This window comes from Caldimonas sp. KR1-144, assembly GCF_049446155.1.
In the GTDB taxonomy this organism is placed as follows: Bacteria; Pseudomonadota; Gammaproteobacteria; order Burkholderiales; family Burkholderiaceae_C; genus Rivibacter.
The window spans coordinates 1-226,676 of record NZ_JBMSEE010000009.1 but is presented as its reverse complement, the minus strand read 5'-3'; the positions used below and the strand labels follow the sequence as shown (position 1 = coordinate 226,676).

Annotated in this window: 197 protein-coding genes and 5 tRNA genes (1 of these 202 running past the window's edge); 130 read left to right on the top strand and 72 right to left on the bottom strand. The window is 69.9% G+C overall.

From position 1 onward, the window contains the following. A protein-coding gene (locus ACO2TI_RS19960) for an indolepyruvate ferredoxin oxidoreductase family protein (RefSeq protein WP_423286930.1) crosses the window boundary here: on the bottom strand, positions 1-1,355 show its 5' end (the start). Its footprint begins 2,215 nt before the window's first position; only the first 1,355 of its 3,570 coding nucleotides appear in the window; its start codon is at positions 1,353-1,355; the stop codon falls past the left edge of the window. Positions 1,356-1,584: 229 nt separating this feature from the next. Here ACO2TI_RS19960 and ACO2TI_RS19955 point away from each other — a divergent pair, with 229 nt between their 5' ends. The 3 genes from ACO2TI_RS19955 to ACO2TI_RS19945 all read left to right on the top strand — a co-directional run bounded on the left by ACO2TI_RS19955 (position 1,585) and on the right by ACO2TI_RS19945 (position 3,739). Continuing rightward, a complete protein-coding gene (locus ACO2TI_RS19955) occupies positions 1,585-2,136 on the top strand; it encodes an Lrp/AsnC family transcriptional regulator (protein ID WP_423286929.1) in 552 nt (183 codons plus the stop codon). A 104-nt stretch (positions 2,137-2,240) separates the two neighbouring features. Next, the gene (locus ACO2TI_RS19950; RefSeq protein WP_423286928.1) at positions 2,241-3,038 is read left to right on the top strand and encodes a hypothetical protein; all 798 of its coding nucleotides are present in this window, start codon (positions 2,241-2,243) and stop codon (positions 3,036-3,038) included. Between the two features lie 122 nt (positions 3,039-3,160). Then, positions 3,161-3,739 (top strand): hypothetical protein, encoded by a 579-nt coding sequence (locus ACO2TI_RS19945; protein ID WP_423286927.1) that lies wholly within the window; start codon positions 3,161-3,163, stop codon positions 3,737-3,739. Between the two features lie 235 nt (positions 3,740-3,974). Here ACO2TI_RS19945 and ACO2TI_RS19940 read toward each other — a convergent pair whose 3' ends face one another. Beyond that, a complete protein-coding gene (locus ACO2TI_RS19940) occupies positions 3,975-4,442 on the bottom strand; it encodes a DUF1854 domain-containing protein (RefSeq protein ID WP_423286926.1) in 468 nt (155 codons plus the stop codon). A gap of 8 nt (positions 4,443-4,450) precedes the next feature. Further along, complete coding sequence (locus ACO2TI_RS19935) at positions 4,451-6,748, bottom strand: ABC transporter ATP-binding protein (RefSeq protein ID WP_423286925.1); 2,298 nt, start codon at positions 6,746-6,748, stop codon at positions 4,451-4,453. Positions 6,749-6,878: 130 nt separating this feature from the next. On the opposite strand from ACO2TI_RS19935, the gene cphA (ACO2TI_RS19930) reads away from it, so the two are divergent. Beyond that, complete coding sequence (cphA, locus tag ACO2TI_RS19930) at positions 6,879-9,080, top strand: cyanophycin synthetase (protein WP_423286924.1); 2,202 nt, start codon at positions 6,879-6,881, stop codon at positions 9,078-9,080. A gap of 163 nt (positions 9,081-9,243) precedes the next feature. Continuing rightward, entirely contained in the window at positions 9,244-11,826 is a 2,583-nt protein-coding gene (cphA, locus tag ACO2TI_RS19925) for a cyanophycin synthetase (protein WP_423286923.1), read from the top strand. 116 nt (positions 11,827-11,942) lie between these two features. Here the strand turns inward: cphA (ACO2TI_RS19925) and ACO2TI_RS19920 are convergent, their stop codons facing one another. The 3 genes from ACO2TI_RS19920 to ACO2TI_RS19910 form a co-directional block, all read right to left on the bottom strand. Further along, positions 11,943-12,446 carry a YcnI family protein gene (locus tag ACO2TI_RS19920; protein ID WP_423286922.1) on the bottom strand — a complete coding sequence of 168 codons (504 nt, stop codon included), beginning with the start codon at positions 12,444-12,446 and terminating at the stop codon, positions 11,943-11,945. A gap of 14 nt (positions 12,447-12,460) precedes the next feature. Continuing rightward, positions 12,461-14,533: a TonB-dependent receptor family protein gene (locus ACO2TI_RS19915; protein ID WP_423286921.1), complete on the bottom strand. Its 2,073-nt coding sequence runs from the start codon at positions 14,531-14,533 to the stop codon at positions 12,461-12,463. An 80-nt stretch (positions 14,534-14,613) separates the two neighbouring features. After that, positions 14,614-14,988, bottom strand: coding sequence for a DUF2946 family protein (locus ACO2TI_RS19910; protein ID WP_423286920.1), 375 nt, complete (start codon positions 14,986-14,988; stop codon positions 14,614-14,616). Between the two features lie 44 nt (positions 14,989-15,032). On the opposite strand from ACO2TI_RS19910, the gene ACO2TI_RS19905 reads away from it, so the two are divergent. The 3 genes from ACO2TI_RS19905 (at position 15,033) to ACO2TI_RS19895 (ending at position 17,679) form a co-directional block, all read left to right on the top strand. Then, positions 15,033-15,725: a hypothetical protein gene (locus tag ACO2TI_RS19905; RefSeq protein ID WP_423286919.1), complete on the top strand. Its 693-nt coding sequence runs from the start codon at positions 15,033-15,035 to the stop codon at positions 15,723-15,725. A 104-nt stretch (positions 15,726-15,829) separates the two neighbouring features. After that, the gene (locus ACO2TI_RS19900; protein ID WP_423286918.1) at positions 15,830-17,038 is read left to right on the top strand and encodes a PAS domain S-box protein; all 1,209 of its coding nucleotides are present in this window, start codon (positions 15,830-15,832) and stop codon (positions 17,036-17,038) included. Then, a complete protein-coding gene (locus ACO2TI_RS19895) occupies positions 17,035-17,679 on the top strand; it encodes a response regulator (protein WP_423286917.1) in 645 nt (214 codons plus the stop codon). Before ACO2TI_RS19900 ends, ACO2TI_RS19895 begins: the two co-directional genes overlap by 4 nt. Before the next feature lie 7 nt (positions 17,680-17,686). Here ACO2TI_RS19895 and ACO2TI_RS19890 read toward each other — a convergent pair whose 3' ends face one another. Beyond that, positions 17,687-18,001, bottom strand: coding sequence for a c-type cytochrome (locus tag ACO2TI_RS19890; RefSeq protein ID WP_423286916.1), 315 nt, complete (start codon positions 17,999-18,001; stop codon positions 17,687-17,689). A gap of 127 nt (positions 18,002-18,128) precedes the next feature. On the opposite strand from ACO2TI_RS19890, the gene ACO2TI_RS19885 reads away from it, so the two are divergent. The 5 genes from ACO2TI_RS19885 to ACO2TI_RS19865 are packed head-to-tail and all read left to right on the top strand — an operon-like array spanning position 18,129 to position 22,216. Next, entirely contained in the window at positions 18,129-19,514 is a 1,386-nt protein-coding gene (locus tag ACO2TI_RS19885) for a CmpA/NrtA family ABC transporter substrate-binding protein (protein ID WP_423286915.1), read from the top strand. 8 nt (positions 19,515-19,522) lie between these two features. Further along, entirely contained in the window at positions 19,523-20,383 is an 861-nt protein-coding gene (gene ntrB, locus ACO2TI_RS19880) for a nitrate ABC transporter permease (RefSeq protein ID WP_423286914.1), read from the top strand. Next, positions 20,373-21,260, top strand: coding sequence for an ABC transporter ATP-binding protein (locus ACO2TI_RS19875; RefSeq protein ID WP_423286913.1), 888 nt, complete (start codon positions 20,373-20,375; stop codon positions 21,258-21,260). Before ntrB (ACO2TI_RS19880) ends, ACO2TI_RS19875 begins: the two co-directional genes overlap by 11 nt. A 33-nt stretch (positions 21,261-21,293) precedes the next feature. Further along, complete coding sequence (cynS, locus tag ACO2TI_RS19870) at positions 21,294-21,737, top strand: cyanase (protein WP_423286912.1); 444 nt, start codon at positions 21,294-21,296, stop codon at positions 21,735-21,737. 5 nt (positions 21,738-21,742) lie between these two features. Next, a complete protein-coding gene (locus ACO2TI_RS19865) occupies positions 21,743-22,216 on the top strand; it encodes a DUF1348 family protein (RefSeq protein ID WP_423286911.1) in 474 nt (157 codons plus the stop codon). 32 nt (positions 22,217-22,248) lie between these two features. Here the strand turns inward: ACO2TI_RS19865 and ACO2TI_RS19860 are convergent, their stop codons facing one another. Next, positions 22,249-24,510, bottom strand: a complete 2,262-nt coding sequence (locus ACO2TI_RS19860) for a hybrid sensor histidine kinase/response regulator (protein ID WP_423286910.1) — start codon at positions 24,508-24,510, stop codon at positions 22,249-22,251. Between the two features lie 122 nt (positions 24,511-24,632). On the opposite strand from ACO2TI_RS19860, the gene ACO2TI_RS19855 reads away from it, so the two are divergent. Then, positions 24,633-25,268, top strand: coding sequence for a LuxR C-terminal-related transcriptional regulator (locus tag ACO2TI_RS19855; RefSeq protein ID WP_423286909.1), 636 nt, complete (start codon positions 24,633-24,635; stop codon positions 25,266-25,268). Between the two features lie 41 nt (positions 25,269-25,309). Here the strand turns inward: ACO2TI_RS19855 and ACO2TI_RS19850 are convergent, their stop codons facing one another. From ACO2TI_RS19850 to apaG, 5 genes are all read right to left on the bottom strand, one after another. Then, on the bottom strand, positions 25,310-26,425 hold the full coding sequence (locus ACO2TI_RS19850; RefSeq protein WP_423286908.1) for a hypothetical protein: 1,116 nt from the start codon (positions 26,423-26,425) through the stop codon (positions 25,310-25,312). 71 nt (positions 26,426-26,496) lie between these two features. Continuing rightward, on the bottom strand, positions 26,497-28,890 hold the full coding sequence (locus tag ACO2TI_RS19845) for a hypothetical protein (RefSeq protein ID WP_423286907.1): 2,394 nt from the start codon (positions 28,888-28,890) through the stop codon (positions 26,497-26,499). 242 nt (positions 28,891-29,132) lie between these two features. Beyond that, complete coding sequence (locus tag ACO2TI_RS19840) at positions 29,133-30,323, bottom strand: murein transglycosylase A (RefSeq protein ID WP_423286956.1); 1,191 nt, start codon at positions 30,321-30,323, stop codon at positions 29,133-29,135. 118 nt (positions 30,324-30,441) lie between these two features. Continuing rightward, positions 30,442-32,538, bottom strand: a complete 2,097-nt coding sequence (locus tag ACO2TI_RS19835; protein ID WP_423286906.1) for a site-specific recombinase — start codon at positions 32,536-32,538, stop codon at positions 30,442-30,444. A 5-nt stretch (positions 32,539-32,543) separates the two neighbouring features. Then, positions 32,544-32,918, bottom strand: a complete 375-nt coding sequence (gene apaG, locus ACO2TI_RS19830) for a Co2+/Mg2+ efflux protein ApaG (protein WP_423286905.1) — start codon at positions 32,916-32,918, stop codon at positions 32,544-32,546. A 117-nt stretch (positions 32,919-33,035) separates the two neighbouring features. Here apaG and rpe point away from each other — a divergent pair, with 117 nt between their 5' ends. Next, positions 33,036-33,725: a ribulose-phosphate 3-epimerase gene (gene rpe, locus ACO2TI_RS19825; RefSeq protein ID WP_423286904.1), complete on the top strand. Its 690-nt coding sequence runs from the start codon at positions 33,036-33,038 to the stop codon at positions 33,723-33,725. A 233-nt stretch (positions 33,726-33,958) separates the two neighbouring features. After that, positions 33,959-34,729, top strand: coding sequence for an energy transducer TonB (locus tag ACO2TI_RS19820; RefSeq protein WP_423286903.1), 771 nt, complete (start codon positions 33,959-33,961; stop codon positions 34,727-34,729). A gap of 7 nt (positions 34,730-34,736) precedes the next feature. Here the strand turns inward: ACO2TI_RS19820 and ACO2TI_RS19815 are convergent, their stop codons facing one another. Continuing rightward, the gene (locus ACO2TI_RS19815; RefSeq protein WP_423286902.1) at positions 34,737-35,858 is read right to left on the bottom strand and encodes a polyamine ABC transporter substrate-binding protein; all 1,122 of its coding nucleotides are present in this window, start codon (positions 35,856-35,858) and stop codon (positions 34,737-34,739) included. 101 nt (positions 35,859-35,959) lie between these two features. On the opposite strand from ACO2TI_RS19815, the gene gph reads away from it, so the two are divergent. Next, the gene (gene gph, locus ACO2TI_RS19810) at positions 35,960-36,634 is read left to right on the top strand and encodes a phosphoglycolate phosphatase (RefSeq protein WP_423286901.1); all 675 of its coding nucleotides are present in this window, start codon (positions 35,960-35,962) and stop codon (positions 36,632-36,634) included. 43 nt (positions 36,635-36,677) lie between these two features. Here the strand turns inward: gph and ACO2TI_RS19805 are convergent, their stop codons facing one another. Continuing rightward, positions 36,678-37,304 carry a chalcone isomerase family protein gene (locus ACO2TI_RS19805; protein WP_423286900.1) on the bottom strand — a complete coding sequence of 209 codons (627 nt, stop codon included), beginning with the start codon at positions 37,302-37,304 and terminating at the stop codon, positions 36,678-36,680. Positions 37,305-37,684: 380 nt separating this feature from the next. Between ACO2TI_RS19805 and trpE the strand changes: the two genes are divergently transcribed. From trpE to ACO2TI_RS19755, 10 genes are all read left to right on the top strand, one after another. Next, on the top strand, positions 37,685-39,160 hold the full coding sequence (trpE, locus tag ACO2TI_RS19800; protein ID WP_423286899.1) for an anthranilate synthase component I: 1,476 nt from the start codon (positions 37,685-37,687) through the stop codon (positions 39,158-39,160). Positions 39,161-39,174: 14 nt separating this feature from the next. Continuing rightward, entirely contained in the window at positions 39,175-39,744 is a 570-nt protein-coding gene (locus ACO2TI_RS19795) for an aminodeoxychorismate/anthranilate synthase component II (protein ID WP_423286898.1), read from the top strand. Between the two features lie 21 nt (positions 39,745-39,765). Further along, a complete protein-coding gene (trpD, locus tag ACO2TI_RS19790) occupies positions 39,766-40,797 on the top strand; it encodes an anthranilate phosphoribosyltransferase (protein WP_423286897.1) in 1,032 nt (343 codons plus the stop codon). Between the two features lie 11 nt (positions 40,798-40,808). Beyond that, on the top strand, positions 40,809-41,606 hold the full coding sequence (gene trpC / locus ACO2TI_RS19785; RefSeq protein ID WP_423286896.1) for an indole-3-glycerol phosphate synthase TrpC: 798 nt from the start codon (positions 40,809-40,811) through the stop codon (positions 41,604-41,606). Then, on the top strand, positions 41,607-42,344 hold the full coding sequence (locus ACO2TI_RS19780; RefSeq protein ID WP_423286895.1) for a uracil-DNA glycosylase: 738 nt from the start codon (positions 41,607-41,609) through the stop codon (positions 42,342-42,344). A 293-nt stretch (positions 42,345-42,637) separates the two neighbouring features. Further along, a complete protein-coding gene (locus ACO2TI_RS19775) occupies positions 42,638-43,483 on the top strand; it encodes a MotA/TolQ/ExbB proton channel family protein (RefSeq protein WP_423286894.1) in 846 nt (281 codons plus the stop codon). Positions 43,484-43,520: 37 nt separating this feature from the next. Continuing rightward, positions 43,521-43,949, top strand: coding sequence for an ExbD/TolR family protein (locus ACO2TI_RS19770; protein WP_423286893.1), 429 nt, complete (start codon positions 43,521-43,523; stop codon positions 43,947-43,949). Between the two features lie 6 nt (positions 43,950-43,955). Continuing rightward, positions 43,956-44,393 carry an ExbD/TolR family protein gene (locus ACO2TI_RS19765; protein ID WP_423286892.1) on the top strand — a complete coding sequence of 146 codons (438 nt, stop codon included), beginning with the start codon at positions 43,956-43,958 and terminating at the stop codon, positions 44,391-44,393. Between the two features lie 10 nt (positions 44,394-44,403). After that, a complete protein-coding gene (locus ACO2TI_RS19760; protein ID WP_423286891.1) occupies positions 44,404-45,060 on the top strand; it encodes an energy transducer TonB in 657 nt (218 codons plus the stop codon). 136 nt (positions 45,061-45,196) lie between these two features. After that, on the top strand, positions 45,197-46,342 hold the full coding sequence (locus ACO2TI_RS19755) for an acyltransferase family protein (RefSeq protein WP_423286890.1): 1,146 nt from the start codon (positions 45,197-45,199) through the stop codon (positions 46,340-46,342). Between the two features lie 18 nt (positions 46,343-46,360). On the opposite strand, the gene ACO2TI_RS19750 is transcribed toward ACO2TI_RS19755, so the two are convergent. Next, positions 46,361-47,359, bottom strand: coding sequence for a glycosyl hydrolase (locus ACO2TI_RS19750; protein WP_423286889.1), 999 nt, complete (start codon positions 47,357-47,359; stop codon positions 46,361-46,363). Positions 47,360-47,437: 78 nt separating this feature from the next. Then, positions 47,438-50,116, bottom strand: a complete 2,679-nt coding sequence (locus tag ACO2TI_RS19745) for a TonB-dependent receptor (protein ID WP_423286888.1) — start codon at positions 50,114-50,116, stop codon at positions 47,438-47,440. 465 nt (positions 50,117-50,581) lie between these two features. On the opposite strand from ACO2TI_RS19745, the gene ACO2TI_RS19740 reads away from it, so the two are divergent. Next, on the top strand, positions 50,582-51,322 hold the full coding sequence (locus tag ACO2TI_RS19740) for a GntR family transcriptional regulator (protein WP_423286887.1): 741 nt from the start codon (positions 50,582-50,584) through the stop codon (positions 51,320-51,322). A 15-nt stretch (positions 51,323-51,337) separates the two neighbouring features. Here the strand turns inward: ACO2TI_RS19740 and ACO2TI_RS19735 are convergent, their stop codons facing one another. Genes ACO2TI_RS19735 through ACO2TI_RS19705 form a run of 7 tightly spaced genes read right to left on the bottom strand, consistent with a single transcriptional unit; the run spans position 51,338 to position 58,852 of the window. Further along, positions 51,338-52,237, bottom strand: a complete 900-nt coding sequence (locus ACO2TI_RS19735) for a glycoside hydrolase family 16 protein (RefSeq protein WP_423286886.1) — start codon at positions 52,235-52,237, stop codon at positions 51,338-51,340. Next, positions 52,237-53,538, bottom strand: a complete 1,302-nt coding sequence (locus ACO2TI_RS19730) for an MFS transporter (RefSeq protein ID WP_423286885.1) — start codon at positions 53,536-53,538, stop codon at positions 52,237-52,239. Before ACO2TI_RS19730 ends, ACO2TI_RS19735 begins: the two co-directional genes overlap by 1 nt. 19 nt (positions 53,539-53,557) lie before the next feature. Then, a complete protein-coding gene (gene nagZ / locus ACO2TI_RS19725; protein WP_423286884.1) occupies positions 53,558-55,051 on the bottom strand; it encodes a beta-N-acetylhexosaminidase in 1,494 nt (497 codons plus the stop codon). A 1-nt stretch (position 55,052) separates the two neighbouring features. Then, positions 55,053-56,063, bottom strand: a complete 1,011-nt coding sequence (locus ACO2TI_RS19720; RefSeq protein WP_423286955.1) for an SIS domain-containing protein — start codon at positions 56,061-56,063, stop codon at positions 55,053-55,055. Beyond that, positions 56,056-57,183, bottom strand: a complete 1,128-nt coding sequence (gene nagA, locus ACO2TI_RS19715) for an N-acetylglucosamine-6-phosphate deacetylase (protein WP_423286883.1) — start codon at positions 57,181-57,183, stop codon at positions 56,056-56,058. Before nagA ends, ACO2TI_RS19720 begins: the two co-directional genes overlap by 8 nt. Beyond that, entirely contained in the window at positions 57,180-57,935 is a 756-nt protein-coding gene (locus ACO2TI_RS19710; RefSeq protein ID WP_423286882.1) for a GntR family transcriptional regulator, read from the bottom strand. The genes nagA and ACO2TI_RS19710 overlap by 4 nt, the downstream gene beginning before the upstream one ends. After that, positions 57,932-58,852, bottom strand: a complete 921-nt coding sequence (locus tag ACO2TI_RS19705) for a BadF/BadG/BcrA/BcrD ATPase family protein (RefSeq protein WP_423286881.1) — start codon at positions 58,850-58,852, stop codon at positions 57,932-57,934. The genes ACO2TI_RS19710 and ACO2TI_RS19705 overlap by 4 nt, the downstream gene beginning before the upstream one ends. A 235-nt stretch (positions 58,853-59,087) precedes the next feature. On the opposite strand from ACO2TI_RS19705, the gene ACO2TI_RS19700 reads away from it, so the two are divergent. The 13 genes from ACO2TI_RS19700 to rpoC all read left to right on the top strand — a co-directional run bounded on the left by ACO2TI_RS19700 (position 59,088) and on the right by rpoC (position 73,122). Beyond that, positions 59,088-59,173, top strand: a tRNA-Tyr gene (locus tag ACO2TI_RS19700). 50 nt (positions 59,174-59,223) lie between these two features. Further along, positions 59,224-59,297 (top strand) — tRNA-Gly (locus ACO2TI_RS19695). 71 nt (positions 59,298-59,368) lie between these two features. Then, a tRNA-Thr gene (locus ACO2TI_RS19690) sits at positions 59,369-59,443 on the top strand. A gap of 46 nt (positions 59,444-59,489) precedes the next feature. Next, entirely contained in the window at positions 59,490-60,680 is a 1,191-nt protein-coding gene (gene tuf / locus ACO2TI_RS19685) for an elongation factor Tu (RefSeq protein ID WP_423286868.1), read from the top strand. Positions 60,681-60,700: 20 nt separating this feature from the next. Further along, positions 60,701-60,776 (top strand) — tRNA-Trp (locus ACO2TI_RS19680). A gap of 161 nt (positions 60,777-60,937) precedes the next feature. Next, positions 60,938-61,324 (top strand): preprotein translocase subunit SecE, encoded by a 387-nt coding sequence (gene secE / locus ACO2TI_RS19675; RefSeq protein WP_423286880.1) that lies wholly within the window; start codon positions 60,938-60,940, stop codon positions 61,322-61,324. 26 nt (positions 61,325-61,350) lie between these two features. Next, positions 61,351-61,929 (top strand): transcription termination/antitermination protein NusG, encoded by a 579-nt coding sequence (gene nusG / locus ACO2TI_RS19670; protein ID WP_423286879.1) that lies wholly within the window; start codon positions 61,351-61,353, stop codon positions 61,927-61,929. Positions 61,930-62,090: 161 nt separating this feature from the next. Next, complete coding sequence (rplK, locus tag ACO2TI_RS19665; RefSeq protein ID WP_423286878.1) at positions 62,091-62,522, top strand: 50S ribosomal protein L11; 432 nt, start codon at positions 62,091-62,093, stop codon at positions 62,520-62,522. 2 nt (positions 62,523-62,524) lie between these two features. Further along, a complete protein-coding gene (gene rplA, locus ACO2TI_RS19660) occupies positions 62,525-63,235 on the top strand; it encodes a 50S ribosomal protein L1 (protein ID WP_423286877.1) in 711 nt (236 codons plus the stop codon). Between the two features lie 283 nt (positions 63,236-63,518). Next, a complete protein-coding gene (rplJ, locus tag ACO2TI_RS19655) occupies positions 63,519-64,025 on the top strand; it encodes a 50S ribosomal protein L10 (RefSeq protein ID WP_423286876.1) in 507 nt (168 codons plus the stop codon). A gap of 45 nt (positions 64,026-64,070) precedes the next feature. Continuing rightward, positions 64,071-64,451, top strand: a complete 381-nt coding sequence (rplL, locus tag ACO2TI_RS19650; protein ID WP_423286875.1) for a 50S ribosomal protein L7/L12 — start codon at positions 64,071-64,073, stop codon at positions 64,449-64,451. Positions 64,452-64,753: 302 nt separating this feature from the next. Beyond that, complete coding sequence (rpoB, locus tag ACO2TI_RS19645; protein ID WP_423286874.1) at positions 64,754-68,881, top strand: DNA-directed RNA polymerase subunit beta; 4,128 nt, start codon at positions 64,754-64,756, stop codon at positions 68,879-68,881. A gap of 17 nt (positions 68,882-68,898) precedes the next feature. Next, positions 68,899-73,122 carry a DNA-directed RNA polymerase subunit beta' gene (gene rpoC / locus ACO2TI_RS19640; protein WP_423286873.1) on the top strand — a complete coding sequence of 1,408 codons (4,224 nt, stop codon included), beginning with the start codon at positions 68,899-68,901 and terminating at the stop codon, positions 73,120-73,122. Positions 73,123-73,196: 74 nt separating this feature from the next. Here the strand turns inward: rpoC and ACO2TI_RS19635 are convergent, their stop codons facing one another. Then, on the bottom strand, positions 73,197-73,625 hold the full coding sequence (locus tag ACO2TI_RS19635) for a putative toxin-antitoxin system toxin component, PIN family (protein WP_423286872.1): 429 nt from the start codon (positions 73,623-73,625) through the stop codon (positions 73,197-73,199). Between the two features lie 255 nt (positions 73,626-73,880). Between ACO2TI_RS19635 and rpsL the strand changes: the two genes are divergently transcribed. From rpsL to ACO2TI_RS19455, 36 genes are all read left to right on the top strand, one after another. Continuing rightward, complete coding sequence (gene rpsL, locus ACO2TI_RS19630) at positions 73,881-74,258, top strand: 30S ribosomal protein S12 (protein ID WP_423286871.1); 378 nt, start codon at positions 73,881-73,883, stop codon at positions 74,256-74,258. A gap of 157 nt (positions 74,259-74,415) precedes the next feature. Beyond that, the gene (gene rpsG, locus ACO2TI_RS19625; protein ID WP_423286870.1) at positions 74,416-74,886 is read left to right on the top strand and encodes a 30S ribosomal protein S7; all 471 of its coding nucleotides are present in this window, start codon (positions 74,416-74,418) and stop codon (positions 74,884-74,886) included. 72 nt (positions 74,887-74,958) lie between these two features. Beyond that, positions 74,959-77,061, top strand: a complete 2,103-nt coding sequence (gene fusA, locus ACO2TI_RS19620; RefSeq protein WP_423286869.1) for an elongation factor G — start codon at positions 74,959-74,961, stop codon at positions 77,059-77,061. Positions 77,062-77,180: 119 nt separating this feature from the next. Continuing rightward, entirely contained in the window at positions 77,181-78,371 is a 1,191-nt protein-coding gene (gene tuf / locus ACO2TI_RS19615) for an elongation factor Tu (protein ID WP_423286868.1), read from the top strand. A gap of 93 nt (positions 78,372-78,464) precedes the next feature. Then, a complete protein-coding gene (gene rpsJ, locus ACO2TI_RS19610; protein WP_104357074.1) occupies positions 78,465-78,776 on the top strand; it encodes a 30S ribosomal protein S10 in 312 nt (103 codons plus the stop codon). A gap of 205 nt (positions 78,777-78,981) precedes the next feature. Next, positions 78,982-79,653, top strand: coding sequence for a 50S ribosomal protein L3 (gene rplC, locus ACO2TI_RS19605; protein WP_423286867.1), 672 nt, complete (start codon positions 78,982-78,984; stop codon positions 79,651-79,653). Next, positions 79,653-80,273, top strand: a complete 621-nt coding sequence (gene rplD, locus ACO2TI_RS19600) for a 50S ribosomal protein L4 (protein WP_423286866.1) — start codon at positions 79,653-79,655, stop codon at positions 80,271-80,273. The genes rplC and rplD overlap by 1 nt, the downstream gene beginning before the upstream one ends. Next, the gene (rplW, locus tag ACO2TI_RS19595; RefSeq protein ID WP_423286865.1) at positions 80,270-80,584 is read left to right on the top strand and encodes a 50S ribosomal protein L23; all 315 of its coding nucleotides are present in this window, start codon (positions 80,270-80,272) and stop codon (positions 80,582-80,584) included. The genes rplD and rplW overlap by 4 nt, the downstream gene beginning before the upstream one ends. After that, entirely contained in the window at positions 80,584-81,408 is an 825-nt protein-coding gene (gene rplB, locus ACO2TI_RS19590; RefSeq protein WP_423286864.1) for a 50S ribosomal protein L2, read from the top strand. The genes rplW and rplB overlap by 1 nt, the downstream gene beginning before the upstream one ends. Positions 81,409-81,420: 12 nt before the next feature. Beyond that, the gene (rpsS, locus tag ACO2TI_RS19585) at positions 81,421-81,696 is read left to right on the top strand and encodes a 30S ribosomal protein S19 (RefSeq protein ID WP_423286863.1); all 276 of its coding nucleotides are present in this window, start codon (positions 81,421-81,423) and stop codon (positions 81,694-81,696) included. Positions 81,697-81,706: 10 nt separating this feature from the next. After that, the gene (rplV, locus tag ACO2TI_RS19580) at positions 81,707-82,036 is read left to right on the top strand and encodes a 50S ribosomal protein L22 (RefSeq protein ID WP_423286862.1); all 330 of its coding nucleotides are present in this window, start codon (positions 81,707-81,709) and stop codon (positions 82,034-82,036) included. A 13-nt stretch (positions 82,037-82,049) separates the two neighbouring features. Continuing rightward, positions 82,050-82,940: a 30S ribosomal protein S3 gene (rpsC, locus tag ACO2TI_RS19575; protein ID WP_423286861.1), complete on the top strand. Its 891-nt coding sequence runs from the start codon at positions 82,050-82,052 to the stop codon at positions 82,938-82,940. Positions 82,941-82,942: 2 nt separating this feature from the next. Beyond that, positions 82,943-83,359 carry a 50S ribosomal protein L16 gene (gene rplP / locus ACO2TI_RS19570; RefSeq protein ID WP_423286860.1) on the top strand — a complete coding sequence of 139 codons (417 nt, stop codon included), beginning with the start codon at positions 82,943-82,945 and terminating at the stop codon, positions 83,357-83,359. A gap of 20 nt (positions 83,360-83,379) precedes the next feature. Continuing rightward, positions 83,380-83,580 carry a 50S ribosomal protein L29 gene (rpmC, locus tag ACO2TI_RS19565; RefSeq protein ID WP_423286859.1) on the top strand — a complete coding sequence of 67 codons (201 nt, stop codon included), beginning with the start codon at positions 83,380-83,382 and terminating at the stop codon, positions 83,578-83,580. Continuing rightward, positions 83,577-83,852 (top strand): 30S ribosomal protein S17, encoded by a 276-nt coding sequence (rpsQ, locus tag ACO2TI_RS19560; protein WP_423286858.1) that lies wholly within the window; start codon positions 83,577-83,579, stop codon positions 83,850-83,852. Before rpmC ends, rpsQ begins: the two co-directional genes overlap by 4 nt. A 135-nt stretch (positions 83,853-83,987) precedes the next feature. After that, the gene (locus ACO2TI_RS19555; protein ID WP_423286857.1) at positions 83,988-84,497 is read left to right on the top strand and encodes a peroxiredoxin; all 510 of its coding nucleotides are present in this window, start codon (positions 83,988-83,990) and stop codon (positions 84,495-84,497) included. A gap of 230 nt (positions 84,498-84,727) precedes the next feature. Beyond that, positions 84,728-85,096 (top strand): 50S ribosomal protein L14, encoded by a 369-nt coding sequence (gene rplN, locus ACO2TI_RS19550; RefSeq protein WP_119156770.1) that lies wholly within the window; start codon positions 84,728-84,730, stop codon positions 85,094-85,096. 26 nt (positions 85,097-85,122) lie between these two features. After that, positions 85,123-85,449, top strand: a complete 327-nt coding sequence (gene rplX / locus ACO2TI_RS19545) for a 50S ribosomal protein L24 (protein ID WP_423286856.1) — start codon at positions 85,123-85,125, stop codon at positions 85,447-85,449. A 14-nt stretch (positions 85,450-85,463) separates the two neighbouring features. Beyond that, positions 85,464-86,003: a 50S ribosomal protein L5 gene (gene rplE, locus ACO2TI_RS19540; RefSeq protein WP_423286855.1), complete on the top strand. Its 540-nt coding sequence runs from the start codon at positions 85,464-85,466 to the stop codon at positions 86,001-86,003. A gap of 8 nt (positions 86,004-86,011) precedes the next feature. After that, positions 86,012-86,317 carry a 30S ribosomal protein S14 gene (rpsN, locus tag ACO2TI_RS19535; RefSeq protein ID WP_423286854.1) on the top strand — a complete coding sequence of 102 codons (306 nt, stop codon included), beginning with the start codon at positions 86,012-86,014 and terminating at the stop codon, positions 86,315-86,317. A gap of 26 nt (positions 86,318-86,343) precedes the next feature. Continuing rightward, positions 86,344-86,739, top strand: a complete 396-nt coding sequence (gene rpsH, locus ACO2TI_RS19530; protein ID WP_423286853.1) for a 30S ribosomal protein S8 — start codon at positions 86,344-86,346, stop codon at positions 86,737-86,739. Positions 86,740-86,757: 18 nt separating this feature from the next. Next, positions 86,758-87,291, top strand: a complete 534-nt coding sequence (gene rplF, locus ACO2TI_RS19525) for a 50S ribosomal protein L6 (RefSeq protein WP_423286852.1) — start codon at positions 86,758-86,760, stop codon at positions 87,289-87,291. Between the two features lie 10 nt (positions 87,292-87,301). Next, a complete protein-coding gene (rplR, locus tag ACO2TI_RS19520; RefSeq protein ID WP_423286851.1) occupies positions 87,302-87,667 on the top strand; it encodes a 50S ribosomal protein L18 in 366 nt (121 codons plus the stop codon). Positions 87,668-87,700: 33 nt separating this feature from the next. Further along, complete coding sequence (gene rpsE, locus ACO2TI_RS19515) at positions 87,701-88,219, top strand: 30S ribosomal protein S5 (protein WP_423286850.1); 519 nt, start codon at positions 87,701-87,703, stop codon at positions 88,217-88,219. Between the two features lie 23 nt (positions 88,220-88,242). Next, positions 88,243-88,428, top strand: a complete 186-nt coding sequence (rpmD, locus tag ACO2TI_RS19510) for a 50S ribosomal protein L30 (protein ID WP_423286849.1) — start codon at positions 88,243-88,245, stop codon at positions 88,426-88,428. A 22-nt stretch (positions 88,429-88,450) separates the two neighbouring features. After that, the gene (gene rplO / locus ACO2TI_RS19505; protein ID WP_423286848.1) at positions 88,451-88,882 is read left to right on the top strand and encodes a 50S ribosomal protein L15; all 432 of its coding nucleotides are present in this window, start codon (positions 88,451-88,453) and stop codon (positions 88,880-88,882) included. Between the two features lie 34 nt (positions 88,883-88,916). Continuing rightward, a complete protein-coding gene (gene secY, locus ACO2TI_RS19500; RefSeq protein ID WP_423286847.1) occupies positions 88,917-90,227 on the top strand; it encodes a preprotein translocase subunit SecY in 1,311 nt (436 codons plus the stop codon). 22 nt (positions 90,228-90,249) lie between these two features. After that, the gene (gene infA, locus ACO2TI_RS19495; protein WP_009855680.1) at positions 90,250-90,468 is read left to right on the top strand and encodes a translation initiation factor IF-1; all 219 of its coding nucleotides are present in this window, start codon (positions 90,250-90,252) and stop codon (positions 90,466-90,468) included. 51 nt (positions 90,469-90,519) lie between these two features. Continuing rightward, positions 90,520-90,633: a 50S ribosomal protein L36 gene (gene rpmJ / locus ACO2TI_RS19490; RefSeq protein WP_009548427.1), complete on the top strand. Its 114-nt coding sequence runs from the start codon at positions 90,520-90,522 to the stop codon at positions 90,631-90,633. 30 nt (positions 90,634-90,663) lie between these two features. Next, positions 90,664-91,029, top strand: coding sequence for a 30S ribosomal protein S13 (gene rpsM / locus ACO2TI_RS19485; RefSeq protein ID WP_423286846.1), 366 nt, complete (start codon positions 90,664-90,666; stop codon positions 91,027-91,029). Between the two features lie 50 nt (positions 91,030-91,079). Then, complete coding sequence (gene rpsK, locus ACO2TI_RS19480; RefSeq protein WP_423286845.1) at positions 91,080-91,484, top strand: 30S ribosomal protein S11; 405 nt, start codon at positions 91,080-91,082, stop codon at positions 91,482-91,484. 209 nt (positions 91,485-91,693) lie between these two features. Beyond that, positions 91,694-92,317: a 30S ribosomal protein S4 gene (gene rpsD, locus ACO2TI_RS19475; protein WP_423286844.1), complete on the top strand. Its 624-nt coding sequence runs from the start codon at positions 91,694-91,696 to the stop codon at positions 92,315-92,317. Positions 92,318-92,462: 145 nt separating this feature from the next. Next, on the top strand, positions 92,463-93,467 hold the full coding sequence (locus ACO2TI_RS19470) for a DNA-directed RNA polymerase subunit alpha (RefSeq protein WP_423286843.1): 1,005 nt from the start codon (positions 92,463-92,465) through the stop codon (positions 93,465-93,467). 95 nt (positions 93,468-93,562) lie between these two features. Further along, positions 93,563-93,958: a 50S ribosomal protein L17 gene (rplQ, locus tag ACO2TI_RS19465; protein ID WP_423286842.1), complete on the top strand. Its 396-nt coding sequence runs from the start codon at positions 93,563-93,565 to the stop codon at positions 93,956-93,958. Between the two features lie 131 nt (positions 93,959-94,089). Beyond that, entirely contained in the window at positions 94,090-95,952 is a 1,863-nt protein-coding gene (dsbD, locus tag ACO2TI_RS19460; protein WP_423286841.1) for a protein-disulfide reductase DsbD, read from the top strand. A gap of 40 nt (positions 95,953-95,992) precedes the next feature. After that, positions 95,993-96,069 (top strand) — tRNA-Met (locus tag ACO2TI_RS19455). A 70-nt stretch (positions 96,070-96,139) separates the two neighbouring features. On the opposite strand, the gene ACO2TI_RS19450 is transcribed toward ACO2TI_RS19455, so the two are convergent. Together ACO2TI_RS19450 and ACO2TI_RS19445 are read right to left on the bottom strand one after the other, a co-directional pair. Next, entirely contained in the window at positions 96,140-96,811 is a 672-nt protein-coding gene (locus ACO2TI_RS19450) for a TetR/AcrR family transcriptional regulator (protein WP_423286840.1), read from the bottom strand. A gap of 35 nt (positions 96,812-96,846) precedes the next feature. After that, positions 96,847-98,664, bottom strand: a complete 1,818-nt coding sequence (locus ACO2TI_RS19445; RefSeq protein WP_423286839.1) for an amidohydrolase — start codon at positions 98,662-98,664, stop codon at positions 96,847-96,849. A 313-nt stretch (positions 98,665-98,977) separates the two neighbouring features. On the opposite strand from ACO2TI_RS19445, the gene ACO2TI_RS19440 reads away from it, so the two are divergent. Then, on the top strand, positions 98,978-99,142 hold the full coding sequence (locus ACO2TI_RS19440; RefSeq protein ID WP_423286838.1) for a hypothetical protein: 165 nt from the start codon (positions 98,978-98,980) through the stop codon (positions 99,140-99,142). A 13-nt stretch (positions 99,143-99,155) separates the two neighbouring features. On the opposite strand, the gene ACO2TI_RS19435 is transcribed toward ACO2TI_RS19440, so the two are convergent. After that, positions 99,156-99,746 carry a helix-turn-helix domain-containing protein gene (locus ACO2TI_RS19435; RefSeq protein WP_423286837.1) on the bottom strand — a complete coding sequence of 197 codons (591 nt, stop codon included), beginning with the start codon at positions 99,744-99,746 and terminating at the stop codon, positions 99,156-99,158. Positions 99,747-99,831: 85 nt separating this feature from the next. On the opposite strand from ACO2TI_RS19435, the gene kbl reads away from it, so the two are divergent. The 7 genes from kbl (at position 99,832) to ACO2TI_RS19400 (ending at position 118,938) form a co-directional block, all read left to right on the top strand. Then, entirely contained in the window at positions 99,832-101,028 is a 1,197-nt protein-coding gene (gene kbl, locus ACO2TI_RS19430) for a glycine C-acetyltransferase (RefSeq protein WP_423286836.1), read from the top strand. A 10-nt stretch (positions 101,029-101,038) separates the two neighbouring features. Further along, the gene (locus tag ACO2TI_RS19425) at positions 101,039-102,001 is read left to right on the top strand and encodes an NAD-dependent epimerase/dehydratase family protein (RefSeq protein WP_423286835.1); all 963 of its coding nucleotides are present in this window, start codon (positions 101,039-101,041) and stop codon (positions 101,999-102,001) included. 208 nt (positions 102,002-102,209) lie between these two features. Then, positions 102,210-102,914 carry a response regulator transcription factor gene (locus ACO2TI_RS19420; RefSeq protein WP_423286834.1) on the top strand — a complete coding sequence of 235 codons (705 nt, stop codon included), beginning with the start codon at positions 102,210-102,212 and terminating at the stop codon, positions 102,912-102,914. Then, positions 102,911-104,548: a FecR domain-containing protein gene (locus tag ACO2TI_RS19415; protein WP_423286833.1), complete on the top strand. Its 1,638-nt coding sequence runs from the start codon at positions 102,911-102,913 to the stop codon at positions 104,546-104,548. The genes ACO2TI_RS19420 and ACO2TI_RS19415 overlap by 4 nt, the downstream gene beginning before the upstream one ends. Then, entirely contained in the window at positions 104,548-106,485 is a 1,938-nt protein-coding gene (locus ACO2TI_RS19410) for a CHASE2 domain-containing protein (protein WP_423286832.1), read from the top strand. Before ACO2TI_RS19415 ends, ACO2TI_RS19410 begins: the two co-directional genes overlap by 1 nt. Positions 106,486-106,732: 247 nt before the next feature. Beyond that, complete coding sequence (locus ACO2TI_RS19405; protein ID WP_423286831.1) at positions 106,733-114,658, top strand: SdrD B-like domain-containing protein; 7,926 nt, start codon at positions 106,733-106,735, stop codon at positions 114,656-114,658. 62 nt (positions 114,659-114,720) lie between these two features. Beyond that, positions 114,721-118,938, top strand: a complete 4,218-nt coding sequence (locus tag ACO2TI_RS19400) for an OmpA family protein (RefSeq protein WP_423286830.1) — start codon at positions 114,721-114,723, stop codon at positions 118,936-118,938. A gap of 68 nt (positions 118,939-119,006) precedes the next feature. On the opposite strand, the gene ACO2TI_RS19395 is transcribed toward ACO2TI_RS19400, so the two are convergent. Both ACO2TI_RS19395 and ACO2TI_RS19390 read right to left on the bottom strand, forming a co-directional pair. Continuing rightward, entirely contained in the window at positions 119,007-119,897 is an 891-nt protein-coding gene (locus ACO2TI_RS19395; protein WP_423286829.1) for a pirin family protein, read from the bottom strand. 28 nt (positions 119,898-119,925) lie between these two features. Next, on the bottom strand, positions 119,926-120,522 hold the full coding sequence (locus ACO2TI_RS19390) for an FMN-dependent NADH-azoreductase (RefSeq protein ID WP_423286828.1): 597 nt from the start codon (positions 120,520-120,522) through the stop codon (positions 119,926-119,928). Between the two features lie 119 nt (positions 120,523-120,641). On the opposite strand from ACO2TI_RS19390, the gene ACO2TI_RS19385 reads away from it, so the two are divergent. After that, entirely contained in the window at positions 120,642-121,586 is a 945-nt protein-coding gene (locus ACO2TI_RS19385; protein WP_423286827.1) for a LysR substrate-binding domain-containing protein, read from the top strand. Positions 121,587-121,595: 9 nt separating this feature from the next. On the opposite strand, the gene ACO2TI_RS19380 is transcribed toward ACO2TI_RS19385, so the two are convergent. Beyond that, the gene (locus ACO2TI_RS19380) at positions 121,596-122,048 is read right to left on the bottom strand and encodes an Lrp/AsnC family transcriptional regulator (protein WP_423286826.1); all 453 of its coding nucleotides are present in this window, start codon (positions 122,046-122,048) and stop codon (positions 121,596-121,598) included. Between the two features lie 138 nt (positions 122,049-122,186). Between ACO2TI_RS19380 and ACO2TI_RS19375 the strand changes: the two genes are divergently transcribed. From ACO2TI_RS19375 to ACO2TI_RS19365, 3 genes are all read left to right on the top strand, one after another. After that, positions 122,187-123,281, top strand: coding sequence for a saccharopine dehydrogenase C-terminal domain-containing protein (locus tag ACO2TI_RS19375; RefSeq protein ID WP_423286825.1), 1,095 nt, complete (start codon positions 122,187-122,189; stop codon positions 123,279-123,281). A 40-nt stretch (positions 123,282-123,321) separates the two neighbouring features. After that, positions 123,322-124,830 carry an aldehyde dehydrogenase family protein gene (locus ACO2TI_RS19370; RefSeq protein ID WP_423286824.1) on the top strand — a complete coding sequence of 503 codons (1,509 nt, stop codon included), beginning with the start codon at positions 123,322-123,324 and terminating at the stop codon, positions 124,828-124,830. A gap of 72 nt (positions 124,831-124,902) precedes the next feature. Beyond that, positions 124,903-125,394, top strand: a complete 492-nt coding sequence (locus tag ACO2TI_RS19365; protein WP_423286823.1) for a hypothetical protein — start codon at positions 124,903-124,905, stop codon at positions 125,392-125,394. Here ACO2TI_RS19365 and ACO2TI_RS19360 read toward each other — a convergent pair whose 3' ends face one another. The 3 genes from ACO2TI_RS19360 to ACO2TI_RS19350 all read right to left on the bottom strand — a co-directional run bounded on the left by ACO2TI_RS19360 (position 125,395) and on the right by ACO2TI_RS19350 (position 129,930). Then, the gene (locus ACO2TI_RS19360; protein ID WP_423286822.1) at positions 125,395-127,668 is read right to left on the bottom strand and encodes a TonB-dependent receptor; all 2,274 of its coding nucleotides are present in this window, start codon (positions 127,666-127,668) and stop codon (positions 125,395-125,397) included. Between the two features lie 163 nt (positions 127,669-127,831). Then, entirely contained in the window at positions 127,832-128,863 is a 1,032-nt protein-coding gene (locus ACO2TI_RS19355) for a purine-nucleoside phosphorylase (RefSeq protein WP_423286821.1), read from the bottom strand. After that, positions 128,860-129,930 carry a 5'-methylthioadenosine/S-adenosylhomocysteine nucleosidase gene (locus tag ACO2TI_RS19350; RefSeq protein ID WP_423286820.1) on the bottom strand — a complete coding sequence of 357 codons (1,071 nt, stop codon included), beginning with the start codon at positions 129,928-129,930 and terminating at the stop codon, positions 128,860-128,862. Before ACO2TI_RS19350 ends, ACO2TI_RS19355 begins: the two co-directional genes overlap by 4 nt. Positions 129,931-130,111: 181 nt before the next feature. Here ACO2TI_RS19350 and ACO2TI_RS19345 point away from each other — a divergent pair, with 181 nt between their 5' ends. Further along, positions 130,112-132,859: a bifunctional diguanylate cyclase/phosphodiesterase gene (locus tag ACO2TI_RS19345; RefSeq protein ID WP_423286819.1), complete on the top strand. Its 2,748-nt coding sequence runs from the start codon at positions 130,112-130,114 to the stop codon at positions 132,857-132,859. Between the two features lie 25 nt (positions 132,860-132,884). On the opposite strand, the gene pgl is transcribed toward ACO2TI_RS19345, so the two are convergent. The 3 genes from pgl to zwf are packed head-to-tail and all read right to left on the bottom strand — an operon-like array spanning position 132,885 to position 135,962. Further along, positions 132,885-133,619 (bottom strand): 6-phosphogluconolactonase, encoded by a 735-nt coding sequence (gene pgl, locus ACO2TI_RS19340; RefSeq protein ID WP_423286818.1) that lies wholly within the window; start codon positions 133,617-133,619, stop codon positions 132,885-132,887. A gap of 13 nt (positions 133,620-133,632) precedes the next feature. After that, a complete protein-coding gene (locus tag ACO2TI_RS19335; protein ID WP_423286817.1) occupies positions 133,633-134,502 on the bottom strand; it encodes a MurR/RpiR family transcriptional regulator in 870 nt (289 codons plus the stop codon). 14 nt (positions 134,503-134,516) lie between these two features. Beyond that, on the bottom strand, positions 134,517-135,962 hold the full coding sequence (gene zwf / locus ACO2TI_RS19330; protein WP_423286816.1) for a glucose-6-phosphate dehydrogenase: 1,446 nt from the start codon (positions 135,960-135,962) through the stop codon (positions 134,517-134,519). 106 nt (positions 135,963-136,068) lie between these two features. On the opposite strand from zwf, the gene edd reads away from it, so the two are divergent. The 3 genes from edd to ACO2TI_RS19315 are packed head-to-tail and all read left to right on the top strand — an operon-like array spanning position 136,069 to position 139,365. After that, positions 136,069-137,886, top strand: coding sequence for a phosphogluconate dehydratase (edd, locus tag ACO2TI_RS19325; RefSeq protein ID WP_423286815.1), 1,818 nt, complete (start codon positions 136,069-136,071; stop codon positions 137,884-137,886). A 13-nt stretch (positions 137,887-137,899) separates the two neighbouring features. Beyond that, positions 137,900-138,544, top strand: a complete 645-nt coding sequence (gene eda / locus ACO2TI_RS19320) for a bifunctional 4-hydroxy-2-oxoglutarate aldolase/2-dehydro-3-deoxy-phosphogluconate aldolase (RefSeq protein WP_423286814.1) — start codon at positions 137,900-137,902, stop codon at positions 138,542-138,544. Beyond that, positions 138,541-139,365: a hypothetical protein gene (locus tag ACO2TI_RS19315; RefSeq protein WP_423286813.1), complete on the top strand. Its 825-nt coding sequence runs from the start codon at positions 138,541-138,543 to the stop codon at positions 139,363-139,365. The genes eda and ACO2TI_RS19315 overlap by 4 nt, the downstream gene beginning before the upstream one ends. Here the strand turns inward: ACO2TI_RS19315 and ACO2TI_RS19310 are convergent. From ACO2TI_RS19310 to ACO2TI_RS19290, 5 genes are all read right to left on the bottom strand, one after another. Beyond that, positions 139,313-140,227: an SHOCT domain-containing protein gene (locus ACO2TI_RS19310; protein WP_423286812.1), complete on the bottom strand. Its 915-nt coding sequence runs from the start codon at positions 140,225-140,227 to the stop codon at positions 139,313-139,315. The two genes, ACO2TI_RS19315 and ACO2TI_RS19310, sit on opposite strands and share 53 nt — an antisense overlap. 44 nt (positions 140,228-140,271) lie before the next feature. Beyond that, complete coding sequence (gene malQ, locus ACO2TI_RS19305) at positions 140,272-141,834, bottom strand: 4-alpha-glucanotransferase (RefSeq protein ID WP_423286811.1); 1,563 nt, start codon at positions 141,832-141,834, stop codon at positions 140,272-140,274. Positions 141,835-141,842: 8 nt separating this feature from the next. Then, entirely contained in the window at positions 141,843-143,921 is a 2,079-nt protein-coding gene (glgX, locus tag ACO2TI_RS19300) for a glycogen debranching protein GlgX (RefSeq protein WP_423286810.1), read from the bottom strand. Then, positions 143,918-146,107 carry a 1,4-alpha-glucan branching protein GlgB gene (glgB, locus tag ACO2TI_RS19295; RefSeq protein ID WP_423286809.1) on the bottom strand — a complete coding sequence of 730 codons (2,190 nt, stop codon included), beginning with the start codon at positions 146,105-146,107 and terminating at the stop codon, positions 143,918-143,920. The genes glgX and glgB overlap by 4 nt, the downstream gene beginning before the upstream one ends. Positions 146,108-146,186: 79 nt before the next feature. Beyond that, positions 146,187-148,637, bottom strand: coding sequence for a glycogen/starch/alpha-glucan phosphorylase (locus ACO2TI_RS19290; protein ID WP_423286808.1), 2,451 nt, complete (start codon positions 148,635-148,637; stop codon positions 146,187-146,189). Positions 148,638-148,840: 203 nt separating this feature from the next. On the opposite strand from ACO2TI_RS19290, the gene ACO2TI_RS19285 reads away from it, so the two are divergent. The 8 genes from ACO2TI_RS19285 (at position 148,841) to ACO2TI_RS19250 (ending at position 158,265) form a co-directional block, all read left to right on the top strand. Beyond that, on the top strand, positions 148,841-149,968 hold the full coding sequence (locus tag ACO2TI_RS19285) for an ABC transporter ATP-binding protein (protein WP_423286807.1): 1,128 nt from the start codon (positions 148,841-148,843) through the stop codon (positions 149,966-149,968). A gap of 59 nt (positions 149,969-150,027) precedes the next feature. Next, positions 150,028-151,224 (top strand): maltose/maltodextrin ABC transporter substrate-binding protein MalE, encoded by a 1,197-nt coding sequence (gene malE, locus ACO2TI_RS19280; RefSeq protein ID WP_423286806.1) that lies wholly within the window; start codon positions 150,028-150,030, stop codon positions 151,222-151,224. Positions 151,225-151,231: 7 nt separating this feature from the next. Then, positions 151,232-152,842, top strand: coding sequence for a maltose ABC transporter permease MalF (gene malF, locus ACO2TI_RS19275; RefSeq protein WP_423286805.1), 1,611 nt, complete (start codon positions 151,232-151,234; stop codon positions 152,840-152,842). 13 nt (positions 152,843-152,855) lie between these two features. After that, the gene (gene malG, locus ACO2TI_RS19270) at positions 152,856-153,737 is read left to right on the top strand and encodes a maltose ABC transporter permease MalG (protein WP_423286954.1); all 882 of its coding nucleotides are present in this window, start codon (positions 152,856-152,858) and stop codon (positions 153,735-153,737) included. Between the two features lie 4 nt (positions 153,738-153,741). Further along, on the top strand, positions 153,742-155,448 hold the full coding sequence (locus ACO2TI_RS19265) for an alpha-amylase family glycosyl hydrolase (RefSeq protein WP_423286804.1): 1,707 nt from the start codon (positions 153,742-153,744) through the stop codon (positions 155,446-155,448). Positions 155,449-155,477: 29 nt separating this feature from the next. Next, a complete protein-coding gene (locus ACO2TI_RS19260) occupies positions 155,478-157,079 on the top strand; it encodes an alpha-amylase (protein WP_423286803.1) in 1,602 nt (533 codons plus the stop codon). Positions 157,080-157,107: 28 nt separating this feature from the next. Further along, on the top strand, positions 157,108-157,596 hold the full coding sequence (locus tag ACO2TI_RS19255) for a pullulanase-associated domain-containing protein (protein WP_423286802.1): 489 nt from the start codon (positions 157,108-157,110) through the stop codon (positions 157,594-157,596). Positions 157,597-157,668: 72 nt separating this feature from the next. After that, a complete protein-coding gene (locus ACO2TI_RS19250) occupies positions 157,669-158,265 on the top strand; it encodes a ProQ/FINO family protein (RefSeq protein ID WP_423286801.1) in 597 nt (198 codons plus the stop codon). A gap of 237 nt (positions 158,266-158,502) precedes the next feature. Here the strand turns inward: ACO2TI_RS19250 and ACO2TI_RS19245 are convergent, their stop codons facing one another. Then, entirely contained in the window at positions 158,503-159,741 is a 1,239-nt protein-coding gene (locus tag ACO2TI_RS19245; protein WP_423286800.1) for a maltoporin, read from the bottom strand. 78 nt (positions 159,742-159,819) lie between these two features. Next, positions 159,820-160,842, bottom strand: coding sequence for a glucokinase (gene glk, locus ACO2TI_RS19240; protein WP_423286799.1), 1,023 nt, complete (start codon positions 160,840-160,842; stop codon positions 159,820-159,822). Between the two features lie 196 nt (positions 160,843-161,038). On the opposite strand from glk, the gene ACO2TI_RS19235 reads away from it, so the two are divergent. Continuing rightward, positions 161,039-161,746 carry an SDR family oxidoreductase gene (locus tag ACO2TI_RS19235; RefSeq protein WP_423286798.1) on the top strand — a complete coding sequence of 236 codons (708 nt, stop codon included), beginning with the start codon at positions 161,039-161,041 and terminating at the stop codon, positions 161,744-161,746. A 35-nt stretch (positions 161,747-161,781) separates the two neighbouring features. After that, positions 161,782-163,647 (top strand): glucokinase, encoded by a 1,866-nt coding sequence (locus ACO2TI_RS19230; RefSeq protein WP_423286797.1) that lies wholly within the window; start codon positions 161,782-161,784, stop codon positions 163,645-163,647. Between the two features lie 60 nt (positions 163,648-163,707). On the opposite strand, the gene ACO2TI_RS19225 is transcribed toward ACO2TI_RS19230, so the two are convergent. The 5 genes from ACO2TI_RS19225 to ACO2TI_RS19205 all read right to left on the bottom strand — a co-directional run bounded on the left by ACO2TI_RS19225 (position 163,708) and on the right by ACO2TI_RS19205 (position 166,882). After that, entirely contained in the window at positions 163,708-164,325 is a 618-nt protein-coding gene (locus ACO2TI_RS19225; protein ID WP_423286796.1) for a methyltransferase domain-containing protein, read from the bottom strand. A gap of 26 nt (positions 164,326-164,351) precedes the next feature. Further along, positions 164,352-165,203: an HDOD domain-containing protein gene (locus ACO2TI_RS19220; RefSeq protein WP_423286795.1), complete on the bottom strand. Its 852-nt coding sequence runs from the start codon at positions 165,201-165,203 to the stop codon at positions 164,352-164,354. 190 nt (positions 165,204-165,393) lie between these two features. After that, complete coding sequence (locus tag ACO2TI_RS19215) at positions 165,394-165,639, bottom strand: hypothetical protein (protein ID WP_423286794.1); 246 nt, start codon at positions 165,637-165,639, stop codon at positions 165,394-165,396. A gap of 60 nt (positions 165,640-165,699) precedes the next feature. Beyond that, the gene (locus ACO2TI_RS19210; RefSeq protein WP_423286793.1) at positions 165,700-165,897 is read right to left on the bottom strand and encodes a hypothetical protein; all 198 of its coding nucleotides are present in this window, start codon (positions 165,895-165,897) and stop codon (positions 165,700-165,702) included. Between the two features lie 430 nt (positions 165,898-166,327). After that, complete coding sequence (locus ACO2TI_RS19205) at positions 166,328-166,882, bottom strand: hypothetical protein (RefSeq protein ID WP_423286792.1); 555 nt, start codon at positions 166,880-166,882, stop codon at positions 166,328-166,330. An 87-nt stretch (positions 166,883-166,969) separates the two neighbouring features. Between ACO2TI_RS19205 and purT the strand changes: the two genes are divergently transcribed. The 8 genes from purT (at position 166,970) to ACO2TI_RS19165 (ending at position 176,002) form a co-directional block, all read left to right on the top strand. After that, positions 166,970-168,190: a formate-dependent phosphoribosylglycinamide formyltransferase gene (purT, locus tag ACO2TI_RS19200; RefSeq protein ID WP_423286791.1), complete on the top strand. Its 1,221-nt coding sequence runs from the start codon at positions 166,970-166,972 to the stop codon at positions 168,188-168,190. Between the two features lie 202 nt (positions 168,191-168,392). Next, positions 168,393-168,866, top strand: a complete 474-nt coding sequence (locus ACO2TI_RS19195; protein ID WP_423286790.1) for a type IV pilin protein — start codon at positions 168,393-168,395, stop codon at positions 168,864-168,866. A 1-nt stretch (position 168,867) separates the two neighbouring features. After that, positions 168,868-169,644: a GspH/FimT family pseudopilin gene (locus tag ACO2TI_RS19190; protein ID WP_423286789.1), complete on the top strand. Its 777-nt coding sequence runs from the start codon at positions 168,868-168,870 to the stop codon at positions 169,642-169,644. An 11-nt stretch (positions 169,645-169,655) separates the two neighbouring features. Next, positions 169,656-170,072: a type IV pilus modification PilV family protein gene (locus ACO2TI_RS19185; protein WP_423286788.1), complete on the top strand. Its 417-nt coding sequence runs from the start codon at positions 169,656-169,658 to the stop codon at positions 170,070-170,072. An 8-nt stretch (positions 170,073-170,080) separates the two neighbouring features. Continuing rightward, positions 170,081-171,202, top strand: coding sequence for a PilW family protein (locus ACO2TI_RS19180; RefSeq protein ID WP_423286787.1), 1,122 nt, complete (start codon positions 170,081-170,083; stop codon positions 171,200-171,202). Positions 171,203-171,216: 14 nt separating this feature from the next. After that, positions 171,217-171,864: a pilus assembly protein PilX gene (locus tag ACO2TI_RS19175; protein WP_423286786.1), complete on the top strand. Its 648-nt coding sequence runs from the start codon at positions 171,217-171,219 to the stop codon at positions 171,862-171,864. Between the two features lie 36 nt (positions 171,865-171,900). Next, a complete protein-coding gene (locus ACO2TI_RS19170) occupies positions 171,901-175,386 on the top strand; it encodes a pilus assembly protein (RefSeq protein ID WP_423286785.1) in 3,486 nt (1,161 codons plus the stop codon). Further along, positions 175,370-176,002, top strand: coding sequence for an energy transducer TonB (locus tag ACO2TI_RS19165; protein WP_423286784.1), 633 nt, complete (start codon positions 175,370-175,372; stop codon positions 176,000-176,002). Before ACO2TI_RS19170 ends, ACO2TI_RS19165 begins: the two co-directional genes overlap by 17 nt. Before the next feature lie 11 nt (positions 176,003-176,013). Here ACO2TI_RS19165 and fusA (ACO2TI_RS19160) read toward each other — a convergent pair whose 3' ends face one another. Next, positions 176,014-178,083, bottom strand: a complete 2,070-nt coding sequence (fusA, locus tag ACO2TI_RS19160) for an elongation factor G (protein WP_423286783.1) — start codon at positions 178,081-178,083, stop codon at positions 176,014-176,016. A 258-nt stretch (positions 178,084-178,341) separates the two neighbouring features. Here fusA (ACO2TI_RS19160) and ACO2TI_RS19155 point away from each other — a divergent pair, with 258 nt between their 5' ends. Then, on the top strand, positions 178,342-179,187 hold the full coding sequence (locus tag ACO2TI_RS19155; RefSeq protein WP_423286782.1) for a hypothetical protein: 846 nt from the start codon (positions 178,342-178,344) through the stop codon (positions 179,185-179,187). A 57-nt stretch (positions 179,188-179,244) separates the two neighbouring features. Here ACO2TI_RS19155 and ACO2TI_RS19150 read toward each other — a convergent pair whose 3' ends face one another. The 3 genes from ACO2TI_RS19150 to ACO2TI_RS19140 form a co-directional block, all read right to left on the bottom strand. Then, complete coding sequence (locus tag ACO2TI_RS19150; RefSeq protein ID WP_423286781.1) at positions 179,245-180,396, bottom strand: alpha-hydroxy acid oxidase; 1,152 nt, start codon at positions 180,394-180,396, stop codon at positions 179,245-179,247. A 130-nt stretch (positions 180,397-180,526) separates the two neighbouring features. Then, on the bottom strand, positions 180,527-181,411 hold the full coding sequence (locus ACO2TI_RS19145; RefSeq protein WP_423286780.1) for a LysR substrate-binding domain-containing protein: 885 nt from the start codon (positions 181,409-181,411) through the stop codon (positions 180,527-180,529). Positions 181,412-181,535: 124 nt separating this feature from the next. Continuing rightward, positions 181,536-183,062 carry an AMP nucleosidase gene (locus ACO2TI_RS19140; RefSeq protein WP_423286779.1) on the bottom strand — a complete coding sequence of 509 codons (1,527 nt, stop codon included), beginning with the start codon at positions 183,060-183,062 and terminating at the stop codon, positions 181,536-181,538. Between the two features lie 87 nt (positions 183,063-183,149). On the opposite strand from ACO2TI_RS19140, the gene ACO2TI_RS19135 reads away from it, so the two are divergent. Then, positions 183,150-184,346 (top strand): MFS transporter, encoded by a 1,197-nt coding sequence (locus ACO2TI_RS19135; RefSeq protein ID WP_423286778.1) that lies wholly within the window; start codon positions 183,150-183,152, stop codon positions 184,344-184,346. Between the two features lies 1 nt (position 184,347). Here ACO2TI_RS19135 and ACO2TI_RS19130 read toward each other — a convergent pair whose 3' ends face one another. The 7 genes from ACO2TI_RS19130 to xoxF all read right to left on the bottom strand — a co-directional run bounded on the left by ACO2TI_RS19130 (position 184,348) and on the right by xoxF (position 190,465). Next, the gene (locus ACO2TI_RS19130; protein ID WP_423286777.1) at positions 184,348-185,199 is read right to left on the bottom strand and encodes a quinoprotein dehydrogenase-associated SoxYZ-like carrier; all 852 of its coding nucleotides are present in this window, start codon (positions 185,197-185,199) and stop codon (positions 184,348-184,350) included. Positions 185,200-185,221: 22 nt separating this feature from the next. Further along, positions 185,222-186,151 (bottom strand): quinoprotein relay system zinc metallohydrolase 2, encoded by a 930-nt coding sequence (locus tag ACO2TI_RS19125; protein WP_423286776.1) that lies wholly within the window; start codon positions 186,149-186,151, stop codon positions 185,222-185,224. Positions 186,152-186,166: 15 nt separating this feature from the next. After that, positions 186,167-186,523 carry a hypothetical protein gene (locus tag ACO2TI_RS19120; RefSeq protein WP_423286775.1) on the bottom strand — a complete coding sequence of 119 codons (357 nt, stop codon included), beginning with the start codon at positions 186,521-186,523 and terminating at the stop codon, positions 186,167-186,169. A gap of 23 nt (positions 186,524-186,546) precedes the next feature. Next, on the bottom strand, positions 186,547-187,239 hold the full coding sequence (locus ACO2TI_RS19115; RefSeq protein ID WP_423286774.1) for a hypothetical protein: 693 nt from the start codon (positions 187,237-187,239) through the stop codon (positions 186,547-186,549). A gap of 32 nt (positions 187,240-187,271) precedes the next feature. Further along, complete coding sequence (locus ACO2TI_RS19110; protein ID WP_423286773.1) at positions 187,272-188,132, bottom strand: substrate-binding domain-containing protein; 861 nt, start codon at positions 188,130-188,132, stop codon at positions 187,272-187,274. Then, positions 188,129-188,533: a c-type cytochrome gene (locus tag ACO2TI_RS19105; RefSeq protein WP_423286772.1), complete on the bottom strand. Its 405-nt coding sequence runs from the start codon at positions 188,531-188,533 to the stop codon at positions 188,129-188,131. The genes ACO2TI_RS19110 and ACO2TI_RS19105 overlap by 4 nt, the downstream gene beginning before the upstream one ends. 111 nt (positions 188,534-188,644) lie before the next feature. Further along, the gene (xoxF, locus tag ACO2TI_RS19100; protein WP_423286771.1) at positions 188,645-190,465 is read right to left on the bottom strand and encodes a PQQ-dependent ethylene glycol dehydrogenase XoxF; all 1,821 of its coding nucleotides are present in this window, start codon (positions 190,463-190,465) and stop codon (positions 188,645-188,647) included. Between the two features lie 561 nt (positions 190,466-191,026). On the opposite strand from xoxF, the gene ACO2TI_RS19095 reads away from it, so the two are divergent. Further along, positions 191,027-191,332: an antibiotic biosynthesis monooxygenase family protein gene (locus tag ACO2TI_RS19095; RefSeq protein WP_423286770.1), complete on the top strand. Its 306-nt coding sequence runs from the start codon at positions 191,027-191,029 to the stop codon at positions 191,330-191,332. Here ACO2TI_RS19095 and ACO2TI_RS19090 read toward each other — a convergent pair whose 3' ends face one another. Next, positions 191,333-191,962, bottom strand: coding sequence for a cysteine hydrolase family protein (locus ACO2TI_RS19090; protein ID WP_423286769.1), 630 nt, complete (start codon positions 191,960-191,962; stop codon positions 191,333-191,335). It lies immediately after the preceding gene. 96 nt (positions 191,963-192,058) lie between these two features. On the opposite strand from ACO2TI_RS19090, the gene ACO2TI_RS19085 reads away from it, so the two are divergent. Then, positions 192,059-193,048: a GlxA family transcriptional regulator gene (locus tag ACO2TI_RS19085; RefSeq protein ID WP_423286768.1), complete on the top strand. Its 990-nt coding sequence runs from the start codon at positions 192,059-192,061 to the stop codon at positions 193,046-193,048. A gap of 28 nt (positions 193,049-193,076) precedes the next feature. Next, complete coding sequence (locus ACO2TI_RS19080) at positions 193,077-193,829, top strand: DUF72 domain-containing protein (RefSeq protein ID WP_423286767.1); 753 nt, start codon at positions 193,077-193,079, stop codon at positions 193,827-193,829. 9 nt (positions 193,830-193,838) lie between these two features. On the opposite strand, the gene ACO2TI_RS19075 is transcribed toward ACO2TI_RS19080, so the two are convergent. The 6 genes from ACO2TI_RS19075 to ACO2TI_RS19050 form a co-directional block, all read right to left on the bottom strand. Next, the gene (locus ACO2TI_RS19075; protein WP_423286766.1) at positions 193,839-195,722 is read right to left on the bottom strand and encodes a M48 family metalloprotease; all 1,884 of its coding nucleotides are present in this window, start codon (positions 195,720-195,722) and stop codon (positions 193,839-193,841) included. A 114-nt stretch (positions 195,723-195,836) separates the two neighbouring features. After that, positions 195,837-197,750 carry a M61 family metallopeptidase gene (locus ACO2TI_RS19070; protein WP_423286765.1) on the bottom strand — a complete coding sequence of 638 codons (1,914 nt, stop codon included), beginning with the start codon at positions 197,748-197,750 and terminating at the stop codon, positions 195,837-195,839. 133 nt (positions 197,751-197,883) lie between these two features. Further along, positions 197,884-198,654, bottom strand: coding sequence for an SDR family oxidoreductase (locus ACO2TI_RS19065; RefSeq protein ID WP_423286764.1), 771 nt, complete (start codon positions 198,652-198,654; stop codon positions 197,884-197,886). A 78-nt stretch (positions 198,655-198,732) separates the two neighbouring features. Beyond that, positions 198,733-199,476: a sterol desaturase family protein gene (locus ACO2TI_RS19060; protein WP_423286763.1), complete on the bottom strand. Its 744-nt coding sequence runs from the start codon at positions 199,474-199,476 to the stop codon at positions 198,733-198,735. Then, complete coding sequence (locus tag ACO2TI_RS19055; protein WP_423286762.1) at positions 199,463-200,380, bottom strand: alpha/beta fold hydrolase; 918 nt, start codon at positions 200,378-200,380, stop codon at positions 199,463-199,465. Before ACO2TI_RS19055 ends, ACO2TI_RS19060 begins: the two co-directional genes overlap by 14 nt. Positions 200,381-200,391: 11 nt before the next feature. Beyond that, complete coding sequence (locus ACO2TI_RS19050; protein ID WP_423286761.1) at positions 200,392-201,159, bottom strand: hypothetical protein; 768 nt, start codon at positions 201,157-201,159, stop codon at positions 200,392-200,394. Positions 201,160-201,192: 33 nt separating this feature from the next. On the opposite strand from ACO2TI_RS19050, the gene ACO2TI_RS19045 reads away from it, so the two are divergent. Next, positions 201,193-202,812, top strand: a complete 1,620-nt coding sequence (locus tag ACO2TI_RS19045; RefSeq protein ID WP_423286760.1) for an alpha/beta fold hydrolase — start codon at positions 201,193-201,195, stop codon at positions 202,810-202,812. On the opposite strand, the gene ACO2TI_RS19040 is transcribed toward ACO2TI_RS19045, so the two are convergent. After that, on the bottom strand, positions 202,796-203,710 hold the full coding sequence (locus ACO2TI_RS19040) for a transglutaminase family protein (RefSeq protein WP_423286759.1): 915 nt from the start codon (positions 203,708-203,710) through the stop codon (positions 202,796-202,798). The two genes, ACO2TI_RS19045 and ACO2TI_RS19040, sit on opposite strands and share 17 nt — an antisense overlap. 22 nt (positions 203,711-203,732) lie before the next feature. Further along, positions 203,733-207,023 carry a fused isobutyryl-CoA mutase/GTPase IcmF gene (gene icmF, locus ACO2TI_RS19035; protein ID WP_423286758.1) on the bottom strand — a complete coding sequence of 1,097 codons (3,291 nt, stop codon included), beginning with the start codon at positions 207,021-207,023 and terminating at the stop codon, positions 203,733-203,735. Between the two features lie 198 nt (positions 207,024-207,221). On the opposite strand from icmF, the gene ACO2TI_RS19030 reads away from it, so the two are divergent. The 4 genes from ACO2TI_RS19030 (at position 207,222) to ACO2TI_RS19015 (ending at position 211,387) form a co-directional block, all read left to right on the top strand. Continuing rightward, complete coding sequence (locus tag ACO2TI_RS19030; protein WP_423286757.1) at positions 207,222-207,833, top strand: ANTAR domain-containing response regulator; 612 nt, start codon at positions 207,222-207,224, stop codon at positions 207,831-207,833. 557 nt (positions 207,834-208,390) lie between these two features. Continuing rightward, positions 208,391-209,623, top strand: a complete 1,233-nt coding sequence (locus ACO2TI_RS19025) for an ABC transporter substrate-binding protein (protein ID WP_423286756.1) — start codon at positions 208,391-208,393, stop codon at positions 209,621-209,623. 24 nt (positions 209,624-209,647) lie between these two features. Beyond that, on the top strand, positions 209,648-210,562 hold the full coding sequence (gene ntrB, locus ACO2TI_RS19020) for a nitrate ABC transporter permease (protein WP_423286755.1): 915 nt from the start codon (positions 209,648-209,650) through the stop codon (positions 210,560-210,562). 12 nt (positions 210,563-210,574) lie between these two features. Further along, a complete protein-coding gene (locus tag ACO2TI_RS19015) occupies positions 210,575-211,387 on the top strand; it encodes an ABC transporter ATP-binding protein (protein ID WP_423286754.1) in 813 nt (270 codons plus the stop codon). 29 nt (positions 211,388-211,416) lie between these two features. Here the strand turns inward: ACO2TI_RS19015 and ACO2TI_RS19010 are convergent, their stop codons facing one another. Continuing rightward, positions 211,417-212,667, bottom strand: coding sequence for an ANTAR domain-containing response regulator (locus tag ACO2TI_RS19010; RefSeq protein WP_423286753.1), 1,251 nt, complete (start codon positions 212,665-212,667; stop codon positions 211,417-211,419). Between the two features lie 220 nt (positions 212,668-212,887). Here ACO2TI_RS19010 and ACO2TI_RS19005 point away from each other — a divergent pair, with 220 nt between their 5' ends. Further along, the gene (locus ACO2TI_RS19005) at positions 212,888-214,171 is read left to right on the top strand and encodes an MFS transporter (protein ID WP_423286752.1); all 1,284 of its coding nucleotides are present in this window, start codon (positions 212,888-212,890) and stop codon (positions 214,169-214,171) included. Positions 214,172-214,191: 20 nt separating this feature from the next. Here ACO2TI_RS19005 and ACO2TI_RS19000 read toward each other — a convergent pair whose 3' ends face one another. Then, on the bottom strand, positions 214,192-215,922 hold the full coding sequence (locus tag ACO2TI_RS19000) for a protein kinase domain-containing protein (RefSeq protein ID WP_423286751.1): 1,731 nt from the start codon (positions 215,920-215,922) through the stop codon (positions 214,192-214,194). A gap of 62 nt (positions 215,923-215,984) precedes the next feature. On the opposite strand from ACO2TI_RS19000, the gene nirB reads away from it, so the two are divergent. From nirB to ACO2TI_RS18970, 6 genes are all read left to right on the top strand, one after another. After that, the gene (gene nirB, locus ACO2TI_RS18995; RefSeq protein WP_423286750.1) at positions 215,985-218,432 is read left to right on the top strand and encodes a nitrite reductase large subunit NirB; all 2,448 of its coding nucleotides are present in this window, start codon (positions 215,985-215,987) and stop codon (positions 218,430-218,432) included. A gap of 11 nt (positions 218,433-218,443) precedes the next feature. Next, entirely contained in the window at positions 218,444-219,247 is an 804-nt protein-coding gene (locus ACO2TI_RS18990) for a type IV pili methyl-accepting chemotaxis transducer N-terminal domain-containing protein (protein WP_423286749.1), read from the top strand. Positions 219,248-219,269: 22 nt separating this feature from the next. After that, complete coding sequence (nirD, locus tag ACO2TI_RS18985) at positions 219,270-219,644, top strand: nitrite reductase small subunit NirD (RefSeq protein ID WP_423286748.1); 375 nt, start codon at positions 219,270-219,272, stop codon at positions 219,642-219,644. Positions 219,645-219,812: 168 nt separating this feature from the next. Next, the gene (locus ACO2TI_RS18980) at positions 219,813-222,665 is read left to right on the top strand and encodes a molybdopterin-dependent oxidoreductase (protein ID WP_423286747.1); all 2,853 of its coding nucleotides are present in this window, start codon (positions 219,813-219,815) and stop codon (positions 222,663-222,665) included. Further along, positions 222,662-223,429, top strand: a complete 768-nt coding sequence (cobA, locus tag ACO2TI_RS18975; RefSeq protein ID WP_423286746.1) for a uroporphyrinogen-III C-methyltransferase — start codon at positions 222,662-222,664, stop codon at positions 223,427-223,429. Before ACO2TI_RS18980 ends, cobA begins: the two co-directional genes overlap by 4 nt. A gap of 25 nt (positions 223,430-223,454) precedes the next feature. Next, positions 223,455-224,240, top strand: a complete 786-nt coding sequence (locus tag ACO2TI_RS18970; protein ID WP_423286745.1) for a type III pantothenate kinase — start codon at positions 223,455-223,457, stop codon at positions 224,238-224,240. Positions 224,241-224,365: 125 nt separating this feature from the next. On the opposite strand, the gene ACO2TI_RS18965 is transcribed toward ACO2TI_RS18970, so the two are convergent. After that, positions 224,366-225,385, bottom strand: coding sequence for an integron integrase (locus ACO2TI_RS18965; protein WP_423286744.1), 1,020 nt, complete (start codon positions 225,383-225,385; stop codon positions 224,366-224,368). 173 nt (positions 225,386-225,558) lie between these two features. Between ACO2TI_RS18965 and ACO2TI_RS18960 the strand changes: the two genes are divergently transcribed. Then, positions 225,559-225,861, top strand: a complete 303-nt coding sequence (locus ACO2TI_RS18960) for a hypothetical protein (RefSeq protein WP_423286743.1) — start codon at positions 225,559-225,561, stop codon at positions 225,859-225,861. A gap of 75 nt (positions 225,862-225,936) precedes the next feature. Next, complete coding sequence (locus ACO2TI_RS18955; protein WP_423286742.1) at positions 225,937-226,410, top strand: hypothetical protein; 474 nt, start codon at positions 225,937-225,939, stop codon at positions 226,408-226,410. Positions 226,411-226,676: the final 266 nt, after the last annotated feature.

Sequence of the window (226,676 nt, the reverse complement as noted above, 5' to 3'; positions counted from 1 at the left end):
AGCAGCGCGCGCTCGCGCGCCTCGATGATGGCGATGCGCGCGTCCATCTTCGCGGCGATCTCGCTGCCGGCGGGCGCCAGCCCCATCTTCTTCAGCCGCTTGGCGATGGCCTTGGCGATGATGGCAGGCGTCAGGTCGGCCTTGGCGCGCAGCAGCCAGTTCTCGCTCGGGTTGCTGCGGCTCCATTCGCCGCCGCTCTGGTCGCCCTCGGGCTCGTCGAACTTGCCGAGCACGTTGGGGCGCACGTCGGGGCGCCAGTTGTAGAGCTCTTCCTTGAGCTGGTACTCGATGACCTGGCGCTTCTCCTCGACGACCAGGATCTCCTGCAGCCCTTGCGCGAACTCGCGCGTGATCGTGGCCTCCAGCGGCCACACGACGTTGACCTTGTGCAGGCGGATGCCGAGCGCGCGGCAGGTGTCGTCGTCCAGGCCCAGGTCGGCCAGCGCCTGGCGCGTGTCGTTGAAGGCCTTGCCGCTGGCGATGATGCCGAAGCGGTCGTTCGCGGTCGCGATGACGTTGTGGTTGAGCTTGTTCGCGCGCACGTAGGCGAGCGCGGCGTACCACTTGTAGTCCATCAGCCGCGCTTCCTGCTCCAGCGGCGGATCGGGCCAGCGGATGTGCAGGCCGCCCGGCGGCATTTCAAAGTCCTCCGGCAGCACGATCTTCACGCGGTCGGGGTCGACCGAGATCGACGACGAGGACTCCACCACCTCCTGGATCGTCTTCATGCCGGTCCACACGCCGGAGAAGCGGCTCATCGCGAAGGCGTGCAGGCCCATGTCGAGGATGTCCTGCACGTTCGACGGGAAGAACACCGGCAGGCCGCAGGCCTTGAAGATGTGGTCGCTCTGGTGCGCCGCGGTCGAGCTCTTGGAGACGTGGTCGTCGCCGGCGATCGCGATCACGCCGCCGTGCTTGGCGGTGCCGGCCATGTTGGCGTGCTTGAAGACATCCGAGCAGCGGTCCACGCCCGGGCCCTTGCCGTACCAGATGCCGAACACGCCGTCGAACTTCTTGCTCTGCGGGAACAGGTCGAGCTGCTGCGTGCCCCATACCGCGGTCGCGCCCAGCTCCTCGTTGACACCCGGCTGGAACACCACGTTGTTGGCCGCCAGGTGCTTCTTCGCCGCCCACAGCGCCTGGTCATAGCCGCCCAGCGGCGAGCCGCGGTAGCCGCTGATGAAGCCGGCGGTGTTGAGGCCGGCCATCGCGTCGCGCTTGCGCTGCAGCATCGGCAGGCGCACCAGGGCCTGCACGCCGCTCATGAAGGCGCGGCCGGACTCGAGCGCGTACTTGTCGTCGAGCGAAACGGTTTCGAGTGCGCGGCGGATGTGCTCGGGCAGCGGGGCGTTCATTGCGGGGGTCTCCAGCGAGGAAATGGGGTCGCCCGCAGCTCGCGCGCTTGTGGCGCGCTCGATGCGAGCGGTGCTCCGATGGGATTGCGAGGCAGTGTAGGCAAACGGGCTGCGGAAGTCCTTTCTTTGTGTGCCCGGAATTGGCACTCCTTGGCAATAATCTTTCGTCGGATCGCCATTGGAGATGCAAGTGCCATCGCGAAATGCAAGATCAGGGAAAACGCGTAGCTTGCCGCGAGCCACCGCGGGCACCGCGCCGGCCCAGGGCGCCGAGGGCGACGAGGCCTTCGCGCACGGCGCCGAGCTCGACCGCTACGACATCGCCATCCTGTCGGCGCTGCAGCAGGACGCGCGCTTGTCCAACGCCGAGCTGGCCAGCCGCATCGGCCTGTCGCCGGCACCCACCTGGCGGCGCGTCAAGTGGCTCGAGCAACAGGGCTTCATCGTCGGCTACCGCGCCGAACTCGACCGCCGCCGCATCGGCCTGGGCGTGCTGGCCTTCGTGCGCGTGGATGCCGAGCGCAACACCGCGCACGCCACGCGCCAGCTCGAGGACGCCATCCGCGGCCTGCCGGAAGTGATCGCCTGCCACTACATCAGCGGCTCGGGCACCTTCGAGCTGCAGGTGATGGCGACCGACCTCGACGCCTTCTCCAAGTTCTCGCTCGAGACGCTGCTGGCGCTGCCCAACGTGAAGGACATCCATACCAGCTTCTCGCTCGGCGAGGTGAAGGCGGGCGGGGCGTTGCCGCTGGGGCATCTTTCGACGCGCATGCGGTGACGGGCTCGCCGCCGCGCGGTCCTTCCGCGGCAGGGTGGCAGCCGGACAGCGGCCGCCTAACATCGCCGCGCCGGCATCGGCCGGGTCACTCAGGGAGAGAGGACATGACGAGTTTCAGCGCGCGCCGGCAGGCGCGCCGTGCAGTGTTCAAGGCCATCGCCTGCGCGGCGATCGCGATCGGCCTCGCGCCTGCCGCGCAGGCGCAGGAGCGGCTGGACTATGCGGTCCTGTCGCTGGTCGGCGACCAGATCGGCGTGGTCGGCTACAACCCGGCGATCGGCAGCAACTTGAACCGCCACAGCCGCCGCCAGGTCGACCTGCAGGACGACTCGCTCGACCGCGCGGCGCTGATCGCCGTGCACGAGGCCGTCAAACGCAGCGAGCCGGATGCCGAGCTGGCACTGCTCAAGTCGCGCAATCCCGCGCACTTCAAGTTCGAAGATCACGATTTCGACTCGCTTCGACAGCCCGGCGGATTGATCGAGGCCCTGAAGCCGCTGGTACAGCAGACGAACGCGAAGCGCCTGGTGCTGGTGACCAAGTACCGCGCCGAGATCACGCTGGCAGTCATGGACGGCGGCCTGCACCGGCCTGGCAAGCTCTATGGTCCCGGCTTCTATCTCGATCGCGCGACACCCATGCTGGCGCGCAATTCCGGCGAGTCGAGCATCGGCTTCGTCGCGCCCTTTGCCTACCTGCGTGTCAGCGTGATCGACGTGCCGACCATGGCGATGATCTCGACCGCAACGGCCACCGAGTCGATGCTGGTCACGGTCGCGAACAAGCGCGACGCCGTCGACCCCTGGGACGCGCTGGACTCCGCGGAAAAGGTCCGGTACCTGCAGGAAGCGATCCGCGTCGGCGTCGACTCGGCCCTCGAACGGCAGAAGCCGGTGCGCTGAGCACTTTCCTGCGACCGGCCTCGGCAAATGCGACGGCGGCTGCCGGCCGTGCGCCGATGCCGCGCAGGGCGGCGGCTTTCCAGAATCGATGGACCGACAACCATCGACTACGGAGCCTCGCCATGTCCCTGCTGCGCCGCCTGTTCGTGCCCCTGCACGAGATCAAGGCCGAACTGACCGCCCGCTTCGACGAGGAACTGCGGCCGGAGATCGACGCGGTCGTGCATGGCATCGACGCCGTGCTCGAGCATCCGCATCGGCTCGAAGAGCTGCGCGAACGCGCGAACCTGTTGCGGCATGCGGCCACGCGCGTGCAGCGTCACCGCGCCGAGTCCCTGGTGCACTGGCTCGAACGGCGTGCGCACCATCAGGTGCACAAGGCCCTGAGCCTGTCGATCTACGGCGCACTGGCCGGTGCGGTGGCGCTGCTGGCCCTGCACGGCCTGGTGGGCGACGTGGCGCGCACGGGCTTTGCCGCGGCCGCATGGCTGGGCGGCCTGAGTGCGCTCGTCAGCCTGTCGGTGCAGTGGTACGGCTGGCCCGAGGCGCCGGGGACCTTGTCCGATCCCGGCAAGGAGGCCGACTGGCTGCTCGGCGTGCTGGCGCGCCGCGCCTGGCAGGTCAATGCGGCGATCGCGGCCGCGCTGGCCTCGACCGTGGCGCTGGCGGTCGGCGCCTGCGCCTGGGTCAACGGGGCCTGATCCGCAAGGGCGAGAACCGTCGCTGCCGGCCCGGGCCGGTACAGCTCAACGATTGTGCGCGACGCACGAGATGCACGAGCAACCGGGAGCTTGCGCGGATCCGGCTTTGCCGGTCCGCAGCAAGGGCCAGGCGCGAGACGCGGCTGGCGTTCGTGCCGTCCAAGTCGACGCAGGTCGACTTGGAGCCGCGGCACTCACCCCCCATGGGGGCAGCGAACGCAGTGAGCGTGGGGGCTCAAAGAAAGCGCTCGAGCAGCTTCTTCGAATGGCGGTCCAGCGTGAGCAGGTCGGGCACCTCGAACTGCAGGCCTTGCGCGTCGGCGATCAGCAGCCGCCCGCCGCCGAGCCGGCGGATGTCTTCCTCGCCCTTGAGCACCAGGCTCGCGGCGCCGCGGTCGGTGTCGACCTGCCAGGTGCTGGGCGTCGAGAAGGTCGAGACGCTGCGCAGCCGCGTGATGCGCGGCGTGAACTCGCGCACCGCGAGCTCCTCGCCGATCAGCGCGCGCATCGGCTCGGGCAGCGCGTCGAGCCGCGCGATCCACGCCAGCTCGCGGCCTTCGGCGCTCACCAGCGACAGGCCATCGTCCGGCGCCAGCAGCGGGAAGGCACGCACCGGCACCACGCCTTCGTGGGCGCTGCCGTCGGCCGCGGTCAGCACGAGGCGGCCGAAGGCGTTGCGTTCGAGCTTGAAGTCGGGGGCCATCGAGGAACTCATTGCGCAGCGTGCACCGCGTCGTGGGCGGCGAGCGCGTTCGCGACGTTGGCCGCGACGACGGCCGGACGCCGGTCTTCGTCGTCGTCGGCCTCGACGCGCCGCGCCTGCGCGTCGTAGAGGCGGAAGTAGGCGCCCTGGCGCGCCATCAGCTCGTCGTGCGGGCCGACCTCGACGACGCGACCGCGGTCCATCACGACCAGCCGGTCGGCGCGGCGCAATGTCGAGAGGCGGTGCGCGATCGCGATCGTCGTGCGGCCCTGCACCAGGTTGTCGAGCGCCTTCTGGATTTCCTTCTCGGTCTCGGTGTCGACGCTCGAGGTGGCCTCGTCGAGGATCAGGATGCGCGGGTCGATCAGCAGCGCGCGCGCGATCGAGATGCGCTGGCGCTCGCCGCCGGAGAGGCCCTGGCCGCGCTCGCCGACCAGCGAGTCGTAGCCGTGCGGCAGGCGCAGGATGAACTCGTGCGCATGCGCGGCGCGCGCGGCGGCGACGATCTCCTCGCGCGTCGCGTGCGGCTTGCCGTAGGCGATGTTCTCGGCCACCGTGCCGAAGAACAGGAAGGGCTCCTGCAGCACCAGGCCGATGTGTCGCCGGTAGTCGGCCACGCGCACCGAGCGCAGGTCGAGGCCGTCGACGAAGATCGCGCCGTCGGTCACGTCGTAGAAGCGGCAGATCAGGTTGACCAGCGTGCTCTTGCCCGATCCGCTGTGGCCGACCAGGCCGATCATCTCGCCCGGCCTGATCTCGAGATCGAGCCCGCGGATCACGCTGCGGTTGCCGTAGCGAAAGCCGATGCCACGCATCTCGATGCGGCCGGTGGGCCGCTCGAAGGGCACCGGCTGCGCGGGATCGGGCACGTTGGAGACGTGGTCGAGGATGTCGAAGATGCGCTTGGCGCCGGCCGCGGCCTTCTGCGTGACCGAGACGATGCGGCTCATCGAATCCAGCCGCGTGTAGAAGCGGCCGATGTAGGCGATGAAGGCGGTCAGCACGCCGACCGTGATCTTGCCGCGGCTCACGAGCCAGATGCCGAAGGCCCACACGACCAGCAGGCCGACGTCGGTCAGCAGCGAGACGGTCGGCGTGAAGAGACTCCAGGTCTTGTTGAGCTTGTCGTTGACCGCGAGGTTGAGCTTGTTGGCCTCGCGGAAACGCCGCGCCTCGCGGCCTTCCTGCGCGAACGCCTTGACGACGCGGATGCCGGGAATCGTGTCGGCCAGCACGTTGGTCACGTCGCCCCAGACGCGGTCGATCTTCTCGAAGCCGGTGCGCAGCTTGTCGCGCACGACGTGGATCATCCAGGCGATGAAGGGCAGCGGCAGCAGCGTCACCAGCGCCAGCCACGGGTTGATCGAGAACAGGATGACCGAGGTCATCGCGATCATCAGCACGTCGGTCGCGAAATCGAGCGCGTGCAGCGACAGGAACACCGAGATGCGGTCGGTCTCGCTGCCGATGCGCGCCATCAGGTCGCCGGTGCGCTTGCTACCGAAGTAGTCGAGCGAGAGCTGCAGCAGGTGCTCGAAGGCGGCGGTGCGCAAGTCGGCGGCGATGCGCTCGGACACCAGCGCGAGCAGCCAGGTGCGCGCCCAGCCCAGCCCCCACGCGAACAGCGCCGCGCCGAGCAGGCCGCCGAGCAGCATGAGCACGTAGCGCGGGTCGATCTGCTGGCCGTTCTGGAACGGGATCAGCACCTCGTCCATCAGCGGGATCGTGAGGTAGGGCGGCACCAGCGTCGCGCCGGTGGACGCGAGCGTGAGCAGGAAGCCGCCCAGCAGCTGCTTTTGGTAAGGGCGTGCAAAACGCCACAACCGAAGCAACACCCAGGTCGACGGCGGCGCGGTCGATTCGGCCGCGAAGTCGGTCGGCTCCTCGTCGGGTTCGGCCTCGGCGGCCGCGCCGCCGGCGCCCAGCGCGGCGATGCGCCGCTCGAAGGCCGCGACCAGCTTGATCGCCTGCGGATCGACGCCCAGCGTGAAATGCCAATCGGCCAGCCTGCCGTTCGCGTCGTGCAGTTCCAGCGTCGCGACGCCGGCATGGTCGCCGTGGCGCAGCGCCAGGCCCTCGCGCAGCGGCCAGGCGCGCCAGGCGCCGCCTTCGCCGTCGCGCGCCAGCAGGCGCCGATCGGTCAGGACCACCAGGCCGGGCGCGAAGCGCAGGGCGCGGTCCAGGTCAACCGTCAGGCTCGCGACAACGTTCTCGTCGCCAGCGAGTTGTGCGTGCAGCTCGTCGCCTGGAGCACCGGCAAGGCTGTCGGGGGTCGAGGCGGGAGCGGGCTGCAAGGCGGGTGACATCCAGGTTCGTCGGGGCGCGAGATTCTCGCCGAAGCGGGCCATCGCCACGGCCCGCCGCCCGCGTCGGCCGCTGCGGGCGGCGCACAATCACGCATCGGCCATGGCGCCCGGGGGGCGCAACCAGCAGAACATGACCCAAGCCACGCCGGTCCGGAAGAAGGACGACATTCAGCTCCTGCGCATCAACTACCTGCGCGGCCCCAACCTCTGGACCTACCGACCCGTGCTCGAGGTCTGGCTCGACCTGGGCGAGCTCGAGGACTTTCCCTCCAACCAGCTGCCGGGCTTCAACGAGCGGCTGTGCGCGTGGCTGCCGGCACTGGTCGAGCACCACTGCGGCGTCGGCGAGCGCGGCGGCTTCCTGCAGCGTCTGCAGGAGGGCACCTGGTGCGGCCACGTGCTCGAGCACGTGGTGATCGAGCTGCTCAACCTGTCGGGCATGCCCACCGGCTTCGGACAGACGCGCAGCACCTCGCAGCGCGGCGTCTACCGCATGGTGTTCCGCGCCCGCGACGAGCAGGTCGCGCGTGTCGCGCTGGCCCAGGGTCATCGGCTGCTGATGGCGGCGATCAACGACGAGGCCTTCGACGTCGCCGCAGCGGTGGCCGCGATCCGCGACACGCTCGACGACTGCTACCTCGGCCCCAGCACCGCGGCCATCGTCGCGGCGGCGACCGACCGCCGCATCCCGCACATCCGCCTCAATGACGGCAACCTGTGCCAGCTCGGCTACGGCGCGCGCCAGCGCCGCATCTGGACCGCTGAGACCGACCTCACCAGCGCGATCGCCGAAGGCATCGCCGGCGAGAAGGACCTGACCAAGAGCCTGCTGTCGGCCTGCGGCGTGCCGGTGCCCGAGGGCGAGGTCGTTGCCTCGGCCGAGGAGGCCTGGGAGGCCGCCGAGCGCATCGGCCTGCCGGTGGTGGTCAAACCCACCGACGGCAACCACGGCCGCGGCGTCACGCTCGATCTCAGCGTCCGCGAGGAGATCGAGGCCGCGTTCCGGCTGGCCGAGAACCACGGCAGCGAGGTCATCGTCGAGCGCTACATCCGCGGCCACGAGCACCGCGTGCTGGTGGTCGGCGGCAAGGTCGTGGCCGCCGCGCGCGGCGAGACCGCCTGGGTCACCGGCGATGGCACGTCGACGGTGCGCCAGCTGATCGATTCGCAGCTCAACACCGACCCGCGCCGCGGCCTGAGCGAGGACCATCCGCTCAACCGCATCGTCATCGAGGAGGACGAGGTCGTCGGCCTCGACCTGCAGCGCCAGGGCCTTCACGCCGACGCGGTGCCCGCGGCGGGGCGGCGCGTGCTGATCCAGCGCAACGGCAACGTCGCGATCGACTGCACCGACGAGGTCCACCCCGAGGTGGCGCATGCGGTCGCGCTGGCCGCGCGCATCGTCGGCCTCGACGTGGCCGGCATCGACGTCGTGTCCGAGGACATCGGCCGCCCGCTGCACGAGACCGGCGGCGCGGTGGTCGAGGTCAACGCCGGCCCCGGCCTGCTGTCGCACCTCAAGCCCGCGGTCGGCTCGCCGCGCCCGGTGGGCCGCGCGATCGTCGACCACCTGTTCCCCGAGACCGATGACGCGCACGGCGGCCATGCCGCGCAGGGGCGCATTCCCATCGTCGGCGTCAGCGGCACGCGCGGCACCGCGACGATCGCGCGCCTGGTCGCGTGGCTTTTGCACCTGGGCGGCCGCCATGTCGGCCTGGCCTGCCGCGATGGCCTGTTCCTCGACCGCCGCCGCGTCGAGCGCGGCGATTGCGCGCGCTGGGCGCCAGGGCGGCGCTTGCTGATCAATCGCAACGTCGAGGCCGCGGTGTTCGAGCACGACGCCGCCGGCATCCTCGGCGAAGGCCTGGTCTACGACCGCTGCGACGTCGGCGTCGTGACCGATCTCGACGGCGCCGAGTCGCTCGCGCGCTTCGACATCCAGGCTTCCGACCAGCTGGTCAAGGTGCTGCGCACCCAGGTCGACGTGGTGCTGTCCGACGGCGCCGCGGTGCTCAACGCGGCCGACGAACGCATCGCCGGCATGGCCTCGCTGTGCGACGGCGAGGCCATCCTCTATGCGGTCGACGCCGCGCTGCCGGCGATCGCCTCGCATCGCGCCGACGGCGGGCGCGCGGTCTGCCTGCGCGACGGCCGGGTCATGCTCGCGCACGGCGCGCACGAAACGATGCTCAGCGAGCATGCGCGTGCCGAGGCGGTGCCGCTCGACCCAGAGGTCCTGCTCGCCGCGGTGGCCGCGGCCTGGGCCATGGGCACCTCGCCGGACCTGATTGCCGCCGGCATCGAAACCTTCGAGCCCGCACTGACCGCGTGATGACCCACCCCCGAAGCGCCTTCGGCGCCTCCCCCTCGAGGGCGCGCCGCGAGTGGACCGGCAAAGGCGGATCCACCGCGTCCGCTGGAATTGGCCGATTGCTGCGACCGAGCGCCCGTTGAGCGCCTGTTAGAACCGAGAGAACACGAGAGAAAGACCGTCGATGGACGTTTCGCGCATCCGGGCCCTGCGCGGCCCGAACCTCTGGAGCCGCCACACCGCGATCGAGGCGATCGTTTCCTGCACACCCGAGGAGCGCTCGATCAGCGGCTTGGCCGGCTTCGAGGCGCGGCTGCGCTCGCTGTTTCCCGGCATCGGCGAGGCCTGGCCGGGTGCCGACGGCGCGGCGCCGGTGTCGCTGGCGCACGTGCTCGAGCTTGCGACGCTGTCGCTGCAGACCCAGGCCGGCTGCCCGGTCACGTTCAGCCGCACCTCCGAGACGGTGGAGACCGGCACCTACCAGGTGGTGGTCGAGTACAGCGAGGAGCCGGTCGGCCGCCTCGCCTTCGACCTCGCCTGCGCGCTGATCGACGCGGCGCGCGGCGATGTGCGCAACGGCAGCGAGTTCGCCGTCGATGCCGCAATCGCCAAGCTGCGCGAGCTCGACGAAGACGTGCGCCTGGGCCCCAGCACCGGCTCGATCGTCAACGCCGCGGTGCTGCGCGGCATTCCCTACCGGCGCCTGACCGAGGGCAGCCTGGTGCAGTTCGGCTGGGGCGCGAAGCAGCGCCGCATCCAGGCCGCCGAGGTCGATTCCACCAGCGCCGTGGCCGAGTCGATTGCGCAGGACAAGGACCTCACCAAGACCCTGCTGCAGGCCGCGGGCGTGCCGGTGCCGATCGGCCGGCCGGTCGAGACCGCGGACGAAGCCTGGCAGGTGGCCCAGGAGATCGGCCTGCCGGTGGTCGTGAAGCCGCAGGACGGCAACCAGGGCAAGGGCGTCACGGTCAACATCGTCGACCGTGCGCACCTCGAGATCGCGTTCAAGGCTGCGGCCGAGATCGGCACCGTGATGGTCGAGAAGTACCTGCCGGGCAGCGACTTCCGCCTGCTCGTCGTCGGCCAGCGCCTGGTGGCGGCGGCGCGGCGCGACCCGCCGCACGTGATCGGCGACGGCGAGCACACGGTGCGCGAGCTGGTGGACCGCGTCAACGCCGACCCGCGCCGCGGCGACGGCCATGCGACCTCGCTGACCAAGATCCGCTTCGACGAGATCGCGATCGCGCGCCTGGCGGCGCAGGGCATGAAGCCCGAGTCGGTGCCCGAGAAGGGCCAGCGCGTGATCCTGCGCAACAACGCCAACCTCAGCACCGGCGGCACCGCGACCGATGTGACGGACGACGTGCATCCCGAGGTCGCCGCGCGTGCCGCCGCGGCCGCGCAAATGGTCGGCCTGCACATCTGCGGCGTCGACGTGGTGTGCGAGAGCGTGCTGCGCCCGCTCGAAGAACAGCACGGCGGCATCGTCGAGGTCAACGCCGCGCCGGGCCTGCGCATGCACCTGTCGCCGTCGTACGGCAAGGGCCGCAATGTCGGCGAGGCGATCATCAACCACCTCTACGCGCCCGGCGACGACGGCCGCATCCCGGTGGTGGCCGTCACCGGCACCAACGGCAAGACCACGGTCACGCGCCTGATCGCTCACCTGCTGGCCACCAGCGGCCTGCGCGTGGGCATGACCAACACCGACGGCGTCTACGTCAACGGCCGCCAGACCGACAGCGGTGACTGCTCCGGCCCGCGCAGCGCGCGCAACGTGCTGATGCACCCGGAGGTCGACGCGGCGGTGTTCGAGACCGCGCGCGGCGGCGTGCTGCGCGAGGGCCTGGGCTTCGACCGCTGCTCGGTCGCGGTGGTCACCAACATCGGCGCCGGCGACCACCTGGGCCTGAACTACATCACCACCGTCGAAGACCTCGCGGTGCTCAAGCGCGTGATCGTGCAGAACGTTGCCGAGAGCGGCTACGCGGTGCTCAACGCGACCGACGCCAACGTCTCCGCGATGGCCTCGGTGTGCCCGGGCCAGGTGATCTTCTTCGCCGCCGACCGCACGCACCCGGTGATGGCCACGCACCGCGCCCAGGGACGGCGCGTGGTTTACGTGGAAGACGGCGCGATCGTCGCCGCCGAGGGCTCGTGGCGCGAGCGTCTGCCGCTGGCCGAGGTGCCGCTCACGCGCGGCGGCGCGATCGGCTTCCAGGTCGAGAACGCGATGGCTTCCGTCGCGGCAGCCTGGGGCGTGGGCCTGAGCTGGGACGCGGTGAGCCGCGGGCTGGCGAGCTTCGTCAACGACAGCGCCAATGCGCCCGGGCGCTTCAACGTGATGGACTATCGCGGCGCGACGCTGATCGCCGACTACGGCCACAACCCCGATGCGATGCGCGCCTTGGTGCAGGCCGTCGAGGCACTGCCGGCCAAGCGCCGCTCCGTCGTGATCAGCGGCGCCGGCGACCGCCGCGACGACGACATCCGCGAGCAAACGCGCATCCTCGGCGCCGCGTTCGACGACGTGATCCTCTACCAGGACGCCGCGCAACGCGGCCGCGCCGACGGCGAGGTGATGGCGCTGTTGCGCGAGGGCCTGGCAGGCGCGGCCCGCACGACGCACGTCGAGGAAATCCGCGGCGAGTTCAAGGCCATCGACACGGCGCTCGCGCGCCTGCAGCCGGGCGACCTGAGCCTGGTGCTGGTCGACCAGGTCGAGGAGGCGCTCGCCTACTTGCGCGAGAAGTGCGAGGGGCGCTGAGGCTGCGCTCTGCTCCCTCTCCCTCGGGGAGAGGGCCGGGGTGAGGGGCTCGTGCGGGCCGACTGCCTCACCCTCACCCCCGCCCTCTGCCGCAAGCGGGCGAGGGAGTTCCTTCCCTAGTGATGCGCGTGGCCTGACGTCGCGGCCGGCATCACCTTCAACACCGGCGCCGGCGTCGCCGAATCGGCCGTGCCGTTCCACGTCGCCTCGCCCTTCTCGCAGGTCTGCTGCACGACGAAGCGCAGCTCGCCCGGAGCATCGGGCAGCTTCGCGCGGATCGCGAACTCGTCGAACAAGTCGCTCGCGAGAGAACCGCCGTCCCAGCCGATGCGCGCCGCGGTGCTGTCGACCGCGCGCCCGTGCAGCTGCACGGGCGGATCGAGCCGGGCGCTCTCGATGGTCAGCCGCCAGTCGGGCTTGGGCATCGGCCGTGCCGCGATCACGCCTGGCGGCAGCGTGACGCTGACGCCGGTGGTGGGGCTGCCGGCGCAGCCGTGCGGCACCGTGAACACCAGCTTCACGTAGGAGCCGGCCTCGGCTTCGGCGGGCGCGAGCGTCACGTGGGCGAAGGCGGGTGCCGCGAACATCAGCGCGGCGAAGGCGGCGAAGGGCTTGGTCATGGTCAAGGTCGGTTTCATCGGTTGAAGCGCCAGTCGATGCCGGCGTAGATCGCACGGCCGTCGCCTGGGAGGAACTGCGCGGCATCGCGGCCGCCGGCGTCGCGCACGAGGCCTGTGGTCGCGGCGTAGTGCTTTTCGGCGAGGTTGCGGGCGTCGACGAACCAGCTCAGATGCCGGCCCAGGTCGCCGGCCAGGCGCAGGCCCCAGATCGCGTAGCCGGGCGCGAAGAAGCTGCGGGCGAAATCGATCGCGTAGCCGCTCGCGCCTTCGGCCTGCAGCGCGACGAGCATGCCCGAGGCGAAACGCCAGCCAAGCTGCGCGCGCGCCGCGTCGCGCGGCAGCCCGGGCAGGCGTGCGTCGCCATAGGTCGGATCGCCGTCGAAGCGGAAGTCGTTGAGCAGCATGGACGTGCGCCACTCGATGCGGCCCGGCGTGTCGAACGGCGCGGCCTGGCCGGCGAGGCCAAGCTCGATGCCGCGGTGGCGCGTGCGCGGCGCATTGACCGTGATGGTCGCGCCGAGGTCGTTGGTCGCGATCGACAGCAGCTCGTCGTGCAAGCGCGCGTCGTAGAGCGCGAGGTCCCATTCGAGTGCGGCGCCGAGCCGCCCGCGCGTGCCGAGTTCGAGCGTGGTTGCGCGCTGCGCGTCGTTGTCGAGCGGGCGCACGCCGCCGGCGAGCTCGCTGAAGCTCGGCGGCTCGAAGCTGTTCGAGACATTGGCGAACCACTGCACGCGCGGGCTCGCGGTCCACACTGCGCCCAGCTTCGGGCTGGCGCGCCGATAGCGGTGCTCGAAGCTTTCGCTCAGCGGATCGGCCGCGGTGCCGGCGACGAAGCGGTCGTCGAGCTCGCGCGTCGCGCGCACCCACTGCACGCCGGCCACCAGCGCGAGATCCGGCCGCGCCCACCACTGGTTCTCGGCGTAGAGCTCGAGGTTGCTCGCGCGCTGCTCGCTCTCGTTGGTGCGCGCGCCGGGCGCACCGGCGACGTTGACGAAGCGGTCCTCGTGCGTGCGACCGCGGCTCGGCGCGATGCCGGCAACGAAGCGGTTGCGCGCGCCCGCGAGATCACCTTCGCTGACCACGCGCAGCTCCAGCCCGAGGTCCTGGTTGCGCTGGCGGATCACCTGGAAGATCGGGTGATCGAGTTCCTTGTAGGAGGCGTAGGCGAACAGCTCCAGCTGGCTGGCGGCGCCGAGCTGCCACACGGTCTTGTTCGACAGCCGCGTCCACTCGATGTCGCGGTGCTGGTCGAGCGCGACATTGCCCGGGTTCGCGGCGCGCGGGTCGTCTTCCAGCTGCGCGCGCGTGATCGATCCCGGCAGCTCGGAGACGCTGTTCACATAGCCCACGTAGAAGCGCGTGGCGATGTCCGCGGCGAGTTGCCAGCCGAGGTTGGCGAAGATGCGGCCGGTGTCCTGCTTCGCGTGTTCGCGATAGCCGTCCTGGCGAAAGCCGCCGGCGCCGACGTAGTAGTCGCCGCCGCCTGCGAACACGTCGCCGGTCGCGGCGAGCACGCGCCGGTAGCCGTTGCTGCCGGCCTCGGCACGCGCGCGCACGAGGTTGCTGTTGATGCCGTTGGGCGAGACGAAGTTGACCGCGCCGCCGAGCGCGGCGGCGCCGTACTGCAGCGCGTTGGCGCCGCGCCAGACCTCGACGTAGCGCGCCGTCAGCGGCTCGATGGCCTGGAAGTCGAAGCTGCCGTCGGCCAGGTTCAGCGGCACGCCGTCTTGCATCAGCTTGAGGCCGCGGCCGTGGAAGGTGCGCTGCAGCCCGGAGCCGCGCACCGAGACGCGCGCCTCCTCGGCGCCGAAGCGCGGCTGCACCGACACGCCCGGCGCGTAGCCGAGCGCGTCGCTCAAGGTCGAGACGCGGCCTTCGCGGTAGCTCTCGGCATCGGCGACGCCGGCGCCGCCGGGCGTGAGCTCGATGCGCGCCCGCGCGGTCGGCAGGTCGGGTTGGGTGGGCGTCGAGGCGTCGGGATGCTTCTGGGCGGTGACGACGACGGGTGGCAGCACGGGGGCCGGCGCGGTCTGCGCGGCGGCAGCACCGGCCAGCGCCGCGAATGCGGCGAACGAAGGGCGAAGCATGGATCGCGGTCCTGATGAGCAAGGCGGCCCGCGGCCTCGCAAGGCCGCGGGTGCGAAGGCGCAGCAGCGCTGCGCGTCTCTCAGCAGGTGAAGGCGGGCGGGCCGCGCGAAGGCGGCGAGGGCAGGGCCGCGGCGCGCGGCAGCGACTCGGGTGCGGCGGCCACGCTGCCGGGCGCGGGCGGCCACGGCGGCAACGCCGCCACGGCCTGCGGCAGCAGCGGCGTCGGCAGCTGGCAGCAGTCGTGATGGTGCGAGGCGGCGCCGGCATCGACCGGCTCACCGTTGGCGTCGACCTGGCGCGGGCCGTCGACGCTGCAGACCTCGAACAGCCCGCCGGCGACCGGCATCGCCTGTGCGGCGCCGACGGCGATCTGCCACAGCAGCGCGAATGCGAGCCACAGCGCGACGCCGAAGCGGCGCGGCGACGAGGCGCGAAGGGTCGTGAACCGTGGCATGCGGGGCGCGAGTGTACGGGCGCGCCGGCGGCTATAACGGCGGCATGCGCTCGATCCTCGTTTTCTTCCTGGCCGCCGCGGCCGTCCTCGGACCCGCCCAGGCGCAGACCGACAACCGCTTGCCGCTGCGCAACCTGCTGGTCGAGGTGCGCCACGGCGAGGCGCGGCAGTTCGAACAGCGCGCCGCGGGCGTCGACGGCGCCGGTGTCGCGATCGCAAGCGATGGCTCGGTGCGCGGCAGCGCCCAGGTCACGCTCGGCGAGTCGCGCAGCAGCGGCCGCGGCGACGCGACGCAGCAGCTCACCGTGCTCAACGGCCGCGAGGCGATGCTGCGCGTCGGCGCGACGGTGCCGCTGCAGTGGCTGGAGTGGGCCTGGACGCCGCAGGGCCCGGCGCTGATCGGCAGTAGCCAGCAGGTCGACGTCGGCCGCCAGGTCGCCGTGCGGCCGAGCTGGCCGGGCGGCCACGCGCCGGTAACTGTGGAGGTGCGCACCGAGGCCGCGGCCCTGGCGGCCGGCGGCATGCGCCCGCGCTACGCGCCCGACGGCCAGCCGCTGCCCGAGGGCAGCGTCGAGCGCGCCGGCGTGCTGACGACGATGCAGCTGCCGCTGGGCGAATGGGTCACGGTGGCGCGCTCGGGCGACGAGGCGGCGCAGGCGCAGCGCGGCGCGCTGTCGACGCGCGACGTTGCCGGCTCGCGCGCTTATGTGGTGCAGATGCGCATGAGCGCGCCTTGACCGCGCCCTGACGGCGCGCTGCGCGCGCCGGTCGCACCGATCACGCACCGCTGCGGGGCGCTGCGTTCGCCGCGCGCGGGCACATCGCTTGCGATGTCGCGACCATGAGCGCCGTCCTCGCCCATCGGAATCCCGCGCCGTTCGCGGCCGCCTCGCCGGCCTGGCGCGACAGGCTCTCGCTGCTGCTCGAATCGACCGGCGACGGCGTGTTCGGCATCGACCTCGCGGGCTGCGCGACCTTCGTCAACCGCGCCGCGGCGCAGATGCTGGGCCACGAGGTCGATGCGGTGATCGGGCGCAACATGCACGCGCTGATCCACCATACGCACGCCGGCGGCGCCCACTACCCCGAGGCCGACTGCCCGATCTTCAACGCCTTTCGCCGCGGCCTGCCCTGCCGCATCGACGACGAGGTGCTGTGGCGCGCCGACGGCAGCGCGTTCGCGGCCGAGTATTCGAGCTATCCGGTGATCGAGGCCGGCGTCGTCGTCGGCGCGGTGGTCACGATCAAGGACATCACCGACCGCAAGCGCGCCGAGGAGGCCCTGCTGGGCGCCAAGCGCGAACTCGAGCGCAGCAACGACGCGCTCGAGCAGCGCGTCGCCGCGCGCACCGTGCAGCTCAGCCGCGCGCTCGACCAACTGCGCGAGCTCGCCGCGCACCTCGAGACGGTGCGCGAGAGCGAGCGCACGCGCATCGCGCGCGAGATCCATGACGAACTCGGCTCGCTGCTGGTGGCGCTGAAGATGGACGTCGGCTGGCTCGGCAAGCGCCTCGACGACCGCCCCGAGCTGCACTGCAAGTGCCAGGGCATGGGCCGCATGATCGACGCGGCGGTCGACAACGTCGGGCGCATCATCACCGACCTGCGCCCCAGCATCCTCGACCACCAGGGTCTGTGGGCCGCGCTCGAATGGCAGGCGCAGGAGTTCGTCGAGGCGACCGAACTCGAGGCCGATCTCCATGTGCACGTGGCGGCCGGCGTCGCGGCGCCCGATGGCGGGCTGTCGATCGCGGTGTTCCGCATCTTCCAGGAGATGCTGTCCAACGTGGCGCGCCACGCGCGCGCCAGGCACGTGGCCATCCGCATCGTGGTGGACGATCCTCCCGAGCCGATGCTCTACATCGATGTGCGCGACGACGGCATCGGCGCCGCGGCCGACGCGCTGGCCGCGCCGCGCAGCTACGGCGTGCTCGGCATGCGCGAGCGCGCGGCGCACTTCGGTGGCCGGCTCTCGATCGACAGCGCGCCCGGCGCCGGCACGCGCGTGCGCCTGGCGATGCCGCTGCCGCACGGGGAGGGCGCGCGATGACGATCCGCGTGCTGATCTGCGACGACCACCAGATCGTGCGCCAGGGCATCCGCCAGATGTTGGCCGACGCGAGCGATCTCGCGGTGGCGGGCGAGGCCGTCGACGGACCGCAGGCCGTGGCGGCGGTGCGCGCCGGCGGCATCGACGTGGTGCTGCTGGACATCGCGATGCCGCAGCGCGACGGGCTCGACGTGCTCAAGCAGCTGCGCGCCGAGTTTCCCAAGCTGCCGGTGCTGATGCTCAGCACCTACCCCGACAAGCAGTACGCGGTGCGCTCGCTCAAGCTGGGCGCGGCCGGCTACCTGAACAAGAGCGCCGACTCCGAGCAGATGGCCGGTGCGATCCGCAAGGTCGCCGGCGGCGGGCTGTTCATCACGCCGGCGGTGGCCGAGCAGCTGGCCGCCAGCCTCGGCGCGGGGCATGCGGACGAGAAGCCGCTGCACGAGCGCTTGTCGCACCGCGAGTACCAGGTGTTCCGCCTGCTGGCGGCGGGCCGCAGCGTCGGCGAGATCGCCGGGCAGCTGGTGCTGTCGTCCAACACGGTGAGCACCTACCGGGCGCGCATCCTCGAGAAGACCGGCGCGCGCAACGACGTCGAGCTGGCGTTGTACGCGGTGCGGCAGGAACTGGTGCCGGTGTAGCGCAGCCTCAGCGCAGCTCGGCCTGGGCGCGCAGGTAGGCCCAGATCGCGTCGAGCTCGCGCACGACCAGCGGCTGGCTGCGGTAGCCGGGCATGCCGCGCTCGCTGCCGTCGAGCACGTAGCGGTCGAAGCGCTCGCGCGAGCCGTCGCGCACCGCGGCCAGCAGCGATGGCCCGGACCAGCCGTCGTAGTGCTTGCCGTGGCAGCGCGCGCAATCCATGGCGCGCAGCGCGTCGCGACCGCGCGCCTGCAGCACCTGGGCGTCGGCCTGTGCGAGCGCGACGCACGGCGCGGCGAGCAGGGCGATCCAGGCGGGCTTCATGCGCGGCAGTCTGCACCGACCTCGGCGCGAGGTCATGTAGTGCCAGCCCTACAAGGAAATGGCATGCCGCGCGATGGCGCCGGCGGCCGGGCGTCCCGACACTGGATGCGCAGCAAGGAGTGAATCGATGAGCCGCTACTTCCGCCCCTTCGACCCCGATCAGCCGCTCATGGCGAAGTGCGGCTGCGGCCGCGACCACACGGTGGGCGAGCATGCGCGCGAGGCCGAGGCAGCGGCCTCGCCGGAACGCGACACCGAGCGCTTCTCGCGCGAGTTCATCGAGGCCACGCTGGTCAAGGCGCTGTTCCCGCACGAGCCGCTGCGCCGCCGCTTCCTGCAGGCCGTGGGCGCGAATACGGCGCGCGCGGCGATCGCCTCGCTGCTGCCGCTGGGGGCGCTGGAGGCGATGGCCCAGGACCGAAAGCCGCTCGAGAAGAAGGATCTCAAGATCGGCTTCATCGCGATCACCTGCGCGACGCCGCTGATCATGGCCGACCCGCTGGGCTTCTATAAGCAGCAGGGCCTGAACGTGCAGCTCAACAAGACCGCGGGCTGGGCGCTGATCCGCGACAAGATGATCAACAAGGAGCACGACGCCTCGCACTTCCTGTCGCCGATGCCGCTGGCGATCTCGATGGGCCTGGGCTCGACGCAGACGCCGATGAACGTCGCGACGATCCAGAACATCAACGGCCAGGCGATCACGCTGCACCTCAAGCACAAGGACAAGCGCGACCCGAAGCAGTGGAAGGGCTTCAAGTTCGCGGTGCCGTTCGAGTACAGCATGCACAACTTCCTGTTGCGCTACTACCTGGCCGAGAACGGCGTGAACCCGGACACCGACGTGCAGATCCGCGTCACGCCGCCGCCGGAGATGGTGGCCAACCTGCGCGCCGGCAACATCGACGGCTTCCTCGGACCCGACCCGTTCAACCAGCGCGCGGTCTACGACGAGGTGGGCTTCATCCACCTGCTGTCCAAGGAGATCTGGGACGGCCATCCGTGCTGCGCGTTCGGCGTGAGCGGCGAGTTCATCAAGCAGAACCCGAACACCTTCGCGGCCCTGTACCGCGCGGTGCTGACCGCGGCGGCCATGGCGCGCGAAGCGAAGAACCGCGAGCTGATCGCCAAGGTCATCAGCCCCGCGGCCTACCTGAACCAGCCCGAGACGGTGGTCGCGCAGGTGCTGACCGGCCGCTTCGCCGACGGCCTGGGCGGCGTGAAGAACGTGCCCGAGCGCGCCGACTTCGACCCGGTGCCGTGGCAGAGCATGGCGGTGTGGATGCTCACGCAGATGAAGCGCTGGGGCTACGTGAAGGGCGACGTGGACTACCGCCAGATCGCCGAGAAGGTGTTCCTGCTGACCGACGCGCGCAAGACCATGACCGAGCTCGGCCAGAAGGCGCCGGCGGCGGGCGCGGCGTACCCGAAGTTCAAGGTCATGGGCCGCGAGTTCGATCCGGCGAAGGCCGACGAATACGCGAAGAGCTTTCCGATCAGCAAGCTGGCCTGAGCCCGTCGATGAAAACCTCGTTGAGAGCGCGCGCCGCGCTGCTGTCGGTGCTGCTGCTGTTCGTGCTGCTGGCCATCTGGCACGTCGCCACCTTGCCGAAGAGCGTGTCGCCGGCCGCTGCCCTGACGCCCGAACAGATCGAGTACGCCAAGCTGCTCGGCAAGGACCCGCAGGCCGAGGCCAAGAGCGAAGGCTTTCCGACGCTGTCGCAGCTGGGCGCCGCGATCGCCGCCAACCTGAGGCAGCCCTTCTACGACAACGGCCCCAACGACAAGGGCATCGGCATCCAGCTCGCGCATTCGCTGGCGCGCGTCGGCCTGGGCTTCGGCATCGCCGCGCTGGTGGCCGTGCCGCTCGGTTTCCTGGTCGGCATGAGCCCGCTGCTCTATCGCGCGCTCGACCCGTTCATCCAGGTGCTCAAGCCGATCTCGCCGCTGGCCTGGATGCCGCTGGCGCTCTACACGATCAAGGATTCGTCGATCTCGGGCGTGTTCGTGATCTTCATCTGCTCGATCTGGCCGATGCTGATCAACACCGCCTTCGGCGTCGCGAACGTGCGGCGCGAGTGGCTGGCGGTGGCGCGCACGCTGGAGGTCTCGCACCTGCGGCGCGCCTTCGAGGTGATCTTGCCGGCGGCGGCGCCGACCATCGTGACCGGCATGCGCATCAGCATGGGCATCGCATGGCTGGTGATCGTGGCGGCCGAGATGCTGGTGGGCGGCACCGGCATCGGCTATTTCGTCTGGAACGAGTGGAACAACCTGTCGCTCACCAACGTGATCTTCGCGATCCTGGTGATCGGCGTGGTCGGCATGGCGCTGGACGCGCTGTTCGCGCGGCTGCAGAAGGCGGTGACCTATGTTGAATGAGGAGCCCCCACGCTCGCTGCGTTCGCTGCCCCCCGAGGGGGCGCAGTCGCCTTGGGGCGGCCCGGCGGCGACTGGAGCCCGCTACCTGCGCGTGGAGGGCCTGGCCAAGACCTACGCCGGCGCCGAAGAGCCGGTGTTCGATGGCGTGCACTTCGACATCGCGCGCGGCGAGTTCGTCTGCATCATCGGCCACAGCGGCTGCGGCAAGACGACCATCCTCAACGTGCTCGCCGGCCTGGAGCAGGCCAGCGCCGGCCACGTGATCATGGACGAGCGCGAGGTCGCCGGTCCCAGCCTCGAGCGCGGCGTGGTGTTCCAGGGGCACGCGCTGATGCCCTGGCTCACGGTGCGGCGCAACGTGGCCTTCGCGGTGCGCAGCAAGTGGCCGCACTGGAGCGCGAAGCAGGTCGACGAGCAGGTCGAGCGCTACGTGCGCATGGTCGGCCTCGGTCCGGCGATCGACAAGAAGCCGGCGCAGCTCTCGGGCGGCATGAAGCAGCGCGTGGGCATTGCGCGCGCGTTCGCGATCGAACCCAAGATGCTGCTGCTCGACGAGCCCTTCGGCGCGCTCGACGCGCTCACGCGCGGCACGATCCAGGACGAGCTGCTCAGGATCTGCGCGCAGACGCAGCAGACCGTGTTCATGATCACGCACGACGTCGACGAGGCGATCCTGCTGGCCGACACCATCTTGCTGATGAGCAACGGCCCACGCGCCCGCGTGGCCGAGGCGGTGCGCAACACGCTGCCGCGCGATCGCCAGCGCGCCACGCTGCACCACACGCCGGGCTTCTATGCGCTGCGCAACCATCTGGTCGACTTTCTCGTCAGCCGCGCGGCCGCGCCGGCGGCGCCCCATCTTCAGCGCGTCGCCTGAGGCGGCGCTTCACCCCAGCACAGGAGCCTCGCCATGAGCCGTCTCGACGTCACCGAAAAAATCATCGCCGCCAAGGTGGCCAAGGGCCTGAAGTGGTCCGACGTGGCCGCCAAGGTCGGCCTCAGCAAGGAATGGGTCACCGCGGCCTGCCTCGGCCAGATGACGCTCAATGCCGAGCAGGCCGGCGTGGTGGCCGAGCTGTTCGGCCTGTCCGATGCCGACAAGCAATGGCTGATGGTCGTGCCCTACAAGGGCTCGCTGCCCACCAGCGTGCCGACCGACCCGCTGATCTACCGCTTCTACGAGCTGATCAGCATCTACGGCACGACCTTCAAGGAACTGATCCACGAGGAGTTCGGCGACGGGATCATGAGCGCGATCGACTTCAAGATGGACCTGCAGCGCGAGCCGAATCCGGCAGGCGATCGGGTCAGCATCACGATGTCGGGCAAGTTCCTGCCGTACAAGACCTACTGACGAGCATGAATGCCGGTCTGCGTCCGCCGCTGCCGCCCTTCGATGAAGCCGCCGCGCGCCTGAAGGTCCGCCTCGCCGAAGACGCCTGGAACACGCGCGACCCCGAGCGCGTGGCGCGGGCCTACACCAAGGACACGCGCTGGCGAAACCGCAGCGAGTTCCCGCTCGGCCGCGAGCAGGTGCGCGCCTTCCTTGCGCGCAAGTGGGCGCGCGAGCTCGACTATCGGCTCATCAAGGAGCTGTGGGCCTACGGCGAGCGCCGCATCGCGGTGCGCTTTGCCTACGAGTGGCACGACGACGCCGGCCAATGGTTTCGCAGCCACGGCAACGAGAACTGGGAGTTCGACGACCTGGGCCTGATGGCGGTGCGCCACGCCAGCATCAACGACGTGCCGATCGCCGAGCACGAGCGGCTGTACCGCTGGCCGCTCGGCCGGCGGCCGGACGATCATCCCGGGCTGTCGCAGTTGGGCTTGTGAGATCGCCGACGGCGAACCGTCGATCGGCGCCGTCAGGTCGCGAGCACGTCGAGCAGCGCCTCGGTCCGAAACGGCTTGTGCAGCACGCGCACGCCGGCCTCGTGCAGGCGCGCGAGGTCGCGCGGCGCGCTGTCGCCGGTGATGAGCACCGAGGGCACCGCGCCGAAGCGTTGCCGGATCATCTCGATTGCCAGCAGCCCGTCGCCCTGGCGCAGCCGGTAGTCCGACAGCACCAGTTCGGGGGCCGTGTCAAGGGCGCCGGCGAGCCAGTGCTGCAGCGACTCGATGTCGGCGAAGGCCTGCACCTGCGCCCCCCAGGCCTGGAGCCGGTCGCGGATCGCGTCGCGCACCGTGTCCTCGTCGTCGATCAGCAGGACGCGGCGCCCGCTCAGCCGCGACGGCTGCGCGGCCGCCGGCTCGGCGTCGCGCGGTGCCCCCGAGCTCGTGGTCGCGAGCGGCAGCTCGATCCAGAAGCACGAGCCGCGGCCCGGCGTCGAAGACAGCCCGATGCGGTGGCCGAGCATGGTCGCCGAGCGGCGCACGATCGCCAGGCCCAGGCCCATGCCGAGCGTGCTGCCCTGCGCCGAGGCCTGCACCTGCACGAACTCCTCGAAGATCGTCTGCTGGTGTTCCGGCGCGATGCCCACGCCCGTGTCGCGCACCTCGATGCGCACGTGCTCGCCGCGCCGGCGCGCGGCCACCAGCACGCCGCCGCGCGTGGTGTAGCGCAGCGCGTTGCCCACCAGGTTGCGCAGGATGCGCTCGAGCAGCACGCGGTCGCTGTGCACTTGCAGCTGGGTCGGCCGCAGCCGCAGGCGCAGGCGCTTGTGGGCGGCGTGCACCTGCTCGTTGGCGCCGATCGCGGCGAAGATCTCGTCCAGGTGCAGCGTCGTCGGGTGAGGCTGCACGGCGCCGGCCTCGAAGCGCGACAGGTCGAGCAGCCCGCTGAGCAGGCGCTCCATCGATCCGACCGCCCCGTCGACGCGGCCCAGCAGCGACTCCACCGGCCCCGCGCTCGCCTGCTCGCGCGCCAGGCCGACCAGCAGCCCGATCGTCACCAGCGGCTGACGCAGGTCATGGCTGGCGGCCGCGAGAAAGTGCGTCTTGGCCGCGTTGGCTCGCTCGAGCTGGTGCGTGCGCGCGGCCACGCGCGCCTCGAGCTCGGCGTTCAGCGTTTCCACCTCGCCGAGCGCGCGCACCATGCGGCGCACCAGCAGCAGCGCCACCGTGCCCAGCGTGATCGGCATCAGGTAGGGCATCCAGAAGGTGTCGGTCACCGGCAGCCAGCCGGCGGCCTGGTAGGCGTAGTCGTGCAGCGCGCCCAGCACCATCGCGCCCACGCCCAGCGCCGCCAGCGCGCGCCCTTCGCGCGGGCGTGCCACGCACAGCCACACGCCCGGCGCCACCGTCGCCAGCAGCACCGGGTAGACGAAGGCGCGCAGCTCCTGCAGCCGGTCGAGGCCGGCCGCCACCGCGGCGAGCGCGGGCACGACGATGGCCACGCCGAGCAGCCAGCGCCGATAGCGCGGCCAGTGCTCGCCCACCAGCGCCACCGCGAACACGCCGAACAGGGCCGCGACCCAGGTGTTGACGGCCACCAGCATCCAGTCGGCCCAGAAGGCGTTGCCGGTGACCGACACGCCCATCGAGTAGCCGTAGTTGCGCAGCGAGCCGATCAACGCGAGCAGGCCGAAGCTGCCCAGCGCGGTCTCGACGCGGCGGCGCCACCAGATGGCGATCAGCAGCAGGGCCAGCCCGAGGCAGGCCATGTTCATCGCGCGCTGCAGCTCGATGCCGAGCAGCAGCAGGCGCTGGTGCGGCGTGCGCAGCGCCGACAGCGGCCCCACGTCGATCGCGGACAGCCCGCCGTTGCGCATGTGGCTGACCTCGATCTCCACCTCGTTGCGCCCGGCGCGCAGCAGCACCGGTGCCAGCTCGATCAGCGCCGGCTGCGGCAGGCCCAGGTTGGTCGCCGCCATGCCCTCGTCGGCCGCGACCTGGCCGTTGATCGTGATGCGGTGGCGCGTGCTCAGGCGCGTGAAGGCGAGCGCCATCGACTCGCTGGGCACCGCGTCGAGCGTGACGACGAAGCGGTAGCGCGCCTGCAGGCGCCGGTCCACGCCGCGCTGGTCCCAGGTGTCGGGCAGCGTCACGAACTGTGCGGGCGCGCTGCGGTCCGCCGGCTCGAACTCGGCCGACGCGATGCGCTGCGTCGGCGGCGTTGCATGCGCCGGTGCGCAGGCCAGCGCCAGCACCGCCAGCAACGCGGCGATCCCTCCCCAGGCTTTTCTCATGGGTCCGCAGAATATCCGGCGTGCGCGCGGGCCGCGGCCGCTGTCGGCTGCATGGCCCGGCGCCCGCGAGTGCGCGTGGAATAATTCTCGAGACCTTCAACGGCGCATTCGCGCCACGCGGAATGAACGTCCTGCTGATCGACGACCACGCCTTGTTCCGCGAAGCGCTCGTGCTGCTGTTCGCGCACCACCTGCCGGAGTTCAGGCTGCTCGAGGCCGACAACATCGGGCAGGCCGTCGAGGTGGCGCGCGAGCATGGCGACATCGCGCTGGTGCTGCTCGATCTCGGTCTGGCCGACAGCCATGGCATGGCCAGCCTTGCGGCGCTGCGCGATGCCCTGCCGGAGTTGACGGTGGTGGTCCTGTCGGCCGATGCGCGGCGCGACACCATCGTCGCGGCGATCGACGCCGGTGCCGCGGGCTTCGTTCCGAAGGTCGCGCGTGGGACGGAACTGGCCGACGCGCTGCGCACGGTGCTCGATGGCGGCGTGTACCTGCCCGCCCAGGCGTTGGCGACCGACGCACCGGGCACCGACGATGCGACCGTGATCGATGCGCTCTCGCCGCGCCAGGTGCAGGTGCTGCAGTTGCTGCTTCAAGGCAAGAGCAACAAGCTGATCGGCCGGGCGCTCGACCTGTCAGAGTCCACCGTCAAGACCCACCTGCTCGCGATCTTTCGACGCCTCGAGGTCAACAGCCGCACCCAGGCCGTGCTGGCCGCCGCGCGCCTGGGCTTGCGCCTGCCGCAAGGGGCTTAGGCCTGCCCCCGGCGCGAGCCCTCCCATAGCGTTGACAGGCCCTAGAAGGTCCAACTTCCCCCCACCGCCAGTTCGCGCGACCGCTGCTGCGAACCGAACCGGTCGACGCCGGCGCGCAGCTGCCAGCCGCGCCAGCCGAGCGCCACGCCGGCGCGCCGCTCGTGGAAACGCCAATGCAGCCCCAGGTCGACGTCGGCGAACCGCTGGCGCCAGGCCACGGCCGGCAGCGCGCCGAAGTCCTGCACCCAGTCGCTGCTCAGCTCGAACTCGCCGGCGTTCGCCGCGCGCCAGCTGGCGCGTGCGGTCCACCAGCCGGGCAGCCGGTGCGTGTAGCCCTGCTGGCGGTTGCGGCCCTCGACCAGCGGCTTGTAGATGACGAAGCCGTCGGCGTCGTAGCTCTGGGTCTGCGTCGATAGCGTGGCGAGCTGCTGCGGCAGCCGGCTCCAGCGCAGCCAGCCCAGGTCGCGCACGCCGAGCGAGGCGGCCCAGCGCTCGTTGCGCCAGGCCGCATCCGCGGCCAGCAGGAGCCCGGCGCCGCTGTCGCCCGTCGACCCCTGGAACGGAAAGCGCAAGCGGTCGTCGGCCTGCGTGGACTTCAGGTCGAAGGCATAGGTGCTGCTGGCGCTCTCGAACTGCACCTGGCCGTCGAGCGTGCGCCGGCGCCAGTGGCGCAGTTGCAGCAGCTGCGCCGCCACGCCGGCTTGCCATTGCGCGGCGGGCGCAAAGCGGTAGCCGGCTTCGAGCCCGCCGCCCTGGAAGGACTCGTAGCGCACCCGCGCCGACCATCGACGGTCGGACGCCGACATGACGTCGCTGGTGACCTGCCGGACCAGCTCGAGCGTGGACTCGTCGGTCACCAGCAGCGCGCTGCTGCGCGCCAGCAGGCTCCAGGTCCACGCGCCGGCGGCCAGGCTCAGGCGCGCCTCGTCGTCGACGTAGGCGATGTTGCGGCCCGAACGTGGGTCCAGCCGCGCGAGGGCCTGGTCTTCGTCGTCGATGGCCGCGAGCGGCACCGCTTCGCCGTGATGCACCGAACGGGCCGAGAAGGCCCATGCACGCGCGGGCTCAGCCGGCTCGGCCTGTGCCGCGACCCCACCCGCCCACAGCGATGCGAGGGCCGCCAGCGCGACGGCGCTTCTGTGTTTCTTGGAATGCACGGGAACCACCCATGAAAAAGGGGCCCGGCGTGACCGGGCCCCGCATCGGCTTGCGCGTGGAAGCGGGCTGCCTACAGGCCGATGTCCAGCGAGATGAACTCGTTGTTGGTGAAGGTCAGCATCTTCGTGTTCTCGTCGATCGTGCCGACGAGCGTGCTGCCTTGCATCAGGTTGCCGGTGCTGGCGCCGTCGGACCAGGTCAACGACAGGTTCGATGCCGCCTCGTTGAGCGCGAAGCTCATCACGCCGTCGCTGCCGCGAAGGCCGGTCAGCGAGATGACAGTGCGCGGCGCGCCCGCGACGATGCTGCGGTATTGCAGGCTCACCGCCGAGACATCCTGCTCGTGGCTCTTCAGCGAGGTGCTGGCGGTGAGCTCCAGCACCGGGCGCGTCGGCGCGGTGACCTTGCCGGTGAACGTGGCGGCGACCGTGTAGTGGTTGGCCGCCGAGTCGTCCGCCTGCGCGTCGTAGCTCGCCCATCCGTCCAGCGTGGCGTCGATGCGGCCGCTCAGGAACTCCGTCACCTGCCCTGCCTCGATGTTGCGGAAGGCGCCGGCCAGCGTGACCTTGGTGGGCGCCAGGCGGGTGCCACTGGTGTCCCACACCGAGTCGCCGGCCGAGAACGTGCCTTCGAACTCGGCTGCCGGCGTCGTCCAGGTGATCGTCATCGCTGCGCCCGACAGCGTGCCGCCGAACGGCGCCACCGCGGTGGCGGAACCCGGCTCGACCTCGTTGTCGAACTGGTCGCGCCACACCGGCGTTTCGTTGCTCGAGCCGTTGCTGACCTTCAGCGTGCCGGCCGTGCTGCCGTCGGCATTGAACGCCACCAGTTCGCCCTGGAAGGTGGTCGACGACATGTTGTCGGCGCCGATCGCGCGCGTGCCGCTGAGCGACCAGCTGTGGTGGTCGTTGGCCAGCTCGGTGGTGCCGGACTTGAACGCGCCGCCCAGCTCGCCTTCGATCGTGAAGGCCGTGATGCGACCGAACGTGCCGGTCAGCGTCGGCGCCACGGTGCCGGCGTAGAAGGCGGACTGCAGGTTGACGTTCTGGAACGTGCACGGGCTGCCGACCGTGCAGCTCCTGATGCGCTGGCGCGCCCGCGTCGTGTAGCCGAAGCTGCCGTCGGCGTTGGGCGTCAGCGTGAAGCCGTGACGCCACTCGGTGGTCGTCGTGGTGCTGCCCGAGACGCTCTGCGTCACGTAGTAACGCGCGCCGCAGCCGATGAAGTTGGCGTTCTCGGGCGCCGTCGCAAGCACCGTGGCATTGCCGTCCTGGTACAGCGAGCAGCCCACGCCCCAGAAGCTCGAGTAGTCGAACATCCCGTCGTTGGCGGTCACGTCCGGAGCCCGCACGCGGTCGGGCACGCTTTCACGGCCGGACTTGTAGTCGTTGTACAGGTCCACCGCCATCAGCAGCACGCCGGCGTCCTTCAGCACCATCTCGGCGGGCACCTGCACGCCCTTCATCGCCTGGCTGAACTTCCACGCTTCGGCATTGGCCGCGCCGGTCGCGATCGAGCTCACGCCGCCGCGGCTGAACAGCTCGGTCCAGTCGGACTTGATGTTGGTGAACAGCGTCGTGGCCGCCTCGATCGGCGTGACGGTGCTGGCCGCCACGGCCGTGCAGGCGCTGCCGGTGCAGGTGATGTTGGTCTTGATCGCGCTCACGATGCTCGGGTTCGCCGCGCCGACCAGGGCGGGGTCGGCCACCACGGCGTCGAGCGCGCCGGCGAGCGCGGCCGACACGTCGGTGCTGCCGGTCTGGAGCTTGATGGTCGACAGCGACGCGGCGTCGGCCAGCGCGTTCACGACGCACTGGGTCTTGTCGCCGGCGCTGCCGCTGTTGCAGCCGAGCGCGTCGCTGGCGGCCAGCTGCGACACGGCGGTCAGCATCAGCGCCAGCTTCTGCTGGTCGGCGCTGGCGTCGGTGTCGTTGACGCTGGTGGGCACGACGCTGCTGGGATTGAAGCCCAGCAACTGGCTCACGGTGGTGACGGCCTGCGCGGCGTTGGCGGCCGTGACGCCGCCATCGGCTTCTTCGGCGGCGGCCACGGCCATCTCGCTGAACGGCGTGATGCTCGCGCTGGTGGTCACCGTGTCGGTGGTGGCCGGCGCCAGCAGCGTGCGCATCGAGAAGCCGACCGGCAGCGCCTGCGACTGGCCGCTCACCTCGTCGAGATGCGTGGTGTTGGCGTTGGCGGTGACCTTGACCACATGCGGCTGGCCCTTGACCGCCGTGAAGCTCAGCGCGTAGTGGCCCTGGGCGTCAGTGGTGGTGGAGGCCAGTGCCGCGGCGGCGATGCTGCCGTCGGCATTGACGGCATGCGCCGTCACGTCGGCGTTGGCCATCAGGCCCTTGGCGGCGGTGCCGCTGAGCGCCACGCTGGCGCTGTTGGTGGTGGGGTCGGTGGGGGTGGACGAACTGTCACCGCCACCACACGCGGCCAGCAGGCCGGCGCTCAACATGGCGGCCCATAGTGAACGTTGCTGCAACGTCATGCTCCTTGAGTTGTTGGGGCGATGGCCCACGCACTGCGTGGCTCGCGTCAGGAATTGTTCGAGACGCGGCTGGAGCACACCATCGACCGAACGGCTGAACGGGCCGTGGGCGCGCGTGCGGAAGTTCACGCGGCCTTTGTGGGCTCGCGGCCGGCAGCGGCCCGTCGCCGCAGAGGCGCGAGCCCCAACAAGGCGTCAACAGGCCGTCGTCAATTCGCCGTCGGCGGCACCGCCTGGCCCTTGGGCCACAGCACCCACATGCGCAGCGGCTGCTTCATGCGGCCGGCGCGATCCTCGGCGCCGTCGCCCCAGCCCCAGAAGTAGTCGGCGCGCACCGCTCCGGTGATCGCGCTGCCGGTGTCTTGCGCGATCACGAGCCGCTGCAGCGGGCGTGCCGGCGGCGGGTTGGGCGACCAGGGCTGCGGCTCGGTGGTGTCGAGCCACACCGGCGTGCCGTAGGGCACCGAGCGCTTGTCGACCGCGATCGAGCGGCCCGGCGTCAGCGGCACGCCCTGCGCGCCGAGCGGGCCGACGCTCGCATCGGCCAGCGCCTCCTCGCGGAAGAACACCATGCGCGGGTTGGCGGCCAGCATCTGCGGCACCTGCTGCGGGTTCTGCCGCGCCCAGGCCTTGATCGCCGGCCACGAGGCCTGCTCGAGCGTGAACGCCCCGCGCTCGACCAGCCAGCGCCCGACCGATTGATACGGCCGGTCGTTGTGGCCTGCAAACGCCGCGCGGATCACTTTCGGCTGGCCCGACGCGTCGCGCTCGTCGACCAGGCGCAGCCGGCCCGAGCCTTGCACCTGCAGCATCAGCGCGTCGAGCGGGTCGGCCACGTACGCGATCTCGCGACCGCGCAGCGCGGCGCGCGCGGCCGGCAGCGTCTCGATCTCGCTGCGCGTGTACCAGGGCTTGCGCGTCGCCAGGTCGGCCGGCGGCGCGTACAGCGGCACCGTGAACGCGCCGCGGCGCGCGCGCGAGGCCTCGACCAAGGGCTCGAAGTAGCCGGTGGCGAGCCCCACATCGCCGCCGTCGCTGCCTTCGACGCGCCACGGCGCGAGCGTCGCCTGCAGCCAGGCGCGAAGCGCGGCCTCGTCGGCCTGCGCGAGGCGGCGCGCGCCGGCGCAGGCCTCGGCCCAGCCGGGTGCCGGCCTGGCGCAGCTGGCCACCAACGCCGGCCAGGCGTGAACGACCGCATCGGCCTGCCAACCGGGCAGCTCGGACCAGTTCGCGGCCTGCCAGCGCGCAATGCCGCGCTCGATCGTCGCGCCCTTGCTGCCCGCGGCTGCCGGCGCAGGCGCAGTCGCAGGCGCGGTGGTGGGCTCGGGCGCCTGCTCGACGGTCGACGACAGCAGCCCGCAGCCGGCCAACAGCAGCGCGCCAGCCAGCGCCGCTAGCATCGGCCCCATGGGACTGCTCTTGCTCGAAGCCCTGCTTGCGCTGGGCGTGTTGATCTTCATCGTTTGGTGGACCATGTTCTCGGGGCGTCGCCGCGACGATGGCGACGACGACGGCGCGTCATGACGCCGGGCTGCGCCGGGGCGGCCAGACGAAGGACATGAAGCGCGTGCGCAGCCGCCGGCGGATCGCCGCGTAGATGCGCGAGCGGTCCTTGAGCCGGATGCCGCGCGAGCGCAGCGCCACCTTGAACGCGCACAGGAAACTCACCGCGAGGTTGAGCGCACCGGTCAGCGGCACCGCCGCGATGCACCACCAGAACGCCGGCTCGTGGAACAGCGGCGCGCCCAGCGTGCCGAGCGCCGCGGCGATCTGGCCGGTCGACAGCGTCACGTGGCGCACCTCGATCGGCAGGCTGAAGAAGGCGCACACGACCGGCACGATCCCAAGCAGCAGGCCCAGCGAGATGTTGGCCGCCAGGCCCGAGACGTTGGCGCGCCACCAGTCGGCCCAGCGGGCCGCGCGCTGCGCACCGAGCAGCGCGAGCAGGCGCGGGTTCCAGCGGATCGCGCTGTCGATGCGATGCAGGACGAACCAGTTCTCGGCCCAGCCGGCGATCAGGCTGGACGCGAACAGCAGCACGCCGGTGAATGCGGCATACAGCGGCGTGGGCCCGAGCAGCGAGAGCGTCTCCAGCACGTGCTCGGCATCGTGGCGGCTCACGAGCGTGCGGCCGATCAGCGCCTCGGCAGTGACCTGCACCGCCAGCACGACCGGCACCACCGTCGCGAGGTTGCCGACGATGCCGGCGACCTGCGAGCGGATCAGGTGCGCGACCTCGTCGACGAAGCCCTCGATGGCCTCGTCGCTGCTGACGTCCTCGAGCTTGGCGGCCATCGCCGGGGCCGTCATCGCCGGTTGCTTGGTTGCCACCGTCCAGTGCAGCAGGTGGATCAGCACGAAGCAGGCCGCGTAGTTCACGCCGGCCCAGAAGCCGCCCCAGAAGGTGCCCAGGCCGAGCGCCAGGATCGCGAACTTGAGGAAGGTGGTGCCGGCGATCACCGCGCCGCCGCCGCAGGCCTTGCGCAGCATCTCGTACCACTCGTCGCGGCTGCGGGTGATGTAGTGCTCGCCGGTCTCGGCGCTGCGCTCGGCAACCTTGCGCGCGAGCATCGAGTACTGGCGCGCGAACAAGGCCCTCACGCTGCGGCGCTCGTCGGCCGCCTCGACCAGCGCGGCCACCAGGCGCAGCGACTCGCGGTGCCGCTCGGCCGACCCGGCCGGCGCCAGCAAGCCGGCCAGCAGCGACTCGATGCGCTCGACGCGCCCGCGCAGCTGGTCCATCTGGAACAGCAGGCCGATCGAGACGCCGTGCTCCTCGAGGTGCTCGCGCACGCTGTGGGCGGCGCGCCGGCAGGCGTCGAGCACGCCGCGCAGCAGCTGCGCTTCCTGCAGCGCGCGCGTCTCGTCGCCGGCCAGCGCGGCGGCGCGCAAGCGCTCGGCCACGCCGACGAGCTGGTCGAACGGCCGCTCGCGCAGGGCCTGCGCGCTCATGCGCTGGCGCACCGGGCCCAGCAGGCCGGCGGCCGCGACCTGCAGCGAGAGGAAGACCACCGCGTCGGCGACGACGGTGCGCCAGTCGCGGCCGGCAGGCGGGCCGGCCTCGGCCTGCGCGTCGCCGTCGCTCAGGCCGGAGAACGCGGCCATCAGGCGCGACAGCGTGGCGTCGTCGATCGCGCGCAGCCAGTCGGCATCGCGCGGATCGGCGAACAGCAGGCCGAACAGCTCGGCGAGATCGGTGGTGGCCACCGTCAGCGGCACGAAGCGCTGGCGCAGCCGCTCGCCCAGCTCGGTCAGCAGGCCCTGGCGCGGCGCGAAGCCGAAGTCGGCCAGCAGCGCGACCGCGTCGATCTCGCGCCAGAACGCCGCGACGACGCCGCGCACGCGCGCGCGATGCTCGGGGTGCTTGTCGAGCACGTTGAGCAGGTGCTTGAGCCGCAGCACGGGCCGCGGCGTCGCGGCCGAGTCGGCCTCGGCATCGCCGCGCGGCGCCGGCGCATGGCGCAGCCACTCGAACAGCCGCGCCAGCCACAGGTGCCGCTCGGCCAGCGGCGCGCGCGGATCGGCCGCGTTGAGCAGCGCGGTGAGGTCCCAGGACTCGAGCTCGAAGCCGAGCCGGCCGGCGATGCGCGCACGCAAGGCGCCGAACGCCCGCATCGGCCTCAGTGCAGCATCGGCGGCTCGCCGAGCTGGAACATCGGGATCGGCGCCTCGAACGGCTCGGCCTCCGCGCTCATGCACAGGTAGGTGCCTTGCATCGTGCCGCGCGGCGTGCGCAGCTGCACCCAGCTCGTGTACTCGTGCGATTCGCCCGGCTGCAGCAGCGGCTGGCGCCCGACGATGCCCAGGCCGCGTACCTCTTCGCGGCGGCCGTTCTCGTCTTCGATCAGCCAGCGGCGCGCGACGACCTGCGCGGCGATGTCGCCGCGGTTCTCGATGCGGATCGTGTAGGCCCAGGCGTGCACGCCTTCGTCGGGGTCTGACTGTTCGGGCAGCGGCGCGACGCGCACGCTGCACTGGAGTTCGCAACGGGACATGCGGCCGATTCTAGGGAGGCTGGCCTCGCGGGTCTGCAAATGTGCTGCGCCGTGCGAGGCGCCGCGCCGCGGCTCTCTAGAATTCCGGCCTTCGCAGTCGCTTTACCGGAGTCCGCCGTGCCCGCCCAACGCCTCCATCGCATCGCTCCGAGCCTGCTGTCGGCCGACTTCGCGCGCCTGGGCGAGGAGGTGCGCAACGTCATCGATGCCGGCGCCGACTGGATCCACTTCGACGTGATGGACAACCACTACGTGCCGAACCTGACCTTCGGCCCGATGGTGTGCGAGGCGCTGCGCAGGCATGCGGTCACGAAGGACGGCCAGCGCGTGCCGATCGACGTGCACCTGATGGTCGAGCCGGTCGACGCGCTCGCGCAGGCCTTCGCGAAGGCGGGCGCCGACGTGGTCAGCTTCCACCCCGACGCCAGCACGCATGTCGACCGCACGCTGCAGCTGATCCGCGGCGCCGGTTGCAAGGCCGGCCTGGTGTTCAACCCGGCCGCTTCGCTCGACGTGCTCGAGTGGACGATCGACCAGCTCGACCTGGTGCTGATCATGAGCGTGAACCCGGGCTTCGGCGGCCAGAGCTTCATTCCCGGCGCGCTGAAGAAGGTCGAGCGCGTGCGACGTCTGATCGAGCAAAGCGGGCGCGACATCCGCCTCGAGGTCGACGGCGGCATCAAGGTCGACAACATCCGCTCGGTGGCCGACGCCGGCGCCGACACCTATGTCGCCGGCAGCGCGATCTTCGGCCAGCCCGACTACAAGGCCGTCATCGACGCGATGCGCGCTCGACTCGCGGCCTGAGCCGCGGCGACGGGGTTCTCGGCAGCCCGCCGCGCCTGAGGGTCAGCCCTGATCCCGTCGCGCCGCGGGCGTGAAGTCCTGCCGCATCTGTTAGCAAACGCTACGACACAATGCGCCTCGCTCGAGGCGCGGGTATGGCCCTTGCAAGCCGCCGCCCCACGTCTCGCAGGCCGACAGGGGTACGACCTCTGGTCCGACCGCGAGGCGCGAAGACTGACCATGTCGGAGCCCAGATGAACGACCGCTTCCTTGTCGCCTGCCTTTCTCGCGCCGCGCTCGGGCTGACCGCCGCCGTCGCCTGCCTGGCGGTCGCCGCGCAGACGACCGAGCCTGCCGGCAAGCCGGCCGACGCCAAGGCGGCCGAAGAGTCGGCGATGCAACGCGCGCAGCGCGACGCCGACAAGGTCTTCAAGATCATCCTGCTGAACGCCGACTCGCCGCGCGCCAAGCGCGAGGCCGCGAAGGCCGCCGCAGCGGCTGCCGCGCCTGCGACACCGGTGGCGCCCGCCCCCTCACCGAAGCCGGCGGTCGCCAAGGCGGAAGCCCCGGCGGCCAGGAGCGAGACGCCCACCGCCAAGGCGGAGGCTTCGCCGGCTCGTGGCAGCACGACGGCGACCGCCGCTGCGGCGGCCGTGGCGCCGCCCGCGTCGCCGGCATCCGACACCGTGCTGGCCATCGCCGCGCCGCACGCTTCTGCGCCGCCCCCGCCGGCGGGCGCCTCGGCGCCCGAGGCCGACGACGATGACGAGGTCGTCACGCTCGAGATGACGCGCCAGGTCATGCCGCGCTTTCGCCGCGAGCTGATGGACGAGCTGCGCAAGGGCAGCGTCAAGGTCAAGTTCGAGATCCGCCCCGACGGCAGCGTCGGCCAGGCCGAGGTGCTCAAGAGCTCGCACCGCGGCCTCAACAACGCCGCCACCTTCGCGGTCTCGCAATGGCGGTTCAAGCCGATCAGCGAAGCGCGCCAGGCGGTGGTCGACCTCGACTTCGACCTCGACCAGTGATCAGGGACTAGCGACCCGACTTGAAGCTGGTGAACACGCGCGTCTGCACGCGCCGGATGTCCTGCGGCACGCTGTCGGGCGCGGTGAGCTTGGCGTGGTCGGCGGCCGAGAGGAAGACGGTCGGGTTCTCGGCGACCTCCTTCTTCACGAACTTCAGCGACGCCTTGTTGGGGTTCGCGTAGAAGACCTTGTTGGTCAGGCCGGCGGCCACCTCGGGACGCAGGATGTAGTCGATGAACTTGTGCGCGTTGAGCGGGTGCGGCGCGTCGGCCGGGATCGCCATCGAGTCGAAGAACAGCGTCGCGCCGCTGGGCGGGATCAGCGCCTCGATCGCGGCGCCGCGGCCGGCCTCGGCGGCGCGCTGGCGCGCGATGTTGATGTCGCCCGAATAGCCCATCACCGCGCACAGCTGGCCGCTGGCCAACTCGTTGATGTAGCCCGAGGAGGAAAAGCGCGTCACGTAGGGCCGCACCTTCTTGAGCACGTCGGCGGCCACCGCGTAGTCGGCCGCGTTGCGGCTGTAGCCCGGCTTGCCCGCGTAGATCATGGCCACCGGCAAGACCTCGGAGGCCGAATCGAGGAAGCTCACGCCGCAGGACTTGAGTCGGCTCGCGTACTGGGGGTCGAACAGCAGCGACCAGGCGTTGGCCGGCATCGGCAGCTCGCCCAGCGCCTGTTTCACCTTGGCCGTGTCGATGCCGACGGTGACGTAGCCCCACAGCCAGTCGACCAGGTACTGGTTGCCCGGATCGACGCGCGCCATCTGCTCGAGCAGTGCTGGGTCGAGGTTGCGCCAGTTCGGCAGCAAGGAGCGGTCGAGCTTGCGGAACAGGCCGGCCTGGATCTGCTGCTTCGCGAAGTGCGCGCTCGGCACCACGATGTCGTAGCCGGTGCGCCCCGCCACGAGCTTGGCGTGCAGGATCTCGTTGCTGTCGTAGTTGTCGTAGCGGACCTTGATGCCGGTTTCCTTCTCGAAGTTGGCGATCGTGTCGTCGGCGATGTAGTCCGACCAGTTGTAGACGTTGAGCACCGGCGGTTCGGGCTGGGCGGGCGGCGCGGCGAGAGCGGCGGCGCAGGCGAGGCCGGCGAGCCAGGCCGCGAGGCGAGCAAAGGCGGTGGCGTTCGTCATCGCATGCTCCTTTCCGGGGAGAGCGTGTCGTGGCCGGTTGGAGCCGGTCCGGCAACCGGTGTTCCGCGCGGCGCGAGCGCCTGCATGCTCCAATCGCGGCCGTGAACGCACGATCCGAAACGCCGCCGCGCTGGCGCGCGGCCATCCTCGACCTCGACGGCACCCTGGTCGATACGCAGGGCGACTTCGTCGTCGCGCTCAACCACACGCTGGCCGACCTGGGTTTGCGCGGCATCGACGCCGGCTTCGTCGAGCGCACCGTCGGCAAGGGCTCGGAGCACCTGATCCGCAGCACGCTGGCCGAAGTCGGCGCCGACGATGGGCACTACGGCGCGGCCTGGGAGCGCTACCAGCACCACTACCGTCGCATCAACGGCGAGCACTCGCGTCTCTACGACGGCGTCGCCGAAGGGCTGGACCGGCTGGTCTCAGCCGGCCTCGCGCTGGCCTGCGTGACCAACAAGCCGGGCGCCTTCGCGCTCGAACTGCTCGAGCGCAAGGGCCTGCGCGGCCGGTTCGCCGCGGTGTACGGCGGCGACGCCTTTGCGCGCCGCAAGCCCGATCCGATGCCGCTGGTCGAGACTTGCCGCGCGCTGGGAGTCGCACCGCGCGAGACGCTGATGGTCGGCGACTCCAGCAACGACGTGCAGGCCGCGCGCGCGGCCGGCTGCCCGGTGGTGCTGGTGAGCTACGGCTACAACCACGGCGAACCGGCCGAAAGTGCCGGCGCGGACGCGGTGATCGACCGGCTCGACGAGCTTGCGGTCTTTGCCTGAGCTGACGGCGCCCTCTCTCGCAAGCGGCAGAGGGAGCCTTGCTTCAGTAAGCGCCTTTCCCGCCCAGCAGCACTTCCTTGAGGTTGGCGTCGGCCGGCGACTTGCCCATCCAGATCTTCATCAGCGCGGAGAAGAACTCGGGCTCCTTGATCGGCTCGCCGATCACCTTGCCGTTGACCGCGATCACCGAGCCGGTGCCGGGCACCCAGTCGATCGTGAAGTTGTCGCCGGACGCGAGCTTCTTCTTCTCGGCAAAGATCTCGCCCATGCGGATCGTGCCGGGAATGGCCTTGGTGAACTCCTCGCGCGAGGCGTTCTTCTGCATGCCGTCGGTGAACAGCCGGCCGAGCTCGTTGCCGTCGATGTCGCGCAGCATCACGACCTTGAACAGGCGCGGCTTGCTGGTGTCGATCACCGCGTCGAGCGTGTTGACCTTGGCCGGCACGTACAGGCCGGCGGCATAGACCTTGACGACGAACTTGTAGCGCGTGCCGGCGCCGTTGAGCACCAGCTTGTTGCCGCGCGAGGTGGTCAGCTCGTTGTCGAACTTGACGCCGCTGGTCTCGGTGACGCCGGCGTTCGCGCCGGGGGTTTGCGCCACGGCACCGAGCGGGGCGAGGAGCAGGGGCGCCGCAGCAATCGCCGCGGCGAGGAATGGACGTCGAAGCACTTTCGCGATCTCCTGGGATGCAGCCGCCTTGCCGGCGGCTTTTGTAACGCCGAGTGTCAAGGCCGTCGCCGGCCTTGTCCATGCGCGCCGACCCCAGCCGCCGCTGTCGCCCGTGTGACGGATTGGCGCGCCGCGTCGGTTTGCTAGACTGGCCCGATGTTCATGCCGCGCAAGCACACGAAAGGGTCGAACGACCGGGGAGCCTGGCCCTGGCGTCGCCAGGCCGACTGATGCCCGGCCGTTGAGCGCGCTCGCTGCGCGGCTCGCGGCCCTTTCGAGGATGCGGCGGCGCCGCGTCCAACGCTTGCAGACCCCGTAGAAGACCGCGCGAAGCCTGCCCCGGGCTCGCGACGCGTCGGGCCATGGAGGGCCCTCACGGCATGATCACCGAACTCGAGTTCAAGAGCCTGGCCGCGGCCGGGCACAACCGCATCCCGCTGATCGGCGAGGCCTTCGCCGACCTCGAGACCCCGCTGTCGCTGTACCTCAAGCTGGCCGGCGGCCAGAAGCACAGCTTCCTGCTGGAGTCCGTCGTCGGCGGCGAGCGCTTCGGGCGCTATTCCTTCATCGGCCTGCCGGCGCGCACGCTGCTGCGCGCGAGCGACGGCGTGACGCAGGTCGTCACCGACGGCCTCGTGGTCGAGACCCGCGAAGGCAATCCGCTGGACTTCATCGCCGAATACCAGCGCCGCTTCAAGGTGGCGCTGTCGCCCGGGCTGCCGCGCTTTTGCGGCGGACTGGCCGGCTACTTCGGCTACGACGCGGTGCGCTACATGGAAGGCCGGCTCGCGAAGACGCACAAGCCAGGCGGCATCGGCACGCCGGACCTGATGTTGTTGCAGTGCGAAGAGGTCGCGGTCATCGACAACCTGTCGGGGCGGCTGTACCTGATCGTCTACGCCGATCCCTCGCAGCCCGAGGCCTACTTCAAGGCCAAGCGGCGCCTGGCCGAGCTCAACGACAAGCTGAAGTACAGCGTCACGGCGCCGGCGGTGCGCCGCGGCCCCTCGCATGCCGTCGAGCGCGAGTTTTCCAAGGCCGACTTCGAGGCCGCGGTCGTGAAGTGCAAGGACTACATCGCCGCCGGCGACTGCATGCAGGTCGTGCTGGGCCAACGCCTGAAGAAGCGCTACACGGAAAGCCCGCTGTCGCTGTACCGCGCGCTGCGCTCGCTGAACCCGTCGCCGTACATGTACTTCTACGACATGGGCGAGTTCCAGATCGTCGGCGCCTCCCCGGAGATCCTGGTGCGCCACGAGCGCACGCCGCTAGGCGAGAAGGTCACGATCCGGCCGCTGGCCGGCACCCGGCCGCGCGGCGCGACGCCCGAGCAGGACAAGCTCACCGAGGCCGAGCTGCTGGCCGACCCGAAGGAGCGCGCCGAGCACCTGATGCTGATCGACCTGGCGCGCAACGACATCGGCCGCATCGCGCAGACCGGCTCGGTCAAGGTGACCGAGGCCTTCGAGGTCGAACGCTATTCGCATGTGATGCACATCGTGAGCAACGTCGAAGGCCTGCTCAACGAAGGCGTCGACAGCCTGGGCGTGCTCAAGGCCACGTTCCCGGCCGGCACCCTGAGCGGTGCGCCCAAGATCCGCGCGATGGAGATCATCGACGAGCTCGAGCCGGTGCAGCGCGGCATCTACGGCGGCGCCTGCGGCTACCTGAGCTTTGCCGGCGACATGGACGTCGCGATCGCGATCCGCACCGGCATCGTCAAGGACAACGTGCTCTACGTGCAGGCCGCGGCCGGCATCGTGGCCGACTCGGTGCCCGAGCTGGAATGGAAGGAAACCGAGGCGAAGGCGAGGGCCGTGCTGCGCGCGGCCGAGCTGGTCGAAGAAGGCTTCTGAACGGGGAGACGACCATGCTGCTGATGATCGACAACTACGACTCGTTCACCTACAACCTCGTGCAGTACTTCGCCGAACTCGGCGAAGAGGTGCGCGTGTTCCGCAACGACGAGATCACGCTCGACGAGATCGACGCGCTCAAGCCCGAGCGCCTCGTGCTCTCGCCCGGACCCTGCTCGCCGGCCGAGGCCGGCATCTGCGTGCCCGCGATCCAGCGCTTTGCCGGCCGCCTGCCGATCCTCGGCGTGTGCCTCGGGCACCAGAGCATCGGCGCGGCGCTCGGCGGCAAGATCGTGCGCGCGCAACAGCAGATGCACGGCAAGACCAGCGTCATCACCACCGACACGCGCGGAGTTTTCAGCGGCCTGCCCGAGCAGTTCACCGTGATCCGCTACCACTCGCTCGCGATCGAACGAGCGAGCCTGCCTGCCGAGCTGGAGGTCACCGCCACCAGCGAGGACGGCGAGATCATGGGCGTGCGCCACCGCACGCTCGCGATCGAAGGGGTGCAATTCCACCCCGAGTCCATCCTCACCGAGCATGGCCACGCGATGCTCAAGAACTTCCTCGACGACCGGCGCTGAACGGCGCGGCAGGAGCCAGAGATGACGATCACCGATACCGCCGCGCTGCAGCGCACGATCGAGCACCGCGAGATCTTCCACGACGAGATGCTGCACCTGATGCGCCGCATCATGAGCGGCGAGATGTCGCCGGTGATGATCGCGGCGCTGGTCACCGGCCTGCGCGTCAAGAAGGAGACCATCGGCGAGATCGCCGCCGCCGCGCAGGTGATGCGCGAGTTCGCGACGCCGGTCGCGGTGGCCGACCGCACGCACCTGATCGACCTGTGCGGCACCGGCGGCGATGCGGCCCACACCTTCAACATCTCGACCGCCGCGATGTTCGTCGCCGCCGCGGCCGGCGCGCGCGTGGCCAAGCACGGCGGGCGCAGCGTCTCGTCGACCACCGGCAGCGCCGACGTGCTCGAGGCCCTGGGTGCGCACATCATGCTCACGCCCGAGCAGGTCGCGACCTGCCTCGCCGAGAGCGGCATCGGCTTCATGTTCGCGCCCAACCACCACCCGGCGATGAAGCACGCGGGCCCGATCCGAAAGGAGCTGGGCGTGCGCACGATCTTCAACATCCTCGGGCCGCTGACCAACCCGGCCAACGCGCCCAACCAGCTGATGGGCGTGTTCCATCCCGATCTGGTGGGCATCCAGGTGCGCGTGCTGCAGCGCCTGGGCGCCGAGCACGTGCTGATCGTCTACGGCATGAACGGCATGGACGAGATCTCGCTGTCGGGCGAGACCCTGGTCGGCGAGCTGAAGCACGGCTCGGTCAACGAGTACGTCGTGCATCCCAGCGACTTCGGCATGCCGGTCTACGACACGCGCGTGCTCAAGGTCGCCAACCGCGAGGAATCGGTCGCCTGCATCCAGCGCGCGCTGGCGAATGAAGACGGCCCGGTGCGCGACATCGTGCTGCTCAACGCGGCCGGCGCCCTCTACGCGGCCGATGTCTGCGGCTCGATCGCCGAGGGCGTCAAGCTCGCGCGCGAGGCGGTGGCATCGGGCAAGGCACTGGCGAAACTCAGCCAGTTCGTCGCGGTCACACAGAAGCTCAAGACCTGAGGCCGCCGAACATGTCCGACATCCTGCAGAAGATCGTCGCCGTCAAGCGCGACGAGATCGCCGCCGCCAAGGCGCGGCGCAGCTTCGAGAGCCTGCGCGCCGAGGCCGAGTCGGCCGAGCTGCGCGCGAACCTGCGCGGCTTCGAGGCCGCGCTGCGCGCCAGGATCGCCGCGGGTCGCGCCGCAGTGATCGCCGAGGTCAAGAAGGCCAGCCCGAGCAAGGGCGTGCTGCGAGAGCATTTCGTGCCGGCCGACATTGCCGCGAGCTACGCGAAGCACGGCGCGGCCTGCCTCTCGGTGCTGACCGACGAGCGCTTCTTCCAGGGCTCGGCGCATTACCTCGAGCAGGCGCGCGCGGCCTGCGCGCTGCCGGTGCTGCGCAAGGACTTCATGGTCGATCCCTACCAGGTCGCCGAGGCGCGCGCGATGGGCGCCGACTGCATCTTGCTGATCGCCGCCTGCCTCGACGACGCGCTGATGGCCGAACTCGAGGCGCAGGCCCTGTCGTACGGCATGTCGGTGCTGGTCGAGGTGCACGACGGCGCCGAGCTCGATCGCGCGCTCAAGCTCCGGACGTCGCTGGTGGGCATCAACAACCGCAACCTGCGCAGCTTCGAGGTCACGCTCGACACCACGCTCGGCCTGCTGAACCACGTGCCCGCCGATCGCCTGCTGGTCACCGAGAGCGGCATCCTGTCGCGCGCCCATGTGCAGCGCATGCGCGATGCCAACGTGCATGCCTTCCTGGTCGGCGAGGCCTTCATGCGCGCCGACGATCCGGGTGCCGCACTGGCGGCGCTGTTCGGCTGAATGACGGCCGCGCTGTTCGAGGATGCCGAGGGCGTGGCCGACAACCGGCTGCGCGAGCCGCTCGATGCCAGCTTCGAGCGCGTGCCGGCAGAGTGGCGCGCGGTCACCGAGCCGTTTCACCGGTCGCCTGCGGGGCGCGCGCTGTGCGCCTTCGTCGATGAGCGCGTGGGCGCCGGCGCGACGGTGTACCCGCGAACCGTGTTCCGCGCCCTCGAGCTCACGCCGCTGTCGCGCGTGCGCGTGGTGATCCTCGGCCAGGATCCCTATCACGGGGCCGGCCAGGCGCAAGGGCTCGCGTTCTCGGTGCCGGCCGGCTTCAAGCTGCCGCCGAGCCTGCGCAACATCCTCACCGAGGTGGCGGCGGACGTCGGTGCGCCGTCGATGTTCGGCGGCGACCTGAGCGGCTGGGCTCGCCAGGGCGTGCTGCTGCTCAACGCCGCGCTCACGGTCGAGGACGGTGCGCCGCAAAGCCACGCCGGTCGCGGCTGGGAGGTGCTGACCGATGCGCTGGTCGCTGCGGTCGCGGCGCGTGCCGAGCCGGCAGCCTTCCTGCTGTGGGGCGCGCCGGCGCAGAAGAAGGGCGTGCTGATCGACGCGGCGCGGCACGCCGTCTTCGCCGCCAACCATCCCTCGCCCTTGTCGGCGCGGCGGCCGCCCCAGCCCTTCATCGGCTGCCGCCATTTCAGCCAGGTCAACCGCTGGCTGGTCGACCAGGGGCACGCGCCGATCGACTGGTGAACGGCCCGGTGCGGGCCTGGCGTTAAACTGGTATGTGACTTGCTCATCTGAGCAAGGGCCAGTCAGCCGCCGCATCGGACTGGTGCGTTTCCTCGCACCAATGATGCATAGCGCCCCGCAGCATGCGCGACGAGGTGCTTCCTACCGGTTCTCCGGGCAGTCCCGGTTGACCGGCTGGTATGGCTGGAATTAAATTGGTATCACTTTGGCGGTCCGGCCGAGCCGGCGCCATGCCGGCGTCCTCGGGACGTGTCGGGCAGCCCCGTTTTTTGACTTTCGTTCAGGAGTTCCCGATGAAGCTTCGGCAGTTGATTTCCGCCTTCGCGTTGGCCTTGTGTGCCGGTACTGCCGTTGTGCCGGCCGCCCAGGCCCAGACCCCCGCCGCCCCCGAAGCCTCGGCCCCGGCGGCCGCGCCGGTCGCAGCCGCGCCCAACCTCGCCAGCGCGCCCGCTCCCGCGGCCGCCAAGGTCGACAACCCCTACGGCCTCGAAGCGCTGTGGAAGGGCTCCGACGCGGTTGCCAAGGCGGTGCTCATCATCATGGTGATCATGTCGATGGGCAGCTGGTACATCATCATCGTCAAGGTCATCGAGCAGGCCAAGATCGGCGCGCAGGCCAAGGCCGCGGCGGCCAAGTTCTGGAACGCCGGCTCCATCCGCCAAGGCGCCGACGCGCTCGACAAGACCAGCCCGTTTCGCTTCATCGCCGAGAACGGCATTGATGCGACCAAGAAGCACGACGGCCTGCTCGCGCACGTGGATCTGAACACCTGGGTCACGATGGGCATCCAGCGCGCGATGGACCGCGTGCAGTCGCGCCTGCAAGACGGCCTGGCGTTCCTGGCCACGGTGGGCTCCACGGCTCCGTTCGTCGGCCTGTTCGGCACCGTCTGGGGCATCTACCACGCGCTCACCGCCATCGGCGTGGCGGGCCAGGCCTCGATCGACAAGGTCGCCGGTCCGGTGGGCGAAGCGCTCATCATGACCGCCATCGGCCTGGCCGTCGCGGTGCCCGCGGTGCTTGGCTACAACTGGCTGGTGCGTCGCAACAAGGCCTGCATGGACGACGTGCGCGCCTTCGGCAACGACCTGCACAGCGTGCTGCTGGCCGGCGCCGGCACCGTGGCCAAGAAGGCCTGAGGCCCTTCCTCGTAACGCATAGAGGAAGGAGGCCGTCATGGCCATGAACGTCGGAAGCGCCGACGGGGACGAAGACCAGGTGGTCTCGGCCATCAACACCACGCCGCTGGTCGACGTGATGCTGGTGCTGTTGATCATCTTCCTGATCACCATCCCCGTGGTGAACACGTCGATCCAGGTGCAGCTGCCCAAAGAGACGATCGAGGTGCGCGAGAGCAAGCCCGAGAACATCGTCATCTCGGTGGACACCAAGGGCGGCATCTACTGGAACGACCTGAAGATGCCCAACACGCAAGCGCTGGTGGACCGGCTCAAGGTGGTGGCCACCAAGAACCCGCAGCCCGAGGTGCACATCCGCGGCGACCTGGCCGCGCAATACGACTCGGTGGGTCGGGTGATCTATGCCTGCCAGCGCGCGGGCATCGTCAAGGTCGCCTTCATCACCGAGCCGCCGCCCAGGGGGTAAGCAGCCATGGGAATGAACGTAGGAAGCGGGTCCTCGAGCGGCGATCCGGAAGTGATGATCGACATCAACACCACGCCGCTGATCGACGTGATGCTGGTGCTGTTGATCATGCTGATCATCACCATCCCGATCCAGCTGCACGCGGTGAACCTGAACATGCCGGTGGGCACGCCTCCGCCGCAGGTGGTCAAGCCCGAGGTGGTGAAGATCGACATCGACGAGCGCAGCGTGGTGTTCTGGAACGGCGAGGAAGTGCCCGACCGCGCGACGCTGGAAGCCAAGATGAAAGCCGCTGCCGAGCAGGCGGTGCAGCCGGAGGTGCACCTGCGGCCCAACAAGCAGGCCAAGTACGAGGTGGTGGCAGCCGTGATGGCCGCCACGCAGCGCATCGGGCTGACCAAGATGGGCATCGTGGGCTCCGAGCAGTTCATCGACGGGAAGTGAGGCCACCGGGATGGACCTGAGCTACGAACAGCAAACCTACGGACGGCGCGGCTCGAGCCCGCGGCGCCTGATCGGCATCGGCGCGGTCGTCGTGCTGCACATCTTCATCTTCTATGCGCTGGTCTCGGGCCTGGCCCGCAATGCGCTGCAGATCGTGAAGAAGCCGCTGGAGGCGAAGATCGTGCAGGAGATCCTGCCGCCGCCGCCCCCACCGCCGCCGCCTCCGCCGCCCAAGCAGATCAAGCAGCCCGATGCGCCGAAGGTCGAGGCGCCGCCGCCGCCTTACGTGCCGCCGCCGGAGATCGCGCCGCCGGTGGACATCGCGCCGGCGATCACGGCGGTTTCGCCCGCGCCGCCGCCGGTCGAGTACAAGATCGCGCCGCCGCCGCCGGTGACCGCGCCGCCCGCCGGCCCGGCGAAGGCCGACATCGGTGTCGCCTGCCCGACGCAGGTCAAGCCGGAGATCCCGCGCAAGGCGCTGCAGGAAGGCATCTCGGGCGTCGTGCGCGCCGAGGTGCTGATCAGCAACGGCGTCGTCAAGGAGGTCAACATCCTGGGCGGCCCGCGCGTGTACCACCAGGCGGTGCGCTCGGCGATGCTGCAGTACAAGTGCGTCGCCTCGGGCGAGGTGCGCGCGCAGCAGGAGTTCGAGTTCAAGATTGATTAGAGCGGGCCCCCACGCTCGCTCTCGCTCGCTGCCCCCCGAGGGGGCGCTTGCTGCGGACCGGCGAAGCCGGATCCGCGCAAGGCCTGGGACCCCCGGGGCGGTGGTGAGCGGATGGCAACTCCTGCTCTTCAGCCGCATGCGCCCTCGGCTTCGTTCGCTCGACGTGTTTCGCGGCGCCACCGTGGCGCTGATGATCCTGGTCAACAACCCGGGTAGCTGGGGCCATCTGTTCCCGCCGGTCGCGCATGCGCCTTGGCATGGCTGCACGCCGACCGATCTGGTCTTTCCGTTCTTCTTGTTCGCGGTGGGCAATGCGCTGGGGCTGGTGATGCCGGCGCTGGCCGCGCTCGCGGCCGCGGCGTTCTGGCGCAAGGTCGCCACGCGCACCTTGCTGATCTTCGCGATCGGCGTGCTGCTCAACGTGAGTCCGTTCGCGCATTGGAACGGCGCCGGTGAGCTCGCCTGGAACCATCCGGCGCAATGGCGCCTGATGGGCGTGCTGCAGCGCATCGCCCTGGCCTGGGGCGCAGCCGCCGTGATCGTGCGCCATGGCGGCGGCTTGCGGGCGGTGCCGGCGTGGTGTGCCGCGCTGTTGCTGGGCTACTGGGGCGCCTGCGTCGCATTCGGCGCGCCGGGGGATGCCTACAGCCTCGAGGGCTTCTTCGGCACCGCGCTGGACCGCGCGCTGCTCGGTCCCTCACACCTCTACGGCGGCGAGGGCGTGCCCTTCGACCCTGAAGGACTCGCCAGCACGGTGCCGGCGGTCGCGCAGGTGTTGATCGGCCTGGCGGTCGGCGAGCATGTGCGGCGCGCGCCGCCCGATCACGCGCTGGTCTCGCGGCTGTTCATGCTGGCGCTCGGCCTGTGCGCCGCGGCCTACGCGTGGAGCCTCGCGATGCCGATCAACAAGAAGCTGTGGACCAGCTCCTACGTGCTGCTGAGCTCGGGCATCGCGATCGCGGTGCTGGCGAGCCTGCTGGCGACGATCGAGATCGGAGGTCGCGACGCGGCGTGGATGCGCGCGGCCGAGGTGTTCGGCCGCAATGCCTTGCTGATCTACATGATCAGCCAGCTCGTGCCTGGCATCGTGGCCTTGCTGAGCTGGCCCGACGGCGCCGCGCCTTCGCGCACCGACGCGTTCCGCTGGCTGTTCGCGCATGCGTTCGCGCCGCTCGCGAGCGACCTGCGCGTGGGCTCGCTGCTGTTCGCGGTGACCAGCGTCAGCGCCTACTGGGCGATGGGCCGCTGGCTCGCACGGCGCGGCCTGGTGCTGAAGATCTGAACGCCGGGTCCCCGCGGCTCAACGCGGCGCCGCCAGCGCGCGCGTGAACGCGAGCGGCTCGGGCGCCGGCATCGAATGGCAGGTCGGCGACAGGGCGGTCTCGCCGTTCGGGCAGGGCCGGTCGCGGTCGAGCGACCAGGCGTGCACGCCGGCAAGGCCGAGCGCACGCGCGTCGCGCACGATGGCCTGCAGATCGGCCAGCGAGGTCACGTTCTCGGCCACGTTGTTGACGCCCATCATCGCGGTCAGCGCAATGCGGTGCAGTGGCACGCCATGGCGTTCGTGCAGGTTGTGCGCGGCCTGCAGCGCCGAGGCGTGCATGTCGCAGCGGCCCTCGCGCACGACGCAGGTGTCGGGCGCGGCGGGCCCGTAGTTCATCACCATCAGGTTGATCACCGCGTCGTCCAGCCGGTGGCGGCGGATCGCGGCGAGCACCGTCTCGCCGAGCGCGTTGATGCTGCGCTTGCTGCCGTCGCTCGCGGCCCAGGTCGCGACGGTGAACGAGTAGCGCAGATGGGGCCGCGCACGCTGCGCGATCTTGACCTGGCGCACCAGCGCGTCGACCTGCGCCGGGGTCTGCGCGCCTTCGATGTCGAAGTCGAAGCCGCGCAGCATCGGCGAGTCGTAGCGCGCCATGAAGCGCGCCATGCCGCGCGCGCTGTCGCAGGTGAACACGCCGGTCTCGCCGCCGGTCGAGACGACGTAGGGCTGCTTCGCGCGAACGAAGGCCGGCACGTTGGCGCGCGCGAACGACGCGGCATCGCGGCCGAGCCAGGTCTCGCGTCCGCACTCGCCGACGGCGAAACCCCAGCTCAGGGTCGTGCCGGGCGGCAGCAGGGTGCCGGGCAGCGGCGCGGTGCGGCCGTCGAGCTCGGCGGCGATGCGCGCGCCTTTGCCGGCGTGCAGCGAGACGTCCTTGTAGGGGCCGGCGAGGAAGTCGTGTGCCGTCGCAGAGGCACTGGCCGCGCCCAGGGCGAGCGACGCGCAGAGCGTGCGAAGAAGCGAAGGCGAGGTCATCGGCATCTTGAAGTGGAATGGACAACGGGGTGAAGTGCGGGCACTTCACCCCGTTTGGGGTCGCTCAGGTCCGGTCGATCACATCTGCGCGCGCAGGCCGAAGTAGATCTGGCGGCCGTTCTTGTAGAACGCGCGCGGCTGGTCCGGCGTGCTGGCGTAGGATTTCAGCAGCGGGTCGTTGAGGTTGGTGCCCTCGAGCGACAGGCTGATGTTTTTGGTCAGGTTGTACTGGACCGACGCGGCCAGCGTGCCGACGCTGTCCTGGTAAATCGCGCTCTTGCGGTTCACGCCGTTGAGGAAGGACGAGCGGTAGTTGTAGGTGACGCGCGCGCTGAACGTGTCGTTCTCGTAGTAGGCGCCCAGGTTGTAGGAGTTCTTCGACAGGCCCACCAGGTCGCAGTTGCCGGTGTCGGCGCAAGCCGAGTTCGGCACCCTGCCGGTCTCCTCGCCATCGGCGTAGGTGTAGTTGGCCATCACGCCGAAGCCACCGCCGATCGCCTGCTGGTACGCCAGCTCCAGGCCCTTGACCTTGCCGGTGGTGTTGACCGGCGCGCTCATCGCATAGGTCGTGTACTGCTGCTCGGACTGGTTGTAGAACACCGCCTCGAACGAGCCGAAGGTCACGTACGAACGCAGGTCCTGGTAGTACGCACCGGCCGACAGCATCGACTTCGGCGCGAAGTACCACTCGGTGCTGAACTCGACGTTGTTCGAGCGGATGGGCTTGAGGTTCGGGTTGCCGCCCGATCCGGTGTGCTGGATGTCGAGCAGGCTCAGACCGCCGAGCTGGCCGAACTCGGGGCGCGCCATCGTGCGGCTGAGCGCGAAGCGGCCGACGACGTCTTGAGCGAGGTCGGCGCGAAGGTTCAGGCTCGGCAAGTAGTCGTCGTAGTTATTCTTCGTCGTGACCGGCGTATAGACGCCCGCCGTGACCAGCTGGTTGTTGGTGACCTCTTCCTTCGTGTGCACCACGCGCAGGCCCACGTTGCCCTGGATGCGGCCGAAGTCGAGGTTGGCCATCGCGTAAGCCGCTGCGACGGGCTCCTTGATCTTGAACTCGCTCTGGTAGCTGTGGCCGCCGAAGGTGACGTACCGATTCGCCCAGCTGGTGATCGCCTCGCCCGGGATGGTCCACATGCCCTTGAGCAGGCCGCCGGACAGCGAATCGCCGAAGTCGCCGGGGAAGTGCGTGAGCTGGTCGAGGGGCGCATTGGCGGGATCGGTGCCGGCGGCCGCCAGCGTGCCGTCCACTTTGGTCAGGTCGCGCTCGTGGCGCGCCACGCGGGCGCCGAACTTGATCGACGGCACGATCTCCAGATCGGTCTGGTAGCTCGCGTCGACCTGACCGTAGTGCTCCTTGTCCTTGGCGGTGACGATCGACGCCCAGCCACCGACGGCGTCCGACAGGCCGCCGATCGAGAAGGTGTCCGAGCCAGGCACCGAGACGTCGGCCGTCTTCGACAGGCCGTGCGTGGCGTAGCTACCGCCCACATACGGACTCCAGACTTCGAAGCCGATGTCCTTGGTCTTGCCGGTGCCCTGCGTCGTGCCGAGCTTGCTGCTGATGCTGAGCTTGTCGCTGGCGCGGTACTTCAGGTCGAGGTTGAAGAACTTGGAGTCGCTGTACGAGCCCGGCCGCACGGCGATGTCCTGCACACCCGACGAGACGTTGCAGGGCGCGATCGGGCAGGTGCCGGGGAAGGCGATCGAGGTGACCGTGTTGCCCTCGATCGTGTAGGCCGAAGGGCTGATGCCATTGGTGATGGCATTGACCGGCGCGTACATGTAGTTCGCGTTGAAGTTGTCGGCGTCCAGGCGCGAGTAGAAGCCACTCACGCCGACCGTCAGGTCGTTGGTCGCCTTCAGCTCGGCGGCGATGAGGCCGCCCTTGCGTACGCGCTCCTGCTGGAACAGTGCCGAGCCCGTCAGCAGCGAGATGTACTTGCCGTCCAACTCAGGGTTCGCGGCCAGCACGGCCGTATTGCCGCCCCACAGGTTGTTGATCGTGTCCCACCACAGGAACTCCTGGCCGTCGCGGCGGATCTGGCGCTTCTGGTAGAAGGCCTGCGCCATGATGCCGAGGTTGCCTTCCTCGTTCTTCCAGTTGATCAGGGCGCTGAGCTGCGGGTCGGTCTTGCCCGAAAGATCGGAGTAGACGCCGCCGACCGATGCCATCGTCGACACGCGCTCCTTGAAGCTCAGCGGCGTGCGTGTTTCGATGTCGACGGTGCCGGTCGCCCCGCCTTCGACCAGGTCGGCCTGCGAGCTCTTGTAGACCGTCACGCGGCCAATCAGCTCCGAGGGCAGCAACGAATAGCTGACGCTGCGACCGCCGCCGGTGATGTTCTCGGCATACCAGTCGCCACTCGAGACCGTGTGACCGTTGAGCGTGGTCAGCGTCATCGCCGCCGGCGTGCCGCGCAGGCTCACACGGTCGTTCTCGCCGAAGCCGCCTTCGGTGCCTCCGGCCGTCGCGGTGTAGACGCCGGGCAGGCGCTGGAGCGAGTCGGCGACGTTCTTGTCGGGCATCTTGCCGACGTCTTCGGCCGTGATCACTTCCACCACGCCGTCGGCATTGCGCTTTTGCGTGATCGACTGCTGCACCGATGCGCGGATGCCGGTGACGGTCACGGTTTGCAGCTTCGCATCGGCCTCCTTCTTCTCAGGCTCAGGCGCCTGCTGCGCATGGGCCACCCAGGCCACGCTCATCAGCATCAGCGCCACTGCCGACGCCACGGGTGTGTGCTTGCACTTCATTGCTCACCTCTTTCGTTAAGGGCCATGGCGTTGCTCGCTGGCCGCGATGACATCGGCTCCCCCGACGCGCCGGCGTTGCCGGGCGCGTTTGCGAGGGCACTCCTCCTGCTGAACCTCTGGAAACTTCTGCTCACCGACGGTAGAACCAGTCGGGTGAACTGGTACTACCAAGATGCGTGCCAATGTGGTCCTATGGCGTGCCAACAGAGTACCAGCCAATGCCAATTAGCTACCAGTTAGTGAAAACGCGGGTCTTCAGGCCCTTGAAAGGCGGCGAGCCACTCGTTTCAGGGGTGTGTAGGGGCGGATGCGGCCCAACTCTGGGGACGCCTGGCACGATCTGTGACGGCCATCCATGCACGTTGCAGGTGCTCTGGTCCGCACGCTGGCGCTGCATTGGTATTATTTGGGTGCGCTCTTCGGCGCGTTCCCTTGGCGCCGGTGCCGGCGGCTCACTCCCCACGCATGAAATCCCTCGCCCAGACCCTGCGGCCGCTGGATCCCGCCGACGCGCTCCCCCTGTACCAGCAGCTGCAGCGGGCTCTGCGCGAGGCGATCGACCAGCGCATCCTCGGCCCCGAGGACGCATTGCCGTCCGAGCGCCATCTGGCCGCCGACCTCGGGGTCTCGCGCATCACGGTGCGCAAGGCCATCGATGGCCTCACGCAGGAGGGCCTGCTGGTCAGCCGCCAAGGTTCGGGCAACTTCGTGTGCGCTCGCATCGACAAGAACTTCGCGAAGCTGACCTCGTTTTCCGAAGACATGCGTTCGCGCGGCCGTTCGCCGCACAGCGAATGGCTCCGCAAGTCCGAGGGCACGGTGTCGCCGGAAGAGGCGATGAAGCTGGCGCTGAGCCCGGGCTCGCTGGTCTATCGCTTCCATCGGCTTCGCTACGCCGACAACGCGCCGATGGCGCTGGAGTACGCGACCGTGGCGGCGTCCGCACTGCCGGGCCTGGACGCCGTCGACACCTCGCTGTACGACGCGCTCGAGCGCGCCGGCAACCGGCCGGTGCGCGCGCTGCAGCGCCTGCGCGCGCTGCTGCTCGACGAGGAGCAGGCGCGCCTGCTGCACGCCAAGCCGGGCGATGCCGGCCTGCTGGTCGAGCGCCTGGGCTACTTGCGCGACGGCCGCGCGGTCGAGCTGTGCCAGTCGTTCTACCGCGGCGACACCTACGACTTCGTCGCCGAGCTGTCGACGGGCTGAGCGAGCGCGACGCGCTCAGAAGCTGCAGTCGCTGGCCAGCGGCGGATCGGTGGCCGGCACGGTGTCCTGCCGCGCGACGCCCTGGCGGCGCAGGCGGGTCACCGTTGCGTTCATCTCGGCCGGCGACAGCAAGCGGTCGCGCACATGCAGCACCCAGTCCACGTCTTGCTGCCACACGCGCGGCTCGGGCGTCGGCGCGAGCAGGCCGGCGGGCGAGAACCACAGGTTGAAGTTGATCGACATCGGCACCACCGGCACGTTGCGCCCCGCGTGGCGCGCGACCTGCCGGCCGTCGAGGAACATGCGCACCGCATGTTCGCCGACCTGGACCACCAGCGTGTGCCAGCCGTCGAGCGATCCGGCGATCTGCTGCTCGGAGTTGACCGCGAGCCAGGGCTCGATGCGCACCGTCTGCCACGAGATCGCGTATAGCCGCGTCGGCTCGGCGCCCCAGCCGCCGTTGGCCAGGTACTCCCAGTCGACCTCGCTGAAGTGCGGATCGAAGTCATGCGCCAGCGGCGCGACCGCATAGAAGGTCTGGACCACCGGGTCGCCGTCGATGCCCGACACCGGCGTGTCGCGAAAGCGCACGCGCGCGGCGTAGGTGCCGCGCAGGTACTTGCGCGCGTGGCAGATCTGCGCCTGCGCGGTGCCGTCAGGCCGGCCATCGGTCTGCGCGCGCAGGCGCAGCAAGCGGTTGGCGGCGCGATCGGGGTCGTCGACGACGGCGATCCCGGCCGGATCCCAGCGCGCGCCCGGCACGCCGGGGTGGCCGGCATGCGCGCGCAGGCTCCAGCCGCCTTGCGCGAGCGCCTCGGCGCTGGGGTAGCTGAAGTCGTCGAACAGCAGCGCGTCGCCGGCCCGTGCGAAGCCGCAGGCCGCCGCCAGCGCGGCGGCGATCAGCGCGCGACGCATCAGGCCTGCGCCGGCTCGCCGGCCGGCGCGTCGGCGACCGGCGCTTCGCGGCCCGGCATGCGCACGAACCACATCAGCAGCAGCACCGGCACGCCGCAGGCGACGGTCCAGACGAAGAACTCGCGATAGCCCATGGCGACCTGGATGTCGCCGCTGACGGTCTTGGAGAGGATGAAGCCGAGCTGCATCACGCCCGAGCCCAGCGCGTAGTGCGCGGTCTGGAAGCGGCCCGGCGCGACCGCCTGCATGATGAACAGGATCATGCCGACGAAGCCGAAGCCGTAGCCGAACATCTCGACGCTGACGGCCGCGCCGATGACGCCGATCTCGCTGGGCATCACCCACGCCAGCCAGCTGAACACCAGGTTGGGCACCCACATGCCGACGATCAGGAAGGGCATTGCGCGCTTGAGCCCCAGCCACGAGGTGAAGTAGCCGCCGAGGATGCTGCCGACCAAAAAGGCCAGCGTGCCGGCGGTGCCGTAGACCACGCCGATCTGGTCGGTCGTGAGGCCCAGCCCGCCCTTGTCGCGCGCCTCGAGCATGAACAGCGGCCCGATCGTCTGCACCTGGCCCTCGGCAGCGCGAAACAGCACGATGAACAGGATCGCGAGCCAGATGCCGGGCTTGCGGAAGAAGTCGGCCACCACCTCGCGCAGCGTACGTGCGACGCTCGCGAAGCTGAGCTCGGCGTGATCGGTGTTGAGCGTGCCGGGCAGCCGCCAGGCGTTGTAGGCCGCCAGGCCGGCGAGCAGTGCCGCGAGCAGGCCGAAGATGATCGACCAGGCGTGATGCGCGCCGACGCTCTTCTCGAAGTGGCCGGCCAGCACCAGCAGGCCGCCGAGCGTGAGGAACTTGCTGGCGTTGAAGAACGCGCCTTGCCAGCCGGCGTAGGCGGCCTGCTGGCGCGCGTCGAGCGCGGCCATGTAAAGGCCGTCGCAGGCGATGTCGTGCGTGGCCGAGGCGTAGGCCAGCACGAACAGCACCGCAATGCTCGCCGCGAACCACATCGGCAGCTGCAGCGCGATCGCCATCAGCGCCAGCCCGGCCGCGCCGGTGAACTGCATCGCGACGACGATCAGCTTCTTGCTGCGCGCCATCTCGAGGAAGGGGCTCCACAGCGGCTTGAAGGCCCAGGCCAGGCCGAGCACGCCGGTCCAGCGCGCGATCTGGTCGTTGCCCACGCCCAGGCTCTTGAACATCAGCCCGGCGATCAGCATCACGACGAAGAACTGCAGCCCTTGCGCGAAGTAGAGGCTGGGCACCCAGCGGATCGGCGAATGCGAACGATCGTTGGCCACGGACGGCTTTCGTTGGGGTTCAGGCGGCGCGCGGAGCGAGCGCGACCGGGGCTTGGGTCGCGGCGGGCACGCGGCCTTCGAGCCAGTCGCGCAGCGCGGCCAGCGCGCCCTCGCCGTAGCCCCAGGTCACGACCGCGGGCGCGGCGATGTCGAACACCTGGAACGGGTTCCACAGCACGAGATGCAGGTCGGGGCGCCAGGCCGCGGCGTTGGCGCCGTAGCGCGCGCGGTGGTTCGAGGCCAGCACGAGCAGGCGGCCGTCGCGCGGCAGCTGCGAGGCGTCGAGCCGGTCGAGCGAGTCGACCTGCACGACCTCGACATCGTCGAAACCGCGAAACAGCGCGCGCACCAGCTCGCCGCCCGGGCCGGCTTCGGACACGCCGTCGCCCGGCACCGCGCGCTGCGTCACGACGCGCAGGCGCTGCGCGCGCCCAGGCGGCTGCGCGCCGCCGACGGCGAGCAGGCCGCGCGCCGAGGCGCCGCGCATCAGTTGGTCGTCGGCCAGGCGCTGCGCGTCGTCGCAAGGCCGCGGATCGATCGGAAAGCTCGCCGCGAGCGCATCGATGCGCGCGCGTGCCTCGCGCACGCGCGCCAGCGGCAGCGTGCCGTGCTCGATTGCCTGCGCCACGGCCTGCACCGCCTGCGCCTGCTCGGCGCGGCTGCCCTGCGCGAGCACGAGGTCGGCGCCCGCTTGCAGCGTGAGCACGGCCGCGCGCGCATGGCCGTAGCGCTCGTGAACGGCCTTCATCATCAGCGCGTCGGTGATCACGACGCCCTCGTAGCCGAGGCGCTCGCGCAGCACGCCGGTCAGCACAGCGCGCGACAGCGTGGCCGGATGCTCGGCATCAAGCTGCGGATAGACGATGTGGGCCGTCATCACCGCCGGCGCGACCCCAGCCAGCGCGCGAAAGGGAACCAGCTCGAGCGACTCGAGTTCGGCCAGCGACTTGTCGACCGTCGGCAAGGCATGGTGCGAGTCGACATGCGTGTCGCCGTGGCCGGGGAAGTGCTTGACGCAGCAGGCCACGCCCTCGCGCAGCGAGCCGCGCATCCACGCCCCGGCCAGCCGCGCGACGCGCTGCGGATCCTCGCCGAAGCTGCGCTCGGCGATCACGGGGTTGGCCGGGTTGTTGTTCACGTCGAGCACCGGCGCGAAGTTCCAGTTGATGCCCAGGCTGCGCAGGCCGCGCGCAACCGCAGCGCCGACCGACTCGGCCAGCGCCTCGTCGTTCGCGCAGCCCAGCGCCATCGCCGCCGGCGCATGGGGCAAGAAGGTGATGCGCGCGACCGAGCCGCCTTCCTGGTCGATCGCCACCAGCGCAGCCGGGCCCATCACCTCGCGCAGGTCGGCGACGAGGCGGCGCACCTCGTCCTCGCTGCCGATGTTCTTGCGGAACAGGCAGACCGCGCGGATGTGGTGCTCGCGCAGGAAGGCCGCGGTGCTGTCATCGAGCGAGGTGCCCTCGATGTCGACCATCACGAGGTGGCCGGCGTGCAAGGTGTCGGTGTTCATCTCACTGGGTCCGCGTGACCTTGGCCAGGTGGCGCGGGCGATCCGGGTCGAGCCCGCGCGCACGGGCGAGTGCCTCCACCATCGGGTAGAAGCTCTGGATCGCGGTGATCGGATCGAGGTCCTCGCTGCCGGCCGGCACGAGCGGCAGCTCGCAGCCAGGCGTGCCGGCCGGCGCGGCCAGCAGCACGCGCGCGCCGCGCTGGCGCATCTCGTCGGCCAGCGCCAGCAGTCCGTGGTGGGCCGGGCCGCGCGGCGCGAACACAAGCAGCGGATAGCCCTGCTCGACCAGCGCCATCGGGCCGTGCTTGACCTCGGCCCCCGAGAAGGCCTCGGCCTGGATGCCGCACACCTCCTTGAACTTGAGCGCGGCTTCCATCGCGATCGCGAGGCCAGTGCCGCGGCCGATCACGAACAGCTTGTCGGCGTCGGCCAGCGCTTCGATCGCCGGTTGCCAGCGCTGCTGCGCCGCTTGTTCCAGCACGCCGGGCAGGCCGAGCAGCGCGTGCTGCAGGTCGGCATCGTCTTGCCATGCCGCCGTGACGCGCGCGCCGGCCACGAGCTGAGCGATGTAGCTCTTGGTGGCCGCGACGCTTTGTTCGGCGCCGGCGTGCAGCGGGAACACCCACTGCGACGCCTGTGCGAGCGGCGAGGCCGGGTCGTTGACGAAGGCCACGGTGCGGGCGCCGCCGGCACGAAAGAAGCGCGTCGGGGCGACGAGATCCGGGCTCTGGCCGGACTGCGAGAACGCCATAGACACCAGGCCGTCGCAGGCGATGCGCGACTGGTACAGCGTGATCAGCGACATCGGCAGCGACGTCACCAGCCGGCCCAGTCGGGCCATGATCAGGTAGGCCATGTAGTGCGCGGCGTGATCCGAGCTGCCGCGCGCCACCGTGAGCAGCGAGATCGGCGGCGACGCGCGCAGCGCGGCGCCGAGCGACGCGTAAGCGTCGGCGTCCGCCGCGAGCAGGCGAGCGATCGCTTCGGGGGCGTGCTGCGCCTCCTCAAGCATGCGCGAGGTCAATCTCTTCTCCTTCGACGATCACACGTTGCAGCTGCAGGTCGCGGTCGAACACCACGAGGTCGGCATGCGCGCCCTGGCCGAGGCGGCCGCGGTCGGCGATGCCGAGGTAGTCGGCCGCGTGGGTGGAGGTGCGCCTGGACGCTTCTTCCAGCGACAGGCCCAGGCTCACCAGGTTGCGCAGCGCCTGGTCCATCGTCAGCGTGCTGCCGGCCAGCGTGCCGTCGGGCAGGCGCACGCCGCCCAGGCACTTGGTGACGAGGTGGCGGCCGAGCTTGTAGTCGCCGTCGGGCATGCCGGCGGCGGCGGTGGAGTCGGTGACGCAGAACAGGCAGGGCACGGCGCGCAGCGCGGCGCGGATCGCGCCCGGGTGCACATGCAGCAGGTCGGGAATGATCTCGGCGTAGCGCGCGTGCGCGAGCGCCGCGCCCACCATGCCGGGCGCGCGGTGGTGCATGCCGCTCATCGCGTTGAACAGGTGCGTGAAGCCGCCCGCGCCGCGCTCGAGCGCCGCGACGCCGTCTTCGTAGCTGCCGGTGGTGTGGCCGATCTGGACGCGAAAGCCCTGGGCGCGCAGCGGCTCGATCAGATCGAGGTTGCCCGGCAGCTCGGGTGCCAGCGTGATCAGGCGGATCGGCGCGAGCGCGTGCAGCGCGAGCACCTCGTCGATCGACGCGGGCCTTGCGAAGTCGGGCTGCGCGCCGAGCTTGTCGGGGCTGATGTAGGGGCCCTCGAGGTGCACGCCCATCACGCGCGCGCTGCCGGCAGGGCGCTCGCGGCAGGCCGGGCCGAGCGCCGCCATCGCGGCGGCGATCTCGTTCAGCGGCGCGGTCATCGTGGTGGCCAGGAGCGCCGTCGTGCCGTGCCGCACGTGCAGGCGCGCGATGCGCAAGATCGCGTCGCCGGCTTCCATCGTGTCGGCTCCGCCGCCGCCATGCACGTGGTTGTCGATGAAGCCCGGCAGCACCAGCGCCGCGCGCTCGCTGCGCGCCTGCGCTTCGCCGATCGGTGTGCCCTCGATCGACGCCACGCGGCCGTCGCGGTGGACGAGCGCGCCACGGACAAAGCCCGCGGGCGTGAGGATGTTGCCCTCGATGCGTTGCAGGCTCACGGTTCGCGCCTCATCTCCGCGACGAACCCGTAGTAGTCGCTGCGGCAATAGGAGTGGGTCAGCTCGACCGCCTGGCCCGAGGCCAGGTAGCCGGCGCGCGTGATGAACAGCAGCGCCTGACCGGCGGGCACTTGCAGCAAGTCGGCGAGCTTGGCATCGGCGTTCATGGCACGGATGTGCTGCAGCGCGCGCACGGGCTCCTTGCCGCGGCCGCGCAGGTACTCATAGAGCGAGCTGTCGACCTGCGTCGGCTCGGGCAGCACGTCGCCGGGCAGCACGCTCACTTCATAGGCCATCACGACGTCGTCGGCCAGCCGCAGGCGCTCGAGCCGCGCGACGCGCGTGCCGGGAGACAGGCCCAGGCTGAGCTGCTCGTCCGGCGTGGCGGCGGTCAAGGCGCGCGACAGCCAGCGCGACGACGGCCGAAAGCCGCGTTGCTGCAGTTCCTCGGAAAAGCTGGTCAGGCGCGACAGCGGCTGCTCGAGCTTGGGCGCGATGTAGTTGCCCGAACCCTGGCGGCGCACCACCAGGCCCAGCTCGACGAGCTGGTCGATCGCCTTGCGCGCGGTCACGCGCGACAGGCCGAGCGCCTCGGACAGCACGCGCTCGGACGGCAGCGCCTCGTTGGTCTGGTAGCGGCCTTCGCGGATCGCGCTCGACAGCGTCTGCGCGAGCTGCACATACAGCGGCGACGAGGCGCTGACGTCGGGCTGGAAATCGAAACGCAGCAGCTTGTTGGGCGCGTCGTTCAAGATGAGGACTCCGCGAGGAATTGGCGGATCAACGTCAGCGCGCCGTCGGCCGCATCGCCGGCCGGGGCGACGCAGCGGGCGCGCGTGCGCGGCGACAGCCGCGGCTCGAGGCGGCGGCCGATGCTGCCGGCGATGGCGAGCGGCAAGGCACCGGCCGGGTCGAGCGCGGCGGCGAGTTCCTCGATCGCGTCGACCGCGTCGGCAATCAGCGCGGCAGCCGCCGGGTCGAGCTCCTCGTGGTCGAACACGAGTGGCGCCAGCGCGGCGTGTGCGTGCTGGCCGGCGTGGGCGGCCCAGGCCAGTACGGCTTCGCGATGGTCGCCGCAGCGCGCCATCAGCGCCCGCGCGAGCGGTCCGGCCTCGGCGCGGCCGTCGAGCGCGCGGTGCACCAGTCGCATCGCGCGCAGTCCGAGCCAGGCGCCGCTGCCCTCGTCGCCGACGGCGAAACCCCAGCCGCCGGCGGTGATCCGGCGACCGTCGGCATGCAACACCTCGCCGACGCTGCCGGTGCCGGCCGCCACGAGCACGCCGGGGCGACCCGCATGCGCGCCGAGCAGCGCGGTGTGGGCGTCCGAATCGAGCGCCAGCGCGGCATAGGCCGGCGCAGCGCGCAGGAATCGCTGGCGCAAAGGCGCCATCTCGGCGCCCGCCAGGCCCAGGCCGACGGCGCATTCCTGCGGCAACGCCGGCGCCATGCCGGCCGCGCCGAAGGCCGCGTCGATCGCCAGTCGAACATTGGTCCAGGCCTGGTCGACGCCTTGCCCGAGGCCCGACGGCCCGGCCTCGCCGTTGCCCAGCCGGCTGCCGTCGGCGAGCGTCAGCCGCGCGCGTGTTCGCGTGCCGCCCCCGTCGACGCCCAGCACGTAGGCGACCGGCGGCGTACGGCTGGCCAGGGAGTGGCTCGGTGGTTGGCTCATGGTCTGATACCAGTGTAGTACCAGAAAGACCAACTGGTCAATTGGTCTGCGCGCGTCGACGAGTCCACGGAAGCCCGACGCCTTTCGGTTCAGAGCGATGGCGGCGGTCAGCCGCGCGCCGTGCCGGTACTCATACCAGTTGGCCGCGTCGGACATGCTTGCGCGGCATGCCGGCGAGCCGGTGGGGCTTGGCATCAAGCCGGCGACGCTGCTACACTTTCGAGTTCTTCGCCACGGAGGGGTGCCCGAGTGGCTAAAGGGGGCAGACTGTAAATCTGTTGGCTTACGCCTACGCTGGTTCGAATCCAGCCTCCTCCACCAAGCGAAGAAGCAGCAAGTCGGCGAACGGGCGATCGTTCGCGGGGTGCGATGCGGGAGTAGTTCAATGGCAGAACCCCAGCCTTCCAAGCTGATGACGCGGGTTCGATTCCCGTCTCCCGCTCCAGGCTTGTTGTGAAGACCGGTTCGTGATCGGCAGCGGCTTGTGCATGAGGTGGTGTGCAGGCCCGTGTCGATGCCCATGTGGCTCAGTGGTAGAGCACTCCCTTGGTAAGGGAGAGGTCGCGCGTTCGATCCGCGCCATGGGCACCACAACCCCGACTGAATCAGCGACCGTTCCGACCGTCAGGAGATCGAGATGGCAAAAGGCAAGTTTGAGCGGACCAAGCCGCACGTGAACGTGGGCACGATTGGTCACGTGGACCATGGCAAGACGACGCTGACGGCGGCGATCACGACGGTGCTGTCGACGAAGTTCGGCGGCGAGGCGAAGGCGTACGACCAGATCGACGCGGCGCCGGAAGAAAAGGCGCGCGGCATCACGATCAACACCGCGCACGTCGAGTACGAGACGCAAGCGCGCCACTACGCGCACGTGGACTGCCCGGGGCACGCCGACTACGTGAAGAACATGATCACCGGTGCGGCGCAGATGGACGGCGCGATCCTGGTGTGCTCGGCCGCCGACGGCCCGATGCCCCAGACGCGCGAGCACATCCTGCTGGCGCGCCAGGTGGGCGTGCCGTACATCATCGTGTTCCTGAACAAGTGCGACATGGTCGACGACGCCGAGCTGCTCGAGCTCGTCGAGATGGAAGTGCGCGAGCTGCTGAGCAAGTACGACTTCCCCGGTGACGACACGCCGATCATCAAGGGCTCGGCCAAGCTGGCGCTCGAAGGCGACAAGGGCGAGCTGGGCGAGCAGGCCATCATGCGCCTGGCCGACGCGCTGGACAGCTACATCCCCACGCCCGAGCGCGCGGTCGATGGCGCGTTCCTGATGCCGGTCGAAGACGTGTTCTCGATCTCGGGCCGCGGCACCGTGGTGACGGGGCGCATCGAGCGTGGCGTGATCAAGGTCGGCGAAGAAATCGAGATCGTGGGCATCAAGGCCACGCAGAAGACCACCTGCACCGGCGTGGAGATGTTCCGCAAGCTGCTCGACCAGGGCCAGGCGGGCGACAACGTGGGCATCCTGCTGCGCGGCACCAAGCGCGAGGACGTCGAGCGCGGCCAGGTGCTGTGCAAGCCGGGCAGCATCAAGCCGCACACGCACTTCACCGCCGAGGTGTACGTGCTGAGCAAGGAAGAGGGCGGCCGCCACACGCCGTTCTTCAACAACTACCGTCCGCAGTTCTACTTCCGCACCACCGACGTCACGGGCGCCATCGAGCTGCCCAAGGACAAGGAGATGGTGATGCCGGGTGACAACGTGACGATCACCGTCAAGCTGATCGCCCCGATCGCCATGGAAGAAGGCCTGCGCTTCGCCATCCGCGAGGGCGGGCGCACCGTCGGCGCCGGCGTCGTCGCCAAGATCATCGAGTAACGAAACCGTAGGGATTGCGTAGGGGCATAGCTCAATTGGCAGAGCGTCGGTCTCCAAAACCGAAGGTTGGGGGTTCGAGACCCTCTGCCCCTGCCACGCAAGACCGAAGGAGCCCGATCCGGCGCTGAATCCGCATCGATCGCCTGCCTTGCCGCAGAACGAGCAGCCCGCAAGGGGTCTAACGACCCGGCGGGCTTTGCTGCTGAAAGGGATGGCTCTCGTCGAATGCTCCGCCACCGGGCCGCAGTCATCACAGCATGAACACTTCCGCTCCCGTCGAAACCGTCACTTCCGGCGCCGACAAGGCCAAGCTGGCCGTTGCCGGCTTGCTGGTCGTCGCGGCGGTGGCCGCCTACTACGTGCTGGGCCAGAAGGACCTGTGGCTGCGCGTGCTGGCGTTGCTCGGCCTGTTGATCGCCGCCGTGGCGGTGTTCTTCACCGCCGAGCCGGGCCGGGCGCTGGTGGCCTATGGGCGCGACTCGGTGCGCGAGCTGAAGAAGGTCGTGTGGCCGACCCGCAAGGAAGCCACGCAGATGACGCTCTACGTGTTCGCCTTCGTGTTCGTGATGGCCTTGTTCCTTTGGGTCACCGACAAGACGCTCGAATGGGCGCTGTACGACCTGATCCTGGGCTGGAAGCGCTGAAGCGGCCGCCCGAATAGAGGTAAGACATGACCGACGTCACGCAACCGACCTCCGGCACCGAGCCCGCGGCCAACCCGCTGCGCTGGTATGTGGTGCATGCCTACTCCGGCATGGAGAAGGCGGTCGAGCGCAACCTGCGCGAGCGCATCGACCGCGCCGGCATGCAGTCGAAGTTCGGCCGCATCCTGGTGCCGACCGAAGAAGTGGTCGAGATGCGCAACGGCAAGAAGGCCGTGACCGAGCGTCGCTTCTTCCCCGGCTACGTGCTGGTCGAGATGCTGCTCGACGACGACTCCTGGCACCTGGTCAAGCACACCAGCAAGGTCACCGGCTTCGTCGGCGGTGCCAAGAACCGTCCGGTGCCCATCTCGGAAGACGAGGTCATGAAGATCGTCAACCAGATGCAAGAGGGCATCGAGAAGCCGCGGCCCAAGGTCGAGTGGCAGGTCGGCGAGGTGGTGCGCGTCAAGGAAGGCCCGTTCACCGACTTCAACGGCTCGATCGAGGAAGTCAACTACGACAAGTCGAAGGTGCGGGTGTCCGTCACCATCTTCGGCCGCGCGACGCCGGTGGAGCTCGACTTCCACCAGGTCGAGAAGATCTGATTCAGGCCCCGGCCGCGGGGCGCCGTGCCGCAAGGCGCAGCGAACGCGGCCCGTTGCTGCCGGTGACGTGACACCGGTGTGAGGAGCCCGGGTAGCCAGTCCCTGGCGTTTGCACTCGACCGGTACCGCTCGGCTGTGCGGTGCCGGTTTCAGGAGAAATCATGGCCAAGAAGATTGTCGGCTTCATCAAGCTGCAAATTCCGGCGGGCAAGGCGAACCCCTCGCCCCCGATCGGTCCGGCGCTGGGTCAGCGCGGTCTCAACATCATGGAGTTCTGCAAGGCGTTCAACGCGCAGACCCAGGGTATGGAGCCGGGCCTCGTGCTGCCGGTGGTGATCACCGCGTTCGCGGACAAGTCGTTCACCTTCGTCCTCAAGACGCCGCCCGCGACGGTGCTGATCAAGAAGGCCGCCAAGGTCGACAAGGGTTCGGCCAAGCCGCACACCGACAAGGTCGCCAAGCTCACGCGCGCCCAGGTCGAGGAAATCGCCAAGACCAAGATGAAGGATCTGACCGCCGCCGACCTCGACGCCGCGGTGCGCACGATCGCTGGTTCGGCCCGCTCGATGGGCATCACGGTGGAGGGCCTCTGATCATGGCAACGTTGACCAAGCGTCAGAAGGCGCTGCAGGGCAAGGTCGACTCGACCAAGCTGTACCCGATCGACCAGGCGCTGGCGATCGTCAAGGAATGCGCGACCGCCAAGTTCGACGAGTCGATCGACGTCTCCGTCCAGCTCGGCATCGATGCCAAGAAGTCCGATCAAGTCGTGCGCGGCGCGGTCGTGATGCCCAACGGCACCGGCAAGACCAAGCGGGTGGCGGTGTTCGCCCAGGGCGCCAAGGCCGAGGAAGCCAAGGCCGCCGGCGCGGACGTGGTCGGCATGGACGACCTGGCCGAGCAGGTCAAGGCCGGCAACCTGAACTTCGACGTCGTGATCGCCTCGCCGGACACGATGCGCGTGGTCGGCACGCTGGGCCAGATCCTCGGCCCGCGCGGCCTGATGCCGAACCCGAAGGTCGGCACCGTGACGCCCGACGTCGCGACGGCGGTGAAGAACGCCAAGGCCGGCCAGGTGCAGTTCCGTGTCGACAAGGCCGGCATCATCCACGCCACCGTGGGTCGCCGTTCGTTCGAGTCCGACAAGCTGGTGGGCAACCTGCAGGCGCTGCTGGACGCGCTGAACAAGGCCAAGCCGGCGTCGAGCAAGGGCGTCTACCTGCGCAAGGTCGCGGTCTCGTCGACGATGGGTGTCGGTGTGCGCGTGGACGTGGCGAGCATCGCCGCGCCGGCCTCGCAGGCCTGAGTGACATAGGAGCCGCGCGAGGGGTCTGGCGCGCGGCTCGACAAGGATTGGTGGGCTGCCCGGCGCACATGTGCCGGGCAGGTCATCAAAGACCGCTGGTGCGGCGCAAGCCGCCTAAATGCAGCCTTCCGGCTGCGGCCAGCGCAGATGGCGGTCCCGCTGGAAGGGTTTGCCGTTCGAAAGCAGCGAAGGCTGCGGCCGGGCGGGGTTCCTGGACAGAAGGTCGCTGCAACCGGGTGTGCCGCGGTCCGAAGGACTTCGGCACGTTTCATAGGAGTAGACCTTGAGTCTGAATCGCAACGAAAAGGCAGAAGTCGTCGCGGAAGTGTCGGCCCAGGCGGCCAAGGCACAGACGCTGGCGCTGGCCGAGTACCGCGGACTCACGGTGGAGCACCTGAACGCGCTGCGCAAGACGGCGCGCGAGCGGGGCGTGTACCTTCACGTGCTGAAGAACACGCTCGCGCGTCGCGCCGTTGCCGGCACGCCGTTCGAGGTGGCCGCCGAGAGCATGTCCGGTCCGCTGATCTACGGCTTCTCCGAAGACGCCGTGGCGGCGGCGAAGGTCATCGCGGACTTCGCCAAGACCAACGACAAGCTGATCGTGAAGGCCGGCGCCTATGCCGGCAAGGCGCTCGACGCGAACGGGGTGAAGGCCCTGGCCTCGATCCCGAGCAAGGAAGTCCTGCTGGCTCAGCTGGCCGGTCTTCTCAAGTCGCCGATCTCGCGCACCGCGCGCGTGCTGGCGGCTGTCGCCGAAAAGAAGGGCGAAGCGGCTCCTGCCGCTGCCTGACCACGATCCGTTTTCTGAACATTCAACCGTATTGAGGAATCCCAAATGGCTTTCGACAAAGACGCATTCCTGACCGCGCTCGACAGCATGTCCGTCATGGAGCTCAACGAGCTCGTGAAGGCGATCGAAGAGAAGTTCGGCGTGTCCGCCGCCGCCATGGCCGCCCCGGCCGCCGGCGGCGCGGCTGGTGGCGCTGCCGCCGCTGCTGAAGAGAAGACCGAGTTCAACGTCGTGCTGCTCGAAGCCGGCGCCAACAAGGTCGGCGTGATCAAGGCCGTGCGCGAGATCACCGGCCTGGGCCTGAAGGAGGCCAAGGACCTGGTCGACGGCGCGCCGAAGCCCGTCAAGGAAGGCATCGCCAAGGCCGACGCCGAGGCCGCCAAGAAGAAGCTGGAAGAAGCCGGCGCCAAGGTCGAGCTCAAGTAATTCCGCTCGATCGAAGCAGGCTGGGCGCCTTGAAAAGGGCGTCCGGCCTTTCGCACTTCAGGGGCTTGGCCCCTGGAGAGCACCTGGAAGCACCCGAGCGCGCATCATGCCGGGTTCTTCCAAGTGTTCTCTGATCCGACTGCAGAGAACCGGTTTGGTCGGGCCGCGGTGCAATGCCGCGGTTGTCCGCCAGCGGCTGGTAGTGGCCAGCCACCAAGCAGAACAGGCGCAAGGCCTGTATCGCCAGTCGCCGAACGAGCGCAGCCAAGGCCGGGCCGCGTTCATTCGACACGGAGTGATTGATGGCGCAAACCACCCCCTACAGCTACACCGAGCGCAAGCGCATCCGCAAGAGCTTCGGCAAGCGCGAGAGCGTGCTCGACGTGCCCTATCTGCTGACGATGCAGAAGGATTCGTACGTAGCCTTCCTGCAGAAGGACGTTCCTCCTGCCAAGCGCAAGCCGGAAGGCCTGCAGGCGGCGTTCCTCTCCGCGTTCCCGATCGTTTCGCACAACGGGTTCGTGGAGATGAAGTTCACCGAATACAACATCGCCAAGCCTCCGTTCGACACGCGCGAGTGCCAGCAGCGCGGCCTGACGTACGCCGCCGCGGTGCGCGCGAAGCTGCAGATGATCATCTATGACCGCGAGACCTCGACCTCGCAGTCCAAGGTGGTCAAGGAGGTGAAGGAGCAGGAGGTCTACATGGGCGAGGTGCCCCTGATGACCGACTACGGCTCGTTCATCGTCAACGGCACCGAGCGCGTGATCGTCTCGCAGCTGCACCGCTCGCCGGGCGTGTTCTTCGAGCACGACAAGGGCAAGACGCACAGCTCCGGCAAGCTGCTGTTCAGCGCGCGCATCATCCCCTACCGCGGTTCGTGGCTGGACTTCGAGTTCGACCCGAAGGACATCCTCTACTTCCGCGTCGACCGTCGCCGCAAGATGCCGGTGACGATCCTGCTCAAGGCGATCGGCCTGAACCCCGAGCAGATCCTCGCGAACTTCTTCGTCTTCGACAACTTCCGCCTGATGGATTCAGGCGCTCAGATGGAGTTCGTGCCCGAGCGCCTGAAGGGCGAGGTCGCGCGCTTCGACATCACCGACAAGTCGGGCAATGTCGTCGTCGAGAAGGACAAGCGCATCACCGCGCGCCACGTGCGCCAGCTCGAGCAAAGCGCGACGAGCTTCATCACGGTGCCGGAGGACTTCCTGGTTGGCCGCGTGCTGGCCAAGAACATGGTCGACGCCGACACCGGCGAGATCATCGGCAATGCCAACGACGAGCTGACCGAGTCGCTGCTCAAGAAGCTGCGCGCCGCGGGCATCAAGGAGATCCAGTGCCTGTTCACGAACGAACTGGACCAGGGCGCCTACATCTCGCAGACGCTGGCCTCTGACGAGACCGCCGACCAGCTCGCCGCCCGCGTGGCGATCTACCGCATGATGCGCCCCGGCGAACCGCCGACGGAAGACGCGGTGCAGGCCCTGTTCAACCGCCTGTTCTACGACGACGCCACCTACGACCTCTCGCGCGTGGGTCGCATGAAGTTCAACGCCCGCGTGGGCCGCGACGCCTCCGAAGGCCCGATGGTCCTGACCAACGAGGACATCCTCGACGTGGTCAAGATCCTGGTCGAGCTGCGCAATGGCCGCGGCGAGGTGGACGACATCGACCACCTCGGCAACCGCCGCGTGCGCTGCGTCGGCGAACTGGCCGAGAACCAGTACCGCTCGGGCCTCGCGCGCATCGAGAAGGCCGTGAAGGAACGCCTCGGCCAGGCCGAGACCGAGGCGCTGATGCCGCACGACTTGATCAACTCCAAGCCGATCTCCGCGGCGCTCAAGGAGTTCTTCGGCGCGAGCCAGCTCTCGCAGTTCATGGACCAGACCAACCCGCTGTCCGAGATCACGCACAAGCGTCGCGTCTCGGCCCTGGGCCCGGGCGGTCTGACCCGCGAGCGCGCCGGCTTCGAAGTGCGCGACGTGCACCCGACCCACTACGGCCGCGTGTGCCCGATCGAAACGCCGGAAGGCCCGAACATCGGCCTGATCAACTCGCTGGCCCTGTACGCGCGCCTGAACGAGTACGGCTTCCTGGAGACGCCGTACCGCCGAGTGAACGACGGCAAGGTCACCGACCAGATCGACTACCTGTCGGCCATCGAGGAAGGCAAGTACGTGATCGCGCAGGCCAACGCCTCGCTCGACAAGGACGGCCGCCTGACCGACGAGCTGGTCTCCGCGCGCGAGCGCGGCGAGTCGGTGCTGACCTCGCCGGAACGCATCCAGTACATGGACGTCGCGCCGACGCAGATCGTCTCGGTGGCGGCCTCGCTGGTGCCGTTCCTGGAGCACGATGACGCGAACCGCGCCCTGATGGGCGCCAACATGCAGCGCCAGGCCGTGCCGACGCTGCGTCCCGAGAAGGCCTTCGTTGGCACCGGCGTCGAGCGCGTCTCGGCCGTCGACTCGGGCACCGTGGTCACCGCCAAGCGCGGCGGCGTGGTGGACTTCATCGACACCAACCGCATCGTGATCCGCGTCAACGACAAGGAAGCGGTGGCGGGCGAGGTCGGTGTCGACATCTACAACCTGATCAAGTACCAGCGTTCGAACCAGAACACGAACATCCACCAGCGTCCGATCGTCAAGCGCGGCGACAAGGTCGCCGCCGGCGACGTGATCGCCGACGGCGCCTCGACCGACCTCGGCGAGCTCGCGCTCGGCCAGAACATGCTGGTCGCGTTCATGCCCTGGAACGGCTACAACTTCGAGGACTCGATCCTCATCAGCGAACGCGTCGTCGCCGAAGACCGCTACACCTCGATCCACATCGAGGAACTCGTGGTCATGGCGCGCGACACCAAGCTGGGCGCCGAGGAAATCACGCGCGACATCCCCAACCTGTCGGAGCAGCAGCTTGCGCGCCTCGACGAGTCGGGCATCGTCTACATCGGCGCCGAGGTGAACCCGGGCGACGTGCTGGTCGGCAAGGTCACGCCCAAGGGCGAGACCACGCTGACACCTGAAGAGAAGCTGCTGCGCGCGATCTTCGGCGAGAAGGCGTCCGACGTGAAGGACACCTCGCTGCGCGTTGACCAGGGTACCAACGGTACCGTCATCGACGTGCAGGTCTTCACCCGCGAAGGCATCCAGCGCGACAAGCGCGCCCAGCAGATCATCGACGACGAGCTCAAGCGCTACCGCCTGGACCTCAACGACCAGCTGCGCATCGTCGAGGCCGACGCCTTCGACCGTATCGAGAAGCTGCTCGTCGGCAAGACCGCCAACGGCGGTCCGCAGAAGCTGGCCAAGGGTTCCGCGATCGACAAGGCGTATCTCGCCGGCGTCGAGAAGTACCACTGGTTCGACATCCGCCCGGCGGACGACGACGTCGCCAACCAGCTCGAGTCGATCAAGAACTCGCTCGAGCAGACGCGCCACAGCTTCGACCTCGCCTTCGAAGAAAAGCGCAAGAAGCTCACGCAAGGCGACGAGCTGCCCGCGGGCGTGCTCAAGATGGTGAAGGTCTACCTCGCCGTCAAGCGCCGCCTGCAGCCCGGCGACAAGATGGCCGGCCGCCACGGCAACAAGGGCGTGGTGTCGAAGATCGTTCCGATCGAAGACATGCCCTACATGGCCGACGGCACGCCGGCGGACATCGTGCTCAACCCGCTGGGCGTGCCTTCGCGCATGAACGTGGGCCAGGTGCTGGAAGTGCACCTGGGCTGGGCCGCCAAGGGCATCGGCCAGCGCATCGGCGACATGCTGCAGCGCGAGGCCAAGGCCGCCGAGCTGCGCAAGTTCCTCGACGAGCTCTACAACAAGTCGGGCGGCAAGACCGAGCAGCTCGATGCGCTGAGCGACGCCGAGGTGATCGAGATGGCCGGCAACCTGGCCACCGGCGTGACCTTCGCGACGCCGGTGTTCGACGGTGCGCACGAGTCCGAGATCCGCGGCATGCTGAAGCTGGCCTATCCGCCGGAGATCGCCGAACGCAAGGGCCTCAACAGCACCTGCACGCAGGCCACGCTGTACGACGGCCGCACCGGCGAAGCCTTCGAGCGCCCGGTCACGGTGGGCTACATGCACGTGCTGAAGCTGCACCACCTGGTCGACGACAAGATGCACGCGCGCTCCACCGGCCCGTACTCGCTCGTCACCCAGCAGCCGCTCGGCGGCAAGGCGCAGTTCGGCGGCCAGCGCTTCGGCGAGATGGAAGTGTGGGCGCTCGAGGCCTACGGCGCCTCGTACATCCTGCAGGAAATGCTGACCGTGAAGTCCGACGACGTGAACGGCCGCACCAAGGTGTACGAGAACATCGTCAAGGGCGAGCACTCGATCGACGCCGGCATGCCCGAGTCGTTCAACGTGCTGGTCAAGGAAATCCGTTCGCTCGGCATCGACATCGAGCTCGAGCGCAACTAAAGGGATAGGAGAGCCACATGAAAGGTTTGCTGGATCTCTTCAAGCAATTCACGCCGGACGAGCACTTCGACGCGATCAAGATCGGGCTCGCTTCGCCCGAGAAGATCCGTTCGTGGTCCTTCGGCGAGGTGAAGAAGCCCGAGACGATCAACTACCGCACGTTCAAGCCCGAGCGTGACGGCCTGTTCTGCGCCAAGATCTTCGGTCCGATCAAGGACTACGAGTGCCTGTGCGGCAAATACAAGCGCCTCAAGCATCGCGGCGTGATCTGCGAGAAGTGCGGCGTCGAAGTCACGCAGACCAAGGTGCGCCGCGAGCGCATGGGTCACATCGACCTCGCCGCGCCGTGCGCGCACATCTGGTTCCTGAAGTCGCTGCCGTCGCGTCTGGGCCTGGTGCTCGACATGACGCTGCGCGACATCGAGCGCGTGCTGTACTTCGAAGCCTACGTGGTCGTCGACCCGGGCATGACGCCGCTCAAGAAGTTCTCGATCATGACCGAGGACGACTACGACGCGAAGCGTCGTGAATACGGCGACGAGTTCATCGCGCTGATGGGCGCCGAGGGCATCAAGAAGTTGCTGGAGGAGATGGATCTCGACATCGAGATCGACAAACTCCGCAACGACATGACCGGCTCGGAGCTCAAGATCAAGAAGAACTCCAAGCGCCTCAAGGTGATGGAGGCCTTCAAGAAGTCGGGCATCAAGCCGAACTGGATGGTCCTGGACGTGCTGCCGGTGCTGCCGCCGGACCTGCGTCCGCTGGTGCCGCTGGACGGCGGCCGCTTCGCGACCTCCGACCTGAACGACCTCTATCGTCGCGTCATCAACCGCAACAACCGCCTTGCGCGCCTGCTCGAACTGAAGGCGCCCGAGATCATCGTGCGCAACGAAAAGCGCATGCTGCAGGAGGCGGTGGACTCGCTGCTCGACAACGGCCGTCGCGGCAAGGCGATGACCGGTGCGAACAAGCGCGCGCTGAAGTCGCTGGCCGACATGATCAAGGGCAAGAGCGGCCGCTTCCGCCAGAACCTGCTGGGCAAGCGTGTCGACTACTCGGGCCGTTCGGTCATCGTGGTCGGCCCGACGCTCAAGCTGCACCAGTGCGGCCTGCCCAAGCTGATGGCGCTCGAGCTGTTCAAGCCCTTCATCTTCTCGCGCCTCGAGGCGATGGGCATCGCCACCACCATCAAGGCGGCGAAGAAGGAAGTCGAGGCCGGCACGCCGGTGGTGTGGGACATCCTCGAAGAGGTCATCAAGGAGCACCCGGTCCTCTTGAACCGTGCGCCGACGCTGCACCGCCTGGGCATCCAGGCGTTCGAGCCGGTGCTGATCGAAGGCAAGGCGATCCAGCTGCACCCGCTGGTCTGCGCGGCGTTCAACGCCGACTTCGACGGTGACCAGATGGCGGTCCACGTGCCGCTGTCGATCGAAGCGCAGATGGAAGCGCGCGCGCTGATGCTCGCCTCCAACAACGTGCTGTTCCCGGCCAACGGCGAACCGTCGATCGTGCCGTCGCAGGACGTCGTGCTCGGCCTCTACTACGCGACCCGCGAGCGCATCAACGGCCGCGGCGAAGGCATGGTCTTCGCCGACATCGCCGAGCTGCAGCGCGCGCTGGACAACGGCGTGGTCGAGATCACCGCCAAGGTGAGCGTGCGCCTGGTCGAGTGGACCAAGGACGCGCAAGGCGAGTTCGTGCCGCAGACCAAGCTCGTCGAGACGACGGTCGGCCGCGCGCTGCTGTCGGAGATCCTGCCCAAGGGCCTGCCGTTCTCCAACATCAACAAGGCGCTCAAGAAGAAGGAAATCTCGCGCCTGATCAACACCTCGTTCCGCAAGTGCGGCCTGAAGGAGACCGTGGTGCTGGCCGACAAGCTGCTGCAAAGCGGCTTCCGCCTGGCCACGCGCGCGGGCATCTCGATCGGCATCGACGACATGCTCGTGCCGAAGGAGAAGCACGGCCTGATCGAGCGCGCCGAGAAGGAGGTCAAGGAGATCGAGCAGCAGTACGTCTCGGGTCTCGTGACCGCCGGCGAGCGCTACAACAAGGTCGTCGACATCTGGGGCAAGACGGGTGACGAGGTCGGCAAGGTCATGATGAGCCAGCTGGCCAAGCAGAAGGTGGTCGACCGCCACGGCAAGGAAGTGGACCAGGAGTCGTTCAACTCCATCTACATGATGGCCGACTCCGGCGCGCGCGGCAGCGCCGCCCAGATCCGCCAGCTCGCCGGCATGCGCGGCCTGATGGCCAAGCCGGACGGCTCGATCATCGAGACGCCGATCACGGCGAACTTCCGAGAAGGCCTGAACGTTCTGCAGTACTTCATCTCGACCCACGGCGCCCGAAAGGGCCTCGCGGACACCGCGCTGAAGACCGCGAACTCCGGCTACCTGACGCGCCGACTGGTCGACGTGACGCAGGACCTGGTCGTCACCGAGGACGACTGCCACACCGACAACGGCATCGCGATGCGCGCGCTGGTCGAGGGCGGTGAAGTCATCGAGTCGCTGCGCGACCGCATCCTAGGCCGCGTGACGGCGGTCGACGTGCTGCATCCGGAAACGCAGGCCACGCTCGTGCCGGCCGGCAAGATGCTGGACGAAGACACGCTCGACGAGGTGGAAGCCGCCGGCGTCGACGAGGTCAAGGTCCGCACGCCGCTGACCTGCGGCACGCGCTTCGGCCTGTGCGCCAAGTGCTACGGCCGCGACCTCGGCCGCGGCGGCCTGGTGAACACCGGCGAAGCGGTGGGCGTGATCGCCGCGCAGTCCATCGGCGAGCCGGGCACGCAGCTGACGATGCGTACCTTCCACATCGGTGGTGCGGCATCGCGCGCCGCGGTGGCGTCGAGCGTCGAGGCGAAGAGCGATGGTCACATCGGCTTCAACGCCACGATGCGCTACGTGACCAACGGCAAGGGCGAGCTGGTGGTGATCTCGCGTTCGGGCGAGATCATCATCGCCGACCAGCACGGCCGCGAGCGCGAGCGCCACAAGGTGCCGTACGGCGCGACGCTGAACGTCAAGGCCGACCAGTCCATCAAGGCTGGCACGGTGCTGGCGAACTGGGATCCGCTGACCCGCCCGATCATCACGGAGTTCGCCGGCAAAGCGAAGTTCGAGAACGTCGAGGAAGGCGTGACCGTCGCCAAGCAGGTCGACGAAGTGACCGGCCTGTCGACGCTGGTGGTCATCGACCCGAAGCGCCGCGGCGTCGCCAAGGTGGTGCGTCCGCAGGTCAAGCTGCTGGATGCCGGCGGCCACGAGGTCAAGATCCCCGGCACCGACCACTCGGTGACGATCGGCTTCCAGGTCGGCGCGCTGATCCAGATCCGCGACGGCCAGGACCTCGCCCCGGGCGAAGTGCTCGCGCGCATTCCGGTCGAAGGCCAGAAGACCCGCGACATCACCGGCGGTCTGCCGCGCGTGGCCGAGCTGTTCGAGGCCCGCACGCCCAAGGACAAGGGCACGCTGGCCGAGATCACCGGCACCGTGTCGTTCGGCAAGGAGACCAAGGGCAAGGTTCGCCTGCAGATCACCGATCCGGACGGCAAGGTCTGGGAAGAGCTGGTGCCGAAGGAAAAGAACATCCTCGTGCACGAAGGCCAGGTGGTGAACAAGGGCGAGTCCATCGTCGACGGTCCGGCCGATCCGCAGGACATCCTGCGCCTGCTGGGCATCGAGGCGCTGGCGACCTACATCGTCGACGAGGTGCAGGACGTCTATCGTCTGCAGGGCGTGAAGATCAACGACAAGCACATCGAAGTGATCGTTCGCCAGATGCTGCGCCGCGTTCAGATCGTCAACCCGGGCGACAGCACGTACATCGCCGGCGAGCAGGTCGAGCGCGCCGCGCTGCTGGAGACCAACGATCGCCTGCGCGCCGAGGGCAAGCTGACTGCCACGCACGCCGACGTGCTGCTGGGCATCACCAAGGCCTCGCTGTCGACCGACTCGTTCATCTCGGCGGCGTCGTTCCAGGAAACGACCCGCGTGCTGACCGAAGCGGCGATCATGGGCAAGCGCGACGAGCTGCGCGGTCTCAAGGAGAACGTCATCGTCGGCCGCCTGATCCCCGCCGGCACCGGTCTCGCCTTCCACCAGGCGCGCCGCGTCAAGGAGGAGATGGACGACGCCGAGCGCCGCGCGATCGCGATGCAGGAAGCCGAGGAACTGGCGGCGCTGGCCTCGGCCGGTGCCGACGTTCCGGCGGGCGACGAGCCGGCCGGCGAGTAAGCCAGGCGAATCCGGCAGCCTCGGCTGCCGGTCATCTTCCCCAAGGGCGGCTTCGGCCGCCCTTTTTCATGCCTTCAGTCCGGCTGCCACTGCGGTGGCGCGAGCACCTGCACGCCGTGGGCCGCGAGGGCGCGCTTGAGGCGCAGCACGGCGCGGTCGCGGCTGACGAGCCAGCGCGCGCGATGGGCCAAGGCCAGGTCGATGAAGATCTGGTCGTCTGGATCGGTGCAGCGGGGCGCGCGCGGCGGGCTCGGCGGCGCCTCCAGCATCTGGGCGTGTGCAGCCCACTGCGCCTCGATCGAGTACAGATCGGGATGCCAGTTCTGTATTTCCGTGCGAGCGAGCACTAGCATCAGTTCCTCTCGCATGGCCGCCGTTGCGAACCAATCCATCTGCCGCTCCACGATGGCGCGACCGATCGACTGCATCGTCGGTTCGCGAAAGACGAGCCAGTCGAGCACCGCGTTGGTGTCGAGCACGACGATGGAGCGCAGCTTGGTCATGGGAAGGGCAGGCGAGTCAGATCACCCCACCGTCGTCTTACCTTGCGAGCTGAGGCGTGCCCAAATATAATCGCGGGCTTTTCGACAGTTTGTGTCGCGCTCTTTGTCGAGCAGGGCCCGGGTTCACCGCCAAGCGGTGCGCCTCGCGGCCCCTTCGCGCTTGCCGTTCGCGGCGGCGCCTTGCTTGGTGAAGCTCTTGCGGCCAGCCCGTCGGAAGGACAGTTAGTCGTAACTTCAAACGGGAACAAGTTACTCATGCCCACCATCAACCAGCTCGTGCGCCAAGGCCGTGAGGTCGAGGCCACGAAGTCCAAGTCGCCTGCGATGCAGAACTGCCCGCAGCGACGCGGCGTGTGCACTCGCGTGTACACCACCACTCCGAAGAAGCCGAACTCCGCGCTGCGTAAGGTCGCCAAGGTGCGCCTGACCAACGGCTTCGAGGTCATCTCCTACATCGGCGGCGAAGGCCACAACCTGCAAGAGCACAGCGTGGTGCTCGTGCGCGGCGGCCGCGTCAAGGATCTGCCGGGCGTGCGCTACCACATCGTGCGCGGCTCGCTGGACCTGCAAGGCGTCAAGGACCGCAAGCAATCGCGCTCCAAGTACGGCGCGAAGCGTCCGAAGAAGGCCTAAGCCCAGGCTGTCATCAAGGGCGCACGCGAGCGTGCGTCAATCGCGGTGCGCGATCACCAGAGTGCGCGTGCTGAGTAAGTGGATGCCTCCTGAAGTCGGTATGGCATCCGTGGCGAGGGCCGAGGCCCGAGCCGACTGAAGACTGGAAGGAAGAGAAATGCCCCGTCGTCGCGAAGTCCCCAAGCGCGAGATCCTGCCCGACCCGAAGTTCGGCTCGGTCGATCTCTCGAAGTTCATGAACGTGATCATGGAGTCCGGCAAGAAGGCTGTGGCCGAGCGCATCATCTATGGTGCCCTGGACACCGTCGAGAAGAAGGCCCAGCGTGATCCGCTCGAGGTGTTCCTCACCGCGCTGAACAACGTGAAGCCGATGGTCGAAGTGAAGTCCCGCCGCGTGGGCGGTGCGAACTACCAAGTTCCCGTGGAAGTTCGTCCTGTCCGCCGGATGGCCCTCGCGATGCGCTGGCTCAAGGAATCGGCGCGCAAGCGCAGCGAGAAGTCGATGGCCCAGCGTCTGGCCAACGAACTGCTCGAAGCGGCCGAAGGCCGCGGCGGCGCGATGAAGAAGCGCGACGAAGTGCACCGCATGGCCGAAGCCAACAAGGCCTTCTCGCACTTCCGCTTCTGACCTAAGCCCGACCCGGCCGCTTCCCAGGGTTGACCCCAACCCGGAAGCGGCCCCTGTATTTGGAGTTCTGCCATGTCCCGCAAGACCCCCATCGAGCGCTACCGCAACATCGGTATCTCGGCGCACATCGATGCCGGCAAGACCACGACGACCGAGCGCATCCTGTTCTACACGGGTGTGAACCACAAGATCGGCGAAGTGCACGACGGCGCCGCCACCATGGACTGGATGGAGCAGGAGCAGGAGCGTGGCATCACGATCACGTCGGCTGCGACCACCTGCTTCTGGAAGGGCATGGACCTGTCCTTCCCCGAGCACCGCATCAACATCATCGACACCCCGGGGCACGTCGACTTCACCATCGAGGTGGAGCGCTCGATGCGCGTGCTCGACGGCGCGTGCATGGTGTACTGCGCCGTGGGCGGCGTGCAGCCGCAGTCGGAGACCGTCTGGCGCCAGGCCAACAAGTACAAGGTGCCCCGCCTCGCGTTCGTCAACAAGATGGACCGCACCGGCGCGAACTTCTTCAAGGTCTATGACCAGATGAAGACGCGCCTGAAGGCCAACCCCGTGCCCATCGTCGTGCCCATCGGCGCCGAAGAGAACTTCAAGGGCGTGGTGGACCTGTTCAAGATGAAGGCGATCATCTGGGACGAGGCCTCGCAGGGCATGAAGTTCGAGTACGGCCCGATCCCGGCCGAGCTCGAGGCTGACTGCCAGAAGTGGCGCGAAGGCATGGTCGAGGCGGCCGCCGAGTCCAGCGAAGAGCTGATGAACAAGTATCTCGAGACCGGTGAGCTCACCGAAGCCGAGATCAAGCAGGGCCTGCGCACGCGCACCATCGCCGGCGAGATCCAGCCGATGTTGTGCGGCACGGCCTTCAAGAACAAGGGCGTCCAGCGCATGCTCGACGCCGTGATCGAGTTCATGCCTTCGCCGATCGACATTCCGCCGGTGCCGGGGCATGACGAGGACGACAAGGAAGTCACCCGCAAGGCCGACGACAACGAGAAGTTCGCCGCGCTGGCGTTCAAGCTGATGACCGACCCCTACGTCGGCCAGCTGACCTTCGTGCGCGTCTACTCGGGCGTTCTGAAGTCGGGCGACTCCGTCTACAACCCGATCAAGGGCAAGAAGGAGCGCATCGGCCGGATCCTGCAGATGCACGCCAACCAGCGTGAAGAGATCAAGGAAATTCTCGCGGGCGACATCGCCGCGTGCGTTGGCCTGAAGGAAGTGACCACGGGCGAGACCCTGTGCGATCCGGAAGCCATCATCACGCTTGAGAAGATGGTGTTCCCGGAGCCGGTGATCTCGCAGGCCGTCGAGCCGAAGACCAAGGCCGACCAGGAGAAGATGGGCATCGCCCTGGGCCGCCTGGCGCAGGAAGATCCGTCGTTCCGCGTGCGTACCGACGAAGAGTCCGGCCAGACCATCATCTCCGGCATGGGCGAACTTCACCTCGAGATCATCGTCGACCGCATGAAGCGCGAGTTCGGCGTCGAGGCCAACGTCGGCAAGCCGCAGGTCGCGTATCGCGAGACGATCCGCAAGGCGGTCGAGGACGTCGAAGGCAAGTTCGTTCGCCAGTCGGGCGGCAAGGGCCAGTACGGCCACGTCGTGCTCAAGATCGAGCCGCAGGAGCCGGGCAAGGGCTTCGAGTTCGTGGACGCGATCAAGGGCGGCGTGGTGCCGCGCGAGTTCATCCCGGCGGTCGAGAAGGGGATCATCGACACGCTGCCCAACGGCGTGCTGGCGGGCTACCCGGTCGTGGACGTGAAGGTCACGCTGACCTTTGGTTCGTACCACGACGTGGACTCGAACGAAAACGCGTTCAAGATGGCCGCCTCGATGGGCTTCAAGGACGGCTGCCGCAAGGCCAGCCCGGTCATCCTCGAGCCGATGATGTCGGTCGAGGTCGAGACGCCGGAAGACTACGCCGGCAACGTGATGGGCGACCTGTCGTCGCGTCGCGGCATGGTGCAGGGCATGGACGACATGGTCGGCGGCGGCAAGATCATCAAGGCAGAGGTTCCTCTGTCCGAGATGTTCGGCTACTCGACCACGCTGCGCTCGATGTCCCAGGGCCGCGCGACGTACACGATGGAGTTCAAGCACTACAGCGAGGCTCCGAAGAACGTCGCCGACGCGATCATCACCTCGCGCGCGAAGTAATTTCATCAAGCCGGTCTTCGGCATCGTCGCATCCGTTGCTGCCCGTGGCGGGTGAGTGACGACGGCGCCGGAGACCTTAAACCGCACACGGGCAGCTGCTCTTTCCTCGGAGAATTGAAATGGCAAAAGGCAAGTTTGAGCGGACCAAGCCGCACGTGAACGTGGGCACGATTGGTCACGTGGACCATGGCAAGACGACGCTGACGGCGGCGATCACGACGGTGCTGTCGACGAAGTTCGGCGGCGAGGCGAAGGCGTACGACCAGATCGACGCGGCGCCGGAAGAAAAGGCGCGCGGCATCACGATCAACACCGCGCACGTCGAGTACGAGACGCAAGCGCGCCACTACGCGCACGTGGACTGCCCGGGGCACGCCGACTACGTGAAGAACATGATCACCGGTGCGGCGCAGATGGACGGCGCGATCCTGGTGTGCTCGGCCGCCGACGGCCCGATGCCCCAGACGCGCGAGCACATCCTGCTGGCGCGCCAGGTGGGCGTGCCGTACATCATCGTGTTCCTGAACAAGTGCGACATGGTCGACGACGCCGAGCTGCTCGAGCTCGTCGAGATGGAAGTGCGCGAGCTGCTGAGCAAGTACGACTTCCCCGGTGACGACACGCCGATCATCAAGGGCTCGGCCAAGCTGGCGCTCGAAGGCGACAAGGGCGAGCTGGGCGAGCAGGCCATCATGCGCCTGGCCGACGCGCTGGACAGCTACATCCCCACGCCCGAGCGCGCGGTCGATGGCGCGTTCCTGATGCCGGTCGAAGACGTGTTCTCGATCTCGGGCCGCGGCACCGTGGTGACGGGGCGCATCGAGCGTGGCGTGATCAAGGTCGGCGAAGAAATCGAGATCGTGGGCATCAAGGCCACGCAGAAGACCACCTGCACCGGCGTGGAGATGTTCCGCAAGCTGCTCGACCAGGGCCAGGCGGGCGACAACGTGGGCATCCTGCTGCGCGGCACCAAGCGCGAGGACGTCGAGCGCGGCCAGGTGCTGTGCAAGCCGGGCAGCATCAAGCCGCACACGCACTTCACCGCCGAGGTGTACGTGCTGAGCAAGGAAGAGGGCGGCCGCCACACGCCGTTCTTCAACAACTACCGTCCGCAGTTCTACTTCCGCACCACCGACGTCACGGGCGCCATCGAGCTGCCCAAGGACAAGGAGATGGTGATGCCGGGTGACAACGTGACGATCACCGTCAAGCTGATCGCCCCGATCGCCATGGAAGAAGGCCTGCGCTTCGCCATCCGCGAGGGCGGGCGCACCGTCGGCGCCGGCGTCGTCGCCAAGATCATCGAGTAAGCCTTTGCGTGATGCGGGCGCGCGCCGCGAGGCGCTCGCCCCTTCCAAACCTCGCGGCAGCTTGCTGCCGCAACGCTCTTTGAAGGAACCATCATGCAAAAGCAGAAGATCCGCATCCGCCTGAAAGCGTTCGATTACAAGCTGATCGACCAGTCGGCGCTCGAGATCGTGGACACCGCCAAGCGCACCGGCGCGATCGTCAAGGGCCCCGTGCCCCTGCCGACCCGGCTGCAGCGCTTCGACATCCTGCGCTCGCCGCACGTCAACAAGACCTCGCGCGACCAGTTCGAAATCCGCACCCATCAGCGTCTGATGGACATCGTCGATCCGACCGACAAGACGGTCGACGCCCTGATGAAGCTGGACCTGCCGGCCGGCGTCGACGTCGAGATCAAGCTGCAGTAAGCCCTGCGGCATCGCCGCTTCGGGTCTCGTTTGCGCGAAAACCCGAAGCTGCTACAATTTCAGGCTTCCTGCGCGGATGGGCTTTGGCTCATCCGCGCAGAGCTCTTCCAGGGCGCAAGCCCGAGGAAGGGAAATCAGTCAGCCCGGCCAATCGATGTCGGGTGTTCGAAACAAAGGCTTCGCTTGGCGGAGCTGGAGAAGAACCATGAGTCTGAGCAATCGCCTCGGATTGCTGGGTCGCAAGGTGGGCATGATGCGCATCTTCACGGACGACGGCGACGCCGTTCCCGTGACCGTGCTCGACGTGTCCAACAACCGCGTCACCCAGGTCAAGACCGACGAGGCCGACGGCTACGCTGCCGTGCAGGTCACGTTCGGTTCGCGCAAGGCTTCGCGCGTCACCAAGCCGGAAGCGGGTCACCTCGCCAAGGCCGGTGTCGAAGCCGGCGAGATCCTCAAGGAATTCCGCGTCGCCGCCGATGTCGCTGCCGGCTTCAAGCCGGGCGCCACGCTGCCGGTGACGATGTTCGCGGCCGGCCAGACCGTCGACGTGCAGGGCACCTCGATCGGTAAGGGCTTCACCGGCACCATCAAGCGCCACAACTTCGGTTCGCAGCGCGCATCGCACGGTAACTCGCGCTCGCACAACGTGCCGGGCTCGATCTCGATGGCGCAGGATCCGGGCCGCGTGTTCCCGGGCAAGCGCATGTCGGGTCACCTCGGCGACGAGACGGTCACCACGCAGAACCTCGACATCGTGCGTGTTGACGAAGCCCGTCAACTGCTGCTGGTCAAGGGTGCGGTCCCTGGCGCCAAGGGTGGCTTCGTCACCGTGCGTCCGGCCGTCAAGGCCAAGATCGCGAAGGGAGCGAACTGATGCAACTCGAGCTCCTGAACGAGCAGGGTCAGGCCTCCGCCAAGGTGGACGCCCCTGACACCGTGTTCGGCCGTGACTACAACGAGGCCCTGGTCCATCAGGTCGTCGTCGCCTACCAGGCCAACGCCAGGCAAGGCACGCGCGCCCAGAAGGATCGCGGCACCGTCAAGCATTCGACCAAGAAGCCGTGGCGCCAGAAGGGCACCGGCCGCGCCCGCGCGGGCATGACCTCCTCGCCGCTGTGGCGTGGGGGCGGCCGCATCTTCCCGAACACGCCGGAAGAGAACTTCGCGCAGAAGGTCAACAAGAAGATGTACCGCGCCGGCATGGCCGCCATCTTCTCGCAGCTGGTGCGTGAAGGCCGCCTGGCCGTCGTCGACTCGCTGAAGGTCGAGGCGCCGAAGACCAAGCTGCTGGCCGCCAAGTTCAAGGCCATGGGTCTCGATTCCGTGCTGGTGATCGCCGACGAGGTCGACGAGAACCTGTTCCTCGCGTCGCGCAATCTCGCGAACGTGATGGTGATCGAGCCGCGCTACGCCGATCCGCTCTCGCTTGTTCATTACAAGAAGGTCCTGGTGACCAAGGGCGCGATCGACCAGCTCAAGGAGATCCTGGCATGAGCGCCATCAAGTTTGATGAAGGCCGCCTGATGCAGGTCCTCGTGTCGCCGATCGTGTCCGAAAAGGCCACGTCGGTTGCCGAGAAGCACAACCAGGTGCTGTTCAAGGTGCTGCAGGACGCCACGAAGCCCGAGATCAAGGCTGCCGTGGAGCTGCTGTTCAAGGTCGAGGTCGACAAGGTCTCGGTCGTGAACATCAAGGGCAAGACCAAGCGTTTCGGCAAGAGCATTGGCCGCCGCGACAACGTTCGCAAGGCCTATGTCTGCCTGAAGCCGGGTCAGGAGCTCAACTTCTCCGGGGAGGCCGCGTAATGGCCGTCGTCAAAGTCAAACCCACGTCGCCCGGCCGCCGCGCCGTGGTGAAGGTGGTGCATTCGCATCTGCACAAGGGCGCGCCGGAAGCGTCGCTGCTCGAGCCGCAGAAGCAGAACGCCGGCCGCAACAACAACGGCCACATCACGACGCGCCACAAGGGCGGTGGTCACAAGCACCACTATCGCGTCGTCGATTTCAAGCGCACCAAGGACGGCATCCCGGCAAAGGTCGAGCGCATCGAGTACGACCCGAACCGCACGGCCCACATTGCGCTGGTGTGCTACGCCGACGGCGAGCGCCGCTACGTGATCGCGCCGCGCGGCATCGAAGTCGGCCAGACGCTGCTGAGCGGCGCCGAGGCGCCGATCAAGGCCGGCAACACGCTGCCGATCCGCAACATCCCGGTGGGCTCCACGATCCATTGCGTCGAGCTGCTGCCCGGCAAGGGCGCGCAGATCGCCCGCTCGGCCGGCACCTCGGTGGTGCTGATGGCGCGCGAAGGCATGTACGCCCAGGTGCGGCTTCGCTCGGGTGAAGTGCGCCGCGTGCACATCGACTGCCGCGCCACGATCGGTGAAGTGAGCAACGAAGAGCACAGCCTGCGCCAGTACGGCAAGGCCGGTGCGATCCGCTGGAAGGGCATCCGCCCGACCGTGCGCGGCGTTGCCATGAACCCGGTGGACCACCCGCACGGCGGCGGCGAAGGCCGCACCGGCGAAGCCCGCGCTCCGGTGTCGCCTTGGAACACGCTGACCAAGGGTTACCGCACTCGCAAGAACAAGCGCACGCAGACGTTCATCGTCTCGCGTCGCAAGAAGTAAGGGGCAGGTCACATGACTCGTTCTCTGAAGAAGGGTCCGTTCGTGGACCATCACCTGGTCGCCAAGGTCGAAAAGGCCGTGGCCACCAAGGACAAGAAGCCGATCAAGACCTGGTCGCGCCGCTCCACCATCCTGCCCGAGTTCATCGGCCTGACGATTGCCGTGCACAACGGCAAGCAGCACGTGCCGGTGTATGTGAACGACCAGATGGTCGGCCACAAGCTCGGCGAGTTCGCTCTGACCCGCACGTTCAAGGGTCACCCGGGCGACAAGAAGGCCAAGAAGTAAGGAGCGCGCGATGGAAACCCGAGCAATCGTTCGCGGCGTGCGCCTGTCGGTCGACAAGGGTCGGCTGGTGGCGGACCTCATCCGCGGCAAGAAAGTGGGTCAGGCGCTCGACATCCTGGCGTTCACGCAGAAGAAGGCTGCCTTGATCATCAAGAAGGCGCTGGAGTCCGCGATCGCCAATGCCGAGCACAACGACGGCGCCGATATCGACGAGCTGAAGGTCAAGACCATCTACGTCGAGCAGGGCGCCACGCTCAAGCGCTTCACCGCGCGTGCGAAGGGCCGCGGCAATCGGATCAGCAAGCCGACCTGCCACATCTTCGTCACCGTCGGCAACTGAGGCCAGGAAGACCATGGGACAGAAAATCCATCCGGTGGGCTTCCGCCTGCCCGTGACCCGCAATTGGTCGTCGCGCTGGTACGCGTCGAGCCGCAACTTCGGCCAGATGCTGGCCGAAGACCTGCAGGTTCGCGAGTTCCTGAAGACGCGCCTGAAGAATGCCGCGGTGTCGCGCATCCTGATCGAGCGTCCGGCCAAGAACGCGCGCATCACCATCTTCTCGGCGCGTCCGGGCGTGGTGATCGGCAAGAAGGGCGAGGACATCGAGAACCTGAAGGCCGAACTGACCCGCCGTCTCGGCGTGCCGGTCGCGGTCAACATCGAAGAGATCCGCAAGCCGGAAGTCGATGCCCAGCTGATCGCCGACTCGATCACCCAGCAGCTCGAGAAGCGCATCATGTTCCGCCGCGCGATGAAGCGTGCGATGCAGAATGCGATGCGCCTGGGCGCACAGGGCGTGAAGATCATGTCGGCCGGTCGCCTGAACGGCATCGAGATCGCGCGCACCGAGTGGTATCGCGAAGGCCGCGTGCCGCTTCACACGCTGCGCGCCGACATCGACTACGGCTTCTCGGAAGCCAAGACCACCTACGGCGTCATCGGCGTCAAGGTCTGGGTCTACCGCGGTGACCGCCTGGCCAACGGCGAGGCGCCCACGCTGAAGGGCGGCGACGAGCGCGAAGACGATCGTCGCAACCGTCGTGGCCCGCGCGGCGACCGTCCGGGCGGCGATCGCCGTCCGAGCGGCGGCCGTGGCGGTCCGGGTCGCGCGCCGCGCGCCGACGCGGCGCCGGCCGACGGCTCCGACAAGCCGGCCGAAGCCGCCGCTCCCGCAGGCGATGCCAAGGCCCCGGCCGTCAAGCGCGTGCGCAAGGTCGCCGCGCCTGGCGCGAAAGGAGATTAAACATGCTGCAACCCGCTCGTCGGAAATACCGCAAGGAGCAGAAGGGCCGCAACACCGGCGTTGCCACGCGTGGCGCCAACGTGTCGTTCGGCGACTTCGGCCTGAAGGCCACCGAACGCGGCCGCATCACCGCTCGCCAGATCGAGGCCGCGCGTCGCGCGATCTCGCGTCACGTGAAGCGCGGTGGCCGCATCTTCATCCGCATCTTCCCGGACAAGCCGATTTCGCAGAAGCCGGCCGAAGTGCGCATGGGTAACGGCAAGGGCAACCCCGAGTACTACGTCGCCGAGATCCAGCCGGGCAAGGTCCTGTACGAGATCAACGGCGTGCCCGAGGCGCTCGCTCGCGAAGCCTTCACGCTGGCCGCTGCCAAGCTGCCGCTGAAGTGCACCTTCGTCGCGCGCCAGGTTGGCGCCTGAAGCGGCAGCAAGGAACTGACATGAAAGCATCCGAACTCCGCAGCAAGGACGTGGCGGCGCTCGAGCAGGAGGTCAAGGACCTCCTCAAGGCGCACTTCGGCCTGCGCATGCAAAAGGGCACCCAGCAGCTGAGCAACACCGCCAGCCTGGGCCAGACCCGTCGCGCCATCGCTCGCGCCAAGACCATCCTGGCCGAGAAGAAGAAGGGAGCCGCGCAATGACGCAAGCTCAAGCCACCGAGAAGAACACGCGCACACTGGTTGGCCGCGTCGTCAGCGACAAGCGCGCGAAGACGATCACCGTCCTGGTCGAGCGCCGCATCAAGCACGAGCTCTACGGCAAGATCGTGGCCCGCTCGCGCAAGTACCACGCGCATGACGAGAACGGCGAGTACCACCTCGGAGACGTCGTCGAGATCGCCGAAGGCCGGCCGATCTCGAAGACCAAGTCATGGGTCGTGACCCGCCTGGTCGAGAAGGCGCGCAGCGTCTGAAGCTGACCTCGGCTCAGGGACATCCGTGACCCTGGACCGCGACGACCGGTGCGCTGGCAAGCTGGCGCCCGGTCGTTTTGTTTTTCCGCGGCAAGCCGATGGCGCGCCGCTCCATCAAGTGCAAGGAGGCCCGCAATGATCAAGGTCGGAGACAAGCTGCCCGGCGGCACGCTGCAGGAGTACGTGGAAGTCGAAGGAGAGGGTTGCTCGATCGGCCCCAACAACTTCGACATCGCCAAGGCCACTGCCGGCAAGACGATCGCGATCTTCGGGCTGCCGGGCGCTTTCACGCCCACCTGCTCGGCCAAGCACGTGCCGGGCTTCGTCGAGCTCGCGCCCAAGTTCAAGGCGGCCGGCGTCGACGAGATCTGGTGCGTGTCGGTCAACGACGCCTTCGTGATGGGCGCCTGGGCGCGCGATCAGAAGACCGAAGGCAAGGTGCGCATGATGGCCGACGGAAGCGCTGACTTCGCCAGGGCGACGGGCCTCACGCTCGATCTCAGCGCCCGCGGCATGGGGCTGCGCTCGAACCGCTACTCGATGCTGGTCAAGGACGGCGTGGTCAAGGCGCTCAATGTCGAGGCGCCGGGCAAGTTCGAGGTGAGCGATGCCCAGACCTTGCTGGGCCAGGTTGCCGGCGCTTGACACGCACGGGCAACTAAGGGATACTGCCAAGCTTCGCCGGGAAACCGGTCTGCGACTTGCGCGAGGTCACTCGCGTTTTGCCTAGCGGCAGCCAAAGCGCGCAGATCGGCTCTCGGTCTCACCCTGCGGCGGGTGGGGTTCGTCGGATCGGGCGGGCCTTGCTCCACGGGACCAAGACTGCTTGCGTTGCGCTCATGGTGGGCGCCTCGCGAGGCAAGTTGGGGACAGACATGATCCAAATGCAATCGCGGCTCGACGTCGCGGACAACACGGGCGCGAAGAGCGTCATGTGCATCAAGGTGCTCGGCGGCTCCAAGCGTCGCTACGCCGGCATTGGCGACATCATCAAGGTCTCCATCAAGGAGGCTGCGCCGCGTGGTCGCGTGAAGAAGGGCGAGGTCTACAGCGCCGTCGTCGTTCGCACCGCCAAGGGCGTTCGCCGCCAGGACGGCTCGCTGGTGAAGTTCGACGGCAACGCCGCCGTACTGCTGAACAACAAGCTCGAGCCGATCGGCACGCGCATCTTCGGCCCCGTGACGCGCGAGCTGCGTTCGGAGCGCTTCATGAAGATCGTGTCGCTCGCGCCGGAAGTGCTCTGACGCTGACGTTCGGCAAAGGACAGGTCATGAACAAGATTCGCAAGGGCGACCAGGTCATCGTGCTGACTGGCCGCGACAAGGGCAAGCGCGGCACCGTGTCGCTGCGCGTCGATGCCGACCACCTGCTGGTCGATGGCGTCAATGTCGTCAAGAAGCACGTCAAGCCCAATCCCCTGAAGGGTACGACCGGTGGCATCGTCGACAAGACGATGCCGATCCACCAGTCGAACGTGGCGATTTACAACCCGGTGTCGGCCAAGGCCGACCGCGTGGGCATCAAGCTCCTGGCCGACGGCAAGAAAGTGCGCGTCTTCAAGTCCAGCGGCGAAGAGATCCCGGCGCCCAAGGCCTGACGCGAGAGGTTCACATGGCTCGTCTGCAACAGTTCTACCGCGACAAGGTCGTGGCCGACCTCGTCAAGAAGTTTGGCTACAAGTCGGTGATGGAGGTGCCCCGCCTCGAGAAGATCACGCTCAACATGGGCGTGAGCGAAGCGGTGTCCGACAAGAAGGTCATGGAGCACGCCGTTGGCGACCTGACCAAGATCGCCGGCCAGAAGCCCGTCGTCACCAAGTCGAAAAAGGCCATCGCGGGCTTCAAGATCCGCGAGAACGTGCCCATCGGCTGCATGGTCACGCTGCGTGGCGTGCGCATGTACGAATTCCTGGATCGCTTCGTGACGATCGCGCTGCCTCGCGTGCGCGACTTCCGCGGCATCTCGGGTCGCTCGTTCGACGGCCGTGGCAACTACAACATCGGCGTCAAAGAACAAATCATCTTCCCGGAGATCGAGTACGACAAGATCGACGCTCTCCGCGGCATGAATATCAGCATCACGACGACCGCGAAGACCGACGAGGAGGCCAAGGCCCTGCTCGCCGCCTTCAAGTTCCCGTTCAAGAACTGAGGTGCCCTGTGGCCAAGCTTTCTCTCAAGCAACGTGAGCAAAAGCGCGAACAGCTGGTTGCCAAGTTCGCGAAGAAGTACGCCGAACTGAAGGCGATCATCGACGACGCCAGCAAGTCGGACGAAGAGCGTTATCTCGCGCGCCTGGCGCTGCAGAAGCTGCCGCGCAACGCGAACCCGACCCGCCTGCGCAACCGCTGCGAGCTGACCGGCCGCCCCCGCGGCACGTTCCGCACCTTCGGTCTGGCGCGTACCAAGATCCGTGAGCTGGCGTTCAAGGGCGACATCCCCGGTGTCGTCAAGGCCAGCTGGTAAGTCGGCGCTGATCCAGGAGTCATCCCATGAGCATGAGTGATCCCATCGCCGACATGCTGACGCGCATCCGCAACGCGCAGATGGTCGAAAAGGCCGTCGTCGCGATGCCTGCGTCGAAGCTGAAAGTCGCGATCGCCCAGGTCCTGAAGGACGAGGGCTACATCGACGGTTTCGCCGTCAAGGCCGAGGCCAACAAGCCCGAGCTCGAGATCTCGCTGAAGTACTACGCCGGCCGTCCGGTGATCGAGCGTCTCGAGCGCGTGAGCCGTCCCGGCCTGCGCATCTACCGTGGTCGCCATTCGATCCCGCAGGTCATGAACGGCCTCGGCGTGGCGATCGTGACCACGCCCAAGGGCGTGATGACGGACCGCAAGGCCCGCGCTGCCGGTATCGGCGGCGAGGTGCTGTGCTACGTCGCCTGACGCGAAGGAGCTCAAGCAATGTCCCGCGTTGGAAAGATGCCCGTCGCCGTCCCGCAAGGCGTGGACGTGTCGATCACGGCCGAGCAGATCAGCGTCAAGGGTCCGCTGGCGACCCTGGTGCGCCCGGTCAACCAGCTGGTCACGGTCAAGAACGAAGGCGGCAAGCTGACGTTCACGCCGCAAGACGAGACCGCCGCCGCGAACGCGATGAGCGGCACGATGCGTGCGCTGGTCGCGAACATGGTCAATGGCGTCAGCAAGGGCTTCGAGAAGAAGCTCACGCTGGTCGGCGTGGGCTTCCGTGCCCAGGCTCAAGGCGCCAAGCTGAACCTGCAGATCGGCTTCTCGCATCCGGTGGTCAAGGAAATGCCCGCCGGCATCAAGGTGGAGTGCCCGACCCAGACCGAGATCCTGATCAAGGGTTCGGACCGCCAGGTCGTGGGCCAGATCGCCGCCGAAGTGCGCGCGATCCGTCCGCCCGAGCCGTACAAGGGCAAGGGGATCCGCTACGCCGATGAGCGTGTGGTCCTCAAGGAAACGAAGAAGAAGTAAGGAGCACGCGATGTTGAACAGCAAAGAGCAGCGTCTGCGCCGTGCCCGTCAAACCCGCGTGCGCATTGCCCTGCAGCGCGTTGCGCGTCTGACGGTCTTCCGCTCCAACCTGCACATCTACGCAAGCGTCATCTCCGACGACGGCCAGAAGGTGCTTGCCAGCGCCTCGACCGCCGAGAAGGAAGTGCGCGAGCAGCTCGGCGCCGCCGGCAAGGGCGGCAATGCCGCCGCTGCCGCGATCGTCGGCAAGCGCATCGCCGAGAAGGCCAAGGCCGCCGGCATCGAGAAGGTCGCGTTCGACCGCGCCGGCTTCGCCTACCACGGCCGCGTCAAGGCGCTGGCCGAGGCAGCGCGCGAAGCGGGCCTGCAGTTCTGATCGGCGCGCGACACAAGGCGAAGGACAAAGCAAATGGCTAAGTTTCAACCGAAGGTTGCCGACGAAGGTCGCGACGACGGGATGCGCGAGAAGATGATCCAGGTCAATCGCGTGACCAAGGTCGTCAAGGGTGGCCGCACGATGAGCTTCGCGGCGCTGACCGTGGTCGGCGACGGCGACGGCCGCGTCGGCATGGGCCAGGGCAAGGCCAAGGAAGTGCCCGTGGCGGTGCAGAAGGCCATGGAAGCGGCCCGCCGCAACATGGTCAAGGTCAGCCTGAAGGACGGCACGATCCATCACAACGTGGTGGGCGAGCACGGCGCAGCCAAGGTGCTGCTGGCGCCGGCCGTGGCCGGTACCGGCGTGATCGCCGGCGGCCCGATGCGCGCGATCTTCGACGTCATGGGCGTCAAGGACATCGTCGCCAAGAGCCTGGGCTCGAGCAATCCGTACAACATGGTCCGTGCCACGTTCGCGGCGCTGACGGCCTCGACCACGCCGGCCGAGATCGCGGCCAAGCGCGGCAAGACGGTCGAAGAGCTCTTCAACTGAGCGGCGGCTTCGGAGCATTCATCATGACGACGCAGAAGAAGACGGTCACCGTCAAGCTGGTCAAGAGCCCGATCGGTACGCGCGAGTCGCATCGCGCCACCGTCGCCGGTCTCGGCCTGCGCAAGCTGAACAGTGTCTCCACGCTGGAAGACACGCCGGCGGTGCGCGGCATGATCAACAAGATCAGCTACCTCGTGCAGGTGCTCTGAGCACGGCGCGCTGGAGAACACGATGCAACTGAACACGATCAAGCCGGGCGCGGGTGCCAAGCACGCCAAGCGTCGCGTCGGCCGCGGCATCGGCTCGGGCCTGGGCAAGACCGCGGGTCGCGGCCACAAGGGTCAGAAGTCGCGCGCCGGTGGCTACCACAAGGTGGGCTTCGAAGGCGGCCAGATGCCGCTGCAGCGTCGCCTGCCCAAGCGCGGCTTCAAGTCGACGACCGCCAAGTACAACGCCGAGATCTCGCTCGCCGCGCTGCAAAAGCTCGCGGCCGACGAGGTCGATCTGCTCACGCTCAAGCAAGCCGGCCTGGTGCCCGAGCTCGCCAAGAACGTGAAGGTGATCAAGTCCGGCGAGCTGACCAAGAAGGTCGTGCTCAAGGGCATCGGCGCGACCGCGGGCGCGAAGGCCGCGATCGAAGCCGCGGGCGGCTCGCTCGCCTGACGGCTGAATCGGCTCGCAACACCGGAACCACCGCGTGGCAACGAACGCAACCCAGTTGGCCAAGACCGGCAAGTTCGGCGACCTGCGTCGCCGGCTTGTCTTCCTGGTGCTCGCCCTCGTGGTCTACCGGATCGGGGCGCATATCCCCGTGCCCGGCATCGACCCGAACCAGCTGCAGCAGCTGTTCAAGGGCCAGCAGGGCGGCATCCTGAGCCTGTTCAACATGTTCTCCGGCGGTGCGCTGTCGCGCTTCACCGTCTTCGCGCTGGGCATCATGCCCTACATCTCGGCGTCGATCATCATGCAGCTGATGACCTACGTGGTGCCGAGCCTGGAGGCGCTGAAGAAGGAAGGCGAGGCGGGTCGCCGCAAGATCACGCAGTACACGCGCTACGGCACGCTCGGCCTCGCGATCTTCCAGTCGCTGGGCATTGCGCTCGCGCTGGAAGGCTCGGCCGGGCTGGTGCTGAACCCGGGCGTGGGTTTCCGCATGACGGCGGTCGTGAGCCTGGTGGCCGGCACGATGTTTCTGATGTGGCTCGGCGAGCAGATCACCGAGCGCGGTCTGGGCAACGGCATCTCGATCATCATCTTCGCGGGCATTGCCGCGGGGCTGCCGAGCGCGCTTGGCGGGCTGTTCGAGCTGGTGCGCACCGGTGCGATGAGCATCCTGGCGTCGCTGTTCATCATCGCGATTGTGTTGGTCGTGACCTACCTCGTCGTCTTCGTCGAGCGTGGCCAGCGCAAGATCCTGGTGAACTACGCCAAGCGCCAGGTTGGCAACCGTGTCTACGGCGGCCAGTCGTCGCACCTGCCGTTGAAGATCAACATGGCCGGTGTGATCCCGCCGATCTTCGCGTCGTCGATCATCCTGCTGCCGGCCACGGTGGTGAGCTGGTTCGCCACGGGCGACAGCCTGCGCTGGCTGAAGGACATCGCCTCGGCGCTGTCGCCGGGTCAGCCGATCTACGTGATGCTGTATGCCGCGGCGATCGTGTTTTTCTGCTTCTTCTATACGGCGCTCGTGTTCAACAGCCGCGAGACCGCCGACAACCTGAAGAAGAGCGGCGCGTTCATTCCGGGCATCCGCCCGGGCGAACAGACCGCGAAGCACATCGACAAGATCCTTGGCCGGCTGACGCTCGGCGGCGCCGTGTACATCACCGCCGTGTGCCTGCTGCCGGAGTTCCTGGTGCTCAAGTACAACGTGCCGTTCTATTTCGGCGGCACGTCCCTGCTGATCATCGTTGTCGTGACGATGGACTTCTGGGCCCAGGTGCAGAGTTACGTGATGAGTCAGCAGTACGAATCGCTGCTCAAGAAGGCCAATTTCAAGGCCAGCTGAACAAAGGAATCACGGCGCACATATGGCGAAGGATGATGTCATCCAGATGCAGGGCGAGATCCTCGAGAACCTGCCCAATGCGACGTTCCGCGTGAAGCTGGAAAACGGGCATGTGGTTCTCGGGCATATCTCGGGAAAGATGCGCATGCACTACATCCGCATCCTGCCGGGCGACAAAGTCACCGTCGAATTGACGCCCTACGATTTGAGTCGGGCTCGCATCGTCTTCCGGGCGAAGTGAGCGACAAGCGAAAGCCCCGGAAGCACGCTAGAGGAAGTCTAGGAGAAGACCATGAAGGTAGCCGCATCGGTCAAGAAGATGTGCCGCAACTGCAAGATCATCCGCCGCAAGGGTGTGGTGCGCGTGATCTGCACCGACCCGCGCCATAAGCAGCGCCAGGGCTGATCGACAGCGCTTAAGGCATAGAGGACGAACATGGCACGTATCGCCGGCATCAATATTCCGCCGCACAAGCACGCGGAGATCGGTCTGACCTCGATCTACGGCATCGGCCGTACGACCGCCCAGAAGATCTGCACGACTTGCGGCATCCCCTTCGACAAGAAGATCAAGGACCTGACCGACTCGGATCTCGAGAAGATCCGTGACGCCGTCGGCCAGCTCACGATCGAAGGCGATCTGCGTCGCGAGACCACGATCAACATCAAGCGACTGATGGACCTGGGCTGCTATCGCGGCTTCCGCCATCGTCGCGGCCTGCCGGTGCGCGGTCAGCGCACGCGCACGAACGCGCGCACCCGCAAGGGCCCGCGCAAGTCGCCGACCGCGCAGAAGAAGTGACGCGCGAGCATCTCGCACTGCACCGCGCCTGACACTGAAAGAGATCTAGCATGGCCAAAGCACCTGTCAACAACGCCGCCTCGCGCGTTCGCAAGAAGGTCCGCAAGAACGTTGCGGACGGCATTGCGCACGTCCACGCGTCGTTCAACAACACCATCATCACGATCACCGACCGCCAGGGCAATTCGCTGTCGTGGGCGTCGAGCGGCGGCCAGGGCTTCAAGGGCTCGCGCAAGTCGACCCCGTTCGCGGCCCAGGTGGCGGCGGAAAACGCCGGTCGCGCGGCGATCGACCAGGGCATCAAGAACCTGGAAGTTCAGATCAAGGGCCCCGGCCCGGGTCGCGAATCGTCGGTGCGCGCGCTGGCCTCGCTGGGCATCCGCATCGTGTCGATCTCCGACGTGACGCCGATCCCGCACAACGGCTGCCGCCCGCAGAAGCGTCGCCGCATCTAAGGTTCGGGCGCGCCCGACGGCGCGCTACAATTCGGGGTTTCCCGACAAGCCGGCTTGGCCCTCGTGCCTCGCCGGCTCTTTCGCTGAAGCGCCGGCCTCGCGCATTGCCAGGCCGAACTTCGATAAGCCCACCGTCTGAGCGTTCAGAACAATACCCGCCAGACTCGCGCAGCCTTTGAAGGCCGCGTCAGACAACGAAGGAAAGCAACGTGGCACGTTACCTCGGCCCCAAGGCCAAACTGTCCCGCCGTGAAGGCACCGACCTGTTCCTGAAGAGCGCTCGCCGCGCCATCAGCGACAAGGCGAAGTTCGAATCCAAGCCCGGCCAGCATGGCCGTACCTCGGGTTCGCGCACCAGCGACTTCGGCATCCAGCTGCGCGAGAAGCAGAAGGTCAAGCGCATGTACGGCGTCCTCGAGCGCCAGTTCCGCCGCTATTTCGCCGAGGCAGAGCGCCGCAAGGGCAACACCGGCGCCAACCTGCTGTCGCTGCTCGAATCGCGCCTGGACAACGTCGTCTATCGCATGGGCTTTGCGTCGACCCGCGCCGAAGCGCGCCAGCTGGTCTCGCACAAGGGCATCGTGGTGAACGGCGAGGTCGTCAACATCGCTTCCTATCTCGTGAAGGTCGGCGACACGGTCGCCGTGCGCGAGAAGGCCAAGAAGCAGCTGCGCGTCACCGAAGCCATGAAGCTGGCCGAGTCGATCGGTCTGCCGGCCTGGGTGCAAGTCGATGCGGCCAAGCTCGAAGGCGTGTTCAAGAAGGTGCCGGACCGCGACGAGTTCGGTGCCGAGATCAACGAGTCGCTCATCGTCGAGCTCTACTCGCGCTGATCCATCAGACATCGCGCGCGGCCGCCGGCCGCGCGCGCTTCCCTCGCGCCGGCTTGCCGGGCACGTCGCGAGGCGTACGCGCCCGGCATGGTCCGCCAGCCTTATCGGTGTAACGAGCCGAGGGTATTGAGAGGAACAGGACTCAATGCAAACGAATCTGCTGAAGCCCAAAGCCATCAACGTCGAGCCGCTGACCGCCCCGCTGGGTGGTGCCCAGCGTGCCAAGGTCACGCTCGAGCCGTTCGAGCGCGGCTACGGCCACACTCTGGGCAACGCGCTGCGCCGCGTGCTGCTGTCGTCGATGGTGGGCTACGCGCCGACCGAAGTCACGATCGCCGGCGTGCTGCACGAGTACTCGGCCATCGACGGCGCCCAGGAAGACGTCGTCCACATCATGCTCAACCTCAAGGGCGTGGTGTTCAAGCTGCACAACCGCGACGAAGTCACGCTGGTGCTGCGCAAGGACGGCGAAGGCCCGGTCACCGCAGGCGATATCCAGACGCCGCACGACGTCGAAATCATCAACCCGGAGCATGTGATCGCCCACCTGTCGCAAGGCGGCAAGATCGACATGCAGATCAAGGTCGAGAAGGGCCGCGGCTACGTGCCGGGCAGCCTGCGCCGCTATGGCGACGAGCCGACCAAGTCGATCGGCCGCATCGTCCTCGACGCCTCGTTCTCGCCGGTCAAGCGCGTGAGCTACACCGTCGAGAGCGCGCGCGTCGAGCAGCGCACCGACCTCGACAAGCTCGTGATGGAGATCGAGACCAACGGCGCGATCACGCCGGAGGAAGCGATCCGCGCGTCGGCCAAGATCCTGGTCGAACAGCTCGCCGTGTTCGCGCAGCTCGAGGGCAGCGAGCTGGCCGCCTTCGAGGCGCCGGCCGCGTCGCGCCAGCAGCAGTTCGACCCGATCCTGCTGCGCCCGGTTGACGAGCTCGAACTTACCGTGCGTTCGGCCAACTGCCTGAAGGCCGAGAACATCTACTACATCGGCGACCTGATCCAGCGCACCGAGACCGAGCTGCTCAAGACCCCGAACCTGGGTCGCAAGTCGCTCAACGAGATCAAGGAAGTGCTGGCTTCGCGCGGCCTCACGCTGGGCGCGCGCCTCGAGAACTGGCCGCCGCAAGGCCTCGACAAGCGTTAATGAGAGAGTGGCCGCGCGGTCGAACGACGCGCGCGGCCGGTGCACCCGCCAGTACCTGATCCGGCTGGCGGAAGACATAAGGAAAGGAAAGCACCATGCGTCACCGTCAAGGGCTTCGTAAGCTCAACCGCACCAGCTCGCACCGTCTCGCGATGCTGCGCAACATGGCCAATTCGCTCATCGAGCACGAGGCCATCAAGACCACGGTCCCCAAGGCCAAGGAACTGCGCCGCGTCGTCGAGCCGCTGATCACGCTGGCCAAGGAACCCACCGTCGCCAACAAGCGCCTGGCCTTCGACCGCCTGCGCAACCGCGACAACGTGGTCAAGCTCTTCGGCGAGCTGGGCCCGCGCTACCAGGCGCGGCCGGGCGGCTACACCCGCATCCTGAAGATGGGCTTCCGCGTCGGCGACAACGCGCCGATGGCCTTCGTCGAGCTGGTTGACCGCCCCGAGCCGACCGAAGCCGCGGCCGAGCCGGCCGCCGAGTAAAGCCCCAGGCGAGCGCGCAGCGTTCGCCCAAGCGATAGAGTGTCAAGGCCAGCCTCGAGCTGGCCTTGTCGCATCTGCTCCTGACGTCGTTGCCGATGAATCCACGCGCCGTTCGCCTTGCCTCCGCCCGAATGCTCGCGGCGCTGCTTGTGCTGCTCTTCCTCGCGCTCGCCGCGCGTGCCGCAGACGACTTCCTGCCGCCGGAGCAGGCTTTCAAGCTGAGCGCGGTCGCACGCGACGAGCGCACGGTCGAGCTGCGCTTCGAGGCGGCCGACGGCTACTACCTCTATCGAGAGCAGTTCAAGTTCGCGGCCACCGATGCCGCGGTGCGCCTGGGCGCGATCGACCTGCCGCGCGGCAAGGTCAAGTACGACGAGACCTTCGAGAAGGACGTCGAAACCCTGCGCGGCGCGATCGTGGTCGCGGTGCCCGTCGAGGCGGCGCCGGCAAGGTTCGCGCTGCAAGTCACCAACCAGGGCTGTGCCGACCAGGGCCTGTGCTATCCACCCCAGACGCGCGAGGTCAGCGTGTCCCTCGCGGGGTTTGGCGGCGACGGCAAGGTGGCACTGGGCGGCCCCGCCGGTGGCGGCCCGCTCGCCGGCTTGACCACGGCAGCGCCTGCTGCAACCGCCACGGTGGCAGTGGACATCAACACCGGCGACGGCCGTATCGACGCGGCGCTGCGCGGCGGCCGCTGGTGGAGCGTCGTCGCGGTGTTCTTCGCCGCCGGCGTGCTGCTGTCGTTCACGCCTTGCGTGCTGCCGATGCTGCCGATCCTGTCGTCGCTCATCGTCGGCGGCGGGCACGCGGCCAGCCGCGGCCGCGGCCTGGGCCTGGCGGCCAGCTACTCGCTCGGCATGGCACTCGTCTACACGGCGCTCGGCGTGGCGGCCGGCCTGGCGGGCGAGGGCCTGGCCGCGGCACTGCAGACGCCGTGGGTGCTGACGGTGTTCGCGCTGTTGATGGCGCTGCTGTCGCTGTCGATGTTCGGCTTCTACGAGCTGCAGTTGCCCAGCGCGTGGCAAGCGCGCTTGTCGGGTACGGCCAACCGCGTGCGCGGCGGCCATCTGGCCGGCGTCTTCGTGATGGGCGGCTTGTCGGCGCTGATCGTGAGCCCGTGCGTGGCCGCGCCGCTGGCCGGCGCGCTGCTCTACATCAGCCAGTCGCGCGATGTGATGTTGGGTGGCGGCGCTCTCTTCGCATTGGCGGCCGGCATGAGCGTCCCGCTGCTGCTCATAGGGGCCTCGGCTGGGGCCCTGTTGCCGCGTGCCGGTGCATGGATGGAGTCGGTCAAGCGCTTCTTTGGCCTGCTGCTGTTGGGCGTGGCGGTGTGGATGATCTCGCCTGTCGTGGCGCCGCCCGTGGTCTTGCTGCTCTGGGGCGCGTGGCTGCTGCTGGCGGCGTGCCTGCTGCACCCGTTCTCGCCGTCGAACGGCGGCGCGTCGCGGCCGTTCGTGCAGGCGCTGGGCGTGCTGCTTGGCATTGGCGCGCTGCTTCAACTCGCTGGCGCGGCCGCCGGTGCCAACGATCCGCTCAAGCCGCTGGCACCGTTCACCGGCATCGCGGCCATGCCTGCAGTCCCGGCGACCGCTGGTGGTGCCGGCGCCAAGAGCAGCGCCCCAGCGGCCGCGGCGCCTCATGGCGTGAGCTTCCGCCGCATCCGCAACGTCGCCGAACTCGACGCCGCGCTGCGCAGCGCCGGTCGCCCCGTGATGCTGGACTTCTATGCCGACTGGTGCGTGAGCTGCAAGGAGATGGAGCGCTTCACCTTCAGCGACACAGCCATCCGCGCGCGTCTCGAGAAGGCCCTGCTGCTGCAGGCCGACGTGACGGCCAATTCGGCCGATGACAAGGCGTTGCTCGCGCGCTTCAAGCTGTTCGGCCCGCCCGGCATCGTGTTCTTCGACGCGCAAGGCCGGGAGCAGGCGCAGCGCGTGATCGGGTTCCAGAACACCGAGCGCTTTGGCAAGAGCCTCGAGGCCGTGGGCCTGTAGCGCTCGAGGAAGCGAAACCTGCTATACTTTCAGCTTCAGTCGCGGAGTGGAGCAGTCTGGTAGCTCGTTGGGCTCATAACCCAAAGGTCGCAGGTTCAAATCCTGCCTCCGCAACCAAGGAACATCGAGCTTTCCGCTCACCGCAAACGCCCACCGCCGAGTGGGCGTTTTGCTTTCCGAGTGATGCTCAAGAGCATCGGCGATCCGAGCGCCGCCGCGGAAAACACTCACGCAGCAGCGCGAAGGTCTGTCGTCGCTGCCAGCGGCGCACCCAGCGGGCCTGCTCGGGCGGCATGCGGCCCGCGAGCGTGAGCGCGGAGTCGATCTGCACGTAGAGCATGCGCGCGAAGGCCTCGAGACGCTCATCGGGCCACGAGACGCCGTGATGTCGCAGCCAGGCGGCCCAGAACGCCGCCGTCACTGTTTCGTGTTCAGCCTCAAGTTCGCGCAGCACCGGCACGATGGCCATCGGCGGCGCGAGATGCTTCCAGTTCCAGTCGTTGCCGGGCAGGCCCTCGAGTTCATCGAAGACGTCGCGCAGCGACCGCAGCATCGGCGTCTTGTCGTCGCCGGATGCGAACGCGGCGCGATGGCGGGCATAGACGCCTTGCACCTGCTGCACCCACTGCTCCGCAAGCGTGTAGAGGATGGCCTCCTTGCTCGCGAAGTACTGGTAGAGCGACGCGATGTCGACGCCGGCCTCGCGCGCGATGTGGTTGGTGGTGAGGCGCTGCAGGCCGTCGCGCTCGAGCAGCACGCGCGCGGCGGCGAGGATGCGCGTGACCATCTCGCGCGAGCGCGCCTGGCGCGGCTCGCGGCGAAAGAAGCTGCTGTCGGCTTCGGTCCTGGGGCCCGGCATGGGGCCGCAGGATACCGAAGCCGATGGCGCGGGCATCAGTCGCGGTGCGGACCATGCAAGTGCGCCCCGCGACGCAGCGTGGCGCTGCGCGACGACGCCTTCTCGCGTGCGACGAGGCGGGCGGCATCTGCGATCGCCGCATCGAAGGCGCGCCGGCCGTCGAGCAGTGTGAGCTGCACCGAGGCTTCGTGGATCTGCTCCGGCGCGATCGCCGTGAGGTCGCGGTCGAGCACGATCACGTCGGCCTGCTTGCCCGCTTCCAGCGATCCGGTGTTCGCGTCCTGCTGCAGCGCCTTGGCCGCATTGATCGTGTAGGCGGCCAGCATGTCGTCGAGCGTCACGCGCTCCTCGGCATTGAGCACGAGGCCGTTCTCGGGGTTGGTGCGCAGCACGCCGGTCTGGATCGCCAGCAGCGGGTTCTCGGTCGAGACGGGCCAGTCGCTGCTGCCCACCAGCAGCGCGCCGGCATTGCGCAGGCTCGCGGCCGGGTACATGTAGCGAAAGCTGGCCGCGTCGATGTAGGGCTTCAGCGCGTCGATCGTGTAGACGTCCGGAATGGCCCACAGCAGCTGCATGTTGGCTATCACGTCGAGCTGCGCAAAGCGTGCAAAGTCGGCCGGATCGACCAGCTGCAGGTGCGTGATCTGGTGACGCCGCGTGCTCGCGCCGTTGCGCTCGCGCGCATGCTGGAACGCGTCGAGCGCGCCACGCGCGGTGGCGTCGCCGATCGCATGCACATGGACCGTGAAGCCCTCCTTGTCGAGCCGTTCGACATAGCGGTTGAGCACGGGCTGCTCGAAGTAGCGTCCGCCGTAGTTCGTGGTCGGCTGCCCGTGGCCGTCGAGATAGGGTTTGAGCACGGCCGCGGTCTGCGTGGGGAACTCGATCACGCCATCGGCGAACACCTTGACCGAGTCGGCGCGCAGCCGCGGGTGGCCGCTCGCGTACTGGTCGCGCAATGCCCTCAGGCGCGCGTACTCCGCCTCGTCGTCGGCCACGATGGAGGCCAGTGCGGCGCGCACGCGCACGCTGAGCGCTTGCTGCTGTTCCAGCGCGGCATAGACCTCGAGCACGTCGGGCGTTGCGAGCGGATCCTGGATCGAGGTGATGCCGAACGCGTTGTGCTGCGCGAGCGCGAGCTTCGCCTTCTCCACGCGCTGCACCAGCGTCGGCGCGGGAATCGCGGCGGCGGCCAGCTCGATCGCCGGCGGGTCCTTGAGAAAGCCGGTCGGGTTGCCTTGTGCATCGCGCTCGATCTGGCCGCCCGCCGGGTCCGGCGTCGACGCATCGATGCCTGCCAGTTGCAACCCGAGCGTGTTGACCCAGGCTGTGTGGTGGTCGCTGCCGCGCAGCAGCAGCGGCCGGTTCGCCAGCATCAGGTCGAGGTCGGCCTTGTTCATCACCAGGCCGGCCGGATTGACGTTGACGACCTCGAACCATTGGTCGGTCTCGGCCGACCCCGCCGCGGCCACGCAGGCCTGCACCGCGGCGCGGATCTGTTCGACCGTCAGCGCCGCATCGTCGAGGCTGCACTTGCCGAGCTCCAGGCTGCCGAGCGCGCTGTGGATGTGTGCGTCGATGAAGCCGGGCAGCACCATGCGGCCATCGAGCTCGATCACCTCGGTGTCGCGGCCGATGTAGGGCCGCACCGAGGCGTCGTCGCCGACCGCGACGATGCGCTCGCCGCGGATCGCGATCGCGCCGGCGACCGTGCGCTGCGCGTCCATCGTGTGGACCTTGCCGCCGCGCAGCACCATCGTTGCCGGCTCGACGCCGTCGCCGCCGCAGCCAGCCACCAATGCCACTGCGGCGGCCGCGATGGTGCCCGCCCATGCCCATGTCGACCGCTTCATGCCGCGTCCTTTGCTGTTTGTGTTGATGCCAGTATTTACTGGCTATTTCATTGAACACGAGCAGCAAAGGGCTGACAACCGGGGGCTTGCCCGCAGTCGTGCCCGTCGATCGCCGGCACATCTGGACGGCCATCGGGGGTCTGGCGCACAATTTGGCGGCATGTGCAACATAAGTGAGCACTTAGCATCAGATCGCTCCGATCTCGAGGCCTGCGACCAGATGCAAGCGTTGTGATCCGACGAACGGCGTGTCATCCGGCCCGTGGGGGCGTTCGTTATGAAAGCTCTCGCCGATTCGCAAGCACTTCGAACCATGCAGAACTCAGCCACGCACCGTCAGCCCGTTCGCAAGGCGGCCGACCGCAATTTCGAGCCCAAGCTCGACAAGGGCCCCAAGTTCGAGGCGTACTACATCGCTCCCGCCGAGAGCACCCGCCGCAGCCTGGCGCGCGCACGCCGGCTCGACCAGAAGCGCTGAGCCGGTACTTGGCTCAGGCGCTGTGCATCACCACCAGCAGCGCCGTCGCGGCGCTCTTGCCCACGTTGCGGATCGCATGCGCTCGGTCCACCCGGTAGCGCGCCGTCTCCCCGTGCTTCAGCCGCTGGCTTTCGTCGCCTGAAGTCACTTCGACGCTGCCGCTGAGCACCGTGAGGTGCTCGCGCGAGCCCGGTTCATGCGCCTGGGACACCAGCGCGCCGCCGGGCTGAAGAATCAGCTCGTACCACTCGAACTGCCCGGCCAGCTCGATCGGCCCGAGGATGCGCAGCTCATGGCTGCCGTCCGGGCTGCGCAGCGTCGGCGTGGCCTGCGCGGCCACCGTCACGATCGCCGGCTCGACCGGCTGATCGCCGTCGAGCAGCCCGGCCAGGCCCACGCCGAGCGCATTGGCCAGCCGCCAGACCACCGCCACCGTCGGGTTGGCCTGGTTGCGCTCGATCTGCGACAGCATCGACTTCGACACCCCCGCCTTGCGCGACAGCTCGTCGAGCGACAGCCCCTGCTCGGCGCGCAGGCGGGCGAGCGTGGCACCGACGCGCGGCGGTTCGGGAGCTGGGGCGGGGCGGGCGCGGGCCATGTTCAATGCGGCGGCATTCGTTCTCTATAATGGATCGGAGTTCGAAATACCGAACTCGTCCAATCGCCACGCAGTTTAGCCGCCGACCGCCATGACCACCGCCTTTCTTGCCCACATCCGCGCTGAGCTCGACCAGACCCGTGCCGCCGGCCTGTTCAAGGACGAGCGCGTGATCGTCACGCCGCAGGGCGCGCTGGTGCGCACCAGCGACGGCCGCGAGGTCATCAACCTGTGCGCGAACAACTACCTCGGCCTGTCGTCGCATCCACGCGTGATCGAGGCGGCGCACGAGGCGCTGCGCACGCACGGCTACGGCATGAGTTCGGTGCGCTTCATCTGCGGCACGCAGGACCTGCACAAGCGGCTCGAATCGCGCATTGCCGAGTTCGTCGGCTGCGAGGACGCGATCCTCTATGCGGCGGCCTTCGACGCCAACGGCGGCCTGTTCGAGCCGCTGCTCGGCGAGCAGGACGCGATCGTCAGCGACGAGCTGAACCACGCCTCGATCATCGACGGCATCCGCCTGTGCAAGGCCAAGCGCTTTCGCTACAAGCACAACGACATGGCCGACCTCGAGCGCTGCCTCGAGGAAGCCAAGGCCGCAGGCGCGCGCTTCACGCTGGTGTTCACCGACGGCGTGTTCTCGATGGACGGCACGATCGCGCAGCTCGACCGCATCCGCGCGCTGGCCGACCGCTTCGGCGCGCTGGTCGGCGTGGACGAATGCCACGCTAGCGGCTTCGTCGGCCGCACCGGCCGCGGCACGCCCGAGCACCGCGGCGTGTTCGGCAAGATCGACATCATCACCGGCACCTTCGGCAAGGCGCTGGGCGGCGCGTCGGGCGGCTTCACGGCCGCCAAGCGCGAGGTGGTCGAGCTGCTGCGCCAGCGCTCGCGGCCCTATCTGTTCTCCAACACGCTGATGCCCGCGATCGCCGGCGCGTCGCTGGCGGTGCTCGACCTGCTCAGCGAAAGCACCGCGCTGCGCGACAAGCTCGAGGACAACACGCGCTACTTCCGCCAGGCCATCCAGGACGCCGGCTTCGAGATCAAGCCGGGCGAGCACGCGATCGTGCCGATCATGGTCTACGACGCCGTCAAGGCGCAGCAGCTCGCCAAGCGCCTGCTGGAGCTGGGCGTCTACGTGGTCGGCTTCTTCTACCCGGTGGTGCCGCAAGGGCAGGCGCGCATCCGTACCCAGCTCTCGGCGGCGCATGACCGCGCGCAGCTCGAGCGCGCGGTGGCCGCGTTCGCGCAAGCCGGCCGCGAGCTCGGCCTGGTGAAGTGAGGAGGCGGGCATGAGCAGTGGGCGCATCCTCGTCATCGGCGCCAACGGCCAGATCGGCACCGAGCTCACCGAGGCGCTGGCCGCGCGCCATGGCGCGGACGCCGTGGTCGCGAGCGACATCGCGCCGTCCTCGCCGCTCGCGCAAGCCTTGCCCGCGCTGCGCTACGAGCGACTCGACGCACTCGACAAGCCCTCGCTCGAACGCGCGATCGAGCGCCACGACATTGGCCAGGTCTACCTGCTCGCGGCCGCGCTGTCGGCGCGCGGCGAGCAGCATCCCGACTGGGCCTGGCAGCTCAACATGGCCAGTCTGCTCAACGTGCTCGAGCTCGCGCGCGAGCGCAGCCTGCGCGTCTTCTGGCCCAGCTCGATCGCCGCGTTCGGGCCGACAACGCCCAGGCAGCGCACGCCGCAGACCACGGTGATGGAGCCGAGCACGGTCTACGGCATCAGCAAGCTCGCCGGCGAGGGCTGGTGCCGCTGGTACCACGCCCACCATGGCGTCGACGTGCGCAGCCTGCGCTACCCGGGCCTCGTGAGCTACAAGGCGCAGCCCGGCGGCGGCACGACCGACTACGCGATCGACATCTTCCATGCCGCCAAGCGCGACGGCCGCTACAGCTGTTTCCTCGCGGCCGACACGGCGTTGCCCATGATGTACATGCCCGACGCGATCCGCGCGACGCTGGCGCTGATGGATGCACCCGCCGAGCGCATTCGCGAGCGCGGCTCGTACAACCTGGCCGGCATCAGCTTCACGCCGGCCGAGCTGGCCGCGGCGATCCAGCGCCGGCTGCCGTCGTTCTCGATCAGCTACGCGCCCGACTTCCGCCAGGCCATCGCCGAGAGCTGGCCGCAGTCGATCGACGACAGCGTCGCGCGCCGCGACTGGGGCTGGGCGCCGCAGTTCGATCTGGAAGCGATGGTGGACGACATGCTCGTGCATGTCGTGCCGGTGGCGCGCGCCGCGTAGTCGCAGCGCTTCGGACCCCGGCGCCCGCGACTCGCGCGCCGGGCCCGTCTGCCGCACGACGCTGACGCGAGCTTGTCATCGTGCCGTGCAAGGCCGCCTGCGTGCGAAGTTCATCAGATCCTGATGCCCACGCCCCGAGATGGGCGAGAGCGAAATTTCGTCCTGCGCGTCAGAATCGCCGCTGGTCATCAGGAAAGTGCCGTCGGTCATGCAGGTCGCCGTTCTCGACGACGATATCCACCAGCTCGAACTCCTCTCGCGCGCCGTCGAGGCCCTCGGCCATGACTGTCACCGCTTCGAAACCGGTGCGGCCCTGCTGCAGGCGCTGAAGCGCTCCACCTTCGACCTGATGCTGCTCGACTGGGAGCTGCCCGATATGGTGGGCCTGGACGTGCTGCGCACGCTGCGACTGCAGCATCGCGCCCGCACGCCGGTGATCCTCGTCACCCACCGCGACGACGAGCGCGACGTCGTGCAGGCCCTGAGCAGCGGCGCCGACGACTACCTGGTCAAGCCGGTGCGCGGCGCCGAGCTGAAGGCGCGCGTTCTGGCGCTGCTTCGGCGCGTCTACGAAAACCCGCGTGCCGCACACCGCTACGGCGACTTCGTGTTGCAGCCCGAGCTGTGCTCGGTGATGTACCGCGGCGAGGCGGTCGCGCTGAAGCAGCGCGAGTTCGACCTCGCGCTGTGCTTCTTCACACACCTCGGCCAAGTGCTGTCGCGCAGCTACCTGATGCACACGGTCTGGGGCCACGATGCCGACATCCCGACCCGCACGCTCGACACCCACGTCTCAGCCCTGCGCAACAAGCTCGTGCTGCGGCCCGAGCGCGGCCTGCGGCTGAGCGCGGTCTACGGTCACGGCTACCGGCTCGAGGCGGTCACCGCTCCAGCGGCCGAGGGCGACGCATGAGCTTGCGCCTTCTTACGGCGGCGACCACGGTCGCCGCCTTGCTCGGTGCGGCCGCCGCGCAGGCCCAGGACGACACGGTCGACTATGAGGTCCAGCGCGGCGAGTCGCTCTACCTGATCGCGCAGCGGTTGTTCGAGGATGCCCGCCAGTGGCCGCTGGTCGCGCGGCTCAACCGGCTCGCGCAGCCCGCGAAACTGCAGCCGGGCCAGCGGCTGCAGCTGCCGCTGGCGCTGCTCAAGGGCGAGCCGGTGACGGCGCGCGTCGAGTACGTGCGCGGCCCGGTCCGCGCCGACGGCGCCACGCTGCGCATCGGCGACACGCTGGGCGAGGGCGCGTCGCTCGAGGTCGGCGCCCAGGGTTTCGTCAGCCTGCGGCTGCACGACGGCTCGCTGCTGCAGCTGCAGTCGAACAGCCGCTCGAAGCTGCTGCGGCTGCGCGAGCTGGCGCAGGCGCGCCGGGGCAGCACGCTGATCCAGCTCGACAAGGGCCGCGTGGACGCGACGGCCGCGCCGCAGTCGCCCGGCTCGCGCTTCGAGGTGAAGACGCCGCTGGCCACCACCGGCGTGCGCGGCACGCGCTTCGGCGTCGCCGTCGCGGCGCAGGGCCAAGGACCGGTGACGGCCGACGTCGTCGAGGGCCGCGTCGAGGTGCAGGCCGGGCGGGGCCAGCCGGCAGCGGTAGCCGCTGGCCACGGCGCGGTCGTGCAACGCGGCGCGGCACCGCTGCTCAAGCCCTTGCTGCCCGCGCCCGGGCTGCCGCGGCTCGACGAGCGCGTCGAGCGCATGCCGGGCACGCTGCCCTTGCGCGCCGCGGCGTCAGCGGCACGCGTGCGCGTCGAGCTGAGCGACGACGACAGCTTCGCGCGCGTGCTGGCCACCGTCGAAGGGCCGCTGCCGCTGGCGGTCGACGGCCTGCCCGACGGCCGCTACCGCGTGCGCGCCCGGGCGATCGACGAGCACGGCCTGCTCGGCGAGGAGGCGCTGGGCGGCGTGTGGATCAAGACCGAGCCGGTCGCGCCGCTGGCGCGCTCGCCGCTCGACGGCCAGGTCAGCGCCCCGCGCGAGGTCGAGATCGTCTGCACCGAGGTGCCGCAGGCGCAGGGCTACTTGCTGCAAGTCGCCACCAACGACCGCTTCGATCCGCTGCTGCTCGAGCGGCGCAGCGAAGGCGGGCGCTGCCGCTTCGCGCTCGACGAGCTGCCCGAAGGCGAGATCCGCTGGCGCGTCGCCTCGCTCGCGCCCGATGCGGGCCGGCTCGAGCGCGGTCCGTTCAGCGATGCCGGCCGGTTCCGCGTCGTGCCGCTGCCGCAGCCGCCGCAGGGCGAGCAGATCGCGATCGACGGGAACAGCGTGCAATGGACGCCGGCGCCGGGCCTGCGCTATCGCGTGCAGGTCGCCGCCGACACGGGCTTCGCGCAGCTGCTGCAGGACCAGGAGGTCAGCGGCGGCCGCCTGGAACTGGCCGTCGCGCCGCGCTGCGCGCCCTATGCGCTGCGGCTGCAGGCGATCGACGAGCACGGACGACGCTCGCCGTTCTCGCCGCCGCGGCTGGTGCATACCGACGCCGACGTGTGCACCGGCGACGGCACGCCGCTGCGCTTCGGCGACGGCCAGGCGGTGCGGCTGAGCCGCTGATGCCGGCGGCACGCCCCGCGCGGCGGCTGCGCGGCCTGCAAAGGCGGCTGCGCGGGATGCTGTGGCTGCTGTTCGCGCTCGGCGTCGCGGCGCTCGGCGCGGTCAACGGCCTCGGCCGCGTCGACGCGCTGATCGCCGACCGCCTGCTGGCCTGGACGCCGCGACCGGCGCCGGCCGACGTCGTGATCGTCGCGATCGACGACGCCAGCCTCACGGCGCTGGGCCGCTGGCCATGGCCTCGGGTGGTGCATGCGCAACTGCTCGATGCGCTGACGCCGATGCGGCCGCGCGCCGTCGGCCTCGACCTGCTGTTCTCCGAGCCGGACGACGATGACGATCGCGTGCTGGCCGATGCGATGCGGCGCAACGGCCGCGTCGTGCTGCCGCTGCGCATGGCGCCGCTGCAAGGCGGCGAGGCCATCGTCTCGCTGCCGGTGCCGGTGCTCGCGAGCGCGGCCGCCGGCCTCGGCCATCTGCATGTCGGGCTCGAAGCCGACGGCATCGCGCGCGGCGTCTTCCTGCGCGAAGGCTTCGGCAACGTGCTGTGGGACCACTTCGCCTGGTCGCTGGCGCGGGTCGCCGGCGTCGCGCCGCGCCTGCCGGCCGGGCGTCACGAAGCGGCTGATGCCGAGGCCGAGGCGGCGCGCTGGTGGCGCCGCGAGCAGCACTTCCCGATCCCGTTCAGCGGGCCGCCCGGCCACCTGCGGCGGCTGTCGTACGTCGACGTGCTCGAAGGCCGCGTCGATCCGGCGCAGATCCGCGACGCGATCGTGCTTGTCGGTGCCACCGCGCCCGGCCTGAGCGACGCCTACCTGACGCCGGTCAGCGGCCGCGGCGCGCTGATGCCCGGCGTCGAGATCGCGGCGCAGGCGCTCGACGCGCTGCGCGAGGGGCGTTGGCTGCGCAGCACCTCGCCGGCCGAGGGCGCCGCGCTTGCCGTCGCGCCGCTGCTGCTGGCGATGGCGGCGCTGCGCTTCCTGCGTCCGCGCGCCGCGCTGCTGCTCACGCTGGCGCTGCTGCCCGCCGTGCTCGCACTGGCCTGGTGGCTGCGCCACGCATTCGCGCTGCAGTGGCCGCCGGCGGCCGCCATGCTCGGCTTGCTGCTGCTGTATCCGCTGTGGAGCTGGCACCGGCTCGAGACCGCGCTGAACTACCTCGAGCGCGAGTTCAAGCGCAACTTGCGCCGCTTGCCGCCCGACGAACGCGCCGGGCTCGCGCCGGCGGCCGGCGACCTGCTTGATCGCCGCATCGCCGCGCTGTCGGCCGCGGCGCAGCAGCTGCGCTCGCTCGAGCGCCAGCGCGAGGAGGCGGTGCGTTTCCTCTCGCACGACTTGCGCGCGCCGCTGTCGGCCACGCTGGCGCTCATCGAGATGCGCCCGCGTGGCGCCGATCTCGCCGCGATCGAGTCGCACACGCGGCGCGCGCTGGCGCTGGCCGAGGGCTTCATTCAGCTCGCGCGCGCCGGCTCGGCGCACGGCTACCGCATGGAAACGCTGGACCTGCGCGACCTGCTGATCGAGGCGATCGACGGCTGCTGGCCGCAGGCGCAGCGGCGTTCGGTCGAGATCGTCGGCGACGGCGGCGACGATGAATGCCTGATCACCGGTGACCGCACGATGCTCACGCGCGCGCTGCTCAACCTGATCGACAACGCACTTCGTCACGGCAGCCGTGCCGGCGATCGCGTGCACTGCCGGCTCGCGCGCAGCGAGTCCGGCTGGCGCGTCGAGGTGGCAGATTCGGGCGCACCGCTGTCGCCCGAGACCGCGGCCGAGCTGTTCCTGCCGTTTCGCCGCGGGCGCGGCGAGGCTGGCGGCGCGGGCCTCGGCCTGGCCTTCGTGAGCGCGGTCGCGCGCCGGCACGAAGGCCGCGCCGCCTGGCAGGCCCACGCGATGGGCAACGTCTTCTTCATCGAGCTGCCGCCCGCCCGGCACTGACGAAGCCGCCGCGCGTGGCCGCTCGCGGGCCGCGCTTCGTGTCCTGGTGCACGTTCGCGGTGAACGAATGTCAACAATGGTCAGCGGTTCTGCGCGCCGTCACGCGTCGTTCGTACAGTCCGCGCCGCACGGGTCGCTTGCTTGCGCGGCGGCACCGTCATCACAAGGCCGGACCACCGGCTGACACCCCCACTCGATTTTTCGATGCCCGTTCGGGGCAGGGGGTCGCTTTGCCTGGACACGAACGATGAGCATCGATTGCCTGTTGCCGAACCTCGCGCGCCGCGCGGGGACGCTGTTCCAACGCGCCATCGCGCCGGCGTTGCTGCTGGCCTTTGCCGGCGCAGCCCATGCGCAGCTCGTCGTCACCGGCATACCCGACAACCCCGACCCGGTGCCCGCCGGCGGCACGGTCACCTACACCGTCGGCATCGGCGACGCGCTCGGCGTGGCGCGCAGCAATGTCACGCTGAACTTCGCGATTCCGGCCGCCGGCCTCTATGCCGGCACCGGCACGCTGCCGGGCGGCGTCTCGTGCGCAGGCATGTCGATCGGCCAGGCCGGGCCCGGCACCGTGACCTGCACCGGCATCAATGTCCCGGCGCTCGACACGGTGCAAGTGCCCTTGCGCGTGCGCACGCAGGCGGCCGGCACGATCACGGTGACCGCGTCGCTGGACGGCGGCGCTTCACAAAGCGAGACGACGACGGTCAACACCGGCGCCGACCTGCAGCTCGCGATCAACGCGCCAGCCAGTGCCGCCGCAGGCAGCACCCAAAGCGTCGTGCTGACCGTCGCGAACGCCGGGCCGAATGCCTCGCCGTCGTCGACGCTGACCTACAACGTGCCGCCGGGCTTCACGCTGAGCGGCACGCCGGGCGGCTGTTCGCTGGCCGGCAACACGCTGAGCTGCAGCCTTGGCGCCATCGCCAACGGCGGCAACGCCAGCGTCACCGTGACCGGCGTCATCGGCGTCGGCGGCAGTTCGACGCTGACCCATTCGGCCGACGTGAGCGGCACCGGCGGCGTCGGCGATGGCGACACGAGCAACAACGTCGCCAACGCGAACACCGCGGTCACGGCGGGCAGCAGCCTGTCGGTGACCAAGACCAAGTCGGTCGCCGATCCGGTGCAGGTGGGCCAGAACTTCAACTTCCTGTTCACCGTGCGCTACAGCGGCGACTTCCCCGCCGGCGTACAGCTGCAGGACAACCTGCCGGCCAACTTCTGCGCGGTCGCGCCGGCCACGTTCACCAGCGGCGCGTGGACCTGCACCGCCTCGAGCACCTGCCCGTCGACCGGCGCCACGCTCAGCTGCACGCGCAGCGGCAGCGGCAGCGCCGGCAGCAACGTCTCGCTCGGCACGATCACCGCGCCGGTGCAGGCCGTGACCAGCGGCGCCGGCATCGTCAACACCGCGACCGCGAGCGCGACCGGCGTCACGCCGGTCAACGGCTCGCTGAACACGACGGTCATCGACCCGGCCGCCGACCTGCGCGCCAACAAGGCCAAGAGCTGGCCGCAGGCCGCGGTGCCGGTGAACCAGGCGTTCAACTACACCATCTCGACCACCAACCTCGGCCCGAGCGCGATCCCGTCGAGCGGCACGATCACGCTGACCGACACGGTGCCGGCCAACCTGCAGATCAACAGCATCACGCCGCCGGTGGGCTTCAGCTGTTCGTCGTCGGCCGGCGCCAGCTTCCCGCAGGCCGGCCCGCTCACGATCACCTGCACCAGCAGCAACGTCTCGCTGGCGGTCAACGCGACGACCAGCGCGGTCACCTTGAACGCGCAGGCCACCGCGGCCGGCGGCACGCTGACCAACCAGGTCTGCGTGAGCTCGGCCAACGCACCGGCCGACAACGTCGCGGCCAACGACTGCACCGGCGTCGGCGTCAATCCGCAGCTGAATGCCGCGCAGGCCGATGTCTCGGTGCTCAAGCGCGTGATCGGCGCGGGCGATGGGTCCGGCAACCGGCAGGAGGCCGGCTCGGCGATCGTGTGGGAGATCGAGGTCGTCAACGCCGGCCCGCAGGCCGCGACCAACGTCGCCGTCACCGACACCTTCAACAACGTCTTCAACGCGAACGCGAGCCAGTATTCGCTGAGCACCGTCGCGGGCAGCGCGACGCTGGGCAGCTGCGGCCTCGCGCCGTCGGGGTCGGCGGTGTCGCTGAACAACTGCACGATCACCAACCTGCCGGTCTGCACGGCCGGCGTCGACTGCCCGCGCTACCAGGTGAGCGTGCGCCACTTCGGCGACGGCACCTCGTCGGACGACCAGTTCACGGTGACCAACACCGCGTTCGCGCTCGGACAGAACGAGGCCGATCCCAACCTCACGAACAACAACGCCAACAACAACACGCCGGCCAGCGCCTTCTACGTCGCGCGCGCCGACGTCGCGGTGACCAAGACCGACAACCCGGACCCGGTGTCGGCCGGCCAGCTGCTGACCTACACCATCACCGCCAGCAACCCCTCGGCGACCAGCGCGAGCCGCGCGTTCAACGTCTCGGTCAACGACACGCTGCCCGCCGGCCTGGTGTTCCTGTCGGCCACCGCGAACGGCGGCGGCAGCTGCACCACCTCGCCCACCGCCGGCAGCACGACCGGCCCCGGCAACGACACGCTGGTGTGCGGCTGGGCCTCGATCGCGCGCGGCTCGCAGCAGACCGTCACGGTGCGCATGCGCGCGACCGCCGCGCTCGCGGCCGCGCTGGGCGGCAGCGGCTCGATCACCAACCAGGTGACGGTCTCGACGACGACGCCCGAGATCGCCGGCGGCGCTGCCAACAACAGCGCGACGCAGGCGACGACGATCAACGCGCCGACGTACGACCTGATCGTCAACAAGACCGACGACGCCGACCCGATCAACGTCGGCGACCAGGTCACCTACACCGTCACCGTCACCAACAACGGCGCGTCGACGGCCGAGAACGTCGTGCTGACCGACACGCTGCCGTCGGCGGCCGGCGCGCCGACCTTCGTGCAGGTCGTGACGCCGCTGCCGGCCGGCGTGAGCTGCGACACCTCGGGCGTCACCGTGGGTGCGGCGGGCGGCAGCATCAGCTGCACGATCGCCAGCCTCGGCGGCACCGGCGGCGGCTCGACCGGCGAAGCCAGCTCGGTGCAGGTGCGCGTGCGCCTGCTCGGCGCCGACAAGGGCACGTTCTCCAACGCCGCGTCGGTGCGCTTCGCCAACGCGTCGATGGACGCCTTCGATCCGCAGGCGAACAACAGCACCACCGAGCCGACGACCTTCCGCTTCAAGGCCGACGTGCAGGTGGTCGACAAGACCGCGGTGGTCGGCGGCACGACCACGCCGCTGGCGACGATCGCGCAGGGCCAAGGCTTCGACTGGCTGGTGAACCTGCGCAACAACGGCCCGCAGGCGGCCGAGACGACCAGCTTCGCCGACACGCTGCCGGCCGGCTTCCAGCTCACCGGCACGCCGGTGTTCACGGTGACCTCGGGCAGCTTCACGCCCGCGGCGCCCACCTGCACCGGCACGGCCGGCGGCAACAGCACGAGCTGCGCGATCACGAGCATGCCCTCGGGCGGCACGGCCACGGTGCGCATCCCGGTGCAACTGGTCAGCAGCCCGGTCAACGGCACGGTGCTGACCAACACCGCGACCATCGTCACCACGGGCTCCGGCGACACCAACGGCGGCGCCAATCCGAACGCCGGCAACAACTTCGGCAGCGGCTCGGTGACGGTGCAGACCTCGGTGCTGTCGGGCCGCGTCTATGAAGACCTCAATGGCAGCGGCCAGCCCGACGCGGGCGAGCCCGGCATCGCCGGCGTGACGCTCACGCTGACCGGCACCGACAGCCTCGGCAACCCGGTCACGCGCACGACCACCAGCGACGCGAGCGGCAACTGGAGCTTCAACGTTCCGGCCGGCAGCTACAGCGTCACCGAAACGCAGCCCGGCGCCTACCAGCCGGGCATCACCCGCGCCGGCGGCGTGAGCGGCGCCGGCTCGACCGCCGGCACCGTGCCCACCAGCGGCGCGGGCGTGACCAGCGGCCCCAACGGCTCCAACGCCAACGTGATCCAGAACGTGGTGCTGGGCACCGGCGGCAGCTCCACCAACAACTTGTTCGGTGAAGTGCGCACCGGCTCGATCGCCGGGCGCGTCTACCGCGACGCCGACTACAACGACGCCTTCACCGCGGGCGAACCCGGCATCGCCGGCGTGACGCTGCAGCTCAGCGGCACCGACATGTTCGGCAACGCGGTCAACGCGAGCACGACCAGCGCCGCCGACGCCAGCTACAGCTTCGCCGGCCTGCTGCCGGGCAGCTACACGGTCGTCGAGCCGACGCAGCCCGACGGCTTTGCCGACGGCAGCGAGACCGCCGGCAGCGCCGGCGGCAGCACCGCGGTCAACGACCGCATCAGCGGCATCGCGCTGCTCTCCAACGCGACGGCCAACGGCTACGACTTCGGCGAGCGCCTGCCGCGCGTGACCGTGCGCGTGTTCGAGGACGCCAACAACGACGGCGTGCCGGCCGCCGGCGACGCAGGCATCACCGGCGTGACGCTGCGCCTGACCGGCACGTCGAGCGGCGGCACGCCGGTCGACATCGTCGCCACGCCGATTGCCGGCCAGCCGGGCCGCTACGAGTTCCTCAACGTGCCGCCGTCGGGCGTTGCCGGCTACACGATCACCGAGACCCAGCCGGCCACCTACGCGCCCGGCAAGGCCAACCCGAACGGCCAGCCCGGCAGCGCGCAGCCCAGCGGCAACGTGATCCAGGGCGTCGTGATCGCGGCCACCGGCACGCCGGCGTCGCTCGGCGACTACCTGTTCGGCGAGCTCACCAGCAGCCAGATCCGCGGCCGCAGCTACTACGACCGCAACGGCGACGGCAGCCAGGGCGCACTCGCCACCGAACCCGGCCTGGCCGGCGTGGCGATCGCGCTCACCGGCACCGACGACAACGGCAACGCGGTCTCGCTGACCACGACCACCGACGCCAACGGCGACTACGTGTTCAACAACGTCGCGCCGGGCAGCTACACGGTCACCGAGACGCGGCCGGCCGGCTACCTGCCGGGCCTGACGCGCGCGGGCACCGTCACCGGCGCCGGCTCGCTGCCGGGCATCGTGCCGACCAGCGGCAGCGGCGTCAGCGCCGGCCCGAACGGCTCGGACGCGCCGCTGGTGCAGAACATCCGCCTCGGCAGCCCGGGCTCGAGCTCGAGCAACAACAACTTCGCGTCGGTGCGCGCGGCCTCGATCGCCGGCCACGTCTATGCCGACACCGCGCCGCCCAACGGCCAGCGCGACGCCGGCGAGGCGCCGATGCCGGGCGTGACCGTCACGCTCAGCGGCACCGACTTCCTCGGCCGCACCGTCTCGCGCACGCTGACCACGGCGGCCGACGGCAGCTACAGCGCCAGCGACCTGCTGCCGGGCAGCTACCAGCTCGACGAGACCCAGCCCGCCGGCGCCGGCGACGGCCCCGAGCACCTGGGCAGCGTCGGCGGCACGCCGCGCGGCAGCGCCAACCCGGGCGGCGTCAACGACCGCTTCGGCGCCATCGCGCTGGTGTCGGAAGAAGCCGGTGTCGACTACGACTTCGGCGAGCGCGGCGGCCAGATCACCGGCCGCGTCTACGTCGACAGCAACGGCAACGGCCAGCGCGACGCGGGCGAGCTGCCGATCGCCGGCGTGACGCTCACGCTCACCGGCACCAGCGCCGGCGGCCTGCCGGTGAACCTCACCGCGACCACCGACGCCGACGGCCTGTACCTGTTCGACGGCGTGCTGCCTTCGAACGCGAGCGGCTACACGATCGCCGAGACGCAGCCGGTCACCTATGCCGACGGCGCCGACAGCATCGGCCGTCTCAACGGCACGCCCAGCGGCAGCCCGGTCGCCAACGACCGCATCGGCGCCATCGTCTACAGCGGCGGCGGCGGCGACGGCTACGACTTCGGCGAGCGCGGCGCGACCCTGGCCGGCAGCGTCTTCAACGACGCCAACGGCAACGGCACGCGCGACGGCGGCGACCTGCCGCTGGCCGGCGTCGTCATCACGCTGACCGGCACCGATGCCGCGGGCCAGCCGGTGAGCCGCACCACCACCACTGCGCGCGACGGCAGCTACCGCTTCCCCGACCTGCCGCTGGACAACGGCGCGGGCTACACGCTCGTGCAGTCGCCGGTGCCCGACTCGACGCACGCCGGCGAGTCGCCCGGCTCGCTCGGCGGCACCGTGCCGGCGCCGCGCCAGCTCAACGTCAAGCTGCCGACGGTGGCCGCCAATGGCGTCGCCTACGACTTCTTCGAGCGCTCGACCGCACCCGCGGCGGTGAGCGGGCGCGTCTGGCGCGACACCGACCACGACCGCCAGGCCGACGCGGACGAACCGCCCGTGGCCGGCTGGACGGTGGAGCTCGTCGCCTGCATCGACGGCGGCAGCGCCTGCGCCAACACCGGCATGGTGGTGCTCGACACCCGCACGACCGCCAGCGACGGCAGCTACCGCTTCGACAGCGTCGTGCCGGGCGCCTACCAGGTGCGCTTCCGCGATCCGCAGGGCCGCCTGGTCGGCGGCGTGTGGCCGACCGATCCGGTGCTCAACGCGCCCAACGGCAGCTTCCCGACCGTGCCCGGCATGGCGCCGCGCGGCTGGATCCCGCTCAGCGCGTCGACCGGCGTGACGGTGATCAACCAGGACCTGCCGCTGGATCCGGGCGGCGTGGTGTTCGACAGCCTGAGCGCCGAGCCGGTCGCCGGCGCGGTGGTCACGCTCAATGGCCCGTCGGGCTTCGATGCGGCCGCGCACCTGCTCGGCGGCAGCGCGTCGCTCACCACCGGCCCGGGCGGCGAGTACCAGTTCTTCCTGCTGCCCGGCGCGCCGGCCGGCGACTACACGGTGACCGTGACGCCGCCTGCGGGCTACGTCAACTCGCTGACCTATCCGCCGGCCACCGGCCCGCTCGACGCGCTCGCTTGCGCGGCGCCCGGCACGAGCGGCCCGGTGCGCGGCAGCGAGGCCTGCATCGTCAGCGCCGCCGCGCGCCCGGTGGCGGGCGCGGCCGCGCCGTACTTCCTCGCCTGGCAGATGGGCGCGGCCGGCGCGCGGCCGGTGGTCAACAACCACATCCCGCTCGACCGCGAGGGCGCGGGCACGGCCATCGAGCTGCGCAAGACGACCTCCAAGCTCACGGTCAAGAAGGGCGAGCCGGTGCCCTACGTGATCACCGCGCGCAACGCGAGCGGCGGCGCGATCGGCAACGTCGCGCTGGTCGACACGCTGCCGCCGGGCTTCAAGTACCTCGACGGCTCGCTGACCGTGCAGACGCTGCCCGACGGGCCGGTGGTCGCGGTCAAGCCGAGCGTGGTCGGACGCCAGCTCACGCTGGCCGACCAGAACTTCGTGCTCGGCGAGACCAAGCGCCTGTCGATGGTGCTGGCGGTCGGCGTCGGCGTCGGCGAGGGCCAGTACGTCAACAGTGTGCTGGCGACGCAGGGCGCGGGCGGACGCGTGCTGTCGAACACCGCCACCGCGGCGGTGCGCGTGGTGCCCGATGCCTTGTTCGACTGCACCGACGTGATCGGCAAGGTCTACGACGACAAGAACGCCAACGGCTGGCAAGACGACGGCGAGCCCGGCATCCCGAACGTGCGCATCGCGACCGTCAACGGCCTGCTGGTGAACACCGACGCCGACGGCCGCTACCACATCGCCTGCGCGGCGGTGCCGAAGGAGGGCACCGGCAGCAACCTCGTGCTCAAGCTCGACGAGCGCACGCTGCCCTCGGGCTACCGCGTGACGACCGAGAACCCGGCCGCCGAGCGTGCGACGCGCGGCAAGGCGATCAAGCTGAACTTCGGCGCCACCGTGCACCGCGTCGTGCGCCTGGACCTGAAGGCCGCGGCCTTCGTCGCCGGCGAGCCCGCGCTGCAGCCGGCGCACCAGGCGCGTCTCGACGAGGCCGTCGCGGCGCTCGCCGAGCGGCCCTCGATCCTGCGCCTGGCCTACCAGCCGGCCGCGGGCGAGCCGGTCGAGCTCGGCGAGCGGCGCCTCGCGGCGCTCAAGGCCGCGCTGCTCGAGCGCTGGACGGCTTACGGCCGCGCACAGCGCAAGACCTTGTTCAACCTGGACATCGAGGTCGAGCGCGTGCCGTCCTCGCTGAACCGCTGACGCAGGAGAGCGCCATGAGCCTGCGTCCGAACCCCCTTCGTGCCTCCCTCCGTGCCGTTCGCATGACCCGTCCCACCTTCCGACGCGCGGCGCTCGCCGGCGCCGCGGCCGCCGCCTGCATGGCCATCGGCATGTCCGCCCTGGCGGCCGATTCGAGCGACGACGCGCCGAGCTGCAGCGCCGAGGCGCGCGGCCGCTTCAGCGACCGATGCGCAAGTGACGCGCGCGCCGTCGAGATCGACGGCCGCGACCACCTGCCCGCCTCGAGCGAGCGCGAGCTGCCCAAGCTCACCGTGATCCTCGGCGACCCGCGCGGGCTCAAGGAGCAGCGCGAGGAGCAGTCGCGCAGCGTGCCCGGCGCGGCGACGCCGCGCGAGGAATCGCACACGCCGCACTTCGACTCCGGCGAAGACCTGCTCAAGCCCGAGGACCGCGCGCGGCTCGACGCGATCGTCGCGCAGGTGCGCGGCCGCGAGGGCCTGCGCTTCGAGATCGTCGGCCACACCGACGTGCAGCGCATCAAGCCCGAGCTGCGCGTGCGCTTTCCCGACAACCACGCGCTCGGCCTGGCGCGCGCGCAGCAGGTCGGCCGCTACCTGACGCAGCAGCTCGGCCTGCCCGACAGCGCCTTCAAGGCCGACTCGCGCGGCCCCGACTTGCCGCTCGCGACGCCCAAGGAGGATCGCGCCAACTGGTCGGCCAACCGCCGCGTCGAGGTGCGCGTCTATTGGCAGGAAACGGCGCCGGCGCGCATCGAGAAACAGGTCAGCGTGACCCAGGTCGACCCGAGCGCCTGCAACATGCTCACGCCCTACGCGAGCGACGACGCGCCGCTGCGGCTGACCGTCGACGGCCGGCCGCTGGTCGGCGCCGACAGCTCGAGCGCCGACCGCCAGCGTTGCATCGACGTGAAGCTCGAGCGCGACCGGCTGCGGCTGCAGTACGACAACCTCGTGCAGCCGCGCCGCCTCGACGGCACGGCCTGGCCGGCCACCGCGGTGCCGGGCGACACGGTGCGCTTCGTCGGCTACAGCAACTACCGGCTGTTCCTCGCGCGCGCCGAACTGCGCCTGTTCGCGGTCGACGACGCGATGCAGCCGCAGCTGCTGGCCACCGTGCCGATGGACGAGCAGCTCCAGGCGCGCTGGACGGTGCCTGCCGACTGGGCCGCGACGCCGGCCGCGCGCCGCAAGCTCTACTGGCGCGTGCGCGTCTACGACCGCGACGGCCGCTTCGACGAGACCGACGACATCGCGCTTGCGCTGGCCGAGCGCCATGCGCCGGCGACGCCGCCCGAGCCCACGCCCGAGCAGCGCCTGCTCGCGGCCTACGGCAACTCGCGGCTGGCGATCGTCAACATCCCGCTGCGCGGCGGCACGGTGACCGCCAGCGGCGAAGGCATCGCGGCCGGCGAGCGCGTGCGCGCGCTGGGCTTCGACGTGCCGGTCGACGCGCAGGGCAAGTTCGTGGTGCAGCAGCTGGTGCCCAGGCGCGTGCAGACCGGCGAGATCGTCGTCACCGCGCCCGACGGACGCGAGCGCATCTACCGGCGCGACTTCGAGCTGCCCGAACGCGACTTCTTCTTCGTCGGCCAGGCCGACCTGACGATCGGCCGCGACCACACCAGCGGCCCCGCCGAACTGGTGACCCAGGAACACAACCGCTACAACAACGACACCTGGACCGAAGGCCGCATCGCGTTCTACGGCAAGGGCCTGCTCGACGAGCGCTGGACCCTCACCGCCAGCGTCGACACCGAGGAGCGCCCGCTCGACGAGCTGTTTCGCAACCTCGACCGCAAGGACCCGACCTCGCTGTTTCGCCGCATCGACCCGGTCGACAGCTGGGGGACCTTCGGCGACGACTCGACCAGCATCGAGGACGCGCCGACGCAAGGCCGCATGTACCTGCGTGTCGACGACGGTCGCTCGCATGCGCTGTGGGGCAACTTCAAGCTCAACCTCGGCAGCGACAACGCGCTGGCGCAGGTCAACCGCGGCCTCTACGGCCTGCAGGGCCGCTACGTCGGCGACGACGCCACCTCGTTCGGCGACGCGCGCGTGCGCGCCGAGGTCTACGCGGCCGAGCCCGGCACGCTGGCCGCGCGCGAGGAGTTCCGCGGCACCGGCGGCTCGCTGTACTACCTGCAGCACCAGGACATCAGCCGCGGCGCCGAGAAGGCCTGGATCGAGATCCGCGACCGCGACTCCGGCTTCGTGCTGCAGCGCCGCGCGCTGGTGCCGGGCAGCGACTACGAGGTCGACTACCTGCAAGGGCGCCTGCTGCTGACCTCGGCGCTGCCCAGCCTGGCCGACAACGGCACGCTGGTGCGCGCCGGCGGCCTGACCGGCCAGCCGGTCTACCTGGTGGTCGACTACGAGTACACGCCGCTGGCCGCCGACCTCGACACGCTGGCCGTCGGCGGGCGCACCGCCTGGTGGGTCAACGACGGCGTGCGCGTGGGCGTCACCGCGGCCAAGCAGCGCCAGGCCGGGGGCGACCAGCGCCTGACCGGCGCCGACGTGCTGCTGCGCCAAAGCGAGAACACGACGCTCAAGCTCGAGGTCGCGCACAGCGACGGCCCCGGCATCGGCACGCTGACCTCGATGGACGGCGGCTTCGGCTTCACGCCCAACCAGCTTCCCGTCGGCACCGACGGCGCGAACGCGTGGCGCGTCGAGGGCCAGGCCGACCTGGTCGATCTCGGCCTCGCCAAGAGCGGCCGCGTCGCCGCCTATGCGCAGCAGCGCGAGGCCGGCTTCTCGGCGCCCGGCCAGGTGGCCGCCAACGAGACGCGCCAGGCCGGCGCCAGCGCGACCGTGCCGCTCGCCGAGCACACCGATCTGCGCCTGAAGGCCGACCACAAGGACGAGCTCAACGGCTACGACACCGACGCCGGCGAGGCGCAGGTCGACTGGCGTCTCGACGAGCGCTGGACCCTGAGCACCGGCGTGCGCGCCGACCGCAAGGCGACCGACGCGATCAACACCTCGCCGCTGCTGCCGACCTCCGGCGTCGTCGACGGCAAGCGCGCCGACGCGACGGCGCAGCTCGACTACGACAGCGGCGAGAGCTGGGGCGTCTACGGCTTCGGCCAGAAGACGCTGGAACGCAGCGGCACGCGGCAGGAGAACGACCGCGCCGGCGCCGGCGCGCGCTACCGCGTCAGCGACAAGCTGACGCTGCGCGGCGAGGCCTCGGGCGGCGACGGCGGCGCGGCCGGCAAGGCCGGCGTCGACTACCAGTACGACGACCGTTCCAACGTCTACCTCACCTACGCCCGCGACACCGGCCGCACCGACGAGACGCTCAACGCGCGCGGCGGCACGCTGGTCGGCGGCGTCAAGTCGCGCATCGCCGACGGCCTGAGCGTCTACACCGAGCACAAGCAGTCGACCGGCGTGCAAAGCGGCCTGGTCAATGCCTACGGCGTGCAGTACGCGCCCGACGACCGCTGGACCTTCGGCGCGAGCGCCGAGAGCGGGCGCATCGAGACCGAGAACGCCGGCGAGACCGACCGCGACGCGATCGGTTTCTCCGCCGGCTTCGTCGACAAGAACGTCAAGTACGCCGGCGGGATGGAGTACCGCAAGGACCGCAGCGGCAGCGACCGGCGCCGCAGCTGGCTGCTGAAGAACTCGCTCAGCGTGCAGGACGGCCCGAACGCGCGCTGGCTCGGCAAGCTGAACTGGGCCGACAGCGACAGCGACGCCGGCGCGCTCGCGGCGGCCAAGTTCACCGAGGCGGTGCTCGGCTACGCGTGGCGCCCGGTATCCAACGACCGGCTCAACCTGCTGCTGAAGTACACCTACCTGTACGACCTGTCGTCGCCGGGCCAGGTGGTCACCACCGACGTCAGCGCGCCCGTGGTCAGCACGGTGGGCATCGACTACCAGCAGCGCAGCCAGGTCGCAGCGGTCGACGCCACCTACGACCTCAACCCGCGCTGGACCATCGGCGGCAAGCTGGCCTGGCGCGTCGGCGAGCTGCGACCCAGCCGCGACGACAGCGCGCCGTGGTTCAAGAGCAGCGCGCAGCTGGCGATCGCGCGCATCGACTGGAAGGTGGTGCGCAAGTACGACTGGCTGCTGGAACTGCGCACGCTGCGCGCCGGCGAGCTCGACGAGCGCAAGCACGGCGCGCTCACGGCCGTGTACTACCACGTCGACGAGAACTTCAAGGTCGGCCTGGGCTACAACTTCACCGACTTCTCCGACGACCTCACGGACCTGAGCTACCGCAGCAGCGGCGTGTTCCTGAACGTGATCGGCAAGTTCTGACCAGCACCGCGAGGAAGGAAAACGGCGGCCCGCGGGCCGCCGTTTTTCTGTGGCGCTGCCGCAGCCCCTCAGCCGCCGAACTTGCCGGCGCGAAAGTCCTCCACCGCCTGGAAGATCTGCTCGTTCGTGTTCATCACGAACGGGCCGTACTGCGCGATCGGCTCGTTGAGCGGCCGGCCGGCGATCAGGATCGCCTTCGTGCCCGGCTCGGCCTCGAGCACCACGCCGTCGCTTGAGGGCGTGTTGGCGAGGATGGCCATGCGCTGCACCGGCACCGCGGTCGCGCCGATGCGCAAGGCGCCGCGGTAGACGTAGACGAAGGCGTTGTGCCCGGCCGGCAGCGGCTGCTCGAAGCGCCCGCCCGTTCCTTCGTTCGCGAAGTGCAGATCGAGGTAGAGCGGCTCGGTGTGCTCGCGCTGCATCGCGCCGGCCACGCCGTGGCTCTCGCCCGCGATCACGCGCACGGTCACGCCCTCGGCCGTGGTCAGCTCGGGGATCTCGGCGCTCTGGATGTCGCGGTACCAGGGCTCGGTCATCTTGTCCTTGGCGGGCAGGTTGAGCCAGAGCTGGAAGCCTTCCATCGCGCCTTCCTCCTGCTCGGGCAGCTCGGAGTGCACGAGGCCGCGGCCGGCCGTCATCCACTGCACGCCGCCGTTTTGCAGCAGGCCTTCGTGGCCGAAGCTGTCGCGATGGCGCATGCGGCCCGCGATCATGTAGGTCACGGTCTCGAAACCGCGGTGCGGATGGTCGGGGAAGCCGCCGATGTAGTCCTCCGGCCGGTCGGTGCCGAAGGCATCGAGCATCAGGAACGGATCGAGCCGGCGCTGCAGCGGCTGCGTGAGCACGCGGGTCAGCTTGACGCCGGCACCGTCCGACGTGGCCATGCCTTGCACCAGGCGCTCGACCGAACGGGGGCGCTCGACGGCGATGGTGGCGGGGGCAACGACGGCGGAAGACATGGCGAACTCCTTTGGATGAAAGAACAGCTTAGGCCAGGACGGACTCGATCTGCGCCTGCGCGGCGGCGAGGCCTTGCTTCTCGGCATCCGGGCCCATGTTCAGGCCTTCGGCGTAGATGAACTCGACGTCGGTCATGCCGAGGAAGCCGAGCATCGTGCGCAGATAGGGCACTTGCGAGTCGCTCGGCTGGTCGCGGTAGATGCCGCCGCGGGTCAGCACGACGTAGACCTTCTTGTTCTTCAGCAGGCCTTCCGGGCCGTTGGCGGTGTAGCGGAAGGTCGTGCCGGCGCGGGCGATCGCGTCGAGCCAGTTCTTCAGCTGGGCCGAGACGCCGAAGTTGTACATCGGGGCGCCGAGCACCAGCACGTCGGCGGACTGCAGCTCGGCGATCAGCGCGTCGTTGCGTGCCACCGCGGCGGCCTGCTCGGGCGTGCGCTGCTCGGCGGGCGTGAACAGTGCGCCCAGCGTCGCTTCGTCGAGCATCGGATGCGGGTCGCGCGTCAGGTCGCGCAGCACGCGTTCGGCGCCGGGGTTCGAGGCCTGCAGGCGGGCCACGAGCTCGTCCGCCAGGCGGATCGAGTGACCGTTGCTGCGGGCGCTGGAGTTGACTTGGAGGATCTTCATTGCGGGGCCTTTCTGAGTGGGAACCGGCGCATCGGCTCGGTATGGAGACAATGTATTTGTCGCATCCGTGCGCCGAAAGGCGTCAAATTGCATAACAAAGTTCCATAGGCGGAACGATCATGCCCAAACCCGGTTCTCTGGATCCCACCAACCTGCTGCTGTTCGCGCAAGTCGTCGACGGCGGCAGCTTCAGCGCGGCGGCAGCGCGTGCCGGCCTGCCCAAGAGCACGGTGTCGCGGCGCGTCGCCGCGCTCGAGCGCGAGCTCGGCGAGCGCTTGCTGCAGCGCACGACGCGCAAGCTGAGCCTGACCGACTTCGGCCACCAGCTGCTGGTGCACGCGCGCCAGGTCGCCGCCGAGGTCGACGCGGCGGCGTCGCTCGCGCTGCACCGCCAGGCGCAGCCGAGCGGGCGGCTGCGCGTCTCGCTGCCGAGCGATCCGCTCGGAATGGACCTCGCGCGCTTCGCCGCCGAGTTCCTGACCCGCTACCCGGCGATCGCGCTCGACCTGGACCTCTCCTCCCGCCGCGTCGACCTGATCGGCGAGAACTTCGACCTCGCGCTGCGCATGGGCGATCTGCCCGACGACGCGACGCTGGTTGCGCGCCGGCTGTTCGAGCACACCTGGGGCCTGTACGCCGCGCCGATCTACCTGGCGCTGCGCGGCACGCCGCGCGAACCGGCCGACCTGCTCCAGCACGACGGCGTCACGCTGCGCAAGCGCGACGGCGAGCCCGTGGCCTGGTCGCTGCAGCGCGGCGATGCGCGCTGGGAGGGCCTGCCCGCGCTGCGCGCCTGGGCCAACTCGCCCGACCTGGTGGCGCGCCTGGCCCTGGAAGGCGCCGGCATCGGCGCGGTCCCGGACTGGACGGCCTGCCGGCACGTCCACGCCGGCCAGCTCGTGCGCGTGCTGCCCGAGTGGGGCATGCCGCCGACGACGGGCTGGGCCGTGATGCCCGGTCGCCGACTGGTGCCGGCCAAGACGCGCGTGTTCCTGGAGATGTTCGAGGCGGCGCTCGCGCGCGACCTGCTGCCGGAACTGGAGCGCATCCCTCGGGTCGCTTGACCCGCGCGCTCAGCCGGCCAGGCGATCGATGCGCCGCGCCAGCACGATCGAGGTGGTGGTGCGCGAGACGCCGTCGATCTCGCCGATCTCGTCGAGCAGCGCATCGAGCCGCGCCGCCGATTCGGCGCGCAGCAGCGCGATGTAGTCGAACTCGCCGCTCACCGCGCTGAGCAGCCGCAGTTCGGGCATGCGCTCGAGCCGGCGCACGACGTCGCGCCCGGCCTTGGGCTGCACCGTGATGCCCACGTAGGCCTGCAGCGCACGGTCGGCCACGTCCTGGCCGAGGCGCACCGTGTAGCCGACGATCACGCCGTCGCGCTCCAGCCGCGACAGGCGCGCCAGCACCGTGGTGCGCGCGACGCCGAGCTTGCGCGCGAGGTTGGCAGTGCTCTCGCGGGCATTGGCCTGCAGCAGGGCGAGCAGTTCACGGTCGAGCGCGTCGCGTGGGGTGGTGGCGGCCATGGGTCAGAACGTCGAAAACGTCGAAGTGAGATGACGAATCGTCCGAATTCTGAGCCTGTTCGACGAACTCGGCGTAGAAATCGTCGGTGGCCCTTCCTAGACTGGCCCGATTCGAGAACCGTCTTCGGAGACACCGCCATGCGCATCGCCCTGCTCGGCGCCGGCCACATCGGCCAGACCATCGCCCGCCTGCTCGCCGACACCGGCGACTACACGGTGACCGTGATCGACAAGAACCCGGCCGCGCTCGCCAAGCTGTCTGGGCGCGGCATCACAACCGCGGTGGTCGACACCGAGCAGCCCGCCGCGCTGGTCGGCGCGCTGCGCGGCCACGACGCGGTGATCAACGCGCTGCCCTACCACCTCGCCACGCTGGCGGCCACGCAGGCGCGCGAGGCCGGCTGCCACTACTTCGACCTGACCGAGGACGTGGCCGCCACGCGCGAGATCAAGCGCCTGGCCGAAGGCGCCAAGACGGCCTTCATGCCGCAGTGCGGCCTGGCGCCGGGCTTCATCGGCATCGTCGCGCACCACCTCGCGAGCCAGTTCGACTCGCTGGCCGAGGTCAAGATGCGCGTCGGCGCGCTGCCGGCCTTCCCGACCAACTCGCTGAAGTACAACCTGACCTGGAGCGTCGACGGCCTGATCAACGAGTACTGCCATCCCTGCGAGGCGATCCGCGACGGCCAGCGCATCGACGTGCTGCCGCTCGAAGGCCTGGAGCACTTCTCGCTCGACGGCACCGAGTACGAGGCCTTCAACACCTCCGGCGGCCTCGGCACGCTGTGCGAGACGCTCGAAGGCAAGGTGCGCACGCTCGACTACAAGTCGGTGCGCTACCCCGGCCACCAGGCGCTCATGCGCGTGCTGCTCGAAGAGCTGCAGCTCAAGCAGGACCAGGGCACGCTCAAGGACATCCTGCGCCGCGCGGTGCCGACGACGATGCAAGACGTCGTGCTGGTGTTCGTGACCGTCAGCGGCCACAAGGGCGGCCAGTTCGTCGAGGAAGTGTTCGCGCGCAAGATCTTCGCGGACCGCAGCGAGCGCGCACCGCTGTCGGCGATCCAGATCACCACCGCAGCGGGCATCTGCGCGGCGGTCGACCTGTTCCGCGAAGGCAAGCTGCCGCAGCGGGGCTTCATCCGCCAGGAACAGATCGAGCTGCCGGCCTTCCTGGCCAACCGCTTCGGCTCGGCCTATCAACAGTCACGGCAGGTCGAATCGATCGCCTGACCGAGGTGGAAGACGCGGCATCAGCGGCTACGCTAGCAACATGAATCACGACATCGACTCCCTCCTCGACTCGCTCGGCGTCGCGCCCGGGCAGCTTCGCGGCGGCACGCTCGCCGTGCACTCGCCGATCGATGGCGCGCCGCTGGCGCAAGTGCACGAAGCCCGCCCGGCCGACATGCACGCGGCCGTTGCGCGCGCCCATGCGGCCTTCCTCGCGTGGCGCAACGTGCCCGCGCCGCGGCGCGGCGAACTGGTGCGCCTGTTCGGCGAGGAGCTGCGCGCGCACAAGGCCGCGCTCGGCCGCCTGGTCTCGATCGAGGTCGGCAAGATCACCTCCGAGGGCCAGGGCGAGGTGCAGGAGATGATCGACATCTGCGACTTCGCGGTCGGTCTCTCGCGCCAGCTGCACGGCCTGACCATCGCTTCCGAGCGGCCCGGCCACCGCATGATGGAGCAGTGGCATCCGCTGGGCGTGGTGGGCATCATCAGCGCCTTCAACTTCCCGGTCGCGGTGTGGTCGTGGAACGCGGCGCTCGCGCTGGTGTGCGGCGACGCGGTGGTCTGGAAACCGTCGGAGAAGACGCCGCTGACGGCGTTGGCCACGCAGGCCTTGTTCGAGCGCGCGATGGCGCGCTTCGGCGACGAAGCGCCCCAGGGCTTGTCCGAGCTCGTGATCGGCGGCCACCCCGTCGGCGAGGCGATGGTCGACGACACGCGCGTCGCCCTGGTCTCGGCCACCGGCAGCACGCGCATGGGCCGCGCGGTCGGACCGCGCGTCGCGGCGCGCTTCGGCCGCTGCCTGCTCGAGCTGGGCGGCAACAACGCCATCATCGTCGCGCCCAGCGCCGACCTCGACATGGCCGTGCGCGGCATCCTGTTCGGCGCGGTCGGCACCGCCGGCCAGCGCTGCACGACGACGCGCCGCCTGATCGTGCACGCCAGCGTGCACGACGAGCTGGTCGCGCGCCTGAAGCGCGCCTACGAGAGCGTGCGCATCGGCGATCCGCTGGCCGAAGGCACGCTGCTGGGGCCGCTGATCGATCGCCAAGCCTTCGACCACATGCAGTCGGCGCTCGCGCGCGCCAAGGAAGAGGGCGGCCGCGTCTTCGGCGGCGAGCGCGTGCTGGCCGACATGCATCCGAACGCGTTCTACGTGAAGCCGGCGCTGGTCGAGATGCCGGCGCAAACGCCGGTGGTCTGCCACGAGACCTTCGCGCCCATCCTCTACGTGCTGCGCTACGAGCGCTTCGAGGAGGCGATCGCGCTGCAAAACGGCGTGCCGCAAGGCCTGTCGTCGGCGATCTTCACGAATGACCTGCGCGAGGCCGAGGCCTTCGTCGCCGCGTCGGGCTCGGACTGCGGCATCGCCAACGTCAACATCGGTACCTCGGGCGCCGAGATCGGCGGCGCCTTCGGCGGCGAGAAGGAAACCGGCGGCGGGCGCGAGTCGGGCTCGGACAGCTGGCGCGCCTACATGCGGCGCGCGACGAACACGGTGAACTACTCGAAGGCGCTGCCGTTGGCGCAGGGCATTCGCTTCGATCTCTGATCGATCGGACCGGCCGCGCCGCGTGCGAAGATCCGCGCGCGGCGCCGTGCCGTGCCTCGCTTCCTCCGCCCCATGAGCGCCACGACGTCTCCTGCGCCGCGCCGCAGTTTCGGCCTGCTGATCACGCTGCTGGTGCTGATCGCGATCGCGGTGCTGTACTTCCTCGTCGTGCTGAACTGGAGCTACGCCAGCGGCGAGCGCGCCGGCTGGGTGCAGAAGCTCTCGAAGAAGGGCTGGGTCTGCAAGACCTGGGAGGGCGAACTCGCGCTGGTCTCGCTGCCCGGCAGCACGCCGGAGAAGTTCGCCTTCACGATCTGGGACGACGCCGTCGCCGACCAGATCAACAAGGTGATGGGCAAGCGCGTGGCGCTGCACTACGAGCAGAAGGTCGGGTTGCCGACCTCCTGCTTCGGCGAGACGCGCTACTACGTCACCGGTGTGCGCGTGCAAGACGACATCCCGCTCGCGCCAGGCGTCGTCGTGCCGGGCCAGAGCTCGCCGCTGCCGGCCAGCGTGCCGGCGCCGCATCCGTCGGCGCCGGCCTCGGCTGCTTCCGCACCCTGATCAGAAGCTCAGCCGCCCCTGCACGCCCCAGGTGCGCGGCTCGTTGATGAAGCCGGTCAGGTTGTTGAAGTCGATGCCACCGGTCACGCGGATCTGGTTCGTGATGTTGCGACCGTAGGCGGCGACCTCGTACTTGCCGTTGCCCCAGATGTAGCCCAGGCGCAGGCCGCCTTCGGTCAGCGCCTTGCCGGTGAACTCCTTGGACTCGTAGAGGAAGAAGTTCACCTTCGAGCGGTAGGCCCAGTCGGTGTAGACGTACCACTCGCCGGTCTCGTGCGGGATCGAGTAGCGCAGCGTGACGTTGGCCGTGACCTTGGGCGCCTGCGGCAGCGGGTTGCCGTCGATCAGCGCGCGGCCGCTGCCGTCGAGCGGGTCGGTCACGGTGCAGGCGGCGCACACCGCGACGGCGAGGTCGCGGTCCTTCAGTTCGGTGTGGTTGTAGCTGGCGCCTGCGGTGACCAGCAGGTTGTCGGTGATCAGCGCCTGGAAATCGAGCTCGAAGCCCTGGCCGACCGTCTTGTCCGCGTTGAGCAGGATGTTCGAGTTGGCGGCGCCGCCGACCGCGGTGAGCTGCTGGTCCTTGACCGTGTAGTGGAAGACGCCGGCGCTCAGTCGCGCACGGCGGTCGAACAGGTCGGTCTTGATGCCGGCCTCGACCGAGGTGTTGGTCTCGGGCCCGGCGACCGACTGCCCGTTGAACGCGCCGGCACCCTGCACGCTGGTGGCGCGGAAGCCGTTGGCCACGCGCGCGTAGAGGTTGGTCTCGGCGCTGAGCGCATAGGTGCCGCTGAGGTCCCAGCTCGTCTTGTTGTCGCTCGGATTGGCAGTGATCGGACCGGCGGCGATCAGGTCCGCCATCGTCGCCGGCGTGCCGAACACCGCGCTGTTGTAGTCCTGCAGCGCGAAGTCCTTCTTGTCGTGCGTGTAGCGCAGGCCGCCACGCAGCTTGAGCGCGGGCGTGGCCTGCCACGTCAGCGCGCCGAAGGCCGCATAGGCGTCGTTCTTCTGGCGCGAACGCGAGTAGCCGTTCTGCGCGCCGCCGGACAGCGAGTCGTAGCTGAAGCTCTCGGCCGTGAAGTCCTCGTGGAAGTAGTACAGCCCCGCTTGCCAGTTGATGGGGCCGGCGTAGTTCGACTCGACGCGCACTTCCTGCGTGAACTGCTTGTGGTCCGGGATGCCGTCGGCGGTCTCCGACGAGAACGGGATCGTCCCCGGCCCCGACGGCGGCGCGAACACCGCGCCGAAGCCGCCGTCGATGTCGCCGCGGTTGTAGGTGTCCAGCGTCTCGTAGCCGGTGATCGAGTACAGCGAGTACTCGCCCAGGCCCCAGCGCAGCCGCGCGTTCGCGCCCTTGGTGCGCAGGCGCGACTCGTTCTTGCCGTCGATCGAGATCTTGTCCTCGTCGAAGCCGTCGACCAGGTCGTTCGTGCCGGGCTTGATGATGTTGGCGCGGAACAGGCGCGCCGAGCCGTCGAGGTCGCGCGCGTGCACGTTGAACAGCGCCGAGAAGTCCTTGTGCGGCGCGTACAGCAGCTGCGCGCGCACCGCGGAGTCGCGGTAGCCCTCGAGGTCCTGCGTCGGGCCGGCGTCGTGGGTGTTCTCGACCCAGTCGTCGCGCGTCTGGTTGAGCAGCGACACGCGCGCGGCCCAATCCTCGGACAACGGCACGTTGACGGCCGCCTCGAGGTTGATCATGTTGTCCGTGCCGTAGCCCAGGCTTGCGTAGCCCTCGAGCTTCTTGGTCGACGGCTTGACCGAGTCGAACTTCACCACGCCGGCCGGCGAGTTGCGGCCGAAGAGCGTGCCTTGCGGGCCGCGCAGCACCTCGATCTGGTCGACGTCGAACACCGGGAAGCCCTTGAGGATGGGGTTCTCCTGCACGACGTCGTCGTAGACCAGCGAGACCGGCTGCGAGGCGTTGAGGCGGAAGTCGGTATTGCCGTAGCCGCGGATGTAGAAGCGCGGGAAGGCGCGGCCGAACGAGGACTCGATGTTCAGGCTCGGCACGCGGCCGCTGAGCGCGCGCACGTCCTGGCCGCCGGAATTGATGACGTCGAGCTTCTCGCCCTTGAGGGTCGAGATCGCCATCGGCACGTCCTTGATGTTCTCGCTGCGGCGCTCGGCGGTGACGGTCACCGTCTCGAGCTTGCCGGACTCGGGCGCGGACGCCGCGGCAGCAGGCTCGGCGGCCTGCTGCGCGAAGGCTGCGCCGCAGCAGGCGAGGGCGACGGCCAGCGCGATGCGTCGCGGCGCTGGCAGGGAAGTGCGGGTCATGAACGGCTCCTGGTGGGTTGTCGTGGTCATGACGCGCGACGTTCGCAAGCGCCATGCCACGGCCCGCACGGCCGTCCGTAATCGGCGAACGGCCTCCCGTGGGGCCGCCCCAAGGGAGGCCAGCCCCCTCGGGGGGCAGCGAGCGCAGCGAGCGTGGGGGCCGTCAGTTCGCGGGCACGCCGTCCTTCCACACGGACCAGCGCCCCACGATGTCGCGCACCAGCGCACCGCCTGCGCGCTCGAGGTTCGCGGTCGCGATGCCGAAGCCGCCCGATGCGCCGGTGGTCGACGCGATCAGCGAAGCGTGCGCGCTTTGCCCCGGATAGGGGCGGTCGAAGTTCGAACCGGTGCGCAGCACCGCGAGGCGCTTGAGGTCGACGCGGCCGGCCGCCTGCGCGCGCGCGAGCGCGTTGTAGGTCGCGTTGTCCTCCTGCTGCGTGGTGCAGTAGGTCGCCTGGCCGTCGCTGAGCAGCTTGGTCCATGCGCGCGCGTGTTCGCCCAGGCGGTGGCCGTGCCACCAGGTGTCGCCGCCCAGCGTGTCGCACTGGGTCACGCGCGGCGGCTCGCTGGCCGGCGCGCGGCGGTACTTGGCGCGATAGGCCTGTGCCTTCGCGTCGTCGGCCAGCGCCACGTTGCGCGACAGCGCAAGCGCCTTCTGCAGCAGCGCCTCGTCGAGCTTCGCGGCCTCGGTGTGGTACTCGAACTTGGGCTTCTCGCCGGGGCCGCGGGTCATCACGCCGTAGTAGCCGGTGCGCCAGCCCTTGGGCATCTCGCGCGCGTCGAGTTCGTGCGCGATGCCGAAGTCGATCAGCCAGCGCGCCCAGGCCGCGGTGCCGGTCGTGCCCTGGGCGGGGTCGATGCCGGCGATGCCGGCGATCAGGAAGTAGGTCCGGCGCAGGTCGAACTGCGGCGAGAGTGCGACCGCGAGCGTCGATGCCGCCGCGTTCGCATGGCCCATGCCGACGACGACGAGGCACACGCCGTCGGCATTGCAGCGCAGCGCCGGGTGATCGGGCAGCAGGCCTGGCACCGGGACCGACTCCTTCAGCTGCAAGGGTTCGATCCACGGCTGCGCCTCGGGCTCGAACATGCTGATGATCAGCACCTTGAGTTCGCGCGGCGCCGTCGCCGGTTGCGACATCGCCAGCAGCGGCGCGCAGGCCGCGCACAGCGCCAACAGGCCGCGGCGGATCATCGCTTCGCTCCCGGCTGGCGCTGCTTGTGCAGTCGCCAGGCATCGAGGAAGGCCAGCGTCACGGCGGCCTCGTTCACCTCGGCCAGGCCGCTGGCGAACAGCGCGCCGACGTCGGCGTCGAAGCCTTCGCCGCCGGCCAGGTCGCTCAGCGAACGGAAGGCGATGTAGGGCACGCCGTTGGCATGCGCCACGTGCGCGAGCGCGGCGGTCTCCATCTCGAAGGTCTGCGCCTGCAGCACCTCGTGCAGGTAGGCGCGGTACTGCGCGTTGGCCAGGAACACCGGCGCCGAGACGCCGCGCCCGCCGACCAGCAGCCGCGGCTGCTGCTTCACGCACATCGAGGCATCGGTGCTGCCGTCGGCGCGCTTGGCCTTCGGCCCGCAGCGCTCGAGCACGGGCTGGAGATCGCGCGCGACGGCGAGCATCTCGGCATCGACCGGATAGTCGAACATGAAGCCGCCCGCCGGCGCGTTGGCGGCGTTGAGCACGTAGTTCTTGCGCATGAACAGGCCCGTCTCGACCGGCCCGTGCGGCGTGCTCAGCGTGAACGGCGGCAAGGGCTTGCCGTCGGGGCCGGTGGCAAGCTGCAGGCCCAGGCAGGCCAGGTCGCCGGTCGCGCCGCAGGGCGCGGGCAGCTTGGCGTCGGCGTTCCAGAACACCTCCATCGGCATCGCCCAGCGGTCGGGCACGGTGACGTCGCCGACGTGGTTGGCCGGGTTCACGCCGCCGGCGATGCCGCTCATCACCAGCCGCTCGACGCGGAAGTGGTCGAGCATCTGCTGCGTGACCATGGTCGCGTTCACGATGCTCACGCCGCTGAGCACGATGACGACCGGGTTGCCGCGCAGCGTGCCGGTGGTGAAGCGCTTGCCGTTGATCACATGGGTGCGGCGCGAGCGCGTCTCGCTGACCAGGATGTCGGCCTCGGCGCCGAAGGCCGAGACGATGCCCACGCGCGGGCGGCAGTCGGTGAGACAGCGCGCCTGCGCGCCGCTCACGGCGGCCAGGCAGGCGAGAAGGGCGAGCGCCATCGAGCGGGCGCGTCGCGGCAGGGGAAAGAGGGTCATGGTCGTCGGGATGTCTGGCGTGCGGCCGGGGCTGCAATGCTCGTGCCAGCGGCCGGGGGCGGGCGCTTTTGCGTCCGCCGGCGGGCGGCGGCAGGCGTGAATTCGTTTACGCTGTCGTCCCCCAAGCACGCGCGGGGCTCGCCGCGCAGCACGATCCACCGCCCAACGACGGAACGGACCGATGGCCACCGCGGCGCCCGCGCCTTCTTCTGCCACGCCAGCTTCCTCGCGCCGCCGGCCGCGGCGCCTGCGCACCTACCTCGGCGCGCTGGTCGCGGTGATCCTGGTGCCGGCGCTGGGGACGGCGGCGGTCGCGGTGTGGCGCACCGCACAGTCGTACCGCGACGCCTCGGCCTCGCGCCTGGTCGATACCGCACATACGCTGGCGCACGCGGTGCAGCGCGAGCTCGCGCACCAGGCGGCGCTGATGGAAACCCTGGCGGCCGGCGCCGAAGCCGATGCGCGCGGCGGCGTACAGGGCCGGCGTGCGCTGCGCTACCGCGGCCCCGACGTCGGCCGGCTCGGCCTGTTCACCGCGTTCGACGAGGCGCCGCCCGACGCGCCGCCGGCCGACTTCCTGCGCGAGGCCGCGCGCGCCGAGGCGCGGCCGCTGCTGTCGAACCTCTACTTCGCCGCCGACGGCGCGCCGCGCGTGGCCTTTGCGCTGCCGCGCGCGGGCGGGCGCGAGCTGATCGCGCTCGAGATGGCGCCGCAGCGCCTCGTGCGCCTGGCGCCGCAGCAGGGGCCCAGCGACACCAGCCTGCTCGTGGCGGTGACCGACGGCAGCGGGCGCATCGTCGCGCGCTCGCGCGACGGCGAAAAGTTCGTCGGCCGGCGCGTGCCCGACTGGGACACGCTGCAGGCGCTGCGCAGCAGCGGCGGCCTCTTCGAGGCGCGCACGACCGAGGGCGCGCCGATCATGTTCGCGTTTCGCACGCTCGACGCGACGCCCGGCTGGGTGCTGGTGGTCGGCGAGCCGCTGGGCGCCTTCAACGCACGCTGGCACCGGCCTTTGATCCAGATGGCGATCGGCGGCGGCGCCGCAGTGCTGCTCGCGCTGCTGGTGGCCGGCTGGCTGGGCCGACAGATCCTGCGGCCGGTCTGGTTGCTGCAGCGTGACGCGCAGCGCGCGGTGGGCGACGACAAGCCCGCGCCCGAGTCGGCCGTGCCCGACGCGGTCCTGCCGATCCGCGAGTTCGAGTCGATGCGGTCGAGCATCGAGAGCGCGCAGGCGGCGCTGCGCCAGCGCGCGCAGGCGTTGGCGCAAAGCGAGCTGCGCTACCGCACGCTGGCGCAGGCCGGTGCGCTGGTGCTGTGGCGCGCCGAGCGCGGCGGCGGCCTGGTCTCGGTGGCCGGCTGGGAGGCCCTGACCGGCCTGCCCGAGCTGCAGGCGCTGGGCAGCGGCTGGTTCTCGCAGGTGCATCCCGAGGACCGCGCCAGCCTGCGCACGCAGCTCCAGGAGGCCGCGGCCGAGCGGCCGCTGGTCGACGCCGAGTTCCGCCTCGCGATGCCCGGCGGCCAGTGGCGCTGGGTGCGCGCACGCGGCTCGGCGGTGCCGAGCGCCGACGGCCGCGTGTCCGAATGGGTCGGCGTGCTCGAAGACGTGCACGAGCGGCGCAGCGCGCAGATGCGCATCGCCCATCTCGCGCACCACGACGCGCTGACCGGCCTGCCCAACCGCACCGAGCTGCGGCGCCGTCTCGAAGCGGCGATCGAGCGCGCCGCGAGCGGGCGGCCGGGAGCGCTGCTTTACATCGACCTCGACCGCTTCAAGGAGGTCAACGACTCGCTCGGCCATCCGGTCGGCGATGCCTTGCTGCGCGTCGTCACGCAGCGGCTGGCCTCGCTGGTGCGCGAGGCCGACGCGATCGCGCGGCTGGGCGGCGACGAGTTCGTCGTCGTGCAGTCATCGGTGCAGGAGCGTGCCGACGCGGCCGGCCTCGCCGCTCGCATCGTCGACGCGCTGTCGGCCGGCTACGAGCTCGACGGCCACCATGTCGTGATCGGCGCGAGCGTGGGCATCTGCCTGATCGGCGCCGCCGATGACGACCCCGACCGCCTGCTGTCGCGCGCCGACCTGGCGCTGTACCGCGCCAAGAGCGAAGGCCGCGGGCGCTTTTGCTTCTTCGATGGCGAGATGGAGCAGCGCATGCAGGCGCGCCGCGCGCTCGAGTGCGAGCTGCGCGACGCGCTGGACAAGAACGAGTTCGAGCTGGTGTACCGGCCGCTGCGCGAGCTGCACACCGGCCGCGCGGTCGCCGCGCAGGCGGCGCCGCGCTGGAACCATCCGCAGCGCGGGCCCGTGGCCTTCGACGAATTCGCCTTCCTGGCCGACGAGATCGGCCTCGCGGGCCGCATCATGGGCTGGGCGGTGCAGCGCGCCTGCGCCGATGCGCAGGCCTGGCCGCGCTGTCCCCGGCTGGTGCTGCCGATGGCCTCGTCGTGGGTCGAGCGCGGCGACGCACTGGCGGTGGTGAGGAGCGCGCTGCAGCGCTTCGAGCTGGCGCCGCAGCGGCTCGAGCTGAGCTTCGACGAGGCCTTGCTGCTGCGCGACACGCCGCGCGCGGTGCGCCTGCTGCGCGAGCTGCGCGCGCTCGGCGTGCGCGTCGCGATCGCGCGCTTCGGCTCGGGCAGCTTCGAGCTGGTCGAGGCGCTGCACGCCATCGCGCCCGAGCGCGTGACGATCGAGCCGGCCTTGTGCGCCGCGCGCGACGACGACCGCGAGGCGCTGCGCGCCGCGGCGATCGGCGTGTGCCGGCGCCTGGGCATCGGCGTGGCGGTCGAGGGCGTCGACGACGCGGTGAAGCGCGACGCTTTCGCCGCGCAGGGCTGCGTCGAGGCGCAGGGCGCGCTGTTCGGCGGCTACGCGCCGGCCGGCGAGGTCGAGGCGTGGTTCGCGGCGACGGCGCCGCCGATGCGCACGAGCTGAGCCGCGCCGCGCCCTTGGCGGCAGCTCAGCCGCACCAGTAGAAATCGACCGGCTGCTTCGCGTGCAGCGCCAGCCCGTGCACCGGCGAAGGCAGGTGCCAGCCGCCGGTCGCGGCCTTGACGAAGGCCTCGCGCTTGTCGGCGCCGCGCGCGGCGATCACGATGCGCCGGCTCGCCAGCAGCTCGGCCAGGCCCAGCGTCATGCGCGGCGGGCCCGGCGGGATGTTGGCCGGCGGCACGATGGGATGGCACACCGCGTCGCTGGCGAGATCGAGTGCGGCGTCGGTGCCCTGGCCGCCGGGGAACATCGACGCGACATGGCTGTCGGCGCCCAGGCCGAGCAGCACGAGGTCGAACGGATGCGGCAGCGCGCGCACGCGCGCGGCTACGATCGGCGCGGACTCGGCGGGCGTCGCGCCGGCTTCGTACAGCGGCACCAGCACGGCCTGCGCGGCGCGGCCTTGCAGCAGCAGCCGGCGCACCAGGCCTTCGTTGCTGCCGGCGTCCGTGGGCGGCACCCAGCGCTCGTCGGACAGCGTCAGGCTCAGCTGCGACCAGGGCAGCTCCAGCGCCGCCAGGCGCGGGTAATAGGCCTGCGGCGTCGTGCCGCCGGTGACCACCAGGCTGGCGCGACCGCGTGCGCGCACGCCGGACAGCGCCGCGTCGAAGAAGGCCTGCGCGACCGCTTCGGCCAGCGCCTCGGGGCCTTCGAGCTCGTGCAGGCGCAGCGTGCCCGCGATGGTGGTGGTCTTGAGCGTCATCGATGCATCCGTGTCATGTCTTGGCGTGCGCGTACCGCTTGGCACGCAGGTTCTTCTTGATTTCCTTCAGCGTCGCGCGCAGCTCGCCGGGCATGCGCAGTGCGACGCCGGTGGTCAGCACGTCGATCGTCACCAGGTGCAAGAGGCGCGAGACCATCGGGCTGTAGCGGTCGTAGTCCTCGGGGTGGTCGACCGCGAGCAGGATGTGCTGGTTGCCGGTCGCGGTGAGCGCGAGCGGCGAGCCGCTGGCGGTGATGAGGATCGTGGTCGCGCCCTTGCGGCGCGCGATCTCGGCCGCGTCGAGCAGGTCGCGGCTGCGCCCGGAGTTGGAGATGATCACGGCGCAGTCGCCCGGGCCGAGCATCGTCGCGCTCATCACCTGCACGTGGCCGTCGCTCACCGCGGCGGCGTTGACGCCGAGGCGAAAGAACTTGTGCTGCGCGTCCTGCGCGACGATGCCGGAGTTGCCGACGCCCCAGAACTCGATGCGGTCGCCGTTGAGCCCGGCCGTGGCGAGCGCGTCGATCGCGCGCTCGAAGGCATGGCCCGCGGCATCGTTGCGGAACTTGAGCAGTGCGCTGACGGCGTTGTCGATCACCTTGACGAGCACGTCGCCAGGCGTGTCGCCCTCGTCGACCGCGCGGTGAACGAAGGGCACGCCCTCGTTGAGCGAGGCGGCCAGCGCGCGCTTGAAGTCGACCAGGCCACCGTAGCCGGCGCTGCGGCAAAAGCGCACCACGGTCGGCTTGCTGACGCCGGCGCGCTCGGCGAGCGTGGCCACCGGCTGCGTCACGAAGGCGCGCGGCTCGGCCAGCGCGAGTTCGGCGACGCGCTGCTCGGCAGGCGGCAGCGCGGCCATCGAGGCCCGCAGACGTTCCAGCACCGGCGGCTCCTCGCTTACTGCTCTTCGTCCCAGGCGAAGCCGTCGCGCGCGATCAGCGCGCTGGCCGCCGGCGGCCCCCAGCTGCCGGCCGCATAGGGGCGCGGGCCGCTGCCGTCGCGCTCCCAGTGGTCGAGCACCGGCTCGACCCAGCGCCAGGCCTGCTCCTGCTCGTCGCTGCGCACGAAGAGGTTCAGCCGGCCGGCGATCGCGTCGAGCAGCAGGCGCTCGTAGGCGCCGACGCGCTCGGTCGCGAAGGCCTTGTCGAAGTCGAGGTCCAGCGACACCGGCGACAGCAGCTCGTGCTGGCCGCTGCCTTTCGCGGCCAGCAGGTGCAGCTCGAGGCCGTCTTCGGGCTGCAGCTTGATCACCAGCTTGTTGGCGCGGTTCGCGCCGGGAAAGATCGCGTGCGGCACGGTGCGGAAGTTGATGACGATGTGCGCGTCGGGCATCGCCAGGCGCTTGCCGGTGCGCAGGTAGAAGGGCACGCCGGCCCAGCGCCAGTTCTGCACCTCGGTGCGCAGCGCGACGAAGGTCTCGGTGCGGCTGCCCGGCGGCACGCGCACTTCCTCCAGGTAGCCGGGGGCCGGCTTGCCGTTCACCTGGCCGGCGCGGTACTGGCCGCGCACCACGTCGCGCGCGACGTCGGCCTCGCTGAAGGGCTTGAGCGAGCGCAGCACCTTGAGCTTCTCGTCGCGGATCGCATCGGCGTCGCTGCTGGCGGGCGCTTCCATCGCGATCATCGTCAGCAGCTGCAGCGCGTGGTTCTGGATCATGTCGCGCATCGCGCCGGTGCGGTCGTAGAACTCGCCGCGCGTGCCCACGCCGATGCTCTCGGCCAGCGTGATCTCGATGTTGGCGATGCTCTCGCGCCGCCACAGCGGCTCGAACAGCGCGTTGCCGAAGCGCAGCGCCATCAGGTTCTGAACCGAGGGCTTGCCGAGGTAGTGGTCGATGCGCAGCGCCTGGCGCTCGCTGAAGCTGGCGGCCACCGTGCGGTTGATCTCCAGCGCGCTTTGCAGGTCGTGGCCGAGCGGCTTTTCCAGCACAACGCGCACGTTCGGCCCGTTGAGGCCGGCGCGGCCGAGCTGCGCGCAGATCTGCGTGAACAGGTGTGGGCTGGTCGCAAGAAACAGCACCACGGTGGCGGCGCCGCGCTCGTCGATGCAGGCCTTCAGGCCGGCGTAGTCGTCCGGCTTGGAAAGGTCCATGCGGCGGTAGTGCAGCAGCTCGGCGAAGCGCGCGAACTCCTCGTCGCTCGGACGCTTGGCGCTTTCGACCTCCTCGAAGCGCTCGTGGATGAAGCGACGGTAATCGTCGTCGCTGCGCTCGTCGCGCGCGACCGCGAGGATGCGGCCCTGGGCAGGCAGCTTGCCATGACGGAAGGCCTGGAACAGGGCCGGCATCAGCTTGCGCCACGTGAGGTCGCCGGTGCCGCCAAAGAGTACGAGGTCGAAAGACATGGTGTGTCGCTGCAAAAAGCGTTGCGATGTAACCGGGTTACATTAGAATGATGCTATCGATTTCATCCACCGTCAATGCGTCGTTGACCCGACGAGGAGTGGCGTGATGCCCTTGAATCCTGTGCTTGCGCGCGTGACCGCGCGCATCGCCTCGCGCAGCGCCGGCACGCGGGGTGCCTACCTGGAGCGCCTGGCGCGCGCGCGCCGCGACGGCACCGCGCGCGGGCGCGTGTCCTGCACCAACCTCGCGCACGCGATGGCGGCATCGCCGGCCGCCGACAAGCTCGCAATCCGCGAGCAGCGCGCGCCCAACCTGGCCATCGTCTCGGCCTACAACGACATGCTCTCGGCCCACCAGCCGCTGGAGCATTTCCCCGCCGTCATCAAGCGCGCCGCGCGCGAGGCCGGCGCGACCGCGCAGTTCGCCGGCGGCGTGCCGGCCATGTGCGACGGCGTCACGCAGGGCCAGATCGGCATGGAGATGTCGCTGTGGTCGCGCGACGTGATCGCGCAGGCCACCGCGATCGCGCTGAGCCACAACGTGTTCGACGCCGCGCTGATGCTGGGCGTGTGCGACAAGATCGTCCCCGGCCTGCTGATCGGCTCGCTGGCCTTCGGCCATCTGCCCACCGTGTTCGTGCCGGCCGGCCCGATGACCTCGGGCCTGGGCAACGAAGAGAAGGCCAAGGTGCGCCAGCTGTTCGCGCAGGGCAAGGTCGGCCGCGCCGAGCTGCTCGAAGCCGAGATGGCCGCCTACCACGGCCCCGGCACCTGCACCTTCTACGGCACCGCCAACAGCAACCAGATGCTGATGGAGGTGATGGGCCTGCACCTGCCGGGCGCCGCCTTCGTCAACCCGGGCACGCCGCTGCGCGACGCGCTGACCGCCGCCGCCGCGCAGCGCGCCGCGCAGATCACGGCGCTGGGCTCGGACTACCGGCCGATCGGCGAGATCGTCGACGAGCGCGCGATCGCCAATGCCATCGTCGGCCTGCTCGCCACCGGCGGCTCGACCAACCACACGCTGCACCTGGTTGCGATCGCGCGCGCCGCGGGCATTGCGATCGACTGGAGCGACTTCGCCGAGCTGTCGGCCGCGGTGCCGCTGCTCACGCGCATCTACCCCAACGGCCAGGCCGACGTGAACCACTTCCACGCCGCCGGCGGCATGGCGCTCCTGATTCGCGAGCTGCTCGACGCCGGTCTGCTGCACGAGGACGTCAAGACCGTCGTCGGCGACGGTCTGCGCGCCTATGCGCAAGAGCCCTGGCTCGACGAGGGCCGGCTGGCCTGGCGCGCGCCGCCGCCCGATTCGCTGGACCACGGCGTGTTGCGCCGCGCCGGCGATCCGTTCCAGCCCGACGGCGGCATGCGCCTCTTGCAGGGCAACCTCGGCCGCGCGGTGTTCAAGGCCTCGGCGGTCAAGCCCGAGCACCGCGCCGTCACCGCGCCGGCGCGCGTGTTCGAGGACCAGGCCGAGATGATCAAGGCCTTCAAGGCCGGCGAGCTCGACCGCGACGTCGTGGTGGTGGTGCGCCATCAGGGGCCGCGGGCCAACGGCATGCCCGAGCTGCACCAGCTCACGCCCAGCCTCGCGGTGCTGCAGGACAAGGGCTTCAAGGTCGCGCTGGTGACCGACGGACGCATGTCCGGCGCCTCGGGCAAGGTGCCGGCGGCGATCCACGTGACACCGGAGGCGCTGCAAGGCGGCCTGCTGGCCAGGCTGCGCGACGGCGACGTGGTGCGCGTCGATGCCGAGGCCGGCGTGCTCGAGGCGATGGTCGACGCGGGCGAACTCGCGGCGCGGGAGCCGGCGCCGTTCGATGCCGAGCGCAGCGCCTGGGGCCTGGGCCGCGAACTGTTCGCCACGCACCGCGCGCATGCCACCGGCGCCGAGCAGGGCGGCGCGAGCTGGGTCGGCTGACGAGGAGAAGACGATGCCGCAAGACACGCTTCACAGCGCCGCGCTCGACGCGGTGATGAGCGCCGCACCGGTGATCCCGGTGATCGTGATCGAGCGCGCCGACGACGCCGTGCCGCTGGCGCGCGCGCTGGTGCAAGGTGGGCTGCGCGTGCTCGAGGTGACGCTGCGCACGCCCGCCGCGCTGGAGGCGATCGGCGCGATGGCCGCGGTCGAGGGGGCGATCGTCGGCGCCGGCACGGTGCTCGACGCGCAGCAGTACGAGGCCGCCGCCGCGGCCGGCGCGCAGTTCATGGTCTCTCCCGGTCTCACCGAGGCGCTGGCCGCGCATGCGAGAGGCCACCGCGTGCCATTGCTGCCCGGCGTGGCGACCGCCTCGGAGCTGATGCGCGCGCGCGAGCTCGGCTTCTCGCGGCTGAAGTTCTTTCCGGCCGAGTCGGCCGGCGGCGCGAATGCGCTCAAGGGCTTCGCGAGCGTGTTCCGCGACCTGCGCTTCTGCCCGACCGGCGGCATCACCGCGGCCTCGGCGCCAAGCTACCTCGCGCTGCCCAACGTGGCCTGCGTCGGCGGCTCGTGGCTGACGCCGGCCGATGCGGTTGCGGCGCGCGACTGGGCGCGCGTCGAGCAGCTGGCGCGGCAGGCCGCGGCGCTGCGCGCATGAGCCGGCCCGAGATCCTGCTCGAACGGCTGGAGCGTGTCGGTGCCGCGCTGCGCGACAGCGGACACGCGCTGGCGCTGATCGGGCTCGGCTCGGTCGGCCTCGAGCGCGAGCGGCTGGATGCCCATTCGGACCTCGATTTCTTCGCGATCGTCGAGCCGGGTCACAAGGCGCGCTACATCGACCGCCTCGACTGGCTGGCGCAAGCGCATCCGCTGGCATGGCACTTCCGCAACACGGTCGACGGCCACAAGGCCCTGATGGCCGACGGCGTGTTCTGCGAGTTCGCGGTGTTCGAGCCTCGGGAGCTCGAGGTGATCCCGTTTGCGCCGGGTCGCGTGGTGTGGCGCCGCGAGGGCGTCGACGAGGCCATCGCACAACCGCGCCGCCCGGTGCCGGATGCGCGCCTGCCCGACGAGACCTGGATCGTCGGCGAGGCGCTGGGCAACCTGTTCGTCGGCCTGCAGCGCTGGCTGCGTGGCGAAAGGCTGGTGGCCGCGCGGCTGGTGCAGGTGCACGCGCTCGACCGATTGATCGAGCTCGACGCGCTGCGCCACGCACCGCAGGCGGACAGCGCCGCCGATCCGTTCAACCGCGAACGCCGCATCGAGCGGCGCCAGCCGTCGATGCTCGAGGACCTGCCCGAGGTGATGGCCGGCTACGCGCGCACGCCGCAAGCGGCGCTGGCCGTGCTGGACGCACTGGCGCGGCGCGGCGCGCAGCTCGACGCGGCGATGACGGCGCGCATCCGCGCGCTCGCCGCCCAGGCGCTCACAGCGCCTTCAGGATCTCCCGCCGCTTCTCCTGGTACTCCTGCTCGGTGATCAGGCCGCCGTCGCGCAGCTTCTGAAGCGCCTTGAGGCGCTCGCCGACGCCGCGCGCGATCGCGTCGGCATCGGCTGCCGGCGGCGTGGGCGCCGGGGCTGCAGCAGCGCCGGCGGCCGGCGCGCCCCAGCTGCCGGCCGGGGCAGCCGGCACGGCGGGAGCGGCCGGTGCGGCGGCGCGCGCCGGCGTCGCCGCCATCGGCGCGTCCATTCGCAGCGCGACCCAGTCGTCGCGCTTCAGGCTGCCCGCCTCGGGTGCAACGCCGAGCTTGAAACCGGCCTCGACAGCGCCGGCGCGCTTGCCGATCTCCAGCGGCGCGAGCACGCCGCTGCCGCGAAACGCGCTGCCGACGTCGCGCCGCACGATGCCGACGATCACCTGCAGCTGGCCGTCGCGACGGAACACGCGCGCCGTGGTCGAGAGCTTGGGTGCCAGCGGGCCCAGCATGCCGTGCTGGCCGCTGGTGGCAAAGCTCACGTCCTGCTCGGGCGTCGCTTCGGCGAGCGTCGCGGCCAGCGGCGCGGCGATCTCTTCCAGCTCCTTGGCGTTCCACAGCGCTTCCTTCTGCGAGGGCAGCTGCACGCGCGCGAGCAGCGCGCGCAACGCCTCGGCGTCAATCGCGACCGGGTGCTCGTTGGGCGGTGCGCCGCGTTCGCGCTGCTCGATGCGCACGAAGCTCAGCTCGCGCTCGAAGGTCACGCGCACGACGCGATCGGCGGCCGAGTCCTTCATCACGCGCACCGGCTGGCCGCGCGAGGTGGTGCCGGGGGCGGTCTGCGCCAGCGCGGCGCCGCCGGCCGCGGCCATCAGGGCCAGGCCCAGGGCGAGGCGCGGGGCGCACTGTCGAAGCTTCGGGGTCATCGGCGGGTCTCCTTGACGATCGTGTGTGTGTGTGTGGTGCTGCCTCAGGGCATGGCGTGGCCGGCAGGGTACGCGGCGAGCGCGAGCCGGTCGATGCTCGCTCGCCCGTACGCAGCCGACAGGCGCGCGAGCCGCTCGGCCGGCTCGGGGCCGACCTGCGACCACTGGAAGCGCCAGGTCCAGTGGCCGAGCTGGCCGGGGACGTTCATGCGCGCCGAGCTGTCGAGGCCGAGCACGTCCTGCATCTGGCAGACCGCGATGCGCGCCACCGAAGCCCATGCGCAGCGGATCATGGCCCAGTGCACGTTGTGCTCGCCGGCAGGCGCGCCCTCGGTGCCGAGGTAGGCCGCCGCATAGCCGCGCTCGCGCTCAGTGGCCGCGAGCCACCAGCCGCGCGCGGTGTCGTTGTCGTGCGTGCCGGTGTAGACGCAGCAGTTGGCCGGGTAGTTGTGCGGCAGGAAGGCGTGGCTGCCGTCGCCCGCGAAGCCGAACTGCAGGATCTTCATGCCCGGCAGCGCAAAGGCATCGCGCAGCGCCTCGACGTCGGGCGTGATCACGCCCAGGTCCTCGGCAATCACCGGCAGCGCGCCGTCCCCGGCGCGCTGCAGCGCGTCGAACAGCGCCTCGCCGGGCGCCGGCACCCAGCGGCCCTCGATCGCGGTCGGGCAGCTCGCCGGGATCTCCCAGTAGCCGGCGAAGCCCCGGAAGTGGTCGATGCGCACGAGGTCGGCGCGCGCGAGCTCGTGATTCAGGCGCGCGATCCACCACGCGAAGCCGTCGCGGGCCATCGCGTCCCAGTCGTACAGCGGGTTGCCCCAGCGCTGGCCGGTGGCCGAGAAGAAGTCGGGCGGCACGCCGGCCACGACGCTGGGCTCGCCCTGCGCGTCGAGCCGGAACAGACCGGGGTGGGCCCAGCAATCGGCCGAATGGTGGGCGACGAAGATCGGCAGGTCGCCGATCAGCGTCACGCCCCTGGCGTGCGCGTAGTCCATCACCGCGCGCCACTGCGTGAAGAACTGCCACTGAACGAACTGCCAGAACGCGATTTCCCCGGCATGCCGCACCCGCGCGGCGACCAGCGCCTTGGTCTCGCGGCGCGCCAGGGCGTTTTCCCAGCGTGTCCACGACCACACCTCGCGGGCGCGGTAAACGCCGTCGATCGCCATGAACAGCGCGTAGTCGTCGAGCCAGTGGCCCTGTGCTGCGCAGAACGCGGCGAAGGACTCGCGGTCCACCGGTGCGCCGCGGGCGCGAAAGCCCGCCTCGGCCTCGCGCAGCCTGGCCATGCGCCAGGGCGCCACGCGGTCGAAGTCGACGCGCGTGGCGTCGAAGCCGGCGATCTCTTCACGGGTTGGCGCGCGCAACCAGCCGTGCTCGACCATCGGCTCGATCGCCACCATCAGCGGGGAGCCGGCGAACGCCGAGACGCCGGCGTAGGGCGAGTTGCCGTAGCCCACGGGCGTGAGCGGCAGCACCTGCCAGACGCTTTGCGCCCCGGCGGCCAGCCAGTCGATGAAGTGAAAGGCCGCGGGGCCGAGGTCGCCGCTGCCGTGCGGCCCGGGCAGGGAGGTCGGGTGCAGCAGCACGCCGGCCATTCGTCGATGCATGGGGGTGTTCATGTCGGTGGGGCAAGGTCGCGCTCGACCAGCAGCGCGAGAGTGTGTGCAGCGATTTCGCAGTGCGTCGCGTCGATCGCCTGCGGCGGCGCGGGCACGTCCTCGGCCGCGTCGAAGTGCCGCGTCCAGCGGCCCGCGGGCAGTGCGAACGTGACGGCCTGCGGCTCGGGGTTGAAGAGGACCAGCGCAGCCGGGCTGTCGCTCGCCTCGGGCGGCGGCGCGAGGCGCAGGGCGAAGGCGTGGCGCCCCGCCTCGTGCCAGTCGGCGATGCTCATCGCGTGACCCTGCGGATGCAGCCACTGCGCCTCGTCGCCGAGCCAGCGGTCCTGGCGCAGCGCCGGCAGCGCGCGGCGCAGCGCGATCAGGCGCGCGGTCGTGGCGATGCGCGCGGCGTCGGCGTGTGCCCAGTCGATCCAGCTGATCTCGTTGTCCTGGCAATAGGCGTTGTTGTTGCCGCGCTGGGTTCGGCCGAGCTCGTCGCCGGCCAGCAGCATCGGCGTACCCTGCGCGAGCAGCGCGGTGGCCAGCAGGCAGCGAACGTGGCGGGCGCGAATCGCAACGATGCGGGCATCCTCGCTCGCTCCCTCGACGCCGCAGTTGATGCTGAAGTTCGCCTGGTGGCCGTCGCGGTTGTGCTCCCCGTTCGCGTGGTTGTGGCGCTGGCTGTAGCTCACCACGTCGGCCAGCGTGAAGCCGTCGTGCGAGGCGACGTGATTGACCGACGCGCTCGGCCTGCGCCGTCCGTGGTCGAACAGGTCGCTGGAACCGGCGAAGCGGCGCGCGAACTCGCCGCGACCGATGCTGCGCGCAAGCCAGTACTGCCGCGCGCCGTCGCGAACGCGGTCGTTCCACTCGGCGAAGCGGTGCGGAAAGCGGCCGAGCTGGTAACCCTGCATGCCGCCATCCCAGGGTTCGGCCACCAGATGACAGGGCGCCAGCACGGGATCCTGCGCCAGCGCAGTGAAGAAGGCAGCGCGCGGGTCGAATCCGCCGCCTTCGTCCATCGGACGACGGCCCAGCACCGGCGCGAGGTCGAAGCGAAAGCCGTCGACGCCCATCTCGGCGCGCCAGTGGCGCAGCGAGTCGAGCACGAACTGCGTCACGCGCGGATGCGCAACGGCCACGGTGTTGCCGCAGCCGGTGACGTTGTCGTAGCGCGCGCGGTCGTCGTGGGCGAGGCGGTACCAGCTCGCGTTGTCGAGGCCTCGGAACGACAACGTCGGCCCGCGCTCGTCGCCTTCGGCGGTGTGGTTGTAGACGACGTCGAGCAGCACGTCGAAGCCGGCGTCGTGCAAGGCGTCGACCATCGCGCGGAACTCGCGCCGCGTGGCGGCGGGGTCGCCCGGCGTGACGGACCAGCGCGGGTCGGGCGCGAAGAAGCCCAGCGTGTTGTAGCCCCAGTAGTTCGACAGGCCCGGCGCGCCGAGCCGCTCCTCGCTGAGCGCGTAGTGCACCGGCAGCAGCGACAGCGTGGTCACGCCGAGCCTCGAAAGGTGCTCGATCGCGGCCGGATGCGCCAGGCCGGCGTAGGTGCCGCGCAGGCGCTCGGGCACGGCCTCGAGCCTTCGGGTGAAGCCCTTGACGTGCAGCTCGTAGAGAACGCTGTCGGCCAGCGGGCGCGGCAGGTGCGGCTTCGCGGCCGGCAGCGGCTCGGCGACGCGCGCCTTCAGCGCCCAGGCCGCATTGTCGCGCGCGTCCGGGGTGCGCTGCCCGTGCGGATGGCCGCGCGTGAAGCCGAAGTGCTCGTCGCGCCATTCGAAGGTCCCGACGATCTCGCGCGCGGTCGGATCGAGCAGCAGTTTGTGCGGGTTGTGACGATGGCCGGCCGCGGGATCGTAGGGGCCGTGCACGCGCAGGCCGTACACGGTGCCGGCGCCCAGGCCCGGCACGAAGCCGTGCCAGACGCCGTCGCTCTCGGCCGGCAGCGCGACGCGAGCCCATTCGGTGCGGCCCTCGGCGTCGAACAGGCACAGCTCGACGCGCGTTGCGTGCGAGGCGAACACGGCGATGTTGATGCCGCCGTCGCGCGGCGTGACACCGAGCGGATGCGCGAGGCCGCGCTCGAGCACCAGCGTCACGTCCGCGCCACCGGCTCGAACACCACCACCGCCAGCGGCGGCAGCACGATATCGATCGAGTGCGATCGCCCGTGCGCGCCCTGCGGCTGCGCGGCGACGGGGCCGAGGCCGTTGCCGAGGTTGCTGCCGCCGTAGGCCGCCGCATCCGTATTGAGCACTTCGCGCCAGCGGCCGGGTCCGTTCACGCCGACGCGATAGCCCTCGCGCGGCACGGGCGTCAGGTTGGCGGCGACCAGCAGCGTGCGGCCTTCGCCGTCGTGGCGCAGGTAGGCGAGCACCGATCGCTCGGCGTCCTTGGCCTCGATCCACTCGAAGCCCTCGGGCTCGCAGTCGCGCGCGTGCAGCGCCGGCTGCTCGCGGTAGAGCCGGTTGAGGTCGCGCACGAGGCGCTGCACGCCGAGGTGGCGGCCGTGCGGCTCCTCGAGCAGGTGCCAGTCGAGCGCGACATCGTGGTTCCACTCGCGCTGCTGAGCGAACTCGCCGCCCATGAACAGCAGCTTCTTGCCCGGGTGCGTCCACATGCAGGCCAGCAGTGCGCGCAGGTTGGCAAAACGCTGCCATTCGTCGCCAGGCATCTTGCCGAGCAGTGAGCCCTTGCCGTGCACGACCTCGTCGTGCGAGAGCGGCAGCACGAAGTTCTCGTCGAAGGCGTAGACCAGGCTGAAGGTCAGCTCGTCGTGGTGATGGCGGCGGTGGATCGGGTCCTTGGCGAAGACCTTCAGCGTGTCGTGCATCCAGCCCATGTTCCACTTGTAGTGGAAGCCCAGGCCGCCGGCCGAGACCGGCCGCGAGACGCCGGGCCAGGCGGTCGACTCCTCGGCGATGGTGACGCGACCCTCGGCCTCGCGGCCCACCGCCTCGTTGAGATGGCGCAGCAGCGCGACGGCCTCGAGGTTCTCGCGCCCGCCGTGAACGTTGGGCAGCCATTCGCCGCTCGCGCGGCTGTAGTCGCGGTAGAGCATCGAGGCGACCGCGTCGACGCGCAGGCCGTCGATGCCCCAGTCCTGCAGCCAGTGCAGCGCCGCGCCGGTGAGGAAGCTCTTCACCTCATTGCGCGCGAAGTTGTAGATGAGGGTGTTCCAGTCGCGGTGGAAACCCTCGCGCGGGTCGGCGTACTCGTACAGCGCGCTGCCGTCGAAGCGCGCCAGCGCGTGCGCGTCGCTCGGAAAGTGCGCCGGCACCCAGTCGACGATGACGCCCAGGCCTTGCGACTGGCAGGCGTCGAGAAAGCGCTCGAGCCCGGCCGCGTCGCCGAAGCGCGCGGTCGGTGCGTAGTGGCCGGTGACCTGGTAGCCCCAGGAGCCATCGAACGGGTGCTCGGCCACCGGCAGCAGCTCCAGGTGCGTGAAGCCGAGGTCCGCCGCATAGGCCGGCAGCTCGGCGGCCAGGCGGTCCCAGTCGTAAAAGCCGTTGTGTTCGCCGCGCCGCCATGAGCCGAGGTGAACCTCGTAGATCGACACCGGCGCGCGGCGGTGGTTGCGCGCGGCGCGGTCCGCGGGCAGGGTCCGCGAAGGCGCTCGTGCGATCACGCTCGCGGTGGCGGGCCGCAGCTCGGCGGCGAAGGCGTAGGGGTCGGCCTTGAGCGGCAGCAGTGCGCCCTGCGCGTCGAGCAGCTCGTACTTGTACAGATCGCCGCAGCCGGCATGCGGCACGAAGATCTCCCACACGCCGGCGCGGTGGCGCAGGCGCATCGGATGGCGCCGGCCGTCCCAGTGGTTGAAGCTGCCTACCACGCTGACGCGCTGCGCGTTCGGCGCCCACACGGCGAAGCGCGTGCCGGGAATGCCGCGGACCGACATCGGATGCGCGCCGAGCCAGCGGTCGGGGCGCAGCAGCGAGCCGTCGCTCAATGCCGCGAGCACGTCGTCGGGCAGCAGCGTGCCGAAGGCATAGGCATCGGCCAGCGCGTCTCGCCCGCCGTGGGCCCAGCGGATGCAAAGCCGGTAGTCCGGCGCGGCCTCGCCCTGCCAGGCGAGCGCGGCCTCGTAGACGCCGGCCTCGTTGAGACGCGGCAGGCGCGCGAGCACCACGTTGCTGGTGGCGTCGATCACCTCGACCTCGACCGCATCGGGCAGCACGGTGCGCAGCCACCAGCGGCCCGCCGGATCTCGGTGAGCGCCGAGCACGGCGAACGGATCGCGGTGCCGGCCCGCGGCGAGGGCTTCGAGATCGTCGGAGGACAGCATGGGCTTGCCTTTTCGAACGCGACCGCACGGCGCCGTTCGCCCTGACCCCTCGAGACGTGAGCGCGAGCGATGCAATGCCTCAAGCCGGCACGTTCCAGATCCTCGCAGCGTACTCGCGGATCGTGCGGTCCGACGAGAAGCTGCCCATGCCGGCGATGTTGAGGATCGCCTTCGCGTCCCACGCCGCCGTGTCGATGAACGCGCGGTCGACCGCGGCCTGCGCCTCGACATAGCCGTGGAAGTCGGCCAGCAGCAGGTAGCTGTCGCGCTTGAGCAGCGACTCGACCAGCGCGCGGTAGCGCTCGGGCTCGCCGGGCGAGAAGTCGCCGCGCGCGATCGCGTCGATCACGCGCTTGAGCCGCGCGTTCTCCTCGTAGTGCAGGCGCGGGTCGTAGCCCAGCGCGCGCACCTGCGCAACCTGCTCGGCGCTGAGGCCGAAGATGAAGAAGTGCTCGCGGCCCACGGCCTGCGCCATCTCGATGTTGGCGCCGTCCCAGGTGCCGATCGTCAAGGCGCCGTTGAGCGCGAACTTCATGTTGCCGGTGCCCGAGGCCTCGGTGCCGGCGGTGGAGATCTGCTCGCTCAGGTCGGCCGCCGGCATGATGGTCTCGGCCAGCGAGACGCCGTAGTTCGGCAGGAACACGAGCTTGAGCCGGTCGCCCACGCGGGGGTCGCTGTTGACCACGCGCGCCACGTCGTGGATCAGGCGGATGATGTCCTTGGCCGCGACGTAGGCCGAGGCAGCCTTGCCGGCGAAGACGACGGTGCGCGGCACCCAGTTCGCGTTCGGCTCGGCGACGATGGCCTGGTAGCGCGCCACGACGTGCAGCAGGTTGAGCAGCTGGCGCTTGTACTCGTGGATGCGCTTGACCTGCACGTCGAACAGGCTGGCCGGATCGATCGACACGCCCAGCTCGCGGCGCACCAGCGCGGCCAGGCGCTCCTTGTTGGCGCGCTTGGCCGCGCGCACCTCGGCCTGCAGGCCGGCATCGCGCGCCAGCGGCGCGAGCTGCGCCAGGCGGTCGAGGTCGGTGCGCCAGGCGGGGCCGTCCAGGCGCTCGTCGAGCACGGCGGCCAGCGTGGGGTTGGCCTGGGCCAGCCAGCGCCGCGGCGTCACGCCGTTGGTCACGTTGCAGAAGCGCTCGGGCCAGATGCGCGCGTAGTCGGCGAAGATGGTCTGCACCATCAGCTCGGAGTGCAGCGCCGAGACGCCGTTGACGTGGTGCGAGGCCACGATCGACAGCGCGGCCATCTTGATGCGGCGCTCGCCGTTCTCCTCGACCAGCGAGACCCGGCGCACCAGGGCCTCGTCGCCGGGGAGCTTCGCGCGCACGAGATCCAGGAAGCGCGAATTGATCTCGTAGACGATCTCGAGATGGCGCGGCAGCAGCTGCTCGAACATGCGCACCGGCCAGGTCTCGAGCGCCTCGGGCATCAGCGTGTGGTTGGTGTAGGAGACCAGCTTGCAGGTCTGTGCCCAGGCGGCGTCCCAGCCCAGGCCGTGCTCGTCGACCAGCAGTCGCATCAGCTCGGGCACGGCCAGCGCCGGATGCGTGTCGTTCAGGTGCACCGAGGCCTTGTCGCCCAGCGTGTCGAGGGTGCCGTGCTCGGCGAGATGGCGCGCGAGCATGTCCTGCAGCGACGCGCTGACGAGGAAGAACTCCTGCTTCAGGCGCAGTTCGCGGCCGGCCTGGGTGGAGTCGTCGGGGTAGAGCACCCAGTTCAGCGACTCGGCCTCGAGCTTTTCTCGCGCGGCGCCGAGATGGTCGCCGCGCGAGAACGCCGCGTAGTCGATCGGGTTCGCCGGCGCGGCCTGCCACTGGCGCAGCACCGCGACGCGGCGCGTGTCGTGGCCGGGCACGATGAAGTCGATCGCATCGGCATACACCGTCTGCGCCGGCACCCAGCGCCGCGCCAGGCCCTCGTCGCTGGCCACATGGCCGCCCAGGCCGACGGGATAGCGCAGCTCGGGGCGCGGCAGCTCCCAGGCGTCGCCCAGGCGCAGCCAGTCGTCGGGTGTCTCGACCTGGCGCCCGTCCTGGATGCGCTGCGCGAACATGCCGTAGCGATAGCGCAGGCCGTAGCCGAACGAGGGCACGCCCAGCGTTGCGAGCGAGTCGAGGAAGCAGGCGGCCAGGCGGCCCAGGCCGCCGTTGCCGAGCGCCGCGTCGGGTTCGCGCTCGAGCACGTCGGCCGCGGCGACCCCGGCGTGTTCGGCGGCCTGCCTGAAGGGCGCGTCCAGGCCCAGGGCAGCGAGCGCGTTGGCCAGCGCGCGGCCCATCAGGAACTCCATCGAGAGGTAGTGCACGCGCTTGGCGCCGCTGTCGCGGTCGGCTTGCATCGTCTCGTTCAGGCGCTCGGCCAGCTCGGCGCGGCAGGCGTGCGCTACGGCGCGCATCCAGGCGGCGGGGGCGGCCTTGGCCGCGGCACCCCCCGCTTCGCGCTCGATGCGGCGCAGCAGGGCGGTGGGCACGGTGCCCAGCTTCGTGGCAGCAGCGCTCTTGCGCTGGCCGCGCGGGGTCGCGGTCATCATGGCGTCTCCGGTCGTGAGGCGAGTAGGAATATTACAAGATCGGTTGTCGAGCAGCGCCGGAATCACCGTTTTCTATGGGTAAACACCAATGAGACCGGCTTGTTGACCCGATTGTGACGGGTCGGGTCGTCTTGTATATTTACTACAAACACGATCACTCACCGCAGCCGGACAACGGCCGGTGCCCCAGGAGACAAGGCATGGCTGACGTCCGGCTGCGATCGGTCGCGAAGTCGTACGGCGACATCGCGGTCATGCGCGACATCGATCTCGAGATCGAGGACGGCGAGTTCGTCGTCTTCGTCGGCCCCTCGGGCTGCGGCAAGTCGACCCTGCTGCGCATGATCGCGGGGCTGGAGGAGATCACCTCCGGCGAGCTGGCCATCGGCGGCGTGCGCATGAACGATGTGCCGCCGGCCGAGCGCGGCATCGCGATGGTGTTCCAGTCGTATGCGCTCTATCCGCACATGAGCCTGTACGACAACATGGCGTTCGGCCTGAAGCTGGCCAAGGTGCCCAAGGCCGAGATCGATGCCGCGGTCCAGAACGCCGCGAAGATCCTGCACATCGAGCATCTGCTGGACCGCAAGCCCAAGGCCCTTTCGGGCGGGCAGCGCCAGCGCGTCGCGATCGGCCGCGCGATCGTGCGCAAGCCGCAGGTGTTCCTGTTCGACGAGCCGCTGTCGAACCTCGATGCCGCGCTGCGCGTGCGCATGCGCTACGAGTTCGCCAAGCTGCACGAGCAGCTCAAGACCACGATGGTCTACGTCACGCACGACCAGGTCGAGGCGATGACGCTGGCCGACCGCATCGTCGTGCTGTCGGCCGGGCGCATCGAGCAGGTCGGCGCGCCGCTGGAGCTCTACGAGCACCCGGTCAACCTGTTCGTGGCCGGCTTCATCGGCTCGCCGAAGATGAACTTCATCGAGGCCGAGATCGTCGAGGCCTCGGCCGCCGAAGCGCTGGTGCGGCTCAGGTCCGGCGCGCTGGTGCGCGTCGAGGTCGATGCCGCCGCCGCGCGCGCGGGCGACAGGGTCACGCTGGGCGTGCGGCCCGAGCACTTCGAGCGCCACGGCGAGGCGAATGCGATCGACGCGACGGTGAGCTTCGTCGAGTCGCTGGGCAGCACGACGCACGCCTACTTCAGCTATCCGGGCGTCGACGACGCGTTGACCTGCGAGCTCGGCGGCATGTCCGGCGTGCAGGCGGGCCAGACGCTGCGCCTGGTGATCCCGCCCGGCTGCTGCCACCTGTTCGACGCGCAGGGGCGCGCGTTCAAGCGCCATCACCGCCTGCCGGCGCAGCACGCCGAGCCGCGCGCGGCCTGACCCATTACCCGCGGCATGCCGCGGCCCGTTCACCCACGCAAGACACACAAGGAGACGTCATGCATCAACACCTGCTCAAGCCCCTTGCCGCCGCCGCGGCCCTTGCTGCCGCGTTCGCGTTCGCGGGCGGCGCGCAGGCGCAGGAGGCCGGCAAGCTGCTGGTCTGGATCAACGGCGACAAGGGCTTCAACGGTCTGCAGAAGGTCGGCGACGCGTTCGCGAAGAAGTCCGGGATTCCGGTCACCGTCGAGCATCCGGAAGATGCGCCGGGCAAGTTCGCGCAGGCCGCGGCCGCCGGCAAGGGCCCGGACGTGTTCTGCTGGCCGCACGACCGCATGGGCGAGTGGGCGCAGTCGGGCCTGATCGTGCCGGTCAACCCGAGCAAGAAGGTGCGCGACGAGATCGAGGACACCGCCTGGAAGGCCTTTGCCTACCAGGGCAAGACCTGGGGCTATCCGCTGTCGGTCGAGGCCATCGGCCTGGTCTACAACAAGGCGCTGGTGAAGACGCCGCCCAAGAGCTTCGACGACGTGGTCAAGCTCGACAAGGAGCTCTCGGCCAAGGGCAAGAAGGCCATCCTCTGGGATTACAACAACACCTACTTCACCTGGCCGCTTCTGGCCGGCGCCGGCGGCTATGTGTTCGGCCGCGACGCCAAGGGCGAGTACGACCCCAGCAAGGTCGGTGTGAACTCGGCCGGCGCGGTCAAGGGCGCCGAGGTGTTGGCCGGCCTGATCAAGAACGGCCAGATGCCCAAGGGCTCGGGCTATGCCGAGATGGAGGCCGCCTTCAACAAGGGCGATGTCGCGATGATGATCACCGGCCCCTGGGCCTGGGACAACGTCAAGAAGAGCAGCATCGACTTCGGCGTCGCGCCGATCCCCGACGTGGCCGGCAAGCCCGCCAAGCCCTTCGTCGGCGTGCTCGGCTGCATGATCGCCGCGCCCAGCAAGAACAAGGACGTGGCCAAGGAGTTCCTCGAAGGCGCGGTGCTCAAGGTCGAGGGCCTGAAGATGATCAATGCCGACGTGCCGCTGGGCACGCCCGCGAACAAGGCCTTCTTCAAGGAGCTCGCCGACAACGCCAACATCAAGGCGACGATGGAGAACGCCAGGCGCGGCGAGCCGATGCCCAACATCCCGGAGATGGGCAAGTTCTGGTCGTCGATGGGCTCGGCGCTCGAGAACATCACCAACGGCCGCCAGTCGCCCAAGGAAGCGCTCGACGCCGCCGCCGCGCGGATGCAGGGCAAGTAAGTCCTGCATGGCAACGACGACGAAGCCGTCCGCGCCGGCGCGCGAGCGCAGCCACCCGCTGAAGTGGCCGCTCGCGCTGCTGGCTGCGCTGGCCTGCCTGTGGCTGGTGTTTCGCATCTATGCGAGCGGCCAGCCGGTGTGGGCGGTCGGCGCACTGGGCCTGTGCGCGCTCGGCTTCTTCGTCTACCTGTCGAACATCGCCTTCGCCTACCGCTACCTGTTCCCGGGGCTGGCGGGCATGGCGGTGTTCGTCGCGTTCCCGCTGCTGTACACGGTGCAGATCGGGTTCACGAACTACTCGTCGAGCAACCTGCTGAGCTTCGAGCGGGCGAGCGCCTACCTGCTCGAGCAGAGCGCACCCGGCGAGGGCCAGCCCTTTGGCTTCACGCTGCATGCCGAGGGCTCCGAGTTCCGCCTCGTGCTCGCGCCAAAGCACGACGAGGAAGACGAGGACGACCCGGCCAGGCGCGCCGAGCTGCTGGCAAGGACCTTCGTCTCGCCGCCGCTGGCACTGATCAAGCCGCGGCCGCCGCTCGAGGTCGCGGTGCTGCCGCTCAAGGACGCGAGCTTCCAGCCCAACGAGCCGCTGGGCCTGGCCGAGGTGCTCAAGCATCGTCAGGAGCTGGCGCAGCTGCGCGTCAGGCTGCCCGACGGCACGCTGCTGTCGTATGCCGGCGTGCGCGAGTTCGCCGCGCTGGAGCCCACGTGGAAGCGCAATGCCGACGGCAGTCTGACCCAGGTCAAGACCGGCCACGTCGCGCGCGCGAACCACGAGACCGGCTTCTACGAGTTCGTCGACGGCCCCGAGGCCGGCAGCCGCATCCAGCCCGGCTTCAAGGTCGGCATCGGCTTCGGCAACTACGCGCGCATGTTCAACGACCCGGACTTCCGCGGGCCGTTCGTCGCGATCTTCCTTTGGACCGTGGCCTTCGCCGCGCTCACCGTGGTGTTCACGCTGATCGTCGGCGTCACGCTCGCGGTGCTGCTGAACTGGGAGGCGCTGCGCTTTCGCACCGTCTACCGCACGCTGCTGTTCCTGCCCTATGCGGTGCCGGGCTTCATCTCGATCCTGGTGTTCAAGGGCCTGTTCAACCAGAACTTCGGCGAGATCAACGTCATCCTGAACTCGCTGTTCGGCCTCAAGCCCGCGTGGTTCGCCGATCCGACGCTGGCCAAGGTGATGATCCTGATCGTCAACACCTGGCTGGGCTACCCGTACATCATGGTGCTGTGCACCGGCCTCATCAAGGCGATCCCGAGCGATCTGTATGAGGCCAGCGCGATCGCCGGCGCCGGGCCGCTGACCAACTTCTTCAGGATCACGGCGCCGCTGATCGTCAAGCCGCTGACGCCGCTCCTGATCGCGTCGTTCGCGTTCAACTTCAACAACTTCGTGCTGATCGCGCTGCTGACCAACGGGCGGCCCGACTTCCTCAACACCAAGGTTCCGGCCGGCACGACCGACATCCTGGTGTCCTACACGTACCGCATCGCGTTCCAGGACTCGGGCCAGAACTTCGGGCTCGCCGCGGCGATCTCGACAGTGATCTTCTTCCTGGTTGCGCTGCTGTCGATGGCGAACCTGAAGCTCGCCAAGGTCAACAACGACAGGGGGTGACGCTTTGGCCATCGTGACCGGCAAGAACCAGCGCTGGCGCGTGCTCGCGGCCCATGCGTTCCTGTGGGCGCTGATCGCGCTGATGGTGTTCCCGCTGCTGGCGATCATCTCGATCTCGCTGCGCCCCGGCAACTTCGCGTCGGGCTCGCTGATTCCCAGCCAGATCAGCTTCGAGCACTGGAAGCTCGCACTGGGCATCCCCTACCAGGCCGCCGACGGCAGTCTCGTGCAGCCGCCGTTCCCCGTGCTGCTGTGGCTGTGGAACTCGGTGAAGATCGCCGCGATCTCGGCATTCCTGATCGTCGCGATCTCGACCACCGCGGCCTATGCCTTCGCGCGGCTGCAGTTCCGCTTCAAGTCCGCCATCCTCAACAGCATGCTGCTGCTGCAGATGTTTCCTGCGGTGCTGGCGCTGGTAGCGATCTACGCGATCTTCGAGACCATCGGCAACTACGTGCCCTGGCTGGGCATCGAGACGCATGCAGGCGTCGTGCTCGCCTACCTCGGCGGCGTCGCGATGCACATCTGGACGATCCGCGGTTACTTCGACACCATCCCGGTCGAGATCGAGGAGTGCGCCAAGGTCGACGGCGCGACGCACTGGCAGGCCTTCCGCTACGTGCTCCTGCCGATGGCGGTGCCGATCCTGATGGTGGTGTTCGTGCTGGCCTTCATCGGCGCGATCATCGAGTACCCGGTCGCGTCGATCCTGCTTCGCCAGGAAGCCAACCTGACGCTCGCAGTCGGCTCGAAGTACTTCCTCTATGAGCAGAAGTACCTGTGGGGCGACTTCGCCGCCGCCGCGGTGCTGTCGGGCCTGCCGATCACGCTCGTCTTCCTCGCCGCACAGCGCTGGATCGTTTCCGGCCTGACCGCCGGCGGCGTCAAGGGCTGACCTCATGAAGTTCAAGAACCTCGCGCTGGCCGCGGCGATCGCCGCGGCCGTGCCGGCCTTCGCGCCCGTGTTTGCACAGTCGAACGCCGGCAGCTTTGCCGACAACCCGATCGTCTACTTCGTCGTCACCGACCGCTTCCTCGACGGCGACCCGTCCAACAACGAAAGCTACGGCCGCAAACGCGAGCCCAAGCCCGCCGACGACGTGGGCACCTTCCACGGTGGCGACCTCGCGGGCCTGAAGCGCAAGCTCGACGAAGGCTGGTTCAGGCAGCTGGGCGTCAACGCGATCTGGATCACCGCGCCCTACGAGCAGGCGCACGGCTGGGTCGTGGGCGGCAGCAAGGCCTTCAAGCACTACGCCTACCACGGCTACTTCGCGCTCGACTACACGCGCCTGGACAAGAACATGGGCACGGAAGACGAACTGCGCGCCTTCGTCGATGCCGCGCATGCGCAAGGCATCCGCGTGCTGTTCGATGTGGTGATGAATCATCCTGGCTACGGCGACCTGCAGACGCTGAGCGAGTACGTCAACCAGCCCAGAACCGACAAGAAGGCCGGCATGCTCTGGAGCGGCTGGGAGCAGGCCACGCTCGCCAACTACCACAGCTTCATCGACTACAACGACGCGGCCTGGACACAGTGGTGGGGCCCCGACTGGATCCGCGCCGGCCTGCGCGGCTACCAGGAAGGCGGCCGCGACGACCTGACCTCGCAGCTCGCCTACCTGCCCGACTTCAAGACCGAGCAGCAAAAGCCGGTGGGACTGCCGCCGATGCTGAAGAACAAGCCCGACACGCGCGCGAAGGAGCTGCCGAACGCGACGGTGCGCGACTACCTCGTCACCTGGCTCACGCAATGGGTGCGCTCCTTCGGCATCGACGGCTTCCGTGCAGACACGGTCAAGCACGTCGAAGGCGATTCGTGGCGCGCGCTGAAGAAGGCCGGCACCGAGGCGCTGGCCGCGTGGAAGGCCGAGAACCCGAAGCGCAAGATCGACGACGCCGCGTTCTGGATGACCGGCGAGGACTGGGGCCACGGGCCGTCGCGCAGCAAGAACTTCGACGCCGGCTTCGACAACATGATCAATTTCGACTTCCAGACGCGTGCCGACCTCGTGCTCGGCTCGTCGAAGCTGGATGTCGCGAGCCTCGACAAGCTCTACGCCGACTACGCGAAGCTGCTCGCCGCACCGGCGAGCTACAACGTGCTGTCCTATCTCTCGTCGCACGACACCGCGCTGTACGAGCGCGCCCGGGCCGTGGATGCCGGCACCGTGCTGCTGCTCGCGCCCGGCGGCGTGCAGATCTTCTACGGCGACGAGACCGCGCGGCCGCTCGGGCCGATGCCTGCCGGCGACAAGCAGCAGTCCACGCGCTCCGACATGAACTGGTCCAGCGTCGACGCGGCCGCACTCGAGCACTGGCGAACGCTCGGCCAGTTCCGCGCCCGCCATGTGGCGCTCGCGCGCGGCGCGCATGCCAAGGTCGGCGATGCGCCCTACGCCTTCAGCCGCATCGCCGGCGACGACAAGGTCGTCGTCGCGGTCAACGCGGCGGGGGCCGCGAAGATCAAGGTCGGCGGCGTGTTCGCCGAAGGCTCGTCCGTGCGCGATGCCTACACCGGCGCGACCGCGAAGGTGGCCGGCGGCGAGGTCGCGATCACGCCGCACGCGCGCGGCGTCGTGCTGCTCGAGGCCGCTCCTTGAGTCCCCATGCGCACCACCGAGCCATGACGATGCATTTCAAGCACCTTGCCTGTGCTGCCGCGATCGCGCTGATGAGCGCCTGCGGCGGCGGTGGTGGCAGCGGTGGCGGCGGCAATCCGCCGCTGCTGCCCGCGCTCGACCCGACCTACCGCACGAGCGGCGCCGCTGCGGCGGGGGCGGTGTTCGTGCACCTGTTCGAATGGCGCTGGTCCGACATCGCCCAGGAATGCGAGACCACGCTCGGTCCGGCGGGCTTCTCGGCGGTGCAGATCTCGCCGCCCAGCGAGCACGCGCTCATCGTCAATGCCGGCGGCAGCGGCGTCAGTTACCCGTGGTGGCAGCGCTACCAGACCGTGAGCTACAAGCTCGACGCGTCACGCTCGGGCACGCTGGCCGAGTTCCGCGACATGGTCGCGCGCTGCAAGGCGGCGGGCGTGGGCATTTACGCGGATGCGGTCATCAACCACATGGCCGCAGGCGCCGGCACCGGCAGCGCGGGCAGCGCCTACAGCAAGACCAGCTATGGCGCCGTGCCGTGGAGCGCGCCCGACTTTCACGCCGCATGCTCGATCAACAGCTACGGCGACGCGGCCCAGGTGCAGCTGTGCGAGCTGGCCGGCCTGGCCGACCTGCGCACCGAGGACGAGGCGGTGCGCGACCGCATCGCGCAGTACCTGATCTCGCTGCATGCCGAGGGCGTCGCCGGGTTTCGCATCGACGCGGCCAAGCACATGCAGCCGCGCGACATCGACGCCATCGTCGCGCGCCTGAATGCGGCGGCCGATGTGGCCGGGCGCGCCAGGCCCTACGTCTTCCTCGAAGTCATCAACAACGGCGGCGAGGCGATCACGGCCCAGCAGTACTACGGCGTCGGCTACGCCTCGGGCGGCGCGGTCGACGTGACCGACTTCCAGTTCGGCTACCGCGTCAGCGATGCCTTCCTCGGCCGCGGTGGGGCGACGCTGGCCTCGCTGGCGACCGCGGCGGGCTCGGTGCCGGCGGACAAGTCCGTCGTCTTCGTCGACAACCACGACAACCAGCGTGCAGACAATCTCTACCACGCACACGCCGGCTACGAGCAGGCGCAGATCTTCGCGCTCGCGCAACCGCAGGGCGTGGTCAGCGTGATGTCCAGCTACGGCTTCAACCGCGCATCTCAGGCCGGACGCGATGCCGGCCCGCCCGGATCGGGCGGCATCACGCAATCGACCTACAGCGCGCCGGGCACGAGCCGTTGCACCGCGACGCTCGGCGCGGCGCAGGTGGGCAGCTGGATCTGCGAGCACCGCGTACCGGCGATCGCCGCGATGCCGGCGTTTCGCAAGGCCGCGGCCGGCGCTGCGATGACCGGCTTCACGACGATCGGGGCAGACAACCAGCGCATTGCCTTTGCGCGCGAAGGCAAGGGCTATGTCGCGCTCAGCCGCAGCGGCGCGGGCGTGACCTACACCGCCCAGACCACGCTGCCCGACGGCCAGTACTGCAACGTCGCGATCGACCGCTTCACGCCGGCTGCCGGCGCGACGCCGGCAGGCTGCAGCGGCATGCCGATCGGCGTCGCCGGCGGCTCGGCCGCGATCACGCTGCCCGCGGGCGGCTCGGTGGTGCTGCACGTCGGTGCGCGCCTTTGATTCCGTTGCCCACACCAGGAGACAGACCATGCGCATCGTTCAACGCCTCGCCCTGACCGCCGCGGCCGCCGCCGCGTTCTCGTTCGCCGCCGTGCCGGCTGCCAATGCGCAGGCCGCCCCCGAGATCGCCAAGCCGGCCGAAGGCATGATCTCGATCCACTACCACCGCCCCGACGGCAGCTACGACGGCTGGGGCGTGCACCTGTGGGAGAGCTTCGAGAAGGTCGACAACGGCAAGGTCGTCGGCGGCAAGAGCAAGAGCGACCAGCCGATCATGGGCATCACCTGGATGAACCCGCTGAAGCCGACCGGCAAGGACGCCTTCGGCGTGCACTGGCAGGTCAAGGCCGACGAGTTCCGCAACGGCAAGTACAACTACATCATCCACAAGGGCGACTCGAAGGACTGCCCCAGGGACTCGCAGTGGTTCAGCACCCAGGGCAACCAGATCTTCATCAACCAGGGTGATTGCACCGCGTATTTCTCGGCCGAAGAGGCGGTCAAGGCGCGCAAGTGAGCCGGGTCCCGGCCGAGTCCATCCGGCCGCCATCGTGGGCACAATCCGGATCCCACCGATCGTGCCTGCGAGATGACGTCGACCCCTCCTTCCGAAGAAGCTCCCGCCGCGCAGCAGCCTGAGGAGCGCGCGCACTTCGACTGCGCCGCCGAACTGAAGCAACGCTTCCCGGCGCTGTTCGCGGGCGCGCCCAAGCCACTGAAGCTGCGCATCCAGGCCGACATCCAGGAGCGCGCACCGGGCGTGTTCAGCAAGCAGGCGCTGTCGGCCTTCTTTCGCCGCTACACGGGCAGCACCGGCTACCTGATCGCGATCACCAAGGCGAAGACGCGCTTCAACCTCGATGGCGAGCCCGACGGCGAGCTGAGCGAGGAGCATCGCCAGATCGCCGCGAAGGAGCTCGCGCGTCGCCGCGAGATCACGGCCTCGCGCCGTCAGCAGGAAGAAGACGAGCGCCGCGCGCGCATGCAGCTGCTGCGCGACTTCGAGCGCACGACGCTGACGCCGGCGAACTTCTGCGCGCTCAAGGGCATTGCGCCCGAGCAGCTCGAGCCGCTGCTCGCCAAGGCGCGCGAGGACGCGAAGAACGCGCCGCCGCCGCGCGAGATGCAGCGGCGCCCGCAGCAGCGTCCCCAGCAGCGTCCCCAGCAGCGCCCGCCGCGGCGCTGATCGCCCTCTCACCCCGACCCTCTCCCCCTCGCGGGGCGAGGGAGCAAAGGCCCATGCTTCCGTCCGGGGGGGCTCCCTCTCCCGCGCGCGGGAGAGGCCTGGGGTGAGGGTCTTCGCCGCGCTCGCCTCAAGAAAAAAGGGCGCCCCGAAGAGCGCCCCAAGTTCCCTAGAAGAGAAGAGCAGAGAAGCCGGCGGAGCGTGGCCCGCCGGGTTGCCCCCGCAGGGGCAACGCGTGGATCACCACCAGGATTCGACCTGGAAGCCGATCGTCGAGCCGTTGGTGTCGCTGCCGAAGCGCCCGGCCGTGCCGCCGGCGACGCCGCCCCACAGGTCACGCGCCGCGTCGTTCCACTTGGCATAGGTGTAGAACAGGCGCAGCTCCGGGCGCGCCCAGAAGCCGCGGCCCGCGACGATGGTCGGCGCCACCGTGATCTTGTTGAGCTTGCGGGTCTGGCGGTTGACCGCGTCGCCCGAGGTCGGCTTGACCTGGTCATAGCCGTACTCGGCCTGGACCTTGAAGTAGTCGGTCACGTGCCACACCGGGCGGATGCCGAAGGACGTCCACTTGTAGTTGTCCTTCTGGTCCTGGTAGATCAGCGTGGCCATGCCGCTGAACGACGGGTTGAGCTGCCACTGCAGCATCTCGACGATGCGGAAGGTCTTGTTGTCCTCGTCCTCGCCATTGTCCGGGTAGGGCAGCGACAGGTTGCGCGCCGAGCCCTTGCCCCATTGCACCGCGAACTTGTTGAAGCCGCCCAGCACGCCACCGATGAAGTGCTGCACCGTGATGGCCTGGCCGTCGTTGTCCTGGCCGGCGGCCTTGGCGGCGTCGGTCGCGTCGGCGGTGTTGAGCTGCACGCCGACCGTGAGGTCGCCGAAGCCGCCCAGGCCAATGCCGCCGAGGCGGAAGTCATGGCGCGTGGTCGCGCTCTCGCTGCTGTTGCCGTTGCGGAACAGCGCATACGAGAACTTCAGCGTATCGCTGACCTTGACGTCCTGGATGCCGACGCCGTAGCCCGAGGTGTCCCAGTAGTAGAAGTCGTTGATGTGGATGTCGTTGCGCTCGTAGAAGCGCTTGCCCGCCCACACGGTGCCGCCGCCGGCGAACGGTAGGTTCTTGGCCTCGATCCAGTTCTCGCGCAGCGCGGCGTCGCGGCCGTCGGCCTTGAAGCTCTCGTAGTCCTGCTGCTGGTCGGAGATGTAGGCCAGGCGGCCGTGGTAGACGAACTTGACGCCGTCCTTGCCCTCGAAGAGGTCCTGGTCGGCCGCGAGTTCCGCATAGGTCTCGCATTCGTTGCCGAGGCGGTACTTGGCGTAGGCACCGGGCAGCTGGAAGCAGGTCTGGCCGCCGTTCTTGCTCATCGTGCTGCCGCCGCCGGAGCGCAGGTAGCCGTGGAACTCGAAGGCCTGGGCCGACAAGCCCGTCAGTGCCGCTGCCGCCGCGATCGGCAGCACCTTCAACATCTTGCGATTCATGCTGTCTCCTACATGCTAGTGAACGAGGAGCCGGTCACTGGTCCGGCTCCGGCTGAAAAATCGGGTGGACCGGCGGCTTCATGAGCCGCCGGGATGCGCCTCGCGCAAGGCGTGCGAGATGCCCTGGGCGGCGCCGGTGAGCGCCGCGTGCGGCGCGATGACCAGGCCGGTCGCGATGCGCGCCATGTAGCTCTCGAAGCGGCCCTTGGCCTCGAAGCGTTCGCGGAACTTCGAGCCGGTGAGGTGCTCGCCGAGCTTCTGCGCGATGCCGCCGGCTACGAAGACGCCGCCGCGCGCGCCGACGGTCAGCGCCACGTTGCCCGCAAAGGTGCCCAGCATCGAGCAGAAGGTGTCCAGCGTCGCGAGCGCCGCGTCGTCGCGCGAGACCAGTGCGCGCTGCGTGATCTCCTCGGGCGAGAGCGTCTCGACCGGCGTGCCGCGCACCTCGCACAGCGCGCGATGCAGCAGCGGCAGGCCCAGGCCGGACAGCACGCGTTCGGCCGAGACGTGGGGGTACTCGCGGCGCAGCACGCGCAGCACATCGGACTCCAGGTCGTCGGCCGCGGCCACGGTGACATGGCCGCCTTCGGCGGCTAGCGCGACCCAGTCGCCGTCGGCCACCGGCACGCAGCTCGACACGCCCAGGCCGGTGCCCGGGCCGATGACGGCCATCGGCGCGCGCGGATCGGGCTGCGCGCGGCCGCCGAACAGAGAGACGTCGTCACGGCCGAGCCGCGGCAGCGCGAGCGCGAGCGCCTCGAAGTCGTTGAGCAGCAGCACGCGCTTGGCGCCCAGTGCCTGCGCGAGCGCGTCGCGCGAAACGGTCCAGGGGTTGTTGGTCAAGCGCACCGCATCGCCGTGGATCGCACTGGCCAGCGCGATCGCGGCGTGGTGCGGGCGCGGACGCCTGCCCAGCCGCTTCGACAGGTCGTCGAGATAGGCCGTCGCGGCGGCCTGCGGCGTCGGGTAGTCGGCGCACTTGAGCGATTCGACGTGCTCGGCTGCGGCGCCGGGCGCGAACACGAGACCGAAGCGCGCATTCGTGCCGCCGATGTCCGCGACGAGCCAGGGAAACGATTTGCTGGAGAGCTGCGAGCGCATCGGAAGCTTCGAAGGAGGGGCGGCCGGCTCACCACGAGCGAGCCCGGACGACGAAGTTCAATGTAGCAAAACTACAGAAAGATCAACTACGGGTGATTCCCGAGGTTGCGTTGCCTGCCGCTGGGTATGCGCGACAAAGGTTCTCCGGGGTTGGTGATGTAATCTGACTACAGGTAGTTGAAACCCGGAGTGTGAGATGAAGCATGTTCTCGTGACGGGCGCCTCCCACGGCCTCGGCGCCGCGCTGGCGCGCGTGCTTGCCGAGCGCGGCCACCGCGTCGCGATCGCGGCTCGCAACGCGAACGAGCTGCGCCTTCGTGCCGAGCAGATCGGCGCCTCGGCGCCCCAATCCGTGGTGTGCGAGGCGGTTGACCTGCGCGACACGGCATCGATCGAGCCGTTCGCGCGGCGCGTCGAGGCGGCGCTCGGCGGCGTCGACGTCGTGGTTCACAACGCGGCGATCGGTCCGTGGCGCCCCTTCCTCGACAACCCGCCTGGCGAACTGACGGACCTGGTCCAGCTGAACATCGCGGCGCCGATGCTGCTGACGCATGCGCTACTGCCGGGCATGCTGGCGCGCGGTCGTGCGCAGCTGATCAGCATTGCCTCGGACCTGGCGCGCCGCCCGCTCGCCAACATGGCGCCCTATGTCGCCAGCAAGCACGCGCTGCTGGGCTTCACCGCATCGCTTCACAAGGAGCTGCGTGCCAGCGGCCTGCGTTGTACGACGGTGCTGCCGGGCATCATCGACAGCGCCTTCAACGGCGCGGTCGAGGGCAGCAAGGACCGGCAGTGGGCGCTGCCGACGCACGATCTCGCGCAGCAGGTCGCCGCGCTCGTCGACCTGCCGGCGCACATCGTCGTCGACGAGATGACGATCCACCCCGCCGAAGGCGACTATTGAACCCGCGCGGTCCGCCGCGCAGGCATGATTCGCCCATGCCAACTCCGATCGCGCCCCGCTTGCTCGCCGACATCGGCGGCACCTACGCCCGCTTCGCGCTCGAGCGCGAGCCCGGTGTCTACTCAGATCGCCAGAACCTGCGCTGCGCCGACTATCCGGATTTCCTTGCCGCGCTGAAGGCCTACCTCGGCGCCGTCGACTCGCGCGACGTGCGCCTGGGCGCGATCGCGATCGCGAACCCCGTCGAGGGCGACGAGGTGCGCATGACCAACTACCCGTGGCAGTTCTCGATCGAGGCGACGCGCCGCGCGGTCGGCTTCGACACGCTGTTGGTGGTCAACGACTTCACCGCGCTGGCGATGGGCCTGCCCCACCTCGAACCGGGCCAGGTGCGACAGGTCGGCGGCGGCCAGGCGCGCGAGCGCAGCGTGATCGGCCTGCTCGGCGCGGGCACGGGCCTCGGCGTCTCCGGCCTGATTCCGGTCGAGGACGGTTGGGTGTCGTTGGCCACCGAGGGTGGCCACGTCGCCTTCGCACCGCAGACGCCGCGCGAGCTGAGCGTGCTCGAGTACGCGTGGCGTCAGTACGCCCACGTCTCGGCCGAGCGCCTGATCTCGGCATCGGGGATCGAGCTCATCTACCGCGCGCTGGCGGCACGCGCCGACCGCACGCCCGAGCCGCTGGCCGCGCCCGAGATCACGCGCCGCGCGCTGGCCGGCAGCGACGCGCTGGCGGTCGAGTCGATCGCGATGTTCTGCGAGATGCTGGGCACCGTGGCCGCCAACCTGGCGCTCACGCTCGGCGCCTACGGCGGCCTCTACATTGGCGGGGGCATCGTGCCGCGGCTGGGCGAGTACTTCGACCGCTCGGGCTTTCGCGCACGCTTCGAGGCCAAGGGCCGCTTCTCCGCGCTGGTGGCCAACATCCCGACCTTCGTCATCACCTCGGACACCGACACGCTGTCGGGCGCATCGGCGATCCTCGACGCGCAGCTGCGCCGCCAAAGCGGCGGCTCGAGCCTGCTCGAGCGCGTGCGACAGATGCGCGCCTCGCTGTCGGGCGCGGAGCAGCGAGTGGCCGACTGGGTGCTGGCACAGCCGCGCAGCGCGCTGTCGGACCCGATCGTCGACATCGCGCGCCAGGCCGGCGTGAGCCAGCCGACCGTGGTGCGCTTTTGCCGCTCCATGGGCTGCGCGGGCCTGTCGGACTTCAAGCTCAAGCTGGCCTCGGGGCTGACGTCAACCATTCCCGTCTCGCACACGCAGGTCAAGCGCACCGACTCGACCCACGAGCTCGGGGCCAAGGTGCTCGACAACACGGCCGCCGCGGTGCTCAAGGCGCGCGACGAGATCAACGCCGACGCGGTGCAGCGCGCGATCGACATGCTGCTCGCGGCGCGCCGCGTCGACTTTCATGCGGTGGGCCAGTACGGCATCGTCGCGACGGACGCACAGTACAAGTTCCTGCGCTTCGGCGTGCCAACCGCGGCCTATACCGATCCGAGGGTGCAGCAGCTGGCCGCCGGCGTGCTGGGGCCAGGTGACGTGCTCGTCGTCATCTCCGGCTCCGGCAAGGTGCAGGAACTGCAGGACTCGGTGGACACCGCGCTAGAGCGCGGCGCGCGCGTGATCGCGCTGACGCCCAGCCATGCGCCGCTGGCCAAGCGCGCGACGCTCGCCATCACGATCGACCACGCCGAAGACGTGACGACCCAGATGCCGATGATCAGCCGCATCCTGCACCTGGCGGTGATCGACGTTCTGGCGGTGGGCGTGGCGATGCGGCGCAGCGGCGCTGCGCCGCAGGCCGCGGTCGGCGCGCCCTCGGCGGGCGCGCGCTCGGCGCGGCCCGTGCCCGGTGAAGTGCCCGACTACGCGCGCCTGACCTCGCACGCACGCTAGCGGCTCAGCCAGTCACGCGGCACGCCGATCGCGACGTAGGTGCCGGCCGGCCCCGCGGGATCAGCGTCGCTCGAGTACCAGCGCGAGCTCGGCCCAGTGGGCTTGCGCCGGATGATCCACACGCGCATAGGGTGGCTTCGGCCAATGCCAGGGCGCGCCCGGAAACAGCGCGCGCAGCGCGTTGATGTCGACGTGGTAGGGCGGGCCTTCGATCAGCCCGTCGCGGCTGCCCGGGCGCGGCGCCTGCATCGCCAGCAGCGCGAGGCGTCCGCCGGGGCGTAGCCAGCGCTGCAGCTGGGCGGCGTAGGCGCTCCAGTGGTCGGGATGCAGCGCGCACAGGCAGGTCTGCTCGTAGATCGCGTCGAGCGGCGCCTCGGGCTGCCAGGCCAGCACGTCGGCCTCGACGACGCGCGCCTGCAGGCCGGCTTGCGCGAGCCGCCGGCTCACCAGGGCCACGGCCGCCGGGGCGTAGTCGAGCGCGACGACATCGATGCCCGCGGCCGCCAGCGCCAGCACCTCGTGCCCGGCGCCGCAGCCGGGCACCGCGACGCGCATGCCGGCAGCGAGCGTGCCGTCGGCCAGCCAGGCCGCCAGCTGCGGGCTGGGTGCGCCGCGGTCCCAGGGCGTTTGCTGGTCGACGAAGCGCTGCTGCCAGAAGGCGCGATCGGGGCCGGTCATCGGGCCAGTGTAGAAGGGCCGCGGGATCAGTCGTCGAGCGAGCGAACCAGGCTCAGCGTGGCGTCCGGCGACAGGTTGAGCAGCTCGCCGATCTCGGCCAGGTCAGCCGGCACGCCGGCGTTGTTCCAGCCGCCGCGCTCGGCTTCGCTGTGGCGCGCGAGGCGCACCGCCAGCGCGACGCTGCGCACTTGCGGATGATCGGCATGGCGGTCGTCGGTCATGCGGCGCAGCAGCTCGGGCAGCGACCAGGCCTGCATCAGCGCCTGCTCGAGCGCGCCGAGCTCGATGCCCAGCACCTCGCGCTGCACGACGACCGAGCGCAGCGTCGCATCGAGCGACTGCCGGCGCTCGATCTCCAGCGCCAGCGCCGGCGCGTGGCACCACAGCAGCATCTCGGCGAAGTCGTGCAGCGAAGCGGCCAGGTGCACTTGCGGCGCGTCCTCGTCCATGCGGTGCACCGCGAAGCCGAGCGCGAACGTCGCGGCGCGGTGGGCGCGGCGGATCACGCGCCGCAGGCCTTCGAGCGCCTGCGGCTGCGTTGCCAGGCGGGCCTCGACGGTGGGCAACTCCTCGAAGGCGCGGAAGAACGGGCCGACGCCCAGCAGCACGAGGGCGCCGATCACCGTTTCCGGGGCATGGCGCTCGTCGTCGCCGGCGCGGCCTCGCGCGAGCGCGGCCACGTGGGCCAGCACGCGCAGCTGCATCAGCGGGTCGTGGCGCAGGGTCTCGCCGAGCTGGTGGGCGTCGACGCTGCCGTGGCGCGCCTCCGCCTCGCGCAGCAAGGCGAGTTCCTGGGTGGTGCGTTCAAGCACCGGGATCGCCTGGTCGCGAAAGCATGCGGTCCAGGCGTCGAGGTCGGTCGGCGGTCGGTTCAGCATCGGTGAGGGTGGCCCGCTTCGCACCCGCTCGGGTGCGAAGCGGGTGCCCTTTGATCCGGGTATCGGTCCTCGCACGAGGCGCTGTAGCCGGGGAAACCCGCGGCAGCCTCGAGCGTGGCCGGCGCCTGCGTGCACTCGCAGGCGCTCACCACCGCCATCGCCGCAACGGCGGCGACGATAACGCTCGCGTTCATAGGCGCTTGACTCCCTTCACGTGGCCGACAAGTCGGCCTTCCTCGTACAGCGCGCCGTCGACGAACTCGCGCGCCTGCGGTGCGACGGGCCGGCTGGGCCGTGGCGTCGCGACGAGCACCGCGGCGCGTGCGAGCAGCACGGCCAAGGCTCTGAGCACCGCGGCCAGGCGCGCCCTCAGGCTGCCGGCGGGGCTGGTGGGCAACACGGCGGTGGGGCCGCCGGCGTAACTCCTCGTGGTCATGATCGTCTCCATCGTTCGGGCCGGCCGCCGCGCCCGCTGGACGCCGGGCGGCCGAAAAGCTCAGGGGCCCCGGGTGGCCAGGGCATCGAGTTCGCGCGCGAGTGCGCGCTGCGCCTGCTGGCGCTTGCCGCCGGCACCGCGGCCGTGCGCGCCGGCCATGCGCTGGCCGGCGGCCAGGGCATGCGGGTTGCGCGGGCGCGGCACGGCGATCGCGATGCGCTGCGACGCGTGGCGGGGGGTATGGCGGGTCCAGTTCATCGATCGCTCCTTGAAGCTCGCGCCGTCTGCGGCGCGCGGAAAAACAAAACGGCCCGGGGGCTTGCGCCATCCCGGGCCGTTGGTGGTGAGTCGCTCGTCGATCAGAGGAGACGACTCGACCGCCAGGCCGCCCGGGGCCTGCGTGCATTGCCAACACCTGCGGTGCGCGCGATGGCTGCCATGGAGGCAGCGTGCTCGAGCGCGGGGCGTTGGAACGAACTCAGAAATGACATGGCAACCGGGCTGTCGGTGGATGGGTGTGACGGGGAGGGCTTCGCTGCTTTGCCGAGAGCGCTGGGCTTCGACGAACAACTTGCGCAGATGATAAACAATTGATTATCTTGCGCAAGCCTTGTTGGCCTGATGCGACGCCCCTAGGGCTAGGGGGCATGCGGGCGCGGTCGGGCCGGCGGCCCGATCTGGGCTCGGCTCAGCGCTTCTTCTTCAGCGGCGCAATGCCGCGTTGAGCGCGCGCCCAGGCATCGGCATCGTCGACGGCGACCGCCTTGGCGGACGCCGTCGCGGGTGGTGGTGGCGCCGCGGGCGGGGTCAGCACCTCGCCCAGCAGGTCGAGCAGACGCGCGCGGGCGCGCTGCGGATGGCGCCGGTAGTAGCTCAGCACCAGGCCGACGATGAATCGCTCGTCGTCGTCGCGCGGCACGCCGTCGTCGCGCGGCGGCTCGGCACTGAAGGAGGCTGGCGCAGCGGCCGGTGCCGCAGGTGCAGTCGCGCCGGCGGGACGGTCCATCCAGCCCTGCGGCTTGTGGCAGGCCTGCTCGAACTGGCGTGCGAGCCGCTCGCCGATCTGGCGCGAACGGCTCTTGATCTGGCTCCAGTAGCTCGGCTGGATGCCCAACCGCTCGGCGAATCGTCGTTCAAGGCCGCGCAAGGTGGCGGCGTCGGGGTGCTTCACGGTCGCGCTGACGAACTCGTCGAACAGGCGCAACGCGTTGTCGAGCCGGATGCCGGCCAGATCCTGGGTCATGCCCCGATGATAAAAGACGCTTGCCCAGGGGGCCGCGCGGCAGGAGGGACAATGCCGGCCCCTCTCGCCGCTGTTCGTCGCATCGCCATGAGTTCTTCCGCCAAGACCGCCCGATTCGGCACGCCGCTGTCGCCTGCCGCCACCCGCGTGATGCTGCTGGGCAGCGGCGAACTCGGCAAGGAGGTGCTGATCGCGCTTCAGCGCCTGGGCGTCGAGACGATCGCGGTCGACCGCTACGAGAACGCGCCTGGCCAGCAGGTCGCGCACCACGCGCGCACGATCGCGATGAGCGACCCCGACGCGCTGCGCGCGCTGATCGAAGCCGAGCGGCCGGACATCGTGGTGCCCGAAATCGAGGCGATCGCGACGCCGGTGCTCGAGGCGCTGGAAGCCGAGGGCAAGGTCCGCGTGATCCCGACGGCCCGCGCCGCGCGGTTGACGATGGACCGCGAGGGCATCCGCCGCCTCGCGGCCGAGACGCTGGGGCTGCCGACGAGCCCCTACAAGTTCTGCGACTCGCTGGCCGAGCTGCAGGCGGCGATCGACGGCGGCATCGGCTACCCGTGCATCGTCAAGCCGGTGATGAGCAGCTCGGGCAAGGGCCAGAGCAAGATCGACGGCCCCGCCGACGTGCAGAAGGCCTGGGATTACGCGATGGCCGGCGGGCGCGTCAGCCACGGCCGCGTGATCGTCGAGGGCTTCATCGACTTCGACTACGAGATCACCCAGCTCACCGTGCGGGCCCGCGGGGCGGACGGGAGCATCGAGACGCACTTCTGCGAGCCGATCGGCCACATCCAGGTCAGCGGCGACTACGTCGAGAGCTGGCAGCCGCACCCGATGCACCCCAAGGCGCTGGCGCGCTCGCGCGAGATCGCCAAGGCGGTCACCGACGATCTCGGTGGCCAGGGCATCTTCGGCGTCGAGCTGTTCGTCAAGGGCGAGCAGGTCTGGTTCAGCGAAGTGAGCCCCCGCCCGCACGACACTGGCCTGGTGACGCTGGCCACGCAGCGGCAAAGCGAGTTCGAACTGCACGCGCGCGCCATCCTCGGTCTGCCGGTCGACACGCGACTGGCCAGCCCGGGCGCCAGCGCGGTGATCTACGGCGGCGTCGATGCGAAGGCGGTCGTGTTCGACGGCGTGGCCGAGGCGCTGGCCGTGCCGCAGACCGACCTGCGCCTGTTCGGCAAGCCCGAGAGCTTCGTCAAGCGGCGCATGGGCGTCGCACTGGCGTGGCACGGCGATGTGGAGACGGCCCGCGAGCGCGCCAAGGCGGCTGCGGCGAAGGTGCGCCCACGCGCCGTTTGAGCGCGCGATCGCTCGTCGGCCGCTGACGCGCCGGCGCCACAACCTTCGGGCACAGACCCCCGGAGCCCCGGGGGGTCGGGCGTGTCAACCGGTGACAGCGATGGCCGGTGTGACTTTTTCCTGCCTGATTTTTGCCATTCATCCCTAGGATCGCGCCATCCGTCAATCTGGTCGGTTTCCGGCCTTGACGGACGCGAGGGGAATGGATGTGACAAAACGCAACGCGAGCCGCCATGGCGGCTTCACCCTGATCGAGCTGATGATCGCGGTGGCCATCGTGGCCATCCTCGCGAGCGTTGCCTATCCGGCGTACACGAGCTACGTCCGCCGCGGCCAGGTGCAGGAAGCGTTCACCTACCTGTCGGACTACCGCGTCAAGCTCGAGCAGTACTACCAGGACTTTCGCGGCTACGGCAACACCGGCGGCACGACCTGCGCCAACGGCACCGGCGCCCCGTCGTGGAACAACTTCAGCCCGGGCTCGCGCTACTTCACCTTCAGCTGCGCGCTCGGCGCCGACAACCAGAGCTACACGCTCACGGCCACCGGTTCCAGCGGCGCGGCGCTGGGCAACGACTACACGCTGACGAGCGCCAACGCCAAGGCGACGACCAAGTTCAAGGGCCAGACGGTCAGCGGCAAGGCGTGCTGGCTGGCGCGCGGGGACGAGTGCTGAAATGACCCACCCCCGAAGCGCCTGCGGCGCATCGCCCTCGAGGGGGGCGAGCCTGGACACGAAAGGTCCAGTGGACCTTTCGTGCCTGGCGAGCGGCCGGGCCCTTGGGCCTGGCGCGGCCGGCAAGGCACGCGAGTGGACCGTCCCGAGCTTGTCGAAGGGCGGATCCACCGCGTCTGCTCGGACCTCGCGGGGCATCACGCTGATCGAGTCGATGGTCGCGCTGACGATCATGGCGCTGCTGATCGTGCTCGGCCTGCCGAGCTTTCAGAGCTGGCTGCAGAACACCCAGATCCGCAATGCCGCCGAGTCGATCTCGGCCGGCATCCAGCGCGCGCGCATGGAGGCGATCCGGCGCAACCAGAACGTGCGGTTCACGCTGGTGTCGCTGACGGACGCGAAGACGATGGACGACAGCTGCGCCGCGTCGGCGAACGGCGCGTCGTGGGTGATCAGCCTGGACGACCCGGCCAGCAGCTGCTCCGCTGCGGCCTCCGACACGACCGCGCCGCGCATCGTCGACAAGCGCGCGGCCGGCGACGGCGGTCTGTCGGCCTCGGTCTCCGCGGTGGCCGGCGACGGCACGACGGCGGCGTCCGCGGTCATCTTCAACGGCTTCGGCCGCGTGTCCAACGCCAGCCCGATCGCGCGCGTGAACGTCACGTCGACTGCCAGCGGCAGCTATCGCAGCTTGCGCGTCGAGGTCAATGAGGGCGGGGCGGTGCGCGTGTGCGATCCGGGCGTGTCGGACACCGCCGATCCGCGCAAGTGTTCGTGAGAGGGAAGGCAATGAAGCGAACCGGCATGTATCGAGGCCCGCGGCGCCAGTCGCTGCGAGGCGTCGCGCTGATCGAAGCGATGGTCGGCATCATCATCTTCTCGATCGGGGTGCTGGGCATCGTCGGCCTGCAAAGCGCGATGACCAAGACCCAGACCGCGACCAAGTTCCGCGGCGACGCAGCCTACCTCGCGAGCGAGCTGATCGGCACGATGTGGGGCGACGCCGGCAACCTGGCCAACTACGCCACCGCTTCCTGCACCAGCTATGCACGCTGCAACGGCTGGAAGGCCAAGGTCGCTACGGTGCTGCCGGCGGGCAATGCGACGGTCACCGTCGCTGGGGGGCAGGTGACGGTGACCGTCACGTGGACCACGCCCAGCGACGGCTCGCACAGCTACTCCACCACCACGGCGATCGCGCTGTGAGCACGGCCATGAATCGCCGCCGTCACGACACCTTCGCGCTCGTGCGTGCCCAGCGCGGCGTCTCGCTGATCGAGCTGATGGTAGGCGTCGTCGTCGCGCTGCTGGCCACGCTGGTGATCACGCAGACCCTGGTCTTCGCCGAGGCGCAAAAGCGCACCACCACCTCGGGCTCGGACGCCCAGGTCAACGGTGCGCTGGCGCTGTACTCGCTGCAGCGCGACCTGCAGTCGGCCGGCTACGGTCTCACGATCAGCCGCACGGCGCTGGGGTGCGAAATCCGCGCGCAGTACAACGGCACCAACTTCACCTGGACGCTGGCACCGGTCGTGATCACCGCCGGCACGAACGGCGCGCCCGACTCGGTGCAGGTGCTCGGCAGCGACAAGGACAGCTATTCGATCGTCGCGCCGATCATCACGAATCATCCGCGCACTGCGGCCAACTTCTTCGTCAGCTCGGCACTCGGCATCGCCGACGGCGACATGATGCTGGCGGTGCCCGAGACACCTGATGCGGCCAACTGGTGCAGCGTGTTCCAGGTCACCAACAGCAACGCCGGCCCGGGGGACGGGCTGGGTAACAACAAGGTGAACCACAACTCGGGCCTGAGCAACTGGAACCAGCCCACCAACTCCGTCTTCCCCACGGATGGCTATCAAGTCGGCAGCTACCTCGTGAACCTGGGCCGCTTCACCAGTCGCACCTACAGCGTCTCTGCGAGGCAAAGGCTGCAGCAGGCGGACTTCAGCACCACCAATGGAACGACGAGCACGCGCGACGTGTTCAACAACATCGTCCAGCTGCGCGCGTTCTACGGCAAGGACACGAGCGGCGACGGCATCGTCGACAGCTACGACAACACGACGCCGACCACGCAGGCCGGCTGGGCGCAGGTGCTGACGGTGCGCGTGGCGATCGTCGCGCGCAGCGCTCAGTACGAGCGCGATGTCGTCACCTCGTCCAATCCGCTGTGGAACGTCGGCGCCGCCGTGCCGGTGGCCGGCGCGGCGACCTGCGGCTCGTCGGAATGCGTCACGCTGAAGATCGACACGCTCACCGACTGGCAGCACTACCGCTACAAGGTCTACGAGACCACGGTGCCGCTGCGCAACATGCTGTGGCACTCGTGAGCGGGGAAGCGGACATGAAGCCATCTCTTCTTCGCTCGCGGTGCCGGGACGGCGAGCGCGGCGCCTCGCTGATGTTCGCGCTGGTCGCGCTCGTTGCGCTGGCCTTCGCTGCGGTGGCGCTGGTGCGCTCGGTCGACACCGGCGCGCTGGTGATGGGCAACCTGGGCTTCAAGCAGGACGCCACGGCCACGGCGGACCAGGTCGCCGAGCGCGCGATCAACTGGCTCGAGACCAATGCCGGTGGCAACACGCTGTACTCCAACATCACGACCAGCGGCTACTACGCGTCGAGCGTCGACACGCTCGATCCCACCGGCAACGGTACCGCTGCCACGCGCGCGATGGTCGACTGGGACGGGGACGGGACCTGCGCATCGTCGGGCGCCTGTCTGTCGACCTCGGCCGATGTCACGGTCGGCAGCAACACCGGCCGCTACGTGATCACGCGGCTGTGCCGTACCACCGGCGATCCGAACGCCAGCGGCAACAGCTGTTCGTCGCCGGCCGCGAGCACCGTCGCCCAGGGCCCGAACCGCGGCGAAATCAAGTACGGCACGGCGCGCCTGGCGCCAGGGCCGGGCGGTCCGTACTACCGCGTGATCGTGCGCGTGGTGGGCGGGCGCGGCACCGTCAGCTACACGGAAACCATCGTCACGTTCTAGGGCCCGCCGGCCCTGATCGTGTTCACGGAGAGCGTCATGCGAACCCCGTCCTGCGTCCTCGGCTGGTCCCGCCTGGCGGCGCGCGCCGCCATTGCGTTCATCCTCGGCATCGCGGGCGCGAGCGTGTTCTCGGCCACCGCCGAGATCGCCAACGCGCCGCTGGCCACCTCATCGACCACGTCGATTCGCCCCAACCTGATGTTCATCCTCGACGACTCGGGGAGCATGGCCGACGACTACCTGCCGGACGAGGCGAACTTCGGCAACCTGTGCTTCGGCGACTACCGCCTGAACCAGATCTTCTACAACCCGAACCGCACCTACAACCCGCCGGTCGACGAGAGCGGCGTGCGCTACGCCGATGCATCGTTCACCGCGGCCAAGGTCGACGGCTTCAACGCCGGCAGCGCCACGGTCGACCTGTCGGTCGTTGCGAACCTCAGCACGCCGAGCACCAAGGTGGGCACGACCACCGGCCAGGTGTGCGACTGGGAGCGACAGGGTGGTCGCTGGGTCTGGGTGTGCCGCGACGGCACGGTCGATCTCAACAGCAGGTTCTACTACTCGAGCTACACGACCAGCAGCGCGCCCGCGTGCAGCGGCAACAGCTACAACTGGCAGAACTTCAGCTTTGTCACCGACGCCAGCGGCTGGACCGCGGCGCAGAAGACCAACTACGCCAACTGGTACTCGTACTACCGCACGCGCATGCTGATGATGCGCACCGCCGCCGGCCAGGTGTTCGCCGAGATCGACCCGTCGCGCTTTCGCGTTGGCTTCTCGACCATCCACGACAGCGGGGCCAGCGACGGCAACGAGTTTCTGAACATCCGCGACTTCGACGCGACCGGCCAGAAGACCACCTTCTTCAGCAAGCTCTACGCCACGGCTCCCGGCGGTTCGACGCCCCTGCGTTCGGCGCTCGCCAAGGCGGGGCGCTACTACGGCAAGCGGCTGTCGAACCAGAGCGACCCGATCCAGTATTCCTGCCAGCGCAACTACACGATCCTGTCGACCGACGGCTACTGGAACACCGGCGACGAGTGGAACAACTCGGTCACCCAGCTCAACGGCAGCACCGCAATCGGCAACCAGGACAGCAAGAACACCACGCCGGCGACCGAGCTGCCCTATCTCGACGACTGGCGGCGCAACAACAGCACCGGCGGCGACGGCCTCGAGAACACGCTGGCCGACATCGCGATGTACTACTACAAGACCGACCTGCGCGACGGCGCGGCCGGTTCGACCTATTGCACCGGCGCGGTGTCGGGTCAGAACGTGTGCACCAACAACGTCGAGCGCGGCAAGCAGGCCGGCGACGTCGCGACCTGGCAGCACATGAAAACCATCACGCTGGGCCTCGGCGTCTCGGGCACGATGACCTACGACCCGAACTACGAGAAGCAGACGTCCGGCTCGTACTACAACATCGTCAACGGCAGCGCCCCGTGGCCGAACCCGATCGCCAACAGCGGCGGTGAGCGCATCGACGACCTGTGGCACGCCGCGGTCAATGGCCGAGGCCATTACTACAGCGCGAGCGATCCGACCTCCCTGTCGACCAGCCTGCGCGATGCGCTGGAGAGCATCGACGCTGCCAGCGGCGCCGGCGCCGCCGCGGCGACGAGCAACCTGCGGCCGGAATCGGGTGACAACTTCGCCTACGTGGCGCGCTACAAGACCGCGCTGTGGAACGGCGACCTCGAGGCGCGCACGGTCGACGTGACCACTGGCGACGTTTCGTCGACGCGTACCTGGTCGGCCGCGACGTTGCTGCTGTCCAAGGTCTCGGCGTCATCGGACACGCGCACGATCAAGTTCTTCGACCCGACGAACGGCGGCGCGGCGCGACTGTCGGACTTCACCTACTCGCGCCTGCAGACCGCGAGTCTGAACGCGTCGTTCGACGACCTGTGCCCGAGCAGCGGCACGCCCAAGCTCAGCCAGTGCAGCGACACGACGCTGGACAAGTCGCTGATGACGGGCGCCAACCTCGTCAATTGGCTGCGCGGCCAGAGCCAGCATGAGGATCTGACCGGCAACGCGGCACGTCTGTTTCGAGATCGCTACGACGGCGAAGTCTCGGCTCGCAACGTCCTCGGCGACATCGTCAACTCGGTGCCCGTCTACGTGAAGAAGCCGTCGTTCAAGTATGTCGACAGCGGCTACTCGACCTTCGCCAGCAGCAATGCGGGCCGCCAGGCCGTCGTCTACACCGCGGCCAACGACGGCATGCTGCACGCGTTCAACGCCGACACTGGCGTCGAGCTGTGGGCCTACGTGCCGCGCATGGTGATGCACAAGCTCTACAAGCTGGCGGACAAGGACTACGCGAGCCAACACCAGTACTACGTCGACGGTGCGCCGACCGTCGCCGACGTCTACGACCCGTCCGGCACGGGCGGCTGGAAGACCATCCTGATCGGCGGCCTGAACGCGGGCGGTCGCGGGTACTACGCGCTCGACGTGACCGACCCGAGCGCGCCGATCGGCCTGTGGGAGTACTCCTCGGCCAACGACAGCGATCTCGGGCTGAGCTTCGGCAACCCGGTGGTCACGAAGCTCAAGGACGGCAGCTGGGTCGTCGCGTTCACCTCAGGCTACAACAACGTCAGCCCTGGCACCGGCAACGGCCATCTGTTCGTGCTCAACGCCATGACGGGCGTGCAGATCGCCAAGATCCCGACCTACATCAGCGGCACCACCGCCGCCGGCGACACGACCACGCCGAACAATCTCGGCCGCATCAACGCCTGGGTCGCCGACGAGACCGACAACACCATCGGACGCATCTACGGCGGCGACATGCGGGGCAACGTCTGGCGCTTCGACCTCGACGACAACATCGCGCCGTCCGGCTCGGAGGCGCTGCTGCTCGGCCAGGCGCGCAGCGCCGGCGGCGCGGTGCAGCCGATCACCGTCAAGCCCGAGTTGACCGAGATCACGTCCAACGGACAGCGCTATGCCTTGGTCTCGGTCGGCACCGGCCGCTACCTCGGCAGCGGCGACATCGGCGACGGCACGACGCAGTCGGTCTACGTCTTCAAGGACACGTTGGGCAGCACCGGCTTGGGCAACCTGCGAGCCGCCCCTGGCATGGTTGCGCAGACTCTCGGCGCCAATCGCGCCGTCACGACGCCGCAGTCCATCACCTGGAGCACCGATACCGGCTGGTACGCCGACTTCAGCCAGTCCAGCGGCGAGCGCGTCGACGTCGACATGCAGCAGCAACTCGACATGCTGATCGTCGCGACCAACGTGCCGAGCTCGGATGCCTGCGTGACCGGCGGCTCCTCGTGGCTGTACTACTTCAACATCAAGACCGGCGCGACGCTGGTGCCGGCGCTGTCGCTGGGCAACGCGCTCACGGCGGGCATCACGACGATCCAGCTGCCCAGCGGCCTGACCAAGACCATCGCGGTCAGCAAGAACGGCAACATCCGCACCGAGGACGATCCCGACCGCCGCGGCTCGGGCAGTGGCGTGCGGCGGACCTCGTGGCGTGAGCTCGCGAACTGATGCCGGTCGCACGCGCAGGGGCCGTGCGGTTGCGGTGCTGGCTTGCCTGTCGCTGACGGGCGCGCTGCACCTCGCTGCCTGGGCGGCGCTGCATGCGGCGCCGCCGCCGGTGCGCACGGCAACGCGTGTCCCGGCCGTGACCGTGCGCATCGCGTCGGTGGCCGAGCCGGACACAAGCGCGGCATCGTCGACGCCCGCGGCGCACCAATTGCCAACGCCCTCCGACGCAACACATGTGCAGGTGGCCATGCCGGTGCCCGACGCCGGCGAAGCGCCGCCCGCGGCGGCCTATGCCGTGATCGACGCGGCCGATGGCCCCGACTACCTGCCGCGTCCCTGGCTCAGCGTCGCGCCCACGCCCGTCGAGCCGGTTGCGCTCGACTATCCCGCGCTCGAAGGCGACACCGGCTGGCACCGCGCGGTGCTGGCGTTGTTCATCGACGAGGCCGGCGTCGTGCAGCGCGTGCGGGTCGAGGAAGCCGAGCTTCCTGCAGCGCTGGAGGAAGCCGCGCGCAAGGCCTTCATGGGAGCGCGCTTCCGTCCGGGCGAGCTGGACGGCGTGGCGGTGCGTTCGCGGCTGCGTGTCGAAGTCGAGTTCGACAGCCGCTCCCGCTGAACCCGCGAGACCTACTCCTCCTCCGCCACCTTGTGCTGCGCCACCAGCTTCTGCTGCGTCCCCGGCGGCACCGCCTCGTAGTGGCTGAAGGCGATCGTGTAGCGGCCCTGGCCGCCGGTCAGCGTGTTCAGGCGCGACTGGTAGCCCGCCAGCTCGGCCAGCGGCGCCAGTCCGCGGATCGCGAGCAGGCCGTCGCCCAAGGTGTCGGTGCCGCTGACCTGGCCGCGGCGTGACGAGAGGTCGCCGGTGATGTCGCCCATGTGCGCGTCGGCGGCGGCGATCTCGATCTCGACCATCGGCTCGAGCACGATCGGGCGCGCCTCGCGCACCGCCGCGATGAAGGCCTTGCGCGCCGCGGTCACGAAGGCGACTTCCTTGCTGTCGACGCTGTGGTGCTTGCCGTCGGTGACGGTCACGCGCACGTCCACGACCGGATAGCCGGCGATCGCGCCCTCGGCCATGGCCTGGCGCACGCCTTTTTCCACCGCCGGCATGAACTGGTTGGGGATCACGCCGCCCTTGGTCGCGTCGATGAACTCGAAGCCCGCGCCGCGCGCCATCGGCTCGACGCGCAGGAACACCTCGCCGAACTGGCCGGCGCCGCCGGTCTGCTTCTTGTGGCGATGGTGGCCGTCGGCGGGAATGGTCACGCTCTCGCGGTAGGCGATCTTCGGCGGGCGCGTCGCGACCTCGAACTTGTAGATCTCCGAGAGCCGCTCGAGCAGCACGCGCAGGTGGAACTCGCCCAGGCCGTAGACCACGGTCTCGTGCGTGGCCGCGACCTGCTCGATGCGCAGGCAAGGGTCTTCGGCGATCACCTTCTGCAGGATCTCCCACATGCGCTGCTCGTCGCCGTGGCGCTTGGGCTCGATCGCCAGGCCGTGCACCGGCACCGGAAAGGCCGGCGGCTTCAGGTGGATGTGGTCGTCCTCGGCGGCGTCGTGCAGTACCGCATCGGCATGGATCTCGTCGACCTTGGCCACCGCGGCGATCTCGCCCGGGCCCACGCTGGGCACCTCGACGAGGTTCTTGCCCTGCAGCATGAACAGGTGGCCGACCTTGAACGGCTTGCGCCCGTCGCCCACGTAGAGCAGGCTGTCGCGCGTGAGCGTGCCCTGGTGCACGCGAAAGATGCCGAGCTTGCCGACGTAGGGGTCGATGCTGAGCTTGAACACATGGGCCAGCACGTGGCGCTGCGGATCGGGCAGCACCTCGATCGGCTCGGCCTGCGCGCCTTCGCCGCGCAGGAACTGCGGCGGATTGCCTTCGGTGGGGTTGGGCAGCAGCGAGACGATGGCATCGAGCAGCGCCGCCACGCCGGTGCCGTTGCGCGCCGAGACGAAGCACACGGGGATCAGGTGGCCTTCGCGCAGCGCCTGCTCGAGCGGCGCATGCAGCTCGCGCGCATCGACGTCGCCTTCGTTGAGGTAGCGGTCGACGAACGCGGCATCGACCTCGACCACCTGTTCCACCAGGGCGCGGTGCGCGGCGGCCACCGAGGAGAAATCGGCCTCGTGGCCGGGCGCGGCGGCCGGCTCGAACCAGCAGTCGACGATCTCGCTGGCGCCGGCGGCCGGCAGGTTCAGCGGCAGGCACTCCTTGCCGAACGCTGCGCGCAGGTCCTCGAGCAGGGCCGCCAGGTTGACGCCCTGGGCGTCGATCTTGTTGACCACGACCATGCGCGCCAGCCCGCGCTGCGCGGCCGCGTCCATCATGCGGCGCGCGGTCGGCTCGATGCCGTTGGCGGCGTTGACGACGACCACCGCGGTCTCCACCGCCTCGAGCGCGGTCAGCGCCGGCCCGATGAAATCCGGCAGCCCCGGCGTGTCGATCACGTGGATGCGCGTCTCGCGGTGCGCGAGGTGGATCGGCACCGAGTTCAGCGAGTGCAGGTGCTTGCGCGCGAGCGGATCGAAGTCGGCCACCGTGCTGCCGCGCTCGACGCTGCCGGCCGCACCGATCGCGCCGGCCGCCTGCAGCAGCGCCTCGGCCAGGCTGGTCTTGCCCGCGGTGGCCGGGCCCACCAGGGCCAGGGTGCGTATCGCGCCGGGCGGCAGCGAACTGGGAAGGGTCTGGGGCATGGCGTCGTCTCCTTGGGCCCTGGAGTCTGTTGACCCAGCAGGCGCTTGTCTCGATCGGCCAGCAGTCCGCACCGAGCGTAAGAGATCGCCGCGCCTGCCACAAGCGGGCGAAGCCGCCTTTGCGCTGCGTGAACGAATTCGCACAAGCGCCCACTGCGAGGGGCAGATCCGTGGCGTGCCCCCGCGCTCGGGGATGGGCGCGATCTGGCGCCTTCAGCAGAGTACCGATGTCCCACGACGTTTGACCTGAGAAGCACCATGAGCACGCCGCGCCTGACCCAACTGCTGATCCTGACCGTGGCCCTGTCGGGCCTCGCCGCCTGTGGCGGTGGTGGCGGCGGCGACGCCGCGCCCGCGCCGCCGGCCGCGCCCACGCCCAGCGAGCCGCCGCCGATCAACGGCATGCCGGCCTTCCCGTCGGAGGCGCAAACCGGCTTGAGCTATCCGTCGAAGACGCTGACGCTCACGTCGCAACAGGCCGGCGAGTTGGTGCAGACCGCTGTGGCCACCTACAAGATCTCCGGCCAGGCCACGGCGGCCGTGCAGCTCGGTCAGGAAGCTCCAGGCGCCTTGTCGTCGGCGGCGTCACCGGCCCCGTGCTCGGGTGGCGGCACGATCGTCTATTCGGCCGGCAGCAGCTCCTACGGCTACACCTACAGCACCTGCGCCAGCGGCGTCTACGTCTACGGCGGCGCGAGCACGATGGCGCTGGGCAGCGGTGCCTATGACATCACCTACAACAACCTGCCTGTCACCGGCCCCAATGGCTGGAGCACCGGCAGCGAAGGCTTGACCGGTGTGACGGCCTGCAAGGTCAGCGCAGGCTCGGCCAAGTGCATCGCCACCTACAAGGGCTTCATCTGGGGCTACGACCACACGTTCGATCACACAACGCTGCTGGCCAACGGCTCCCACCAGTGCAACTGCGACAACGCCGGCACCTGGAACGTCATCTTCGACGACTTCGGAACGGTGTCCGGCAAGGCCTATGTCTACGCGACCAACGGCGGGGCGATCATCACGCGCAACAGCGCCACCTCGTTCACCGTGGTGCTCACGGTCAACAGCGTGACGAATACCTTCAACATCACCTACAGCGGCTGAACCCGGCTCGCGCCCGCATGCCGACGGCCCCGAGCGGGGCCGTTCGCATTTCCGGCTTCAGAACAGCCCGCTGCCCGGCAGCAGGATGCGCCGGTCGACGTTGCGGATATCGGTGTGGCCGCAAAAGGCCATCGTGATGTCCAGCTCGTGGCGAATGATCTCGAGGCAGCGCGTCACGCCGGCCTCGCCCATCGCGCCCAGGCCGTAGAGGAAGGCGCGGCCGATCATCGTGCCGCGCGCGCCGAGCGCCACGGCCTTGAGCACGTCCTGGCCGCTGCGGATGCCGCCGTCCATCCAGACCTCGATCTCGCGGCCCACCGCGTCGACGATCTCCGGCAGTGCGGCGATCGACGAGGGCGCGCCGTCGAGCTGGCGGCCGCCGTGGTTGGAGACGATCAGCGCATCGGCGCCGCTGCGCGCGGCGAGCCGCGCATCCTCGACGTCCATGATGCCCTTGAGGATCAGCTTGCCGCCCCAGCGCCGCTTGATCCACTCGACGTCGGACCAGTCCAGCCGCGGGTCGAACTGCTCCTTGGTCCAGGCCGACAGCGAACTCACATCGCTCACGCCCTTGGCATGGCCGACGAGGTTGCCGAAGGTGTGGCGCCGCGTGCCCAGCATGCCGAGGCACCAGCGCGGCTTGGTCGCGAGGTTGATCAGGTTGGCGATCGTCGGCTTGGGCGGCGCGGTCAGGCCGTTCTTGATGTCCTTGTGGCGCTGGCCGAGCACCTGCAGGTCCAGCGTGAGCACCAGCGCCGAGCAGCGCGCGGCGCGGGCGCGCTCCATCAGCGCTTCCATGAACTCGCGGTCCCGCATCCAGTAGAGCTGGAACCAGAACGGCGCGGTGGTGTTGGCGGCGATGTCCTCGAGCGAGCAGATGCTCATCGTCGACAGCGTGAACGGCACGCCGAACTTCTCGGCCGCCTTCGCGGCGAGGATCTCGCCATCGGCGTGCTGCATGCCGGTAAGCCCCGTCGGCGCGATCGCCACCGGCATCGAGGCCTCCTGGCCGACCATCGTCGTGCGCAGCGTGCGGCCTTCCATGTTGACCGCGACGCGCTGGCGCAGCTTGAGCTTCGCGAAGTCGCTCTCGTTGGCGCGGTAGGTGCCCTCGGTCCACGAGCCGGAGTCGGCGTAGTCGTAGAACATGCGCGGCACGCGCTTCTCGGCCAGGACGCGCAAGTCCTCAATGCAGGTGATCACGGGCATGCTGTCTCCGCTCTTGTTTCTCGTCGGCGCGCGAGCTTATGCGAGGCGCGCTGCGCGCGGCGTGAAAGTTGATCAGCCGGGCGTGAAGGCCGTTCAACACCCTCTTCCCGAGGGGAGCGGGCACAAGAGATCAAGCGAGCGCCGTCTTCAACCACTCGACGAAGGCCGCGCACTCCCAGCGTTCCAGCGCACCCGGCTTCCAGCACAGGAAGTAGTGCTGCGGCGAGGGCGCGCTGCGCGCCGACAGGCGCACCAGCCGGCCGCTGTCGAGCCAGTCGGCGCCGAGCTTCAGGCGCATCAGCGCGACGCCGAAGCCGGCCACGGCGGCGTCGAGCGCGAGGCCGAGGTCGTTGAACTGGGCGCCGCCCGAGGGCTCGGGCAGGTCGAGCCCGCAGAACGCGAACCAGGTTCGCCAGGGCTCGAGCGGGCCGGTGCGGATCAGCTTCGCGCGGGCGATTGCCGCGGCGCTCTCGAAGCCGCCGTCGAGCCCGGCTTCCTGCAGGTAGGCCGGGCTGCACACCGGCGACACCTCGTCGCTCTGGATGCGCACCGACTCGCGCCCGGCGAACGGACCGGTGCCGAAGCGCAGTTCCAGGTCGGCCGGTTCGGGGCTGGTCTCGGCCGTCGGACCGGCGACCTGCAGCGTGAGGTCGATGTCCGGATACGCATGGCGAAACAGCGCCAGCCGCGGCAGCAGCAGCTGGCGCGAGAAGGTCGGCGTGACCGACACGCGCAGCCGGGTCGCGTGCTGGCCCGGGTCGCGCCCGGGCAACTGTGCCAACGCGGCCAGGCCCTCGCGCACATGGGCGAGGTAGGCCGCGCCGTCGGCCGTGAGCGCGAAGTCGCCGCGCGCGAGCAGCGCCACACCGAGCTGCGATTCGAGCTGGCGGATGCGATGGCTCACCGCGCTGGGCGTCACGTTCAGCTCATCGGCCGCCTGCGTGACGCTGCGCAGCCGCGCGACCGCTTCGAACGCGAGCAGGCAATGGACGGGCGGGATGCGCGCGAATGTCACGGCACGACAGGTCCGCGCTGAACCACGAACTTGCCGACACCCGTCGAGGTCTTGCGCGGATCCGGCTTTGCCGGTCCGCTGCAAGGGCCCCCTCGGGGGGCAGCGAGCGAAGCGAGCGTGGGGGTCACTGGAACGCCACCTCGGCAAAGCTGCGCAGCTTGCGGCTGTGCAAGCGCTCGAAACCCTCGCCGCGCAGCAGCTCGACCGCGCGCAGCCCGATGCGCAGGTGCTGGTTCACCCGCTGGCGGTAGAACTCGTTGGCCATGCCCGGCAGCTTGATCTCGCCGTGCAGCGGCTTGTCGCTCACGCACAGCAAGGTGCCGTAGGGCACGCGGAAGCGAAAGCCGTTGGCCGCGATGGTGGCGCTTTCCATGTCGAGCGCGACCGCGCGGCTCTGGCTGAAGCGACGTTCCGGGCCCGGGTGCGGCAGCAGCTCCCAGTTGCGGTTGTCGGTGGTCGCCACGGTACCGGTGCGCAGCAGGCCCTTGAGCGCGTAGCCCGAGAGCTGGGTCACGTCGGCCACCGCGCGCTCGAGCGCGACCTGGATCTCGGCCAGCGGGGGGATCGGCACCCAGGCCGGCAGCTCCTCGTCGAGCACGTGGTCCTCGCGCACGTAGCCGTGGGCGAGCACGTAGTCGCCGAGCTGCTGCGTGTTGCGCAGGCCGGCGCAGTGACCCAGCATCAGCCAGGCATGCGGGCGCAGGACCGCGATGTGGTCGGTGATGGTCTTGGCGTTGCTCGGCCCCACGCCGATGTTGACCATCGTGATGCCGGCGCGGTCCTTGCGCACGAGGTGGTAGGCCGGCATCTGCGGCAGCCGCGGCGGCGCCTTGCCGAGAAAGTCGCCGGGCTCCAGCGGCTCGCCGCGGCGGCGCGTGATCACGTTGCCCGGCTCGACGAAGGCGACGTAGTCGTTGTCGCTGCCCGGGCCTTCGAACAGCGGGTCCTGGCCCGGCGGCGCGGCCATCAGCTCGTGGCCGAGCTTGATGAACTCGTCGATGTAGAACTGGTAGTTCGTGAACAGCACGAAGTTCTGGAAATGCTCGGGCACCGTGCCGGTGTAGTGGCGCAGCCGGTGCAGCGAGTAGTCCATGCGCGGCGCGGTGAACAGCGACAGCGGCTGCCACGCGATGCCGTCGGGCCCCGGCGCGGGCTCCTGCGTGCCGTTGGCGATGCCGTCGTCCATGGCGGCGAGGTCGGGCAGGTCGAACAAGTCGCGCAGCAGCAGTCGCCGCGCCGGCGTCAGCGTGCCCTCGATGTGGTCGCTCTCGGCGAACGAGAAGTGCACCGGGATCGGCTGCGCGCTCGGTCCCACCTCGAGCGCGACCGCGTGGTTGCGCAGCAGCAGGCGGAACTGCTCGCGGTAGTAGTCGGCATAGAGGTCGGGGCGCGTCAGCGTGGTCTCGTAGTGGCCAGGGCCGGCGACGAAGCCGAAGGCCAGGCGCGAGTCGGCGCGCGCCACCGTGTCGGTGTGGATGCGCACCTGCGGGTAGCAGGCCCGCACGCGCTCGGCAAGCGGCGCGCCGGCAACGAACTCGCCCATGCGCCGCCGAAGGTGGGCGACGCCGGCGTCGTAGATCGCGGTCGCGTGGGCGAGCGCGGCGTCGGGGTCGCTGAATTCGCGGCGCGGCAGGGTTTGTGCGAGGTCCATCGAATGCAAACCGGTGAAGGGGTTCCGGCCGATTGTGGCGCGCGGCCGTGGCGTTCACGGCGGCGTGCCGGCTCATAGACTGTGGAGATGTCCGCTTCCTCCGCCGCGGTGCCGGGCGCCGCACCGCGCCGCGTGCTGCCGCTGATCGTCGGCGCGCAGTTCGCCGGCACCTCGCTGTGGTTCGCGCCGAACGCGGTGATGGCCGACTTGCAGCGCTCGCTCGGGCTGCCGGCCGAGGCCCTGGGCGGACTGAGTTCGGCGGTGCAGGCCGGCTTCATCGCCGGCACGCTGGTGTTCGCGCTGCTGGCGATCGCCGACCGGCATTCGCCGCGCCTGGTGTTCCTGGCCTGCGCCGTGCTCGGCGCGCTGGCCAACGCGCTGCCCGTGCTGCTGCCGCGAGAGGCGCTCGGTTACGCGACGCTGTGGTCGCTGCGCGCGGCGACGGGCTTCTTTCTGGCCGGCATCTATCCGGTGGGCATGAAGATCGCCGCCGCCTGGTATCCGCGCGGGCTCGGCGCGGCGCTGGGCTGGCTGGTCGGCGCGCTGGTGCTGGGCACGGCCGCGCCGCATGCGCTGCGCGCAGTCGGTGCCGAGGCGAGCTGGCAGCCGGTGATGCTCGCGACCTCGGCGCTCGCGCTGGCCGGCGGCGCGGCGCTCGCGCTCGGCGTGCCCGACGGCCATCACCTGCCGCGCGCGGCGAGCCTGCAGCTGCGCGCGCTCGCGGCGATCGGGCGCGACCGCAGGCTGCGCGCCTCGGTGCTCGGCTACTTCGGCCACATGTGGGAGATCTACACGCTGTGGGTGCTGGCGCCGGCCATCGTCGCGACGCGCCTCGAGGGCGCTGCGATGTCGCTCGGCGCCTTTGCGCTGATCGGCGCCGGCGCGATCGGCTGCGTGGCCGGCGGTCTGCTGGTGCCGCGCCTCGGCGGCGCGCGCATCGCGGCCTGGCAGGTCGGTGCGAGCGGCGTGTGCTGCCTGCTCGCGCCGTGGCTGATGGACGCGCCGTGGCCGCTGTTTGCTGCCTGGCTGCTGGTCTGGGGCGTCACCGTGGCCGGCGACTCGCCGCAGTTCTCTGCGCTGACCGCGAACAACGCGCCGCGCGAGGCGGTGGGCAGCGTGCTGACCCTGGTCAACTGCATCGGTTTCGCGATCTCGATCGTCTCGATCCAGCTGTTCACCTCGCTGGCCGAGCGGCATGCGCTGGCGACGCTGTTGCCGTGGATCGGCGTTGGGCCACTGCTTGGGCTGGCGGCGCTGCGGCCGTTGCTGGCGGAGAAATCCTAGGCTAGGACCCGGTGCGCAGCGCCATCCCGTTCTCGAACTTCAGCTCCTTGGTGTCGACCACCTGCGCCTTCAGCTCGCCGTTGCCCTGCGGCACGAAGTAGAAGCGCAGGTTGGGGTTCTCGCTGATCGAGAAGTCGAGGTCGGCCGAGAGCACGAGCTGGCCGGCGTAGGTCACGTCGACGCGGCGCACGAAGTGCGGCGGCGTGTACTGCCGCGTCAGCTGGTCCATCACCATGCCGGAGTCGTTCGGGTGGCTGATCATCAGCTGCGCGAGCACCGGCTGGCGCGGTGCCGGGGTCGCGTCGACGCGCCAGCGCATCTGGCCCAGCGAGGCCTGCGCCGAGGCCGGGTCCTTGCCCGGCGGCGCCGAGCAGCCGCCCGAGGCCTTGACGAAGCGCGTGCTCATGAAGAGCTGGCCGTCGCCGGTCTCGGCGATCGCGCGCACGAAGGTGTATTCGTCGATGCGCACGCGCGTCTCGATGTCGGCGCGCCCGCTGGCCTGCGTATAGCTGAACACCGCGGCGATCGGCGAGGGGTTGTTGTCGATCACCAGCCAGACCTTGCGGATCGAGCGCTCGGGCGACTGCGGGAACGCGGCGCGGATCGCGATCGGCACGATGGCCGCGTCCTCGGCGCGCACCGGCGCCTCGAGCTTGATCACCGCGTCGCCGGGGTCGGTGATCTTGCGCCCGGCGAACAGGCTGTCGCGCACCTGCACCCAGCGCGGGCTGGCGTCGGGCGCGTCGCCGCTCTTGAGCTGCGCGGCCAACGGCGGCGCAATGACGGCGAGGCCGGCCGCGGCGATGAGGGCGCGGCGGCGTTGCGACTTCAGGTGGGGGCGTAGGTTGCGCATGCGTGTCTCCGGCGCGCCGGACTCAGTCGGACCACTCGAGTTCGGCAAAGGCAGCAGTGACATTGCGCTTGTGGAAGCGCTCGGTCAACCGCCATCCGTCGATGCCCTTGTCGGCGAGTCGATCGACCGTCTCGGCCAGCGGGCGGTTCGCGCGCAAGGCCTCGCGCACGCCGTCGCGCAAGCCTTCGAGGTAGCGGCGCTGGGGCGCGAGCGCGGCCGGCCAGTCGCGCTGCACGGCGCCGTGTCCCGGCACCGCGATGCGCACGTCGCGGCGCTGCGCCAGCGCGTCCATCACGCCCAGCCAGCCCATGAGCTTGCCGTCGAGCGCCGGCAGGTGCTCGACGAACAGCAGGTCGCCCGCGAACAGCGTGCCGCTGGCCGGATCGAAGACGCTCAGGTCGGCGTCGGTGTGCGCGGTAGGCCAGGCCTGCAGCACGATCTCGCGCCCGCCGAGGTCGAGCGTGCGCGGCGTACCGGGCGCGACGGTCTGCGTCGGCGCGATGATCTCTGTCGGCTCGGCCGCGGCGCCGAAGTCGCGCGCCAGCGCGTTCAGGTAGTAGGGGCTGCGCGCCGCCAGCGCCGCCGGCAGCCGCGCGTGGCCGACGAACACCGGATCGGCGCCGCCGGGGCCGGCGCCGCGAAACGCTGCGTTGCCGAGCACGTGGTCGGGATGCGCATGGGTGTTGATGACCCAGCACACCGGCTTGGGCGTCGCGGCCTGCAGCTGCTTTCGCCAGGCGCGGCCGACCGCAAGACTGCCGCCGCTGTCGATCACGGCGAGGCAGCGCTCGCCTTCGATCGCGCCGAGGTTGGCGACATCGCCGCCGTTGGCCGGGCCCCAGTCCTCGAGTGCGCCGGCATGCACCAGGACGCCCGCCGCGATCACCGCCGGCGTCTGCGCCGCCGCAAAACCGGCCAGCAGCCAGGTGCAAAGCGCGACGGCAAGCCGCATCGATCGCGCCTCAGTTCAGCGCTGCTCGAGGTGGATGAGACAGCTCTTCTTGGCCTCGTTCTGCAGCGCGCGGTAGCCGCGGATCTCCTTTTGCGCGCCCTCGTTGTCGCGGATCACCGCGCCGCGCTCGCCGCCGATGCTGGTGGCGTTGGCCTCGGTGCTGAGCTCGACGAACTGCTGGTAGTTCAGCTTCTCGGCGATGCGGTCGATCGTGCACGAGCACTTGTGGATCATCTCGAACGCCGGCCCCGGATGGTCGCGCAGGCAGCTTTGCACGTAGAGCACGCGATCGACGGTCGGGTAGTCGTTTGCGTGCGCGAGCGAGGCGCAGGCGGCAAGCGCCAGCGCGGCAACGAGGCGGGGCATCGTCATGGGTTCTCTTGGTGAAGAACGGTTCAGCGGGCGGGCGCGGCGAGCGTCAGCACTTCTTCGAACGACGGCGCGGTCGAGGCATCGCTTCCCGGCAGGCGCGCGCGCAGCTCGAGCACACCGCCCGGCACCTCCTTCGAGAGCACGAACACGTACTGCATCGCCGCGTACTTGGGGAAGCGGTTGCGCTGGCTGTCATTGACGAACGGCGTGACGGTCACCACCGTCGTCGCGACGCTGCGCCCGTTCCAGTCGGCGCTGCCGGCCACCGGCTGCGCCTCCTCGGCCAGTGCGAGGCGGATGCGGCGACGGAAATGGGCCGACTGGCCGCCGGTCAGGCGCTGCAGCTCGCGCACCGCGCGCTCGAGGAAGAACAGCCCGACCGGATTGACCCGCGCGTCGTCGATCTCCGGCAGGCGCAGCGCGTTCGCGCCGCTCAGGAACTCGCCGCGCACCGCGCAGCAGGCGCCGTCGGGGCTGGCGCGCAGGGCCAGGCGCACGGCGTCCTCGAAGCCGGGCTCGAAGTCGCCGCCCGCGCTGCGACGCACGAAGCGGTAGTCGAGCGCCAGCGGCGGCTTCAGGGCCGTCAGCTCGGGCTCGACGAACACCGCGCGCTCGGCTGCCGACGGCACGCTGGGGGCGTCGCCCGACTGCGCACGCACGGGGCTGGCCAGCAGCGCCGCAGCCAGGAGAACGCCTGCGAAGGCCGACGCTTTCACGTGGGCCCTCTCATGGCGGCAACCTGCCCTCATCAGGGCTTGGCCGCGGCTTGCGGCGGCTCGAGTTCGAGCAGCGGCACGCCATAGTCACGCAAGATCGCCTCGATCTCCGGGCGGCGCCGTTCGATCAGCGACTCGATCTGCTGCTTCCACTCGCGTTCGCCGTAACGCACGCCCATCGCCATCTGGTAGTCGAACTTGACGCCCGGCTCCGAGCTCAGCGGCAGCACCGCCAGTTCCGGCGACTTCACGCGCTTGGCGAAGTAGCCCGCGATCGGGCCCCAGACGATGGCGGCGTCGAGCTTGCCCGAGGCGAGGTCGCGCTCGATGATCTCGCCCGGATACTGCTGCGGGTCGGCGCTCATCATCGGATACGGCACGCCCTGGTCGACCATGCCGTGCTTGTTGAGCCACTCCGAGGCCGGCGAGCGGTCATACAGGCCGATGCGCAGCTTGGCGCGCGCCCCGGGCGCCATCGCGAACAGGTCGGCCGGCGCCTTCAGCGAGGCCAGCGGGCCGTTCTTGGCGAACACCAGCGCGTAGGTCGAGCGGTAGTAGGGCTTGGTGGCCGAGACCTGGTCGAAGCCGGCCGGCACGCCCAGCACGACGTCGCAGCGGAAGTCCTCGCCCGGCAGCTTGTAGCGCAGCGTGTTGCGGATGAACGCCATGCGCTGCGGGAACGAGTAGTAGGTGACCGGCAGGCCGAGGTCCTTGGCGAACAGCTCGGCGATGCGGTTCTCGATGCCTTCTCCCTTGGTGTTGGAGAACGGCAGGTTGTTCGGGTCCTGGCAGACGCGGAACGCCTCGCGCTTGGGCGCGGCGTCCTGCGCAAAGGCCGCGCCGGCCGCTGCGGCCAGCGCAAGCGCGACGACGAGCGGCCGAGCGGTGCTCATTGCGACGGGATCTCCGACACCTTGGCCTGCGTGATCGCGCCGTCGGAGCGACCCTTCAGGTAGGCATAGAGCTGGTTGATGTTGTTCATCACCTGCTCGCTGTTGCCGAAGCTCTGCATGCCCTTGTCGAGGCGGCCGTCGCGCACGGTCTTGATGAACTCCTCCTTGGTCAGCGTCTTGAGGCTGTTGACCAGCGAGGGGCCGACCATGCCTTCCTGGTTGGCGCCGTGACAGCGGTCGCAGGCGGCGGCGCGCCAGGTGCGAAAGCCCTTCATCGTCTCGGCGTCGACCTTGGTGCCGTCCTGGACGGTGTACAGCGGCGTCTTGACGACGTTCTGGGCAGCGGAGAGGGCGGCGGCGCCGAGGCCGAGGAGAACCGCAACGGTGATTCGCAACTTCATGGTCTGGACTACTTCAGAAGACTTGAAGGGGACGGCACCGCTCGGCGCCATCCCCTGACGCAAGGAGCAGCCCCGCTCGCGCGGGAACTGCTTCGATTCACTGCCTGGCCATCAGTTCGGCAGTGCAAACACCGTCAACGAGCCGCCCAGGTCGGTGTACTGGTTGAGCTCGCGATAGCCACCCACGGCACCCAGGCCATCGGTGTCCTTCTCGAGGCCTGCCGCCATGCCGATGCCGGCCCAGCCGCCGATGCCCGAGAACACGCCCATGTACTGCTTGCCCTTGTGCTCGTAGGTGAACACGTTGCCGATGATCCCGGAGGGCGTCTTGAACTTGAACAGCTCCTTGGTGATGTCCTTCGCGTCGACGCACTTCAGGTAGCCCTCGAGCGTGCCGTAGCAGCTCAGGCCGCCCGCGGTGTTGAGCGAGCCGCTCCACACCGAGAACTTCTCGGGCTTGCTCTGGACGATCTTGCCGGTGCCGGCGTTCCAGGTGATGTAGTTGCCCATGCCGCCGTGGCTGCCCGGAGCGGGGTACATCGACAGCGTGGCGCCCACATACGGCTGGCCCGCGGTGTACTCGACCTTGAACGGCTCGTAGTCCATGCAGACGTGGTTGGTCGGCACGTAGAAGAGCTTGGTGTTCGGGTCGAACGACGCCGGCTGCTGGTCCTTGGAGCCCAGGGCCGCCGGGCACACGCCCTTGGTGTTGACGTCAGGCCCGTTCTGCGCGGTCGAGTACTGCTTGACCACCTGCGGGCGACCCGTCTTCATGTCGACGTGCGTGGCCCAGTTCACCTTCGGGTCGTACTTCTCGGCCACGAGCAGCGCACCGGAGATGCGGTCCATCGTGTACGCGAAGCCGTTGCGGTCGAAGTGCACCAGCGCCTTGGTCGGCTTGCCCTTGACGTCGATGTCCGCGAGGATCATCTCGTTGATGCCGTCGAAGTCCCACTCGTCGAACGGCGTCATCTGGTAGGCCCACTTGGCCATGCCGGTGTCGACGTCACGCGCGAAGATGGTCATCGACCACTTGTTGTCGCCAGGGCGCTGCGACGGGTTCCAGGTCGACGGGTTGCCGGTGCCGTAGTACAGCAGGTTGGCCGCCTTGTCGTAGCTGTACCAGCCCCAGGTGGTGCCGCCGCCGATCTTCCACTGGTCGCCCTTCCAGGTCTTGAGCGACGAGTCCTTGCCGACCGGCTTGAGCGCGCCGTCGGTCCAGGTCATGGTCTTGTCCGGGTCCATCAGCATCTCGGCGTCGGGGCCGGTGCTGTAGGCCTTCCAGACCTGCTTGCCCGAGTTGATGTCGTAGGCCGCGATGAAGCCGCGCACGCCCCACTCACCACCCGAGATGCCGGTGATGACCTTGTCCTTGAAGACGTGCGGCGCGTTGGTGTTGACCGCGCCCAGCTTCGGGTCGCCGTTCTTGACCGACCAGATCACCTTGCCGGTCTTGGCGTCCAGCGCCTCGAGCACCGAGTCCGCGCGCTGCAGGAAGACCTTGCCCTCGGCATAGGCCAGGCCGCGGTTGACCGTGTCGCAGCACATCTGCGGAATCACCGCCGGATCCTGCTTCGGCTCGTACTTCCACTTGATCTTCTGCGTGTCGAGGTCGATCGCGAAGACCTTGTTGGGGAACGGCGAATGCAGGTACATCGTGCCGTCGATCACCAGCGGCGAGCCTTCGTGGCCGCGCAGCACGCCGGTGGAGAAGGTCCACGCGACCTGCATCTTGCCGACGTTGCCGGTGTTGATCTGGTTGAGCTTGCTGTAGCGCTGGTTGTACATGTCGCCAGCCTGCATCGCCCAGTTCTTCGGGTTGGCGATGTTCTTCTCGACGTCGGCGTTCGCGTGGGCGATCACCGGCAGCGCGAGAACGGCGGCGGCGAGGGGCCGCAATGCATGCCGCTTCGATAGCCAATGGGATTTCATCGATGTCTCCGTGGTTGGTGTGGTCACTGATGCGCGTCACTGATGCGCGAGCACTCCTTGGCAATCACTCCTCACCGACGGGGCGGACCCTGCACACGTTCCCTCATGACATGGACGCGTCCCTACGGGTGACACACTGGCGCGGGCGTCCACTACACCCACCCGCGAAAGCGGTCGAGGGCCGTTCTACTCCCCCGGTTTTCGAGCGTCAACGCGACTGACACCAGTGCGAAAGCTTCCGTTCATGCTGCGTCGCAACATGAGAACTTGGGGGGTGTGCGAGTCGCGTGACAGCCGTGTCGAATCCAGCGATACAGCCTGACCCGGGAAAGATTCACAAAGCGCCAACTCGGACCGTTTTGCTGCGCTGCGACGCCGTCGCGGTGCACGGCGTCGCGATTGCGCGTTGCGTCACGCGCGCCGCATCAGGATTTCCCTGACATCGCATCCCCGATGCGTCGAAGGGCCCGAACAGGTGTCACGCGTGGGTGTCACAGCCTGTCCCGCACGGGCGCCGGGGCGGGGCCGGCTAGCATCGCGCTCCTTCCCAGGAGCCGCATGATGATTCTCGAACTCGCCGACATCCGCATCCCCGCCGGCCAGCAGGCCGCCTTCGACGAGGCGATCCAGCGCGGCCTGGCGACCGTGATCTCGCAAGCCAAGGGCTTTCGCGGCTTCAAGGTCAACAAGGGCGTCGAGTCGCCCGAGCGCTACGTGCTGATGATCTTCTGGGACACGCTCGAGGACCACACGGTGGGCTTTCGCCAGGGCCCGCTGTTCGCGCAGTGGCGCGCGATCGTCGGGCCCTTCTTCGCCCAGCCGCCGGTGGTCGAGCACTTCACGCTGCTGGCGAAGTCGGCCGACTGATCACAGCACGCCGCGCCCGCGCCGGTTGGACAGCAGCACGTTGTCCAGCGGCAGCGCGACGCGGTCCTTCAGCGCGTCGATCCACTGCTGCGTGCTCGCCACCGCGGCGAAGTTGCTGTGGAACACGACGCCGAACACGCGGTGGATCTCCTCGGCCGAGGCGCGCCCGGCCGCGTTCTCGTAGGGCAGTGAGCCGCTCGCGTCGTGCAGCCATTCGACCTTGAGGCCCCGGTGCGCGGCTTCGTAGATCGTCGAGGCGTCGCAGTTGTGCGTCATGTAGCCCGCGATGGTCAGCGTGTCGATGCGCTCGCGCGCCAGCCAGTCGGCGAAGCCGGCGCCGGAGAACACGCTGGCCATGGGCTTGTCGACCAGGAGATCGCGCGCACGGCGCGCCACCTCGGGGTGAAGCTGCCAGCCGGGCGAGCCCGGGTCGAACACCGGCGCGCCGGCCGGCGCGCTGTGCTGCACCACCACCACCGGCACGCCGTGCGCGCGGGCGGCATCCATCGCGCGGGCGATGTTGGGCAGGCTCAGCTCGACGGGCGGATGCTCGATCGGCAGGCCGCCGCCGGCGAAGTACTCGTTCTGCACGTCGATCACGACCAGGGCGCGGCGCGGTGCGGTGTTCATCGAAAGGCTCCTGAGAGGGTTGCGATGGCCTCATTCTTGGCGCGGCCGATGCTGCGCGCCATTGGCCCGAATGCCATTGATCGATAGGATCGGGCCATGCCCGCTCCCCGTGCCCTCCCGCGCGAACAGCGCATCGCCGTCGTCGCCTTCGACGGCATCAGCCCGTTCCACCTGTCCGTGCCCTGCCTGGTGTTCGGCGAGGACCGCAGCGCCGCGGGCGTGCCGCGCTTCGAGCTGAAGGTCTGCGCGAGCGAGCCCGGCACGCTGCGCACCAGCGCCGGCTTCACGATCGACGCGCCGCACGGCCTGCAGGCGATCGGCCGCGCCGGCATCGTGATCGTGCCGTCGTGGCACGACGACGGCCGCGCGCCGCCCGAGGCGCTTTCGCGCGCGCTGCGCGCGGCGCAGCGCCGCGGCGCGGTGATCGTCGGGCTGTGCCTCGGCGCCTTCGTGCTGGCCGAGGCGGGCCTGCTCGACGGCCGGCCGGCGACGACGCACTGGCAGCTCGTGCCGGCCTTCGCCAAGCGCTATCCGCAGGTGCGCCTGGTGCCCGAGGTGCTCTACGTCGACGACGGCGAGATCGTCACCTCGGCCGGCACCGCCGCCGGCATCGACTGTTGCTTGCACTTGCTGCGCCGCCTGTGCGGCGCCGAGGCGGCCAGCCGCGCCGCGCGCAGCATGGTCGTCGCGCCGCACCGCCAGGGCGGGCAGGCGCAGTTCATCGAGCAGCCGCTGCGGCCTTCAGCGCGCGACGACCGCCTGGCCGGCGTGCTGGCCTGGGCCGGGCAGCACCTGGACCAGGCGCACAGCCTCGACGCGCTGGCCGCGCGCGCCGCGATGAGCCGGCGCACCTTCACGCGCCGCTTTCGCGAGGCGACGGGCACGACGGTCGGCCAGTGGCTGGCGAACCAGCGCATCGCGCTCGCGCAGCGCCTGCTCGAGACCAGTCGCCGCTCGATCGAAGAGGTGGCCCAGGCGGCCGGCTTCGGCTCGTCGGTTTCGCTGCGCCAGCACTTCGCGGCGGCGCTGCGCACCTCGCCTTCGGCCTACCGCCGGGAGTTTCGCGGGCACGCCGGCGCCGGCTAGCATCGGCCCCGCGAAGCGGGAGGACGGCATGAGCGAACGGGCAGGCGCGGCAAGCGTGCGCGTGGGCATCGGCGGCTGGAACTACGAGCCCTGGCGCGCCAACTTCTATCCCCAAGGCTGGCCGCAGGCGCGCGAGCTCGAGTACGCGTCGCGGCGCCTCACGGCGATCGAGATCAACAGCACCTTCTATTCGAGCCAGAAGCCCGCCACCTTCGCCAAGTGGCGCGAGCAGACGCCCGAGGGCTTCGTGTTCAGCGTCAAGGCCAGCCAGTACGCCACGCACCGGCGCGTGCTGGCCGAGGCAGGCGAGTCGGTGCGGCGCTTCGTCGACGGCGGCCTCGCGGAGCTGGGCGACAAGCTCGGGCCCATCGTCTGGCAGTTCGATCGCCGCAAGGCCTTCGACGCGGACGACTTCGCCGCTTTCCTGAAGCTGCTGCCCGCCGAAGTGCAGGGACGCGAGCTGCGGCACGCGCTCGACGTGCGCCACGAGAGCTTCGCCTGCGAGGCCTTCTACGAGCTTGCCCGCCGTCATCGCGCCGCCATCGTCTTCAGCGACGGCGACGGCCTGCCGGCGATCCCCGAGCTGACCGCCGGCTTCTTCTACGCACGGCTGCTGAACTCGCGCGCCGACCTGGCGACCGGCTATGCACCTGACGTGCTCGACAGCTGGGCCGCGGGCGCGCGCGCCTGGGCGCCGCGCGAGGGCTACGTGTTCTTCATCAACGGCGCCAAGGAGCGCGCGCCCGCGGCGGCGATGGCGCTGATCGAGCGCATCCGCTGAGCCGGCGCGTCAGCGCAGGCGCAGTTGCGTTCCGGCACGCGCCAGCCGCTTGCGGTAGGCGCGCGGCTGCTGGTCCAGCGCGCAGAAGAACACGTGCATCGGCCACTCCTGCGCCGCCAGCCGGTTGACGATCGGCGCCTGGTGGCCGCGCAGGCGCGCCCATGCGCCGAGCCGCAGCGCCATCACGTAGGTCGGCAGCCCGGGATCCGAAGGCAGCACGCGCCGCGCGAGCACGGCCGACTTGAGACCCTTGCCGTGCGTCGCGAGGAGCTGCTGGATGTGCGCCATCGCCTCGTCGTCGAGCGCCGGAGGCTGCAGCTCGTGGGTCCTGTCGAGCGCCTGGAGCTCGTTGTGGCGCGCGGTGTCCCACGCGTCGCGGCGCAGCCAGCGCTCGCGCCAGACCTCGGCCGCGGCGGCGTCGCGCGAGGCCAGGAAGACCACCGCGCATTCGCTGGCCGCCTTGGTGGCATCGGCGTCCAGCTCGATGGCGCGCTCGAGCAGGGCCAGGCCGCCGGCGTCGTCGTGCTCGAGCCGCCAGCGCCCTTCGAAGAACAGGCCGACCGGGTGGTCCGGCTGAGCCGCATTGAAGGCCTGCAGCGCCGGGAGATGGTCTTCGTCGGGCTCGAGCGCGATCGCCAGGCGCAGCGCCTCGAGCTGCTCGTCGAGCGCCGGCTGCGCCAGCGCGCGCAGCTCGGCCAGCCGGCGCTTTTGCGCCTGCAGCTCGTCGTGCCGGTCCTTCCACGGCTGGGCCACGCGCTCTTGCCACTGCGACTGCAGCAGCGTGCGCAGCTGCGCGGCCTGCGGGCCGAGCCACGCCTGCGCGGCCGAGACCTCGCCAAGCGGCGGCGGCTCGGCCTGCACGTCGATGCGCAACGCCCGCAGGCGCTCGCGCAGCACCGGATGCGTGTCGGCCACGTGCGGCGCGCGCGCCAGCGCCGCGTCGAGCCAGCCGCGCGTCTTGTCCGCGGGCGGAAACGGCGCGGCCTGGGCCCAGCGCACCCAGACGTCCGAAGGCGGCGCGGGCTGCTCGGCGATGCGCGCGAAGGTCTGCTCGAAATGGGCTCCCCAGTGCGCCGCGCTCAGGCTCACGCGCTTGAGCGCGTTGGCCGCGACCGGCGCGCCGACCAGCTCGGCCGAGGCGGCGTCGGCCTGGTACTCGTTGGCGCGCGCCAGCACGAAGGTGTAGGCATTGAAGTAGGGCGCGTACCAGCCGACGACGCGGCGCAGCAGCCTTGCACTCCAGCCCTGCCATTGTTCGGAGATGGCCTGGATCGTGGCCCAGGTGTTGCGCAGGCGATAGATGTAGGCGCCGAAGCGCCCGTGCGATCCAGCCAGGTGGCCGTACTCGTGCGCGACCACCGCCAGCGCCTCGTCGGGCCCCAGCGCCTCCAGCAGCGGCAGGCCGAGCACGAGGTAGTTGCGCGGCCAGCCAACGAGGCCGAACAGCGGGCGTTGCACGACGGCCGCGTTCACCTCGTCGGTGACGAGCACGTGGTGGAAGCGCGGCCCCTTCATGCGCCGCCGCATGTCGTCCATGGCCTGGAACAGCGCGGGCGCTTGGCTGCGTTCGATCTCCAGGCCCTGCGGCGCCGGCAGGCGCGTGAACAGCGCCTGCACCGCCGACTTGACGAGGAACCACAGCGGCACGGCCAGGAGCAGCAGCAGCTTGCCGAGCTTGAGCAGCAGGACGGCGAACTTGGCGCCGCCGAGCAGCGCGGCCAGCGCGATGCCGGCCAGCAGCACCAGGCCAAAGCCGGCGCTCGCGATCAACAGCGCGAGGATGCAAAAGCCCAGCAGCGCCAGCAGCGCGACCTTGAACTGGTAGGCGCGCGGCGCCTGGGCGCTCTCGCGCTCCAGACGCGCCACCATGGCCTCGAACCGTGCCTGCTCCATGCACCCTCCCGTGGCATGCCGCGCGCAGCGGCCTTGTTGCTATCGGGTGATGATGCCTTGCGGTGCGCGCGCTGCCGTGCGACCTCCGTCACGCGCCTTGCGCGCGCGTTGCGATCAACGCGCGCGCGGCGCCAGCAGCGTCGACAGCCGGTCCGGCGTGCCCGGCACGCGCTCCAGGCGCGGGTAGCGCAGGCCGCCGCGGTAGTCGATGCGCAGCAGGCGCCAGTGCTCGCCGTCCTGCACGATCAGCTCGATCGGCGCCTGGCCGTCCTTGTTGGCCTTGATCGCCTCGGCCAGCCGCTCGCCGCTCCAGTCGCGGCCGTTGACGGCCAGGATCTTCGCGCCCGGCGCGAGGCCGGCGTTGAAGGCCGGGCTGTTCCACTGGACGCGCTTGAGCTTGCCGTCGGCGCCTGCCACCAGGCCGAGCGAATAGGCGAAGTCGTCGTCGCGATCGGGGCTCCAGCCGTCGTCGTGCTTGTCGAAGGCGTTGGGCTCGTCGCCATACGCCAGGCGCCAGCCACTCTTGGCCAGGCCGTCGAGCGGCGCGCGCTGGCGGTGGTTGTCGAGGTGGTCGCGCAGGAAGCCGGCCCAGTCGTGCGGCTGCACGGCGTCCAGCGCGCGCACGACGTCGTCGAAGGTGTAGATCCTGGGGCGCGGCTCGCCAAGCGCGCCGCGCAACGGCTCGACGCCGAAGAAGGCCCGCGCGAAGTCGTCGAGCGAGCGCTTGCCCGCGCTCTTGTCGCGGATCAGCATGTCGGCCTCGAGCCAGATCAGCGTGCCTTCGTCGTAATAGTCGGCGGTGCGCTGCCAGTCCGGCCACTCGCGCGAGCCGCGCTCGGCGGCCATCGTGCCCTCATAAGTGGTGTCTTGCAGGCTGCGCCAGGCGCGGCCGCTGCGGTGGTCGTAGCTCGCGGCCAGCGAGGCGATGGCGTCGCGCGTCTGCTCGGGCGTCGCCAGCTTGCTGCGCGCGGCCAGCACGCGGCCCCAGAACTGCGTCTGGCCCTCGTACAGCCACAGCAGCGAATTGCGCATCGGCACGGTGTTGAAGTCGGGCGTCGCCAGATCGGCCGGGCGGCGCAGCTTGCCGTTCCAGGTGTGCACGTACTCGTGCGCGAGCAGGTCGCGGTTGCGCATCGACTCGGCCCAGTCCGACGAGAAGTAGATCGGCCGCACGGCGTTCTCGCTGCTTTCCATGTGCTCGAGACCCATGCCGCCGAACGAGTCGCTCAGCGCGAGCAGGAAGTCGTAGTTGCGATAGGGCCGGGTGCCGAACAGCAGGTCGGCCTGGCGCACCAGCGCGCGGTGCGCCTCGATCTGCGCCGGCTTGGCCTCCAATTGCTTCGCCTCGTCGGCCACCAGGTTCAGCGTCACCGGCTGCGCGTGGCCGGGCGCGTCGAGCGCGATGCGGCGCAGGTGGCGCGCGGCAAACACCGGCGAGTCGACCAGGGTCTCCAGCGTGACCGGCGCGTAGGCCGTGGCGTCGCTGCCGGCCGGGCGCAGCGCGGTGGCGGCTTGCCAGCCGGCCGGCAGCTTGAGGCTGGCCTGCACGACGATCTCGTGCGCCGCGCGACCGGCCGGGTAGAGCAGCACCGTCTCCCACTGCACGCCGAGGATCGCCGGCGTGATCGACATGCGCCCGGCGTCATGCGAGAGCGGCGCGATGTGCTGGAAGCTCAGCTCGAGGCGGCTGATGCCGGCCGGCACGTCGACGACGAAGGCGAACGGATCGACCGGATCGCGATGCCAGGCCAGCTGCCGCTCGCCGGCGCGCACCGTGAGGCCTGCAAGCCGGTCGATCGGGCCGTAGGGGCCGTGCGTGCCCGGCAGCCAGCGCGGGAACAAAAGGCGCAGCGGCCCGGGCTCCACCTGCAGCGACTCGCGCACCTGCAGCACGCGGTGGTCGAGATCGGTCGCGTCGACCGACAGCGTCAGGGTGGGGGAGAGGGTGGCGGCAGCAGGTGCCGCAGTGGCCAGGAACGGGGCCAGCGCGAGGGCGCACAGCAGCGTGCGCAGTCGGTGGAGCGTCATCGTGTGGCGGCAGGGCCCGCGGTGCGGGGTTGAACGACGGTGCGTGGCCGCTCGTGACGGCCCGCGCGAAAAGCCGCGATGGTAGGTGAACCGTGCGGGCCCCCGCACGGCGCTGCAAGGCGCCGCGCGGCGTTCAGCGGGCGTGCGTCACGCCGCCGTCGACCACCAGGGTCGAGCCGACCACGTAGTCGCCGGCGCGCGAGGCGAGGTAGATCGCGGCGCCGGCCATGTCCTCGTCGCGGCCGATGCGCCCGGCCGGCACGCGCCGGGCCACTGCCTCGGCCTCGTCGCGCGCGGCGCGGTTCATCTCGGAGGCGAAGGCGCCCGGCGCGATCGCGCTGACGACGATGTTGTTCTCGATCAGCCGCAGCGCCATGCGCCGCGTCAGCTGGATCAGGCCGGCCTTGCTGGCCGCGTATGAATAGGTTTCGAGCGGATTGACCGAGATGCCGTCGATCGAGGCGATGTTGATCACCTTGGCCGGGCGCGTCTCGGCGGCGCGCTGCAGCAGCCCGTGCAGCGCCTGCGTCAGGAAGAACGGCGACTTGAGGTTGAGGTCGACCACCTTGTCCCAGCCGCTTTCGGGGAACTCGTCGAACGGCGCGCCCCAGGCGGCGCCGGCGTTGTTGACCAGGATGTCCAGCCGCTCCTCGCGCGCGGCGAGCTGCGCGGCCAGCGCGCGCGCGCCCTCGACCGTCGATACGTCGGCCGGCAGCGAGACGCAGGGTCCGAGCTCCGAGAGCTCGCGCGCCGCGGCGTCGCAGGCCTCGGCCTTGCGGGCGCTGATGTAGACGCGCGCGCCTTGCGCCAGGAAGCCGGCGGCGATCATGCGGCCGATGCCGCGCGAGCCGCCGGTCACCAGCGCGACGCGGCCGCGCAGCGAGAACAGGTCGTTGGTGTTCATGGGCTGTCTCCTCGTGTCGTGGACGGATGCACGGCCCCACGCTAGCGCCGCGGCCCGGCGCGCACAGTCGCCTAGGAGTCAGCGCCCGCCGCGCGGACGCGAGACGTCGCGAAACAGCAGCATGTCCACGATCCTGGTCGAGGCGCCGTCGTAGAAGCCCTGGGCCGGCGTGCGCGGCGTCGACGGCGGGTTGTCGAGCGTGCCGAAGACCCAGTCCCACAGCGGCAGGTCGGCGTAGTTGTGGGCATGGACACCGCGCGCGTGGTGGATGCGGTGGCTCTCGGGCCGCTGGACGATCCAGCCCAGCCAGCGCGGCGTGCGCAGGTTGGCGTGCTGGAACACCGCCAGCACCGTCAGCACCGCCGAGGCCAGTGCGCCCGCCTCCGGCGACAGGCCCAGCACCGGATAGAGCACCAGGCTCGACCAGGTGACGAACAGCGCCGCGTCGATCGGGTGCAGGTAGTAGGCGCCCCAGGCGTCCAGGCTCTCGGCGCTGTGGTGCATCTGGTGGCCCAGCCGCCACAGCCAGTGGAAGCGGTGCGCGCCGCGGTGGTACCCGTAGTGCACGAGCTCGTAGGCCAGCACGCCGGTCGCCGCGCCGCCGGCGCTGCCGAGCGAGCCGAGCTGCAGCAGGCTTTTGCCGTCGAAGGCCTGGACCCAGGCGCTGCCGACCAGCATCGACAGCGCGAAGTTCAGCGCCGTGACGGCCAACGCCCGGGTGCGCCACCAGCGGCTGCGGCGCTCGTCGTGGCCCCGGTGCACGAGGTCGAGCAAAAGGAACGCCGGCAATGCGGCCAGCGCGACGATTTCATACCAGGACATGGCGTTCTCCTTCGGGGGCGGGGGCGGGGGCGGGTTGAAACGAAAGTGCGGCCGCAGCGGGCAGCGCGTGCAGCCAGCGCGCGACCGCCGCCGCCATCTCGCCGGCCGGCTCGCGAGCCCAGCTGAAGTGGCGCTTCCACGGCGGGTCGCGCACGACGCCCATCAGCCAGCGCCGCTCGATGCGGGCGCGGGCCAGCTTGGCGAGCAGCTCCTCGACCGCGCCGGGCGGCGCGACCGGGTCCTGCCGGATCGCCAGCGACAGCACGGGCAGCGCGAGGCGGCCGGCGGCGTCCTCGTGGTCGATCTCGCTGCCTTCGATGCGATAGCGGCCGGTCGTCGCGTTACGCGACCAGTCGCGCATGAAGCGCCGCGGCTGCTCGCCGCCGAAGCCGAGCCGATGGCCCGGGTACCACGGCAGCATCGCGGCCGTGGCGCGAATGCCGTGCACGGCCAGTGCCGCGCGCCAGCGCGCGCCGCGCGGCCAGGCGCGGTGGTGCGCGGTGCCGGCGGCCACGAGCACGAGGCCGGCGAGGTGCTCGCCGAGCTGGTGCGCGGCCAACGTCGCGAGCTGGCCGCCGAGGCTGTGGCCCAGCAGCACCAGCGGACGTCTCGGGTGCTGCCGCAGCAGGCGGCCGGCGAGCCGCGGGATGTCGTCCTCGACGATCTCGCGGTAACCGAAATCGGCGCCGTCGCGGGCGCGCGGACGGCTCTCGCCCTGGCCGCGCAGCTCGGCCCAGGCCACGCTGGCGCCGGCGAGTTCGGCCAGCCGCCGCGCGAACGGCTCGTAGTAGCGCGCCGGCGTGCCCATGGCCGGCAGGCCCAGCACGACGGGCGCACCGGCAAGACGCGTGTCGGGACCGTGGTGGATGAAGGCCGGCCCGGCCGAGGAATAGGCGTTGTCCATCGCACGCTCCTTCACAGCAGGCTGCCGACGAAGGACGCGCCGGCCTGCTCGCCGAACACGCCGGCGATCTGCGCGGCCAGGTCGATGCCTTCGGCCGCGATGCCGCGACGCACCGCGATGCCGGGTGCGGCCGCGGCGCGCAGCGCGGCGAGCGTCTCGGCGGTCGGGCGTTCGTGAAGGCGCGGGCGCGCCGAGCCGTCGTCCAGCAGCAGCACCGGCGCGCCCAGGCGCACGATCGAGAACGCGCAGTCGCCGGGGCGAGCCAGGTTCGCCCCGACCGACACGAAGCCGGCGAACGGCGCATCGGGCTGGGCGGCCAGCCGCCAGACGAAGTGGCCGCCCGCGCCGAAGCCCACCGCATAGCTGCGCCGCTGGGGCCCGAGGTGCGCAACCAGCGCGTGCACGAAGCCGACGTCGTCGACATCGAGCCGGCGCGCCGGCGACGGTGCGTGCAGGCGTCCGTCGTTCCAGCGGCCGGCGAGGCCAGCCGGGTGGACGACGCAGGCGCCGTGGACATCGGCCCAGCGCTCGAAGGCGCGCGCCGCTTGCGCCTGCACGGCGCTGCCGCCGCAGGGCGCGTCCTGCAGCAGCACGAACAGCGGCCCGCAGCCGATGTCGGCCGCGCCGCGGTACAGCCGCGCCGAACGCAGCCGCCCGCCCACGCGCAGGCGCAGCGACATCTCGCTGCCGCGCGGCGTCCATGCCGTCTGCGCACGGCCGGGGGCCGGCTCGTGCGGCACGGGCGAGCGCACTGCGATGTCGTTGAGGTAGGGTTGCATCTGGTGACTCCTCTTCGTCGAACACCGGTCTCGATGTCCACGGATCGCAGTCTTCCGGGCGCCCGTCCCGCGAACGTCCCTCGGCGCGTCGAGCTGTCGCTGCACGGCTGGCCCCGGCTATCGATCGACGGCGTCGAGCCGGCGCTCAAGCTCACGCGCGCGCTCGCGCTGCTGGCCTGCCTTGCCGAATCGCCCGGACAGCGCCTGCCGCGCGGCCCGCTGGCCGCGCGGCTGTGGCCCGACGCCGACGAAGCCCTGGGCCGCAGCCGGCTGCGGCGGCTGGTCTACAACCTCAACGCGGCCTGCGGCGTCGAACTGGTCTGCGGCGACGCGCACGAGCTGTGGTTCGCGGTCGCGCCGCGGGTCGACCTGCTGCAAACGCGCGCGGCCGCGCAGGCGCTGCTGGGCGATGCCGGCCACGGCCCCGGTCACGTGCAATGCGTGCTTGCCGCGCGGTCGCACGCGCTGCTCGACGGCTTCGAGGTCGATTCCGACCTGTTCGAGGCATGGCTCGCCCAGCGCCGCGCCGAGCACGTGCGATTGCTGGCGCGCGCGTGGCAACGCCTGGCCGAGCGCGAAGCGGCCGAAGGCGACGCGGCGCTCGCCGTCGAGGCGGCCGAGCGGCTGATCGCGCTGGACGCCTGCGCCGAACGTGCCTACGCCGCGCTGATCACCGCGCGGGCACGCCAGGGCGACGCGGCCGCCGTCGAGCAGGCCTACTTCCGCTGCGCCGAGGTCTTGCGCGCCGAGCTGGGCGTGCGGCCTTCAGCGGTGGTCGAGCGGGCGTACGCGGCGGCGGTCGCGCAGGCGCCGGCGCTCGAGGCTGCCGCGCGCATCGAGTTCGCGCAGACGCGCGAGGGCGCGGTTGCCTACACGGTGCTCGGCGGCAGCGGGCCGACGATGGTGCTGGTACCGGGCCTGCTCTCGCACATCGAGGTCGCGCTCGACGAGCCGCGGCTGCGCCGCGCGCTCGAGCGCCTGGCCGAGTTCAGCCGCGTGGTGCTGCTCGATCGCCGCGGCACCGGGCTGTCGGAGCGCGTCGGCGTGGAGCCGACCACGGCCGCGGCGGTGGAGGACATCGTCGCCGCGCTCGACCGACTGGGCGAGCGCCGCGCCATCCTGTTCGGCGCGTCGGTCGGCGGCACGATCGCGATCGACTGCGCGGCCTCGATGCCCGAGCGCGTCTCGGGACTGGTGCTCTACGGCTGCAACGCGCGCGGCAGCTGGGCCTGCGACTATCCCTGGGCGATGACGACCGAGCAGATGCAGCGCTGGCTCGAAGTGCTGCATGCCGAGTGGGGCGCGGCGACCAGCCTGGAGGCCTTCGCGCCGTCGGTCGCCGAGGAGCCGCAGATGCGGCAGTGGTGGGCGCGCATGCTGCGCACCGGCGTATCTCAGAACGGCATGGCGGCGATCCTGCGCGCCTTCCACCAGATGGACGTGCGCGATCGGCTGGCATCGCTGAAGACTCCGACGCTGGTGATCCAGCGCGCGGGCGATCGCATCGTGCGAGAAGGCGCGGGCCGTTACCTCGCCGGCGCGATCCCCGGTGCGCAACTCGTGATGCTGCCCGGAGAGGACCACTGGTGGTGGCACGGCGATGCCGAGGCGGTGCTTGCCGCGGTCGAGCGCTTCGTCAGCTCGCTGGGTTGAGGTTCAAGTCGACCCGGCTCACCTGCACCGTGACCTCCATGCCGAGGTAGGCGTTGGGCGGCCCGACCCAGCTGCCCGAGATCGGCGGGGCCTGGCGCGGGTCGCGTGCGACGCCGACGCGGATCAGCTGCGTGCCGCCCAGCAGGTTGTTGGTCGGGTCGAACGGCACCCAGCCGGCGCCCGGCAGATAGGCCTGCAGCCAGGCATGGGTGCTGCCGGCGCCGACCACGCCCCCGCCGTTGTCGGCCTTGGCGTCGTCGAGCGCCTGGTCGTAGAGGTAGCCGGAGACGAAGCGCGTCGCGATGCCGAGCCGGCGCGCCGCTTCCATCATCAGGAGCGCGAAGTCGCGGCAGCTGCCGCTGCCGAGCTCGAGCGTCTTGAGCGGCGACTGCGTGCCTTCCTCCTCGCGCGCGGCGTAGCTGAAGTGATCGCGGATGTGCTGGTTCATCTGCACCAGCATCTCGCGCGTGCCGGTCGGGCCGTCGGTGCGGATGAACTGCCGCGCCCATTGCATCAGCTTGCCGTCGGGATCGTCGTGCAGCGGGCGAAGGTAGTGCTCGAGGTCGAGGTACTCGTCGACCGTGTACGAGAACGGAAACTGCTCGGCCGAAGGCGCCAGCGGCAGCTCGAGGTTCTGCGTGTGCGCGTGCTCGATGCGGAAGGTGCACACGAAGCGCAGCTCGCTCGCCTCGGACTGGGGCTGCACCAGCGCGATCGAGTTCGAGTACGGGTCCTGGATCATGCGCACCGTGGCCTCGGGCGTGACCTGCAGGTCGGTCGCCAGCACGCGAAGGTCGTGGCTGTCGCGCGGGCGGAACATCACCCGGTGCTCGCCGAAGCGCACCGGCTGCGCGTAGCGATAGACGGTGGTGTGGGTGATGTCGTAGTGAACGGGCATCGCCGGCCCCCGTGTCGAATGCCTACATGCTGCGCCGGTACTGTCCGCCGACCTCGAACAGCGCATTCGTGATCTGGCCCAGCGAGCACACCCGCACCGCGTCCATCAGCACCTCGAACACGTTGCGGTTGTCGATCACCGCCTGCTGCAGCCGCTTGAGCATGGCAGGCGACGTGCCCGCGTTGCGGGCATGGAAGTCGGCCAGCCGCTTGAGCTGGCTTTGCTTTTCTTCCTCGGTCGAGCGGGCGAGCTCGAGCTCCTGCGGGATCGCGTCGCCGTGCGGGTTGCGGAAGGTGTTGACGCCGATGATGGGCAGCTCGCCGGTGTGCTTGAGCATCTCGTAGTGCATCGACTCGTCCTGGATGCGCCCGCGCTGGTAGCCGGTCTCCATCGCGCCGAGCACGCCGCCGCGCTCGCTGATGCGCTCGAACTCGGCCAGCACGGCCTCTTCCACCAGCTCGGTCAGCTCGTCGATCACGAACGCGCCCTGGTTCGGGTTCTCGTTCTTCGCCAGGCCCCACTCGCGGTTGATGATGAGCTGGATCGCCATCGCGCGGCGAACCGACTCCTCGGTCGGCGTGGTGATCGCCTCGTCGTAGGCGTTGGTGTGCAGCGAGTTGCAGTTGTCGTAGATCGCGATCAGCGCCTGCAGCGTGGTGCGGATGTCGTTGAACGCGATCTCCTGCGCGTGCAGGCTGCGCCCCGAGGTCTGCACGTGGTACTTGAGCTTCTGGCTGCGCTCGTTGGCGCCGTACTTCTCCTTCATCGCCACCGCCCAGATGCGCCGCGCGACGCGGCCGAGCACGGTGTACTCCGGGTCCATGCCGTTGCTGAAGAAGAAGCTCAGGTTGGGCGCGAAGTCGTCGATGTGCATGCCGCGCGCGAGATAGGCCTCCACGAAGGTGAAGCCGTTCGACAGCGTCATCGCGAGCTGCGAGATCGGGTTCGCGCCGGCCTCGGCGATGTGGTAGCCGGAGATCGACACCGAGTAGAAGTTGCGCACGTCGTGGTGCACGAAGTACTCGGCGATGTCGCCCATCACCTTCAGCGAGAACTCGGTCGAGAAGATGCAGGTGTTCTGACCCTGGTCTTCCTTGAGGATGTCGGCCTGCACCGTACCGCGCACGTTGGCCAGCACCCAGGCGCGGATCTTGGCGGCCTCGGTGTCGGTCGGCTCGCGGCCGTTCTCGGCCTTGAACTTCTCGAGGTTCTGGTCGATCGCGGTGTTCATGAACATCGCGAGGATCGTCGGCGCGGGGCCGTTGATCGTCATGCTGACCGAGGTGCTCGGGTTCGTGAGGTCGAAGCCGGAGTACAGCACCTTCATGTCGTCGAGCGTCGCGATGCTCACGCCCGAGTTGCCGACCTTGCCGTAGATGTCGGGCCGCGGCGCCGGGTCGGCGCCGTAGAGCGTGACCGAATCGAACGCGGTGGACAGCCGCTTGGCCGGCATGCCCTCGCTCACGACCTTGAAGCGGCGGTTGGTGCGAAAGGCGTCGCCCTCGCCGGCGAACATGCGGGTCGGATCCTCGCCCTCGCGCTTGAACGCGAACACGCCGGCGGTGTAGGGGAAGCTGCCCGGCACGTTTTCCAGCATCAGCCACTTGAGCAGCTCGCCGTGGTCTTCCCAGCTCGGCAGCACGACCTTGCGGATCTTGGTACCCGACAGCGACGTCGTGACCAGCGACGTGCGGATCTCCTTGTCGCGGATCTTCACGACGTACTCGTCGCCGGCGTAGGCGCGCTGCATCTCGGGCCATTGCGCGAGCAGCTTCCTGGCCGCGCCGTCCAGGCGCGACTCGCGCTCCGCGGCGAGGTTGAGCGCGGCCTCGGCGGCGCGCGGCTTGTCGGGTTTGCCGTGGTTGAGCATCGCGGCGGCGGCGCGCAGCTGCTGGATCTCGCGCGCCAGCACGGCCTGGGCGCGCGCATGCTGCTTGTAGCCGCGCACGGTCTCCGAGATCTCGGCCAGGTAGCGCACGCGCGCCGGCGGCACGATCGGCGTCTGGTGCGTGCTGTGGCGCGTCGCCACCTTGGGCAGGCGGCCCTCCTTGAGCGGCAGGCCCAGTTCGGCCAGGCGCGCGCCGAGCGCCTGGTACAGCGCGGTGACGCCGTCGTCGTTGAAGCGGCTGGCCATCGTGCCGAACACCGGCATCTGCTCGGGCTTCTTCGTGAAGGCCTCCTTGTTGCGCTGGACCTGCTTGCTCACGTCGCGCAGCGCGTCGGCCGCGCCCTTGCGGTCGAACTTGTTGATCGCCACGAACTCGGCGAAGTCGAGCATGTCGATCTTCTCGAGCTGGCTCGCGGCGCCGAACTCCGGCGTCATCACGTACATCGGCACGTCGACGTGGGGCACGATGGCCGCGTCGCCCTGGCCGATGCCCGAGGTCTCGACGATCACGAGGTCGAAGCCGGCCGCCTTGCACGCGGCGATCACGTCGGGCAGCGCCTGGCTGATCTCGCTGCCGGCCTCGCGCGTGGCGAGCGAGCGCATGTACACGCGCGGGCCTTTCGACCACGGGCCGATCGCGTTCATGCGGATGCGGTCGCCCAGCAGCGCGCCGCCGCTCTTGCGGCGCGAGGGGTCGATCGAGATCACCGCGATGCGCAGCGCGTCGTCCTGGTCCAGCCGCAGGCGGCGGATCAGCTCGTCGGTGAGGCTGGACTTGCCGGCGCCGCCGGTGCCGGTGATGCCGAGCACGGGGGCCTTGGCGGCCTTGGCGGCGTCGTGGATCGCGGCCTTGAGCTTGTCGTCGGCGGTGCCGGCCTCGAGCGCGCTGATCGCCTGGGCCAGGGCGCGCCACGCGGCCTCGCTGTGGCCGGCCAGTGCCTTTGCGCTCTTCGGCGCGCCGAAGAGCGCGCCCTGGTCGGCGCGCATCAGCATCTCGCCGATCATCCCCTGCAGGCCCATGCGCTGGCCGTCCTCGGGGCTGAAGATGCGCACGCCGTGCTCGTGCAGGTCGCGGATCTCGGCCGGCACGATCACGCCGCCGCCGCCGCCGAACACCTGGATCGTCTCGCCGCCGCGCTCGCGCAGCAGCTGCACCATGTACTTGAAGTACTCGACGTGGCCGCCCTGGTAGCTGCTGACCGCGATCCCGTGCGCGTCTTCCTGCAGCGCGGCGGTGACCACCTCGTCGACCGAGCGGTTGTGCCCCAGGTGGATCACCTCGGCGCCCATACTCATCAGGATGCGGCGCATGATGTTGATCGACGCGTCGTGGCCGTCGAACAGCGAAGCCGCGGTCACGAAGCGCAGCTTCTGGGTCGGACGGTATTCGGCGAGAGCCTTGAAGTCGGCGGCGAGGTCGGTCATGCGTGTCTCCGGCGCGTCTTGTCTGCAGCAGGCGCCAATCCTAAGGGAATTCGGCGCGTTGTTGACGTTTACGTAAACGTCATTCCGCCATGGCCCAGCCTGACCGCCACCGTTCGTCGGCTCGACGTACGCCTGCCCAGGACAAGCGCCGCGGGGCACGGGTCTTGCTGCGCCGCAACACCTGAACCGCCACCTCTCATGAGCAGCTCAACGCCCCAGCCCTCGGCGCGCGCGCTGCGCGTGCTGCTGATCGACGACGGCGCGCACCGCGTCGGGCAGATCCGCGACGAGCTGGCGCGCCAGGGCTGCGACGTCGTCGGCGTGATCGAACAAGCCACTTTGGTGCACGACTGCGTGCTGCGGCTCGCACCGGATGTGGTCATCGTCGACAGCGAGTCGCCCACGCGCGACACGCTCGAGCACCTGGCGGTGCTGTCCTCGCGCAATCCGCGCCCTGTCGTGGTGTTCTCCGAGGACGACGCCGAGGATCCGATGCGCCTGGCCCTCAAGGCCGGCGTCAGCGCCTACGTGGTCTCCGGCCTGCAGGCCGAGCGCCTCACGCCGGTGCTCAAGGTCGCGATCGCGCGCTACGAGCAGGAGGCCGAGCTGCGCGCCCGGCTCGACGACGCGCAGGCGCAGCTGGCCCAGCGCAAGACGATCGAGCGCGCCAAGGGCCTGCTGATGAAAAGCGCCGGCGTCGACGAGGACGCGGCCTACCAGCGGCTGCGGCGCATGGCGATGGACCGCGGGTTGAAGCTGCACGAGGTGGCGGCCAAGGTGATCGAGGCGCACGACTTGTTGGCGGGCTGAGGGGCGTGCCTTGGGCCGTGCCTTGCCGGGGCCGCGCACAGCCTGTCCTGGCTGCCGTGTTGACTCCGCCAAGAGAAACAGTGGTGCCTTGCAAGGGGATGGGCAGGCCGCCGGGGGCGCGCCTGTGCGGCGCCGAGGAGCACAGCTTCGGGGGCGGCGCGCACGCAGTGCGCGCTTCGACAGCTGACTCGCCGCGACTGTTCGAGCGCAGCGAACGCAGTGAGCGAAGCGAGTTGAGCGGCGCGCCCCCGAGGCGAGCACCGCAGGGCAGTCGCGCGCAGCGCGACCGCTGCACCGAAGCGCCCCCGGCGGCCTGCCCGTCCCCTTGCAACCTGCCCGACACAAGCCTGGCACGCTAGCTGCATAACCCACCCCCGAGAGCCGCAACGGCGCGGCCCTCGCCCCAAACAGGTTCGGACACAGGCGTCCGGTCGTTTCCGCTGCACCGCAGTGGTTCGATCGCGACGCCTTTTTGTTTTTTCTTCGAGGTGGAAACGATGACGAGCAAGCCGCAACGACCGGCCCAACAACCGCCCCAACAACCGCGAGAGGGTCTGATGAGCGAAGAGCGACGCCACTTCATCAAGGGCACGGCCGCCGCGGCGCTGACTGCGAGCGTGGGTGCCGGCATGACGCCGCGCGTGTGGGCCGCCGGCTCCGACGCGCCCGAGAAAAAGGAAGTGCGCATCGGCTTCATCCCGCTGACCGACTGCGCCTCGGTGGTGATGGCCTCGGTGCTCAAGTTCGACGAGAAGTACGGCATCAAGATCATCCCGACCAAGGAAGCCTCCTGGGCCGGCGTGCGCGACAAGCTCGTCAACGGCGAGCTCGACATGGCGCACGTGCTCTACGGCCTGATCTACGGCGTGCACCTGGGCATCGGCGGTCCCAAGAAGGACATGGCGCTGCTGATGACGCTCAACCACAACGGCCAGGCGATCACGCTGTCGAAGAAGCTGGCCGAAAAGGGCGCGGTCGACGGCACCAGCCTCGCCAAGCTGATGGGCACCGACAAGCGCGAATACACCTTTGCGCAGACCTTCCCCACCGGCACCCACGCGATGTGGCTGTACTACTGGCTCGCGACCTACGGCGTCAACCCGATGAAGGACGCCAAGATCATCACCGTGCCGCCGCCGCAGATGGTCGCCAACATGCGCGTGGGCAACATGGACGGCTACTGCGTCGGCGAGCCCTGGGGCCACCGCGCCATCATCGACGGCATCGGCATCACCGGCGTCACGACGCAAGACATCTGGAAGGACCACCCCGAGAAGGTTCTCGGCACCACGTCCGACTTCGTCAAGCAGAACCCCAACACCGCGCGCGCGGTGATCATGGCCGTGCTCGAGGCCAGCCGCTGGATCGACGCCGGCTTGCAGAACAAGAACAAGATGGCCGAGACCATCGCCGAGAAGTCCTACGTCAACACCAGCGTCGACGCGATCAACCAGCGCATCCTGGGCCGCTACCAGAACGGCCTGGGCAAGACCTGGGACGACCCGAACTACATGAAGTTCTTCAACGACGGGTCGGTCAACTTCCCCTACCTGTCCGACGGCATGTGGTTCCTCACCCAGCACAAGCGCTGGGGCCTGCTCAAGGACCACCCCGATTACCTGGCCGTGGCCAAGCAGGTCAATCAGGTCGAGCTCTACAAGCAGGCCGCCTCGCAACTCAAGATCAGCGTGCCGGCCAGCCCCATGCGCAGCAGCAAGCTGATCGACGGCACGCTGTGGGACGGCAAGGACCCGGCCAAGTACGCCGACAGCTTCAAGGTCCGCGCCTGAGTTCGCCCGCGAAAGGAGTCCGCCATGGTCAGTGCCGTGTTCCATTCACCGCTCGAGGCCGGCTCGGTGAGCCAGGTCTCTTCGACCGCCGTGCCGGCGCCGCGTGCGGCCGTTGCGGCCAACGAGCCTCAGGCTCAACCGACGCGCGCGGCCCGCGAGCCGCTCGTCGACTGGCGCGCGCTCGGCTTCGCCGTGATCCCGCCGATCGCCGGCCTCGCGCTTTTGGTCGGCATCTGGGCGCTGCTGACGATGAAAGGCGGCTCCTTTCCCACACCGGCAGCCACCTTCGATGCCGCCGTCAAGCTCTTTTCGGATCCGTTCTACCGCAACGGACCGAATGACCAGGGCATCGGCTGGAACATCCTGAACTCGCTGCAGCGCGTGGGCATCGGCTTCGGGCTCGCGGCGCTGGTGGGCATTCCGCTGGGCTTCGCGCTGGGGCGCTTCGCGGTGCTCAACCGCATGGTCGCGCCCTTGATCAGCCTGCTGCGCCCGGTCTCGCCGCTGGCGTGGCTGCCGATCGGTCTCCTGGTGCTCAAGAGCGCCAATCCGGCGGCGATCTGGACCATCTTCATCTGCTCGATCTGGCCGATGATCCTCAACACCGCCCAGGGCGTGCAGCGCGTGCCGCAGGACTACCTCAACGTCGCGCGCGTGCTCAACCTCAGCGAGTGGAAGGTGATGACCAAGATCCTCTTCCCGGCGGTGCTGCCCTACATGCTGACCGGCGTGCGCCTGTCGGTGGGCACGGCCTGGCTGGTGATCGTCGCGGCCGAGATGCTGACCGGCGGCGTGGGCATCGGCTTCTGGGTCTGGGACGAGTGGAACAACCTCAACGTCCCGCACATCCTGATCGCGATCGTCGTGATCGGCGTCGTCGGCCTGCTGCTCGAGCAGGCGCTGATGCTCGTCGCGCGGCGCTTCTCGTTCGACGACTGACGGAGTTCCGAGATGGCTTCCTACCTCCAGATCGAAAACGTCGAGATGGTCTTCTCGACCCGCAAGGGCCGCTTCCACGCGCTGCGCGAGATCAACCTGCAGGTCCAGCGCGGCCAGTTCGTCACGCTGATCGGACACTCGGGCTGCGGCAAGAGCACGCTGCTCAACCTCATCGCCGGCCTGACGCGCCCGACCGGGGGCGCGCTGATCTGCGACGGCCGCGAGATCGCCGCGCCCGGCCCCGAGCGCGCGGTGGTGTTCCAGAACCACTCGCTGCTGCCCTGGCTCTCGTGCCTGGACAACGTGCTGCTGGCGGTCGAGCGCGTGTTCGGCGCGAGCGAGAAGAAGGCCCAGCTCAAGGCGCGCGCGCAGGCCGCGCTCGACCTGGTGGGCCTTTCGCACGCGGCGTCCAAGCGCCCGCACGAGATCTCCGGCGGCATGAAGCAGCGCGTGGGCATTGCGCGCGCGCTGGCGATGGAGCCCAAGGTCCTGCTGATGGACGAGCCCTTCGGCGCGCTCGACGCGCTGACCCGCGCGCGGCTGCAAGACGAGCTGATGAAGATCGTCAAGGCCACCGGCTCGACCGTCGTGATGGTCACGCACGACGTCGACGAGGCGGTGCTGCTCTCGGACCGCATCGTGATGATGACCAACGGCCCCGCGGCGACGATCGGCGAGGTGGTCGAGGTGCCCCTGCCGCCGCTGAGCGAAGGGCCGCGCTCGCGCCTCGAGCTGGCGCACGACAGCGCCTACCTGCAAACGCGCGAGCGCGTGCTCGAGTTCCTGTACCGCAAGCAGGCGCACCTGGAGGTGCAGGCGGCCTGAGGGGCTCGTGCCTGCCGGCACGCGCGAACTCAGGACAACAACACCTGCAGGCTGTGCTCGCAGCTGTCCGTCAGGCGGTCCAGCTGCTCCAGCAGCGCCTCGGCCGCATGCGCCACCGCGGCCGGGTCGCTCGAATGCAGGGCGCGCAGCAGCACGCGCCAGCCTTCGCGCGACGCGGCCAGCGCCGCGCGGATCTCGGGCGAGGACAGCGGCGTCGCCTCGATCTCGCGCAGCGCCTGCTCGAACTCGTCCATGCCGGCCTGCAGCCGCTCGCCGCGCTGAGGCAGCGGCGCCAAGGCCGCCAGCAGCGCCTCCTTGGCCAGGCGCTGCGTGCGCATGCGCTGGCGCCCGCAAAGGTTGACGATGCCCAGCGCGCGCCGCGCGCCGTGTGCCTCCAGCGCCGCGGTGAGCGCATCGGCGGCGGCCAGCAGCGCGTCGGCGCACTCGTCGGCCTGGACCAGGCTCTGGGGCGTGAGCCGCACGGCCAGCGCCTGCTGCAGCGCCTTCCAGACCGCGGTGGCCGCCGCGAGGGCCTGGGCGGCTTCGCCGTCGAGGCCGAGCGTCGCGAGGTGGTCGAGATTGGCCTGCGCGCGCTTCGCGGCCTGCGCCTGGCGTTCGCGCGCGCCTTGCGCGTCGACGCGCGCGAGCCGCTGCGCCGCCAGCGAGACCAGGCGCTGCGAGAGCATGCGCAGCTGCCCGGCGCGGTTGACCGCCTCGGCCCAGCGCGCCGCGTCGATCACCGAGCGCGACACCTCGGTGAGCTTGAGGTTGGCGTGCATCGCGGTGCTGCGCAGCAGCTTGAAGGCATCGTCCTCGGCGATCGCGCGCGCCGACATCAGCAGCCCCTTGGCGCGGTCGACCCACTTGCGCTCGTCGAGCTGGGCGCGCGCGCCGGCCTCGCGTTCGTGCAGCGCCTGCGCGTGCGCGATGCGCACGGCGAGCCGCGGCGCGTCGAGCGTGGCGTCCCAGCCGGCGACGCCGGCCTCGGCCAGCGCGCGCGCCTGACCAGGGTCGTCGAGCGGGCCGATCACGCACAGCGCGCACGGCGGCGCGCCGCGCCAGGCGGCGAGCGCCGGCAGCACATCGGCCGCGCCCTGCGGCAGCCAGCAGACGATCAGCGACGGTGCATGGGCGGCGGCCAGCTGCACCATCGTGAGGCGGCTGCCTTCGATCGGCGCGCCGGCGCCGGCGGCTTCGAGCGCCGCGCGCAGCGCCTGCGCGTCGCCAGGCGTTTCGGTGATCGCGAGCACTGGCGCGGCTTGGCGGGGAGGGGGGCTCATGCGTCCGAGGATAACGGTGCGGCGCTGCAGCATTTGGCACGGTGCTTGCGAGAAGCGGCCTGCGGTGTAACGACGCACCGCCATCGTGAAGCGCCACCGCTGGCGCCTGTCTCACGCAACGCCGGGGCGCCGTCCGCGCTGTCCTGGCCAATCGATCAACACCTGCTGTCCCGGCCGTAGCTCGCTTCGGCCCCGCTGGTCATCCGACTCGAACGCCGCCATGTCTTCGTTCAAGACCTTCATCCGCTCCGGCCACTGGCCGACGCTGGCGGCTTCGTTCCTCTATTTCGACTTCTGCTTCGCGGTCTGGGTGCTCAACGGCGCGATGGGACCGTTCATCAGCGAGAGCTTCGGCCTCGACGCGGCGCAAAAGGGCTTCATGCTCTCGGTGCCCATCCTGGCCGGCGCGCTGATGCGCTTCCCGCTCGGCGTGCTGTCGCAGTACATCGGCCGCAAGAACGCCGCGATGGTCGAGATGTCGCTGATCGTCGCGGCGCTGGGCTTCGGCTTCTTCTTCGTCGACAGCTACGACCGCGTGCTCGCGATGGGCGTGCTGCTGGGCATCGCCGGCGCGAGCTTCGGCGTCGCGCTGTCGCTCGGCTCGGGCTGGTACCCGCCCAAGTACAAGGGCCTGGCGATGGGCATCGCCGGCGCCGGCAACTCGGGCACCGTGCTGGCGGTGCTGTTCGCGCCGCCGCTGGCGCAGCACTTCGGCTGGCAGACGGTCTACGGCCTGGCCGCGCTGACGATGCTGCTGCCGATGGCCGTGATGTGGCTTGCCGCCAAGGAGCCGCCCGACCGCGAGCAGCAGAGCTTGCGCGAGCACGTCGCCTGCCTGTTCGAGAAGGACGGCTGGGCCTTCAGCCTGATCTACATCGTCACCTTCGGCGGCTTCATCGGCCTGGCGAGCTTCCTGCCGACCTATTTCTACGACCAGTTCAAGGTCAGCAAGATCGAGGCGGGCCAGCTCACGATGCTCGCGACGCTGATGGGCTCGGCGGTGCGCGTGCTCGGCGGCTACGTGTCCGACCGCGTCGGCGGCATCAACACGCTGACCGGCGTGCTGCTGCTGGTGGCGCTGACGCTCACGATGTGCGGCGTGCTCGGCCATTCGCTGGCCGCGACGACGCTGCTGTTCATGCTGTGCTTCGCCGCGCTGGGCGCCGGCAACGGCGCGCTGTTCCAGCTGGTGCCGCTGCGCTGGCCGCTGACCACCGCGGTCGCCGGCTCGATGATCGGCGAGGTCGGTGCGCTCGGCGGCGGCTTCCTGCCCAATGCGATGGGCCTGTCCAAGCAGTTCAGCGGCAGCTACCTGTTCGGCTTCCTGTCGTTCGCCGCGCTGGCGCTGCTGATGCTCGGCATGCTGCGCGTGGTGCAGATCCGCTGGACGCGCACCTGGGCCGAGAAGGGCGGGCGCGCGAAGCCGGCGGCCGCGGTGCACGAGTCGCCCGCGCAGGCGGCGCAGATCACGAGCGTCAAGCTCGACGCGGGCAACGCATCATGAAGCCGCGCCCCTCGTCCTCGTCAGCGCGGCAGGAACAGCAGCCACACGACGAGCAGCACGTTGAACAGCAGCGAGACCGCCAGGCCGATCTGCCACAGCGCCATCGGGTCGCGCTGCAGCAGCGGCGTCGCGGGCGGTGCGCTGACCGGGCGCGAGGCGCCGCGCTCGAGCGCGAGCAGCATCTCCTCGGCGGTCTCGAAGCGCAGCTTCGCATCGAGCGCGAAGGACTTGGCCAGCAGGTGGTCGAGCCAGATCGGCACGTCGGGGCGCAGCCGCGACGCGGGCACCGGGTCGCGCCGGAAGCGCCCGCTCTGGTAGGGCTCGATCTCGCCGTAGGGCAGGCGGCCGGTGAGCCAGCGGTACAGCGTGACGCCGAGCGCGAACAGGTCGCTGCCGGCGTCGGCGTTCGCGCCCTCCCACTGCTCGGGGTTCATGTAGCTCGGCGTGCCGGCGTGCAGCTCGCGCTGCGCGCCGCTCTCGCGCCCGCTCAAGGCGCCGCCGAGGTCGAGGATGCGCCACTGGCCGTCGTCGCCGAGGTGCAGGTTGCCGGGCTTGATGTCGCGGTGCACGACGCCCTGGCGGTGCAGGCGGCCGAGCGCGCGCACCAGCGCGATCGCCGCGCGCAGCGCCTCGTCGACCTGCGGCAGCGTGCCGGCGCCGATCATCTGTTCCATCGTGCGCCCGCCGTGCCAGTCGAACACGACGTACAGCGCGCTGGCGTCGGCCGCGCGCTCGCGCACGCGCACGAAACCCGGCTCGCCGCCGGCCGTGACGCGCTGGCCCAGCCAGGCCTCGTGCGCGAGCATCGCGCGCTCCTCCTGGTCGGAGGCGCGCGCCGGGTGCAGCGTCTTCAGCGCGACGAGCTCGCGCGTGGCCTCGTCGCGCGCCTGGTAGAGCCGGTGCACGCCGCTGTCGGCGATCAGCGCGGTGATCGTGAAGCCGTCGAGCTTGTCGCCGACGCGCAGCGAGCCCACGGCGGGCAGGCGGCGCGTGTCGGCCAGCTCGTCGTGCAGCTGGCGCTCGTCGAGGCCGGTCACGCGGATCACCAGCGCGGTCGCGTTGTCCTGGCTGCCCGCGGCCAGCGCCGCGTCGACGAGCGCATCGCTCGCCGCCTGCGCGCTGCCGCCGTGCGCGAGCACGCCCAGCCTGGTCGGCTTGAGCGCGCCATGCACGCCGTCGCTCGTGAGCACGAAACAGTCGCCGAGGCGCACCTCGCCTTGCGCGTAGTCGACGCGCACCGCGTCGTCGAGGCCGATCGCGCGCGTCAGCCGGCTGCGCTGGTCGAGCTGCTCGAAGGCATGGTCGTGGCTGAGCTGCAGCACGTCGAGTACCGCCGCGCCGTCGTCGGCCGCGCGCTTGCGGCACAGCCAGGCGCGCGAGTCGCCCACGTGGGCCAGCGTCCAGGTCTGGCCGCGCAAGGCAAGGGCGGTGAGCGTGGTCATCGCCATGCCGCCGTCGCTCGTCTGGCGGCGGCGGTTGTGGTCGCACAGCCAGGCGTTCTGCGCGCCGATCAGCCGATCGAGCGCGACCGTGGTCTCCCAGGTCTCCGGCGTCGCGAAGAAGTCCGCGAGCAGGCCCATCACCGTGGTCTGCGCGGCCTCGAGGCCGTGCCCGCCGGTCGACACGCCGTCGGCCACCGCGGCGATCAGTCCGCGGCTGCGGTCCTCGGTCTGCGCGGCGCCCCCGAAATCCTCGTTCGCGGCGCGCGGGCCGCGGCGGCTCGTGTAGCCGATCTCCACCTCGAAGCTCATCGCTCGATTGTTACCGCGCGGGGCCGCGTGGCCGTCTCGTCGCAAGGAAAGGAAGGTGTCCGATGAAGAAGTCCAGGCTCGTGCTCATCGGTAACGGCATGGCCGGCGTTCGCACGCTCGAGGAGCTGCTGAAGATGGCGCCGGACCTCTACGACATCACGGTGTTCGGCGCCGAGCCGCACCCCAACTACAACCGCATCCTGCTGTCGCCGGTGCTGGCCGGCGAGCAGACGATCGACGAGATCATCCTCAACCCGCTCGACTGGTACGCCGAGAACGGCATCACGCTGCACCTCGGCAAGACCGTGACCGAGATCGACCGCGTGCGGCGCGTCGTGCGCGCCTCCGACGGGGATGGAAACGTCACCGAGGCGCCCTATGACCGCCTGCTGATCGCCACCGGCTCCAATCCCTTCATCCTGCCGGTGCCCGGCAAGGATCTGCAGGGCGTGATCAGCTACCGCGACATCGCCGACACGCAGGCGATGATCGACGCGGCCGCCAAGTACAAGCACGCGATCGTGATCGGCGGCGGCCTGCTCGGCCTCGAGGCGGCCAACGGCCTGATGCTGCGCGGCATGCAGGTCACCGTGGTGCACATCGCGCCGTGGCTGATGGAGCGCCAGCTCGACGAGACCGCGGGCCAGCTGCTGCAGCGCTCGCTGGAGCAGCGCGGCCTGAAGTTCGAGATCGGCGCGCAGACCGCGGCGCTGATCGGCGACAAGGACGGCCGCGTGATGGCGGTGCAGTTCAAGGACGGCCGCGAGCTGCCCGCCGACCTGGTGGTCATGGCCGCCGGCATCCGCCCCAACACCGCGCTGGCCGAGAAGGCCGGCATCCACTGCAACCGCGGCATCGTCGTCAGCGACACGCTGCAGACCGTGACCGACCCGCGCATCTACGCGATGGGCGAATGCGCCGCGCACCGCGGCGTGGCCTACGGTCTCGTGGCGCCGCTGTTCGAGCAGGCCAAGGTCTGCGCGACGCACCTGGCGCAGTTCGGGATCGGCCGCTACGTCGGCTCGCAGGTCAGCACCAAGCTCAAGGTCACCGGCATCGATCTCTATTCCGCCGGCGACTTCATGGGCGGCGAGGGCTGCGAGGAGATCGTGATGAGCGATCCCTATGCCGGCGTCTACAAGAAGCTGGTGGTCAAGGACGACAAGCTGGTCGGCGCCTGCCTCTACGGCGACACGGTCGACGGCAGCTGGTACTTCAAGCTGGTGCGCGAGGGCCGCAAGATCCACGACATCCGCGACCGCCTGATGTTCGGCGAATCGAACCTCGGCGACACCGGCCACGAGGGCCAGAACCGCGCGGTCGCGATGGCCGACACCGACGAGGTCTGCGGCTGCAACGGCATCACCAAGGGCCAGATCGTCAAGGCGATCAAGATGCAGGGCCTGTTCACGCTCGACGAGGTGCGCAAGTGCACCAAGGCGAGCGCGAGCTGCGGCTCCTGCACCGGTCTGGTGGAACAGCTGCTGATGGCCACCGCCGGCGGTGACTACTCGGCCGCGCCCAAGACCAAGGCCGTGTGCGGCTGCACCGACCTCGGCCACCAGGCGGTGCGCGACGCCATCCGCGAGCAGCACCTCACGAGCGTGGACGGCGTCTACAAGGCCCTGGCCTGGCGCACGCCCAACGGCTGCTCGAGCTGCCGCCCGGCGATCAACTACTACCTGCTGTCGACCTGGCCCAAGGAGGCGGTCGACGATCCGCAAAGCCGCTTCATCAACGAGCGCAGCCACGCCAACATCCAGAAGGACGGCACCTACAGCGTGATCCCGCGCATGTGGGGCGGCGAGACCACGGCGGCCGAACTGCGCCGCATTGCCGACGTGGCCGACAAGTACAAGATTCCCACCGTCAAGGTCACCGGCGGCCAGCGCATCGACCTGCTGGGCGTCAAGAAGGAAGACCTGCCGCAGGTCTGGAAAGACCTCGACATGCCCAGCGGCCATGCCTACGCGAAGGCGCTGCGCACCGTGAAGACCTGCGTCGGCAGCGAGTGGTGCCGCTTCGGCACGCAAGACAGCACGCAGATGGGCAAGGACCTCGAGCGCGCGCTGTGGCGCATGTACGCACCGCACAAGGTCAAGCTCGCGGTCAGCGGCTGCCCGCGCAACTGCGCCGAAAGCGGCATCAAGGACGTGGGCGTGATCGGCGTCGACTCCGGCTGGGAGCTCTATGTCGGCGGCAACGGCGGCATCAAGACCGAAGTGGCGCAGTTCTTCTGCAAGGTCAAGACGGCCGAGGAGGTGCTGGAGTACAGCGGCGCCTTCTTGCAGCTCTACCGTGAGGAGGGCTGGTACCTCGAGCGCACCGTGCATTACATCAACCGCGTCGGCCTGGACGTCGTGAAGAAGAAGATCCTCGACGACGCCGAGAACCGCAAGGCGCTGTGGGCGCGGCTGCAGTTCGCGCTCGACGGCGAGCCCGACCCGTGGTTCGAGTTCAACAAGGCGCAGGTCGACGTGCGGCAGTTCGCGCCGCTGACGCTGGCTTGAGTCGAGGCACGATGAGCATGACCGCCGTGACCTGCGTTCGACGCCGCTCGCTGCTGGTCGCAAGTGCCTGCGCGGCCGCGCTGCCCGCGCGCGCCCAGGTGCAGGACCTCAACGACGCGATCAACAAGGCCGGTCGCCAGCGCATGCTGTCGCAGCGCCTGGCCAAGGCCTACCTCGCGCTCGGGCAGGGCATCGAGCCCGACGCGGCGCGCCGCGTGCTGGACCAGTCGCTCGCGACCTTCGATCGCCAGCTGGTCGAGCTGCGCGCGTACGCGCCGAACGCCGCGATCCGCGAGACCTACCAGGCGCTCGACGCCGCCTGGAGCGAATACAAGAGCCTGCTGGTCGGCGCCGCGCCGGCACGCGACAAGACCGCGCGCCTCGTGAATCTCGACGCCAGCGTGCTCGCGCTGGCCCACCAGGGCACGCAGCAGTACGAGGTGGCGTCCGGCCGCGCGGTCGGCAAGCTGGTCAACGTGGCCGGCCGCCAGCGCATGCTGTCGCAGCGCACCGCCAAGTTCTACCTGGCCCTGGCCTGGCAGCCCGAGCTGCCCGGCGCGGCCGCCGAGCTCGACAAGGCGCGGCGCGAGTTCGTCAGCGCGCATGCCCTGCTCGACGAGGCGCCGCAGGCCACGTCCGACATCCGCGAGCGGCTCGCGCTGGCGCAGAACCAGTGGGTGTTCTTCGACAACGCGCTGCAGCGCGCGGGCGAATCCGGCGCAGCCGCGCGCCGCGCCACCGACGTGTTCCGCACCAGCGAAAACATTCTTCAGGTGATGGACCAGGTGACCGGCCTGTTCGCGCGCCTGGCCTGAGCAAGATCCAGAGGAGAACGCAATGAGCGACTGGAAGCCTCTTTGCAGCGTTGACGACATCCCCAAGCTCGGCGCGCGCCGCGTGCAGCGCCAAAGCGGCGCCGACGTCGCGGTGTTTCGCACCGCCGACGATCGCGTGTTCGCGCTGCTCGACCGCTGCCCGCACAAGGCCGGCCCGCTGAGCCAGGGCATCGTGTTCGGCGATCGCGTCGCCTGCCCGCTGCACAACTGGACCATCGGCCTGGCCGACGGCGCGGCGGTCGCGCCCGATGTCGGCACGACGCCGCGCTTCGCGGTGAAGGTCGAAGGCGGGCGGGTGTTTCTCGATCTCGACGAGCTCAACAGCGTGGCGACCGAGCCGGTGGCGGCGTGCGCCGGCGGCTGCGAGCACGCTTGATGCAGGAAGAGGCTTGATGTGATGCCGCGCCGGCCCCTCACCCCCCGCCCTCTCCCGCCCGCGGGAGAGGGAGCCCAGCGGCCCGGCATTGGCAAGCCACTCCCTCTCCCGCGGGCGGGAGAGGGCTGGGGTGAGGGTTGCGCCGAGCCCATCGAACGGTGAACTGACATGCGCGAAACCCGCTCCACCTGCCCCTACTGCGGCGTCGGTTGCGGCGTCATCATCGAAAGCGACGGCGCGCAGATCACCGGCGTGCGCGGCGATCCGGATCACCCGGCCAACTTCGGTCGCCTGTGCACCAAGGGCCAGAACCTGCACCTCACGGCCACGCAACCGGTGCTGCTGCATGAGCGACTGCGCCAGCCGATGCAGCGCGTCGCGCGCGGCGAGGCCGCGCAGCCGATCGCGTGGGACGCCGCGGTCGATCTCGCAGCCGAGCGCATCGCCGAGGTCGTGCGCACGCACGGGCCCAACGCGGTGGGCTTTTATCTCTCGGGCCAGCTGCTGACCGAGGACTACGCGATCTTCAACAAGCTCGCGCGCGCGCTGGTCGGCACCAACAACGTCGACACCAATTCGCGCCTGTGCATGAGCAGCGCGGTTGCCGGCTACAAGCAAAGCCTGGGCGCCGACGCCCCGCCGGCCTGCTACGACGACCTCGCGCAAGCCGGCTGCCTGTTCATCGCCGGCTCCAACACCGCCTGGGCGCACCCGATCCTGTTTCGCCGCATCGAGGACGCGCGCCGTGCCAACCCCGAGCAGAAGCTGATCGTCGTCGATCCGCGCCGCACCGAGACGGCCGACGAGGCCGACCTGTTCCTGCAGATCCAGCCGGGCACCGACGTCGCGCTGTTCCACGCGATGCTGCACGCGATGATCTGGGAGGGCTGGGTCGACCCGGCCTACATCGCGGCGCACACCAACGGCTTTGCCGAGCTGAAGGCGCTGGTCGCGAACTGGTCGCCGCGCGACGCGGCGCGCGTGTGCGGCGTGAAGGCGGAGGACATCGTCACCGCGGCGCGCTGGTTCGCGCTCGGCGGCGACCGGCACGACGCATCGCAGCGCGCCGCGACGCTCTCGCTGTACTGCCAGGGCCTGAACCAGAGCACGAGCGGCACCGCCAAGAACTCCTCGCTGATCAACCTGCACCTGGCCAGCGGCCAGATCGGCCGCGAAGGCGCCGGCCCGCTGTCGCTGACCGGCCAGCCCAATGCGATGGGCGGGCGCGAGGTCGGCGGCCTGGCGACCGTGCTGCCCGGCCACCGCGACCCCGGCGATCCGGCGCACCGCGCCGAGGTGGCCGCGCTGTGGGGCGTGGAGGCGCTGCCGGCCGCGCCCGGCAAGCCGGCGATCGAGATGTTCGAGGCCGCGGCGCGCGGCGAGATCCAGCTGCTGTGGATCGTCTGCACCAACCCGGCGCAGTCGCTGCCCGACCAGGCGCTGGTGCACCAGGCGCTGGAACGCTGCCCGTTCGTGATCGTGCAGGAAGCGTTTGCGCACACCGAGACCGCGCGCGCGGCCGACCTGCTGCTGCCCGCCACCACCTGGGGCGAGAAGGAGGGCACGGTCACCAACAGCGAGCGGCGCATCAGCCGCGTGCGCGCCGCGGTGCCCGCGCCCGGCGAGGCGCGCGACGACTGGCGCATTGCGCGCGACATCGCGCAGCGCCTCGAACGCGCACTGCGCCCCGGCGCGCGCGACCTGTTCGACTACGCCGGCCCCGAGGCGATCTGGAACGAGCACCGCGAGCTCACGCGCGGGCGCGACCTCGACATCACCGGCCTCAGCTGGGCGATGCTGGAGTCGCAAGGCCCGCAGCAATGGCCGCTGCCGCAAGGCGAATCCGCCGGCCGCGCGCGGCTCTATCAAGACGGCCGCTTCGTCACGCCCGACGGCCGCGCGCGCTTCATCGCCGCGCCCGTCAAGGCGGTCGCCGAGCCCTGCGACGCGCGCCATCCCTTTGCGCTGACCACCGGGCGGCTGCGCGACCAGTGGCACGCGATGAGCCGCAGCGGCACCGTGCCCAAGCTCTTTGCGCACACGCCGATGCCGGCCGTGCACCTGCATCCGCAAGACCTCGCGCGGCGCGGCCTGCGCGAGGGCCAGCTCGCCGAGCTGAAGAGCAAGCGCGGCTCGATCGTGCTGCCGGTGGCGGCCGATACGCGCATCGCGCCGATGCAGGCCTTCGTGCCGATGCACTGGGGGCCCGAGTTCGTCGGCGGGCGCGATGCGCAAGGCCGCGCGCGACTGGGCGTCAACACGCTGATGCACGGCAAGATCTGCGCGCAATCCAAGCAGCCCGAGCTCAAGCACGCGGCGATTGCCGTCGCGCCGGCCGAGCTGCCGTGGCGGCTCACCGCAGCCGTGTGGTTGCAAGACGATGCGCTCGCCACCACGCGCGAAGCGCTGCGCGCGCTGATGGGCGAGTTCGCCTACGCGAGCTGCGTGCCGGTGCCGGCGCCCGCCGATGCCGTCGCGCCGCTGGCCGGGCGCAGCGGCCTGATGCTGCAGGCCGCGGCTGCGCAGGCGCCGGCCGCTAATGTGGTCGCTCGCATCGAGCAGCTGCTAGGCTTGTCCGGCGCCTTCGTGCTGCGCTATGCCGATGCGCGCCGCGGCCAGCGCCGCAGCGTCAAGCTCGCCGGCGAGGGCGCCGAGGGCCGCGTCGAGGCGCTGCTGCTGGCCGGCGCGGCCGACGCCGCGGCATGGCTGGCGCGCTGGTGGGGCGAGCAGTTGCCGATCGGCGCGCAGGCGCGATCGCTGCTTTCTCCCGACCCCGCGGCGCCCAGCGGCGCGCCGGCCCAGCCGCGCGGGCGCCAGGTTTGCAACTGCTTCGACGTTTCCGAGCCGCGCATCCGCGAGGCGCTGGCCGGGCTGCCCGGCGAGGCGCCCGAGCGCCTGGCTGCGCTGCAAGGCGCGCTGCGCTGCGGCACGCAGTGCGGCTCCTGCCTGCCCGAACTTCGACGCCTGGTCGCCGCGGTGCCGGCGCCCACCCCGACCGCTACCCAGGAGGCCCACGCATGAACACCACGCCCACCGTCTGGCTCGTCGGTGCCGGCCCCGGCGACCCGGAACTGCTGACGCTGCGCGCCGCGCGCCTGATCCAAGGCGCCGACGTGCTCCTGGTCGACGACCTGGTCGACCGCCGCGTGCTCGAACTCGCATCGCCGACCACCCGCGTGCTCGCCGTCGGCAAGCGCGGCGGCTGCGTCTCGACCGAGCAGGCCTTCATCCATCAATTGATGATCCGCGAGGCCAAGGCCGGCGCGCAGGTGGTGCGGCTCAAGGGTGGCGACCCCTTCGTCTTCGGTCGCGGCGGCGAGGAGTGCGACGCGCTGCGCGCGGCCGGCATCGCGGTCGAGGTGGTGCCCGGCATCACCTCGGGCATCGCGGCGCCGGCGGCGGTGGGCATCCCCGTCACCGACCGGCGCCATGCGCCCGGCGTGGCGTTCGTGACCGGCCATGCGCAAGACGGCGGCGCCGGCGCCGACTGGGCCGCGCTCGCCAAGAGCGGCCTGACGCTGGTGGTCTACATGGGCGTGAGCCGCGCGGGCGGCATCGCGCAGGCGCTCGTGGAAGGCGGCCTGGCCGCCTCCACGCCGGCGGCCGCGATCAGCGCGGCGCACACGCCGCGCCAGCGCAGCGTGGCCTGCACGCTCGGCACGCTGGCCGAGACGCTGGCGGCCGAGGCGATCGCCAGCCCGGCGATCCTGGTGATCGGCGACGTGGTGCGGGTGGGCGCAGCGCTCGCGAACCCCGAGGCCGTTCCCGCGCAGGCGATGGCATGATCGCGGCGGTTTTTCCGCCGCCGCCATGCTGCTCGCCATCGACATCGGCAACACGCGCCTGAAATGGGCGCAGTACCGCGACCTGCGCCCCGGTGCCACGCCGGTGGCGCACGGCGCGGTGTTCCTCGAGCAGGTGGAGACCCTGGCCGAGGGCGACTGGGCCGGCCTTGAGACGCCGAGCCAGGTGCTCGGCTGCTGCGTCGCCGGCGACGCGATCCGCCACCGGGTGGAAGAGCAGCTCGAGCTGTGGGACCACCTCGCGCCAAGCTGGGTGGTGCCCAGCAGCAGCGAGGCCGGCGTCACCAACGGCTACGACCACCCGATGCGCCTGGGCAGCGACCGCTGGGTCGCCGTGATCGGCGCGCGCCACCACCTGCTGGCGCGCGGCAACGCGACGCAACCGCTGCTGGTCGTGATGGCCGGCACCGCGGTCACCGTGGACGCGGTCGACGACCACGGCAACTTTCTCGGCGGCCTGATCCTGCCCGGCCACGGCATCATGCTGCGCGCGCTGGAAGGCGGCACCGCCGGCCTGCGCGTGCCGACCGGCGAGGTGGTCGACTTTCCCACCAACACCAGCGACGCGCTCACCAGCGGCGGCACCTACGCGATCACCGGCGCGATCGAGCGCATGCACCGCCACCTGACCGAACGCTGCGGCCGCACGCCGCTGACGCTGGTGACCGGCGGCGCGGGCTGGAAGGTGGCGCCGTGGCTGGCGGTGGAGCACGAGCTGGTCGAGAGCCTGATCTTCGACGGCCTGCTGGTGATTGCCAGCGAACGCGAGCGGATGCGCGCGATCGGCAAGTAGCCCGATCTCGGTCGCCGCGCCCTCAGGCTCCCTCGCCCCGCTTGTGCCGAAGCTCCCTCGCCCCGCCTGCGGGGAGAGGGCAGGGGTGAGGGGCCAGGCTCGGCTGCCGAATAAGCCCCAGCGTCCTACACCGCATCCAGCGGACTGCGCACGCCACGCCCACCCCGATTGAGCACATGCGTGTAGACCATGGTCGTGCGCACGTCGCTGTGGCCCAGCAGCTCCTGCACGGTGCGGATGTCGTAGCCGGCCTGCAGCATGTGCGTGGCAAACGAGTGGCGCAGCACGTGAGGCGAGCAAGGCTTGACGATGCCGGCGCGCCGCGCGGCCAGCGAGACGGCCTTCTGGATCGAGCCCTCGTGCACATGGTGGCGGCGCTCGGCGCCGCTGCGCGGATCGATCGAGCGCATCGAACTCGGGAACACCCACTGCCATCCCCAACTGCGCGCGGCCGACGGGACCTTGAGCGCCAGCGCGTCGGGCAGCCAGACAGCGCCGAAGCCGTCGGCGACGTCGCGGTCATGGCGCAGCTTGGCGCGTGCCAGCTGCGCCTGCAGCGGCAGGACCAGGTTCTCCGGCAAGACGGTCACGCGGTCCTTGCCGCCCTTGCCGCTGCGCACGACGAGCTCGCGGCGCGTGAAGTCCACGTCCTTGACGCGCAGGCGCAGACCTTCGAGCAGGCGCATGCCCGTGCCATACAGGAGCGCCGCCACCAGCCACGGCGTGGACTGCAGGCCATCGAGCAGCGCCCGCACCTCGGACGGCGTGAGCACCACCGGCAGGCGCCGGCGCTCCTTGGCCGCGACGATGCCGTCCAGCCACGGCAGCTGGATGCCGAGCACCTCCTTGTAGAGAAACAGCAGCGCGGCGCGAGCCTGGTTCTGCGTGGAGGCGGCCACATTGCGATCCACGGCCAGGTGCGTCAGAAAGGCCTCGACCTCGGCAGCGCCCATGTCCTGCGGATGGCGCTTGTGATGGAACAGGATGAAGCGGCGCGCCCAATCGACATAGGCGCTCTCGGTGCGAATGGCGTAGTGATGCCGCCGCAGCACGTCGCGCAAGCGATCGAGCAGGCGCCGCGGCGGCGGCTCGCCCGGCGGGGGCTCGGCGGTGGCCACGGGGCCGACGGGACGGATCTGATTCATCCGCCAAAAATTAGGCGGCCCAAGATGCAGACGCATCGCCCCTCGGAGGGGATCATGGTGCCGCCTGGTCCTCCTGAATGCGGGGGAGGCTCGTGTTCAGGGAGGGTGGCGACAATGCGTCTTATCAAGAACCGGGCGCGAGGGCGCGTTCGGTCTAATTTGAGTTAGCAGCCATGGACCTTTCGCCCGCGATCGCTTGGTTGGTGCCACTCGCTGGCATCGGGTTCTCTGCCCTCTACGGCGCACGTGGTGCGGCTGATCAACGAGAGTCGTTCTGGGGTAGAGCCTTTGTGATGGCACTCTTCCTTGGTATCGCCTTAACCTTCGCTCAGTCTGCGCTGCACAGCCTGTGCGTTGAAGCAATGCATCTGTGCGCTAGCCGCGGCGACGCCAACATAAGCTACTGGTTTCAGTCCTTCTTCGCTATTCCAGTGTTCTGGCTGGTGGCAGCCGGCGCATGGCAAGTCAAGCGATGAACAGACTGCTAACCCGCCGTCGCAGCGGACCGCCTGCGGCGGCCGCTGAACTCATTCGTTAGGTGCCTGAAGACCATGGAGGAACTGCTCTCCGCAATCCTCGCAATCGTGCTGTGGCGTGTAGTCGCGGGCGCGCTTGTCGGTGCGTTGCTTGCATTCGCCTTGGCGGCAGCATTCCCTAGCTTCAATGCTGCAGCGGGCTTCACCATCGTGTTCTTGGGTATCGCGTCTGGCGTTGTCTGGCAGGCCGTCGTCAGCTCCACTTGCAGCGCAGCCACTCGGCATCCGCCGATGTCTCGCGTTGTTGCATTCCTCGGCTTAGCTGCAGTTGGTGGCCTTTGGGGCAGCTTGGTCGAGGCGGCTGCCGGCTCGCCTATCGTCGCGCTCATCGTGCTCTTTCTTTCGCCCTCGCTGCTGTCCCCGCTCGCAGCAAAGCTCAGTCACACTTCCGTTTCGCAGCGGCAAGTCCTGTTTGCCACGTGTGCTTTCGCAATCGGCTATGCCATTCCGTATGCAATCAACGGGCTTGCTTCAACACCAGGCACCTAACCCTTCCATCGAGGGGACATGCCACAGCCGGCTTCGCCGTCTGCGTCATGCCCCTCATGTCAAACTACAAGGGCTTCCCCCGCAGTCAAGCAACGACTGACCTCAACGAGCTGCGCCAGCGGCTCGTTTGCATTTCGACGTCTTGATCCACTCGCCGGTGTCTCGGTCGCGCTGCGTTTGAGCAAGGTGCGGACTGGCGCAACTACAAGCGGTCATCGATGCAGCTTCATCGCTGCGGACCCTGATGCAAGACGCACGCGGGGGCC

Excerpts from the sequence above, each read along its gene's own strand:
- ACO2TI_RS19950 (WP_423286928.1), top strand. The coding sequence starts at position 2,241 with ATGACGAGTTTCAGCGCGCGCCGGCAGGCGCGCCGTGCAGTGTTCAAG.
- ACO2TI_RS19945 (WP_423286927.1), top strand. The coding sequence starts at position 3,161 with ATGTCCCTGCTGCGCCGCCTGTTCGTGCCCCTGCACGAGATCAAGGCC.
- ACO2TI_RS19940 (WP_423286926.1), bottom strand. The coding sequence starts at position 4,442 with ATGGCCCCCGACTTCAAGCTCGAACGCAACGCCTTCGGCCGCCTCGTG.
- ACO2TI_RS19935 (WP_423286925.1), bottom strand. The coding sequence starts at position 6,748 with ATGTCACCCGCCTTGCAGCCCGCTCCCGCCTCGACCCCCGACAGCCTT.
- cphA (WP_423286924.1), top strand. The coding sequence starts at position 6,879 with ATGACCCAAGCCACGCCGGTCCGGAAGAAGGACGACATTCAGCTCCTG.
- cphA (WP_423286923.1), top strand. The coding sequence starts at position 9,244 with ATGGACGTTTCGCGCATCCGGGCCCTGCGCGGCCCGAACCTCTGGAGC.
- ACO2TI_RS19920 (WP_423286922.1), bottom strand. The coding sequence starts at position 12,446 with ATGACCAAGCCCTTCGCCGCCTTCGCCGCGCTGATGTTCGCGGCACCC.
- ACO2TI_RS19915 (WP_423286921.1), bottom strand. The coding sequence starts at position 14,533 with ATGCTTCGCCCTTCGTTCGCCGCATTCGCGGCGCTGGCCGGTGCTGCC.
- ACO2TI_RS19910 (WP_423286920.1), bottom strand. The coding sequence starts at position 14,988 with ATGCCACGGTTCACGACCCTTCGCGCCTCGTCGCCGCGCCGCTTCGGC.
- ACO2TI_RS19905 (WP_423286919.1), top strand. The coding sequence starts at position 15,033 with ATGCGCTCGATCCTCGTTTTCTTCCTGGCCGCCGCGGCCGTCCTCGGA.
- ACO2TI_RS19900 (WP_423286918.1), top strand. The coding sequence starts at position 15,830 with ATGAGCGCCGTCCTCGCCCATCGGAATCCCGCGCCGTTCGCGGCCGCC.
- ACO2TI_RS19895 (WP_423286917.1), top strand. The coding sequence starts at position 17,035 with ATGACGATCCGCGTGCTGATCTGCGACGACCACCAGATCGTGCGCCAG.
- ACO2TI_RS19890 (WP_423286916.1), bottom strand. The coding sequence starts at position 18,001 with ATGAAGCCCGCCTGGATCGCCCTGCTCGCCGCGCCGTGCGTCGCGCTC.
- ACO2TI_RS19885 (WP_423286915.1), top strand. The coding sequence starts at position 18,129 with ATGAGCCGCTACTTCCGCCCCTTCGACCCCGATCAGCCGCTCATGGCG.
- ntrB (WP_423286914.1), top strand. The coding sequence starts at position 19,523 with ATGAAAACCTCGTTGAGAGCGCGCGCCGCGCTGCTGTCGGTGCTGCTG.
- ACO2TI_RS19875 (WP_423286913.1), top strand. The coding sequence starts at position 20,373 with ATGTTGAATGAGGAGCCCCCACGCTCGCTGCGTTCGCTGCCCCCCGAG.
- cynS (WP_423286912.1), top strand. The coding sequence starts at position 21,294 with ATGAGCCGTCTCGACGTCACCGAAAAAATCATCGCCGCCAAGGTGGCC.
- ACO2TI_RS19865 (WP_423286911.1), top strand. The coding sequence starts at position 21,743 with ATGAATGCCGGTCTGCGTCCGCCGCTGCCGCCCTTCGATGAAGCCGCC.
- ACO2TI_RS19860 (WP_423286910.1), bottom strand. The coding sequence starts at position 24,510 with ATGAGAAAAGCCTGGGGAGGGATCGCCGCGTTGCTGGCGGTGCTGGCG.
- ACO2TI_RS19855 (WP_423286909.1), top strand. The coding sequence starts at position 24,633 with ATGAACGTCCTGCTGATCGACGACCACGCCTTGTTCCGCGAAGCGCTC.
- ACO2TI_RS19845 (WP_423286907.1), bottom strand. The coding sequence starts at position 28,890 with ATGTTGAGCGCCGGCCTGCTGGCCGCGTGTGGTGGCGGTGACAGTTCG.
- ACO2TI_RS19840 (WP_423286956.1), bottom strand. The coding sequence starts at position 30,323 with ATGCTAGCGGCGCTGGCTGGCGCGCTGCTGTTGGCCGGCTGCGGGCTG.
- ACO2TI_RS19835 (WP_423286906.1), bottom strand. The coding sequence starts at position 32,538 with ATGCGGGCGTTCGGCGCCTTGCGTGCGCGCATCGCCGGCCGGCTCGGC.
- apaG (WP_423286905.1), bottom strand. The coding sequence starts at position 32,918 with ATGTCCCGTTGCGAACTCCAGTGCAGCGTGCGCGTCGCGCCGCTGCCC.
- ACO2TI_RS19820 (WP_423286903.1), top strand. The coding sequence starts at position 33,959 with ATGAACGACCGCTTCCTTGTCGCCTGCCTTTCTCGCGCCGCGCTCGGG.
- ACO2TI_RS19815 (WP_423286902.1), bottom strand. The coding sequence starts at position 35,858 with ATGACGAACGCCACCGCCTTTGCTCGCCTCGCGGCCTGGCTCGCCGGC.
- trpE (WP_423286899.1), top strand. The coding sequence starts at position 37,685 with ATGATCACCGAACTCGAGTTCAAGAGCCTGGCCGCGGCCGGGCACAAC.
- ACO2TI_RS19795 (WP_423286898.1), top strand. The coding sequence starts at position 39,175 with ATGCTGCTGATGATCGACAACTACGACTCGTTCACCTACAACCTCGTG.
- trpD (WP_423286897.1), top strand. The coding sequence starts at position 39,766 with ATGACGATCACCGATACCGCCGCGCTGCAGCGCACGATCGAGCACCGC.
- trpC (WP_423286896.1), top strand. The coding sequence starts at position 40,809 with ATGTCCGACATCCTGCAGAAGATCGTCGCCGTCAAGCGCGACGAGATC.
- ACO2TI_RS19780 (WP_423286895.1), top strand. The coding sequence starts at position 41,607 with ATGACGGCCGCGCTGTTCGAGGATGCCGAGGGCGTGGCCGACAACCGG.
- ACO2TI_RS19775 (WP_423286894.1), top strand. The coding sequence starts at position 42,638 with ATGAAGCTTCGGCAGTTGATTTCCGCCTTCGCGTTGGCCTTGTGTGCC.
- ACO2TI_RS19770 (WP_423286893.1), top strand. The coding sequence starts at position 43,521 with ATGGCCATGAACGTCGGAAGCGCCGACGGGGACGAAGACCAGGTGGTC.
- ACO2TI_RS19765 (WP_423286892.1), top strand. The coding sequence starts at position 43,956 with ATGGGAATGAACGTAGGAAGCGGGTCCTCGAGCGGCGATCCGGAAGTG.
- ACO2TI_RS19760 (WP_423286891.1), top strand. The coding sequence starts at position 44,404 with ATGGACCTGAGCTACGAACAGCAAACCTACGGACGGCGCGGCTCGAGC.
- ACO2TI_RS19755 (WP_423286890.1), top strand. The coding sequence starts at position 45,197 with ATGCGCCCTCGGCTTCGTTCGCTCGACGTGTTTCGCGGCGCCACCGTG.
- ACO2TI_RS19750 (WP_423286889.1), bottom strand. The coding sequence starts at position 47,359 with ATGACCTCGCCTTCGCTTCTTCGCACGCTCTGCGCGTCGCTCGCCCTG.
- ACO2TI_RS19745 (WP_423286888.1), bottom strand. The coding sequence starts at position 50,116 with ATGAAGTGCAAGCACACACCCGTGGCGTCGGCAGTGGCGCTGATGCTG.
- ACO2TI_RS19740 (WP_423286887.1), top strand. The coding sequence starts at position 50,582 with ATGAAATCCCTCGCCCAGACCCTGCGGCCGCTGGATCCCGCCGACGCG.
- ACO2TI_RS19735 (WP_423286886.1), bottom strand. The coding sequence starts at position 52,237 with ATGCGTCGCGCGCTGATCGCCGCCGCGCTGGCGGCGGCCTGCGGCTTC.
- nagZ (WP_423286884.1), bottom strand. The coding sequence starts at position 55,051 with ATGAACACCGACACCTTGCACGCCGGCCACCTCGTGATGGTCGACATC.
- ACO2TI_RS19720 (WP_423286955.1), bottom strand. The coding sequence starts at position 56,063 with ATGCTTGAGGAGGCGCAGCACGCCCCCGAAGCGATCGCTCGCCTGCTC.
- ACO2TI_RS19705 (WP_423286881.1), bottom strand. The coding sequence starts at position 58,852 with ATGAGCCAACCACCGAGCCACTCCCTGGCCAGCCGTACGCCGCCGGTC.
- tuf (WP_423286868.1), top strand. The coding sequence starts at position 59,490 with ATGGCAAAAGGCAAGTTTGAGCGGACCAAGCCGCACGTGAACGTGGGC.
- secE (WP_423286880.1), top strand. The coding sequence starts at position 60,938 with ATGAACACTTCCGCTCCCGTCGAAACCGTCACTTCCGGCGCCGACAAG.
- nusG (WP_423286879.1), top strand. The coding sequence starts at position 61,351 with ATGACCGACGTCACGCAACCGACCTCCGGCACCGAGCCCGCGGCCAAC.
- rplK (WP_423286878.1), top strand. The coding sequence starts at position 62,091 with ATGGCCAAGAAGATTGTCGGCTTCATCAAGCTGCAAATTCCGGCGGGC.
- rplA (WP_423286877.1), top strand. The coding sequence starts at position 62,525 with ATGGCAACGTTGACCAAGCGTCAGAAGGCGCTGCAGGGCAAGGTCGAC.
- rplL (WP_423286875.1), top strand. The coding sequence starts at position 64,071 with ATGGCTTTCGACAAAGACGCATTCCTGACCGCGCTCGACAGCATGTCC.
- rpoB (WP_423286874.1), top strand. The coding sequence starts at position 64,754 with ATGGCGCAAACCACCCCCTACAGCTACACCGAGCGCAAGCGCATCCGC.
- rpoC (WP_423286873.1), top strand. The coding sequence starts at position 68,899 with ATGAAAGGTTTGCTGGATCTCTTCAAGCAATTCACGCCGGACGAGCAC.
- ACO2TI_RS19635 (WP_423286872.1), bottom strand. The coding sequence starts at position 73,625 with ATGACCAAGCTGCGCTCCATCGTCGTGCTCGACACCAACGCGGTGCTC.
- rpsL (WP_423286871.1), top strand. The coding sequence starts at position 73,881 with ATGCCCACCATCAACCAGCTCGTGCGCCAAGGCCGTGAGGTCGAGGCC.
- rpsG (WP_423286870.1), top strand. The coding sequence starts at position 74,416 with ATGCCCCGTCGTCGCGAAGTCCCCAAGCGCGAGATCCTGCCCGACCCG.
- fusA (WP_423286869.1), top strand. The coding sequence starts at position 74,959 with ATGTCCCGCAAGACCCCCATCGAGCGCTACCGCAACATCGGTATCTCG.
- tuf (WP_423286868.1), top strand. The coding sequence starts at position 77,181 with ATGGCAAAAGGCAAGTTTGAGCGGACCAAGCCGCACGTGAACGTGGGC.
- rpsJ (WP_104357074.1), top strand. The coding sequence starts at position 78,465 with ATGCAAAAGCAGAAGATCCGCATCCGCCTGAAAGCGTTCGATTACAAG.
- rplC (WP_423286867.1), top strand. The coding sequence starts at position 78,982 with ATGAGTCTGAGCAATCGCCTCGGATTGCTGGGTCGCAAGGTGGGCATG.
- rplD (WP_423286866.1), top strand. The coding sequence starts at position 79,653 with ATGCAACTCGAGCTCCTGAACGAGCAGGGTCAGGCCTCCGCCAAGGTG.
- rplW (WP_423286865.1), top strand. The coding sequence starts at position 80,270 with ATGAGCGCCATCAAGTTTGATGAAGGCCGCCTGATGCAGGTCCTCGTG.
- rplB (WP_423286864.1), top strand. The coding sequence starts at position 80,584 with ATGGCCGTCGTCAAAGTCAAACCCACGTCGCCCGGCCGCCGCGCCGTG.
- rpsS (WP_423286863.1), top strand. The coding sequence starts at position 81,421 with ATGACTCGTTCTCTGAAGAAGGGTCCGTTCGTGGACCATCACCTGGTC.
- rplV (WP_423286862.1), top strand. The coding sequence starts at position 81,707 with ATGGAAACCCGAGCAATCGTTCGCGGCGTGCGCCTGTCGGTCGACAAG.
- rpsC (WP_423286861.1), top strand. The coding sequence starts at position 82,050 with ATGGGACAGAAAATCCATCCGGTGGGCTTCCGCCTGCCCGTGACCCGC.
- rplP (WP_423286860.1), top strand. The coding sequence starts at position 82,943 with ATGCTGCAACCCGCTCGTCGGAAATACCGCAAGGAGCAGAAGGGCCGC.
- rpmC (WP_423286859.1), top strand. The coding sequence starts at position 83,380 with ATGAAAGCATCCGAACTCCGCAGCAAGGACGTGGCGGCGCTCGAGCAG.
- rpsQ (WP_423286858.1), top strand. The coding sequence starts at position 83,577 with ATGACGCAAGCTCAAGCCACCGAGAAGAACACGCGCACACTGGTTGGC.
- ACO2TI_RS19555 (WP_423286857.1), top strand. The coding sequence starts at position 83,988 with ATGATCAAGGTCGGAGACAAGCTGCCCGGCGGCACGCTGCAGGAGTAC.
- rplN (WP_119156770.1), top strand. The coding sequence starts at position 84,728 with ATGATCCAAATGCAATCGCGGCTCGACGTCGCGGACAACACGGGCGCG.
- rplX (WP_423286856.1), top strand. The coding sequence starts at position 85,123 with ATGAACAAGATTCGCAAGGGCGACCAGGTCATCGTGCTGACTGGCCGC.
- rplE (WP_423286855.1), top strand. The coding sequence starts at position 85,464 with ATGGCTCGTCTGCAACAGTTCTACCGCGACAAGGTCGTGGCCGACCTC.
- rpsH (WP_423286853.1), top strand. The coding sequence starts at position 86,344 with ATGAGCATGAGTGATCCCATCGCCGACATGCTGACGCGCATCCGCAAC.
- rplF (WP_423286852.1), top strand. The coding sequence starts at position 86,758 with ATGTCCCGCGTTGGAAAGATGCCCGTCGCCGTCCCGCAAGGCGTGGAC.
- rplR (WP_423286851.1), top strand. The coding sequence starts at position 87,302 with ATGTTGAACAGCAAAGAGCAGCGTCTGCGCCGTGCCCGTCAAACCCGC.
- rpsE (WP_423286850.1), top strand. The coding sequence starts at position 87,701 with ATGGCTAAGTTTCAACCGAAGGTTGCCGACGAAGGTCGCGACGACGGG.
- rpmD (WP_423286849.1), top strand. The coding sequence starts at position 88,243 with ATGACGACGCAGAAGAAGACGGTCACCGTCAAGCTGGTCAAGAGCCCG.
- rplO (WP_423286848.1), top strand. The coding sequence starts at position 88,451 with ATGCAACTGAACACGATCAAGCCGGGCGCGGGTGCCAAGCACGCCAAG.
- infA (WP_009855680.1), top strand. The coding sequence starts at position 90,250 with ATGGCGAAGGATGATGTCATCCAGATGCAGGGCGAGATCCTCGAGAAC.
- rpmJ (WP_009548427.1), top strand. The coding sequence starts at position 90,520 with ATGAAGGTAGCCGCATCGGTCAAGAAGATGTGCCGCAACTGCAAGATC.
- rpsM (WP_423286846.1), top strand. The coding sequence starts at position 90,664 with ATGGCACGTATCGCCGGCATCAATATTCCGCCGCACAAGCACGCGGAG.
- rpsK (WP_423286845.1), top strand. The coding sequence starts at position 91,080 with ATGGCCAAAGCACCTGTCAACAACGCCGCCTCGCGCGTTCGCAAGAAG.
- ACO2TI_RS19470 (WP_423286843.1), top strand. The coding sequence starts at position 92,463 with ATGCAAACGAATCTGCTGAAGCCCAAAGCCATCAACGTCGAGCCGCTG.
- rplQ (WP_423286842.1), top strand. The coding sequence starts at position 93,563 with ATGCGTCACCGTCAAGGGCTTCGTAAGCTCAACCGCACCAGCTCGCAC.
- dsbD (WP_423286841.1), top strand. The coding sequence starts at position 94,090 with ATGCTCGCGGCGCTGCTTGTGCTGCTCTTCCTCGCGCTCGCCGCGCGT.
- ACO2TI_RS19450 (WP_423286840.1), bottom strand. The coding sequence starts at position 96,811 with ATGCCGGGCCCCAGGACCGAAGCCGACAGCAGCTTCTTTCGCCGCGAG.
- ACO2TI_RS19445 (WP_423286839.1), bottom strand. The coding sequence starts at position 98,664 with ATGAAGCGGTCGACATGGGCATGGGCGGGCACCATCGCGGCCGCCGCA.
- ACO2TI_RS19440 (WP_423286838.1), top strand. The coding sequence starts at position 98,978 with ATGCAGAACTCAGCCACGCACCGTCAGCCCGTTCGCAAGGCGGCCGAC.
- kbl (WP_423286836.1), top strand. The coding sequence starts at position 99,832 with ATGACCACCGCCTTTCTTGCCCACATCCGCGCTGAGCTCGACCAGACC.
- ACO2TI_RS19425 (WP_423286835.1), top strand. The coding sequence starts at position 101,039 with ATGAGCAGTGGGCGCATCCTCGTCATCGGCGCCAACGGCCAGATCGGC.
- ACO2TI_RS19420 (WP_423286834.1), top strand. The coding sequence starts at position 102,210 with ATGCAGGTCGCCGTTCTCGACGACGATATCCACCAGCTCGAACTCCTC.
- ACO2TI_RS19415 (WP_423286833.1), top strand. The coding sequence starts at position 102,911 with ATGAGCTTGCGCCTTCTTACGGCGGCGACCACGGTCGCCGCCTTGCTC.
- ACO2TI_RS19410 (WP_423286832.1), top strand. The coding sequence starts at position 104,548 with ATGCCGGCGGCACGCCCCGCGCGGCGGCTGCGCGGCCTGCAAAGGCGG.
- ACO2TI_RS19405 (WP_423286831.1), top strand. The coding sequence starts at position 106,733 with ATGAGCATCGATTGCCTGTTGCCGAACCTCGCGCGCCGCGCGGGGACG.
- ACO2TI_RS19400 (WP_423286830.1), top strand. The coding sequence starts at position 114,721 with ATGACCCGTCCCACCTTCCGACGCGCGGCGCTCGCCGGCGCCGCGGCC.
- ACO2TI_RS19395 (WP_423286829.1), bottom strand. The coding sequence starts at position 119,897 with ATGTCTTCCGCCGTCGTTGCCCCCGCCACCATCGCCGTCGAGCGCCCC.
- ACO2TI_RS19390 (WP_423286828.1), bottom strand. The coding sequence starts at position 120,522 with ATGAAGATCCTCCAAGTCAACTCCAGCGCCCGCAGCAACGGTCACTCG.
- ACO2TI_RS19385 (WP_423286827.1), top strand. The coding sequence starts at position 120,642 with ATGCCCAAACCCGGTTCTCTGGATCCCACCAACCTGCTGCTGTTCGCG.
- ACO2TI_RS19380 (WP_423286826.1), bottom strand. The coding sequence starts at position 122,048 with ATGGCCGCCACCACCCCACGCGACGCGCTCGACCGTGAACTGCTCGCC.
- ACO2TI_RS19375 (WP_423286825.1), top strand. The coding sequence starts at position 122,187 with ATGCGCATCGCCCTGCTCGGCGCCGGCCACATCGGCCAGACCATCGCC.
- ACO2TI_RS19370 (WP_423286824.1), top strand. The coding sequence starts at position 123,322 with ATGAATCACGACATCGACTCCCTCCTCGACTCGCTCGGCGTCGCGCCC.
- ACO2TI_RS19365 (WP_423286823.1), top strand. The coding sequence starts at position 124,903 with ATGAGCGCCACGACGTCTCCTGCGCCGCGCCGCAGTTTCGGCCTGCTG.
- ACO2TI_RS19360 (WP_423286822.1), bottom strand. The coding sequence starts at position 127,668 with ATGACCCGCACTTCCCTGCCAGCGCCGCGACGCATCGCGCTGGCCGTC.
- ACO2TI_RS19355 (WP_423286821.1), bottom strand. The coding sequence starts at position 128,863 with ATGATCCGCCGCGGCCTGTTGGCGCTGTGCGCGGCCTGCGCGCCGCTG.
- ACO2TI_RS19350 (WP_423286820.1), bottom strand. The coding sequence starts at position 129,930 with ATGACCCTCTTTCCCCTGCCGCGACGCGCCCGCTCGATGGCGCTCGCC.
- ACO2TI_RS19345 (WP_423286819.1), top strand. The coding sequence starts at position 130,112 with ATGGCCACCGCGGCGCCCGCGCCTTCTTCTGCCACGCCAGCTTCCTCG.
- pgl (WP_423286818.1), bottom strand. The coding sequence starts at position 133,619 with ATGACGCTCAAGACCACCACCATCGCGGGCACGCTGCGCCTGCACGAG.
- zwf (WP_423286816.1), bottom strand. The coding sequence starts at position 135,962 with ATGTCTTTCGACCTCGTACTCTTTGGCGGCACCGGCGACCTCACGTGG.
- edd (WP_423286815.1), top strand. The coding sequence starts at position 136,069 with ATGCCCTTGAATCCTGTGCTTGCGCGCGTGACCGCGCGCATCGCCTCG.
- eda (WP_423286814.1), top strand. The coding sequence starts at position 137,900 with ATGCCGCAAGACACGCTTCACAGCGCCGCGCTCGACGCGGTGATGAGC.
- ACO2TI_RS19315 (WP_423286813.1), top strand. The coding sequence starts at position 138,541 with ATGAGCCGGCCCGAGATCCTGCTCGAACGGCTGGAGCGTGTCGGTGCC.
- ACO2TI_RS19310 (WP_423286812.1), bottom strand. The coding sequence starts at position 140,227 with ATGACCCCGAAGCTTCGACAGTGCGCCCCGCGCCTCGCCCTGGGCCTG.
- malQ (WP_423286811.1), bottom strand. The coding sequence starts at position 141,834 with ATGCATCGACGAATGGCCGGCGTGCTGCTGCACCCGACCTCCCTGCCC.
- glgB (WP_423286809.1), bottom strand. The coding sequence starts at position 146,107 with ATGCTGTCCTCCGACGATCTCGAAGCCCTCGCCGCGGGCCGGCACCGC.
- ACO2TI_RS19290 (WP_423286808.1), bottom strand. The coding sequence starts at position 148,637 with ATGACCGCGACCCCGCGCGGCCAGCGCAAGAGCGCTGCTGCCACGAAG.
- ACO2TI_RS19285 (WP_423286807.1), top strand. The coding sequence starts at position 148,841 with ATGGCTGACGTCCGGCTGCGATCGGTCGCGAAGTCGTACGGCGACATC.
- malE (WP_423286806.1), top strand. The coding sequence starts at position 150,028 with ATGCATCAACACCTGCTCAAGCCCCTTGCCGCCGCCGCGGCCCTTGCT.
- malF (WP_423286805.1), top strand. The coding sequence starts at position 151,232 with ATGGCAACGACGACGAAGCCGTCCGCGCCGGCGCGCGAGCGCAGCCAC.
- ACO2TI_RS19265 (WP_423286804.1), top strand. The coding sequence starts at position 153,742 with ATGAAGTTCAAGAACCTCGCGCTGGCCGCGGCGATCGCCGCGGCCGTG.
- ACO2TI_RS19260 (WP_423286803.1), top strand. The coding sequence starts at position 155,478 with ATGCATTTCAAGCACCTTGCCTGTGCTGCCGCGATCGCGCTGATGAGC.
- ACO2TI_RS19255 (WP_423286802.1), top strand. The coding sequence starts at position 157,108 with ATGCGCATCGTTCAACGCCTCGCCCTGACCGCCGCGGCCGCCGCCGCG.
- ACO2TI_RS19250 (WP_423286801.1), top strand. The coding sequence starts at position 157,669 with ATGACGTCGACCCCTCCTTCCGAAGAAGCTCCCGCCGCGCAGCAGCCT.
- ACO2TI_RS19245 (WP_423286800.1), bottom strand. The coding sequence starts at position 159,741 with ATGAATCGCAAGATGTTGAAGGTGCTGCCGATCGCGGCGGCAGCGGCA.
- glk (WP_423286799.1), bottom strand. The coding sequence starts at position 160,842 with ATGCGCTCGCAGCTCTCCAGCAAATCGTTTCCCTGGCTCGTCGCGGAC.
- ACO2TI_RS19235 (WP_423286798.1), top strand. The coding sequence starts at position 161,039 with ATGAAGCATGTTCTCGTGACGGGCGCCTCCCACGGCCTCGGCGCCGCG.
- ACO2TI_RS19230 (WP_423286797.1), top strand. The coding sequence starts at position 161,782 with ATGCCAACTCCGATCGCGCCCCGCTTGCTCGCCGACATCGGCGGCACC.
- ACO2TI_RS19225 (WP_423286796.1), bottom strand. The coding sequence starts at position 164,325 with ATGACCGGCCCCGATCGCGCCTTCTGGCAGCAGCGCTTCGTCGACCAG.
- ACO2TI_RS19220 (WP_423286795.1), bottom strand. The coding sequence starts at position 165,203 with ATGCTGAACCGACCGCCGACCGACCTCGACGCCTGGACCGCATGCTTT.
- ACO2TI_RS19215 (WP_423286794.1), bottom strand. The coding sequence starts at position 165,639 with ATGACCACGAGGAGTTACGCCGGCGGCCCCACCGCCGTGTTGCCCACC.
- ACO2TI_RS19210 (WP_423286793.1), bottom strand. The coding sequence starts at position 165,897 with ATGAACTGGACCCGCCATACCCCCCGCCACGCGTCGCAGCGCATCGCG.
- ACO2TI_RS19205 (WP_423286792.1), bottom strand. The coding sequence starts at position 166,882 with ATGACCCAGGATCTGGCCGGCATCCGGCTCGACAACGCGTTGCGCCTG.
- purT (WP_423286791.1), top strand. The coding sequence starts at position 166,970 with ATGAGTTCTTCCGCCAAGACCGCCCGATTCGGCACGCCGCTGTCGCCT.
- ACO2TI_RS19195 (WP_423286790.1), top strand. The coding sequence starts at position 168,393 with ATGGATGTGACAAAACGCAACGCGAGCCGCCATGGCGGCTTCACCCTG.
- ACO2TI_RS19190 (WP_423286789.1), top strand. The coding sequence starts at position 168,868 with ATGACCCACCCCCGAAGCGCCTGCGGCGCATCGCCCTCGAGGGGGGCG.
- ACO2TI_RS19185 (WP_423286788.1), top strand. The coding sequence starts at position 169,656 with ATGAAGCGAACCGGCATGTATCGAGGCCCGCGGCGCCAGTCGCTGCGA.
- ACO2TI_RS19180 (WP_423286787.1), top strand. The coding sequence starts at position 170,081 with ATGAATCGCCGCCGTCACGACACCTTCGCGCTCGTGCGTGCCCAGCGC.
- ACO2TI_RS19175 (WP_423286786.1), top strand. The coding sequence starts at position 171,217 with ATGAAGCCATCTCTTCTTCGCTCGCGGTGCCGGGACGGCGAGCGCGGC.
- ACO2TI_RS19170 (WP_423286785.1), top strand. The coding sequence starts at position 171,901 with ATGCGAACCCCGTCCTGCGTCCTCGGCTGGTCCCGCCTGGCGGCGCGC.
- fusA (WP_423286783.1), bottom strand. The coding sequence starts at position 178,083 with ATGCCCCAGACCCTTCCCAGTTCGCTGCCGCCCGGCGCGATACGCACC.
- ACO2TI_RS19155 (WP_423286782.1), top strand. The coding sequence starts at position 178,342 with ATGAGCACGCCGCGCCTGACCCAACTGCTGATCCTGACCGTGGCCCTG.
- ACO2TI_RS19150 (WP_423286781.1), bottom strand. The coding sequence starts at position 180,396 with ATGCCCGTGATCACCTGCATTGAGGACTTGCGCGTCCTGGCCGAGAAG.
- ACO2TI_RS19140 (WP_423286779.1), bottom strand. The coding sequence starts at position 183,062 with ATGGACCTCGCACAAACCCTGCCGCGCCGCGAATTCAGCGACCCCGAC.
- ACO2TI_RS19135 (WP_423286778.1), top strand. The coding sequence starts at position 183,150 with ATGTCCGCTTCCTCCGCCGCGGTGCCGGGCGCCGCACCGCGCCGCGTG.
- ACO2TI_RS19130 (WP_423286777.1), bottom strand. The coding sequence starts at position 185,199 with ATGCGCAACCTACGCCCCCACCTGAAGTCGCAACGCCGCCGCGCCCTC.
- ACO2TI_RS19125 (WP_423286776.1), bottom strand. The coding sequence starts at position 186,151 with ATGCGGCTTGCCGTCGCGCTTTGCACCTGGCTGCTGGCCGGTTTTGCG.
- ACO2TI_RS19120 (WP_423286775.1), bottom strand. The coding sequence starts at position 186,523 with ATGACGATGCCCCGCCTCGTTGCCGCGCTGGCGCTTGCCGCCTGCGCC.
- ACO2TI_RS19110 (WP_423286773.1), bottom strand. The coding sequence starts at position 188,132 with ATGAGCACCGCTCGGCCGCTCGTCGTCGCGCTTGCGCTGGCCGCAGCG.
- ACO2TI_RS19105 (WP_423286772.1), bottom strand. The coding sequence starts at position 188,533 with ATGAAGTTGCGAATCACCGTTGCGGTTCTCCTCGGCCTCGGCGCCGCC.
- xoxF (WP_423286771.1), bottom strand. The coding sequence starts at position 190,465 with ATGAAATCCCATTGGCTATCGAAGCGGCATGCATTGCGGCCCCTCGCC.
- ACO2TI_RS19095 (WP_423286770.1), top strand. The coding sequence starts at position 191,027 with ATGATTCTCGAACTCGCCGACATCCGCATCCCCGCCGGCCAGCAGGCC.
- ACO2TI_RS19090 (WP_423286769.1), bottom strand. The coding sequence starts at position 191,962 with ATGAACACCGCACCGCGCCGCGCCCTGGTCGTGATCGACGTGCAGAAC.
- ACO2TI_RS19085 (WP_423286768.1), top strand. The coding sequence starts at position 192,059 with ATGCCCGCTCCCCGTGCCCTCCCGCGCGAACAGCGCATCGCCGTCGTC.
- ACO2TI_RS19080 (WP_423286767.1), top strand. The coding sequence starts at position 193,077 with ATGAGCGAACGGGCAGGCGCGGCAAGCGTGCGCGTGGGCATCGGCGGC.
- ACO2TI_RS19075 (WP_423286766.1), bottom strand. The coding sequence starts at position 195,722 with ATGGAGCAGGCACGGTTCGAGGCCATGGTGGCGCGTCTGGAGCGCGAG.
- ACO2TI_RS19070 (WP_423286765.1), bottom strand. The coding sequence starts at position 197,750 with ATGACGCTCCACCGACTGCGCACGCTGCTGTGCGCCCTCGCGCTGGCC.
- ACO2TI_RS19065 (WP_423286764.1), bottom strand. The coding sequence starts at position 198,654 with ATGAACACCAACGACCTGTTCTCGCTGCGCGGCCGCGTCGCGCTGGTG.
- ACO2TI_RS19060 (WP_423286763.1), bottom strand. The coding sequence starts at position 199,476 with ATGTCCTGGTATGAAATCGTCGCGCTGGCCGCATTGCCGGCGTTCCTT.
- ACO2TI_RS19055 (WP_423286762.1), bottom strand. The coding sequence starts at position 200,380 with ATGGACAACGCCTATTCCTCGGCCGGGCCGGCCTTCATCCACCACGGT.
- ACO2TI_RS19050 (WP_423286761.1), bottom strand. The coding sequence starts at position 201,159 with ATGCAACCCTACCTCAACGACATCGCAGTGCGCTCGCCCGTGCCGCAC.
- ACO2TI_RS19045 (WP_423286760.1), top strand. The coding sequence starts at position 201,193 with ATGTCCACGGATCGCAGTCTTCCGGGCGCCCGTCCCGCGAACGTCCCT.
- ACO2TI_RS19040 (WP_423286759.1), bottom strand. The coding sequence starts at position 203,710 with ATGCCCGTTCACTACGACATCACCCACACCACCGTCTATCGCTACGCG.
- icmF (WP_423286758.1), bottom strand. The coding sequence starts at position 207,023 with ATGACCGACCTCGCCGCCGACTTCAAGGCTCTCGCCGAATACCGTCCG.
- ACO2TI_RS19030 (WP_423286757.1), top strand. The coding sequence starts at position 207,222 with ATGAGCAGCTCAACGCCCCAGCCCTCGGCGCGCGCGCTGCGCGTGCTG.
- ACO2TI_RS19025 (WP_423286756.1), top strand. The coding sequence starts at position 208,391 with ATGAGCGAAGAGCGACGCCACTTCATCAAGGGCACGGCCGCCGCGGCG.
- ntrB (WP_423286755.1), top strand. The coding sequence starts at position 209,648 with ATGGTCAGTGCCGTGTTCCATTCACCGCTCGAGGCCGGCTCGGTGAGC.
- ACO2TI_RS19015 (WP_423286754.1), top strand. The coding sequence starts at position 210,575 with ATGGCTTCCTACCTCCAGATCGAAAACGTCGAGATGGTCTTCTCGACC.
- ACO2TI_RS19010 (WP_423286753.1), bottom strand. The coding sequence starts at position 212,667 with ATGAGCCCCCCTCCCCGCCAAGCCGCGCCAGTGCTCGCGATCACCGAA.
- ACO2TI_RS19005 (WP_423286752.1), top strand. The coding sequence starts at position 212,888 with ATGTCTTCGTTCAAGACCTTCATCCGCTCCGGCCACTGGCCGACGCTG.
- ACO2TI_RS19000 (WP_423286751.1), bottom strand. The coding sequence starts at position 215,922 with ATGAGCTTCGAGGTGGAGATCGGCTACACGAGCCGCCGCGGCCCGCGC.
- nirB (WP_423286750.1), top strand. The coding sequence starts at position 215,985 with ATGAAGAAGTCCAGGCTCGTGCTCATCGGTAACGGCATGGCCGGCGTT.
- ACO2TI_RS18990 (WP_423286749.1), top strand. The coding sequence starts at position 218,444 with ATGAGCATGACCGCCGTGACCTGCGTTCGACGCCGCTCGCTGCTGGTC.
- nirD (WP_423286748.1), top strand. The coding sequence starts at position 219,270 with ATGAGCGACTGGAAGCCTCTTTGCAGCGTTGACGACATCCCCAAGCTC.
- ACO2TI_RS18980 (WP_423286747.1), top strand. The coding sequence starts at position 219,813 with ATGCGCGAAACCCGCTCCACCTGCCCCTACTGCGGCGTCGGTTGCGGC.
- cobA (WP_423286746.1), top strand. The coding sequence starts at position 222,662 with ATGAACACCACGCCCACCGTCTGGCTCGTCGGTGCCGGCCCCGGCGAC.
- ACO2TI_RS18970 (WP_423286745.1), top strand. The coding sequence starts at position 223,455 with ATGCTGCTCGCCATCGACATCGGCAACACGCGCCTGAAATGGGCGCAG.
- ACO2TI_RS18965 (WP_423286744.1), bottom strand. The coding sequence starts at position 225,385 with ATGAATCAGATCCGTCCCGTCGGCCCCGTGGCCACCGCCGAGCCCCCG.
- ACO2TI_RS18960 (WP_423286743.1), top strand. The coding sequence starts at position 225,559 with ATGGACCTTTCGCCCGCGATCGCTTGGTTGGTGCCACTCGCTGGCATC.
- ACO2TI_RS18955 (WP_423286742.1), top strand. The coding sequence starts at position 225,937 with ATGGAGGAACTGCTCTCCGCAATCCTCGCAATCGTGCTGTGGCGTGTA.